Source organism: Paenibacillus sp. FSL H3-0333 (assembly GCF_038002805.1).
In the GTDB taxonomy this organism is placed as follows: Bacteria; Bacillota; Bacilli; order Paenibacillales; family Paenibacillaceae; genus Paenibacillus_AQ; species Paenibacillus_AQ silagei.
Map to the genome: position 1 here is coordinate 2,133,846 of NZ_JBBODG010000001.1, position 230,686 is coordinate 2,364,531.

193 protein-coding genes, 7 tRNA genes, 3 rRNA genes, 2 pseudogenes and 1 other annotated feature (1 of these 206 running past the window's edge) are annotated in these 230,686 nt (G+C 52.4%); of the genes and pseudogenes, 160 read left to right on the forward strand and 45 right to left on the reverse strand.

The genetic code is table 11. The annotated features are described in order from the left end of the window. The 38 genes from MHH78_RS09510 to MHH78_RS09695 all read left to right on the forward strand — a co-directional run. Window positions 1-560, forward strand: partial view of a glycosyltransferase family 4 protein gene (locus MHH78_RS09510; RefSeq protein ID WP_341167251.1) — the 3' end only. The gene continues 622 nt to the left of window position 1, outside the view; 560 of the gene's 1,182 nt are visible here — the last part of the coding sequence; its start codon lies beyond the left edge, outside the window; it ends in the stop codon at window positions 558-560. 175 nt (window positions 561-735) lie between these two features. Then, window positions 736-1,923 (forward strand): glycosyltransferase, encoded by a 1,188-nt coding sequence (locus MHH78_RS09515; RefSeq protein ID WP_341167252.1) that lies wholly within the window; start codon window positions 736-738, stop codon window positions 1,921-1,923. Between the two features lie 76 nt (window positions 1,924-1,999). Continuing rightward, complete coding sequence (locus MHH78_RS09520) at window positions 2,000-3,355, forward strand: SPOR domain-containing protein (protein ID WP_341167253.1); 1,356 nt, start codon at window positions 2,000-2,002, stop codon at window positions 3,353-3,355. Window positions 3,356-3,582: 227 nt separating this feature from the next. Continuing rightward, window positions 3,583-3,828 carry a DUF4321 domain-containing protein gene (locus MHH78_RS09525; RefSeq protein ID WP_076079449.1) on the forward strand — a complete coding sequence of 82 codons (246 nt, stop codon included), beginning with the start codon at window positions 3,583-3,585 and terminating at the stop codon, window positions 3,826-3,828. Window positions 3,829-3,865: 37 nt separating this feature from the next. Then, on the forward strand, window positions 3,866-4,468 hold the full coding sequence (locus MHH78_RS09530; RefSeq protein WP_341167254.1) for a Maf family protein: 603 nt from the start codon (window positions 3,866-3,868) through the stop codon (window positions 4,466-4,468). A gap of 26 nt (window positions 4,469-4,494) precedes the next feature. After that, on the forward strand, window positions 4,495-5,184 hold the full coding sequence (radC, locus tag MHH78_RS09535) for a RadC family protein (protein ID WP_036725914.1): 690 nt from the start codon (window positions 4,495-4,497) through the stop codon (window positions 5,182-5,184). A gap of 39 nt (window positions 5,185-5,223) precedes the next feature. Further along, window positions 5,224-6,258 (forward strand): rod shape-determining protein, encoded by a 1,035-nt coding sequence (locus tag MHH78_RS09540; RefSeq protein ID WP_036725912.1) that lies wholly within the window; start codon window positions 5,224-5,226, stop codon window positions 6,256-6,258. 67 nt (window positions 6,259-6,325) lie between these two features. Further along, complete coding sequence (mreC, locus tag MHH78_RS09545; RefSeq protein WP_341167255.1) at window positions 6,326-7,195, forward strand: rod shape-determining protein MreC; 870 nt, start codon at window positions 6,326-6,328, stop codon at window positions 7,193-7,195. Continuing rightward, window positions 7,195-7,725 carry a rod shape-determining protein MreD gene (mreD, locus tag MHH78_RS09550; RefSeq protein WP_341167256.1) on the forward strand — a complete coding sequence of 177 codons (531 nt, stop codon included), beginning with the start codon at window positions 7,195-7,197 and terminating at the stop codon, window positions 7,723-7,725. Before mreC ends, mreD begins: the two co-directional genes overlap by 1 nt. A gap of 81 nt (window positions 7,726-7,806) precedes the next feature. Beyond that, window positions 7,807-8,466 carry a septum site-determining protein MinC gene (gene minC / locus MHH78_RS09555; protein ID WP_036698972.1) on the forward strand — a complete coding sequence of 220 codons (660 nt, stop codon included), beginning with the start codon at window positions 7,807-7,809 and terminating at the stop codon, window positions 8,464-8,466. Between the two features lie 5 nt (window positions 8,467-8,471). After that, complete coding sequence (minD, locus tag MHH78_RS09560; protein ID WP_076079452.1) at window positions 8,472-9,266, forward strand: septum site-determining protein MinD; 795 nt, start codon at window positions 8,472-8,474, stop codon at window positions 9,264-9,266. A gap of 166 nt (window positions 9,267-9,432) precedes the next feature. Then, a complete protein-coding gene (locus MHH78_RS09565) occupies window positions 9,433-10,293 on the forward strand; it encodes a M23 family metallopeptidase (RefSeq protein ID WP_076079453.1) in 861 nt (286 codons plus the stop codon). Next, complete coding sequence (locus tag MHH78_RS09570) at window positions 10,286-11,128, forward strand: M50 family metallopeptidase (protein ID WP_341167257.1); 843 nt, start codon at window positions 10,286-10,288, stop codon at window positions 11,126-11,128. The genes MHH78_RS09565 and MHH78_RS09570 overlap by 8 nt, the downstream gene beginning before the upstream one ends. 34 nt (window positions 11,129-11,162) lie before the next feature. Beyond that, on the forward strand, window positions 11,163-12,404 hold the full coding sequence (locus MHH78_RS09575) for an Rne/Rng family ribonuclease (RefSeq protein ID WP_341167258.1): 1,242 nt from the start codon (window positions 11,163-11,165) through the stop codon (window positions 12,402-12,404). A gap of 101 nt (window positions 12,405-12,505) precedes the next feature. Then, window positions 12,506-12,591, forward strand: a sequence feature (ribosomal protein L21 leader region). A 14-nt stretch (window positions 12,592-12,605) separates the two neighbouring features. Continuing rightward, window positions 12,606-12,917, forward strand: coding sequence for a 50S ribosomal protein L21 (gene rplU, locus MHH78_RS09580; protein WP_036698983.1), 312 nt, complete (start codon window positions 12,606-12,608; stop codon window positions 12,915-12,917). 12 nt (window positions 12,918-12,929) lie between these two features. Then, window positions 12,930-13,265 carry a ribosomal-processing cysteine protease Prp gene (locus MHH78_RS09585; RefSeq protein WP_036725900.1) on the forward strand — a complete coding sequence of 112 codons (336 nt, stop codon included), beginning with the start codon at window positions 12,930-12,932 and terminating at the stop codon, window positions 13,263-13,265. Between the two features lie 17 nt (window positions 13,266-13,282). After that, window positions 13,283-13,594 carry a 50S ribosomal protein L27 gene (rpmA, locus tag MHH78_RS09590; protein ID WP_020429282.1) on the forward strand — a complete coding sequence of 104 codons (312 nt, stop codon included), beginning with the start codon at window positions 13,283-13,285 and terminating at the stop codon, window positions 13,592-13,594. A 227-nt stretch (window positions 13,595-13,821) separates the two neighbouring features. After that, window positions 13,822-14,562: a Spo0B domain-containing protein gene (locus MHH78_RS09595; RefSeq protein WP_341167259.1), complete on the forward strand. Its 741-nt coding sequence runs from the start codon at window positions 13,822-13,824 to the stop codon at window positions 14,560-14,562. A 15-nt stretch (window positions 14,563-14,577) separates the two neighbouring features. After that, window positions 14,578-15,885 (forward strand): GTPase ObgE, encoded by a 1,308-nt coding sequence (obgE, locus tag MHH78_RS09600; RefSeq protein WP_076079457.1) that lies wholly within the window; start codon window positions 14,578-14,580, stop codon window positions 15,883-15,885. Between the two features lie 216 nt (window positions 15,886-16,101). Further along, complete coding sequence (locus MHH78_RS09605) at window positions 16,102-17,280, forward strand: SPFH domain-containing protein (RefSeq protein ID WP_341167260.1); 1,179 nt, start codon at window positions 16,102-16,104, stop codon at window positions 17,278-17,280. Between the two features lie 5 nt (window positions 17,281-17,285). After that, on the forward strand, window positions 17,286-18,032 hold the full coding sequence (locus MHH78_RS09610) for a hypothetical protein (protein WP_341167261.1): 747 nt from the start codon (window positions 17,286-17,288) through the stop codon (window positions 18,030-18,032). Window positions 18,033-18,047: 15 nt separating this feature from the next. Beyond that, window positions 18,048-18,803, forward strand: a complete 756-nt coding sequence (locus tag MHH78_RS09615; RefSeq protein WP_341167262.1) for a hypothetical protein — start codon at window positions 18,048-18,050, stop codon at window positions 18,801-18,803. Window positions 18,804-18,950: 147 nt separating this feature from the next. After that, complete coding sequence (locus MHH78_RS09620; protein ID WP_036698990.1) at window positions 18,951-19,388, forward strand: ACT domain-containing protein; 438 nt, start codon at window positions 18,951-18,953, stop codon at window positions 19,386-19,388. Window positions 19,389-19,396: 8 nt separating this feature from the next. Continuing rightward, entirely contained in the window at window positions 19,397-20,683 is a 1,287-nt protein-coding gene (locus tag MHH78_RS09625; RefSeq protein ID WP_341167263.1) for a homoserine dehydrogenase, read from the forward strand. A 64-nt stretch (window positions 20,684-20,747) separates the two neighbouring features. Continuing rightward, entirely contained in the window at window positions 20,748-21,728 is a 981-nt protein-coding gene (gene thrB, locus MHH78_RS09630) for a homoserine kinase (protein ID WP_341167264.1), read from the forward strand. Then, window positions 21,725-22,612 carry a prephenate dehydratase gene (gene pheA / locus MHH78_RS09635; RefSeq protein ID WP_076079463.1) on the forward strand — a complete coding sequence of 296 codons (888 nt, stop codon included), beginning with the start codon at window positions 21,725-21,727 and terminating at the stop codon, window positions 22,610-22,612. Before thrB ends, pheA begins: the two co-directional genes overlap by 4 nt. Window positions 22,613-22,616: 4 nt before the next feature. After that, window positions 22,617-23,498, forward strand: a complete 882-nt coding sequence (ilvE, locus tag MHH78_RS09640) for a branched-chain-amino-acid transaminase (protein ID WP_209877020.1) — start codon at window positions 22,617-22,619, stop codon at window positions 23,496-23,498. A gap of 214 nt (window positions 23,499-23,712) precedes the next feature. Then, window positions 23,713-25,242: a LysM peptidoglycan-binding domain-containing protein gene (locus tag MHH78_RS09645; protein ID WP_076079465.1), complete on the forward strand. Its 1,530-nt coding sequence runs from the start codon at window positions 23,713-23,715 to the stop codon at window positions 25,240-25,242. 465 nt (window positions 25,243-25,707) lie between these two features. Then, window positions 25,708-27,268 (forward strand): 16S ribosomal RNA (locus tag MHH78_RS09650). Between the two features lie 247 nt (window positions 27,269-27,515). Then, window positions 27,516-30,444: ribosomal RNA gene (locus tag MHH78_RS09655) — 23S ribosomal RNA — on the forward strand. Between the two features lie 148 nt (window positions 30,445-30,592). Next, window positions 30,593-30,709 (forward strand): 5S ribosomal RNA (gene rrf, locus MHH78_RS09660). Together the 16S, 23S and 5S rRNA genes with 7 tRNA genes alongside form the textbook arrangement of a ribosomal RNA operon. Window positions 30,710-31,115: 406 nt before the next feature. Further along, window positions 31,116-31,190 (forward strand) — tRNA-Glu (locus MHH78_RS09665). Between the two features lie 73 nt (window positions 31,191-31,263). Then, a tRNA-Val gene (locus MHH78_RS09670) sits at window positions 31,264-31,339 on the forward strand. A 39-nt stretch (window positions 31,340-31,378) separates the two neighbouring features. Then, a tRNA-Met gene (locus tag MHH78_RS09675) sits at window positions 31,379-31,452 on the forward strand. A 9-nt stretch (window positions 31,453-31,461) separates the two neighbouring features. Beyond that, window positions 31,462-31,539 (forward strand) — tRNA-Asp (locus MHH78_RS09680). Between the two features lie 32 nt (window positions 31,540-31,571). Continuing rightward, window positions 31,572-31,646 (forward strand) — tRNA-Gly (locus MHH78_RS09685). A gap of 6 nt (window positions 31,647-31,652) precedes the next feature. Next, window positions 31,653-31,729 (forward strand) — tRNA-Arg (locus MHH78_RS09690). 66 nt (window positions 31,730-31,795) lie between these two features. Next, window positions 31,796-31,874, forward strand: a tRNA-Leu gene (locus MHH78_RS09695). Between the two features lie 70 nt (window positions 31,875-31,944). Here MHH78_RS09695 and MHH78_RS09700 read toward each other — a convergent pair. Beyond that, window positions 31,945-32,892 carry a hydroxyacid dehydrogenase gene (locus MHH78_RS09700; RefSeq protein WP_341167265.1) on the reverse strand — a complete coding sequence of 316 codons (948 nt, stop codon included), beginning with the start codon at window positions 32,890-32,892 and terminating at the stop codon, window positions 31,945-31,947. A 141-nt stretch (window positions 32,893-33,033) separates the two neighbouring features. On the opposite strand from MHH78_RS09700, the gene MHH78_RS09705 reads away from it, so the two are divergent. Beyond that, window positions 33,034-33,195, forward strand: a complete 162-nt coding sequence (locus tag MHH78_RS09705) for a helix-turn-helix domain-containing protein (RefSeq protein ID WP_341167266.1) — start codon at window positions 33,034-33,036, stop codon at window positions 33,193-33,195. Window positions 33,196-33,241: 46 nt separating this feature from the next. Next, window positions 33,242-33,622 (forward strand): hypothetical protein, encoded by a 381-nt coding sequence (locus tag MHH78_RS09710; RefSeq protein WP_341167267.1) that lies wholly within the window; start codon window positions 33,242-33,244, stop codon window positions 33,620-33,622. A 21-nt stretch (window positions 33,623-33,643) separates the two neighbouring features. Here MHH78_RS09710 and MHH78_RS09715 read toward each other — a convergent pair. Then, window positions 33,644-33,874 (reverse strand): annotated as a pseudogene (locus MHH78_RS09715) (VOC family protein); the annotation flags it as partial. 98 nt (window positions 33,875-33,972) lie between these two features. Next, window positions 33,973-35,958 (reverse strand): alpha-amylase family protein, encoded by a 1,986-nt coding sequence (locus MHH78_RS09720; RefSeq protein WP_341167269.1) that lies wholly within the window; start codon window positions 35,956-35,958, stop codon window positions 33,973-33,975. 129 nt (window positions 35,959-36,087) lie between these two features. Here MHH78_RS09720 and MHH78_RS09725 point away from each other — a divergent pair, with 129 nt between their 5' ends. Beyond that, window positions 36,088-36,993: an AraC family transcriptional regulator gene (locus tag MHH78_RS09725; RefSeq protein ID WP_341167270.1), complete on the forward strand. Its 906-nt coding sequence runs from the start codon at window positions 36,088-36,090 to the stop codon at window positions 36,991-36,993. 19 nt (window positions 36,994-37,012) lie between these two features. Here MHH78_RS09725 and MHH78_RS09730 read toward each other — a convergent pair whose 3' ends face one another. Next, complete coding sequence (locus MHH78_RS09730; protein ID WP_341167271.1) at window positions 37,013-37,879, reverse strand: AraC family transcriptional regulator; 867 nt, start codon at window positions 37,877-37,879, stop codon at window positions 37,013-37,015. Between the two features lie 133 nt (window positions 37,880-38,012). On the opposite strand from MHH78_RS09730, the gene MHH78_RS09735 reads away from it, so the two are divergent. The 6 genes from MHH78_RS09735 to MHH78_RS09760 all read left to right on the forward strand — a co-directional run bounded on the left by MHH78_RS09735 (window position 38,013) and on the right by MHH78_RS09760 (window position 48,688). Beyond that, window positions 38,013-38,765: a GDSL-type esterase/lipase family protein gene (locus MHH78_RS09735; RefSeq protein WP_341167272.1), complete on the forward strand. Its 753-nt coding sequence runs from the start codon at window positions 38,013-38,015 to the stop codon at window positions 38,763-38,765. A gap of 69 nt (window positions 38,766-38,834) precedes the next feature. Beyond that, the gene (locus tag MHH78_RS09740) at window positions 38,835-41,144 is read left to right on the forward strand and encodes a helix-turn-helix domain-containing protein (RefSeq protein WP_341167273.1); all 2,310 of its coding nucleotides are present in this window, start codon (window positions 38,835-38,837) and stop codon (window positions 41,142-41,144) included. Window positions 41,145-41,401: 257 nt separating this feature from the next. Continuing rightward, window positions 41,402-42,388 (forward strand): ABC transporter permease, encoded by a 987-nt coding sequence (locus MHH78_RS09745; RefSeq protein WP_340980052.1) that lies wholly within the window; start codon window positions 41,402-41,404, stop codon window positions 42,386-42,388. A gap of 15 nt (window positions 42,389-42,403) precedes the next feature. After that, on the forward strand, window positions 42,404-43,288 hold the full coding sequence (locus tag MHH78_RS09750) for a carbohydrate ABC transporter permease (protein ID WP_036732429.1): 885 nt from the start codon (window positions 42,404-42,406) through the stop codon (window positions 43,286-43,288). A gap of 38 nt (window positions 43,289-43,326) precedes the next feature. Beyond that, window positions 43,327-44,877 (forward strand): ABC transporter substrate-binding protein, encoded by a 1,551-nt coding sequence (locus tag MHH78_RS09755; RefSeq protein WP_341167274.1) that lies wholly within the window; start codon window positions 43,327-43,329, stop codon window positions 44,875-44,877. Between the two features lie 37 nt (window positions 44,878-44,914). Next, on the forward strand, window positions 44,915-48,688 hold the full coding sequence (locus MHH78_RS09760; RefSeq protein WP_341167275.1) for an Ig-like domain-containing protein: 3,774 nt from the start codon (window positions 44,915-44,917) through the stop codon (window positions 48,686-48,688). Between the two features lie 134 nt (window positions 48,689-48,822). Here the strand turns inward: MHH78_RS09760 and MHH78_RS09765 are convergent, their stop codons facing one another. From MHH78_RS09765 to MHH78_RS09790, 6 genes are all read right to left on the reverse strand, one after another. Beyond that, a complete protein-coding gene (locus MHH78_RS09765; RefSeq protein ID WP_076086014.1) occupies window positions 48,823-50,703 on the reverse strand; it encodes an FtsX-like permease family protein in 1,881 nt (626 codons plus the stop codon). Continuing rightward, window positions 50,675-51,442, reverse strand: coding sequence for an ABC transporter ATP-binding protein (locus MHH78_RS09770; RefSeq protein ID WP_036732423.1), 768 nt, complete (start codon window positions 51,440-51,442; stop codon window positions 50,675-50,677). Before MHH78_RS09770 ends, MHH78_RS09765 begins: the two co-directional genes overlap by 29 nt. Window positions 51,443-51,560: 118 nt before the next feature. Next, entirely contained in the window at window positions 51,561-52,559 is a 999-nt protein-coding gene (locus MHH78_RS09775) for a sensor histidine kinase (RefSeq protein WP_076086011.1), read from the reverse strand. Beyond that, window positions 52,556-53,260: a response regulator transcription factor gene (locus MHH78_RS09780; RefSeq protein WP_341167276.1), complete on the reverse strand. Its 705-nt coding sequence runs from the start codon at window positions 53,258-53,260 to the stop codon at window positions 52,556-52,558. The genes MHH78_RS09775 and MHH78_RS09780 overlap by 4 nt, the downstream gene beginning before the upstream one ends. A 229-nt stretch (window positions 53,261-53,489) precedes the next feature. Then, window positions 53,490-54,263: an alpha/beta hydrolase gene (locus MHH78_RS09785; RefSeq protein ID WP_341167277.1), complete on the reverse strand. Its 774-nt coding sequence runs from the start codon at window positions 54,261-54,263 to the stop codon at window positions 53,490-53,492. Window positions 54,264-54,282: 19 nt separating this feature from the next. Beyond that, on the reverse strand, window positions 54,283-55,236 hold the full coding sequence (locus MHH78_RS09790) for an MBL fold metallo-hydrolase (RefSeq protein WP_341167278.1): 954 nt from the start codon (window positions 55,234-55,236) through the stop codon (window positions 54,283-54,285). 449 nt (window positions 55,237-55,685) lie between these two features. On the opposite strand from MHH78_RS09790, the gene MHH78_RS09795 reads away from it, so the two are divergent. The 3 genes from MHH78_RS09795 (at window position 55,686) to MHH78_RS09805 (ending at window position 57,879) form a co-directional block, all read left to right on the forward strand. Next, window positions 55,686-55,883, forward strand: coding sequence for a hypothetical protein (locus tag MHH78_RS09795; RefSeq protein WP_341167279.1), 198 nt, complete (start codon window positions 55,686-55,688; stop codon window positions 55,881-55,883). A 150-nt stretch (window positions 55,884-56,033) separates the two neighbouring features. After that, window positions 56,034-57,326, forward strand: coding sequence for a group II intron reverse transcriptase/maturase (gene ltrA, locus MHH78_RS09800; protein ID WP_340825768.1), 1,293 nt, complete (start codon window positions 56,034-56,036; stop codon window positions 57,324-57,326). Between the two features lie 178 nt (window positions 57,327-57,504). Beyond that, a complete protein-coding gene (locus tag MHH78_RS09805; protein WP_341167280.1) occupies window positions 57,505-57,879 on the forward strand; it encodes a hypothetical protein in 375 nt (124 codons plus the stop codon). Here the strand turns inward: MHH78_RS09805 and MHH78_RS09810 are convergent. After that, window positions 57,798-58,946, reverse strand: a complete 1,149-nt coding sequence (locus MHH78_RS09810) for a glycoside hydrolase family 88 protein (RefSeq protein ID WP_341167281.1) — start codon at window positions 58,944-58,946, stop codon at window positions 57,798-57,800. The genes MHH78_RS09805 and MHH78_RS09810 overlap by 82 nt on opposite strands. Before the next feature lie 104 nt (window positions 58,947-59,050). After that, complete coding sequence (locus MHH78_RS09815) at window positions 59,051-59,512, reverse strand: hypothetical protein (protein ID WP_341167282.1); 462 nt, start codon at window positions 59,510-59,512, stop codon at window positions 59,051-59,053. 109 nt (window positions 59,513-59,621) lie between these two features. On the opposite strand from MHH78_RS09815, the gene MHH78_RS09820 reads away from it, so the two are divergent. The 3 genes from MHH78_RS09820 (at window position 59,622) to MHH78_RS09830 (ending at window position 62,215) form a co-directional block, all read left to right on the forward strand. Beyond that, window positions 59,622-60,557: a LytTR family transcriptional regulator DNA-binding domain-containing protein gene (locus MHH78_RS09820; RefSeq protein ID WP_341167283.1), complete on the forward strand. Its 936-nt coding sequence runs from the start codon at window positions 59,622-59,624 to the stop codon at window positions 60,555-60,557. A 105-nt stretch (window positions 60,558-60,662) separates the two neighbouring features. Next, the gene (locus MHH78_RS09825; RefSeq protein WP_076081688.1) at window positions 60,663-61,508 is read left to right on the forward strand and encodes an ABC transporter ATP-binding protein; all 846 of its coding nucleotides are present in this window, start codon (window positions 60,663-60,665) and stop codon (window positions 61,506-61,508) included. Beyond that, window positions 61,505-62,215, forward strand: coding sequence for an ABC transporter permease (locus tag MHH78_RS09830; protein WP_341167284.1), 711 nt, complete (start codon window positions 61,505-61,507; stop codon window positions 62,213-62,215). Before MHH78_RS09825 ends, MHH78_RS09830 begins: the two co-directional genes overlap by 4 nt. Before the next feature lie 118 nt (window positions 62,216-62,333). Here the strand turns inward: MHH78_RS09830 and fabV are convergent, their stop codons facing one another. Beyond that, on the reverse strand, window positions 62,334-63,524 hold the full coding sequence (fabV, locus tag MHH78_RS09835) for an enoyl-ACP reductase FabV (RefSeq protein WP_341167285.1): 1,191 nt from the start codon (window positions 63,522-63,524) through the stop codon (window positions 62,334-62,336). 194 nt (window positions 63,525-63,718) lie between these two features. Here fabV and MHH78_RS09840 point away from each other — a divergent pair, with 194 nt between their 5' ends. The 10 genes from MHH78_RS09840 to yajC all read left to right on the forward strand — a co-directional run bounded on the left by MHH78_RS09840 (window position 63,719) and on the right by yajC (window position 72,910). After that, window positions 63,719-64,768: a serpin family protein gene (locus tag MHH78_RS09840; RefSeq protein WP_341167286.1), complete on the forward strand. Its 1,050-nt coding sequence runs from the start codon at window positions 63,719-63,721 to the stop codon at window positions 64,766-64,768. Then, window positions 64,705-64,950, forward strand: a complete 246-nt coding sequence (locus MHH78_RS09845; RefSeq protein ID WP_341167287.1) for a serpin family protein — start codon at window positions 64,705-64,707, stop codon at window positions 64,948-64,950. The genes MHH78_RS09840 and MHH78_RS09845 overlap by 64 nt, the downstream gene beginning before the upstream one ends. Window positions 64,951-65,038: 88 nt before the next feature. Beyond that, window positions 65,039-65,785, forward strand: coding sequence for a BofC C-terminal domain-containing protein (locus MHH78_RS09850; protein WP_076081684.1), 747 nt, complete (start codon window positions 65,039-65,041; stop codon window positions 65,783-65,785). A gap of 205 nt (window positions 65,786-65,990) precedes the next feature. Further along, window positions 65,991-66,494, forward strand: a complete 504-nt coding sequence (gene ruvC, locus MHH78_RS09855; protein ID WP_039294456.1) for a crossover junction endodeoxyribonuclease RuvC — start codon at window positions 65,991-65,993, stop codon at window positions 66,492-66,494. Beyond that, window positions 66,491-67,114 (forward strand): Holliday junction branch migration protein RuvA, encoded by a 624-nt coding sequence (gene ruvA, locus MHH78_RS09860; RefSeq protein ID WP_209872343.1) that lies wholly within the window; start codon window positions 66,491-66,493, stop codon window positions 67,112-67,114. The genes ruvC and ruvA overlap by 4 nt, the downstream gene beginning before the upstream one ends. A gap of 26 nt (window positions 67,115-67,140) precedes the next feature. Beyond that, window positions 67,141-68,148, forward strand: coding sequence for a Holliday junction branch migration DNA helicase RuvB (ruvB, locus tag MHH78_RS09865; protein ID WP_036732369.1), 1,008 nt, complete (start codon window positions 67,141-67,143; stop codon window positions 68,146-68,148). A 95-nt stretch (window positions 68,149-68,243) separates the two neighbouring features. Next, window positions 68,244-70,346: a SpoIID/LytB domain-containing protein gene (locus MHH78_RS09870; RefSeq protein WP_076081682.1), complete on the forward strand. Its 2,103-nt coding sequence runs from the start codon at window positions 68,244-68,246 to the stop codon at window positions 70,344-70,346. 17 nt (window positions 70,347-70,363) lie between these two features. Continuing rightward, on the forward strand, window positions 70,364-71,392 hold the full coding sequence (gene queA, locus MHH78_RS09875; protein ID WP_076081681.1) for a tRNA preQ1(34) S-adenosylmethionine ribosyltransferase-isomerase QueA: 1,029 nt from the start codon (window positions 70,364-70,366) through the stop codon (window positions 71,390-71,392). A 21-nt stretch (window positions 71,393-71,413) separates the two neighbouring features. Then, on the forward strand, window positions 71,414-72,550 hold the full coding sequence (gene tgt, locus MHH78_RS09880) for a tRNA guanosine(34) transglycosylase Tgt (protein WP_036690552.1): 1,137 nt from the start codon (window positions 71,414-71,416) through the stop codon (window positions 72,548-72,550). Window positions 72,551-72,595: 45 nt separating this feature from the next. Further along, a complete protein-coding gene (gene yajC, locus MHH78_RS09885) occupies window positions 72,596-72,910 on the forward strand; it encodes a preprotein translocase subunit YajC (RefSeq protein WP_036732365.1) in 315 nt (104 codons plus the stop codon). 89 nt (window positions 72,911-72,999) lie between these two features. On the opposite strand, the gene MHH78_RS09890 is transcribed toward yajC, so the two are convergent. Next, entirely contained in the window at window positions 73,000-73,839 is an 840-nt protein-coding gene (locus MHH78_RS09890; protein ID WP_341167288.1) for a phosphatase PAP2 family protein, read from the reverse strand. 99 nt (window positions 73,840-73,938) lie between these two features. Next, entirely contained in the window at window positions 73,939-74,331 is a 393-nt protein-coding gene (locus MHH78_RS09895) for a TIGR04086 family membrane protein (protein WP_076081680.1), read from the reverse strand. 200 nt (window positions 74,332-74,531) lie between these two features. On the opposite strand from MHH78_RS09895, the gene MHH78_RS09900 reads away from it, so the two are divergent. Then, window positions 74,532-75,341, forward strand: coding sequence for a DUF421 domain-containing protein (locus MHH78_RS09900; protein WP_341167289.1), 810 nt, complete (start codon window positions 74,532-74,534; stop codon window positions 75,339-75,341). On the opposite strand, the gene spoVB is transcribed toward MHH78_RS09900, so the two are convergent. After that, complete coding sequence (spoVB, locus tag MHH78_RS09905) at window positions 75,338-76,939, reverse strand: stage V sporulation protein B (protein ID WP_076081678.1); 1,602 nt, start codon at window positions 76,937-76,939, stop codon at window positions 75,338-75,340. The genes MHH78_RS09900 and spoVB overlap by 4 nt on opposite strands. 214 nt (window positions 76,940-77,153) lie before the next feature. On the opposite strand from spoVB, the gene MHH78_RS09910 reads away from it, so the two are divergent. The 6 genes from MHH78_RS09910 to MHH78_RS09935 all read left to right on the forward strand — a co-directional run bounded on the left by MHH78_RS09910 (window position 77,154) and on the right by MHH78_RS09935 (window position 83,901). Beyond that, a complete protein-coding gene (locus tag MHH78_RS09910) occupies window positions 77,154-77,405 on the forward strand; it encodes a post-transcriptional regulator (RefSeq protein WP_036690543.1) in 252 nt (83 codons plus the stop codon). A gap of 233 nt (window positions 77,406-77,638) precedes the next feature. Further along, entirely contained in the window at window positions 77,639-78,892 is a 1,254-nt protein-coding gene (gene secD / locus MHH78_RS09915; RefSeq protein WP_076081677.1) for a protein translocase subunit SecD, read from the forward strand. Continuing rightward, a complete protein-coding gene (gene secF, locus MHH78_RS09920) occupies window positions 78,882-79,781 on the forward strand; it encodes a protein translocase subunit SecF (RefSeq protein WP_076081676.1) in 900 nt (299 codons plus the stop codon). The genes secD and secF overlap by 11 nt, the downstream gene beginning before the upstream one ends. A 121-nt stretch (window positions 79,782-79,902) precedes the next feature. Then, window positions 79,903-80,868, forward strand: coding sequence for a cation diffusion facilitator family transporter (locus MHH78_RS09925; RefSeq protein WP_209872317.1), 966 nt, complete (start codon window positions 79,903-79,905; stop codon window positions 80,866-80,868). Window positions 80,869-80,897: 29 nt separating this feature from the next. Next, complete coding sequence (gene recJ / locus MHH78_RS09930; protein WP_341167290.1) at window positions 80,898-83,300, forward strand: single-stranded-DNA-specific exonuclease RecJ; 2,403 nt, start codon at window positions 80,898-80,900, stop codon at window positions 83,298-83,300. Window positions 83,301-83,382: 82 nt separating this feature from the next. After that, window positions 83,383-83,901, forward strand: coding sequence for an adenine phosphoribosyltransferase (locus MHH78_RS09935; RefSeq protein WP_036732465.1), 519 nt, complete (start codon window positions 83,383-83,385; stop codon window positions 83,899-83,901). 112 nt (window positions 83,902-84,013) lie between these two features. On the opposite strand, the gene uraA is transcribed toward MHH78_RS09935, so the two are convergent. Continuing rightward, window positions 84,014-85,324 (reverse strand): uracil permease, encoded by a 1,311-nt coding sequence (gene uraA, locus MHH78_RS09940; protein WP_341167291.1) that lies wholly within the window; start codon window positions 85,322-85,324, stop codon window positions 84,014-84,016. Window positions 85,325-85,637: 313 nt separating this feature from the next. Here uraA and MHH78_RS09945 point away from each other — a divergent pair, with 313 nt between their 5' ends. The 10 genes from MHH78_RS09945 to MHH78_RS09990 all read left to right on the forward strand — a co-directional run bounded on the left by MHH78_RS09945 (window position 85,638) and on the right by MHH78_RS09990 (window position 98,701). Continuing rightward, on the forward strand, window positions 85,638-87,821 hold the full coding sequence (locus MHH78_RS09945) for a RelA/SpoT family protein (protein ID WP_036732347.1): 2,184 nt from the start codon (window positions 85,638-85,640) through the stop codon (window positions 87,819-87,821). Between the two features lie 28 nt (window positions 87,822-87,849). Further along, window positions 87,850-88,293 (forward strand): D-aminoacyl-tRNA deacylase, encoded by a 444-nt coding sequence (gene dtd, locus MHH78_RS09950; RefSeq protein ID WP_341167292.1) that lies wholly within the window; start codon window positions 87,850-87,852, stop codon window positions 88,291-88,293. A 182-nt stretch (window positions 88,294-88,475) separates the two neighbouring features. Then, window positions 88,476-88,631: a hypothetical protein gene (locus MHH78_RS09955; protein ID WP_209872300.1), complete on the forward strand. Its 156-nt coding sequence runs from the start codon at window positions 88,476-88,478 to the stop codon at window positions 88,629-88,631. Window positions 88,632-88,889: 258 nt separating this feature from the next. After that, window positions 88,890-89,396 carry a type 1 glutamine amidotransferase domain-containing protein gene (locus MHH78_RS09960; RefSeq protein ID WP_036732345.1) on the forward strand — a complete coding sequence of 169 codons (507 nt, stop codon included), beginning with the start codon at window positions 88,890-88,892 and terminating at the stop codon, window positions 89,394-89,396. A 59-nt stretch (window positions 89,397-89,455) separates the two neighbouring features. Continuing rightward, the gene (locus MHH78_RS09965; RefSeq protein ID WP_036732344.1) at window positions 89,456-89,917 is read left to right on the forward strand and encodes a hypothetical protein; all 462 of its coding nucleotides are present in this window, start codon (window positions 89,456-89,458) and stop codon (window positions 89,915-89,917) included. Between the two features lie 1,017 nt (window positions 89,918-90,934). Further along, window positions 90,935-92,194: a histidine--tRNA ligase gene (gene hisS / locus MHH78_RS09970; RefSeq protein WP_076081671.1), complete on the forward strand. Its 1,260-nt coding sequence runs from the start codon at window positions 90,935-90,937 to the stop codon at window positions 92,192-92,194. A gap of 50 nt (window positions 92,195-92,244) precedes the next feature. Continuing rightward, a complete protein-coding gene (gene aspS, locus MHH78_RS09975; protein WP_341167293.1) occupies window positions 92,245-94,023 on the forward strand; it encodes an aspartate--tRNA ligase in 1,779 nt (592 codons plus the stop codon). A 76-nt stretch (window positions 94,024-94,099) separates the two neighbouring features. After that, a complete protein-coding gene (locus MHH78_RS09980) occupies window positions 94,100-94,858 on the forward strand; it encodes a tRNA threonylcarbamoyladenosine dehydratase (protein ID WP_036732338.1) in 759 nt (252 codons plus the stop codon). 192 nt (window positions 94,859-95,050) lie between these two features. Further along, entirely contained in the window at window positions 95,051-96,352 is a 1,302-nt protein-coding gene (locus MHH78_RS09985; protein WP_341167294.1) for an NCS2 family permease, read from the forward strand. 138 nt (window positions 96,353-96,490) lie between these two features. Then, window positions 96,491-98,701 (forward strand): HelD family protein, encoded by a 2,211-nt coding sequence (locus MHH78_RS09990; protein WP_341167295.1) that lies wholly within the window; start codon window positions 96,491-96,493, stop codon window positions 98,699-98,701. A gap of 446 nt (window positions 98,702-99,147) precedes the next feature. Here MHH78_RS09990 and MHH78_RS09995 read toward each other — a convergent pair whose 3' ends face one another. Further along, window positions 99,148-101,163: a methyl-accepting chemotaxis protein gene (locus tag MHH78_RS09995; protein WP_076081666.1), complete on the reverse strand. Its 2,016-nt coding sequence runs from the start codon at window positions 101,161-101,163 to the stop codon at window positions 99,148-99,150. A gap of 610 nt (window positions 101,164-101,773) precedes the next feature. Here MHH78_RS09995 and MHH78_RS10000 point away from each other — a divergent pair. Next, on the forward strand, window positions 101,774-102,064 hold the full coding sequence (locus MHH78_RS10000) for a CD3324 family protein (protein WP_036690524.1): 291 nt from the start codon (window positions 101,774-101,776) through the stop codon (window positions 102,062-102,064). A gap of 167 nt (window positions 102,065-102,231) precedes the next feature. On the opposite strand, the gene MHH78_RS10005 is transcribed toward MHH78_RS10000, so the two are convergent. Further along, complete coding sequence (locus tag MHH78_RS10005) at window positions 102,232-102,702, reverse strand: GNAT family N-acetyltransferase (protein WP_076081665.1); 471 nt, start codon at window positions 102,700-102,702, stop codon at window positions 102,232-102,234. A 210-nt stretch (window positions 102,703-102,912) separates the two neighbouring features. Then, window positions 102,913-103,305: pseudogene (locus MHH78_RS10010) on the reverse strand (IS1595 family transposase); the annotation flags it as partial. Window positions 103,306-103,489: 184 nt separating this feature from the next. On the opposite strand from MHH78_RS10010, the gene MHH78_RS10015 reads away from it, so the two are divergent. The 3 genes from MHH78_RS10015 (at window position 103,490) to MHH78_RS10025 (ending at window position 111,490) form a co-directional block, all read left to right on the forward strand. Then, window positions 103,490-104,794, forward strand: a complete 1,305-nt coding sequence (locus MHH78_RS10015; protein WP_341167296.1) for a replication-associated recombination protein A — start codon at window positions 103,490-103,492, stop codon at window positions 104,792-104,794. 1,029 nt (window positions 104,795-105,823) lie between these two features. Continuing rightward, window positions 105,824-108,559: a glycoside hydrolase family 9 protein gene (locus MHH78_RS10020; protein WP_341167297.1), complete on the forward strand. Its 2,736-nt coding sequence runs from the start codon at window positions 105,824-105,826 to the stop codon at window positions 108,557-108,559. Between the two features lie 30 nt (window positions 108,560-108,589). Continuing rightward, window positions 108,590-111,490 carry a glycoside hydrolase family 48 protein gene (locus MHH78_RS10025; RefSeq protein WP_341170301.1) on the forward strand — a complete coding sequence of 967 codons (2,901 nt, stop codon included), beginning with the start codon at window positions 108,590-108,592 and terminating at the stop codon, window positions 111,488-111,490. A 185-nt stretch (window positions 111,491-111,675) separates the two neighbouring features. Here MHH78_RS10025 and mnmA read toward each other — a convergent pair whose 3' ends face one another. After that, window positions 111,676-112,830, reverse strand: a complete 1,155-nt coding sequence (mnmA, locus tag MHH78_RS10030; RefSeq protein ID WP_341167298.1) for a tRNA 2-thiouridine(34) synthase MnmA — start codon at window positions 112,828-112,830, stop codon at window positions 111,676-111,678. A 276-nt stretch (window positions 112,831-113,106) separates the two neighbouring features. Between mnmA and cymR the strand changes: the two genes are divergently transcribed. Then, complete coding sequence (cymR, locus tag MHH78_RS10035) at window positions 113,107-113,526, forward strand: cysteine metabolism transcriptional regulator CymR (RefSeq protein WP_036732323.1); 420 nt, start codon at window positions 113,107-113,109, stop codon at window positions 113,524-113,526. Between the two features lie 65 nt (window positions 113,527-113,591). Here cymR and MHH78_RS10040 read toward each other — a convergent pair whose 3' ends face one another. Beyond that, a complete protein-coding gene (locus MHH78_RS10040) occupies window positions 113,592-113,834 on the reverse strand; it encodes a helix-turn-helix domain-containing protein (RefSeq protein WP_340980017.1) in 243 nt (80 codons plus the stop codon). 470 nt (window positions 113,835-114,304) lie between these two features. Beyond that, on the reverse strand, window positions 114,305-114,553 hold the full coding sequence (locus tag MHH78_RS10045; protein WP_076082200.1) for a helix-turn-helix domain-containing protein: 249 nt from the start codon (window positions 114,551-114,553) through the stop codon (window positions 114,305-114,307). A gap of 115 nt (window positions 114,554-114,668) precedes the next feature. On the opposite strand from MHH78_RS10045, the gene MHH78_RS10050 reads away from it, so the two are divergent. Further along, window positions 114,669-114,845 (forward strand): hypothetical protein, encoded by a 177-nt coding sequence (locus MHH78_RS10050; protein ID WP_341167299.1) that lies wholly within the window; start codon window positions 114,669-114,671, stop codon window positions 114,843-114,845. A gap of 452 nt (window positions 114,846-115,297) precedes the next feature. After that, on the forward strand, window positions 115,298-115,549 hold the full coding sequence (locus MHH78_RS10055) for a helix-turn-helix domain-containing protein (RefSeq protein ID WP_076082198.1): 252 nt from the start codon (window positions 115,298-115,300) through the stop codon (window positions 115,547-115,549). A 37-nt stretch (window positions 115,550-115,586) separates the two neighbouring features. On the opposite strand, the gene MHH78_RS10060 is transcribed toward MHH78_RS10055, so the two are convergent. Continuing rightward, window positions 115,587-116,558 (reverse strand): hypothetical protein, encoded by a 972-nt coding sequence (locus MHH78_RS10060; protein ID WP_341167300.1) that lies wholly within the window; start codon window positions 116,556-116,558, stop codon window positions 115,587-115,589. A 336-nt stretch (window positions 116,559-116,894) separates the two neighbouring features. On the opposite strand from MHH78_RS10060, the gene MHH78_RS10065 reads away from it, so the two are divergent. The 7 genes from MHH78_RS10065 to MHH78_RS10095 all read left to right on the forward strand — a co-directional run bounded on the left by MHH78_RS10065 (window position 116,895) and on the right by MHH78_RS10095 (window position 124,293). Continuing rightward, window positions 116,895-117,572, forward strand: a complete 678-nt coding sequence (locus MHH78_RS10065) for a response regulator transcription factor (protein WP_076082183.1) — start codon at window positions 116,895-116,897, stop codon at window positions 117,570-117,572. Then, on the forward strand, window positions 117,569-119,386 hold the full coding sequence (locus MHH78_RS10070; RefSeq protein ID WP_341167301.1) for a sensor histidine kinase: 1,818 nt from the start codon (window positions 117,569-117,571) through the stop codon (window positions 119,384-119,386). Before MHH78_RS10065 ends, MHH78_RS10070 begins: the two co-directional genes overlap by 4 nt. Window positions 119,387-119,521: 135 nt before the next feature. Beyond that, entirely contained in the window at window positions 119,522-120,331 is an 810-nt protein-coding gene (locus MHH78_RS10075) for a polysaccharide deacetylase family protein (RefSeq protein ID WP_341167302.1), read from the forward strand. Between the two features lie 59 nt (window positions 120,332-120,390). After that, entirely contained in the window at window positions 120,391-121,077 is a 687-nt protein-coding gene (locus MHH78_RS10080; RefSeq protein WP_341167303.1) for a GDSL-type esterase/lipase family protein, read from the forward strand. 35 nt (window positions 121,078-121,112) lie between these two features. Continuing rightward, a complete protein-coding gene (locus tag MHH78_RS10085; RefSeq protein WP_341167304.1) occupies window positions 121,113-122,519 on the forward strand; it encodes an MBOAT family O-acyltransferase in 1,407 nt (468 codons plus the stop codon). A 114-nt stretch (window positions 122,520-122,633) separates the two neighbouring features. Continuing rightward, window positions 122,634-123,782 carry a DHHW family protein gene (locus MHH78_RS10090; protein WP_341167305.1) on the forward strand — a complete coding sequence of 383 codons (1,149 nt, stop codon included), beginning with the start codon at window positions 122,634-122,636 and terminating at the stop codon, window positions 123,780-123,782. A gap of 22 nt (window positions 123,783-123,804) precedes the next feature. Then, window positions 123,805-124,293 carry a DUF4358 domain-containing protein gene (locus MHH78_RS10095; RefSeq protein ID WP_341167306.1) on the forward strand — a complete coding sequence of 163 codons (489 nt, stop codon included), beginning with the start codon at window positions 123,805-123,807 and terminating at the stop codon, window positions 124,291-124,293. A 147-nt stretch (window positions 124,294-124,440) separates the two neighbouring features. On the opposite strand, the gene MHH78_RS10100 is transcribed toward MHH78_RS10095, so the two are convergent. After that, complete coding sequence (locus MHH78_RS10100) at window positions 124,441-125,442, reverse strand: VanZ family protein (protein WP_341167307.1); 1,002 nt, start codon at window positions 125,440-125,442, stop codon at window positions 124,441-124,443. Between the two features lie 391 nt (window positions 125,443-125,833). Beyond that, a complete protein-coding gene (locus MHH78_RS10105; RefSeq protein WP_341167308.1) occupies window positions 125,834-126,175 on the reverse strand; it encodes a DUF3221 domain-containing protein in 342 nt (113 codons plus the stop codon). A gap of 261 nt (window positions 126,176-126,436) precedes the next feature. On the opposite strand from MHH78_RS10105, the gene MHH78_RS10110 reads away from it, so the two are divergent. The 3 genes from MHH78_RS10110 to MHH78_RS10120 are packed head-to-tail and all read left to right on the forward strand — an operon-like array spanning window position 126,437 to window position 128,362. After that, on the forward strand, window positions 126,437-126,634 hold the full coding sequence (locus MHH78_RS10110; RefSeq protein ID WP_341167309.1) for a hypothetical protein: 198 nt from the start codon (window positions 126,437-126,439) through the stop codon (window positions 126,632-126,634). Then, on the forward strand, window positions 126,627-127,886 hold the full coding sequence (locus tag MHH78_RS10115; protein WP_341167310.1) for a DNA polymerase IV: 1,260 nt from the start codon (window positions 126,627-126,629) through the stop codon (window positions 127,884-127,886). The genes MHH78_RS10110 and MHH78_RS10115 overlap by 8 nt, the downstream gene beginning before the upstream one ends. Further along, entirely contained in the window at window positions 127,883-128,362 is a 480-nt protein-coding gene (locus tag MHH78_RS10120; protein ID WP_036732304.1) for a hypothetical protein, read from the forward strand. Before MHH78_RS10115 ends, MHH78_RS10120 begins: the two co-directional genes overlap by 4 nt. Window positions 128,363-128,368: 6 nt before the next feature. On the opposite strand, the gene MHH78_RS10125 is transcribed toward MHH78_RS10120, so the two are convergent. The 3 genes from MHH78_RS10125 to MHH78_RS10135 form a co-directional block, all read right to left on the reverse strand. Continuing rightward, entirely contained in the window at window positions 128,369-128,773 is a 405-nt protein-coding gene (locus MHH78_RS10125; RefSeq protein WP_341167311.1) for a GNAT family N-acetyltransferase, read from the reverse strand. Window positions 128,774-128,922: 149 nt separating this feature from the next. Continuing rightward, window positions 128,923-130,737, reverse strand: coding sequence for an alpha-glycosidase (locus MHH78_RS10130; protein ID WP_341167312.1), 1,815 nt, complete (start codon window positions 130,735-130,737; stop codon window positions 128,923-128,925). 110 nt (window positions 130,738-130,847) lie between these two features. Then, on the reverse strand, window positions 130,848-131,546 hold the full coding sequence (locus tag MHH78_RS10135) for an SOS response-associated peptidase (RefSeq protein WP_341167313.1): 699 nt from the start codon (window positions 131,544-131,546) through the stop codon (window positions 130,848-130,850). 102 nt (window positions 131,547-131,648) lie between these two features. Here MHH78_RS10135 and MHH78_RS10140 point away from each other — a divergent pair, with 102 nt between their 5' ends. From MHH78_RS10140 to MHH78_RS10165, 6 genes are all read left to right on the forward strand, one after another. Further along, complete coding sequence (locus MHH78_RS10140) at window positions 131,649-132,119, forward strand: DUF523 domain-containing protein (RefSeq protein WP_341167314.1); 471 nt, start codon at window positions 131,649-131,651, stop codon at window positions 132,117-132,119. 131 nt (window positions 132,120-132,250) lie between these two features. After that, a complete protein-coding gene (locus MHH78_RS10145) occupies window positions 132,251-133,402 on the forward strand; it encodes a cysteine desulfurase family protein (RefSeq protein ID WP_341167315.1) in 1,152 nt (383 codons plus the stop codon). An 89-nt stretch (window positions 133,403-133,491) separates the two neighbouring features. Continuing rightward, window positions 133,492-134,013 carry a PRC-barrel domain-containing protein gene (locus MHH78_RS10150; RefSeq protein ID WP_076082124.1) on the forward strand — a complete coding sequence of 174 codons (522 nt, stop codon included), beginning with the start codon at window positions 133,492-133,494 and terminating at the stop codon, window positions 134,011-134,013. A gap of 14 nt (window positions 134,014-134,027) precedes the next feature. Next, window positions 134,028-134,237 carry a hypothetical protein gene (locus MHH78_RS10155; protein WP_036690502.1) on the forward strand — a complete coding sequence of 70 codons (210 nt, stop codon included), beginning with the start codon at window positions 134,028-134,030 and terminating at the stop codon, window positions 134,235-134,237. Between the two features lie 256 nt (window positions 134,238-134,493). Then, window positions 134,494-139,041, forward strand: coding sequence for a carbohydrate binding domain-containing protein (locus MHH78_RS10160; protein WP_341167316.1), 4,548 nt, complete (start codon window positions 134,494-134,496; stop codon window positions 139,039-139,041). 208 nt (window positions 139,042-139,249) lie between these two features. Continuing rightward, complete coding sequence (locus MHH78_RS10165) at window positions 139,250-142,222, forward strand: GH36-type glycosyl hydrolase domain-containing protein (RefSeq protein ID WP_341167317.1); 2,973 nt, start codon at window positions 139,250-139,252, stop codon at window positions 142,220-142,222. A gap of 5 nt (window positions 142,223-142,227) precedes the next feature. Here MHH78_RS10165 and MHH78_RS10170 read toward each other — a convergent pair whose 3' ends face one another. After that, window positions 142,228-143,835 carry a response regulator gene (locus tag MHH78_RS10170; protein ID WP_341167318.1) on the reverse strand — a complete coding sequence of 536 codons (1,608 nt, stop codon included), beginning with the start codon at window positions 143,833-143,835 and terminating at the stop codon, window positions 142,228-142,230. Continuing rightward, window positions 143,813-145,561 (reverse strand): sensor histidine kinase, encoded by a 1,749-nt coding sequence (locus MHH78_RS10175; protein WP_341167319.1) that lies wholly within the window; start codon window positions 145,559-145,561, stop codon window positions 143,813-143,815. The genes MHH78_RS10170 and MHH78_RS10175 overlap by 23 nt, the downstream gene beginning before the upstream one ends. An 84-nt stretch (window positions 145,562-145,645) precedes the next feature. On the opposite strand from MHH78_RS10175, the gene MHH78_RS10180 reads away from it, so the two are divergent. Further along, window positions 145,646-147,226 (forward strand): extracellular solute-binding protein, encoded by a 1,581-nt coding sequence (locus MHH78_RS10180; protein WP_341167320.1) that lies wholly within the window; start codon window positions 145,646-145,648, stop codon window positions 147,224-147,226. Window positions 147,227-147,505: 279 nt separating this feature from the next. Here MHH78_RS10180 and bglS read toward each other — a convergent pair whose 3' ends face one another. Further along, window positions 147,506-148,195, reverse strand: a complete 690-nt coding sequence (gene bglS, locus MHH78_RS10185) for a beta-glucanase (protein WP_076082211.1) — start codon at window positions 148,193-148,195, stop codon at window positions 147,506-147,508. A 227-nt stretch (window positions 148,196-148,422) separates the two neighbouring features. Here bglS and MHH78_RS10190 point away from each other — a divergent pair, with 227 nt between their 5' ends. Together MHH78_RS10190 and leuS are read left to right on the forward strand one after the other, a co-directional pair. Continuing rightward, window positions 148,423-149,490 carry an AI-2E family transporter gene (locus MHH78_RS10190; RefSeq protein ID WP_076082115.1) on the forward strand — a complete coding sequence of 356 codons (1,068 nt, stop codon included), beginning with the start codon at window positions 148,423-148,425 and terminating at the stop codon, window positions 149,488-149,490. Window positions 149,491-150,260: 770 nt separating this feature from the next. Beyond that, entirely contained in the window at window positions 150,261-152,690 is a 2,430-nt protein-coding gene (gene leuS, locus MHH78_RS10195) for a leucine--tRNA ligase (protein WP_341167321.1), read from the forward strand. Window positions 152,691-152,821: 131 nt separating this feature from the next. Here the strand turns inward: leuS and comER are convergent, their stop codons facing one another. Next, window positions 152,822-153,673, reverse strand: coding sequence for a late competence protein ComER (gene comER, locus MHH78_RS10200; protein ID WP_341167322.1), 852 nt, complete (start codon window positions 153,671-153,673; stop codon window positions 152,822-152,824). 138 nt (window positions 153,674-153,811) lie between these two features. On the opposite strand from comER, the gene MHH78_RS10205 reads away from it, so the two are divergent. From MHH78_RS10205 to MHH78_RS10215, 3 genes are all read left to right on the forward strand, one after another. Beyond that, complete coding sequence (locus tag MHH78_RS10205) at window positions 153,812-154,684, forward strand: ComEA family DNA-binding protein (RefSeq protein WP_341167323.1); 873 nt, start codon at window positions 153,812-153,814, stop codon at window positions 154,682-154,684. A 631-nt stretch (window positions 154,685-155,315) separates the two neighbouring features. After that, on the forward strand, window positions 155,316-155,834 hold the full coding sequence (locus MHH78_RS10210) for a deoxycytidylate deaminase (RefSeq protein WP_076082103.1): 519 nt from the start codon (window positions 155,316-155,318) through the stop codon (window positions 155,832-155,834). A gap of 117 nt (window positions 155,835-155,951) precedes the next feature. Beyond that, window positions 155,952-158,630, forward strand: a complete 2,679-nt coding sequence (locus MHH78_RS10215) for a ComEC/Rec2 family competence protein (RefSeq protein WP_341167324.1) — start codon at window positions 155,952-155,954, stop codon at window positions 158,628-158,630. A gap of 84 nt (window positions 158,631-158,714) precedes the next feature. Here MHH78_RS10215 and MHH78_RS10220 read toward each other — a convergent pair whose 3' ends face one another. Continuing rightward, window positions 158,715-159,881, reverse strand: coding sequence for a nucleotide sugar dehydrogenase (locus MHH78_RS10220; protein WP_341167325.1), 1,167 nt, complete (start codon window positions 159,879-159,881; stop codon window positions 158,715-158,717). A gap of 261 nt (window positions 159,882-160,142) precedes the next feature. On the opposite strand from MHH78_RS10220, the gene MHH78_RS10225 reads away from it, so the two are divergent. The 12 genes from MHH78_RS10225 (at window position 160,143) to MHH78_RS10280 (ending at window position 172,151) form a co-directional block, all read left to right on the forward strand. After that, window positions 160,143-161,159, forward strand: a complete 1,017-nt coding sequence (locus MHH78_RS10225) for an ABC transporter ATP-binding protein (RefSeq protein ID WP_341167326.1) — start codon at window positions 160,143-160,145, stop codon at window positions 161,157-161,159. Continuing rightward, window positions 161,156-161,944 (forward strand): ABC transporter permease, encoded by a 789-nt coding sequence (locus tag MHH78_RS10230; RefSeq protein ID WP_341167327.1) that lies wholly within the window; start codon window positions 161,156-161,158, stop codon window positions 161,942-161,944. The genes MHH78_RS10225 and MHH78_RS10230 overlap by 4 nt, the downstream gene beginning before the upstream one ends. Further along, window positions 161,945-162,751 carry an ABC transporter permease gene (locus MHH78_RS10235; protein ID WP_341167328.1) on the forward strand — a complete coding sequence of 269 codons (807 nt, stop codon included), beginning with the start codon at window positions 161,945-161,947 and terminating at the stop codon, window positions 162,749-162,751. A gap of 128 nt (window positions 162,752-162,879) precedes the next feature. After that, window positions 162,880-163,785: a glycosyltransferase gene (locus MHH78_RS10240; protein WP_341167329.1), complete on the forward strand. Its 906-nt coding sequence runs from the start codon at window positions 162,880-162,882 to the stop codon at window positions 163,783-163,785. 4 nt (window positions 163,786-163,789) lie between these two features. Next, complete coding sequence (locus tag MHH78_RS10245; protein ID WP_341167330.1) at window positions 163,790-164,788, forward strand: radical SAM protein; 999 nt, start codon at window positions 163,790-163,792, stop codon at window positions 164,786-164,788. 36 nt (window positions 164,789-164,824) lie between these two features. Further along, window positions 164,825-165,925, forward strand: a complete 1,101-nt coding sequence (locus MHH78_RS10250; protein ID WP_341167331.1) for a glycosyltransferase family protein — start codon at window positions 164,825-164,827, stop codon at window positions 165,923-165,925. Between the two features lie 36 nt (window positions 165,926-165,961). Then, window positions 165,962-167,536: a B12-binding domain-containing radical SAM protein gene (locus MHH78_RS10255; protein WP_341167332.1), complete on the forward strand. Its 1,575-nt coding sequence runs from the start codon at window positions 165,962-165,964 to the stop codon at window positions 167,534-167,536. A gap of 22 nt (window positions 167,537-167,558) precedes the next feature. Then, window positions 167,559-168,506 (forward strand): glycosyltransferase family 2 protein, encoded by a 948-nt coding sequence (locus MHH78_RS10260; protein ID WP_341167333.1) that lies wholly within the window; start codon window positions 167,559-167,561, stop codon window positions 168,504-168,506. 251 nt (window positions 168,507-168,757) lie between these two features. Next, window positions 168,758-169,705, forward strand: coding sequence for a sensor histidine kinase (locus tag MHH78_RS10265; RefSeq protein WP_341167334.1), 948 nt, complete (start codon window positions 168,758-168,760; stop codon window positions 169,703-169,705). After that, entirely contained in the window at window positions 169,686-170,387 is a 702-nt protein-coding gene (locus MHH78_RS10270) for a response regulator transcription factor (protein ID WP_341167335.1), read from the forward strand. The genes MHH78_RS10265 and MHH78_RS10270 overlap by 20 nt, the downstream gene beginning before the upstream one ends. Window positions 170,388-170,467: 80 nt before the next feature. Then, the gene (locus MHH78_RS10275) at window positions 170,468-171,394 is read left to right on the forward strand and encodes an ABC transporter ATP-binding protein (protein ID WP_341167336.1); all 927 of its coding nucleotides are present in this window, start codon (window positions 170,468-170,470) and stop codon (window positions 171,392-171,394) included. Beyond that, window positions 171,387-172,151: an ABC transporter permease gene (locus MHH78_RS10280; RefSeq protein WP_341167337.1), complete on the forward strand. Its 765-nt coding sequence runs from the start codon at window positions 171,387-171,389 to the stop codon at window positions 172,149-172,151. Before MHH78_RS10275 ends, MHH78_RS10280 begins: the two co-directional genes overlap by 8 nt. Window positions 172,152-172,172: 21 nt before the next feature. Here MHH78_RS10280 and MHH78_RS10285 read toward each other — a convergent pair whose 3' ends face one another. From MHH78_RS10285 to nrdI, 4 genes are all read right to left on the reverse strand, one after another. Continuing rightward, the gene (locus tag MHH78_RS10285; RefSeq protein WP_341167338.1) at window positions 172,173-172,952 is read right to left on the reverse strand and encodes an alpha/beta fold hydrolase; all 780 of its coding nucleotides are present in this window, start codon (window positions 172,950-172,952) and stop codon (window positions 172,173-172,175) included. Between the two features lie 451 nt (window positions 172,953-173,403). Further along, window positions 173,404-174,363 carry a class 1b ribonucleoside-diphosphate reductase subunit beta gene (nrdF, locus tag MHH78_RS10290; RefSeq protein WP_340938813.1) on the reverse strand — a complete coding sequence of 320 codons (960 nt, stop codon included), beginning with the start codon at window positions 174,361-174,363 and terminating at the stop codon, window positions 173,404-173,406. Window positions 174,364-174,399: 36 nt separating this feature from the next. Beyond that, window positions 174,400-176,484 carry a class 1b ribonucleoside-diphosphate reductase subunit alpha gene (gene nrdE / locus MHH78_RS10295; RefSeq protein ID WP_341167339.1) on the reverse strand — a complete coding sequence of 695 codons (2,085 nt, stop codon included), beginning with the start codon at window positions 176,482-176,484 and terminating at the stop codon, window positions 174,400-174,402. Then, a complete protein-coding gene (gene nrdI / locus MHH78_RS10300; RefSeq protein WP_036732265.1) occupies window positions 176,471-176,830 on the reverse strand; it encodes a class Ib ribonucleoside-diphosphate reductase assembly flavoprotein NrdI in 360 nt (119 codons plus the stop codon). Before nrdI ends, nrdE begins: the two co-directional genes overlap by 14 nt. Window positions 176,831-177,433: 603 nt before the next feature. On the opposite strand from nrdI, the gene MHH78_RS10305 reads away from it, so the two are divergent. The 3 genes from MHH78_RS10305 (at window position 177,434) to MHH78_RS10315 (ending at window position 180,664) form a co-directional block, all read left to right on the forward strand. Beyond that, window positions 177,434-177,970, forward strand: a complete 537-nt coding sequence (locus tag MHH78_RS10305) for an RNA polymerase sigma factor (protein ID WP_341167340.1) — start codon at window positions 177,434-177,436, stop codon at window positions 177,968-177,970. Next, window positions 177,967-179,139, forward strand: coding sequence for a hypothetical protein (locus MHH78_RS10310; protein ID WP_341167341.1), 1,173 nt, complete (start codon window positions 177,967-177,969; stop codon window positions 179,137-179,139). Before MHH78_RS10305 ends, MHH78_RS10310 begins: the two co-directional genes overlap by 4 nt. 499 nt (window positions 179,140-179,638) lie before the next feature. Next, the gene (locus MHH78_RS10315; protein WP_341167342.1) at window positions 179,639-180,664 is read left to right on the forward strand and encodes a LacI family DNA-binding transcriptional regulator; all 1,026 of its coding nucleotides are present in this window, start codon (window positions 179,639-179,641) and stop codon (window positions 180,662-180,664) included. A gap of 376 nt (window positions 180,665-181,040) precedes the next feature. On the opposite strand, the gene MHH78_RS10320 is transcribed toward MHH78_RS10315, so the two are convergent. Continuing rightward, entirely contained in the window at window positions 181,041-181,994 is a 954-nt protein-coding gene (locus tag MHH78_RS10320) for a sugar kinase (protein WP_341167343.1), read from the reverse strand. 340 nt (window positions 181,995-182,334) lie between these two features. Between MHH78_RS10320 and MHH78_RS10325 the strand changes: the two genes are divergently transcribed. From MHH78_RS10325 to holA, 5 genes are all read left to right on the forward strand, one after another. Then, complete coding sequence (locus MHH78_RS10325) at window positions 182,335-182,976, forward strand: bifunctional 2-keto-4-hydroxyglutarate aldolase/2-keto-3-deoxy-6-phosphogluconate aldolase (protein ID WP_036732253.1); 642 nt, start codon at window positions 182,335-182,337, stop codon at window positions 182,974-182,976. Between the two features lie 169 nt (window positions 182,977-183,145). Next, the gene (locus MHH78_RS10330; RefSeq protein ID WP_036732251.1) at window positions 183,146-183,406 is read left to right on the forward strand and encodes a hypothetical protein; all 261 of its coding nucleotides are present in this window, start codon (window positions 183,146-183,148) and stop codon (window positions 183,404-183,406) included. Between the two features lie 193 nt (window positions 183,407-183,599). Beyond that, window positions 183,600-184,151 carry an RNA polymerase sigma factor gene (locus tag MHH78_RS10335; RefSeq protein WP_036690462.1) on the forward strand — a complete coding sequence of 184 codons (552 nt, stop codon included), beginning with the start codon at window positions 183,600-183,602 and terminating at the stop codon, window positions 184,149-184,151. Continuing rightward, entirely contained in the window at window positions 184,148-185,404 is a 1,257-nt protein-coding gene (locus MHH78_RS10340) for a zf-HC2 domain-containing protein (protein ID WP_341167344.1), read from the forward strand. The genes MHH78_RS10335 and MHH78_RS10340 overlap by 4 nt, the downstream gene beginning before the upstream one ends. 310 nt (window positions 185,405-185,714) lie before the next feature. After that, complete coding sequence (gene holA / locus MHH78_RS10345; protein WP_036732248.1) at window positions 185,715-186,734, forward strand: DNA polymerase III subunit delta; 1,020 nt, start codon at window positions 185,715-185,717, stop codon at window positions 186,732-186,734. Between the two features lie 182 nt (window positions 186,735-186,916). Here holA and rpsT read toward each other — a convergent pair whose 3' ends face one another. Beyond that, window positions 186,917-187,189 carry a 30S ribosomal protein S20 gene (rpsT, locus tag MHH78_RS10350; RefSeq protein ID WP_036732246.1) on the reverse strand — a complete coding sequence of 91 codons (273 nt, stop codon included), beginning with the start codon at window positions 187,187-187,189 and terminating at the stop codon, window positions 186,917-186,919. A 180-nt stretch (window positions 187,190-187,369) separates the two neighbouring features. Here rpsT and gpr point away from each other — a divergent pair, with 180 nt between their 5' ends. The 6 genes from gpr (at window position 187,370) to MHH78_RS10380 (ending at window position 194,526) form a co-directional block, all read left to right on the forward strand. Further along, window positions 187,370-188,380 carry a GPR endopeptidase gene (gpr, locus tag MHH78_RS10355; RefSeq protein ID WP_036732245.1) on the forward strand — a complete coding sequence of 337 codons (1,011 nt, stop codon included), beginning with the start codon at window positions 187,370-187,372 and terminating at the stop codon, window positions 188,378-188,380. Window positions 188,381-188,673: 293 nt separating this feature from the next. After that, window positions 188,674-190,047 carry a stage II sporulation protein P gene (locus MHH78_RS10360; RefSeq protein WP_341167345.1) on the forward strand — a complete coding sequence of 458 codons (1,374 nt, stop codon included), beginning with the start codon at window positions 188,674-188,676 and terminating at the stop codon, window positions 190,045-190,047. 30 nt (window positions 190,048-190,077) lie between these two features. Beyond that, entirely contained in the window at window positions 190,078-190,575 is a 498-nt protein-coding gene (locus tag MHH78_RS10365; protein ID WP_341167346.1) for a hypothetical protein, read from the forward strand. A gap of 226 nt (window positions 190,576-190,801) precedes the next feature. Beyond that, complete coding sequence (gene lepA, locus MHH78_RS10370; RefSeq protein ID WP_341167347.1) at window positions 190,802-192,613, forward strand: translation elongation factor 4; 1,812 nt, start codon at window positions 190,802-190,804, stop codon at window positions 192,611-192,613. 144 nt (window positions 192,614-192,757) lie between these two features. Further along, window positions 192,758-193,942 carry a radical SAM family heme chaperone HemW gene (gene hemW, locus MHH78_RS10375; RefSeq protein ID WP_341167348.1) on the forward strand — a complete coding sequence of 395 codons (1,185 nt, stop codon included), beginning with the start codon at window positions 192,758-192,760 and terminating at the stop codon, window positions 193,940-193,942. Window positions 193,943-194,016: 74 nt separating this feature from the next. After that, on the forward strand, window positions 194,017-194,526 hold the full coding sequence (locus MHH78_RS10380) for an N-acetyltransferase (protein ID WP_155991690.1): 510 nt from the start codon (window positions 194,017-194,019) through the stop codon (window positions 194,524-194,526). A 101-nt stretch (window positions 194,527-194,627) separates the two neighbouring features. Here MHH78_RS10380 and MHH78_RS10385 read toward each other — a convergent pair whose 3' ends face one another. After that, window positions 194,628-195,344: a hypothetical protein gene (locus MHH78_RS10385; RefSeq protein WP_341167349.1), complete on the reverse strand. Its 717-nt coding sequence runs from the start codon at window positions 195,342-195,344 to the stop codon at window positions 194,628-194,630. 211 nt (window positions 195,345-195,555) lie between these two features. Between MHH78_RS10385 and hrcA the strand changes: the two genes are divergently transcribed. The 4 genes from hrcA to dnaJ all read left to right on the forward strand — a co-directional run bounded on the left by hrcA (window position 195,556) and on the right by dnaJ (window position 200,392). Further along, entirely contained in the window at window positions 195,556-196,587 is a 1,032-nt protein-coding gene (gene hrcA / locus MHH78_RS10390) for a heat-inducible transcriptional repressor HrcA (RefSeq protein WP_036732236.1), read from the forward strand. A gap of 50 nt (window positions 196,588-196,637) precedes the next feature. Continuing rightward, window positions 196,638-197,225 carry a nucleotide exchange factor GrpE gene (gene grpE, locus MHH78_RS10395; RefSeq protein WP_076082592.1) on the forward strand — a complete coding sequence of 196 codons (588 nt, stop codon included), beginning with the start codon at window positions 196,638-196,640 and terminating at the stop codon, window positions 197,223-197,225. A gap of 73 nt (window positions 197,226-197,298) precedes the next feature. Beyond that, a complete protein-coding gene (gene dnaK, locus MHH78_RS10400; protein ID WP_076082589.1) occupies window positions 197,299-199,146 on the forward strand; it encodes a molecular chaperone DnaK in 1,848 nt (615 codons plus the stop codon). 118 nt (window positions 199,147-199,264) lie between these two features. Continuing rightward, entirely contained in the window at window positions 199,265-200,392 is a 1,128-nt protein-coding gene (gene dnaJ, locus MHH78_RS10405) for a molecular chaperone DnaJ (protein ID WP_341167350.1), read from the forward strand. Between the two features lie 420 nt (window positions 200,393-200,812). Here dnaJ and MHH78_RS10410 read toward each other — a convergent pair whose 3' ends face one another. After that, window positions 200,813-204,883, reverse strand: coding sequence for a S8 family serine peptidase (locus MHH78_RS10410; protein ID WP_341167351.1), 4,071 nt, complete (start codon window positions 204,881-204,883; stop codon window positions 200,813-200,815). Between the two features lie 574 nt (window positions 204,884-205,457). Between MHH78_RS10410 and MHH78_RS10415 the strand changes: the two genes are divergently transcribed. The 13 genes from MHH78_RS10415 to MHH78_RS10475 all read left to right on the forward strand — a co-directional run bounded on the left by MHH78_RS10415 (window position 205,458) and on the right by MHH78_RS10475 (window position 217,483). Continuing rightward, a complete protein-coding gene (locus MHH78_RS10415; protein ID WP_076082583.1) occupies window positions 205,458-205,817 on the forward strand; it encodes a hypothetical protein in 360 nt (119 codons plus the stop codon). A gap of 45 nt (window positions 205,818-205,862) precedes the next feature. Continuing rightward, window positions 205,863-206,042, forward strand: a complete 180-nt coding sequence (locus tag MHH78_RS10420; protein WP_036732220.1) for a YfhD family protein — start codon at window positions 205,863-205,865, stop codon at window positions 206,040-206,042. A gap of 122 nt (window positions 206,043-206,164) precedes the next feature. Beyond that, complete coding sequence (locus tag MHH78_RS10425) at window positions 206,165-206,524, forward strand: hypothetical protein (protein ID WP_036732217.1); 360 nt, start codon at window positions 206,165-206,167, stop codon at window positions 206,522-206,524. 110 nt (window positions 206,525-206,634) lie between these two features. Then, a complete protein-coding gene (locus MHH78_RS10430; protein ID WP_076082579.1) occupies window positions 206,635-207,546 on the forward strand; it encodes a methyl-accepting chemotaxis protein in 912 nt (303 codons plus the stop codon). Window positions 207,547-207,794: 248 nt separating this feature from the next. Continuing rightward, window positions 207,795-208,292 carry an RNA polymerase sigma factor gene (locus MHH78_RS10435; RefSeq protein ID WP_445668089.1) on the forward strand — a complete coding sequence of 166 codons (498 nt, stop codon included), beginning with the start codon at window positions 207,795-207,797 and terminating at the stop codon, window positions 208,290-208,292. After that, window positions 208,252-209,916, forward strand: coding sequence for a DUF4179 domain-containing protein (locus MHH78_RS10440; protein WP_341167353.1), 1,665 nt, complete (start codon window positions 208,252-208,254; stop codon window positions 209,914-209,916). Before MHH78_RS10435 ends, MHH78_RS10440 begins: the two co-directional genes overlap by 41 nt. A 111-nt stretch (window positions 209,917-210,027) precedes the next feature. Next, entirely contained in the window at window positions 210,028-210,609 is a 582-nt protein-coding gene (locus tag MHH78_RS10445; RefSeq protein WP_341167354.1) for a DNA-3-methyladenine glycosylase I, read from the forward strand. An 82-nt stretch (window positions 210,610-210,691) separates the two neighbouring features. After that, a complete protein-coding gene (gene prmA, locus MHH78_RS10450) occupies window positions 210,692-211,750 on the forward strand; it encodes a 50S ribosomal protein L11 methyltransferase (protein ID WP_341167355.1) in 1,059 nt (352 codons plus the stop codon). Between the two features lie 2 nt (window positions 211,751-211,752). After that, on the forward strand, window positions 211,753-212,436 hold the full coding sequence (locus MHH78_RS10455) for a site-2 protease family protein (protein ID WP_076082558.1): 684 nt from the start codon (window positions 211,753-211,755) through the stop codon (window positions 212,434-212,436). 163 nt (window positions 212,437-212,599) lie between these two features. After that, window positions 212,600-213,364 (forward strand): RsmE family RNA methyltransferase, encoded by a 765-nt coding sequence (locus MHH78_RS10460; RefSeq protein ID WP_076082556.1) that lies wholly within the window; start codon window positions 212,600-212,602, stop codon window positions 213,362-213,364. A gap of 3 nt (window positions 213,365-213,367) precedes the next feature. Continuing rightward, window positions 213,368-214,717, forward strand: a complete 1,350-nt coding sequence (gene mtaB, locus MHH78_RS10465; protein WP_341167356.1) for a tRNA (N(6)-L-threonylcarbamoyladenosine(37)-C(2))-methylthiotransferase MtaB — start codon at window positions 213,368-213,370, stop codon at window positions 214,715-214,717. A gap of 210 nt (window positions 214,718-214,927) precedes the next feature. After that, on the forward strand, window positions 214,928-217,174 hold the full coding sequence (locus MHH78_RS10470; protein WP_341167357.1) for an Ig-like domain-containing protein: 2,247 nt from the start codon (window positions 214,928-214,930) through the stop codon (window positions 217,172-217,174). Between the two features lie 138 nt (window positions 217,175-217,312). Beyond that, entirely contained in the window at window positions 217,313-217,483 is a 171-nt protein-coding gene (locus MHH78_RS10475; protein WP_340827524.1) for a hypothetical protein, read from the forward strand. A 121-nt stretch (window positions 217,484-217,604) separates the two neighbouring features. Here MHH78_RS10475 and MHH78_RS10480 read toward each other — a convergent pair whose 3' ends face one another. Both MHH78_RS10480 and MHH78_RS10485 read right to left on the reverse strand, forming a co-directional pair. After that, the gene (locus MHH78_RS10480; protein ID WP_036732199.1) at window positions 217,605-217,982 is read right to left on the reverse strand and encodes a SpoIIAA family protein; all 378 of its coding nucleotides are present in this window, start codon (window positions 217,980-217,982) and stop codon (window positions 217,605-217,607) included. A gap of 148 nt (window positions 217,983-218,130) precedes the next feature. Continuing rightward, complete coding sequence (locus MHH78_RS10485; RefSeq protein ID WP_341167358.1) at window positions 218,131-219,120, reverse strand: Na/Pi cotransporter family protein; 990 nt, start codon at window positions 219,118-219,120, stop codon at window positions 218,131-218,133. Window positions 219,121-219,220: 100 nt separating this feature from the next. Between MHH78_RS10485 and MHH78_RS10490 the strand changes: the two genes are divergently transcribed. After that, complete coding sequence (locus MHH78_RS10490; protein ID WP_341167359.1) at window positions 219,221-220,624, forward strand: class I SAM-dependent rRNA methyltransferase; 1,404 nt, start codon at window positions 219,221-219,223, stop codon at window positions 220,622-220,624. 572 nt (window positions 220,625-221,196) lie between these two features. Here the strand turns inward: MHH78_RS10490 and MHH78_RS10495 are convergent. After that, window positions 221,197-221,328, reverse strand: coding sequence for a hypothetical protein (locus MHH78_RS10495; protein WP_341167360.1), 132 nt, complete (start codon window positions 221,326-221,328; stop codon window positions 221,197-221,199). Window positions 221,329-221,402: 74 nt separating this feature from the next. Between MHH78_RS10495 and MHH78_RS10500 the strand changes: the two genes are divergently transcribed. The 7 genes from MHH78_RS10500 (at window position 221,403) to MHH78_RS10530 (ending at window position 230,650) form a co-directional block, all read left to right on the forward strand. Beyond that, window positions 221,403-222,293 carry a carbohydrate ABC transporter permease gene (locus tag MHH78_RS10500; protein ID WP_341167361.1) on the forward strand — a complete coding sequence of 297 codons (891 nt, stop codon included), beginning with the start codon at window positions 221,403-221,405 and terminating at the stop codon, window positions 222,291-222,293. Between the two features lie 21 nt (window positions 222,294-222,314). Then, window positions 222,315-223,196, forward strand: coding sequence for a carbohydrate ABC transporter permease (locus tag MHH78_RS10505; RefSeq protein ID WP_341167362.1), 882 nt, complete (start codon window positions 222,315-222,317; stop codon window positions 223,194-223,196). A gap of 64 nt (window positions 223,197-223,260) precedes the next feature. Beyond that, complete coding sequence (locus tag MHH78_RS10510) at window positions 223,261-225,015, forward strand: sensor histidine kinase (RefSeq protein WP_341167363.1); 1,755 nt, start codon at window positions 223,261-223,263, stop codon at window positions 225,013-225,015. Window positions 225,016-225,024: 9 nt separating this feature from the next. Next, window positions 225,025-226,632, forward strand: a complete 1,608-nt coding sequence (locus MHH78_RS10515) for a response regulator (protein WP_341167364.1) — start codon at window positions 225,025-225,027, stop codon at window positions 226,630-226,632. Between the two features lie 145 nt (window positions 226,633-226,777). Beyond that, window positions 226,778-228,196, forward strand: a complete 1,419-nt coding sequence (locus MHH78_RS10520) for an ABC transporter substrate-binding protein (RefSeq protein ID WP_341167365.1) — start codon at window positions 226,778-226,780, stop codon at window positions 228,194-228,196. A 136-nt stretch (window positions 228,197-228,332) separates the two neighbouring features. Next, window positions 228,333-228,668 carry a cupin domain-containing protein gene (locus MHH78_RS10525; protein WP_341167366.1) on the forward strand — a complete coding sequence of 112 codons (336 nt, stop codon included), beginning with the start codon at window positions 228,333-228,335 and terminating at the stop codon, window positions 228,666-228,668. Then, entirely contained in the window at window positions 228,665-230,650 is a 1,986-nt protein-coding gene (locus MHH78_RS10530) for an alginate lyase family protein (RefSeq protein ID WP_341167367.1), read from the forward strand. Before MHH78_RS10525 ends, MHH78_RS10530 begins: the two co-directional genes overlap by 4 nt. Window positions 230,651-230,686: the final 36 nt, after the last annotated feature.

Below are 230,686 nucleotides of genomic sequence, written 5' to 3' on the forward strand. Positions count from 1 at the left end.
TACGCATGGAGGATTACCGGACCAAGACGCAGCTGTCCCACGAGCAGTGGATTATTCTTCCGGGTAATATGAACTACTTCCCTAACATTAACGCAGCCCTCTACTTCTACCGTGAGGTATATCCTCTGGTTAAGGCGAGAGTACCGGACATTAAGTGGTATATTGTCGGACGGGATGTGCATCCGGAGGTAGCGGCACTGGCCTTGAAGGATTCCTCTATCGTCATCACCGGGTATGTGGACAGTGTGGCGGATTATATACGCAAGGCGCAGGTGGTCGTAGCTCCGCTCTTGGAAGGCAGCGGGACAAGGCTGAAAATTCTGGAGGCCTGGGCGCTGAGGACTCCTGTCGTATCCAGTTCCAAGGGGGCAGAAGGGCTGCTCTATGAGCATTTGCGGAATATTATGATTGCCGATGACCCGGTTTCCTTTGCCGATAGTGTGACACTGCTGCTTCAGGATCATGAAAGAGGAGTAGTGCTCGCGGACCGTGCATACGAGACTCTGCTGGCAAATTATGAGGCGAAAAGTGTCAAGGATAAGCTGCTTCGTCTGGTCTGAAGGGATATGGAAGGTGAAATAATTATTTTTCCCCATAAATCGACAACCTTCTCAGGGGGAATGCGTTACTATAGATCTACATCGAAAGTTTCACATTTCTGGGCTGGATGTCATCCGGCCTTTTTTGTTTCGTACATATTCATACACATTTACATAGAACCAAGGAGCTATAGCCATGAGAGAGAGAATGCTGTTCCTTTCTGCCCGTAGTCACACACCGGGAGACCGGGAAGGAGACATCAGAACAGAGAATTTCCTTAATATGCTGCTGGAGCGGTTTGATATTGATCTGCTGGAGTATTGCTACCACCGCCGCGAGACGCAGATTCTGCGCAGTCCTGCCCTGACCGTGCATCAGGTGAAGCGGCCTGCGTCCACCCGCAGAAGCCTGCTGTTTCCGCTGAACAGGCTCCGCAAGGATGCCTCGATGATCGGCAATGACAAGTCGCTGCGCGCGGTAATTACCGAGATGTGCAGCCAGCATGCCTACAGCCATGTGTTTGTCTCGTATGCCATGCTCGGCAATGGGCTGGATCTGGTCGCCTCGCTGCTTCCCGGGGCTGTTATCGTCACCGACGCCCGCCGTGCCGGTGGCATACGGGTGCAGAGCCGGGCGGCTGGCAAGCGGGGAATAAGTACAGGCTACCGCAAGCTGAATGATGCGCTGATCCGCCGCGAAGAGCGCCGGTTAATGAACAAGACCAGCCTGCTGCTGGCCGCTTCAGAAGAAGAGGCGCTGTCCTTTAAGGCGCTATCCTTTGCCGATGCAGGTAAGGTGCATGTTGTTCCGCCGTACATTAATTTGAGTGAACCCCCTTATGCGGCTCCGGGAGATACTGCCAAGGATAACTCCATCGTTCTGCACTGGGACATGCATTCCACTGACGGCAAGAATGCAGCGCTGCTGTTCATCAAGAAGGTATATCCGCTGATTCAGGCGGCGGTGCCGGATATCCGCTGCTGCATTATTAGCAGAGAGGTGCATGCAGAGGTCGCAGCTGCCGTCCGGAAGGACTCTTCTATTTCAATTATCAGTGAAGCTATACAGACAGCCGATTATATCCGCAGGGCCAGAGCTGTGGTTGCCTCATGCTGCGAAGACTGCGGCGCTCAGAGCAGCATTCTGGAGGCCTGGGCCCTCCGCACGCCGGTGGTCAGCAGCCTGAAGGGCTCGGAGGAGCTGATCTGCGAGCCGGGGCGGAATATCCTGCTGGCAGGAACAACGGCTGGCACTGCCGATCATCTGATCAGGCTGCTGACCACGCCGGAGCTTGGCTCCATTATTGCAGATCAGGCCTACCGGACACTGAGCAGGCATTATGCAGCAGACGGCGTGAAGGCGAAGCTGCTTAGTCTGGTGTAAATATATTAAAATAGCATATCTCTCTCGCATCTTTCATATCTTTCAGTATAGAACTGAAGATCGCGAGGTGAGGGTATTGAATAACGGAAGAATGACATTCCGCTTCGACGGGAACCAGGGCAGACAGCGGACAGAGACGGCAGAGCGCCGGGAAGTGAACGAAACCGGTGTGGTTCTGGAAAATAAGGACACTGACAAGGTGCAGCGCGGGGAAATTAAGACATCCTCCTATTCCAAGGCTGATGAATATATTGTGGATCTGGAGAAGGTGGAGTTGCCCCGGCCTGTAGAGGCAGCTTACTTGAAGCCCCCGGGCTCCGGCCGCCGGAAACTGAAAGCTCCTGAGGATAACTATGATTTGGGACTGTATTCTGTTGTCCGTCCTGCTTCTGCAAGGCATCTATGGGAAGAGAGTGAAGATTCGGAGGATCATTCCTTCTATGGAGGGGCAGATGAAGAAGGTCTGCATTCAGCAGATGAGTACTACCCGCTGTATGAAGATAACCGTGAATCCGCTACAGACAGTCATGATCCATCCGGAGCTCAAGGGAATAGCTACGGCGGCTCTTATCATACCCGCCGTCCCTCGTATTGGTGGAAGTTCGCACTGTCCGTCGCTGGAGCGCTGGGAACGGGAATTCTGCTCGGATACGCAGCCCTGTCGTTCATCACAGGAGGGACGGGGGAGACTGCTAAAGCTCCCGGCGATGCAGCGGTTAAGACGGGAATCACTCAGGGGCAAAAGGCGGCAAACAGCGGTAACGCAGCAGATATTACGGGCGTGCCTCCTGAGCAGACGGGAGAAGCGGTGAGCACGCAGATTCCGGTTCAGGTTGCGCCGCAGAGCTATTATCTGCTGCAATATGGCGTCTTCAGTACACCGGCAGGAGCGGAGCAGGCCCGGCAGGAGCTGCTGACCGCCGGCCTTGCCGCAGGTCTTGACCCGGCAGACGGCAACCGTGTGTACGCCGGATTGTCTCCTGACCGTGAGCAGGCCAAGCTGCTCAGCAATGGCCTTAAGGGGCAGGGCATCGAGCTGTACGTGAGAGAAGTGGCCCTGCCAGCGGTGAACCAGGTCCGCTATACCGGAATGGCGGCGGCGGTGGACAGCTACTTCAAGCTTAGCAGCCAGCTGTTAAGCGAGCTCAGCAGCTTGTCTGCTTCCCTGCTTGGCGGGGGGGACAGCGGGAACGCTGGCGGAGCGGTAAGCGATCTCCATATGCAGTGGACCCAGGCAGTCAAGGCACTGGAGCCGGGCCTCACACCGGAAGGGCAGAGAATCGCTGACGGGCTGGAGAAATCCATGAGCCAGGGGATAGCCGCCCTGAACGAATACAATAAGAATAAGGCGGAGGGGCTGCTCTGGGAGGTGCAGGAGGCCATGATGAGCTTCCTGACCGGCCAGAAAAGCCTGTTGTCCGCCATGAGCTGACAGCTGAGGCGTAATTCACCGCTGACTATAGGCTAAATAAATGATCCCCCGTACCAGGCTTTTGCCGGGCGGGGGATTGATGTATTTCCATAGGTAATCCTGCGGTGTGATAAGTTCCGCAGGCTGCTTACGTGGTAAACATTCCCTGGATGGATTTTGAGTTTGTATTGCACTCCGTTTCACCGTATAATAATTAGGGTGTCAAAAAATGGCGAGGGAAGACTTGAATGAAGAAGAAAAATGTAGGAACACTGCTGTTATTTCTTATTCTGGGCTGGCTGGCCGGAGCCTGGATTGCCAAGCTGCTGGAACCTGTACAAGCTCTGTCTTTTCTTACAGCTTCGACTGTTCTCAAGTGGTCGCCGCAAGCCGATTTAGACATCATAACCTATGACATCACAATCCATTTGAAACTGTGCCTGCTCAGTCTTGCCGGGATGATTACAGCCGTATGGCTGTACCGCAGGCTGTAGCCCTAGCTGGCAGCATCAGGAAGGGACGTTAATTACAGTGGAGCATGACAATTCGCGGCATATTATTCTGGCCTCAGGTTCGCCGCGGCGGCGTGAGCTGTTAGCCTCGCTTGGCCTGCCCTTTGAGGTGCTGTCCAGCGATGCTGATGAGAGTACGCCGCCTGAATGGAGCCCTGAAGCTATTGTACGGAATCTGGCGCTGCGTAAGGCAGAAGCTGTGATTCCTGTTGCAGGAGACCGGGATGCCGTTATTATCGGCAGCGATACGATCGTTGTGCTTGACGACATGGTGCTCGGCAAGCCGGCGGACGAGCAGGACAGCGCCAGAATGCTGGGCATGCTGCAAGGCCGGACGCATCAGGTATACACCGGGGTGGCCTGCATCGGTTCCGCAGAGGGACGTACCCTGGTAGATCATAGGGTAACCTCTGTAACTATGAGAGCAATGAGCGAAGAGGAAATCTCCGCTTACATAGCGACCGGGGAGCCTGCCGACAAAGCCGGCTCTTACGCGATACAAGGACTGGGCGCCACCCTGGTGGAAGAAATTGAAGGCTGCTATTTTAACGTGGTCGGTCTGCCGCTGTCACTGCTGAGCGGTATGTTGTCCGGGTTTGGCATTTCGGTGCTGAACCGGTAAGGGTAGCCGAAGAAAGAAGGTTAGGGATGGAGTCGCAATCATTTATGCTGCGTGACCTCCCCCATGAAGAACGACCACGAGAGCGCATGATGCATTATGGGGCGGAATCATTAAGTCAAGCGGAGCTACTGGCTATCCTGCTGCGCACAGGTGCGCACCGTGAATCAGCCCTTCTTATCGCCCAGCGGCTCTTGAGCCATGCAGGCGGTCTCCGCGGACTGGCGGATCTGAGCATTGAAGAATTGACAACAATTAACGGCATCGGCCCTGCCAAGGCCGTGCAACTCAAAGCAGGCATAGAGCTGGGAAGACGTATGGCGAATTCCCGGCTTACTGAACCGGTCATTATCCGCAGTCCCCAGGACGCGGCGGAGATTCTGACTGAGCAGCTGCGTTATTTGCAGAAGGAGCATTTTATCTGTCTGTTCCTGAATACGAAGAATCATGTTATTGCGCAGGAAACATTGTCCATGGGTAGCCTTAATGCCTCCATTGTGCATCCCCGCGAGGTGTTCCGGGCAGCCATGAAATGCAGCAGCGCAGCAATTATATGCGCACATAATCATCCGAGCGGTGATCCTACACCAAGCCCTGAAGACATCTCACTGACTTCCAGGCTGATGCAGGCAGGCGAGATTGTCGGCATTGATGTACTGGATCATCTGGTGATCGGAGACAGCAGCTACGTAAGTTTGAAAGAGAAAGGCTACATGTAATACAATTGTCTAGATTCACATGGAAAAGGAGCATACAAGATGTTAGGTGGTTTTACGAAAGACTTAGGAATTGACTTGGGGACAGCGAATACGCTTGTCTACGTGCGCGGTAAAGGAATCGTTGTCAGAGAGCCGTCCGTGGTTGCTATTAATACTGATACTAAGACGATAGAAGCAGTAGGGGAATCCGCCAAAAAAATGATCGGACGCACACCGGGCAACATCCGTGCCATCCGTCCAATGAAGGACGGGGTCATCGCTGATTTCGATACTACAGCAACTATGATCAAATATTTCATCCGCCAGGCCCAGAAGCAGCGCTCGATGTTCCAGCGCCATCCGAATGTCATGGTGTGTGTGCCCTCCGGAATTACAGCCGTTGAACAGCGTGCGGTAGAGGATGCTACGAAGCAGGCCGGAGCGCGGGAAGCTTACATTATCGAGGAGCCTTTTGCTGCTGCCATCGGTGCAGATCTTCCTGTATGGGAGCCAACCGGAAGTATGGTTGTAGATATCGGCGGTGGAACTACCGAGGTGGCGGTAATCTCACTCGGCGGTATTGTTACCAGCCGTTCTGTACGTGTGGCAGGGGATGATGCAGATGAGTCTATCATCCAATACATCAAGCGCCAGTATAACCTTATGATCGGTGAACGTACCTCCGAGCAGCTCAAGATGGATGTGGGCTCTGCCCTGCCGCTTGAGAAGGCTGAGACGATGGAGATTCGCGGACGCGATCTGGTAACCGGTCTGCCGAAGACGCTGACCATTACCTCCGATGAAATCTGCGAAGCTCTGTCCGATACTGTGAATGCAATTGTTGAAGCCGTGAAGGTTACGCTGGAGAAATGTCCGCCGGAGCTGGCTGCCGATATTATGGACCGCGGCATTGTGCTTACAGGCGGCGGCGCACTTCTGCGCAACCTGGACAAGCTGCTGGCGCGTGAGACCGGAATGCCGGTGATTGTGGCCGAGAATCCGCTGGACTGTGTTGCAATCGGCACAGGCAAGGCGCTGGAGAATATCCACTTGTTCAAGAGCCGCAGCAGTTCGGGCCTCCGCTCCAAACGCTAGGATCATGCGGACTGTGAACGTCAACCCCTGAGGTTGGAGAAATACGGTTATTAGAGGGTGCTCGAGATTGTTCAAGCTGTTTAACAATAAACGACTGTTTATATTGCTGATTACGCTGGTTACGTTTATCGTTCTGATGGGCTTCAGCCTGGGGCAGAGGAAGACCCTGTCCTGGCCGGAGAACTTCCTCAGAGATACGACCGGATTCGTGCAGAAATTGTTCTACAAGCCCGCTGGATACGTAGCGGGCTTCTTCCAAGATATCGGGACTCTGAATGAGCTGGCCGAAGAGAACAAGCAGCTTAAGATTCTGGCTGCGCAGTACGCCCGGGATAAGGCGCAGTTAAATTTTATTAAAGCTGAGAATGAGCGCTACCAAAAGAATCTTAAATTCACGGAAGCCCAAAAAAACATGTATAAATATGAATATCTGATTGCCAATGTTGTCAGTGTAACGACAGAGCCAAGCAATAATACACTTGTCATTGATCTTGGAGAGAAGGATGGCATCCGGCTGAATATGTCTGTTACTTCTATTGAGGGCCTTGTAGGGGTCATCAGTAATGTAAGTAAATTCACCTCTACTGTGAAGCTGATGACAATGATGGATAGCAAGGACCCCAACTCACAGCCTCCTATATCGGCAACCGCTGTGAACAAGGAAGGCAAGACCTTTGGGATGGTTGAGAGCTACGACCAGCAGACCGGAATGCTGCTGATGAACAAAATCCCCGTAGGCGATCCGATTGCTGAGGGTGATATGATTATTTCCTCAGGCGGAGGGGGGATGTATCCCCGTGGCATGACTATCGGCAAAGTGGAAGAAGTCAAGGTAGGACAGTACGGGTTCACCTCTACAGCGATTATCAAGCCGGCGGCAGGATTCCAGGACTGGAAGGAACTCTTCGTTGTCTATACGGAGGAGCGTGTAGAATAGTGAGGATGCGCAGACCTGTCCTGGTACTTTTGTTATTCTTTTTATTTGTTCTGGAAGGCACAGTGCTTCCCTGGCTGATTCCTGACGGCTGGCAGATGCGGATTATTCCTAATCTCGTCTTCATCGTCATTCTGTTCGTAACGGTATACCATCATCGGCATACGGCACTTATTCTGGGCTTGTCGTTCGGAATGCTGCATGATGTGGTCTTCTACGGCCGCATACTGGGTGCTCATTCCTTCGCTATGGGCTTATCTGCGTACCTGATCGGGCTGATATTCCAGATTCCCCGTGCTCCGCTGCCGCTCATGATGACAGTGGTGCTACTGGGCAGTCTGCTGGAAGACAGTATTCTTTTTGCTATCTATAATGTGTTTAATCTAAGCCAGGAGCCATATAATTGGGCACTCTTGCATCATATGCTGCCTACCATGCTCATTCATTTTGCTGCAGGCCTGCTTCTCTACGTTCCGCTCCGGCGCCAGCTGGAGCTGCTGAAGAAAGAGACTATCGATGAGGAGGCTGCGTAAGCTGCAGCAGCATTTTCTTATCACCCAAAGAAGGAGTTTGCCCGGCCCGGCACGAATGAATGAGGATAGGGGGACAGGCATATGACAGTTAAATCCAAGCACGTAAGGATTAAGGGCATCAAGGATGGCCTGGTATTCCTGCTAGACGACAAGTGTCCCTTTGAAGATCTCTTAAGCGAGCTTCGCTACAAGCTGGAGCACAGCCATCAAAATATTCTGACCGGACCGATTGTGCATGTGGATATTAAGCTGGGCAACCGTGCTGTTACTGAAGAGGATAAAGAGGCGGTACTGGAGATCCTCAAGAGTCAGGGGAATCTGTTGATCCGTTCGGTTGAAGCTATTGAAGATCCTGAAGAGAAGGATACGGAAGCCTTGTTCATGATGAGCGGAATGCTCCGCTCGGGCCAGGTACTGCATCATGAGGGCAATCTGCTGTTCCTCGGGGATGTGAATCCGGGAGGGACCATTACCTGTTCAGGGGATATCTATATTCTTGGAGCACTCAAAGGGATGGCACACGCCGGAATCAACGGTAACCAGGAGGCCATTATTGCCGCTTCGCTGCTCGCGCCTACCCAGCTCCGGATTGCTGAGATTATCAGCAGGCCTCCGGATGAATGGGGAACCCGGGAGAGCAGCATGGAATTTGCCTACTTATCAGGCGGTGCTATGCAAATCGACAAAATTCATAATATAGTGAAGTTACGTCAGGATTTAAATGTGTTTAAAGGGGTGTAGCCTCCATGGGAGAAGCGATTGTCGTAACCTCGGGCAAAGGCGGAGTTGGCAAGACAACCACAACAGCCAACATTGGTACCGCACTCGCCTTGCAGGGCAAAAAAGTATGTCTGGTGGATACCGACATTGGACTGCGGAATCTGGATGTTGTTATGGGGCTGGAGAACCGGATCATCTATGATCTGGTCGATGTGGCGGAAGGCCGCTGCCGGCTGAATCAGGCGCTGGTCAAGGACAAGCGCTTTGATGAGCTGTACATGCTGCCCGCAGCCCAGACCAAGGACAAGACAGCCGTTACACCGGAGCAGGTTAAGGATATCATTCTTGAACTTAAGAAGGAGTACGAATATGTTCTGATCGATTGTCCGGCTGGAATTGAGCACGGCTTCCGCAATGCGATTGCCGGTGCTGACAAAGCAATTGTAGTTACCACTCCGGAGCATGCTGCGGTGCGGGATGCGGACCGGATTATCGGTCTCCTGGAGCAGTCATCGGTAGAATCTCCGAAGCTTGTGGTCAACCGGATTCGCCAGGGCTTGATCAAGTCCGGGGATATGCTTGATATCGAGGATATTCTGCAGGTGCTTAATATTGATCTGATCGGGATTGTACCCGATGATGAACAGGTCATCCGGGCGGCGAACAACGGGGAGCCTACCGTGATGAACCCGGACTCGTTAGCAGCGATAGCCTACCGTAATATTGCCCGGCGTATTCTTGGCGATGCGGTGCCGCTGATGCAGCTTGACCAGAAGACGGGCGCCTTCAAGAAGCTCAAGAAATTTTTTGGAATGGGCTGAATCCCGGCCACGCACTTATACACGGCTATCTTCTGTTAAGAGCCCGCTGCTGAGAAATCACCGGCGGGCTTATTTTTGTTGTGCAGTAACTTGGACAGGGCTTGTTCTAAAGCGGCTTCCGGCACTCATAAAATGGAAGTAAAACAAGCCCGCCGGAGGGATCATTATGGAATACCCGAGAGAGTCCAAGAACCGCCGCAAGAAGCGTATACAGAATCTGCTGGAGGAGAAGCCTGCAGCTGGAGCAGCATCAGAGCGGTTCCGTTTGTCTGACAATCCTCCCTCATTCAGAGAATGGGGGGCGGGTGACAGGAATGAATTTGCCTCTTCCCCTGAGCCGGACCCTGAGACAATGTGGAAGCAGCAGCGTAACCACTGGGTTGATGAAGACGGGAGGGGACCGGGAGGGGGATTCCGTGCAGGTCTGCTGCGGCGGACAGTGGCCAGTCTGCTGGTTTTTGGCGCTGTATGGGGCATTTTTGCCGTTCAGAAGCCATGGGCAGTGAAGGCGCAGTATTTTATTACAGACATCCTCAGCAATGATATGGATTTTGCAGCAGCACAGGTGTGGTACGAGGAACATTTCAATGGAGCCCCGTCCTTTATTCCGATTTTCGGAGATGAACAGGTACCGGCGGAGAAGGTGACAGCCGCCCATGAGCTTAGCGCTCCGCTTGCAGGAAGTATTGTGCGTCCTTTTGCCACTTCGCTTAATGGCATTGAAATTATACCGGCAGACGATTCAAGTGCCAGTGTCACGGTGAAAAGTGTAGATACGGGCCGTGTGCTGGCCGTTTCAAAAGAAGCCCGGGGAGGCATCCGTATTACGGTCCGCCATACCGGGGAGATCACGGCAGAATACGGTCATTTGAGCGGGACACGGCTCGCGGTGGATGACTGGGTACAGAGCGGAGACGAAATAGGCTGGATTCAGGGGACGGAGGATGCCCGGGTCCCGTTGCTGTTTTTTGCAGTTATGAAAGACAAGACTTATATTGATCCGGCCGAAGTGGTATCGTTTGATTAGGGTCTGCGGCATTGAATTGTCACTGCATCCGCTCTTCGTGCTGATTCTCATGGTATCCGTGCTTACCGGACAGTTCCTGGAGCTGCTTACCTTGTTTCTGATCGTGTTCATTCATGAGCTTGGACATGTATGTGCGGCGCTGCTGGTCGGAATTAACGTCAGATCGGTACAACTGCTGCCATTCGGCGGCGTTGCGGTTATAGAGGATCATGGGCGGCTTACGGCTGTCCGTGAGATCGGGATTGCCCTGGCCGGTCCGCTGCAGAACGGAATTATGATTCTGATGGCGCTGGCGCTTAAGCAGGTGGAGTATGGAAATATCGCCTATCTGGATTATTTTATCGGAGCCAACGCCATGATCGCTCTGTTCAATCTGCTGCCGGTGCTTCCGCTGGACGGTGGCAAAATCCTTCAGGCAGCCCTGAGTCTGCTGCTTCCGTATTATTACACGCTGCTGTGGACCGGCAGAGTCAGTATTGCGGCCAGCCTGCTTGTGATAGGGTACGCCCTGCTTCCGCTTGGGAACGGGGACGGCCTCCGCCTTAACCTGCTGATGATCGGAGCGTTTCTGCTCTATTCTAATTGGACGGACCAGCGTAATTTGCCGTACCGGTTTGTTGGTTTTTTGATGAACCGTGAGCGGATTTATGAGCGGTATCTAGTGGCGGAGAACATTGCCCGCCCAATAGTTGCCTCGCTCGCGAAACCTTTGGATGAGATATTGCGTCTATTTAAACGTAACCATTATCATTATATCTATGTGATGAACAACGACAGGGATATCGTAGCTGTTGTGCCGGAGCAGCGTCTGATTGCTTCGTATTTCGGAAAGTAACAAGCGAGTAACGATTCAAACCAGAGGTGAAGCCATGAAACAAATGATCGTTCACTGTACACAGCATATTACCCGCATGGCACTTCTGGAGAACGGGAGGCTGGTGGAATATGCGGCTGAACGCGATCAGCAGCAAGGTCTGGTCGGGAGTTATTATAAAGGCCGGGTAATGAATGTGCTGCCTGGTATGCAGGCGGCCTTTGTAGATATCGGACAGAAAAAGAATGCGTTCCTATACGTAGATGATGTATTGCATCCCCATCTGGACAAGCAGCCGGCTGTCAAGCCTTCGATTGAGATGCTGCTGCAGCCCGGTCAGGAGATTGTCGTCCAGGTAAGAAAAGAACCGCGGGGCGGCAAGGGCGCGCGGGTAACCACGCATTATACACTGCCCGGACGCTGGATGGTGTACATGCCCTTTGCCGAATATGTCGGGGTCTCCAAGAAAATAAGCCGGGAATCGGAGCGCAGCCGGCTCAAAGGTATCGGCGAGCGGCTGCGCCAGGGTGAGGAAGGACTCATTATGCGCACCGTCTCCGAGGACGAGCCGCTGGATGCCGTGGAGGGAGATCTGGCTTTTCTGCGGGCGCAGTGGGAAATGATTACCCGGCGTTCCAAGGAAGTGGAGGCACCCGCTCTGCTGCACTGCGATCTGAGTATCGTCCAGCGGTTCATCCGGGATGCCTTCAATCCGCAGCGTGATGAGCTGCTGATTGATTCGGCCAAGGCGGTGAAGGAGGCGGAAGCCTTCCTGTCGGACATGGCTCCTGAAGGGTACAAGCCTGTGGGCTTCTACAGGGGGCAGGAGTCCATTTTCTCTGCTTACGGGGTGACAGATCAACTGCACAAGAGCTTCAGCCGTAAAATCATCCTCGAAGGCGGGGCTACGCTCATCTGGGATGAGACAGAGGCCTTGACTGTGATTGACGTCAACACAGCGCAGTACACTGGCGGGACGAACCTTGAGGATACGGTAACGCGGACCAACCTGCTGGCTGCGGAGGAGATCGGGCGGCTTGTCCGGCTCCGGGATACGGGCGGTATTATTATTGTTGATTTCATTGATATGGAGCGGGAAGAGCACCGCAGGCAGGTGACGGACAAGCTGGAGAGCATTATCAGCCGGGACCGGACCAAGACGCATATTCTCGGCTGGACCCATCTCGGTCTGCTGGAGATGACCCGTAAGAAGGCCAGACATGATTCCGCCGGATTTGCCCCGGTGATCTGCCAGTGCTGCGGCGGCACAGGCAAGGTTGGGACATGGCTGGAGTAGGGATAAGATGATCAGGTTGTATATGTTTTGTAAGGAGATATTGACTAGGGCCCATATGTATGATAATATCTTCAAGTATGTGTTTGGTTGTTCCATTCCTGCACATGCTGTAACCGCTCCGATCGGGTAGATGAAGCGTAATTCCTCCGGGGATTGCCACCTTGACTAGGCGAGTCTGAGACATGAGGAGGTGCAAGTACAATGTATGCAATTATCGAAACTGGCGGTAAACAATACAAAGTCCAAGAGGGCGATGTTTTGTTCATTGAGAAGCTGGAAGCTGAAGACGGCGCAAGCGTAACGTTTGACCGTGTCTTGGCTGTTTCTAACGAAGGTGGTTTGACTGCAGGAACTCCGCTGGTAAGCGGCGCGTCTGTAACAGCCAAAGTCGAGAAGCATGGTAAGGGTCATAAGGTTGTAGTTTACAAATACAAACCTAAGAAGAACTACCACAAGAAACAAGGCCATCGTCAACCGTACACCAAAGTAACTATCGAGAAGATTCAAGCGTAAGAAGGTGCGTTAATGATTAACGTGCGGATTACACGGGCTTCTGCTCAAGGTGTCATTGTCGGTTTTGCCGTCAAGGGGCATGCGGAATACGCAAGGAATGGCAAGGATATCGTCTGCGCGGGTGTTTCGACGGTTACCGTTGGAACTGTGAATGCGATTGAAAGCCTGACCGGAGTTGTTCTGGATACTTCGATGAAGGATGGATTCTTAAGCGGAACCCTGGTTCCCGTGAATGATCCCGAAGTCTCCGCCAAGGTACAGCTCTTGCTGGAATCCATGGTGCTGATGCTCAAGGATATTGCTAAATCCTACAGGAAATATATTCAGATACAGGAAGTCATCATTTGAAGAAGGAGGTTGACAACATGTTGAAATTGGATCTTCAATTATTCGCATCGAAAAAAGGTGTTGGTTCCACAAAGAACGGACGTGATTCCCATTCTAAGCGTCTTGGCGTGAAACGGGCTGACGGTCAAGCAGTAACCGGCGGCAACATCTTGGTTCGTCAACGCGGAACCAAAATCCACCCGGGCACGAACGTGGGCATCGGTAAAGATGATACACTGTTCGCACTTGTGGACGGCGTAGTGAAGTTCGAACGTTGGGGACGCGACCGCAAAAAAGTGAGCGTGTATCCGGTGGATGTCGCTCCGGTAGCAGCGGCACTGGAAGCGTAAGCTTACGGAACCTATGAAGATGAGAAGCCTCCGGCATCAGTGCCGGGGGCTTTTTTTGAAATTGTTTCGGGGTCCCGCAAAGCATCGAAGCTTAAGCCTCACTTTGTGGTGGGATTCTGGTGATTGCGGAGAAAGCCTGTGTTATACTGGGAAATGGTGAATATGAAGCAAGATAAGCAGTGCTTACATTGGAATCAATTTTGCGAACCAAGGGACGGGGAGAAAGAATGAAATCCTGGAAAAGTAAGGTCTGGGCAGTCATGTTATCCGCAGTGTTTCCTTTAGGTCTCGTGTATTGGCAAACCTCCCTTTTCACATGCCTGCTGCTCGGAGTCTGGGTAGCGGCAGTGCTTGCATTCAGCTTTGTTTACAACCGGCGTCAATATGAAGAGGAACTGCGTATACAGGAGAATACTCTGCAGCAGGCGGCAAACCGGACACTGAATCATCATCGTCATGACTGGATGAATGATCTGCAGGTGCTTTACGGATATATCCAGCTGGGCAAGCCTGATAAATCCGTACAATGTGTGGAAAGAATAAAGGAGCGTATTGCGCTGGACAGCCGTATTGCCAAATTGGGAGTACCTTCCCTGGTGTTCTATCTGCAATCCTTCCGTACGTTCAGAAGCAGTCTGGAGCTGGACATACAGGTAGAGGAAGGGCTTCAGCTGGAGGACAAGCTAAGTCCAGAGGTAGGAGCTGAGCTGACTTCGGTAATTATGCAGACGGTTAGAGCGTACCAGTACAGCGGAATAACACAGCATGGAGACACGCGGAAGCTTGAGCTCAGCTTTTCACAGGAGGGAAGAGACATTCTGATCTCTTTCAAAGGTGAGGGAGAGCAAGACAATCCCGAACTGCTTCAGGGGCAAATTTATAATATAGTACAAGGAAAAATCATGAAGGCGGAGCAGGTTCAGCCTGCCAAGGGTTATTTGGAACTGCGGTTACCGCTGGAGATGTAAGGAAGGTGAACATTTATGTTCGTAGATAAGGCTAAGATTTATGTAAAAGGCGGAGACGGCGGAGATGGTCTCGTAGCGTTTCGCCGGGAGAAGTATGTACCGGATGGAGGTCCTGCCGGCGGCGATGGCGGCCGTGGTGGAGATGTGATCTTCCGCGTGGATGAAGGCTTACGGACCTTGATGGATTTCCGTTATCAGCGGCACTTCAAGGCGGATAAGGGAATTAAGGGGCGCAACAAGAGCCAGCACGGGGCCAACGCTGAGCATATGATCGTGCGGATTCCGCCTGGAACCGTGTTAATTGATGATGATACCCAGGAGATCCTTGCCGATTTAACCCGTCATGGACAACAGGTTGTAGTGGCCCGCGGCGGCCGGGGCGGCCGGGGGAATACCCGGTTTGCGACGGCGAACAATACGGCGCCGGAGCTGGCTGAGAATGGGGAAGAGGGCCAGGAGCGTTACATCGTAATGGAGCTTAAGGTCATGGCGGACGTAGGCCTTGTAGGCTTCCCTAGTGTGGGCAAATCTACACTGCTGTCGGTCGTGTCCGCTGCCCAGCCGAAGATCGGAGCGTACCACTTTACCACTATTACCCCCAACCTGGGTGTAGTTGATGTCGGAGACGGCCGCAGCTTTGTGATGGCGGATCTGCCTGGACTGATTGAAGGCGCGAGTGAAGGGGTGGGGCTTGGACATGAGTTCCTGCGCCACGTTGAACGGACGCGTATCATCATTCATGTCGTGGATATGTCCGGCTCGGAAGGCCGCGATCCTTTTGAAGACTGGGTACTGATTAACGATGAGCTGAAGCAGTACAATGCGGCGCTGATTGACCGTCCGCAGATCGTGGCGGCGAACAAGATGGATATGCCTGATTCCGAGGAGAACCTGGCTTCCTTCCGTGAGCGTGTCGCGGAGCTTCGCCCGGATCTTGAGATTATGCCGATCTCTTCACTGACCCGTCAGGGCGTTCAGGAGCTGCTCTACCGTGCTACAGATATTCTTGACAGTATTCCTGTGGCTCCGGTGGTGGAAGAAGTAGCCGGTAAAGAGCGCAAGGTGTATAAGCTGGAAGCGGAAGAGGATAACTCATTCACGATTACCCGTGACAACGAGGCCTTTGTAGTCAATAGTCCGCGGATTGAGCGGATGATTAAGAGAATGCAGCTAAGCACACATGATGCGATTCTTAGGCTGGCCCGTACTTTGCGTCACATGGGTGTGGATGCCGAGCTGCGCAGACGCGGCGCTGTGGAAGGTACGATCGTGCGCATTGCTGATTTTGAATTCGAATTTGTCGAGAACAGCAGCTACTATTAATAGAGAAGCAAGGTTACCGGCTGTATCTTCCGAGAGGGGGATGCGGCCTTTTTTTATTGCTTAACAGGTGGCAAAACTATTTCTGCTAATAAAGTTTTCTTTATATATCCGGATTAATTTACTACAATCATTATAGCAAGAGACGCATGAAGTTGAATCCAAAGGGTGTAATCTGCGTATATCATACATACCTGTCAGGAAAGAGGGAATGGACAGATGGCCATTATTGAAGTAGTCAAATATGACGGGCCTCCGGGGGTCTTCGCCTGGAAGTATCCGAATCAGGAGCTGGGTACCTGGACACAGCTGATTGTGAATGAATCCCAGGAAGCGATTCTGTTCAAGGGTGGAGAGGCGCTGGATTCCTTCACAGCCGGACGCCACACCTTAAGCACAGCGAATATTCCGATTCTGTCGAATGTGGTGAATCTGCCGTTCGGCGGCAAGTCTCCGTTCACCGCAGAGATATGGTTTGTGAACAAGCTGAACTCCATGAATGTGAAGTGGGGCACCAGTGCACCGCTGCAGCTGCAAGACCCTAAGTACAAGATCATGGTAGCGGTCCGGGCCTTCGGTCAGTTTGGCGTGCGGATCGAAGATCCCCGCAAATTCCTGCTGAAGCTGGTAGGGACGCTGCCGGTCTTCGATCAGGATACGATGATCAATTATTTCCGCGGGCTGCTGATGTCCAATATTAATGAACTTATTTCTTCTTATCTGGTGCACAAAAAAATCAGCATCCTGGAGATCAACGCCTACGTGGTTGAAATCTCCAAGCATATTCAGGGGCGCTTGTCCTCCTCGTTCCTGGACAGCGGTATTGAACTTAATAATTTCTATATTGATTCGATCAATATTCCCGATGATGATCCGGCAACCCAGCGTCTCAAGGAAGCCTTGGCCAAAAAAGCGGAGATGGACATTATCGGCTTCACCTACCAGCAGGAACGAAGCTTCGATGCTATGGAGGAGGCAGCAGGCAATCCTGGCAATATAGGGGCGGGCATGATGAATGCGGGGCTGGGGCTCGGCATGGGCTTTGGGCTGGCCGGGCCTGCGGCTGAGATAGCTACCCGGATGACCCGTAGCATGTCTCTGGACGGCAGTACGGGCAGCCAGCCGGCACCTCCTGCTGCTTCTAAATCCTGCTCGGACTGCGGAACCCTTAATCCGGCAGATGCACGCTTCTGTACCGGCTGCGGCCGCAGTCTGCAATCCCCGCCGGCGGCGGAGAATGAGGTATGCCATAGCTGCGGCAAGGCGGTCATCCCTGGTGCCAGATTCTGTCCGCATTGCGGAGAAGGCCTGATCCTGAAGTGCGCAGGCTGCGGGCATGAGCTGAAGCCCGGACAGAAATTCTGTCCAGAGTGCGGCACCAGAGCGGCTAACGGGTGAACGGAATGCAGAGGCAGAGGTCATATACGGGTCTAGTTACTGGCATTTATGTTGCTGTTCTGGCAGTTACTGCGGGTACCTTCTTCACGCTTGGATTCTCGGAATCGCTGCTGCGCTTCGTAGTGACTCTGCTCGCTGTTGGTATAGCAGAGACTGTGGTTTATGTATATTGCATGCTCTGGCTGCGCCGTGCTCCTGAAGCGAGCAGGACTTCACCGGTATTCATCAGCGGAGCCGTGATTATGGCCCTCTATGTTGCTGCGGTACTTGCTTCGGCTATTCTGCTGGACTGGATTCTGGAGCTGAGTCCGCTCTGGTATGCAGGAGAGCAGCTGCTGATCCTGATTGTAGCTTCCATCGTCCTTGTGGCTACAGGGGGATATGGGTGGAATGCCGCCTCCGGGGAGCGCAGGGCTGCGGAAGCTTCGCGGAGCCTGCGTACCCACATGCAGGAGCTGCAGGAGATCAGAGGGATTGCCGGCACCTGGAAGCATTCTGAGGCAAGCAGGCTGGTAGAACTGATTGATTCTCTGGAGGAGAAATTCCGCTACAGTGACCCGGTGTCGAGACCGGGATTGTATGCCACGGAAGACATCATTAGGCAGCAGATCTCTCTGCTGCATGACCATGTGGCGCTGCTGCTTGTCTTGAAGGAGCTGCCGGCCCGCTGGGACACGGAGACAGAGGAGTTAACGGAGAGTATTGCCAGCACGCTCCAGCGGCGTAACCTGGAGCTGGCGGCGCTTAAATAGGAGGAATAGACAGCAATGGGGATAGGGAATGAGCTGGGGGGACTGTTGCCGGGCCGGGAAGGACAGCCCTCTGATAGTCTGCCTAAGTATGAGCGGACTACTTTTGATATTGTAACTATCGGTGCCGGATATTTGTTTATGCCGTTGGGACTTGCGTTTGCGCTGGTACGCATGCTGAGCACCCATTATAAAAATTACCGCAAGCCCGTCAATTTTAGTCTGTTGTTCCATGTATTTGTGGGCGGCTTCGTGCAGTTGATGGGAATTGTCGTCAATTCCATCTTCAGTGAAGTCGCCGTTGATACTGGTACGTTAATTGGAATGTTAATTATGTTCTCATTGATAACGCTTCTGCCTGCGGCCGTATTTGCCAGAAGCGCAGCCAAAGCCAGATTCCGCTTCTCGCAGCTCGCCAATCAGTATGTACATCTGATCACGGTGGAGAGAGTCCGCTATACCGGGAATCTGGCGGACCGTACCGGGCAAAGTGAAGGGGATGTGAATAGAGACCTTCTCTATCTGCAGAAGTACGGGGTGCTGGACTCCGGGCTTCTCTTCCATGAGGGAGCGGATACAGCGCCGCAGGCCCAGGCGGGGCAGGCAGGTGCTTCGCCCTTCAAGCCGCCTGCAGGGCAGCCGTCCTATCAGCAGCCGAGGCCGCAGCAGCTTCCCAAATCTGTCCGTTGTCCGGGCTGCGGGGCACAGAATACGGTAGCTCCCAACCAATCTACCAGCTGTGATTACTGCGGGACGACCATTGCTTACAGCTGACCGGGTTCTGCAGGTGAAGGCTGTTCCTCCTAGCTAATAGGGGGACAGTCTTTTCCCCATGTTTACAGAAAGTTATTGCAATAAAAGCCTTCAATCCCGTATAATGTCCACTATGTACATACAAAAGTCTTTGGGGTGAGGACGTTCGTGAAAGAACGCTATTATTTGGTCCGGGAGGACATTTTGCCCGATGCGGTGCTGAAGACCATGCAGGTCAAGCAGCTGCTGGAAGCAGGAGATGCCAAAACCGTACACGAGGGCGTGGAACAGGTCGGGCTTAGCCGCAGTGCTTTTTATAAATACAAAGATGGGATACACTTAATTCATCAGCTGGAGCGCGAGCGCATTGTGACGATCTCGATTGATCTGGAGCACGAGTCGGGCATGCTGTCCAAGGTGCTCGGTTCGGTGGCCGTTCACGGGGCGAATGTGCTGACGATCCATCAGAGTATCCCGCTGCAAGGACGGGCGAACGTGGTGATCTCTGTCGAGATCTCCCATCTGAATGAAGAGCTGGGCGACTTGCTGGACAGTCTCAAGGCAATTCCCGGTGTGAAGCGTGCGTTAATTATTGGTCAGGGGTGAGAATACGAATGAAGCCGGTTAAAGTAGGTCTGCTGGGTCTGGGTACTGTGGGTACGGGCGTTGTCCGTATTGTGGAAGGAAATCAGGAGGATTTGAGCAGCCAGGTCGGCTCGCCGATCCTGATTGAACGGATTGCCGTGAAGAATACGGAGAAGCCGCGTGATATCGAAGTGGACCCGTCCAAGATTACCGATGATCCATGGGCCGTTATCCGCGACCCGGAGATTGATGTCATTGTTGAGGTCATGGGCGGGATCGCAGGGACGAAGGAGTACATTCTGGAGGCACTGGAGCGCGGCAAGCATATCGTAACAGCCAATAAGGACCTGATGGCTCTGCACGGCTCGGAGATTCTGGCCAAGGCACAGGAGAAGCAGTGCGATGTGTTCTATGAAGCAAGTGTGGCGGGAGGCATTCCGATTATCCGCACGCTGATCGAAGGCTTTTCCTCGGATAAGATTATGAAGATTATGGGGATTGTGAACGGGACAACCAACTACATCCTTAGCAAAATGAGCCAGGAAGGCGCATCTTACCTCGACGCACTGCATGAAGCGCAGGAGCTGGGATATGCCGAGTCTGATCCGACGTCCGATGTGGAGGGACTGGATGCAGCCCGCAAGATGGCCATTCTGGGCACGCTGGGCTTCCGGACCAATGTAGAGCTGAGCGATGTCAGTGTAAGCGGGATTTCCGGCGTCAGCAAGGAGGATATGGCTTTTGCCAAACGGCTGGGGTACGAGATGAAGCTACTCGGAATTGCCGAACGCCAGGATGAAGCATTCAGCATTAGCGTCCAGCCTACGATGATCCGTACGAACCACCCGATTGCCTCCGTGAACGGCGTCTTTAATGCGGTATATGTATATGGTGAGGCTGTAGGGGAGACGATGTTCTACGGTGCGGGGGCAGGGGCGATGCCTACGGCAACCTCGATTGTGGCGGATCTGGTGGCAGTCATCAAGAACCTGAAGCTGGGGGTCAACGGGCTTAAGCAGATTGTGCCGTACAAGCAGAAGAAGCTGAAGAGTGACGAGGATATATATTACAAAAACTTCCTGCTGCTCCATGTCGATGACAAGGCGGGTGTACTGGCGAAGATTACCCAGGTGTTTGCCGAATATGATGTCAGTCTGGATTCCGTTGTGCAGCAGGCCAATCCTAATAATCCTGATGCCGAAATTATCATTGTCACACATAACGCCAGCAGAGCGAGTATGAACAAAGTGCTGCGCCATCTGGAGCAACTGAATGTCATTCACCGCATCAAAAGCCATTACCGTGTAGAAGGCTAACTATCGCAGGTGTCCATGGAACACAGGGCTTGCGCGCAAATATAATGAAGGAGATTTACCCGCCATGAGTATTTACGGAAGGTCTAGAGTGAAGGTCCCTGCGAGCACGGCCAACCTCGGTCCGGGCTTCGATACGCTGGGCATGGCTCTGTCGCTGTATGCCTGGATTGAAATGGAGGAAGCCGCTGAAACGGTGTTTCATCTGTATGGAGATGAGATGGCCGGTCTTCCCCGGGACAAAAGCAATCTGCTCTACAAGGTTGCGCAAATGGTATTTGCAGAGGCCGGGGTCCAGGTTCCGGAGTTGTCCATCTCCATGTATTCGGAAATCCCGCTCACCCGCGGGCTGGGCAGCAGTGCTTCGGCCATTATTGGCGCGCTGGCTGCGGCGAATGCTATGATAGGTTCACCGCTGGGTCAGGCGAAGTTGTTCGATATGGCTACAGCGATCGAAAAGCATCCCGATAATGTCGGAGCCTCGCTCTTCGGGGGAATTATTACGGCCGTGTGGGACGGTGAACATGCCGATTACATCCGGATTGAGCCGCCGCAGGAGCTGGAATTTCTGGTGGTCATTCCTGAATTCGAGCTGGAGACCGTCAAGGCCCGAGAGGCACTGCCTGCGGAGGTAACAGTGAGCGATGCGGTTCATAACATCAGCCATACCTCGCTGCTCACTGCAGCGTTAGCCGCAGGACGGCTGGACCTGATTGGCACAGCGATGCAGGACCGGCTGCATCAGCCCTACCGTGCACCGCTGGTGCCGGGGATGGAGAAGCTGCTGGCTGAAGCTCCGGGCCACGGCGCGCTGGGGATTGCGCTTAGCGGTGCAGGCCCGACCCTGTTATGTATGGTGGACCGCAGCGAGCAGCGGAAGCAGGAGCTGGAGCTGTTTTTGACAGAGACCATGCAGGAGAACGGAATCTCTGCCCATACCGTATGGCTGTCCCCATGCACCACAGGTGTCACGGCAGAGCTGCTTGAAAGAAACGGGATGCAAAACGAATCATTTTTGGATATGATAAAAGGAGAATTACAGTCATGAAATCAATAGCGTTATTGCCTCAGGGCTCCGTCTCGCATGAAGCGCTGCTGCATTTATTTGGCGGTAACCCTGCTCATCTGGAGCATCATAAGCTCATCTCCGATGTCTTTCTGTCCACGGCTGGCGGAGTCACCGATTACAGCGTCATTCCGATTGAGAACACGATAGAAGGCTCGGTCAGCCTGCATATCGACTGGCTCATTAATGAAGTGAATCTGCCGATGCAGGCGGAGTGGATTTTCCCGTCGATACAGAATCTGATCAGCTGTCCGCAGGAATTCACGAAGGAGAACGGGGACAAGGATTATACCAGGATTGTCAAGATCCTGTCCCATCCGGTGGCTATGGCGCAATGCACGCAGTTCATCCGTAAGGCTATGCCCTGGGCTGAGCTGGAGTCTGTGGGAAGCACCTCTGAAGCGGTTGAGATTGTGAAGGGCAATCCCGGCAAAGGCTGGGCTGCCATCGGTACCGCGCTTGGAGCCGCTACGCACGGGCTGGAGGTTGTGGAACGCCAGATTACAGACCATAATAACAATTACACACGGTTCGTGCTGGTTGGTCCGCAGAAGCTGGAGCTTCCGCAGAAGAGCAGTGGAGACAAGACGAGTATTCTTGTTACGCTGCCCGAGGATTTCCCTGGTGCACTGCATCAGGTGCTGGCTGCTTTTGCCTGGCGTAAGCTGAACTTGTCCCGAATTGAATCACGGCCGACGAAGAAGAAGCTGGGTACTTATTATTTCTATATTGATGTGCTGGAACCGATAGAATCGGTACTGCTCCCGGGTGCGATTGAAGAGATCAAAGCCTTGGGCTGTCAGGTACGGATTCTGGGGTCCTATCCCACATACACCTATGAGGAAGAGAAAGCGGAGGTGCAGTAAGTTCATGGCTGAGCAATGGATCTATCTGGATGGACAACATGTAACGAAGGACAAGGCAATGGTGTCCGTATTCGATCACGGTTTTTTATATGGAGACGGAATTTTTGAAGGTATCCGTATTTATAACGGCAACATCTTCAAGTGCAAGGAGCATCTGGACAGGCTGTATGATTCGGCGAAGTCGATTATGCTGGACATTCCGTTGGCCTATGATGAGATGCTGGAGGCTATGGCCGAGACAATTCGCCTGAACGAAATGCGGGACGGGTACATCCGGCTGATCGTATCACGCGGTCCCGGCAACCTGGGTCTTGATCCGCGCCGCTGCCCCAAAGCGAGTGTAATTATCATTGTTGAGCAGCTCGCGATCTACCCGGAACAGGCTTATCTGAACGGACTTCGTGCCGTTTCGGTGTCCCAGCGCCGCAATATCCCGGATGCGCTGAATCCGAAGATCAAATCGCTGAACTATCTCAACAATATTCTGGTGAAGATTCAGTCGAATCTGGCGGAAGCCGATGAAGCAATCATGATGAACGCTCAAGGGTATGTAACCGAAGGCTCCGGCGATAATATCTTCATTATCAAAAGAGGGGTAGTCTATACACCGCCTTGTTACCTGGGTGCCCTGGAGGGAATCACCCGTCTGGCGATCATTGAGCTGTGTGAGAAGCTGGGACTGCCGCTGAAGGAAGAGCCGTTCACCATGCATGATGTCTATATTGCCGATGAAGTCTTCTTCACCGGAACAGCGGCTGAAGTTATTGCTGCCCGTGAGATCGACGGCAGAGTCATTGGTTCCGGCCAGGCCGGGCCGATTACCCTGCAATTGCTGGAAGAATTCCGCAATGTGGTTGATAAAGACGGATATAAGGTTTGGGAATAGTACAGTAATTTCGCGTGAGCGAATAGAGAAAAATCCTTTCATGCCAAGCATGGAAGGATTTTTTTTGCATATAGGGATGTCATTCGCCCATGGGCTGCATAAGATGTAGTAACGAAGGAGGCGGCTGTACCGCAACTACCGAATCTGGAGGGCTATCATCCCTGAACCGGGGTGCAGTGCCGATCAATAGATACTTTTAGGAGGTAAATGCTGCGTGAAAATACACATTGTTAAGCAAGGTGATTCGCTGTTCGCGTTATCACAGAAGTATGGAGTGCCGCTGCAAAAAATAATCGAGGCCAATCCGCAAATCACCAATCCAGATGTGCTTGCTGTAGGAGACAAGGTTAAGATCCCGGCTGCGCCCGTAGCTCTGCCTGTTCCGGACAACAACGATATCTACTATAAGCATACAGTCAAGCAAGGCGATACCTTATGGAAGCTCTCCAAGGCTTGGGGAGTTACACTCAAGGATATGATTGATGCCAACCCGCAGCTTAAGAACCCTAATGCACTGATGACGGGTGAAGTCGTGAATATCCCTAAGAAAGTCAGCACCTCTCCAATCCAGGCCCAATCCATCGATCCGGTAAAAGCTAATACGACCCCAATTCAGGCTCAGTCCACCGCTCCGGCAGTGGTCGATAAAACGGCGATTGGCGGTAAAACCTACACTGGTGTCATCGAAAAGCCGGCTCCCGCACCAGCGCCAGTTCCTGCACCTGCTGCAGAAGCAGTCCCTATTCCGTTGGCGGTTCCTGCACCTAACCCTGCACCTAACAAAGCGCCGGAAGTCAAGCCGGTTCAGGAAGCCGTCTATGAGAAACAAAGCTTGTATGTGCAAATCTCTGTTCCCGCGCAGGAAGAGAAAACCAAAGAAGTGCATCATAAGTCAGAGGTTCAGCCTGCCGCCTGGGATGAGGGTAAAACCTCGCCCTGGGGAAAGAGCGATGGCTATCCCGGCCTTAGCGAGAATCCGTATTTTATGAATTATGCACCCGTGTATCCCGTATATGAGCCAATGGCCAATATGAATATGAACAATATGAATAACGCTCCAAGTTATGTTCAGCCTGCAGCGTTTATGCCGGAATGCCCGCCGTTCTATGCTCAGCCGGTTAATCCTTGTCCGCCTGGACAATACCCCGGAGCATGGTATCCTAATGCAGAACCGGATTATAACAATGTGAATATGTCAGCAGTCAGCCCTGTCAGTGACAATGCTGCGTTTGCTCCGCAGTACCAGAGTGAGCAGGTGAATCTTCCGTGGCCTTCCTGCGGATGCGGCGCAATGTCGATTCAGCCCTATCCTTATGAGCAGCCGATGTATAACGGGTATCCGGTGTACGGCATGCCGCAGATGGGGATGGTTTCTCCTTATGCTGGAGGAATGAATGCCATGCCTAACGCGGTGTCACCGATGTATGAACAGCCTATGGTATCGAATATTCCGCCATATCCGGCTTATCCGGGCATGGAGAATTTCGCCCACAACCGCGTACCCGAGATTCAGATTCCTGAGCCTGTAGTGGAGGAAGCGGAGGAGGTGCCGGATAAGGGGCGCACTGAGGCCACAACAGCAAAGGATACAAAACCAGGGAAATCCAAACCTTCAGCGGCAAAAGCGAAAACCTCCAGCCAGAACTCTGCCGCCAAGGATAAGGCCCACTCCAAGCCGCGTTCAAGCTCAAGCGGACGTTCAAGTACAGATAAGAAGAATCAGACTCCTTGGATTCCCAATTAAGAGGATAGTCCCTAAGAGGAGAGTTGCACATGCAGGTCCTGCTAGATATGAGGGCCGGCATGTGCTTTTTGGGCATGGTTATACAGGTACAGAGGCTTGTATAGGATATCTATGAAAGTCTATAGTACTATCTCGAAAATAGTAGAAATTAAGGGTTGTTAGCAGGGATATATAATGTTATATTATATATCCAATCGCAAGGCGGGTGCCTTGCACAAGGTTGGACATGTTGCTCTGATGAATACACACTTTGCTTCATCGAAAATAAGTGTTGCATTCAGAAGAAGAACATGTTATATTATAAAAGTTGCTGATGACGAGATGATCGATGTCAACAACGAGTTTGATCTTTGAAAACTGAACAACGAGTGAGTATCGGAGATCGCTTCGGCGAGATCCAAAATTAGAGAATGTAACCATTCTCGTCAGATGTTTCAAAATGAGCAATCGCTCTTTCTAAATACCAATTTGGAGAGTTTGATCCTGGCTCAGGACGAACGCTGGCGGCATGCCTAATACATGCAAGTCGAGCGGAGTCTGAAAGGAAGCTTGCTTCCTTTCAGACTTAGCGGCGGACGGGTGAGTAACACGTAGGCAACCTGCCCTCAAGCCTGGGATAACTACCGGAAACGGTAGCTAATACCGGATAATTTCTTTTTTCTCCTGAGAGAAGAATGAAAGGCGGAGCAATCTGCTGCTTGGGGATGGGCCTGCGGCGCATTAGCTAGTTGGTGGGGTAACGGCCCACCAAGGCGACGATGCGTAGCCGACCTGAGAGGGTGAACGGCCACACTGGGACTGAGACACGGCCCAGACTCCTACGGGAGGCAGCAGTAGGGAATCTTCCGCAATGGGCGCAAGCCTGACGGAGCAATGCCGCGTGAGTGATGAAGGTTTTCGGATCGTAAAGCTCTGTTGCCAGGGAAGAACGTCCGGTAGAGTAACTGCTACCGGAGTGACGGTACCTGAGAAGAAAGCCCCGGCTAACTACGTGCCAGCAGCCGCGGTAATACGTAGGGGGCAAGCGTTGTCCGGAATTATTGGGCGTAAAGCGCGCGCAGGCGGTTATTTAAGTCTGGTGTTTAAACCTTGGGCTCAACCTGAGGTCGCACTGGAAACTGGGTGACTTGAGTACAGAAGAGGAAAGTGGAATTCCACGTGTAGCGGTGAAATGCGTAGATATGTGGAGGAACACCAGTGGCGAAGGCGACTTTCTGGGCTGTAACTGACGCTGAGGCGCGAAAGCGTGGGGAGCAAACAGGATTAGATACCCTGGTAGTCCACGCCGTAAACGATGAGTGCTAGGTGTTAGGGGTTTCGATACCCTTGGTGCCGAAGTTAACACAGTAAGCACTCCGCCTGGGGAGTACGGTCGCAAGACTGAAACTCAAAGGAATTGACGGGGACCCGCACAAGCAGTGGAGTATGTGGTTTAATTCGAAGCAACGCGAAGAACCTTACCAGGTCTTGACATCCAACTAACGAAGCAGAGATGCATCAGGTGCCCTTCGGGGAAAGTTGAGACAGGTGGTGCATGGTTGTCGTCAGCTCGTGTCGTGAGATGTTGGGTTAAGTCCCGCAACGAGCGCAACCCTTGACTTTAGTTGCCAGCAGGTTGAGCTGGGCACTCTAGAGTGACTGCCGGTGACAAACCGGAGGAAGGTGGGGATGACGTCAAATCATCATGCCCCTTATGACCTGGGCTACACACGTACTACAATGGCCGGTACAACGGGAAGCGAAGCCGCGAGGTGGAGCCAATCCCAGCAAAGCCGGTCTCAGTTCGGATTGCAGGCTGCAACTCGCCTGCATGAAGTCGGAATTGCTAGTAATCGCGGATCAGCATGCCGCGGTGAATACGTTCCCGGGTCTTGTACACACCGCCCGTCACACCACGAGAGTTTACAACACCCGAAGTCGGTGGGGTAACCCGCAAGGGAGCCAGCCGCCGAAGGTGGGGTAGATGATTGGGGTGAAGTCGTAACAAGGTAGCCGTATCGGAAGGTGCGGCTGGATCACCTCCTTTCTATGGAGAATCGTCTTCTGCAATGAAGACATTCAAATCGGAAGTATTACTTCCACAACTCAGGTTTAGGCCTGTTACTCACTCGTTGGTCAGTTTTGAGAGTTTAAGCTCTCAACTTTAACTTGATCCTTGAAAACTGGATACCGAAACGAATTTGCGTTTTAGAACATTCCTTTAAGCTGAACTTGTGTAAACAAGTTTTGAATTAATGGCGATGCTAAGTGGTTTTCCTAACGGAAAACGCATTGGTTAAGCTACTAAGAGCACACGGAGGATGCCTAGGCGCCAGGAGCCGACGAAGGACGTGGCGAACAACGAAACTGCCTCGGGGAGCTGTAAGCAAGCTTTGATCCGGGGGTGTCCGAATGGGGAAACCCAGCTGTGGTAATTCGCAGTTACTCGTATCTGAATACATAGGATACGCAGAGGCAGACCAGGGGAACTGAAACATCTAAGTACCCTGAGGAAGAGAAAACAATAGTGATTCCGTCAGTAGCGGCGAGCGAACGCGGAACAGCCTAAACCAAGGGGCTTGCCTCTTGGGGTTGTGGGACGTCTCACATGGAGTTACAAAGGAATATGGTAGGCGAAGAGGTCTGGAAAGGCCCGCGATAGAGGTAAAAGCCCTGTAGCCCAAACTGTGTTCTCTCCGAGACGGATCCCGAGTAGTGCGGGGCACGTGAAACCCCGTATGAATCCAGCAGGACCATCTGCTAAGGCTAAATACTACCTGGCGACCGATAGTGAAACAGTACCGTGAGGGAAAGGTGAAAAGCACCCCGGAAGGGGAGTGAAATAGAACCTGAAACCGTGTGCTTACAAAAAGTCAGAGCCCTTTCTATGGGTGATGGCGTGCCTTTTGTAGAATGAACCGGCGAGTTACGTTTAACATGCAAGGTTAAGGTGAGAAGCCGGAGCCGCAGCGAAAGCGAGTCTGAATAGGGCGACTGAGTATGTGGACGTAGACCCGAAACCGTGTGATCTACCCCTGTCCAGGGTGAAGGTGCGGTAACACGCACTGGAGGCCCGAACCCACGCATGTTGAAAAATGCGGGGATGAGGTGGGGGTAGCGGAGAAATTCCAATCGAACTCGGAGATAGCTGGTTCTCCCCGAAATAGCTTTAGGGCTAGCCTCGGTGAATGGAGTGGTGGAGGTAGAGCACTGATTGGGTGCGGGGCCCGCAAGGGTTACCAAGCTCAGTCAAACTCCGAATGCCATTTACTTCTTGCCGGGAGTCAGACAGTGAGTGCTAAGATCCATTGTCAAAAGGGAAACAGCCCAGACCATCAGCTAAGGTCCCCAAGTGTGTGTTAAGTGGGAAAGGATGTGGAGTTGCACAGACAACCAGGATGTTGGCTTAGAAGCAGCCACCATTGAAAGAGTGCGTAATAGCTCACTGGTCGAGTGACTCTGCGCCGAAAATGTAACGGGGCTAAACACACCACCGAAGCTATGGCTAGATGCTTTGCATCTGGGGTAGGGGAGCGTTGTATATACGTTGAAGGTGTACCGTAAGGAGCGCTGGAGAGTATACAAGTGAGAATGCCGGTATGAGTAACGAAAAGATCAGTGAGAATCTGATCCGCCGAAAGCCCAAGGTTTCCTGAGGAAGGCTCGTCCGCTCAGGGTAAGTCGGGACCTAAGGCGAGGCCGACAGGCGTAGTCGAAGGACAACAGTTTGAAATTACTGTACCACCGTAATCCGCTATGAGCGATGGGGTGACGCAGGAGGGTAGTGACGCGGACTGATGGATGTCCGTCTAAGCAGTGAGGCTGGTGTGTAGGCAAATCCGCACATCGTTAAGGCTGGGCTGTGATGGGGAGCGAAAATTATAGTAGCGAAGGTCATGATCTCACACTGCCAAGAAAAGCCTCTAGTCAGGAGAAGGTGCCCGTACCGCAAACCGACACAGGTAGGCGAGAAGAGAATTCTAAGGCGCGCGGAAGAACTCTCGTTAAGGAACTCGGCAAAATGACCCCGTAACTTCGGGAGAAGGGGTGCCTCGGTAGGGTGAATAGCCCGAGGGGGCCGCAGTGAAAAGGCCCAAGCGACTGTTTAGCAAAAACACAGGTCTGTGCGAAGCCGTAAGGCGAAGTATACGGGCTGACGCCTGCCCGGTGCTGGAAGGTTAAGGGGAGCGGTTAGGGGTTAAACCCGAAGCTGTGAACCGAAGCCCCAGTAAACGGCGGCCGTAACTATAACGGTCCTAAGGTAGCGAAATTCCTTGTCAGGTAAATTCTGACCCGCACGAATGGCGTAACGACTTGGGCGCTGTCTCAACGAGAGATCCGGTGAAATTTTAATACCTGTGAAGATGCAGGTTACCCGCGACAAGACGGAAAGACCCCATGGAGCTTTACTGCAGCTTGATATTGAATTTGGGTACGATCTGTACAGGATAGGTGGGAGCCGGTGAGGCAGGAGCGCAAGCTTCTGCGGAGGCGCCGTTGGGATACCACCCTGATCGTATCTAGGTTCTAACCTAGTGCCCTCATCGGGTACGGGGACCGTGTCAGGCGGGCAGTTTGACTGGGGCGGTCGCCTCCTAAAGAGTAACGGAGGCGTTCAAAGGTTCCCTCAGAATGGTTGGAAATCATTCGCAGAGTGCAAAGGCATAAGGGAGCTTGACTGCGAGACCTACAAGTCGAGCAGGGACGAAAGTCGGACTTAGTGATCCGGTGGTACCGCATGGAAGGGCCATCGCTCAACGGATAAAAGCTACCCTGGGGATAACAGGCTTATCTCCCCCAAGAGTCCACATCGACGGGGAGGTTTGGCACCTCGATGTCGGCTCATCGCATCCTGGGGCTGAAGTAGGTCCCAAGGGTTGGGCTGTTCGCCCATTAAAGCGGTACGCGAGCTGGGTTCAGAACGTCGTGAGACAGTTCGGTCCCTATCTGTCGTGGGCGCAGGAAATTTGAGAGGAGCTGTCCTTAGTACGAGAGGACCGGGATGGACGTACCGCTGGTGCATCAGTTGTTCCGCCAGGAGCATGGCTGAGTAGCTACGTACGGACGGGATAAGCGCTGAAAGCATCTAAGCGTGAAGCCCCCCTCAAGATGAGATTTCCCAACATGTAAGACCCCTTGAAGACGACGAGGTAGATAGGTTGGAGGTGGAAGTGCAGCAATGCATGGAGCTGACCAATACTAATCGGTCGAGGGCTTATCCAAAAAGACTAACACGCAGATTCGTTTCGGATTCAGTTTTCAGGAATCAAATTGTAATTTATGGAGCTCAAGTAGCTCTGTAAAGAAGATTTGTTTTCAGCATTTGGCGATGCTGAGACCTGAATAATAGCATTTGATATTCAAATGCCCGTTTGGTGGCGATAGCGGAGGGGTTCCACACGTACCCATCCCGAACACGACCGTTAAGCCCTCCAGCGCCGATGGTACTTGGACCGAAGGGTCCTGGGAGAGTAGGACGTTGCCAAGCACTTAAGACCACTGTTGATTATCAATGGTGGTTTTTTGTTGCGTGACTTTATCTATTCGATGCTGGTATACCTGGATTCAGGCTATGGCGGAAGCATTACCTATGACACTAGTGGAAGAAGAGTATTTCATAGAGATTGTGGGCAGGCTGAGACGCGAGGGACGAGATGTCCGTCATTTAACCTTGTCTGCTTCCTCTGAGACTCTATACAGTTGACTGGAGAGCCGTGGTGAAGGCAGGAACTCCTGGGCCGCTTTACAGATGCAGAGGTGCCTTAGAGGATTTGGGAGTAAGCACTTCGCATATGCTGTAGATACTGACCATATACAATATTAATATTTCTATTGTATTATACTATTTTATTTGATATAATATCTTTTGTTGTCGAAAGATTGTTTGCTTATCTGGCTCGTTGGTCAAGGGGTTAAGACACCTCCCTTTCACGGAGGTAACATGGGTTCGAATCCCATACGAGTCACCACTTTCATCTTTAATAAATTAATGGTTGTATATCTTATGAAAATGTGTTATGATCATTAAGTTGCTTCTTCGATGGAGGCTTAGCTCAGCTGGGAGAGCATCTGCCTTACAAGCAGAGGGTCGGGGGTTCGAACCCCTCAGCCTCCACCATGCAGACTTTGCAAGCTAGAAGAGAATATTTTTTACTGACGCGGGGTGGAGCAGCCCGGTAGCTCGTCGGGCTCATAACCCGAAGGCCGCAGGTTCAAATCCTGCCCCCGCAATATTATCTTGGAACCGTGGTGTAGTTGGCCTAACATGCCTGCCTGTCACGCAGGAGATCGCGGGTTCGAATCCCGTCGGTTCCGCCATTTTCATTAAAGCAGTTGAATACATACCGTGTGCGGACGTGGCTCAGCGGTAGAGCATCGCCTTGCCAAGGCGAGGGTCGCGGGTTCGATTCCCGTCGTCCGCTCCATATTTTGCGCCCTTAGCTCAGCTGGATAGAGCGTTTGACTACGAATCAAAAGGCCGGGAGTTCGAATCTCTCAGGGCGCGCCATTACTATTTTATTGAATGTTTTTCATCTTAAATTTAATTATCCATGATGGATATATATGATATTAAGCCGGCGTGGCGGAATGGCAGACGCGCTCGACTCAAAATCGAGTGGGAAACCGTGGAGGTTCGAGTCCTCTCGCCGGTACTACCAAAAGGTTTATGACATTGTATTTTGGACAATGTCATAAACCTTTTTTGTTTTTATTGCACTGAAACTATAATAACTGATTTAGCCTGCTTTCAGGCTCTTCCCCGTTTTGTACACGTTTTATATTCTTTATGAAGAAATCATATCTTTTTTGGTGGAATTTCCGGCCGTCAGGCATTCCTGCGGTATGGGGAGTAAGGATCACATTATCCAGAGTGCGGAGCTCACTGTCTATAGGAAGCGGTTCGGATTCATACACATCCAGGCAGGCTCCGGAAATATCTCCGTTTTTTAATGCGTCCAGCAAGTCTCTTTCGTTGACAATCCCCCCGCGGGCGGTATTGATAAAAATAGCAGTATTCTTCATTTTCTTGAAGACTTCTTGGTTCATCAGGTGCTTGGTTTGCTCAGTCAAGGGTGCGTGAACACTGACGATGTCGGATGTGCTTAGGAGTGTATCGAAATCGGTCATTTTCACTATGCCGTCCGATGGCACTTCGGTACTTCTCGCATAAGCCAACACATTCATATCAAAAGCGCTGCAAAACGCAGCTACCTTTTTTCCGATAGCGCCCAGCCCGATAATCCCCATGGTTTTGCCCTCTAATTCACTTCCTGTGTACTCCAAATGATGTTCATCCATCCTGTTTTTCATGAAATGATCAAGAAACGGAATGTTTTTATAATAAGCCAGCATTAGTGCCATTACGTGCTCGGCCACGGCCTGAGCATTCACTCCTGCCGCATTGGCCACCCAAATGCCGAGCTGTGTACAGGCGGGGATATCGACATTATCATAACCTGCACCTGTCTGTACCAATTTTAATTTTTTGGCGCTAGCCAGCAGGCTAGGGTCCACTTGGATATGTTCAGGAATGAGGACCTGGCAATCTTCAATATGATGCTGCATATCTTGTCCGGGCGGGACAATGATAACGTTCCAGTCTTGCGGAAAATACCCGGTAATCTTTGATTGTGCAGTTTCGTTAAAATGACCAACGATGAGAACCTTCATAGCTAAACCACCTTTTCATAACCTGGACTATTTGACCCCTTGTCTGTGTTAATGATAATTTTAGACATAAAGAATAATGTTGTAAAACGCAAATATTTTGTGAACTATATTAATATTTTCTATATATTGAGGAGGTATTCTATGTATTTTCCTGGGATAGAAGCGTTTTTAGCTATCGTACGGACTGGGAGTATAAGTAAAGCGGCCGATCTGCTGCATCTGTCACAAGCAACGGTAAGTTACCGCTTAAAGACATTAGAGCAAGGGATGGGCGGCCTGTTGGTGGAGCGAAGAAAAGCCTAGCGTTACTGTTCAACCGTTTTTCACTGAAGAAATGGTGCTGTTGCGCTTGGCTGTACCAGGGCGGCAGGCTGGAGATACGGTGAAAATGGAAGAATTGGCGGCAGAGCATGAAGTCCTCGTCAATTGGAATCGGGAGTTTCAATTCAGACATGACCAGTGGTGGGACCCGCTGTGTCCGTCCCGTGTACATCTGGACTCAGCGGGACTCATCACTACTTTTTTGACGAATGCCAGACAATGGACGATTGTGCCCGCTTCGATTGGCGTCCATATGAGGGGGATGGGAGAATTTGTTCTTCAGAAGCTGGCGGTGTCAGTGCCCCCCAGAGTAGGCTATAAGGTAACTCATAAGTTTCCAAACCAGGCGTTACACGAGCCCCTTCAGATTCTTGATAACTATCTGCGAGATACATTTGGAGTCCAATGACCTGGCCGCAGTGCTGTGCAATCATTGTATCCGCTTGGAAATCGGGTGGTCTGCGTTCATCAGCAGCAGGTCCCACAGGTTGCCGTACAAATCCTTGAATACCGCAACGATTCCATAAGCTTCTTCTTTGGGTTCTCTAACGAATTCAATCCCCCTGGAGACCATTTCATGATAATCTCGCCAGAAGTTATCGGTGTTCAGAAATAGGAGTACTCGTCCGCCTGCCTGATTGCCGATAAAGAACTCCTGTTCGACTAGAGCAATGTGCACAATGGACTGAAGCATCCCGGTCATCCTCTCATTCTAGGCAATGGTATAGCTCTTATTATTCTACTATGAATGGACCTAATCTACACCAGCTCAATTACCGCCATCTGATGATTCTCCAGGTAAGGAATCGTGTAGGTGATCCCGCCCCCGCTGCTGACGGTGAACGGCAGCTCTGTCATCGACGGGGCCAGATAGACCCGGTGGACGGGGTCAGAGGAGGGGAGGCGCAGGCTGACGGAAATGTCCCGCAGCGGCACAATATCCTCGATGACTTCGATCCGGCCTTTGAGCGCGGGAGCGGCGTAGAGCAGATGGTGCACATAGCGCTGTTCTGCCTGCTGGTACTGCAGGGTCGTTATGCCCCGGGCCGGCAAAGTAGTGCGAAGGGAAGGAAGCGGAAGCAGCCGCGACAGTGCATGCAGCACCATTTCCTTCAGGATAAGATGGCCGGCATCCGCATACTCGCTGAATACATCCCAGGCAATATAGATCCCGCTGCTGCTCTCCACCATCCCCGGCCCATTGTCTTCCTGTGCACCCGGCGTATGCTGGTGCGAGCAGAAGGTGAAGACATCGCGGTTGAAATAAGGATTCTCCAGATGACCGAGCGATTGTCCTTCCAAGAGTTCCACCAGCTGACCCTCGCCGTACATTACATAGGATGCAGGCAGCAGGGCGCCGGGCGTGAAATGGGGCTTGAAGTAAGACGGCCGGTAAGGGTTGGCCCCCAGCCAGCTGATCCCCAGGTTCAGTGCAAAAGCATCGCCTGCCGGATTCAGGCCGGAGCGTCCGGTGGCCAGCACCTTGCCGCCTCCGGCGGTAAAGGACCCGATCGCGTCGGCCAGCTCCGGCCATACGGGCACCTCATCGGGCAGCACCAGCACTTTGTAGGCGGTGAAGTCGCTGAACGTATCTACGATGTCATACAGGTAATGGCCTTCTGTCAGTATGCGTACCGCACCGGCATCGGCCAGATTGCGTTCCCCCCTGCGTGCCTGTCCGCCGGGGCAGGCTTCACGTGCAGCCTCCAGGGACAGGACGGCAATATCTGCAACGGACGTAACCCCGCTGCACCACTCCTCTTTCGCCTCCACCTCGCTGTAGGCGGCGCCAATCAGGGCATAGGTCGCTTCATCCATCCAGCCGGAAGGGTGAAGCTGGTCGCCGATGGAGCATTGGGCGCCATGGGCGAGGCTGAGCGCGGCTTCGAACCGCAGCGCGTTCGGATGCTTATACCCGCCGAATTCGCCCCAGGAGGTATGGAATTTGCCGGTCATGCCGAGGAATTCCATGCCGAGCGTCTGGGCGTACCGTGCCGACAGCGGGAAATGGTCATACCCCCAGCCTCCGGTAGGAAGCGACTCCAGCTCCAGATGGCTGTTGACCTGTACCAGATCGCGGCGTCCCCGCTGCTGATGGCCGTTGTTGTGATAGACCGGCAGGCCGGGCTTCACGGCATCAATCGTCTCCCGCACACGGCGGGCATAATTCAGGTAGGTCTGCTCGCCGAGGGCGATGACGGCTGCTTCGTCGCGGGGCTCCCGGCCGGCTGCCCGCAGGGCGGCGACGCAGTATTGGCAGCGGCACTTGCGGACGCCGACAATGTCGAGGAAGATACCGTCTGCCTCGTACCGGGAGACGGCCTCATGAATCTGGGCCAGCAGGATGTCCAGGTAAGGCGTGTTCAGGCAGAACTCATGGTAGCCCGGGGTCATGAAGTCTTTTACCCAGCGTGTACGGTCCTCGGCATCGCGGATCAGCCACTCCGGATGACGGCGGGCCAGCTTCTCATCAAGACCGGCTGACAGATAAACCGGAGTATTGACCCCGATTTCATGAGCGGCTTCAATCATCTCGCCCAGCAGGTCAAAGGAGAGGCCGGGATGAATCTCATTGGCGTCGCTGGGATGATAGGCCCAGCCGTGATGGCATTTGGAGAATACGGTGACCGAGTCTACGTGACCTGAGCGCAGCATGGACTGGAACTGGGATTTGGAGAAGGCCTGCCCGATGCCGGGAATGGCTTCAGAAGTATGGAAATCAAGATGAACCTGACGGAAACGCATGGATACACAACCCCTTAGAGAATTGGATGAAAAGCGGATTCCCAGTCAATGTACCTCTTTTCCGCCGTGGCAGCCAGTGATAATATAGACTTTGAATAGCACAAAATCGACCTGAGACAAGGGGGGGCTATGATGCTGTGCCTGGAATTTGCGATTCCCCCGCTGCCGCAGCTGGTTACGGTGGGACATGCGGTCTGGTCTCCGGGGGACCGGCATTTCGCCCGTACGTTCGGTGTGTACGATCTGCTGCTGGTCAAGCGGGGAACGCTCTATATGGCAGAGGAAGGCAAGGAATACGCAGTGGGTGCGGGACAACTGCTGGTGCTGGAGGCGGGAAGGTCGCATGACGGGTACCGGTCCTGTGCGGAGGATACGGAAATTTACTGGGTGCACTTCATCCATGAGCATAAGCCGGGATATATCCGGCGCGGGGAGATCCCCTGGTCTTCACTGCTGGCTAAGGGAACGGTGGAGGATGAGGAGCCGTCTGTGCAGCAGCGCCTGTACCTGCCCAAATTCGCCCCGGTTGATATAGAGGCATTGGAGCCGGTACTGCAGGAGATGAACGAGATTCACAGCCGGCTGAGTGCAGAGAACGCACTCCGGCTCCAGCTGCTGCTGGCCAGTCTGCTGGCGGCGCTGCAGGCGGAATGCCAGCGGACGGGCCAGCCGGAGCCGGCGGCCCGGCTGGCCCGGGCTGCCGCTGCCTATCTGGATGTCCACTGGAGACAGCCGTTTCATCTGGCCGGGCTTGCGGAGGAGCTGCATTTCCAGGCGGATTATATTACGAGGTGCATGAAGCAGCATATCGGCACGACGCCGCTGCAGTATGTGCTGCAGCGGCGCCTGGAGGAAGCGAGGAAGCTGCTTGGCGGTACGGTGCTGGACATTGCTGAAATTGCCGAACGGGTCGGTATTCAGGACCCGAACTATATGACACGCCTGTTCAGCATGAGGTACGGTGTCACCCCCGGGGCCTACCGGCGGCGGCTGCGTATGCGGGATGAGGCCACCGCCGATACGGAGGAAATCTGAGCGATGGCCGGGGATAAGGTCAGGAATTCTGGATTCGCTCGCGGTACTGGGTGGGGGTGCAGTTGAATACTTTGCGGAACTGGCGTGAGTAGTAATTCTGGTCATGGAAGCCGCTGTCCATCGCCACCTGGGAGACGCTTAGGCCGGGGCTGCGCAGCAGCGTGCAGGAATAATCCAGCCGCTTGCGGATCACATAATCCATCGGCGTGGTCTGGTAGTTGCGGGTGAACACTCTCAGGAACTGGCGGGTGGACATATAGGCCATATCCGCCATGGACTGCAGGGTGACCGGCTGCAGGAAATGCTCCTCGATATAGGTGACCGTCTCACCGATCCGCAGCGCCTTGTTATCCTCATGACCGCTGCTATTCTGATAATAACGTGAGAGCATGCCTACCAAGGCGGTGAAAAAGGTGCGGATCATCAGCCGGTATCCTTCAGGCTGACGGTCATGCTCTTCCAGAATGTCATCCAGCAGCCGCGTCGCCTCCCGGAGCTGCCCGGCTTCCAGGGAGAGCATGCCCTTGAAGTACATCTCCTTCCGGTAGAACGGCTCGATATAGAATAATGCCTGGAACCCCGGCAGCAGTCTGAGCTCGGACTGCTGGAGCAGCTGTTCAGGCTGGAACATCACATTGACGTATTCGATGCCTTCGACATTCTTGTAGCCATGGGAAACGTTGCTGTGGATCAGAAAAACCTGGCCGGCGGTAACCGGATACTCTCTCCCTTCAATGATATGCACGGCGTTTCCCGACAGGATGACGACCAGCTCGGAGAAGTCATGGCTGTGGACGTAGTAATCATGGGTCAGCGGGCACTTCTGGATTCTGAAGGTGAAGCCGGGCTCAAGTCCAATGTCCCGCGCTAGTATTTTGGTTGTCATGGCAATATTATGCTAAAGAAGGTCGGGATCGTCAAGGCGGAGAACGGCGGGCGGCGCTACCATTAGATTGCGGGCATATTTGCCTGGCTGGGGACAGCCGGGGGGACCTGCGTAATGGTCAGGAGGGAAAAGAATGCTTCATTTACTAAATCACAGCGTACTGAATCATAAAGAAAAACCAAGTACCGGAAATCTCCGGATACTGTTCCTCGGGGACAGTATTACGGCAGACGGCCGGTATATCGGCCTGGTCCGGGAATGCTTAAGCAGGCACCGGCCGGAGCTGGCGGTGGAACTGCTTGCGTGCGGGGTTCCCAGCGAGACCGTCTCGGGACTCAGCGAAGCCGCGCATCCATTTCCGCGGCCCTGTGTCCATGACCGGCTGGCAGGCGAGCTGGCGGCGGCCAGTCCCGATGTGGCCGTTGCCTGTTACGGGATGAATGACGGGATCTATCATCCCTTCTCGGAAGCGCGCTTTGCAGCCTATCAGTCCGGGATGAAGCGTCTGAGCGCTCTTATCCGTGAAGCGGGAGCCGCTGCCGTGCTGCTGACACCGCCGCCGTTTGATGCCGCCTCGATGGACGGTCCGCTGCAGCCCGCAGAGGCGGCTGATTTCAGCTATCTCGCACCTTACCGGGATTATGACCGTGTATTGGAGCGTTATGCGGACTGGCTGATCTCCGGCGGCTGTCCTGCGGACGGTGTCATCGACATACGTACACCGCTGCTGGAGCATATCCGGCATGAGCGGCTGCTTCATGCCTCTTACTGCTACGGGGACGGTATCCACCCGGATCTGTCCGGTCACAAGATCATGGCGCAGGTGCTGCTGCGGGAGTTGTTCCGCCAGGATCCGGACGAACTCCGGGAGCAGCCCAGTTCCTGAACCCCTGATTGACAAGCAAAATAGCGCGGGATTATAGTAGTGTCACCCTAAGAGCCGGGAGAGAGGACCATGAATATACTTCAGACAATCCGTTCGCGCAAATATTTACAGCGGATTCTGCTCAGCTTCATGCTTGTTGTCGCCACACTGGCGGCCGCTTCGCTGTTTGTGAACTCGGGCGCCCGCAGCAAGGTGCTCAGCCTGCAGAACGAGGCAGACCGCAAGCTGCTGACCCAGATTAATTACAATATAGAGAACATGAACGGCATCGTTAAGGATTTGGCCGTATCTCTATACAATGATGAGGAGCTGCTGGCTCTGAAATCAGGTGCGGATTACAGGCAGAGCATTCTCAAGATCGAGCGCCTGAATCATACCGTGGCGGCTTCCCCTTATCTGCACGCTGCCGTGTTCTATAACGGCGCCCAGCACCGGTTCTTCTCGTCGCTGAATCATGAGATTGATAACCGCGTTCTGTACGATTCCCTGAAGGGTTACATGGGTTCCCGGGCGGATCTGCCCAAGCTGCAGCTGATTCCCCTGGACCTTGACGGAAAAGGCGGGGGCATAGACGTCTTTGCCTTCTTCCTGTATGACGGGGAGTCGCTGGGTTCAATCAATGACAACGTGCTGATATTGACGGTGAAGCCGGGGTGGATGCTTGATAATATGAAAGCGCTTAATCAGGTGGCCGAGCGGCAGAATGATGTCCTGTTCGTAACGGACAGCGAGGGTGAGGTGCTTATTTCTACGGACGGCCTGCTTCCTGCCGGGCTGAATATCAGGGGGGAGCTGCTGCCGCGGATCAGCGCCTCGGGTAAGCCGCTGGATTCCTTCAATTATACACATGAAGACAGGAAGTATAAGGTCACTTATCTGAGCAAAGCGCTGAACAACTGGCAGATTGTCAGCATGCAGGATTACGATGTTGTGCTGGGCAGCATCCGGCAGATGAAATGGACGGAAATTGCGGTTACGCTGTCTGTTGTTCTGCTGGCCGTGCTGTTGTCCGTGTTCTTTGCGGTGCGGCTGTATAAGCCGGTCGGCCAGCTGCTGACGCTGGTGCCGCAGGAGGCGCACGGCACTCCGCAGGCGAAGGATGAGCTGTCGCTGATTGCGGCCAATGTGACCGAGATGATCAGCAAGCTGAAGGGGCTTGAGCTGGAGCGGGCCTCGCAGTCGAATATTGCCAAGCTCTATCAGCTGCGCAGCCTGATCGGGTCCAGCCACAGCATGGATGAGTCTGCCTTCAGGCAGCTCAGGGAGCAACATGGCATTGACATCGCTTATCCGTCTCCGCTCCGTCTGGCGCTGGTGCAGATCGACAATCTGCAGGGGCTGGCCGCCGAACCGGGGCTGCCGATGGAGTCCCTGCTGTATTTCGCCATTGCCAACATCGGCCAGGAGCAGCTGCGGATGGAAGGCACTTGTGAAGCGGCCGATATGAAGAGCGGCCATCTGGTCTTTATTGCCGGGAGTGACGACAGGGAACTGGCGAAGCTGGAGGAACGGTTCAGGGAGCTACAGCAGATGATCGGCAACTATTATCATATTACTTTTACAGTCACGCTGAGCGAAGTGTTCACGGATTACCGCGACATCACCCGGCATTACAATCTGGCCATCCGCCACTCCGGCTACCGGATGATCTACGGCAAGGGGGCGGTGCTTGAGCCGGGGATGCTCCGGGAGAATGAGGCAAATGAATCCCTTCGTATCCCGCAGGAGCTGGAACGGCAGCTGACGGAGGGACTGAAGGGCGGGGATCTGGCAGAGACGGAGCAGACGATCCGCAAATGGAGAGAGCTGCTGGGCAGCTTCAGCTACGAGAATATGTTCTCTGCGGTGCTTCATCTTGCGGTTACGCTAAGCAGCACGCTTGGCGAGATGAACAGCCGCAACGTCAACCCGGTCTCAGTCAACCTGCAGGCCGTCAACCGCCGTATTCTGGAAAAGGAAACGCTGGATGAGATCGAGGCTGTGCTCCTGGAGGTGGTGCGTGAGGTCGCTGAGCAGCGGCGGAGCGGGCGCGAGGACAAGAACAGGCTGCTGGCGGAGACCGTGAAGGAAATTATTGATAAGCATTACGCCGATCCTGACCTTAATGTGCAGCGCATCGCCGACATGCTCAAGATGAGCTCCGTCTATCTGGGCCAGGTATTTAAGGCGCAGGAAGGAACGACGGTGGTTGATCAGATCAACGCAGCCCGCCTGGCCTGCGCCAGAGAGTATCTGGAGCAGAAGGACCTGACCGTTACAGAGATTATGGAGAAGGTCGGGTTCGGGAATGAAAGCTATTTCTACCGCCTGTTCAAACGCCGCTACGGCACCACGCCGAAGGAATACCGCCTGAAATCGGCCATTGACCGCAGCACATAAACAAAGCCAATAAACAGGTTTTTCAGCCTTAAGCCAGGCCCGCTAATGGACATTGTTCCTATAGCGGGCTTTTTTCTGCGCGATGCATGCCACGGCCCGGACGGAGCAGGAATCTGGCAACAATACAGCCCGGATCTACAGCAATCTTGCAATTGTACAGTAACGCAGTGGCCTGGTTCTGCGCTATGTTAGTCGTGCAAAGCCTGGGACACAGGCACACAGCTGCAGCTAAGGAAGGAAAGGAAGGGGCTTTGGTTATGTTGAATAAGGTTCCGCTGGCGGAACAACAAGCAAGCTCAGGGGCGCCGCCGGCTACGCGCAAGAAATCCTGGATTGGCAGGGAGCTGGCCCATTTCAAAAGCAACCGGGAGCTGTTCCTGCTCTCACTGCCGGGACTGCTGTACAAATTGATTTTTGCCTATATTCCAATGATCGGCCTGATTATCGCCTTCAAGAACTACAGGTACGATCTCGGGATCTTCGGCAGCAAATGGGTGGGGCTGGACAATTTCCGTTACTTATTCACTACGGATACGGCGTGGCGGATCACCCGTAATACGGTTCTATATAATACCGCGTACATTCTGGTGGGGACCTCGGCAGCGCTGCTGCTGGCGATTCTGATGAACGAAATCAAGGCGAAATGGAGCAAGTTCTACCAGACGGCCCTGTTTCTGCCGCATTTCCTGTCCTGGGTGCTTGTAGGTTATGTGGCGTACGCCTTCCTGAACCATTCGGACGGATTTATCAACCGCACCCTCGAATCCTTCGGGCTGAACCCGGTGAGCTGGTACCAGGATGCCGGGCCGTGGCCGGTGATACTTATTCTGGTCCAGCTATGGAAGGTGGTGGGGTTCAACACGCTGATTTATTTTGCCGGCATTATCGGCATTAACAGCGAATATTACGAGGCGGCGCGGATCGACGGGGCGACCAAGCGGCAGATGGCCTTCAAAATCACGATTCCCCTGATGGCCCCGATCATCATCATTATGCTGATCCTGTCTATCGGCAATATGTTCCGCGGCGACTTCGGCCTGCATTATTTCATCCCGAACAACTCGGGCTTTCTCTACGGCTCTACCGACATCATTGATACCTATGTGTACCGCGCGCTGCGTGAAGTCGGCAATGTAAGCATGTCTGCGGCTACAGGCTTCTACCAGTCGGTGGTCGGTCTGGTGCTGGTGCTGACGGCCAACGGAATTGTGCGCAAGATCGATCCCGATAATTCCCTGTGGTAAGGAGGTGCCCTGAGCATGGGCAAAACATTCGAATTTTCCAAGCTGTTCATTAATCTGCTGTTTACGGTGCTGTCGCTGGTGGTCATTCTGCCGTTTGTGCTGGTCATCGCAGTCTCGCTGACGGATGAAAAGTCGCTGACTGCAAACGGGTACCAGTTCATCCCCGAGTCCTTCAGTCTGGATGCCTACCGCTATCTGCTGGACGCGCCTGACATCCTGCTCCGGGCCTATGGCGTGACCTTCACGATAACCATCATCGGCGCGCTGACCGGGCTGTTGCTGACCGCGATGACGGCATACGTGATTTCAAGGCAGGATTACCGGTATAACCGGGCGACGACCTTTTATGTATTTTTCACCATGCTGTTCAGCGGGGGGCTCGTTCCTTCCTACATTCTGATTACGCAATATCTGCATCTGAAGGACAGCCTGCTGGCGCTGATTCTGCCCATCCTGCTGTCGCCGTTCAACATTATGGTCATGAAGGGCTTCATGTCCAAGATCCCGCTGGAGATCATCGAATCGGCCAAAATCGACGGCGCACGGGAATTCCGTATTTTCTTCCGGATCATCCTGCCGCTCTCAACGCCTGCGCTGGCTACTCTGGGCCTGCTGATTTCCTTCACCTACTGGAACGAATGGTTTAACGCGATGCTCTACATTGATGATCCGAACAAGGTGCCGCTGCAGCTTCTGCTGGTGCGGACGCTCAACAGCATCGAGTTTCTCACGACGAACTCTGAATTTACCGGGCAGCTTGGCATTGATCTGAGCAGCTTCCCCAACAGCTCCGCGCGGATGGCGATTGCCGTACTGGCCGGCGGACCGATGCTGGTGATTTTCCCGTTTTTTCAGCGGTTTTTCGTCAAAGGGCTTACGGTTGGCTCCCTAAAGGGTTAACATACAATTACATGTACTAAGTACAGGAGGTCACTCACATGAAAAAAGGGCTGGTTGGCGTATTGGCATCTGTAATGCTGGCTGCATCCGTGCTGTCAGGCTGCGGAGGGAACAATAACGGCGGCAACGGTAATGCCGCTAAGGGCACGGAAGGAAGCGGAGCGGAGGCAACGCAAAGTGCGGCTGCGGAAGGCGGGAAGGATGGCGGGCTGAAGCCGGTGGAACTAACCTGGTACTATCCGCTGTCCCAGCTTCAGGCAGATCAGGATAAGGTGCAGGAGGAAGTCAACAAGATTACGAAGGCGAAGATCAATGCCACCGTCAAGCTGATGCCTGTAGCGATCGGGGATTATGTGCAGAAGATGAACACGGTGCTTGCGGCAGGCGAGAAGTTCGACATTCTCTGGACCGGCTACATGCTGAAGCCGGAAGAGCTGGTGCGCAAGGGCGCGATTCAGCCGATGGATAAGCTGCTGGAGGAATACGCGCCGGAGCTGAAGGCGGAGGTGCCGCAGGTGATGTGGGACGGCCTCTCGGTGGACGGGGAGATTTACGGTATCCCGAACCAGCAGATCAACGGCTCCCGTTACGGATTTATCATCCAGAAGCGTTTTGCCGACAAGTATAATCTTGATACCGCTTCCATCAAAAAAATAGAAGACATCGAGCCGTTCCTGGCCCAGATTAAGCAGAACGAGCCGGATATCATTCCGTTTGGCATATTCGGCACTTCCTTCATCAATCCGCAGTCGCATGACGACAAGTACTGGGTAGTTCCGGGTCTGGATGACCATTTCTATATCAAAACCGATGATCCTACGTATACGCTCCAGCGCTATCCGGAAGAAGAGCTGGACAATTTCCGGCTGGCCAGCAAATGGTATAAGGAAGGCTATATTTACAAGGATGCCGCTACCGAAAAAGCGAATGATTACCTCGCCAAAGGCCAAATTGCCGTCGATTTCAACGTGACGCTGAAGCCGGGCGTGGAAGCGGAGGTCAAGGCCAAAAACGGCGGTAACGATGTCATTACGGTTCCGCTCAGCGACTGGTTCTCCAACGGCTATTCAGCGACCACCAATCAGTCGATCAGCCGTACTGCCCCTAATCCGGAGCGTGCCATGATGCTGCTAAATCTGGTCAATACCGACAAGGAGCTGTACAATCTGCTCTGCAACGGCATTGCCGGAGAACACTATGACAAGTTGGACGGGGAGTACATCAAGGGCAAAGCGGAATCCCGTTATCTGCCGAATATGGACTGGGTGTTCGGCAGCGTATTCAACTCTTATCTGAAGGAAGGACAGCCGGAGAATGTCTGGGAGGAGACCAAGAAGATCAATTCCAGTTCCGAGGTCAATCCTGTAGGCGCCTTCAAATTCAATTCCGAGCCGGTGAATACGGAGATTGCCAACCTGAACGCCCTGTGGGGAGAATACAAACGCGGACTCGTGACCGGAACGCTTGATTTTGAAGAAACCTGGCCTGCGCTGTACGGCAAGCTGAAGGAAGCGGGCGAAGAGAAATACGTGGCTGAAGTCACCAAACAATTTGAACAATTCCTTAAGGATAAAGGTCTGAAGAAGTAAGCCCCTACATCCCACGTTGAAAGGAAGAGGAGCCTTGGTGAAAAAACGTTTGCTTGCGGCACTTGCGGCCAGTCTGCTGTTCACGCTCAATCCCTCTACTCCGTTTGCGTCCCCTGTACATGCGGAGGAGGTGTTGTCCGGGACCGCATTTTATGTGGCTAATAATGGAAGCGATTCCAATGCCGGGACGCTGAATGCCCCGTTTCTGACGCTTGAGAAAGCACGCGATACGATCCGGACGCTCAAAGCGGAGGAGGGACTGCCGGAAGGCGGCGTCACGGTGTATCTGCGTGAAGGCAGGTATGAACGGACGTCCAGCTTCGAGCTGCGGGAGCAGGATTCGGGCGAAGCCGGTAAACCGGTCACGTACACGGCCTATCCGGGGGAGTCGGTTACGCTGTCAGGCTCCCGCCAGCTGGCCAAATCGGCATTCGTTCCGGTCACGGATCCGGCCATTCTCGGCCGGATCATCAGCCCGGAGGCGAGAACGAAGGTGCTGGCCGCAGATCTGGGAGCACTGGGCATCACCGATTACGGCCAGCTCAGCCGCCACGGCTATTATCTGGCCAATGATCTCAGCGAGGTGCCGCCGATGGAGCTGTATGTGGCCGGGCAGGGCATGACCCTGGCCCGCTGGCCCAATGAGAGCACCGTCCAGATGGATGAAATCCTGGATCCCGGTCCGACCCGGAAGGACCCGAACGGGGAAGTGCATACGCGCGGGGGCACCTTCACCTATACGTATGACCGGCCCCAGTACTGGACGCAGGCAGACGATATCTGGCTGGACGGGATTTTCGGCTACAGCTGGGAGTGGTCGTACAATAAGATTGCTTCCATCGATACGGCCGCTAAGAGCATCACCCTCCGCTACGGGGAGATGAGCGGCATCTTCAAGAACTGGTATCCTGACTTCCACTTCGCGCAGAATCTGCTGGAGGAAATCGATATGCCCGGCGAATATTATATCGACCGCCCGGCCGGCAAGCTGTATTTCCTGCCGAACGCCGAGTTCGCTGCCGCGAATCCCGATATTGAAGTCACAATGCTGAAGAGTCCGATGATTAACGCACTGAATGCTTCGTACATCGACTTCTCCGAGCTTATTCTGGAGAACGGCCGTGATTCGGCAGCCGTATTCATGGGCGGCAGTCATATGCGTATCCTGAACAGCGAGATCCGTAACTTCACCAACAGCGGGGTGCTGGTCAATACGCAGAGCCGGTTCTACTACAACAATTTTGAAGGGGCGCCGGGTACGGACCATGCCATTATCAGCAGCCATATCCATCATATCGGCGGCACTGCCGTCACGCTGGCGGGAGGGAACAAGACAACGCTTGCGCCCGGGAACAATGTGGTGGAGAACTCGCATATCCACGATTTTGCCTACTACCACAAAGCCTATAATCCCGGGGTGCTGCTATCCGGCGTCGGCAACCGCATGTCGAACAATGAGCTGCATGATGCGCCCCATCCCGGCGTGCTGATCTTCGGCAATGACCATACCGTGGAGTATAACGAGATCTATGACGTATGCACCACCTTCTCGGATCTCGGCGCGATCTATATGAATGCGGGGGAGCAGCCCCATGAGCGGGGGACGGTCATCCGGCGCAATTATTTCCATAACATCGGCGAGAGTAAAGCCGGAGTAGAAGGGGTATACCCTGACAACTTCACGATGGGACTGACCATTGACGAGAATATTTTCTACAAGATGGGCAATTCGGCGATTAAAAATAACGGCGGATCCCATATCCTGACCCGCAACAATATCTTCATCGACAGCAAGATTCCTTATGATTATGCGGATATGTTCCTGGGCGACGAGCCGGATGATCAGGTGCCGCTCAACTACATGCCGAAGTGGCAGGCGCTGTTCGCGGCGAACAATAATTTCACCGGCACCCCTTATATGACCAAGTATCCCGAGCTGGCGGATTTCTTCACGGAGAACCGGTATTATCCCGACACCAATACGTTCCAGGGGAATGTCGTCTACAACCCGTCGGTTCCGCGCAGCGTAACGACCAATGTGTACGGGGCCTACGACAAGTTCGGACTGGTCCAGTATGCGAATAACTGGGTGACTGCCGCAGATCCCGGCTTCACCGACCTGGCGGGAGGCGATCTGTCGCTGCGGCCGGATGCGGATGTCTTTGGTGCCATTCCCGGCTTCCCTGACATTCCGTTTAACGATATCGGCGTTGACGGCAAGGCGGGCACGACAACCAGTCCGGACAGCTATCCCGTGCAGGGAGTTGCCGTCTATGACAATGAAATAACCGTGGACCGCTGGAAAACGGTGAAGCTGCGCACGGCGGTGCTTCCGTGGAATGCGGATCATCCCGCCCTGACCTTCACTTCGGCTGATCCCGCCATCGCGGCAGTGGACGGCGCAGGTAATGTTACCGGCCAGTCGGTCGGCAGCACGGTCATTACGGTAGCCTCGGCAGAGAATCCGCTGCTGACCGCCACGGTCACGGTTCATGTGGAGGCAGGCGACGGCGTGATGGATTTCACGGATTTCGAATCCGGTGCGAACGGCTGGCAGCAGGATGCCAACCGCAGCATTGAGAAGATTGGCACGAACCGCTGGTACAAGGTGCTGAACGGGGCCTCATCGCTCAGTGCCAAGACCTTCTCCGACTATGAGCTGAGCTTCAGGCTGAAGACGCCGGAGGTGATGGGGAATAATGCGACCCTGTATATCTTCGACCGTCAGGCCGGGAGCGGCTCCAGCCGGGTCGGCTACAAGACGCGGGCGGACGGCAGCTCTGCGTGGCTGCTGTACAATTCGGCCTGGACGGTGCTGAAGGAAGTCAAGCTGCCGGGGCATGACCTGCAGCCGGATACGGAATACAGTGTCAAAATGCTTGTGAAGGGCGGCGATATCAGCGTCTATCTGGACGGAGCCTTCCGCTTGAAGGGCAATGATCCGGGACACAATGCAGAGGGCAAAGTCGGCTTCTACGTCAGCAATGTCAGCCAGATGCACTTCGATGACATTCAGTTCAAGGCTCTGACGACTACGCTGGCCGGGATTATTCCGGCGGAGAGCGCAGTGCGTCTGGCCGCAGGGGAGCAGCGGCCGTTGCAGGTGGCCTTCGATCCTGCAGATACGCCGGACACAGGCGTGACTTGGCAGTCGGCCAACCCGGCGGTCGCTACGGTGGACAATACGGGCGTTGTGCATGCCGTATACGAGGGGCAGACGGTCATCTCGGCGGTGTCTACGGTAAATCCGCTCATCAAGGCGGATATTACCGTCACCGTCTCTAATATTATGCATGAGACGGACTTCGAGAACGGGGGCAACGGCTGGCCGGTGGACCCTAACCGCAGCATCGCCGCTGATCCGGACGGCAACCGCCGATATAAGCTGCTGAACGGCGCGTCAGGCCTGCTGGACCGCAGCTTCACGGATTATCAGCTGGAGTTCAAGCTGAAGACGCCGTCCGTGATGCCGGATAACGGCATCCTGTACATCTTCGACCGCCAGGACAGCTCCGGCTCCACCCGGATCGGCTACCGGAACCGGGCAGACGGATCTTCCTCCTGGATCCTGTATGATACAGCGTGGCAGAAGCTTACCGAGAGTGTACTGCCGGGGCATGACCTGCTGCCGGATACGGAATATGATGTGAAGGTAACGGTGAGAGGCGGAGATATCGCCGTATCTGTGAATGGTTCGCCAAGGCTCTCCGGCAGCGATCCGAACCACCGCCCGTCCGGCAAGGTCGGCTTCTATACCAGCGGCTTCGCTTATATGCTGTTCGACGATATCACCTTCTCGGTTCTGCCGTAACGGAGGGCGGGCGCTGCTTGCGCAGAATCCGAACGGGTGCAGTTAGAATAGACCACGGATCCAGCTGGAATAGACCATGGATACAGCAAGAAGCCGCTCCCTTACGGGGCGGCTTCTTTGGCTTGCGCGGCCGTCTATCCGGCCAACGCCGACCGGATCTGCCTCGTGTAGAACAGGCGGACAATGAAGAAGTAGATTACCTGAATGACGAAGAACAGGCCCAGCACAAGCAGGGACTCCCTGAATATGGAGTACTGGAACATATGCGACAACGCTGTAAGGGCAACGGCTCCATGGATAAGGGCGACCACGATCGGCGCGAAGAAGAGCAGGCTGAGCTGGCGGTTCAATATCCGGCGAAGCTCTTTGTCACTCAGCCCCAGCTTGGAGATGGCCCTGAACTTCTGCTTGTCCTCATCCAGATCGCTGTACAGCCGGAAATAGAGAAAGCTGCCGGCAGAGACAAAAAATACGATCCCGACAAAAAAACCGATGAACATCACGGGGCCAAAGCCGTCATTCGTCTTGGAGGTTAAATACTCGAGTGCATAGAAAGTATACTGCTCATCATAGGGAAGCTCATTCGTCAGCTTTGCGCCTGCCTTCTCTGCACCCGGCTGTCCAATCGCTCCGTGCCATGCATAATACCGGCTCACTTTGAGCGGCTGTCCAAGCTTGCCGATCCATTCATCGGGGACGACGTAATAACCGCTGACTCCCCGTATGGCCCAAGATACGATAGCCTGGTCCGCCTCAATGGCGATTCCTGACTGCAGCTCGACTGGCTGGTTGAGCATTTCTTCTCCCTCGCGGGACAGGCCGAAATCTACAACGGCTGCTTTCCCTGCGGTAAGCCGGATGGGATTTAGCCCCAGCATCTCGGCTACATGGTTATATTCGGATTGCTTCACCAGAACCATTGTCCGGCCCTCCATAGCCTTATAGTAGTTAAGCTCCAGACCTGTTTTCTCGGCGGCAATCCCGGCTCTGCCAAGGCTCTCGTCAATCAGCTGTATATGGGCCTGTGCCTTGCTGTCTCCATCCAAGGACTGATAGGTGAACAGATAGGGATTCTTCTGCGTCAGCGCTCCGTTGATCATCGACTGGAAGCCGTATAAAGCTCCTATCGCGCTGAAGGACACAGTAGAGATGATCGCGACCAGGAAAAAGGAACGCGCGTTGTCCTTCATCCGGTAGGCCAGATCAGAGAGCAGCAGCATATTGGTTCTGCGCCAGAATAGCTGCTCACGCGCCTTCAGCTTACGGATCAGGTACACACTGAGCTGTGTGAACAGCAGATAGGTTCCGATTGACACCATAATGACCACCGGCGCGAGCAGCAGCACCACACTCAGACCGCTCGCCCGAAGAGACAGGAAGTAGCTGATTCCCAGCAGTGTTACCACCAGCAACGACAGCAGAAGCGAGGCCTTCGGCTCCGGCTTGGGCTGACGGTTTGAATGGATGAGCGTAATCAGCTTGCCGCTGCGCAGCACCGTAGAGATGAACAGGGAGATCAGGACGAACAGCAGCAGGAAGGAGATCAGCGTCAGTACTATCGCCTTGAAGGGGAAATAGAATTGCAGCGGCTCGTTCAGCGCAAGCACATTCTCCCCGGCAAGCAGAATCCCCTTGGCAAAAATAACGCCGAGTCCGATGCCGCTGAACGTGGCGCCTGACCCGACGATCATATTCTCCAGAAAGATCATCCGCCGGAGCTGCCGGACCGTCATGCCATGCATCATCATCAGCCCGAATTCCCGTTTCCGCGATTGCAGAAATGCACTCATGGAATAGAGCACGAAGAAGAAGGAGAACACATAGATCACCCATTTGGAGACCGAGAGCGCAAGAGCCGCACTGGATTGAATATTGTCCCCGCTCAGCACCGGATGGTAGGCAAAGATGGAAAAGGTAAAGAAGACCATCACGGTAAACATGCTGCTGAGAAAATAGGCGGTGTATAGCCTCATGTTCCGGGTGACATTACGGAATGCGAACTGGCGGAATGTCATGGCTATATCCCCCTAACAGCGAAAGTGTGTCGATGATTTTCTGGAAAAAGCTCTGGCGGTTATCCCCGCAGTGAATCTCCGTATAGAATCTGCCATCCTTAATGAAGACGACCCGGTGACAATAGCTGGCGGCTACAGCATCATGGGTAACAAGCATCATCGTCGCGGACTGCTCACGGTTGAGCGTTTCCAGCAGATCCATCACATCCCTGGCGGCTTTGGAATCGAGATTGCCGGTAGGTTCATCCGCCAGCAGCAGCTTCGGCGAATGAATCATGGCTCTGGCAATTGCTGTCCGCTGGGCCTGTCCGCCGGAGATCTCATAGGTGCGTTTTTTCATAATGGCGCTGATCCCCAGCTTACCGGCAATCTCCCGGGCCTTATGCTTCATTTCACTGACCCGGGTTCCATCCAGTGTCAGCGGAAGCACGATATTCTCCTCCACAGTCAGGGTGTTCAGCAGGTTGAAATCCTGAAACACAAACCCCAGCTCCCGGCGGCGGAAGACCGCCAGCTCATTTTTGTCCAGCTTGCCCGTGTCCTTGTTATCAATCCTAATGCTTCCGGTAGTCGGAACGTCCACTGTGGCAATCAGATTCAGCAGAGTGGTTTTTCCGCTGCCCGAGGGTCCCATTATCCCCACGAATTCTCCGGCTGCAATGGTTAAATCAATGTCGGTCAAGGCCCGGTAGGCCACGTTTCCTTCATAGATTTTACTGACCTTTTTTACCTCCAGCATATGGCTATACTCCCCTTCTATGTGTGCAACACACTTGTTCTGTAACCAATATACCGGAGACGGCAGCAGCTCAGCCATCGATTTAGATTTCACTTTTATTACATGCCTGTAAGCTAAGCTAAGGATTCGCCGTCAAAATAATCCGCACCACCGTTCCCTCGCAGGCCGCCGATTCCAGCTCAAGCCGGTGTCCGAGACGGTCTGCGGACTCCTTCGTCAGATACAGCCCCATTCCTGTAGACTCCCGCAGTCCGCGCCCGTTGTCGCCGGTAAAGAAAGGGTCGAATACCCGTTTGAGATCAGACGCCTGAATCCCGATTCCCCGGTCCTTGACCTCAATGACCGCATCCGTTCCTCTGAGATAGCAGGCTACAGTGATTGTCCGGCCGTTCTCCGTGTTAGCCGCCGCTGAATATTTGATGGCATTGTTCATAATCTGCGACAGCATGAAGAACAGCCATTTCTCATCCGTCTGGGCGGTAATGTCCGGAGCAGAGGCGTGGACCTCGGGGTAGATATGGCTGCGGATGAACAGGCGTCTGTGATCATGGACAACCTCGTTCACCAGCTTCGGCAGGACGACAGGCTTGATGTGGAAATCCTTCTCAAAAGCCCGCAGCCTGGCCATATACAGCACGGTATGCAGTCCGCTGCGCATACGCTCCAGCTCCTCGCGGATGCTGGCAAACTCGGGCTCGTCCATATTCTGCACGGTCAGCTCGATGACCGACAAAGGCGTCTTCATCTGATGGACCCATTGGTCTATGAAAGTCAGATGCTGCTCCTGCTGCTGCTTCACCGCCGTCAGCTGCTGCTGATAGTATCCGTACTGGGTGTGCAGCAGCTGCTCCAGCGCTGTGGATACAGGGTGGTTCTCCAGCTTCTGAAAGGATTCGTCCAGTGTCTCTAGAGGTCTGCTGAGGCGAAGATAATAACGGCGCCTGCTGATATATTGGTAGATTAAGTAGCAGCTGAGGAAGAAGAAGCCTATGAAGACCGCATAGAGCGCGGTCGGCAGATCGCGGTAGCCGTCCAGCCAGTAAATGGACAGCATAGCGCCGAATTGCACGATCTGCACAGCCAATAACAACGCATGCTCACGGAGAAACAGCCTCATGACTCCACCTCTGACCAGCTGTTGTTCAGCCGGTATCCCGAACCCCTGACGGTAAGCACGGCATCCTCCATCCCCAGCTCCTGGAATTTCTTTCGCACCCGTGCAATATTCACATTCAGCGTATTCTCATCCACAAAAGCCTGCGGGTCCCATAGCTTCTCCAGCAGCGCTTCCCGGCTGGCAACCCTCGGGTAACGCTCCATCAGACTCTCGATGAGATCCGATTCCTTGCGGGTAAGGGGCACGACCGCCTGCCCGTACTGCAGTTCAAGCCTTTCAGGATACAGCATCAGCCCTTCCTTCTCGAGCACCAGCTCCTCGCGTTTAGCCGCATATTCCCCGTAGGCCCGCCGGAGATGGCTGTGGATCTTAGCGAGCACAATTCCGGAATGGAACGGCTTGGTGATATAATCATCCCCTCCGTTCTCAAGCGCCATGATCTGGTCCATCTCACCATCGCGCGCCGAGATGAACAGCACAGGACAAGTTGAGATCTTTCGGATCTGCCGGCACCAGTAATACCCGTCATAGCTGGGCAGATTCACATCCAGCAGAACCAGCTCCGGTCTCATCTCCTCGAATTCCTGCAACACCAGGCGAAAGTCCCTGACCCTTACGACCTCATACCCGTATTTTTCAATAGCCGAGTGCAGCAGATCTGCAATCTTCGGATCATCTTCCACAATCATGATTCTGGACATCTTCACGGCTCTCCTTGTCTTGTTCAGTTAAGTACATATATAACACGGGTGGAGGTCTAAGGGAAAGCTGGAGCGGGCTGATGAGTTGGAAAAAGGGGTAACCTATTCTTCGGTTAAGCAGAATTTCTGTACGGAGAGAAGGGGAGGAGGGGAGAGAACTATACTGTACTTTGTTTTACAAGGAAACAGTTGGATAATTGGCACTTGCTGATGAGCGTACGGACTAGTCTTACAAATTGACTTGAAAGAACTTGATCATTTGTTTGGTGGTCTCGATATACGGCTTATTGTCATGTAAACCGTAATTGAAGAAGCCATGCTCCATTCCCTCATAAGTATAAAAATCAATTTGAGTCCCACACTGGTTCATAGCCTCAATAAATTGCAGGTTTTGTGGATAAAGCGGGTCAGCGGTCCCGCAGAACCAAATCGTTGGAGGCAACCCCTGCTTCACATGATGAATGGGGGAGATAGCCTGTGATTCCTCCTCTATACCCGGAAACAAACGGTTCATAATCTCTACCCCATCCATTCCAGCGGCAAAAACAGCAAGGAGATTTGGGATACAACTGATCTCCGTTTCATCATCTATTTCATTCAACTCATTAAACAGAATTGAAGAAACACAGGTGTAACCCCCTGACGAGGCCCCACACATGACGATTTTAGCAGGATCAATTCCGAATTCCGCACTGTTTTTGCGAATATTCCTTATAGCTGACTTTGCATCCATGATTGCCTGTGCAGGTATGAAATCAGTATCATTAGCGTTACGATAATCCACACAGATAGAGGTAAACCCGCTTGAAGAAAAGAAATTGGCATGATGTTGAAATTGTGCAGCTGTACGATTATTTCTTACAAAACCTCCACCGAAAAAGAACAAGATAACTGGACATTGTGATATTTGATGGCTTGGCTCAAGCACATATAATTTCAAGGCACGATGTTTGGTTGTTTTGTAGGTGTGTTCTCTCACGGGGTAGTCAAAGACAGCTTCCATTCGATCACCCTCTCCTTCTTCAATCCCCTGATGCAGTAATCAGGTCATACAGCTTATTCAAATTTGTCTTGAAATAGGTTGTGAAGTACCAAGCCCGGTATTCTTCAGGTATTACGATCTCTTCAATACTCTGCTGATTCTGAACGGCTTCGGTCACGATGGCGATCATTCTGCTTATGTATCCCTTCACCTCATGAAGCTGTTGCAGGGAGCATACTTCACCATGCCCCGGTATAATCGTCTCCACATCCAACCGCTCAATCTGCAGCCACTCCTGAGGGGTGGCATTAGCCAGCACCGGATGGTGGTTCGAGAGCACCAGATCCCCGATGATGATCACTTTATCTTCAGGAAGGTACACAACAGCATCGCTCTGCGTATGCCCTCCGCCATATGTAATGAGCTGGGCGCTGCGGTTGCTGCCGTGAATGGTCATTTGCCGGTCAAAAGTTATCGTCGGCACCGTATGCACCAGCTGCGGAAGCATATTCACAAATTCACGGTCCGTTGCATTCTCCCAGGCCATTTCCTGCTGAAGCTTAGTATCTGTCTCCTGCTCGCATTGCAATTCAGCTTCTCCGATCGCCTCTAGCATCTTCTCTCTGTTGTTCTGGTACTGGGCTACCCGGTCTCTGGCGAATGAATTCATCGTCTCATGAGTGCCCGATGTTGCAATCAGCTGAGCGTCAGGCACAAACACCTGATTGCCAGTGGTATGATCGCTGTGCCAGTGTGTATTGATTACATAGGATACAGGGTTCCCTGTGAGATGCTCAGCAGCAGCCTTCAATTCCTGAGCCGCCTCCAGCGTAGCGAATGTATCCACCACCAGAGTGAGTCCCCCCAGATCAATAATGGCCGCGTTTGCGAGTGAGCCTGTGCCTGAAACCGCAACCGCTGCAACGGTGCTATCTGCAATATATTGCAGCCGGAAATGCCTGGAGCCTTGAAATGATGCAATCCTGTTCAGCATAGTAATCTCTCCCTTCCAACATGGGAATATACTATACGCTACAAGAGTCCGCTAGACAATATTTTTCTGGATTTTCATTTGATTTCCGTTTAGTTGGCGATATTCGCAGAGCTTGCGAACGGTTCAATTTGAAGAGAAATCCTGGAGAAAGTACAACATTACTGCTCCTTAAAAGCGGCCGGTGAGAGAGGCATTAGCATCGTTCACCCGCAGGGTGATTTTGTTCTTGATTGCGTGCCCAGAGGCACGCATTATCTAGTTGGTGAAAGTCCAACCAAAGGAGGGACCAAGCCACCTTTGTAGCTAGGATGCTTGCGCATGGCGAAATCTGTGTGTAAAAGCGCATCGACAAAATTACCGGTCAGAGACCGGGCGAGCAACAATCCAGGCCGCAACATGAAGTGAATCTTGCCGCGCCGTCAAAAAGGCCTTGCGAAGGGGAAGAGAGGATGCCGAGTCTCGAATCAATAGACGAAGGCCAAGGAAACTGTAAAGAACTTGGAACAGCAGTGAAGAATCCTCCGGCGTATAGGGAACGGCATGGATTGAAAGATAATGCAGTGAACTGGGGAGACCCTCCCCCACACGGAAGAAAAAAAAAAGAAAAAAAAGAAAAAATTTTTTTTTTTTTTTTTAGGAACCCGTAAAGAGACGCTCTATAAGTCCAGAAGACGAAATGAACCGTCTGTGGGAAGGGAGTCCGAGGGGCTTATAGTACCGAAGAACCTAAGGACAACATAACCTTAGGGAGGGAAGGAGCCCTGCTTTGTTTACGCTTTTGGAGGAGGTACGAGTGAGTGAATGCCAAACGGCTAACGACACCCAAGGAAAAAGTTCAAGAACTCCAAGAAAAGCTAGGTCATGCGGCCAAGGAGAACAACAAGCGTAAATTCCACGCCTTGTACGACAAAGTCTACCGGTGGGATGTGCTATGCGAAGCCTGGAAACGGGTGAAAGCGAATAAGGGAGCTGCGGGAGTAGATGCCGTAACGCTCGCAGATATTGAAGAACAAGGAGAAACAAGATTCCTCAAGGAATGCGAGCGAGAACTGAAAGAAGGCAGCTACCATCCGCAGCCCGTACGTCGGCACTATATCCCAAAGAAAGACGGGAAGCCAAGACCGCTAGGCATCCCTACCGTGCGTGACCGAGTCCTACAGATGGCAACGAAACTGGTGATTGAACCCATCTTTGAAGCCGATTTTAAAGAAGTCTCCTTCGGATTTCGTCCGAAACGAAGTGCGAAAGGAGCGTTGGAGCGAATCCGTAAAGCCTGCAACCGCAAAGGAAATTGGATAGTCGACATCGATATCCAAGGCTACTTCGACAATATCAATCAGGAGAAGCTCATGAAGTTAATACAAATGCGTATCAATGACAGGCGGATCTTGAAGCTGATACGGAAGTGGCTACATGCGGGAGTGATGGAAGAAGGAAACGTACGGCGCTCCGATTTAGGGACACCCCAAGGTGGCGTGATTTCGCCACTGCTGGCGAATATCTATTTGAACTACTTTGACCGATTATGGGAGAAACACGGAAGTGGGCTGGGAGAACTGACGAGGTATGCAGACGACTTCGTTGTGGTCTGTAAAACCAAAAAGGATGCGGAACATGCGTATGAACTCATCCGCAACATTATGGAACGTCTGGAACTCACGCTACATCCGACCAAAACCCGCATTGTAGGTCTGTGGACAGGAGACGAAGGCTTCGACTTCTTAGGAATGCACCACCGAAAAACGAAAGCAGAAACCTCTCAAGGGAAGGTGTACTATACCACACAGCAGTGGCTAACGAAGAAGGCAGAGGAACGTATCCGGGGCGTGGTCAAAGACCGATTAGCACCACCCGGCATGCGCTGGAAATCGTTTGAGGAACACGTGGAATGGCTCAATCCCAAGATACAGGGATGGAGAAATTATTATTACACGAAGTATAGCCAAAAGAGGTTAGCGAAGCTGGATTGGTATATTCTGCAGCGATTCACCCGGTGGTATGCAAAGAAGAGAAATCGGAGGAGATGGATGAGTTCATTCCCGGAGGTCAAGTATATGGCCAATAAGTGCGGACTAAAAACGCTATTGTAATCTGCATGCCCATGAATGACAAACATCGGAAAGCCGTATGAGGGAAAACCTCACGTACGGTTTGATGAGGAGGGGCTGGGTTACTCCAGCCCTTTACTCTAGAGGAAATTGTGATTTGCGTCCGATATGGATAAGTTGTGCATAAAGTTGGGGGTAAGTGTCTTGGAGCATCGGCAGGATGACTATATTCTGGATCAGTAATAGGAATGACTTCGCTGATTTCACCGAACAGCCGGATATGGTCGAAAAACCGACCACATTCGGTGCGGCAGAGGCGTGTGGGCTGGATAAGGTCGAAAAACCGACTACATTCGGTGCGGCAGAGGCGTGTGGGCCGGATGTGGTCGAAAAACCGACTACATTGGGTGCGGCAGAGGCGTGTGGGCCGGATATGGTCGAAAAACCGATCACAATGGGGATGCCGCAGGGTGATTTTGTTCTTAATTCGTCCCTTAAATTCTGGTTAGTATATCACTTCACTCTGTCCCCCCGCTCATACCAATACCCAGGAACCCCCCGCGCAAGACGCAGCAGCGCCTCCAGGAAGAAGTAATCGCCCCAGATCATGAAGTCATCCGGGGAGGCGTTGCCTCTGACGGAGTAGGAGCCGTGCCGCAGGAATCCCTCTTCTAATGGGTGGCCTGCGGTGAAGTAGTGATTGATCAGCGAGGCCATGGATTTGTTCACGGCGTGCCTGAAATAGTCCCGGTCCGGATCATTCTCCGGCAGATGCTCCAGCAGCTCCAAGAGTCCGCATGCTGTGATAGCGGAAGCGGAGCTGTCGCGCGGGGTGCCTTCCTCCTGCGGGACATCGAAATCCCAATAGGCCACATGGTCGGCGGGGAGATACTCCACGAAGTAGCGGGCCATTCTTTTGGAGGTTTCAAGATAATGCGGATCCTGGAAGCTGCGGTAGGCGAGAGCGAAGCCGTAGACGCCCCAGGCCTGTCCCCGCGTCCAGGTGGAGCCGTCCTGATACCCCTGCGCCGTTCCCCCGCGAAGGGCATCCCCCGTCTGCTGGTCGAAGTAAAAGGTATGGTAAGAAGAGTCGTCGCCCCTCACCAGGAAGCGGCGGCTTGTCTCGGCGTGGAGACGGGCAGCCCTGGCATAGACCGGGTCGCCGGTCTGTTCGCTGGCCCAGCAGAGGAGTGGAAGATTCATCAGGCAGTCGATGATGATCCGTCCGCCGTTGTCTTCATCGCCCTCGGGTCCCCAAGCCTGAAACAGCTGTGGACCGGGACGCCAGCGCTTCATCAGCTGGTCCGCTGCCTGCAAGGCGAGCAGACGCGAGGCTTCATCCTTGTCTGCAATCCAGCGGGCCTTGGCCGAGAGCGAGTACAGGAAGCCGATATCGTGGTGATCCAGCGCCTGCCAGTCCAGCATGCGCTGGCGGAAGGAATCTGTCGCCTGGATAGCGGCGGTATGAATCTCCGGGTCCCGGCTGTACTCATAGCTTAGCCATAGAATGCCAGGCCAGAAGCCCTCCGTCCAGTTGGTGTGGTCGGTCAGATGATATTTGCTGTCCCCCATACTTACAATCGGATAACCCTCTCCAAATCGCTTCACATTAAGCCGCGTAGTAGTAAGCGTCTGCTCAATCGCCTGCTCCCAGTTCATCATACCCGCCATAACCTCCATCATATCGCTATAGTGTGCTTAACCATATTATAAGCCGATCAAGCTGTAGATTTGTTGCACAGAACTATAGTTATATTGCGGATCTGCTATGAGCGGACGTGCCCGTAGACGCTCCAGCTGTTGACTAAATGACCGGTGGCGAACAGACAGGCCGGAACAACGAATAACCAGGACTGGAGCCATACGCCAAGCAGCAGGAAGTAGAGGGCCGGGAAGACGGCCATCGGAACGGGGATACCCAGCCAGGGCTTGAACAGCACCGCAAAAGCTCTCCCGCTCCGGTAATAGCGCACCCAGCAGCCATAGTACACCAGCATGCAGAGTGCCATCAGTATGGCGGATACTCCCAGGGGCTCAGCAGCAATCATTCGGCCGAAAAGAATGGGCATCATGAAGCAGGTGATCTGACCTGCCCGCTCCAGGAGCGTGAAGACCAGCGGGACGGAGTCCAGGGAGCCGGGAACACTCCGGGGCGGGAAGAATATGAATATTAGATTCGGCAGTAATACGAGTAAAGAGATGATAAAACCTTGAGCATGCAGTCCCATCGCAGAAATCCGCCTTCCTGAGCATTGATAGTGGCCGTACCTGACAAATACATAGCATAACTCTATAATTGCATTATATATCCTAGAGAGTCTGGAGCGGGAGGAAGATATGCAATTTCAACCTATATATGAAGACGGAGAATTAATTATGCCGAAGCTTGAGCTTGATCTGTCTGCGAGCCCTTCGGTTGGTATTATCACAGATTTGAGGCGCAAGCAGTTATTAATGGAGCAATTGTCCCGGGAATCCGGCAATTATTTGTCGTGGGCCGGGCAGAACGAATATATGCGATTGACGGTAGAGGAGCTAATCTCGTTTCTGATCCGAATGTCGGGACGGGAGGAGCGGGCGGCTGTGTTAACTGATTATTTTGCGCTGAAGGAGGAACGTAAGGTCAGATTGATGAAGCTCAGCCCTTCGAAAAGGGTGTATGTGACCCTGCTGCGGGCCTTTTTTGCCCATCAGTCCACGCTCGTATTGGAGGAGCCGTATTTCTATCTGGAGGAGCAGGACCGCCGCCAGCTGAAGCGGATACTGGATGACCTGTCGCAGCAGAAAAGGATACTCATTCTGACCTCGAATCTGGAGGATGCACTGATCTCCTGTGATGTCATCTACCGGCTGAGCGGGTCCGGGCTTCATCAGCTGGATATCCGTGATTCGGAAGAGGAGAAGCAGGGGGCAGTGAAGCAGGATGAGGCCAACATCACCTTGCAGAAGGTCTCGACCAAACGGGAGGATAAGGTGATTTTATTTGATCCGCCCGAGATTGATTTTATTGAAAGTGTAGAAGGCTCTATCCTGGTACATGTCGGCGGGGAGCATTATGACTGTGCCCTGACCTTGACCCAGCTTGAAGCGCGGCTGCTGAATTTCGGCTTCTTCCGGTGCCACCGGTCCTACATCGTCAATCTGCAAAAGGTACGTGAGATCATTACCTGGACGAAGAACAGCTACAGTCTGCGGCTGAACACCGGCAAGGAGGCTGTGGTTCCGTTATCCCGCTCCAAATTGCAGGAACTTAAGGCGCTGCTTAAGCTGTAAAAGGTACCGTTCAGGCCGGAATGGGTACCATTCACCCGGTTTTGGTGGCTGAAAGGCTGAATTCTGGATAACGTTAAGTCATCAACAACATAAGGATGTGGTGAGATGGCGGTTATTCAGGTAGAACAGGTCCGCAAGACCTTCGGGGCGAGAGATGCGCTGACAGAGGTGTCCTTCAGTATTCCAAAAGGGGAGATTTTCGGGTTCCTCGGTCCGAGTGGTGCAGGCAAAACCACCTTGATTAAGATTCTGACTGCACAGCTGAAGCCGACAGGCGGAGTGGCCAAAGTATTCGATCAGCCGGCGGAGGCGATGCAGCAGTCGGCCCAGAAGATGCGTTTTGGCATTCTGACCGATAACAGCGGCCTGTATGAGCGGTTGTCCATCGAGGAGAATCTGGAGCTGTACCGGAAGCTGTACGATCTTCCCCGCTCTGCGGTGGAGCAGGTGCTGCAGTTCGTTAATTTAAGCAGTGAGCGCAAGAAGAAAACAAATACGCTGTCCAAAGGGATGCGTCAGCGGGTGATGCTGGCCTGCGCCATTATCCATGAGCCGGAGCTGTTGTTCCTGGATGAGCCGACCTCGGCACTGGACCCTGTGAATTCAGCGCATATCTATAAAGGTTTACGTTATCTGAATGAGAAGGGCACGACCATCTTCATCACGACGCATGATATGGCGGAGGCGGAGCTGCTCTGTAACCGTGTGGCGATTCTCTATCAGGGACGCATCCAGACCATCGGCTCACCAAGGGAGCTGAAGCGGCAGCACCGCGAGAACCTGATCCGGGTGGAGCTTACCAGCGGAGAGGCTTATGAGCTTCCGGTGGATGGGGTCACGGCGGACCGGATCGCGGATTGGATGAAGCGCGGACTCATTGAACGGGTAGAGACGAAGGAACCTAGCCTGGGTGATATTTTTATCAAAATGACGGGAAGTGAGCTGCTATGAACATCTCCTATAAGCGGGCCAGCGCGATCTTTGTGAAGGATTATAAGGAATTCTCGCGCAATTATGCGCTGTCCATTATGCTGCTGTTTCCGATTCTGTTTGCGGTGCTGTTCAAAAGCGCAGGTGCATCCTTGCCGGGAGCTGCCGGATTTCTGTTCAACAGCTCGTTTGTTCTACTGACCTGCTTCGCCCAAGCTTGCCTGATTGCGGAAGAGAAGGAGCGTAACACGCTGCGGACACTCATGATGACTCCGGCTACAACAATGGATGTGCTGATGGGCAAAAGCAGTCTGGTCTTTGTCATGTCGACGGTGGTTCTCACGATCTCTACACTATTGTTTGGCTATGAGCCTGCAAATATAGGGGTATTCGTAGCCGCGATCGTTCTTTCCATTGTTCTCTACACGGCAGCCGGGACGATCTGCGGTCTCTATTCCAAAACCTTACTGGATGCGTCCTTATCGATCATCCCGGTAGCCTTCATCTTCATGGGCGCACCTTGGGGTGCCGTACTGGCGAAGAATTATCCGGTGTTCGGGGTGCTGGATTACATGCCAAGCAGCCAGCTGGTGCACTTGCTGAACCTGAGCCCAGCCGGTTATCCGGCGGGAGAGGTGTGGCCGCCTCTTCTAATTATTGCAGCGTGGACAGCCGTGCTGGCCCTTGTGTCTGTGGTGCTGTACCAGAAGCGGCTCCGGGACGAATAGGCCGGCGTGGCTGTGACCCTTCGTGGCGCAGGCCGCCCATAGGCTGGATAGAACGCAAAGGAAGCCGCTCCCGGGAGGGAACGGCTTCCTTGCGCTGCGTACAGCAAACGTCAAGCTTTTATACCATATTAGGAATCTCTACGGCAGGGTCTGTCTCAGCTTCATAGTCTACGCCTTCGGTACGGAAGCCGAACAGATGGAAGAAGTCGTCCTGATAGCCTGCCAGATCCGCCAGCTCAGGCACATTATCCGTCTCCAGCTCATTCCAGCGTCTCATGACCTCGATCTGCACATCCTCGCGCATCTCCCAGTCGTCAATACGGATCAGGTGGCTGCCGTCCGCAGCCGCTTCACCGCCGTTATACAAATGATCTGCGAACAGACGGTACATCTGCTGGATGCAGTTCTCGTGCAGCTCCTTCTCCTTCATGACTCTGTACAGGGCGGAGATATACAGCGGCACCACCGGGATCGCCGAGCTGGACTGGGTAACCAGTGCCTTATTCACGGATACGAAGGCCCGGCCGCCGGTGGCGGAGAGCTGCTCGTTCAAGGCAATGGCGGTCTGCTCCAAATGATTCTTCGCCTGGCCGATGGTTCCATCCTTGTAGATAGGATGTGTAATCTTGGGTCCGATATAAGAGTACGCTACGGTAGTTGCTCCGACTGCAAGCACACCGGCCTCCTGCAGCTGGCTGATCCACATACCCCAGTCTTCCCCGCCCATCACGGCGATGGTCTGGCGGACTTCATCCTCTGTAGCCGGTTCAATGGTAACGGTAGAGACCTCTCCGGTGTGGAAGTTCATCGTCTTGTTCGAGTAGGCCTGGCCTACCGGCTTAATCACCGAGGAGAATACCTCTCCGGTTACCGGATGGGTGCGGCGCGGGGAGGCCACGCTGTACACGACCAGATCAACGGTGCCGAATTCGGCCTTGATCAGCTCGATTGTTTTGGTCTTGATTTCATTCGAGAAGGCATCGCCGACGATGCTGAAGGATTTCAGCCCCTGCTTGGCCGCTTCCCGTTCAAAGGCAGCAGAATTGTACCAGCCTGCGGAAGCGGTGCGGGTGCCTTCAGCAGCCTTGTCAAAGAAGACGCCGATGGTGTTCGCGCCTGCGCCAAAGGCAGCGGCAATCCGCGAAGCTAGTCCATAGCCTGTGGAAGCGCCGATGACCAGCACGTTCACCGGGCCGGTAAGCTTCTTTTGGGACCGTACATAATCGATCTGTTCCTGTATTTGTCCGGCACATCCCTCCGGGTGAGCTGTTGTGCAGATAAAGCCGCGTGTTTTTGGCTGAATAATCATCAAGGATATCCCCTTTGTTTTAGTTTTTAACTTTTTTCGTTAATATAGAGTATAGCAAATGATGGCATAGAAAGATAAGCCTTCAATATAATGAATAGCAATTTTGTATGCCTGCCGCTAAGAATTTGCAACTTTTCCCAATCTGCAGCGTCATTTGGTAGAGAGGCTACGGAGAAATTTAGGGAGGGCTTAGCATGGGCAAAAGATTATTCGCACTTATATTAACCGTGCTGCTCTTGGGCGGCTGCAGTGAAGGAGGTTCGGGCATGAATTACGCGGAGAGACAGGCTGCGGCAGCAGGGCTCGATTCGGGTCTGGCTGACAGCAGCAACGGGCTGGGCGTGAAGCTGTTCAGCCAGTTATGGAAGCAAGGGAGCGGGAACCTGACGATCTCCCCGTACAGTGCCGCTGCCGCTCTGGCCCTGGCCTATAACGGCAGTGCCGGAGAGACGGCTGAGGAGCTCGGAAAACTGCTGGGCTATGCGCCGGACGAACGGCAGCAGCTGAATACCGGCCATCAGTCATTAATGAAGCTCTTAAATGATGGGGGACCGGGCGTGGAGCTGAAGATCGCGAATTCGGTCTGGGGTATGAAGGGTCTGACGCTGCGCAGGGACTATCTCAAGACCGGTGAGGATTTCTATGACGCGCAGATTAAGACCACGGACCTGTCGGCAGAGAAGTCTGTGAAGGAGATTAACGGATGGGTGGCGGACCATACGGGGGACAAGATTCAGGAGATGCTCACGGAGCCGCCAGGACCGCAGGCTGTTGCCGTCCTTGTCAATGCGCTGTATTTCCAAGGTGCCTGGACGGATGTGTTCGAGGAACAGGCTACGAAGCAGGCGGACTTTTATCCTCCGGACGGACCGGCAGTGCAGGTGATGATGATGAAGCGGAGCGGTATGTTCGAGTATGCAGCTCATGACGGTTGGCAGGCGGTGAAGCTTCCCTACGGAGAGGGAGAGCTGGAGATGGTAGTGGTCCTTCCGGGTGAGCAATCTTCTCTCGCGGAGCTTGTGGGTCAACTGGAGCAGGGGACGCTGCTGCTGGATAAGGGTTTCTCCAGTTCCCGGGGGACGCTGCTGCTGCCAAGGTTCACGGCCAGCTATGGCACAGAGCTCTCCAAGGTCCTGCAGACAATGGGTGTGATGCTTGCCTTTGATCCGAGCCATGGTGATTGTCGGATCTGGACAGCCCGATCTATTTTGAACAGGTCATCCACAAAACCTATATCGATGTGAATGAACGGGGAACGGAGGCGGCGGCTTCCACTGTAATTGCTATGCGTGCCGGATCGGCGCCCCCTGTAGACCCGCCCTTTGAAATGAACGTCAATCGGCCCTTCCTGTTCATGATCCGGGACACGCAGAGCGGAGTCGTGCTGTTCCTTGGGGCCATTGAGAATCCCCAGCGTACGGATTGAATCCATGCTGGGATGAATTTCAAGCATTTACGCATAAATGATCCCTTCACAGGTCACAATAGGAAAAAACCAGAATGAAGGGATTAACGTGAATGCTTTTCGCCTGAAAAAACAACTGTGGCGGCGGTGGAGACGCTGGAAAAAAGCTCCCTGGGTTGGTGCGGCATGCCTCGTGCTGACGTTGCTCGCCTGGCGCGGCATGCAGGTTCCGGAAGAGATCAGTACGCTGCTTAAATCTTCGTCATTCCTGAGCGGAAGTGCAGTGCAGAATCTGGAACCCGGAAGCAGCTTACCGGCTGTAGCCGCCGTATATAACCATACAGACGATGATGCTGAAGAGGATGCCGCCGTGATGAACAGTCAAGAGCTGCTGAAGGCTGTGGACAAGGAAGCTATCAGCAGAACGGTACATCTTAAGACCCTCTATGTAGCTGGTGAAGAGGTGCAGACCCTGCCCGGCAAGCAGACTCCGGCTCAGCTTAGCGAGCTGATTGTCCGGCATGCGGGCTGGAGCGGCTGGCTCAGCCGGGAAGGGGACCTATGGCTGGAGCAGCGGGTCAATGATCTGTCGCCGCTGACCAAAAAAGAAGCCTACTTCGGGGTGGACGAGCAGGGCAATCTGACCTTGTTCCAAGGCCCGCCCGAGGCGGAGCGGGTCATGAAGACCTTTTTCCAGATGGACATGGGCTCCATCAAATCCTCTCTGCCCAAGGGCATCTGGGAGCAGCTTCATCAGGGCATCCGGGTGCAGGATCTGGAGGAGTACAACAGCGTGCTCTCCACCTTCAGCGACTATGCTCGTGATTCCTCTGAACAGGTGATGCATGCGGAGTGAGGGAGAGACTATAGAGTTAGCAGCATGAGGACTCGCGGGCGCGCAGGTGGCCTGCGGGTCTTTGTTGTGTTATGCATGTTTCATTTCCCCGGGGACAAACTTTTTGTCTCCCGGGGATTTTTTTTTGCTATAATGGGTGGAAGGAATACATATGTTCGCTTTAGGGCCGGAGTATCCGCCCGGGCATAGAGGAGAGAGAAGGACTTTGCGCATTTTGGGGATTGATCCGGGGCTGGCGATTGTCGGTTTTGGCTTTGTCGATAAGGTCGGCAACAAATTAACACCGGTCCAATACGGCTGCATCCAGACAGAGGCACATACCCCGGAAGAAGAGCGTCTGCTGCATGTCTATGAAGGCATGGTGCAGCTGATTGATAAATATAAGCCGGACGCAGTAGCGGTAGAGAAGCTGTTCTTTAGCCGCAATGTGACTACAGCCTTACCGGTGGCGCAGGCACGCGGGGTGCTGATTCTGGCAGCCGTGCAGCGCGGGCTTCCGGTGGCAGAATACACCCCGATGATGGTGAAGCAGGCTGTAGTCGGTTACGGCAAGGCGGAGAAGAAGCAGGTGCAGGAGATGGTTAAGCTGCTGCTGAAGCTGTCGGCTGTGCCGAAGCCCGATGATGTGGCGGATGCGCTGGCGGTGGCGGTATGCCATGCCCATTCCGTGAGTCTTAATTCCAAATTAAATGAGGTATTGCGAAAATGATAGATTTTCTTAGAGGACCGGTTGCACATTTGGAGCCGGAATACGTTGTGCTGGATGTGCAGGGCGTGGGGTACCGGGTATTCTGCCCGAATCCGTACGCTTTTGCCAAGACTGAGGGTCCGGTGACTGTGTTCATTCATTATCAGACCCGCGAGGATGCTACGCTTCTGTTCGGATTCCCTTCACGCGAGGAGCAGCGCCTGTTCCGCAAGCTGATTGAGGTATCGGGCATCGGCCCGCGCGTTGCGCTGGGCATTCTGACCGGCGGAACGCCGGATCAGCTGATCGCGGCCATCTATCAGGAGAATATCACCTTCCTGACGAAGCTGCCGGGGATCGGCAAGAAGACGGCGCAGCGGATGATTCTGGATCTGAAGGACAAGCTGGACGGCTTCGGCGGGGCAGCCCTGCAGACGGGATTGTTCGCAGTAGCGGCTGAAGCGCAGAGCAAGGCGGAGGCGCTGCCGTGGGAAGAAGCCAGGGATGCGCTGAAGGCGCTCGGTTATACCGATGCCGAGCTGGACAGGGTGCATCTGAAGATGAAGCAGGAAGGCACGGATACCGGACCGGTGGATGTGCTGATGAAGAAGGCGCTGGGGCTGCTGTATACCGCCAAATAGGTCCCCGAAGAACGGAGTGAGGAAGAATGGATGACCGGATTATATCGGCTAATCTGATGATGGACGAGCAGGCGGTGGAATTAAGTCTGCGTCCCCGTTATCTGGGTGAATATATCGGCCAGAACCAGGTGAAAGAGAACCTGAAAATATATATAGAAGCGGCCAAGATGCGCAGTGAAGCACTGGATCATGTCCTGCTGTACGGGCCTCCGGGTCTCGGCAAGACGACGCTGGCCAATATTATTGCCAACGAGCTGGGTGTCAATCTGCGGACCACCTCCGGTCCGGCGATTGAACGGCCCGGCGATCTGGCAGCACTGCTGACGAACCTTCAGGAAGGCGATGTATTGTTCATTGACGAGATTCACCGTCTGCACCGGACGGTGGAGGAGGTCATGTATCCGGCAATGGAGGATTTCGCGCTGGATATCATGATCGGCAAGGGGCCAAGCGCACGGTCAGTCCGGCTGGACCTGCCGCCCTTCACGCTCATTGGGGCGACGACACGTGCGGGACTGCTGTCTGCTCCGCTGCGTGACCGCTTCGGAGTGGTCAGCCGGCTGGAGTATTACACCATCGATGAACTGAGCTTCATCGTGGCGCGCAACGCTGAACTGCTGGGCATCGAGATTCTGGGCGATGCAGCGGAAGAGATTGCCCTGCGGGCCCGGGGGACACCGCGGATTGCCAACCGTCTTCTGAAGCGGGTACGCGATTATGCCCAGGTCCGGGGCGACGGAATCATCACCCCGGAGATTGCTGCTGAATCGCTGAAGATGCTCCAGGTGGACCCCCGGGGACTGGACAGTATCGACCATAAGATGCTGCAATCCATGATCAGCTCCTTCCGGGGCGGGCCTGTCGGACTGGATACCATCGCCGCTACGATAGGCGAAGAAAGCCAGACCATTGAGGATGTATACGAGCCCTATCTGCTGCAGATCGGTTTCCTGCAGCGCACGCCTCGCGGGCGCATTGTTACGCCTGCAGCGTATCATCATCTTGGCCTTCCGCTTCCCCCGCAGCAGAACTGATTACTGAGAATCCTGCCCATAGTACAACATCTTACGTATTGTTTGGGCTACACACCGAAGCGGATGTATCATTAATACTTTTTAGGAGGCCTACAATGAAACTTGCGAAGTGGACAACAACAGGAATCGGGCTGCTGGGCCGGGGGGCGCTGGCTGCATTGCTTGCAGCAGGCAGTCTGCTCATTCCGGCAGATCACGCCCGCGCCGATTCCGGCGGGTCGATCCGGGTTGCACTGTATGCCGATATTGGCAGCAAATATAAATCTACCGTACCGCTGGTAACCCTGCAGTCCGAGCAGAGCTTCAGCCTGCTTCCGGCAGCCGGCGGCAGCCCGTTATTGTCGGTTCCGGCCCAGAACAAGGTCCGTGTCAGTCTGGACGGGTACCGGGTGAAGGTGCTGGAGACGCCAAGCTGGCAGACCGCTGCGGATGCGGCGAAGAAGCTCCAGTCTTCTTCCAATAAGCCGCAGATTTTTATGGCTGCGAGAGGCGGAGCCAAGGTATATCAGCTATACACTGGAGGCTATGCCAGTGAGAGTGCAGCCAATAACGGGCTGAACGCAGTCCTCAAGGCCGGTCTGGCAATTCCTGAGGGGCAGACCCCTGCGGTGGCCGGAACCAAGCATCTGTCTGCGGGCTCCTACGCTACACTCGAGGAAGCCCAGGCGGTAGTGGGCAGCCTGACCACTGCCGGCTTAGATGCCTGGCCGGTATTCATATCCGGTGAGGGCGGCAGTGCGCGTACCGAGGTATGGGTAGGCGAGGCGTCAAGTGACAGCGAGCTTGCGGCGGTCTCTGCTTCGGCAGCTGCGCTGCTTCCTCAGCTTGCTCTAACGCCTGTGGCTCCGGGTGCACCCGGAGTAATGATCCGTATGGACGCAGGGCTCGATTTCAACAGCGAAGTCCAGGCTTTTCACTATCTGTTATCCGGAAGTGACGCAAAGTTCATCCTATCCGGCAATGAGAAGGGAATTATGCTAACCGAGCGATCCAAACGGATCTATCGCGGCGATATGGAGCTTGGAAATCTGAATGGTTCATTGTCTGTCATTAACGTGGTTCCGCTGGAGCAATATCTGTATGCGGTAGTGGGGGGAGAGGTATCCTCCGGCTGGCCGGAGGAAGCGCTGAAGGCCCAGGCTGTAGCCGCGCGCAGCTACGCGCTGTCCCAAGGGAACCGCTTCGATGTTGCCAATGTGGTGGATACAACGCTCAGTCAGGTCTATAACGGAATCGGTGCAGAAGCACCCACAATCATCAAGGCGGTCGATGCCACTGCAGGTGAAGTGCTGCAGAGCGGCGGCAAGGTCGTAGAGGCGGTATTCTCCTCGAACAGCGGCGGCGTTACGGCTGACCCGTCGGAAGTATGGAACAGCGGCGGCAACTATGCCAGTGTGGCCAGCGCAGAGGATGTGGCTGCGGTGGGCTCTGCTAAGAAGTGGTACTATGTACTGCTGGACAGCGGCGTCTCCGGCTATGCCCGGGAAGATAACATCAAATTAACAGGCAGCAAGACAGCCGCAGGGCTCCCCATTGCCACAGCCACTGCCAAGGATGTGAATATCCGGCCGCTGCCTGTCGTTGACAGCAGTGCTGCTCCGGCAGGCAAGCTGAATCCCGGACAGAACGCCGTAGTGCTGAATCAGGTCTATGAATCCGGCAGCTACAGCTGGATCAAAGGTCCGTATTCTTCAGCCGAACTGCTGAAGAGCCTGGCCGGCAAGACCAGCGGCACTCTGCCCTCTTCTATAACCACTCTGGAGGTTACCCGGCGCGGGCCATCAGGAAGAGCAGTGGAGGTCAAAGCGAACGGCCAGATCCTGCAGGTGAAGTACCCGGATCTGTTCCGTTCCTCCTTCGGGGGATTGCCTAGCACCTTGTTTGATATTGTACCTGCCGGAAGTTATACTGTATTAGGCGCTGACGGCTCTACAGCTGCTATCGGCAGCACCAGCTCGGCCGGAGTGCTGTCTGCCTCGGGCCAAGTGACGTCCAGCGGCAGCGGTACGGTCGTGATGGGCGCGGATCAGACCGCAAGAGTCGTGACCGGCAGTCCGGGCTTCTATTTCATCGGCTGGGGTTACGGGCACGGACTCGGCATGTCTCAATGGGGCGTGAAGGGAATGGCAGACAAAGGGTATGATTATAAGCAAATATTGCAACACTATTTTAATAACGTTACTATAATTAAGAATTAAGGAATGAAGATCCTATTATGAATGTTGAACTTTATGATTTCAATCTGCCGGAGGAGCTGATTGCCCAGACTCCGCTTGCCGACCGCAGTTCATCCAGACTGCTGCTGGTAGACAAGGAGAACGGGCAACTGGACCACGGTCATTTCACGGATATACTGGGGCAGTTCCGCCCGGGCGATACGCTTGTACTTAATGATACACGGGTTATTCCCGCCAGACTGTTCGGAGTCAAGGAAGATACCGGAGCCAAGGCGGAGGTCCTGCTGCTTAAGAATCTCGAAGGGGACCGCTGGGAGGCGCTGGTGAAGCCCGGCAAGAAGCTGAAGACCGGCGCGGTCATTGTCTTCAGTGAAGAGCTTCGTGCCGTGATTGAAGATGAAGCAGATATGGGCGGGCGGACACTCCGCTTTATCTATCAGGGGATTTTCCAGGAGATTCTGGACAGGCTCGGCTCCATGCCGCTTCCTCCTTATATCAAGGAAGCTCTGGATGACCGTGAGCGGTATCAGACCGTGTATGCCCGGCATGAAGGCTCGGCGGCAGCGCCGACAGCCGGACTGCATTTCACCACCGAGCTGCTGGAGCAGATTGCAGCCATCGGTGTGAATATCGTCTATGTCACACTTCATGTTGGTCTCGGGACCTTCCGTCCCATGTCTGTCGAGACTGTGGAAGAGCATGTCATGCATGCCGAATATTTCGAGCTGTCCCAGGCAGCGGCGGATGTGCTTAATGAAGCCAGAGCAAGGGGCGGAAGAATAATAGCTGTAGGCACAACCTCATGCCGGACCCTGGAGACCGTAGGCAGACAATGCCAGGGCAGGCCGATTGAGGCTTGCAGCGGCTGGACGGATATTTTTATCTATCCGGGTTATGAATTTACTGTCGTTAATGCACTGATCACCAATTTCCATCTGCCAAAGTCAACCTTGGTCATGCTGGTAAGCGCTTTGGCTGGCCGGGAGCTGATTCTCGCCGCATATGAAGAAGCGATTAAGCAGCAGTACCGGTTCTTCAGCTTTGGCGATGCAATGTTCATTTATTAAGCAAGAGGAAGGGTTAAACCAATGGCAGCAATCACTTACGAACACATTAAGACCTGTAAGCAATCCGGGGCACGGCTCGGAAGAGTCCACACCCCGCACGGAATTATTGAGACACCGACCTTCATGCCGGTGGGCACCCAGGCTACTGTCAAGACGATGAGTCCTGAAGAGCTTAAGCAGATGGAAGCACAGATTATTCTGAGTAATACGTACCATCTGTTCCTTCGTCCGGGTCATGAGATCATCGGCGAAGCGGGCGGCCTGCATAAGTTCATGAACTGGGACCGCCCGATCTTGACCGACAGCGGCGGCTTCCAGGTATTCTCCCTGAGCGACATGCGTAAGATCACCGAAGAAGGGGTTCATTTCCGCTCCCATCTGAACGGAGACAAGAAGTTTCTGTCTCCCGAAGTCGCTATGGAGATCCAGAATGCGCTCGGTTCCGATATTATGATGGCCTTCGATGAATGCCCGCCTTATCCGGCTGAATATGAGTATGTGAAGAAATCGCTCGAACGTACCACCCGCTGGGCCGAACGCTGCCTCAAAAGCCATGCCCGTCCGAATGACCAGGGACTGTTCGCTATCGTACAGGGAGGCATGCATGAGGATCTCCGCCGCCAGAGCGCGGCTGATTTGACTTCCATGGATTTCCCGGGGTATGCTATTGGGGGACTCAGCGTCGGAGAGTCCAAGCAGCTTATGTATGAAGTGCTGGATTACACGGTTCCGCTGCTGCCGCAAGGGAAACCGCGCTATTTGATGGGCGTAGGTTCACCGGATGCGCTGCTGGAAGGGTCAATCCGCGGAATAGACATGTTCGACTGCGTTCTGCCTACCCGTATTGCCCGTAATGGAACAACAATGACCAGTCAGGGGAGACTCGTCGTGCGTAACGCCCAGTATGCCCGTGATTTCGGGCCGCTGGACCCGGAGTGTACCTGTTACACCTGCCGGAACTATTCCCGTGCTTATCTGCGTCATCTGATTAAGGCCGATGAAACCTTCGGCTTGCGGCTGACAACGTACCATAACTTACACTTCCTGCTGGAATTGATGCGTAAAGTGCGTGAAGCCATCATGGAAGATCGGCTGCTTGATTTTCGCGATGAGTTTTTTGCACAATACGGATTATATGATAATCTAAAAGGCTTCTAGAGAGTACGGAGTGTTCATGTTTATTCTTGAAAGGGGGGAAATGATATGTCACAGTTTTATATGGCAGCAGGTACAGGCGGCGGAGGCAGCATACTGGGTCTGGTAGGTCCGTTTGTACTGATGTTTGTTGTGTTCTACTTCCTGCTGATTCGTCCGCAGCAGAAGAAGACCAAGGCACGCAACGGAATGCTCAAAGCGCTGAAGAAGGGCGATAAGGTAGTTACCATCGGCGGTCTGCACGGAACGATCATGGAGATTTCGGATGACATCGTTATTCTGCGGGTTAATGATGTAACCCGATTGACGTTTGACCGGGGCTCGATCAGTCACGCAGTTGTGGAAGTAGAAGACAAGATGTAATAGTCTCTCTGCTAAATTACATAAAAATCGGCGTTTCTCTTACGAGAGAACGCCGATTTTTTTATACGTCATATACGGAATTGAGGGCCTTAACGTGTATTGGTGACCCGGCCCCGCACTCTCAAGCCCTGTTCCCCGCTGCGCAGGGTAAGCTTGGCAAGCGGTACGGCGATAGCCGTGGACAGTACAGCCAGCAGGGTGCCGCCAATCATGTCGGTCAGCCAGTGAATGCCGAGATAGAAGATTCCAAACACGATAATAACGGCTGAGAATGTACTGATCACCATCCAGCGGCGGTTGCCTGAGCGGTAAGCGAGCAGAGCCATGGATACGGAGATAGCGGTATGTAGGCTCGGGAAGCAGTTATTGAGGCCGGATAGCGGCCGATATTCCTGTTCAAACTTCGGGAAAACATCCAGCATGATGAACCGAACCCCGGCAGGCGCATAGGACCACACCTCATTGACCGGAAAGTACAGATAGAACGGAATAGCGATAGCATAGGTTAAAATAATGGTGTAGCAGGTCGCATAGAGAATCACACGGTTTTTGTCCAGCAGATAGATCCCCAGTGAGGCTGCCAGCACGGCCTGCAGCATGAAGATATAGAAGAAGACAATCACCGGTGTCAGCCAGGGAGCGTAGAACAGCTCTTGAACCATCCGGACGAAATGCCCCTCCAGGCCGAAGATAAAACCTGTGTAATCTGCGGTCAGCCGCATCTTTTCTTCGATCTGCAGCTCATATTTATTCAGGGCAAGAATGCTGAACATGCCTATAATAATGAGTGTGAATTTATAGGATCTCAGCAGCTCTCTCCCGATTTCAACTAAGGCCATCAGCGGATTGCGCCGTGCGCCGATCCAGATTAAGATCACAACAATGGCAACGGTATATACAACTACAAGATTCATGGACTGATACAGCAAAGCATTCGAAGCCTCCTTGATAATCGCTCATATGAAGTCAGACATAGGTAGTGTACCATATTTTCAAGGGAAGGTTTCAATTTTCGAAAATTATATTAATTAGGTTTTCTGTAAATTAACTCCAAACATTCCTCCTAGTGCGCTAATGCCTGCAGCCGCCAGAACCCACAGGAAGTCCATTCCCCCCGGTGAACTGTCAAGCGCCAAAAATCCGATCAGCAGTACAGCCAGTCCGTATAACATGCCTGTGAGTGCTCCTTGGTACCAGCCTCTGCGGACGGCCCTGCTGCCTGCGGTCAAGCCTCCGAATGCGGCAGCGACGCCGTGCACAATGTAGGTGTACATGGTGAGATCCTGTTCCTGCAGTCCGCTGCCCCAGAGCAGGAGGGAGAGGATGAACGCACCCAGCATCATCCACAGGAACGAGCGGATTAAACCCGATAATACCGGACTAGATATTTTCCATGAGAATAGACGCCTGATCAGAGACATGGTAAAACCCCCTAAAAGTTTGTTAACCGGATACTAATTATTGTATGGGGAGGCTTGCCCCAATAGTACAAGAATAGGCGGTATGACTTTTACCAGTAATTAATCAGCAGCTTTCCGAATGTTCCCTTTACGGTCAGGTCAGAATAGGGGTACATTAATCCGCCAGTATGGGGGAGTAGCGGAAGGGGAGCGAAGAGAATATGTTCCAGCATATTACGACCCATATCTTTCTGACCGTGCTGATGTATATCTTCATTTTCCTGAGCATGCGCATCATGGGCAAACGTGAAATCGGCAAGCTGTCTGTATTTGACCTGACCATTTCCATCATGATTGCCGAGATCGGTGTCTTTGTGATTGAGGATATCGAGCGGCCTATTTATGATGGTGTTGTTCCTATGGCGACCCTGGTGCTGATTCAAGTTCTGGTCGCACAGCTCAGCTTGAAGAGCCGGAAACTGCGCTTAATGGTGGATGGCAGGCCCAGCATTCTGATCTCGGACGGGAAGATTCACCGGGGCGAAATGCGCAGGCAGCGGTATAATATTGATGATCTGCTGCTGCAGCTCCGCGGGCAGAATATTGTCAGTCCGGCAGATGTGGAGTTCGCTATCCTGGAGACAAGCGGGCAGTTAACGGTGATTGAGAAGAATGCCAACGTCACCTCATCCAATCAGTCGGGCAACAGCAGCTCCGGCGCAGAGCGGAAGGAGAAGAACGGCGATAGCCAGAAGGACTCCGGCGATGCTGAATCATCCGGCGGTGACTCTGCTTCGGTGAAGCTGCCGAAGCATAAGATCCGTTATGAAGGACTGCCGATTCCGCTGATTATGGACGGGAAGGTGCAGGACGGCAATCTTGAGATGATCGGCAAGAACCGGTTCTGGCTTAGAACCCAGATCCGGCAGAAGGGTGTCTCTGATTTCCGGGATGTTTTCCTGTGCTCCGTGGATCATAAGGGAGAACTCTATATTGCCCCGATCAGCCCGGATAAGGGGAAGCCAACCTAACTGCGCCAGCGTCTGAAAAAGGGCACCCGTTCCAGGTCACGCCTGGAGATCAGCCCCGATAACAGGCAGATGCTCAGATAGATGGCCATGCCGCAGGCAGCAGCAGCTAAGAATTGTATCCACTGCGACTGTGAGATTGGAACAGAAGTATAGACATACGACATCCCGGCGGCCATGATGACCGTAGCGGCCAGGATTTTGAGCGGGTCCGACCAGCGCAAGGACATGGCGGTGAGCTTGACTACACTGTAGCCGTGCAGAAGCGTGACAAGTAAGCTGTTGACCATAATGGCGATGATGGCGCCCAGAATGCCGTACTCGGGCCGGGAGGCCAGCAGGAGAATCAGCAGAATTTTGACAACGGCTCCTATCAGCGTATTGATCAGTGCCTTGCCTGGGCGGTCCATGGCCTGAAGGGCAGCCTGCAGCGGGGCCTGGACATAGAGAAACACAGCGAACGGGGCCATCATCCTAAGCATAGGGGCCGTATCCGCCGCATTGCCGTACATTAGCGTACAGAGCGGTACGGCAAGAATATACATAACAGCAGCAAACGGGGCACCGGTCACCATGGCTAGCCGCAGGGCCTGGTGCATTCTTTTATGAATCGTGGGCAAATCGTTGCGGGCGGCGGCCTCGGATAAGGAAGGGACAAGGGAGACGGCCAGCGAGGAGCTGAGCACACCCGGCAGCAGCAGCAGCGGAATCACCATTCCCTGCAAGGAACCATATTGTGCGGTTGCAGCGGCGGCTGCGATTCCGGCGAGCGCGAGGCTGCGCACGGTAATAATCGATTCCAGAAGGTAAGAGAATGAGCCGATCAGTCGTCCGGCAGTTACCGGTATTGAAATGCCGATGAGACGCTTGAAGACAGGTGTAGTCGTCTGCGCGGGTTCGCGTCCGGCACTGCCCTGCGTATCCTGAACCATAGGTTCCACGTTTGGCGGGAGTTCAGACCTGTCTTTTTTGTCGTTAAAATAATATTGCCCCAGCAGGGCCAGCATTCCGGCGATCTCCCCCACAGTCACGCCAAGCATAGCACCCGCAGCCGCAAAGGCGATGCCCTTCGGCAGCAGCATCCAGGAGAACCACAGCATGAAGAAGATCCGGATGACCGATTCCAGCACGGAGGAGAAGGCCGAGGGAATCATGTTCTGCCTGCCTTGAAAGTATCCCCGGTAGATGGATGAAACGGCGACGATGGCGATCATGGGGGTCATGCTGACGAAGGTATAATAGACACGCTGGTCTGTCAGAAGAACGCTGGATACCCAGGAGGCGCTGAACAGGGCGACGAAGGTGAACACAATGCCCAGCGACAGGCTGAGAGCGAGGCCGGTTTGCAGGATTTTACGCGACTGCTCCGGGCGGTTCTCTCCTTCGGCTTCGGCAACCAGCTTGGCAATCGCCAGCGGGATTCCCCCCGTAATTACCGTAATGAGCACAATGAAAAACGGGTATCCGAGCTGATACAGACCCACCCCCTCAGCGCCGATGATCCGGGGCAGGGCAATCCGGGGAATGAAGCCAAGCATCCGGTTAATGATACCGGCGAGCAGCAGGATGATCGTTCCTTGTATAAAGGTCTGTTTCCTCACAGGGCACTCCTTCTTCCTACATATGAGATGAAACTGCAGGTGAATTACCGCCATAACCAAGCCAGGCTTGTATAAGGATATGCCGGTACAGGTGCGCTGCATGACAAGCATTCTGTAGACAAGTTTTTTGGTCTTAAGCAGGAAAGTGTGAGCGCAGGGTCGAATACGTACCACTGAGCATACGTAAATGAGGAATCTTTGGAGGTGCCTGCACGTGGAATCGGAACAATGGAGATATGACGAGCTTAGTGAAGATATCGAAGCCATGTGCATCAGCAAAGCGGAGGAATTCCGGCTCCTCGGCTATGAATATGTGACCGGTAAGGATATTTGGGATTGCATCAGCCGCAATTATGCCAAGGAGGGAAGACCTCCCCTGCACAGGCTGGTCAATGACATTTATTCACTCAAGTCAGGCAGTTATATGACTTATCTGACCTTGGCGGCCTACCGGGGATTGAATTAACGGGGGGATTTGTCAAAAGGAACGATTTTCTTTTGCAAACGGGTACAGGAAGCAGTAAAGTAAGTAAAGAGTGTTCAGACTTGTCCTATCAAACGGAGGTATCTTCGCTTTGCAGCAGAACCTGCCGTTTCTTTGTGTGAATCAAGACACCGTCATTCCTTCTGAATTGACGGTCATTTCGCACGTAGCTATAATAGGAATATTGAAGTAATGAAAGGGGAACTAGCTAGAGCATGAAGAGAATGTTGAGCTTTATCATTACCGTGGTCGTTCTAACGGGCGTCATGGTATTTACTACTCCCGGGCTGCTGGACAGAGTCCGTCTGGGTCTTGACCTCAAGGGCGGATTCGAAATTCTGTACCACGCCGAGCCAATGGATACGGGAGGAACTCTGACCCGCGCTTCGCTGCAGAAGACTGCAGAGAGCCTCGAGAAGCGGGCGAATGCACTCGGAACCAGCGAGCCTGAGGTGACCACCGAAGGTACGGACCGCATCCGTCTGAAGATCGCAGGTGTAACCGACGAAGCAGAGGTCCGCAAGAAAATGAAAGAACCCGCAGTTCTGACCTTCCGCAGTGCCAATGAAGGGGATGCTCCCGGGGTGTACAGCAAGATTGAGCTGGTAGGCAGTGACTTTGTTGAAGGTGCGGCAGAGGTTCAACGCGATCAACTGAACCGGCCCGAAATCAGCATCTCCATCAAAGACAAGAAGAAATTCGCAGAGATTACCGAGCGCCTGCTGGGTAAGGAACTCGCCATCTATCTGGATGAGAACCTGTTATCTTCGCCTCCAACGGTACGAGCTGTCCTGACCGATGGTAAGGCTTCGATCTCCGGGGGATATACACTGGATGAAGCCCGCGAGATTGCCGATACAATCAACCTCGGTGCTTTGCCGCTGAAGCTGACAGAGAAATATTCCCAGAGCGTAGGGGCTACACTGGGTAAGCAATCCTTGGATGAGACCGTCAGAGCCGGGATTGTCGGTTCTGTGATTATTTTGATCTTCATGCTGCTTATGTACCGTCTTCCGGGCGTACTGGCCAGCTTTGCGCTGATCCTGCACACCTGGCTGCTGATTCTGGTATTTGTCCTGGCAGACTTTACACTGACCCTTCCCGGGATCGCCGCGTTCATCCTCGGTATAGGGATGGCCGTCGATGCCAATATCATTACCAATGAACGGATCAGGGAAGAAATGCGCAGCGGGAAGGGCATTATGTCTTCCGTCAAAGCAGGGAACAAGACCTCCTTCCGTACAGTTATGGATGCGAATGTAACCACTATTATCGTAGCGGCTGTCATGTTCGCCTTCGGTACGGGTGCGGTTAAAGGCTTCGCACTGATTCTGATCGTGGAAATTGTACTTAGTATTGTAACAAACCTTTATTTTGCCCACTGGCTGCTGACTGTGCTGGTTAAAGCCGGCGCACTCAAAAAGCCGAAGCAATTTGGGGTAAAGGAGAGTGACATCAGTGCGCTTTAAGAAAGAGCTTGATTTCGTACATTTAAGTAAATTCTTCTATATCTTCTCGATTGCCCTTACTGTGGCGGGGCTCGTCTTTCTGGCAACCTTCGGCCTGAACTACAGCGTTGACTTCAAGGCCGGGTCCAATGTGGACGTAGCGCTCTCCAAGAGTGTCACGCTGGCTGAGCTGCAGCCGGCTCTGAAGGATGCGGGCATCGAGCATGAACCAACCGTTACCATCGGCGACAAGCGGGTCAACATCCGCTATGATCAAGAGCTGAGTGATGCACAAAGTGAGACCCTCAAGAAGTCAATCAACAAGATTGATGACAAGGCGTCTTTTGAAATCAATACCGTAGATACTGAGATGGCTAAGGAACTGGCCCGCAATGCGATCTATTCCGTGCTGTTATCCAGTATCGGGATTATCATCTATGTAAGTATCCGTTTTGAATGGCGTTTTGCGCTGGCTTCCATTGTGGCGCTGCTTCATGACGCATTCATGGTAGTGGCGGTCTTCTCGATCTTCCGTCTGGAGGTAGACATCACCTTCATTGTCGCGGTGCTGACCATTATCGGTTACTCGATTAACGATACCATCGTTATCTTTGACCGGATCCGCGAGAATCTGCGCTTCGGCAAGCAGAAGTCGTATGAGGATCTGAAGCACCTGGTTAACAAAAGTGTAATGCAGACACTCATGCGTTCTCTTTATACAGCCTTCACTGTATTTATTGCCGCATTCTTCCTGCTGATTATGGGCGGGGAGTCGATCCGTATGTTCTCGCTTGCTATGGTTATCGGTCTGCTCTTCGGAGCCTATTCATCGATCTTCATCGCAAGTCCGCTCTGGCTGCTCCTGAAAAAGAACCAGAAGCCTGCTGCGAAGACCCCGGCCAAAGCCTAACACCCGGTTATTCTGTAAGCCGCGTCTGTAGCGACGCGGCTTTTCGGAATCTTCGGGTCAGGGCGTCTTGCTTGATTTCATCATCATGAGTTTACCTGCTAGTGGTAAGGAGGGCCTCGTTATGAATGACAAACCATTACCCCGGAAACAAACTGTTGCCTGGACCGGAATCCTTAGTGATGTTCTACTCGCTCTAGCCAAGGGTAGTATCGGTTATCTGTCAGGCAGCAAGGCATTGTTGGGGGATGCAATCTATTCCGGAGCAGATGCCGCTGCCAGACTGGCGGGGGTGATTCCGTGGAACCTGAAGCAGAGCCACAAGGCAGAAGGCTCAGCGGAACGCGGCCGGGCTGCGCAAGGAAGCAAGGAGCCGATGGCGGCTATTCTGTTCTCTGTGCTGATTATTATGGGCGGGTTGCAGGTTGCTTTCTCGGCTATCCGTGATTTGACAAGGGGACATCTGTCGGCACCGGAGGAGTCAGCGCTTGTTGCTGTCCTGCTGTGCATTGTGTTCAAAGAGGCTGTATTTCAATACCAGTACCGTTATTTCAAAAAAAAGGGTGACGGCAGTCATGCTGCTTATGCCGATAGCCACCGGTTCAGCCTGTACACCTCTATAACTGTATTTATCGGAATTGCCCTGGCCATAACTGGAGGATACTTGAACTGGCATCCTCTGCTCTACATGGACCCCATAGCAGCTCTGCTGACCGGATGTCTGATTCTCCGCAAAGGCTATTCGTTAATTGCTTCCTCTGTATACAGCAAGAAGATTCAGGAGCTTCCTTCTGAGGAAGCAGCCAGCTTCATTGAGACGGTTCAGCGGGTGCATGGAGTCATCCGGGTGGAGCAGCTCCGGGCGCTGGAGGAAGGCAGTTATGTGAATCTGCATGTGAAGATTAGTGTGAATCCGCGGATCAGCGTGATGGAGGCCCAGGATATTTCAGAATGTGCCCGCAAGCTGCTGCAGCACCGGTTCGTTCATGTAGGCGAGGTTCATATGGATGTTGTGCCGTATGATCCGGGTTATCCTTATAAAAGCAATCACGAGCTTGTGGACAACGATATTCCCACGCTGCTTCAGTAGTCTGCAAGGTGAGAGAAAGGTGAACTGTATTGCTTCATTCAAAAACAAGCTGGCAATCTCCGGCAGCCGATTCCGAGCGTATTTCGGAACTGGCCCGGAGCCTTTCTATTTCTCCGCTCCTTTCTTCACTGCTGGTGCAAAGAGGGATGGATACCGCCGACAAGGCACGGGTATTCATGGATTCAGGAGCGGAAGATAGACATGATCCATTCTTGCTCAAAGGAATGGCTGAAGCGGTGCCGCGGATACAGAAGGCACTGCAAGAGGAAGAGCATATTCTGGTGTATGGTGATTATGATGCGGACGGGGTTTCCAGCACTGCGCTGATGATCTACCTTCTGCGTCATCTTGGGGCCTCTTTTGATATTTATATTCCCCATCGCTCCAATGAAGGCTATGGACTGCATAATCATGCGCTGGACTGGGCGGTCCAGCAGGGTGTATCTCTCGTCATTACGGTTGATACTGGTATCAGTGCCTATCATCAGATTGCCTATGCCTCGGAGCTGGGCATTGATGTTATTGTCACGGATCATCATGAGCCGCCGGAGCTGCTGCCCGAGGCGTATGCCCTGATTAACCCGAAGCTGCCGGACTGCCCGTATCCCTTCAAGGGTCTGGCTGGAGTGGGGGTGGCTTACAAGCTGGCTGAGGCGCTCCTTGGCAGTGAAGTGCCAGAGGAATGGTGTGAGATTGCCGCTATAGGTACCGTTGCTGATCTGATGCCGCTGCTGGGCGAGAACCGCAGTCTGGTGCGCAGAGGCCTCAGCAGCATGCGGAATTCGTCGTTTCCGGGCATCCGTGCGCTGCTCTCGGTGGGCGGTATTGCGATGAACACCGTCAGTGCGGTGAATATCGCCTTCGGGATGGCGCCGCGTATTAATGCCAGCGGAAGACTGGATCATGCTGGCCGGGCGGTTACACTGCTGACCACGGAAGATGCGGCAGAAGCTGAGCAATTTGCCGGAGAGCTGGATCTGCTGAACAAGGAACGCCAACTGGTTGTCGAGCGAATTGTCACCGAAGCCACAGCCAAGCTGGAGGAGAGAATCAGCCGGAGCGGACTGCCGGATATTATAGTGCTGGCGGACCAGGGCTGGAATGTCGGCGTAGTCGGCATTGTGGCCTCCAAGCTGCTCGAGCGGTATTACCGTCCGGTTATTATTCTGGACATTCATCCGGAGACCGGGATGTGCAAGGGCTCTGCCCGTTCCATCCCGGGCCTGGATATCTATGCAGCCTTATCCTCATGCGCCGAATTGATGGACCACTTCGGAGGACATCCGGCCGCTGCCGGGATGAGTCTGCCGCAGGGCAAGCTGGAAGCCTTCGATGCGGCGCTGAATAGCTATGCTGCGTCTGTTCTGACACCGGATGACTTCGTAGCTGTTACGGCTGCGGACGGGGAGGTATCCATTGCCGATCTGACCCTCCAGGCTGCGCTTGAGCTGGAGCGGCTTGCGCCGTTCGGCATGGCCAATCCGCTGCCGAGATTCATTCTGCGCGGAGCAGTTGTGAAGGAGACACGGAAGATGGGTCAGGAGGGCAAGCACCTGAAGCTTGTGCTCCAGCAGGACAAGCTGACGATTGAAGCTGTAGCCTTCGGCAAGGGGCCGCTGGCTGATCTGCTTCCGGATGGTACAGTCGTGGATGTTCTGGCAGAACTGTCCGTCAATGAATGGAACGGCTCGCGCAAGCCTCAGCTGATGCTGCAGGATCTTGCGGTGCCGAAGGCGCAGCTGTTCGATCTGCGCGGCGCGGCCGATGCCGTCAAGCAGGCGGCGCATATTCAGGAGCTGCTCCGCACCTATAGCGGCAGCAGTCCCGGCCGGAGTGCAGCGGTCTTCCAGAACAGCCGGACAACGCCGCTGCGTGATCTGAAGGACATGTCCCTCTGGGTATACGATGAGTCTGCCGGGATCTCGGCTGTACATCAGCCGGAGGGCACGCGTGACGGAGAGGGACTGTCACTGCTCTGTGTGCTTGATATGCCGGAGTCTCCGGAGCAGCTGGAAGCACTGTTCACTGCTTTTCCGGGGGCGGAGAACATTGCCCTGCTGCATTCGATCCGTGACGGGCGTGACCGGCTGCAGGTTCCTACCCGTGATCATTTCAAATCGTTATATCAATGGATTGCCGCAATCGCTGCAACTCCAACTCCTGAGCAAGAAGTGCTGCTGCGGCTCAGCCGCCAGTCGGCGCTTGGTGTGCGTATGGTGAGCAGAATGCTGGATGTGTTCGATGAGCTTGACTTCATTGAGCGCAGCGGCGGCAAGATCACCTTTGTCCCGCAGCCTGCTGCCAAGAGTCTGAGCACATCAGAGCATTTCGTAAGACTGGGCAAGACGGCGGAGATGGAGCAGTATTTCATGGAAGGCAGCCGCAGTGAATTGCAGGAATTCATGCTGTCACGGCGTTTAGGGGCCTCATAACAGCTACACATGCTGTCACGGTCATTTGGTTTGAGTAACTTCAGCGGGGGTGATCCCCGCTTACTTTTAGGAGATGATGATGTTGGATTTCAAAAACAATATTCGCGTAATTCCGGATTTCCCCCAGGCTGGAATCAGCTTCAAAGATATTACTACACTGCTGAAGGACGGCGCTGCGTACCGTGCAGCCATCGATGAGCTTAAAGCTCTCGTGGCCCACCTGGAGATCGATGTCATTGCCGGACCGGAGGCGCGTGGCTTTGTAGTGGGCGCACCGCTGGCTTACGCGCTGGGTGTAGGCTTCGTGCCGATCCGCAAAAGCGGCAAGCTTCCTTATGAGACAATCGAAGTGGGCTATGATCTGGAATACGGCAAGGATACCCTCGCTGTGCATACCGATGCGATCAAGCCCGGCCAGAAGGTGCTGATTGCGGATGATCTGCTGGCTACCGGAGGGACGATTGCTACGTCAGTAAACCTGGTGGAACAGCTTGGCGGACAAGTGGTCGGCGCTGCATTCCTGATCGAGCTGACGGCTCTGGCCGGACGGGACAAGCTGTCGGATATTGAAGTGGTTACCTTGTTGACTTACGAGGATTAATCGTCGTGCCCGGCAACTTTTCCCGGGAAATATAAAGCGGACTGCTGTCGAATGAAGACAGCAGTCCGCTTTTTGTTGATGCGCTAGGTGGATAATAACAGATGTGAGTTATTTAATGTGCCGATTTGTCAGATTCCTGTTCATTGGACAGGCCCAGAATCTCGATCAGCTTGAAGAGCAGGGCGAGCACCATACCGACGATAGTCGCCAGTGCCATGCCTTTCAGCTCTACACCGCCAAGCTTCAGCGAAATGCCGCTGATGCCGACCACCAGGACGAGCGTAGCCAGAATCATGTTGGTGGCTTTGGAGAAATCGACTTTCTGTTCAACGAAGATACGCAGACCCGACGCCGCAATAACACCGAACAGCAGCAGGGATACACCGCCCATAACCGGCAGCGGAATGTTGGCAATGACCGAGGAGAACGTTCCGGAGAACGACAGCACGATGGCGATTACAGCAGCCCCCGCGATAACATATACCGAGTACACCTTGGTCAGAGCCATAACGCCGATATTCTCACCATAGGTTGTATTAGGCGTAGAACCCAGGAACCCGGAGAGTACTGTTGAAATCCCGTTACCCATCAGTGAGCGGTCCAGTCCCGGGTCCTTGGTCAGATCCTTGCCCACGATATTGCTGGTGACCAGCAAATGGCCGATATGCTCCACAATGACCACAAGTGATACAGGAATAATAGTCAGAATGACCTGCCAGTTGAAGGATGGGGTAATGATCGTGGGATGCGAGAGGAAGCTTGCTTGAGAGATGGCACCAGTATTCACCTCACCCAAGATATAAGCGAGTACATAACCGGTAACAATACCGATGAGGATATGAATGATTTTGGGGAAGCCGCGGAACAGCACGGAGCCGAGCACGGTAACACCCAGCGTGACGAGCGACAGGGTAATGGCTTTGCCGTCAGGCGTCCAGTCGGCGGTGGCCACACCCTCAGGAGCAATCAGTCCGGCCATGCGTGCGGCTACAGGTACAAGCTCCAGTCCAATCGTGGCCACAATCGCTCCCATAACTGCCGGAGGGAATACAATATCAATCCAGCCGGTACCGGCATAACGTACAATTAAAGCCACAAGAATGAATATAACACCAGTTACGATAAAAGCGCCCAATGCAAGCGAATATCCGCGCTCATGGTCGCCGGCATGCTCTTTCAGCACAAGCAGCACCGGAGAGATGAAGGCGAAGCTTGAACCCAAATAGGCGGGGATTTTGCCGCGGCAGATCAGAATGTAGAGCAAGGTGCCGATACCGTTCATCAGCAGGATCATGCCGGGATCTACCCCGAACAGGTTGGGAACAAGCACGGTGCTGCCGAACATGGCGAACAGATGCTGAAGACTCAGGAGGAAGCCCGGGCCCCAAGGGAGTCTTTCGTTAACTTGAATTTCGCGTTGCAATGGAGTTCACTTCTCTTTCTGATCTAATTTGATTTGACAATTCTTATTTATATAAAAAACCGCCTTTACTAGATTAAATAGAACAGCGGGTTTTTACAACAACATTTTTATCCGTGCCACAAAATTGTCTTTTCTTGACCCTTTCCCTGACAGGAATACCACGCTATGGCAAGTGTTGACGGAATCCCTCGTAAGCGTCATAATTATAGACAACTTTAACCTGAGCGCAATGCAGCCGGGAACGTATGGAACCTGCAAATTCTGCATGCTTGCAGGTTCATTTTATTATAGAAGGGAAACGGATACGACGAGAATGGGCATAGAGCAACTAACCGAAAAGGCTGGCGCCTATATAAAAGAAAAAGATCTTCTCCGCATCCGTGAAGCTTATGAATTCGCCGATCAGGCTCATCACGGGCAGGTACGGAAGTCGGGGGAGCCATACATTCTGCATCCGCTGGCGGTCGCAGATATTGTCGTCAATATGCAGATGGATGTCATATCCATTATTGCTGCGCTGCTGCATGATGTTGTGGAAGATACGACGGTGTCCCTGGAGCAGATCCGCACGAAATTTGGCGATACCTGCGCCATGCTGGTAGACGGCCTGACCAAGCTGGAACGCATCCGCTTCCGCTCCAAGGAAGAGCAGCAGAACGAGAACTACCGCAAGATGTTCATCGCTATGGCCCAGGATATCCGGGTGATCGTGATTAAGCTGGCGGACCGTCTGCATAATATGCGTACGCTCAAATACCAGTCTGAAGAGAGTCAGCGCCGGATTTCTTATGAGACGCTGGAGATCTTTTGTCCCATTGCGGACCGGCTGGGGATCTCTGCGATCAAGTGGGAGATGGAGGATATTGCACTCCGTTATCTGAACCCGCAGCAGTACTACCGGATTGCGAATCTTGTACACAAGAAGCGGGCAGAACGCGAGCAGTTCATTGACAGTGTCATCGGCCGCATCCGCGCCAAGCTCGATGAAATGGGCATCGAAGGCGATCTCTCGGGACGCCCGAAGCATATCTACAGTGTCTATAACAAGATGAACACGAAGAACAAGCAGTTCAACGAGATCTATGATCTGCTGGCTATCCGCATTATCGTCGACAATATTAAGGATTGTTATGCCACTTTGGGCATTATTCATACGCTTTGGAAGCCGATGCCTGGCCGTTTCAAGGACTATATTGCTATGCCCAAGGCGAACATGTATCAGTCTTTGCATACAACCGTAGTAGGTCCGGGAGGAGAGCCGACGGAGGTTCAGATCCGCACCTGGGAGATGCACCGCACGGCCGAATTCGGGATCGCCGCCCACTGGGCGTATAAGGAAGGCAGCAGCAACAACAACGTCAATCCCGAGAACCGGATGCCGTTCTTCCGCGAGATTCTGGAGCTTCAGCACGAAGCCAAGGATGCCGAAGAATTTGTAGAATCGCTGAAGATGGACTTTTTCTCTGATCTGGTCTTCGTATTCACGCCTAAGGGTGAGGTAGTGGAGCTGCCTGCCGGCTCGGTGCCGCTGGATTTCGCGTTCCGCATTCATACCGAGGTCGGGAACCGGACAATCGGCTCCAAGGTGAACGGGCGTATTGTTCCGCTTGACCATAAGCTGAAGACCGGGGATATCGTGGAGATTCTGACTTCGAAGAATTCTTACGGTCCAAGCCGCGATTGGCTGAAGATTGCCCAGTCCTCACATGCGCGGAGCAAGATCAAGCAGTGGTTCAAGAAGGAGAAGCGCGAGGAGAACGTGGAGAAGGGCCGGGAGGCCATCGAACGCGAGCTGAAGCGCCTGAACGTGGAGGTCTCTGACTGGCTGACGGAGGACAAATTGTCCGAGGCTGCGAAGAAGTTCGCCTTCAATGATGTGGAGGATATGCTGTCAGCGGTCGGCTTCGGCGGGATTACCGCAGCGCAGATCGCCTCCAAGCTGACTGAGAAGCTGCGTAAGGACCAGGAGGAGGCCGCAGGCCATCTGGAGCTTACCTCCGAGATGAAGGCGATCAAATCCAGCGGAGAGAAGCGCAACCAGCCGACCAACGGGGTCCGTGTCAAGGGGATCGACAATCTGCTGGTACGCTTCGCACGATGTTGTAATCCTGTGCCGGGCGACGATATCATCGGATATGTGACCCGTGGACGGGGCGTATCGGTACACCGTGAGGATTGTCCGAACATTCCGAATGAGATGGACGGGGAGGAAGCAGCCCGTGTAATCGAAGTGGAGTGGGAAGGCAGCATGGAGGCTAATTACAGCGTCGATATTGAGATTACCGGCCATGACCGCAACGGGCTGCTGAATGAAGTGCTGCAGGCGGTATCGGAGAGCAAGACCAATATTTCAGCGGTCACCGGGCGCTCCGACAAGAATAAGATGGCGATGATCCATATGACAATTCTGATCCGCAATACCGATCACCTGCAGTCTGTGGTCGACAAAGTGAAGCGGGTCAAGGATGTATATACCGTTAACCGCATCATGCAATAAGGTACTAAGGCAAGGAGCTGAAGGATAGATGAGAGTCGTTGTGCAGCGCTGCAAGAACTCCAGTGTGACGGTGGACGGAGCAGTGACCGGAGCGATTGGAGAGGGCCTGCTGCTGCTGGTCGGCGTAACCCATGAGGATACAGAGAAGGATGCCAAGTATTTGGCTGACAAGGTTGCCGGACTGCGGATTTTTGAGGATGCGGCCGGTAAAATGAACCATAGTGTGACGGAGGCCGGCGGGGCCATTCTGTCCGTCTCCCAGTTCACGCTGTACGGGGACTGCCGCAAGGGCAGACGCCCTAACTTCATGGCGGCAGCGGCTCCGGCTGAGGCAGAGCGGCTCTACGACTACTTCAACCAGATGCTGCGTGCCGGAGGGCTACAGGTTGAGACCGGCGTGTTCGGAGCGATGATGGATGTCGCCCTGACCAACTGGGGACCGGTTACGCTGCTGCTGGACAGCAAGGGTTAGGATTAGAGCCGGGCAGACGCCGCTATAAAGGACGCAAAGCCGTTTCCACTTGATAAGATACATCACGGGACTCCACAAGGTGGGGTCTTTTTTGCTTCTAGTTAACCAAGCGGGATAGCAGCAGCCCTGGCTGGATAGACTATGAATGATGCACCATTATTCAAGTGCGGGGAGCAAGCAGAATGAGACAAGCACCAAAAGCATGGATGTGGAACATGATTCAGGCCCACGTGGCCGGGTCGATGACCGAAGCCTCAGCGACAGCCAAGGAAGCCGGGGACCCGAAGGAACCGCAGGGACTCCAGCGTAGAGGCCGCGGTCTTTTGCCGCGTACCTAACTGGAGCGAAGGTATGCGGGGAGTGGATTTTTTTGAAAATATAAGAATGTATAGGTTTCACGCTATCCATTATCCTTCTATTTCTCGCTTAAACGGTACCGTCCTGTAAAAGGACGGCAAAGTCGTTTCCACTTGGCGCGTAGGCATTAGGGACGGTACAGAATTTACGGGAAATGCTTAGGCTTCGTTATAAAACGGGGGAATGAGGGTAATAGATTGACGAGACGACAGCAGCCCTAGAGAGGAGATATGGATCTCATGAGTAAAGTAGCTTTTCTACTCGCCAATGACTTTGAAGATTCTGAAATGAAGGTTCCTTACGAAGAAGTTCTGCAGGCAGGACATCAGGCAGAAATCATCGGTCTGAAGAAAAATGAGACCCTGCTCGGCAAAAAAGGAAGCGTATCCTATGCCGCCGATAAAGCGATCAGCGAGGTCACGGCTGCAGAGTATGATGCGATAGTCATTCCGGGCGGATCTTCGCCGGAGAATCTTCGTCTTGACCCGGATATTCTGCAATTCGTGAAGGATGCTGACCGTGCAGGCAAGCCGATTGCCGCGATCTGCCACGGCCCGCAGATTCTGATCAGCGCTGAATTGCTGCAAGGCCGCACACTTACCTCCTATCCGCCGCTGAAGGATGATCTGATCAATGCCGGTGCGGAGTTCAAGGATGAAGAGGTCGTCGTAGACGGCAATTACATTACTTCACGCACACCCAAGGATGAGCCCGCTTTTGTGCGTGAGCTGCTTAAGGTGTTGTAATACAAGAAATACATGCATAACCCGTTTGGCATAATACAACTTTATGGGAGGGATTTACAATGACTAGAAGAATCCAAGCCTATTTCAGTACAGAAGATGCAGCGGAAGGTGCTAAGACTTCTTTGATTCCTTACGGTGTAGAGGGGATTGAGGTATCGGCGTTAACGGACCCTTTGGATAATGGAGTAAATAACCGGCGCAACATTCTGATCCCGCTGGGTTCCACCAATACCGCTTCAACAGGTGCCGGAGGCGTATACGCTGCCGGAGGTGCAACAGGTATGGGGTCCGGGGCGGCCATTGTTCCGGCAGTTGCGGCAGAGGATGATCTGAAACGTACGGATGAAGTACGCGCCGATGAAGTACGCACGGAGGGCGAAGTGCATAGAGGGGAAGAGCTGACAAGCAGTGACCTGGAGCACTTGCATTATGTGATGGATCTCAAGGTAGCCGAGAATCATTACAACGAGGTTGTAGAGGTTCTGCGCGGCAAGCAGGCCTATGTGGAGATTTTTGATTAAAAGGGACCGCGGTTCCCGCCGGTATACATTTCAGCTCCAGCCCTCCGTTATGGAGAGGCTGGAGCTGTTTTATATGCAGAATAAAAGGCGAGGACAGCGTCATAGATATAGACAGGAGCTGGGGGATGGTGTAACCTATGGATTAGCATGACAGCGGGAATTTGGACGGCTTGGTGAAACGCTTTCTTTTCTGTAATGCAACTGTAACACTACATTCATGATTCCTTAATATAGCGTGTTTATAATAGAAGCATGACCCCCTTTTTTATAATATATGATGATGGACCTGCAGCAATCGGCTGCAGGTCACTTTTTTATTTTTAGGGTTGGCGAAAGAGTGAGTGCCAGCAGAGTGAAGCGGACTGAGAAGCGCCTATTTGTCCAAAAACCGTTATTTTGAGGCAGACGCGGACTGACATTCCGTTATTAGGCTGATTTGAGCGATTAACGAGGCATATGTAGGTGCATAGCGGAATCTGAGTCCGCTTAAGCTGAGAATGAGGAGTTTTTGCCCCAATAGCGGTATTTCAGTCCACTTGGCTGAAGGAACGCTGGCTCGTGGCAGCTTATTTTATTCAATCCTTGACTTTAGCGCAGTGGTTCAGTAGAATCTAACAGTATAGGTAAGTTTATATTGTTTTGATGACGGGACCAAGTAATCCGTAACCCACAACCCCAGAGAGGAATCCCGCAGATCATGGCTGTCGTCCAGGTAAGGAGGACCGCACGCTGATCCGCAAGGCTGTAAGGATTCTGTTGATGAACGGACGAATGACCTCCCCGAGAACGCACGGCGAACGCAGGCAGCAGGATTGCCTACAGTCAGTAGCCGATTGCGCGTAGGCGGGCGTTAACCGCTTAGAGCGGAGCTTACGCAGAGCAAGTTGCTAAGCCCGGAATGTGGGTGGTACCACGGGTGAATTATTGGTTATGATAATCCCTCGTCCCTGTTTGTAATTGAACAGGGATGAGGGGTTTTTTGCTGTTTTAAGGGGTTATTTTCAGGAGGGATAGACTGTGGCTAAAGAAAGATTTGAAAAACCAACAGGTACACAGGATGTGCTGCCGGGTGCAGTAGAGAAATGGCAGGTTGTGGAGGCTAAGGCCAGAGAGCTGTGCCGCCGCTTCAATTACCGGGAGATCCGCACCCCGCTGTTCGAGCACACCGGGCTGTTCGAGCGCGGAGTCGGCGAAACAACGGATATTGTAGAAGGTGAGATGTATACCTTCAAGGATAAGGGCGACCGCGATCTGGCGCTGCGTCCCGAAGGGACAGCAGGCGTGGTACGCGCGTATGTCCAGAACAAGCTGTACGGGGAGCCGGATGTCAGCAAGCTGTATTATATCGGACCGATGTTCCGTTATGAGCGTCCGCAGGCCGGCAGATACCGCCAGTTCCATCAGTTCGGCATCGAAGCGTTCGGCGCGGTGGACCCGGCGATTGATGCTGAAGTCATCTCGCTGGGATACCAGTTCTACATTGATCTGGGGCTGAAGGATGTGCGGGTAGAGCTGAACTCGGTCGGCAATGCGCCGAGCCGTGCGGCTTACCGCGAGAAGCTGCTGGATTTCCTGAGACCGATGAGAGAGAGCCTGTGCAGCGACTGCCAGCGGCGGATGGAACGCAACCCGCTGCGCGTGCTGGACTGCAAGGTTGATCAGGACAAGTTCGGCGGTGCACCTTCTATTCTGGACAGCCTGGATGAAGAGTGTACAGAGCATTTTACGAAGGTGAAGGGGCATCTGGATGTGATGGGTGTGGAGTACAGCATCAACCCCCGCCTGGTGCGCGGCCTTGATTATTACACGCATACAGCGTTTGAGTATAAAGCGGCAGGCATTGGCTCTATCGACACGGTGGGCGGCGGCGGCCGGTACAACGGTCTGGTCGAGGAGATCGGCGGGCCGGATCAACCGGGCATCGGGTTCGGGATTGGCCTGGAGCGGATTCTGCTGATTCTGGAGAATCAGGGTGTGGCGCTGGAAGCGGCGAAGCCGCTGGATGTGTACTTCGTCGCATTAGGTGAAGCAGCAGATCTGGAGATCACGAAGCAGCTGTTCCGTCTGCGCAGTCTTGGATTCTCTGCGGAGCGCGATTACCTGGGACGCAAGATGAAGGCACAGATGAAGTCGGCGGACCGTATGTCAGCCCGTTATACGGCGATTCTTGGTGAAGACGAGCTGAATAGCGGCGTCATCGCACTGAAGTCGATGGAGACCGGCGAGCAGCGGACTGTGAAGCTGGACGAGCTGGCAGAGGCGCTGATTCAGAATTAGGCGAAAAGGCAAGCATATGTAATTTTAATCATGAAGGGGTAGGATAAAAGATGACCAGAAGCCATAACTGTGGACAATTAACGACAGCAAGTATCGGTGAGACAGTAACATTGAACGGTTGGGTGCAGACCCGCCGTGACCTTGGAGGGGTGCTGTTCATTGATCTGCGCGACCGGACAGGGATTGTACAAATTGTATTCAACCCTGACTATTCCGGAGAAGCGCTGCAGATTGCCGATAAGGTCCGCAGTGAATACGTGCTGTCCGTGACAGGTACGGTGGTTAAGCGCGATGAGGAGACCGTTAACCGCAACCTGCCGACCGGTGAGATCGAAGTACAGATTACAGACATCGAAGTGCTGAATGCGGCCAAGACGCCTCCATTCTTCATCGAAGACGGAGTGGAAGTAGACGAATCCCTGCGTATGAAATACCGTTACCTGGACCTGCGCCGTCCGGAGATGCACAAGACGCTGCTGCTTCGTTCCAAGTCGGCTAAGATCTTCCGCGATTTCCTCGACAATGAAGGCTTCATCGATGTAGAAACGCCGATCCTGACCAAAAGCTCACCGGAAGGCGCACGCGACTATCTCGTGCCAAGCCGTGTGCATGAAGGAGAATTCTTCGCGCTTCCGCAGTCGCCGCAGATCTATAAGCAGCTGCTGATGGTTGGCGGCATCGAGCGTTATTACCAGATGGCCCGCTGCTTCCGCGATGAAGACCTGCGCGCTGACCGCCAGCCGGAATTCACGCAGTTCGATATTGAGACCTCGTTCATGCCGCAGGATGAGCTGCTGGCGATGATGGAGAAGCTCATGCAGCGCCTGTTGAAGGAGACGGTGGGAGTAGAGGTGTCCGCACCGTTCCAGCGGTTGACCTATGCCGAAGCGATCGGCAAATACGGCTCCGACAAGCCGGACCTGCGGTTTGGCCTGGAGCTGGTAGAGATGAATGATATTGTTGCTGAGAGCGGTGTGAAGGTATTCGCTTCCGTGATTGAGAAGGGCGGAGAAGTGAAATGTCTGAACGCTAAGGGCTGCGGTACATGGACCCGTAAGGAAATTGACGATCTTGGACCATACGCTGCACGCTACGGCGCCAAGGGTCTGGCCTGGATTCAGGTCAAAGACGGCGAGTTCAAGGGACCGATTGTGAAGTTCTTCTCCGAGGAAGAAATCGCTGCCGTGAAGGAGCGCACAGGTGCCGAGGATGGCGACCTGCTGCTCTTCTCCGCTGACACCAAGAAGGTGGTAGCCGATGTGCTTGGCGCCTTGCGTCTGAAGATCGGCCGCCAGCTTGGTCTGATCGACGACAGTGTGTTCAAATTCGCCTGGGTAACGGAATTCCCGCTTCTCGGCTACGATGAGGACCAGAAGCGTTATGTGGCTGAGCATCACCCGTTCACACGTCCGATGGACGAAGACCTGCATCTCTTCGATACCGATCCTGGCGCCATCCGTGCACAGGCGTATGATCTGGTGCTGAACGGCTACGAGGTGGGCGGCGGTTCCCAGCGTATCTACAAGCGTGACGTTCAGGAGAAAATGTTCAATGCACTCGGCTTCTCGCAGGAGCTGGCCTATGAGAAATTCGGCTATCTGATGGATGCCTTTGAATACGGCACGCCTCCGCATGGCGGCATCGCGTTTGGCTTCGACCGTCTGATTATGCTGCTGGCGGGCCGCACGAACCTGCGTGAGACCATTGCCTTCCCTAAGACGGCAAGTGCAACGGACCTGCTGATGGATGCCCCGTCCCCGGTGGATGCGGGACAGCTGGAGCAGCTGCACATCAAGCTGGCACCGAAACCGGAAAAAGAAAAGAAATAAATCAACTATGGACTGACGGGGCGCACCAGGAGAGCATAGTGACGTCCCGGAAGCCTTGCCCAAGGAGGCTGACATCATGCTGAATCAGTTCTCGCGTACGGAGCTGGCGATCGGGCCGGAAGGCCTGGCGATCATGAAGAACAGCACAGTAGCTGTGCTGGGGATCGGCGGAGTTGGCGCTATGGCAGCGGAAGCGTTGGCCCGGACCGGAATCGGCCGCATTATCCTGATTGATAAGGATTCGGTCGATATTACCAACATCAACCGCCAGCTCCATGCGCTGACCACGACCATCGGCCAGAACAAAACCGATCTGATGGTGGACCGCATCAAGCTGATTAATCCGGACTGCGAAGCGATTGCGCTGAATATGTTCTATACCGAAGAGACGTATGAGGAGCTGTTCAAATACAAGCTGGACTATGTGATTGACGCTTCGGATACGATTATCTATAAGATTCACCTGATCAAGGAATGTCTGGCCCGGAAGATCCCGCTGATCTCCAGCATGGGAGCGGCCAACAAGATGGACCCGACCCGCTTCCAGGTCGCCGACATCTCCAAGACTACCATGGACCCGATTGCCCGGGTGATCCGCACCAGACTGCGTAAGGAAGGCATCAAGAAGGGTGTGAAGGTGGTCTTCTCCACCGAGAAGCCTGTGAAGCCGCGCGAAGATGTGACGGAGCAGATTGTGCCTGCGAATGCGCCGGACCGGCGCAAGGCGAAGCAGCCTCCGGCCAGTACTTCTTTTGTCCCCCCTGTAGTCGGCCTGATTATGGTCAGTGTAACGGTACGGGATTTGCTCGAAACGGGCGGCATAACATTTGAATGAATTCTATCAGGTAAAAGGGTGTGTAGCCGGCTTCCGGCTATATGCCCTTTTATTACGGTATGTTTTGGGGCCCCCGCAAAGTACCTGAGTAAACATCGAAGCAGACCCTCACTTTGTGGGGATATTTTTACGGTATGTTTTGTGGAGAGATATTTGACATCCTATGAGAAGAACTTAAGTGGAGGTTGTTACATGAAATCGAATATTTGGCGGAATAGCGTGGGAATGGAGCCGGGCGACAACTGGAAGCAGGAATGGGCGGCCGGCATCCTGTCGTATTTCGCTTCGGTATATATTGTAATGGTTAACGCGGCGATCCTGGCCGATGCAGGCATGCCGCTGCGGGCCGGGATGGTTGCCACGCTGCTGACAGCGGTCACAGGCTGCCTGCTCATGGCGTTTGGCGGCAAAACGCCGATTATCGTGGTCCCGGGTATGGGGATCAATGCCTTTTTCACCTATACGCTGGTGCATTCCATGAAGCTGGACTGGCGTGAGGCGCTGGCCGTGGTAGTGGTGACCGGGGTGCTGTTTGCCATTGTGGCCTTCACCTCGCTCTACCGCATTCTTAGCGACGCGATTCCCCATAATCTGCAGCATGCGATCACAGTTGGCATCGGGCTGTTCCTGACCTTCATCGGCCTGCAAAAAAGCGGGATTGTCATTGCTCACGCCACCACCTTCGTCGCCATCGGGCATTTCAGTGATCCTGCGGTCATTACCTCGGTGGTGACGCTGCTGCTGGCGCTGGTGCTGTTCATCCGCGGCACACGCGGCGGTCTGCTGATCAGTATGCTCGTGGGCACAGGGCTTGCCTATCTGCTGGGGGCCGCTCATGCGCCGAAGAATACCGAGCCGGGGCATGTGTTCAGCGGTTATGGCAGCGTGTTCGCCAGTATGGACTGGAGCGGATTCGTCAGCCTCGTCTTCTGGATTGCCGTCTTCCTGCTGCTGCTGATTGTGGTGTTTGAGAATATCGGCCTGATCTCTTCCCAGACACTGATGGCAGGACGCCCGGAACGCTTCAAAAGCTGTCTGCGGGCGCTCTCGCTCGCCAACATCGCGGCAGGTCTGTTCGGCAGCAGCCCGGTGGTCGCCGCTGCCGAATCCACCGCCGGGATTGCGGCAGGGGGACGCTCCGGCTTAACCTCACTCGTCACCGGCCTGTTGTTCGGCGCGACCTTCCTGTTCATCCCGCTGCTGGCTTATGTGCCGGACAGCGCGATTGCGCCGATTCTGATCGTGATCGGCGGGCTGATGGTGCAGAGTGTGCGCGAGATGGATCTCGGCGACATGACGGAGCTGTTTCCGGCGTTCCTGGTCATGGTGATGATTCCCTTCACCTACAGCATCGTGGACGGCATGGCGTTTGGCTTCATCACCTATCCGCTGGTGAAGCTGGCTACCGGCAAAGGCAAGGAGGTTCCTCCTGCCTTGTATGGTATTGCCGGACTGTTTATTGCGAACTTCGTGCTGCATGCGCTGATGGGCTAACGGCAAAGGGGGAAGGGGGAAGCACCCCTTCTCTCATCCGCTTGTCCTCCGCGTGGACAGCAGTTTGAAAAATATGGCTTTCCCCGCTCTGCTGTGTTATGATGGACAGCTCACACAACTTTTAGGAGGTAACTGAAATTGGAAGACAACTTTCAAAGTGCCTATCAAGAGGAAGAAGACAGGCTGAACCACGTGCTGACAGAGATTGATTCCACCCTTGAGCGATTGCGTTCAACACCGGTGTACACAGGACACGATTATACCGAGCAGGTGCTGGAGGACTCCAGGGAACAGAAGCGCAAAGATCTTGCCAAGCTTAGGCAGGAGCCTTATTTCGGACGGCTTGATTTTCAGGGCAATGACGAGGAAGACCGCAAGGCACTGTATATCGGCAAAATCGGCGTAGACCGCGAGCAGGTAAGCGACCGTCCGCTTGTCATTGACTGGCGGGCCCCGGTGGCAAGCCTGTTCTATTCTTTTACCGGAGGAACGGAAGCCGCCTCGTATGAAGCGCCGGAGGGGCTGATCGAAGGGCTGGTCTATCTCAAGCGCAACGTGGTGATCCGCAAGCAGATCCTGGAGCGGGTGGCGGATACCTATAACCGTGACAGCGACGCACCGGCGGTATCGGATGAATTCCTGGTCTACCGGCTGGGGGAGAACAAGGATAACCGGCTGCGGGACATCGTCTCCACGATTCAGGAGGAGCAGGACAAGATTATCCGGGCGGCCAAGAATACGGCGCTGATCATCCAGGGGGTCGCGGGAAGCGGCAAGACCACCGTTGCGCTGCACCGGCTGGCGTTCTTATTGTATCAATACAAGGAGCAGGTCTCGGCGGAGAAAATGATTATTTTCGCCCCGAACCGCATGTTCCTGGACTATATTTCGGATGTGCTGCCGGAGTTGGGCGTCGGCAATATTGCCCAGAGCACGTTCCCGGACTGGGCGGCAGAGGTGCTGGGTGTGGACTTGCCGGAGCAGGATGCTTCGGAGGTCATGAGCCGCTGGTTCGAGACGGCGGGAGCGATGCCGGTCATCACGGAGGAGACCCCCGGGCGCTTCAAAGGCTCAACGGTGCTGATGAGCGTCATTGAATCCAGCGTCAAGCTGCTGGAGACCAGTGCTGTGCCGGAGGGCGATTTCAGCCCTTGGGACGGGGCGGTGCTGAGCCGCCAGGTGATTCTGCGCTGGCACAATGAGGAATACGCACCGTATCCTCCGGCGAAGCGCAAGGAGCGCGTCATGGCGCGGCTTCACCGCTGGATCGAGATGGAGCTGAAGAAGAGCCCTTCAGCGGCGGCGCTGAAGGAGCGCAAGAAGAAGGGCGCGGCCCGAGAGAAGGCCTACAGCGCCAAGTGGCCGAAATACGAGCCGCTCGCCATCTATAAGCAGATCTTCCGGGCGGCGAAAGTGCCGGAGGACTGGCCGGCGGCAGCACCGGAGGAGATTCCGCCATCCGTGCTGAAGGAGACCGTCAAAGAGCTGAAGAAGGGGATTCTACGCGAGGAGGATCTTCCTCCGCTGCTCTATATCCATTATCTTCTAAACGGTAACGAAGGTACTGTGCGCTTTGACCATATCGTGATCGATGAAGCGCAGGATTTCTCCCCGTTCCAAATTGCCGTACTGGATCTGTATGTGAAGGGGCATTCCTTCACCATTCTGGGTGACCTGTCGCAAGGCATTCACGCCTACAAGGGAGTGCATGCCTGGAGAGAGATGCAGACGCTGTTCGCCGAAGAACACACTGCATACCATGCACTTACCCGAAGCTACCGCTCAACGATGGAAATTATTGAGTTCGCTAACGGCATTCTGTCCACGGGCGTCGGCAGCGAGCTGCTGGCTGTGCCGGTCTTCCGCAGCGGGAATCCTGTGCGGCTGATCTCCTATGAGGAGGATGTGCTGCCGGGAGCGGCGGCTGCTGCATCGGCGGACCAGCGGCTCAGCGCGGTCAAGAGCGCGCTGGCGCAGCTCTCCGGGCGCGAATACCGCACGGTGGCGGTATTGACCCGCAGCCTGCGGGAAGCCTCTCTACTGTACGCTGAGCTCGCAACGCAGTTCGAGGATCTTCATCTAATTGACGGCAGCATCACGGAATATCTCGGCGGCTTGTCGATCCTGCCCGTCTACTTGTCCAAGGGACTGGAGTTCGATGCCGTCATTCTGGCAGACGCAGACAGCGCCCATTATGGAGCGGCGGCCTGGGATGCGAAGCTGCTGTATGTGGGCTGCACACGTGCCCTGCATGAGCTGTGGCTGCTGCGGGGCGGCGAATTGCCGCCTTACGTTCAACTGAACGCAGAGGAGAGCGTCTCCGGCTGGCCGGAGCCAGAGGTACAATAGGCCGAGAGAGACAGCGTCAAGCGGTCCCGGAAACCGAACCAGCGGCAATCCGTCTACGATCCGGTACAACGGTTGAGCGGTTTGGCGAAACAGATCCGCCGAACCGCCGATGCGCCGCCAAAACCGCCGAACCACCGATGCGTCAATAAGCGCAAAGGCAAGTCGGGCTCTTTACGGACCGTAGCGCCCTTATTCTCAGGAAAACGCCACTTTTTGGGCTGTAACGGACCGTAGCGCCTTTATTGTCTCAGCAATCGATGCTTATGAACCGAATATCGGCTGATAAGGGCCATGGTGTCCGTAACTTTGCCAAATCATGACCTTTATCCGAAATAAGCGCTACTCAGTCCGTAACGGCCGGCGGAGTTGCCCTGATGGAAGACAAAAAGCAGCGATTCTCCTTTATTGGAGGATCGCTGCTTTGCATTGTGGGCGGTTCTGTATGATTAAGCCTTATTCTTCGCATCGAACTGGAAACGCTCCACCTGTCCCTGCATATCCGCAGCCATGCCGGAGAGTCCCGCCGCGGAGGAGGTGATCTCCTCCATCGAAGCAAGCTGCTCCTCGGTAGCTGCGGTTACGCTCTGGAAGGAGTCGAGCGCCGCCCGGGCGATGGTGGCCATCTCCTGGACGGAGGCGGCTACTTGGGAGCTGCTGGCCGACATTTGCTCCGTAATGGCCGACACCTCATGGATCTGCTCGCCGACCTGCCGGGTGGACTGCTCAATCTGCCGGAAGGCTTCGCCCGCCTCCAGAGTAAGCGCCATGCCCTGCTCCACATCCTCTGCCACCTTATGCTTCATCACATCATAAGCACTGGCGATCAGGCCCACCATCTCGGAGATGGTCTCCTGAATCTGCCCGGCACTGCTATTCGTAGCCTCCGAGAGCTTGCGCACTTCACCCGCCACTACGGCGAAGCCCCGGCCGTGTTCACCGGCCCGGGCCGCCTCGATGCCGGCATTCAGCGACAGGAGATTGGTCTGCTTGGCAATGGCGGAGATCGCCGTGCTGGTCTCAGCCACTCTGGTGCTTAAGCCGTTAAGCTCAGCGATCAGGGTGCCGGACTGCTGTACCGATTCGCGGATCGTTTTCATCTGCTCCCCCACCTCCTGCATTCTGGAGCTGCCGGTCGAGACATCCGTTTCCGTAAGTATAGCGGCGCTCACAATCGCCTCTGAAGCGGAAGCGATTTTCTGGATGCCGGTGGACATCTCCTCCATCGTTGTAGCGACTTCGGCGGAAGCATACGCCTGGGTCTCTACGCCCCGGGTGGATTCCTCCACCAGCTCCGTCACATACTCGACTGCCTTGCTGTTCTCGGCCGTGCTGGCTGTGAGCTGTTCACTGGCAGCGGCGAGCTGGCCGGAGGTCTCGGCAACCTCCTGCACCATGGTGCGCAGTGAAGAGACCATTTCATTATAATTGCCGGCAAGCTGACCGATCTCGTCCCTGCGGCTGGTCTGGACGAATTCATCCAGATACCCTTCGCTTACCCGCTTGGCCGAACGGTTCAGGCGTTCTACCGGCCCGGTTATCCGGCGGATAATCAGGAAGGTAATTACTGCAGCAAGCAGCAGCGCAACCACGAGAACGATAGCCGATTTGTACAGAATCGGGTAGACCGCCTTCGTATATTCACTCTCTGGAAGCACTCCGGCCAAGGTGAAGCCGGTCAGCTCATTGGTAATGTAGTATCCGTCCATTTGCGTATCGGCTGCAGCATCCTTGTAGGAGATTTTACCCGCCGGTCCTTGCTTAATTCCTGCTGTCATTGCGCCTGTGGCTTCCGATGCAATCTCCATGGCAGGGTGATAGATCACCTTGTTATTGCCGTCCAGGATGAAGACATATCCGCTATCGCCCAGACTGACATTCTTCGCCAGCTCCATAAGCTCCTTCATGCTGATGCTGATCGTAACAGCCCCCTTGCCGTCCGGAAAAGCCTTGGAGATCGGCAGAATGTAGCTGTTCGTTACTTTGGAGAAAATGGGATCGATCACCGATGTTGTCTCCGGGGTCTTAAGTGCATCTATGTACCAGTCGCGTATGCGGGGATCATAATTGTCCAGCTTGGAATCCGGCGCGAACATGTATTTCCCGTCCTCGTTGCCTATCGCCACGATATCTACCTCAGGATGCTCCAGCTTGAAGTTGTCGATCAGCTTGCGCAGCTGTGGAGAATGGTTCGTTAGCCCCGCGCTGCTCATCTCGTATGCCAGCTCATTCACTCCGGCGCTCTCCAGCAGAATCAGCTGCGACAGTGTTTTATCCAGGAGGTGGATGCTGGAGCGTGTGGTGTCTTCCATTTTGGAGCGCAGAGCCGATTCTGAGGTTTGTGTCGATATGGCCACCAGAGCCAGCGAGGGCAGTACAATGGCTGTAATGATAAGCAGCATCAGTTCAGTTCTGAGCTTCGTGATACGGAATAGGCGCTTTAGGGGGTTTTTCGGTGTTGGCATGGAAGTTCCTCCTGAATTTCTGAATGGATGGACGTTAAAATTTATTTCCATATCTCGAAGTAACTAGATATTTTAATATATATTTCGACAAGGATCGACTAAATAATTAGTTTTTCGTCAAAAAATGTACTCCAATATTTCTGCAATTCTCCCTCTTTCCAAAAGAGTTCGCGTGCCAGCCTTCAGGTGGAGAACGATTATAACTATTCTTGAACTTGTAACCCGGGGCGGCCTGTGGCTTAATAATAAGTGTCCGGCCGGGCAAGATTACTTCTGGAAGGAGGCTGAAGATATGTTTTCAGAATACGAGGTGGTTTCCGTCTAAGACGGAGACCTGTTAAACGGGAGGCCGCGAGGCCTCCTTATGTATAATGAGCGAACACGAGCGGATATGTAATTCCGGTTACTACAATATAAAGAATGACACTGACCAACCACTGACAGACCGCTGATCCATAATGAATGTAGACGATAACCGTAGGGTTTAATATAATGAATTTAGGTGATTTACCAAATTTGAGGAGAAGAAAGGAGGCAGGTGGAATGATTATTCAGAACAGTACAGTGATCGGACTGAACAGAATACACCTGTTGAAGGAGGAAATTGAACGTGAGTTACGTCAATGGAAAGGATGTGCTCCCCCCGGGGCTGCTCGAAGAGCTGCAGGGTTACATACAGGGTGAGCTGTTATACATCCCGAAGAAAGCGGAAGAACGGGTAAGATGGGGCGAGAACAGCGGCTCCCGGCAAGAGATTGCTGCCCGCAACGAAGAGATCTTCTGTAGTCACAGCAGCGGCTGCTCGGTGAACGAGCTGCAGAAGAGATATCACTTATCCGAAGAAAGCATCCGCAAGATCATTTCAAAAATGCGGCAAACGCGGCTGGCGATGAACCGCTAGTCTGGAACGGATATGAGTTCTAATTATAGAACAAAGAGCATGGCTCCCGCCGTTGGCGGCGGGGTCATGCTCTTTTTAAAAATAAGGCTATGTTAAATTATAATGTTGATTTTTCGATAAAAGGAAAGCCGCTCATGGAAGGGCGTATAAAAAATGCTAATTTGCCTCTATACAGAAAAGAATTGATATCTTCTTCCATTCTCAAATTCATCTACAAAATTGCCATCAGTAATTTCAGAAATAACCCTTAGCCAAAATTTTTGTGCTGGTATATTCTTCTCAAGTTGGTAGAGTTCCCAATTACCTTTAAAGAGGGTAAATAGTTGTTTGGCTGCCGCTGTACCCAATCCATTCATTCTGTACTTTCTCAATATAAAGAAATGTGACAGGATATGAATATCTTTACCAGTTTCTTTGTTTTTCACGAAGGCAAATCCAGCGATTTTATCACTAACCATTATTAAAAAAGGATGGCGACTTTGTGGCTCATTCCAATACAAATTAAAATCTGGCATCCCTTGGTAAAGACCATTAGATAGAGTATCGACCTCAGTGTATTCAGTAAAATCGTACATATAAAATTGAAGTAAGTTTTGCAGAGTTAACTGCTCTTCAATCGTAGCCTTTCGAATATTCATTAGTTCACTTCCTTTCTCAACTTTTTTAGAGTAGAACTACCTGTCAATATATTCAGAAAGAATACACTGAACATCGAAGTTTGGTGTTCGTGTCCGTTACTGTAAACAAGCAAGAATTGACCAACATGTGTTTCTTATTCGACATTGTATTCTCGTATTCCTTGCTGTCTAAATGTTGGAACCAAGCCAGATAATGCTGTAAATACTTTGTCGCGATACCATTACGCATACTTGGTCATTGCTGATGCCTCGATACTTAGATTTGCCGCCTCGCTTTCGGGGCGTACGTTCGGAGATGTCCTTTCTGCCTTTTTCGGAGTATAAGAAGTAGGTTTCGTCCATTTCAACGATTCCCTGAAATGTTTCGGTTGGAATTTGTTTTAGTGCAGCAAGTATCTTATGCCGCCAGTAAAACAAGGTTACGTGTGTTACCTCATCACACAGCAACTCGGCACATTTTCCTCAGCGAAAAACCCTCAATCATGCATTCGATAAATAAAACGTTTGACGGCAGGATTTACAGCGGTAACGTTGCCGTTTGACCTCTCCAGTACGTGTTTTAATTATGTATTTTCCGAAGCGTACGACTGAGTGATTTTTGCAAGCCAAAAATAATAGAATTTATATGTTTCACACGATAACTTATCCTTCTATTTCTCGCTGAAACGGTACCGTCTTTTAAAAGGACGGCAAAGCCGTTTCTACTTGCGTTCGGGACAGGTATGGTATGATAGGAGAAGTGTATGTATTCTATCGAAATCTTAGATGATAGCAAGGAAGTGTAGGGATGGATTTATTCTCGCAGGGTGAAGACAACGGGAGCGGACGGCTGCTTGCAGACCGGATGCGGCCCGGTAATCTGGATGAATATATTGGACAAGAACATATTGTAGGCAAGGGCAAGCTGCTGCGCAGAGCGATTGAAGCGGACCAGGTCTCTTCTATCCTGCTGTACGGGCCTCCGGGCTGCGGCAAAACCACTCTGGCCCATATCATATCGCATCACACCCAAGGTGAATTCGTGCGGCTGAATGCGGTGGAGGCTTCGGTGAAGGATGTGCGGGAGGTCATTGAACGCGCACAGAGCAATAAGGCGCTGTACGGCTCGAAGACGATTCTGTTCCTGGACGAGGTACACCGCTTCAACAGCTCCCGCCAGGATGCGCTGCTGCCGGCCGTGGAGAAGGGCACGATTACCTTCATCGGTGCGACAACGGAGAATCCGTTCCACTATGTGAACGGGGCGTTGATGAGCCGCTCGACCTTATTCCAACTGGAGTCTCTGACCAGCGGACATAGCCTGATCGCGATGAAGCGGGCGCTTGCTGACGAGCAGAAGGGCCTCGGCTTCATGGATCTGAAGGCTGACGAAGACGCGCTGCTCCATATCGCCGCCATGGCGAACGGTGATATCCGCCGCGCCTTGAATGCCTTAGAGCTGGCGGCGATGACTACGGCGCCGGAGCATGACGGCAGCGTGCATATTACGCTTGCGGTAGCGGAGGAGTCGATCCGCCGTCCGATTGTCAAAGCGGACGAGTCGACGCAGTACGATGTGCTGTCCGCTTTTCACAAAAGCATCCGCGGCTCCAGTGACGCTGCCCTGTTCTGGTTCCTCTACGCGGTGGAGAAGCTGGGAATGGACCCGATGACCTTCATCCGCCGATTGATCGCGGCCAGCAGTGAGGATATTGGCCTGGCCAACCCGCAGGCGATGGTCCAGGCGGTTAGCGCGCTGGATGCCTACCGCAATAACGGCTGGCCGGAGGCGAAGCTGAATATCGCGCAGGCAATTCTGTTCGCTGTAGAGAGCCCGAAATCAGACGGGGTAGTGACCGCTATCGCCAACGTCATGAACAGTCTGGAGGATCTGAAGTCGGCCGAGGTGCCGCTGCATTTGCGGGATACGCACTATAAAGGTGCGGCCCAGCTGGGCCATGAGGGCTACCAGTACCCGCATAATTTTCCTGGCCATTATGTGAAGCAGGACTATCTGCCGAAGGCAATCTCCCGCAAGGTCTTCTATCAGGCCACCGAGCAGGGCAACGAGGCGAAGATCCGCCATAACCAGCAGCTGCGGCGCGGGCAATAGGGCTTCGAAGAAAACTCGCTCTGTCTGCTCCAACCAACAAACAAACAAACTGTACATTTTACAAACAGAGAGCAGCCATTCTCCATAACTGGAGGAGGCTGCTCTTTTTGACGTTGTAGGCTTCTGGGTAAAGGGCGGGGTGTGCTCGTTTGGCAGTGTGTGCTGAATGTTCAGGCTTCGCTGGATGATTTACCTAGCCGAATGTCGGCTGGAAGGTGGAGGTCAAAAATGAAAGGGAAAAATCCCTCTGAATCGGCTGGAAGCGGGATGTATGAGCAAATGAAAGGGATAAATCCCTCTGATACGGTGGAAAGTGGGCTGCAGGTAGGAAATGAGAGGGATAAATCCCACTGAATCGGCTGAAAGTAGGCCGTATGAGCAAATGAAAGGGAAAAATCCCTCTGGTCCAGCCGAAGGTGGCAAACTGAGTTATGAGGAGCACTAATGCCCCTGAGAATTCAGCAAAAGCGGGCCAAACGAGCGAATGAGGAGCACTAGTGCCCCTGAATTCAGCAAACGTGGGCCAAACGAGCGAATGAGGAGCACTAATGCCCCTGAATTCAGCAAACGCGGGCCAAACGAGCGAATGAGGAGCACTAGTGCCCCTGAATTCAGCAAACGTGGGACAAACGAGCGAATGAGGAGCACTAATGCCCCTGAATTCAGCAAACGTGGGACAAACGGGCCAACGAGAAGCACAAGCGCACTCCTCAGGGCGATTCGGCTTTTGTATTTTACTCCTACATTCTCACCACCAATGGCTGACGCTGAACGATAAATATGATGGAAATGGAAATATTTTGACAAAAAACCGGTATTCTCAGAAAAATATAATGTAAATATATAGAATTAATTTACTGTATGTGGTATATGTGTAGGTAGGGTTATTTTACCTTAATTTGTAATATGGAGGTGGTAAATGGAACGTGCTCAAATACTATGTCTAATTATGGACACTGGGGAGGTATTTGTGCGTGCCTGAGTCCTGACGGACTGAACAAGCAAGAAAACGAAGGGAGATGAGTAAGGATGAGTCAAAGTAAACGGAAGACCGGCTGTATCGCTTCACTAAGCCTGATGTTAGCCTTCACCATTGGTTCAGGGACGGCTGTCCGCCCGTCTGTCACCGAAGCGGCAACCGCCGGATTTAATTATGCAGAGGCACTGCAGAAATCGATCTATTTCTACGAGGCACAGCGTTCGGGTGAGCTGCCGGCGGACAACCGCGTGGAATGGAGAGGCGACTCGGGGCTGCAGGATGGTGCCGATGTCGGCCATGACCTGACGGGTGGCTGGTATGACGCAGGGGATCATGTCAAATTCGGATTTCCGATGGCGTACACCGCGACTATGCTGGCATGGTCGGTCTATGAATACAAGGATGGTTATGTGCAGTCCGGGCAGCTGGATGAGATTCTGGACAATATCCGCTGGGCCACAGACTATTTTGTGAAAGCGCATACTGCACCGAATGAGTTGTGGGGCCAGGTGGGTAACGGCACGGCGGACCATAACTGGTGGGGACCGGCGGAGGTCATGCCTATGGCGCGCCCGGCTTACAAGATTGATGCTGCACATCCCGGCTCGGATCTGGCTGGTGAGACTGCCGCCGCCCTTGCCTCGGCTTCCATTATTTTCAGGGATTCAGATGCCGCTTATGCGGACAAGCTCCTGCTGCATGCCAAGCAATTATACAATTTTGCCGATACGTACCGGGGAGCTTACTCCGATACTATCACTGACGCCAAGCAGTATTACAATTCGTGGAGTAGTTACGCGGATGAGTTAAGCTGGGGCGGTATCTGGCTATACCTGGCGACCGGTGAGCAGACCTATCTCGATAAGGCGATTGCCGCCAGTGATCTGTGGGGCACCAACCAGGCTGGTGACTGGGGCTACCAATGGACCCAATCCTGGGATGACAAGCATTATGGTGCGCAGCTCCTGCTGTCCCGCATCACCGAGGACCCGAAGTTCATCCAGTCCACGGAACGCAATATGCAGTTCTGGACGACCGGGGTGAACGGCACCTCTGACCGGGTAGCGTATACTCCAGGCGGGCTGGCCCATCTGGATCAATGGGGGGCGCTGCGGTATGCAGCCAACCATGCTTTTCTTGCTTTTGTCTATGCAGACTGGGTTACTGATCCGGTGAAAAAAAATACCGCCCAGGCCTTCGCAGAGCGCCAGATTAATTATATGCTGGGCGATAATCCGCGTAATAGCAGCTATGTCATCGGCTTCGGCGCGAATGCACCTGAGCATCCTCACCACCGCACCTCACACGGCTCCTGGAGCGACAGCCAGACCACTCCGGCCAACCACCGGCATGTGCTCTACGGCGCACTCGTTGGCGGACCCTCCAAGACCGATGCTTACACCGATGCGATCAGCGATTATGTCTCAAATGAAGTTGCAACCGATTACAATTCAGCCTTTACCGGCTCTCTGGCCCGGATGATGATGCTCCGCGGGCAGGGACAGAGCCCGCTTGCGAACTTCCCGCCAGCCGAAACGCGTGAGGATGAGATGTTCACGGAGACTTCTGTGAATGCCAGCGGCAGCAATTTTGTGGAGATCCGCGCGGTTCTCAATAACCGTTCGGCATGGCCTGCCCGTTCCAGCAGCCAGCTGTCCTTCAACTACTATCTGGACATCAGTGAAGCTGTTGCCGCAGGATATGGCCCCGGCGATATCACCGTCAAGGCAGGCGGCTATAACCAGGGAGCCACCGTCTCGCAGCTGCTGCCTTACGATGCAGCGAACCATATCTACTATACCAAAGTAGATTTCTCCGGCACCCCGATCTATCCGGGCGGACAGTCTGCTTACCGCAAGGAAGTACAGTTCCGGATTGCCGGACCGCTGAATACTACCTTCTGGGACAACAGCAATGACTTCTCCTTCAAGGGAGTGGCCGCGAATGCTTCAGCGGCAACGAAGAACCCTTATATCCCGGTATACGATGCAGGTGTCAAAGTGTACGGAGAGCTGCCTTCCGGCGGCGGGACCCCAGGTGAACCGCAGGTTCCGGCCCGTCCGTCCGGCCTTCAGGCCGTACCCGGCAATGCCAGCGTAGCCTTGAGCTGGAATGCAGTCAGCGGTGCAACCAAGTATACAGTCAAGCGCTCCCTGGTGAGCGGCGGACCGTACACTACAGTGGGTACGGCAACCGCAGCAGTCTATAATGACAGCGGGCTGACCAATGGTGTGGACTATTATTATGTGGTGACTGCAACGAACAGTGTAGGCGAGAGTACAGCGTCTGCCCAGGTGACTGCCAAGCCGCGCGAGATTACTGTGCCTGCCGGCGCTCTGCATGTGCAGTACCGCACCAATGACACGAGCCCCTGGGATTCCCAGATCCGCAGCCAGTTCCGGATTGTCAATACGGGAACCGAGGCCATTCCGCTCAGCGGTCTGAAGCTGCGCTATTATTACACCGTGGACGGGGACAAGCCGCAGGAATTCCACTGTGATTATGCCCAGGTCGGCAGCGGCAACGTGAGCGGAACCTTCGGGAAGCTTAGTACACCTGTTACCCTGGCCGACTCTTATCTGGAGATTTCTTTTGCGGCAGGAGCAGGCAGCCTGGCTCCGGGGGCAGACAGCGGGGAGATTCAAGTACGCTTCAACAAGTCCGATTGGACAGCCTACAATGAGAGCAACGACTATTCCTATGGGGGTACTCAAGCGACCTTCGCGGATTGGAACAAAGTCACGCTGTACCGTGCAGGAACGCTTGTCTGGGGCCTCGAACCCTAAACCATACCAGAGAGGAAGTATGCCGAAATGATGAAGCTAAGTTCATTCAAGAAACCGCTTTCTATCGCGCTGAGTGCTGTGCTCACCTTGTCTCTCACCAGCGGGATCATCAATTTCCATCCGGGAACCGCCAAGGCGGCATCGGTGGAGAAGACCAGATTCCTGCAATTGTATGACCAGTTGAAAAACCCGGCCAGCGGCTATTTCTCGGCTGAAGGCATCCCGTATCACTCAGTGGAGACCCTGCTCAGCGAGGCGCCCAACTATGGGCATATGACAACCTCCGAGGCCTATAGCTACTGGATGTGGCTTGAGGTGCTGTACGGCCATAACACCGGAGACTGGAGCAAGCTCGAAGCGGCCTGGGACAACATGGAGAAATACATTATTCCGATCAATGAAGGCGACGGGGTGCAGGAGCAGCCGACCATGAGCAGCTACAACCCGAACAGCCCGGCGACCTACGCCTCCGAGCTGTCTCAACCGGATCAGTATCCAAGCGCACTGAACGGCAAGTATACCCCGGGTAAGGACCCGCTGGATGCAGAGCTGAAGGCCACCTATGGCAATAACCAGACCTATCTGATGCACTGGCTGGTGGATGTGGACAACTGGTATGGCTTCGGCAATCTGCTGAACCCTACGCACACCGCCAGCTATGTGAACACCTTCCAGCGCGGAGTGCAGGAATCGGTCTGGGAGGCCGTAGGCCACCCTTCACAGGATAACAAGACGTTCGGCAAAGCCAATGAAGGCTTCATGACCCTGTTCACCAAGGAAAATAGCGCACCTTCCGCACAATGGCGGTATACGAATGCTACGGATGCGGATGCGCGGGCTGTGCAGGCCATGTACTGGGCCAAGGACCTTGGCTATACGAATACGGTCTATCTGAACAAAGCCAAGAAAATGGGTGACTTCCTGCGTTATGGCATGTACGATAAGTATTTCCAGAAGGTCGGCAGTGCCGCTGACGGTACGCCTGAAGCGGGAACGGGCAAGGATTCCAGCCAGTATCTGCTGGCCTGGTATACGGCCTGGGGCGGCGGCCTGGGAACCGGCGGAGACTGGGCCTGGAGAATCGGCGCCAGCCATGCGCACCAGGGGTATCAGAATGTGGTTGCAGCCTATGCGCTGTCGACCGCAGCCGGAGGGCTGATTCCGTCTTCGGCAACAGCCGGAACGGACTGGGGCAAATCGCTGACCCGCCAGCTGGAATTCTACAACTGGCTGCAATCCTCTGAAGGGGCTATTGCAGGCGGTGCGACCAATAGCTATAACGGCTCCTACAGCGCTTATCCGGCAGGAACAAGCACCTTCTACGGCATGGCCTACGACGAGGCTCCTGTCTATCATGACCCGCCATCCAACAACTGGTTCGGGATGCAGTCCTGGAGCATGGAACGGGTAGCAGAGCTGTATTATATCCTGGCTTCCAGCGGGGACACCACCTCGGCTAATTTCAAAATGGCCAAACGGGCCATTGAGAACTGGATTGACTGGTCTACAGATTATGCCTTTGCGGGCAGCCGTCCGGTAACGGATGCCGCCGGCTATTATCTGGATCAGCAAGGAAACCGGATTCTGGGCGGAGATGATCCGCAGGTTGCCACCGTATCCGCACCCGGCGAGTTCTGGATTCCGGGCAATGTGGAGTGGCACGGACAGCCGGATACCTGGAGCGGGTTCAGCTCTTTTAACGGAAATAGCGGCCTGAACGCAGTGACCAAAGATCCGGGACAGGATAGCGGCGTGCTGGGCAGTTACATTAAAGCGCTCACCTTCTTTGCCGCAGGGAATAAAGCGGAGCATGGCAACAATACTGCGCTCGGCGGAACCGCTTCACAATTGGCCAAATCCTTGCTGGATACGGCTTGGGGCTACAATGACGGAGTGGGCATTACGACACTTGAGAAGCGTGCGGATTATTTCCGGTTCTTCACCAAAGAGGTATACTTCCCAGCAGGCTGGAGCGGTACCTTCGGCCAAGGAAATACCATACCGGGCAACGCTACTGTACCTTCCGATCCGGCCAAGGGCGGTAATGGAGTGTATGCGAGCTACACCGATGTGTATCCAGATATCAAAAATGATCCCAAGTGGAGTTATCTGGAAGGTAAGTACAATAGCTCGTACAACAAAACAACCAAGACCTGGGACAACGGTGCACCTGAGTTCACCTACCACCGCTTCTGGTCACAAGTGGACATGGCTACAGCCTATGCCGAATATGACCGCTTGATCAATAACGGCAGCGGCCCAACGCCAACGCCGACGACTACACCGACGGCAACACCGTCGGCAACACCAACAGCCACACCGACAATTGCGCCAACAGCTACACCGACAACAGTGCCAACAGCCACACCGACAGTCGCACCGACAGCTACACCGACAACAGTGCCAACCGCTACGCCGACAACAGTGCCAACGGCTACACCGACAGTTGCACCAACCGCTACGCCTGCCGTAGGGAATCTGGTCGTTCAATACCGTACAACGGATACGAACGCCACAGACCCGCAGTTCCGTCCGCAGCTGCGGATTGTCAATAACGGGACCACAGCGGTAGACCTCAGCAAGGTTAAGGTACGGTATTACTACACGATTGACGGCGAGCGGGCACAGCAGTTCAATGTCGATTATGCGGCTCTCGGCGGCAGCAATGTGCTGGGCAGCTTCGTGAAGCTTGAGCCTGCAGTTACAGGAGCGGACCACTATGTGGAGATTTCCTTTAGTGCGGGCGCGGGCAGTCTTGCTCCGGGTGCGAATACCGGCGAGATTCAACTGCGCATTAACAAGACCGACTGGAGCAATTACAATGAGGCGGACGATTACTCCTATGATGCAACCAAAACGTCTTTCACAGACTGGAACCGGGTGCCGCTGTATCTGAACGGTGTGCTGGTCTGGGGCGTTCAGCCGCAATAAGGCTGCCGTCCGGTAAGCCAGTCCCGGCGTGACTCTGTATTCTGATTAATCAAAGACAAAGAACCTTCAACTCCACGCACTGTGGTGTTGAAGGTTCTTTTTTAAGCGAAATAAGAAACATGTATGCGAAAAACCGAACACAATGGGCTAGGCACCAACACTGTTCACATACTAGGGTGTTTTCTTTATAAGGGTAGCCCCTTGGCTGGGGTGCAATCAGACCTGCGCCAGAGCGGCGCGACTTTGTCGGCCGTCTCGATGGTTCCGCCGCCAAGACAGGTCTCGCCCAGATAGAAGACCACGGCTTGTCCTGGCGTAATCGCCTTCTGCTGAACATCAAAGGCCACATGGACGGTTCCATCAGCCTGCTTCGTCAGCGTAACGCCCTGATCCGGCTGGCGGTAGCGGAACTTGGCGGTGCACTTCAGCGGCGTATCGCCAAGAGTGTCCGGATCGATCCAGTTCACCCCTGAAGCTATAAGACTGGTTGAATACAGGCTGATGTGCTTCTCACCTTGCACCACATACAGGGTATTGCTGGCCAGATCCTTCTCGGCCACGAACCAGGGTTCGCCTGTACCGGAGCCCCCGATACCAAGCCCCTGGCGCTGGCCCAGCGTGTAGTACATGAGGCCGTCATGGCGGCCCTTCACTTCGCCCGTAGCGATATCGACCATATTGCCTGACTGTGCAGGCAGGTATTGGCTGAGGAATTCACGGAAATTGCGTTCTCCGATGAAGCAGACGCCGGTGCTGTCTTTTTTCTTCGCGGTATAGAGTCCGGCTTCCTCGGCAATTCTCCGCACCTCCGGCTTCGGCAGATGTCCGATCGGGAACATGGCCTTCGAGAGCTGGTACTGGTTCAGCGCATTGAGGAAATACGTCTGGTCCTTGTTGTTGTCCACGCCGCGCAGCAGCTTGAACAGGCCGTCTTCTTCCACGACCCGCGCGTAATGCCCCGTAGCGACATAATCTGCGCCAAGCTGCAGTGCTTTGTTCAGGAATTCGCCGAACTTGATCTCGCGGTTGCACATCACATCCGGATTCGGGGTCCGGCCAGCCTTATATTCTTCAAGGAAATAGGAAAAGACTTTATCAAAGTATTCCTTCTCGAAATTAACGGTATAGTAAGGAATATCGATCTGCTCGCAGACGCGGCGCACATCCTCGGCATCGGTCTCGGCCGTACATACGCCGAACTCGTCGGTATCATCCCAATTCTTCATGAAGATGCCGATGACGTCATATCCCTGCTGCTTCAGCAGCAGCGCTGTAACAGAGGAATCCACTCCGCCCGACATCCCGACGACGACCCGGATATCCTGATTAGCTTTTGTCATCGTGATCACCATTTTCTGTACACAAAATACCGGCGTTCTCACTGAACACCCGGCTCATTGTGTATTATACCATACCTGTCTACCCCAAACGAGGACACTGCTGCTATGAAATATAGCGAAAAACGGTCCGAAATTGACAATTTGTCCACCAGTGGAGAACAAAATCGTGAATTATTGCCGTTTGCTGTTTCAAATGTGTCCATAGATATGATAACATAAGCTGAGAGCAGACATCGGAATACATTGATATGCAACTAAACCGAAAGAGGTGCCCCTTTGAAAATCTCAACCAAAGGACGTTACGGATTAACCATTATGATGGAGCTTGCCCTGAAATTCGGCGAGGGGCCTACATCACTTAAGAGCATCGCCGAGAAAAACGGACTCTCCGAGCATTACCTGGAGCAGCTCATCGCCCCGCTGCGCAATGCAGGCCTGGTGAAGAGCATCCGCGGAGCTTACGGCGGTTATATTCTGTCCCGCGAGACCAACACCATTACCGCCGGAGATATCATCCGCGTCCTGGAAGGCCCGATCTCCCCGGTAGACTTCACCGAAGAAGACGACCCGGCCAAGCGCGACCTCTGGCTGCGCATCCGCGACAGCATCGCCGATGTGCTGGACTCCACCACCTTGTCCGACCTGATTAACTTCAAGGAAGAGAGCCAGGCGGATAATTACATGTTCTACATCTAAAAACGGAAAGACCCCTCAAGCCATCCGGCTTTGAAGGGTCTTTTATCTATTACAACTGATTGAGCTTATTCACCGGGCTTATCCTTCTTCGTATGGTACGCCTTGGCCGCTTCCTTGCGCTCTAACAGATCAGAGCGGAAGAATAAGCGTTCGCGGCTTGTCTCCTTCACCGGCTTCAACTTCCCGTTCTTTACGAAGCCGTGAATATTTTGCCGGGAGGATTCCAGGATCTCCATCGCTTCCGAGACACCGCAGACTTCACGGGAGATCCATTCGGCCAGTTCTTCTTTGCTGTTGAAGGTGTACATTACCAGGCTACCTTTACTAAAGTAACTACGGTGAGCAGCAGAGCAATGACGCTGAAGGTGAAGGAAGTATAGACTATAGTTTCATACGTCTTTTTGGTCATGTTGACAGCTCCTTTAAGCCTTAGATTTATATGCTATATGTTAATTATTCCAATTCAATTAACGTTTGTAAAGTATATATTTGGATTTGTCCTGTCCATTGATCGGAGGGTAGGCTTGAACTGATTCTTTCGTGGTATAATCAAGAAGAGAAGAACGATCCTTGACGCTGGAACCTACTGGGAGTCTTGCTACTCCCGCTGGGTCTCTGAGTTAATCAATCAGAGCAGTGATCAGGTTGATGATTGAGGCAATCCGCTAATGGTGGCACCCAAAAGCACGATCTTTGCAACTCGTTTCATCCCGTCGTTCTTCATTCCTTGTCTTTCGCATATTTTATGTTTTATAGTTGTTTAAGCGAAAAAAACGACTTAATCATCGGTTTTTTCTGCTTTAGCTTTGCGATTGTAGGAACTGACAGATTCTTGTAATGCTAACACATCAGTGCGAAGGAATAGACGTTCCCGGCCCGCCGTTTTGATAGGCAGCAGGCGGCCCTTCTGAACAAAATGGTGAAGGTTCTGCCGTGAGCAGTTCATAATCTCCATGGCTTCTGAGGTGAAGAGAATATTCTCTGAGACCCACTCTTTCATTTCCTGCTGGTCTTTAAATGGCTTCATTACCCGTTCACCACTCCTTGTCTTGATTATCATCAACTTCTTATAAGAATATAGTGTTTTGTATAACGAATGTAAACCAAATATTGGGACGCAAGCTGAAGGAGGCTGGGCTGTAGTGCAACTATATGTTCCCCCCAAGCTGATGCCTTGGGTTACCTTTGGCAATGATACTGTCAATCTGAAGGCAGGTGCACCGGAAGAAGTAAAGCCGCTTTATGAGAAGCTGAAGGCAGATATAAAAAAGTCATATGATACAGCGTTTCCGAAGGATGGGACTTTCCCGAAACTATAAGTCTTTCCAAAACAAGGGCGTGCTTTTTTCATGCCGCCTTTTTGATATTGCAGACGAAGACCCCTCAAGCCATAATCCCGGGCGGCTCTTTTGCTGTGTTTTGTTACCCGTAAAATGCTTTGTAGTAAGGCTTTAACTCATTTTTCGAGCTTCCTGTAGATATAGGGAATGAGATGTTTTATATTTAATAGGGGACTGAAACCCGTTGATTTCAAAGGGATTGTTGAAAAGTGTTACCGATACTGGCCTGGATCTCAGGCAACCCTACACGCGGGTTGGAGGCAAATAATCAATGTTCGTTTTTTGAACTCAATCTCCTCCCATTGAAGACCGGCTACTTCGCTAATTAGACCTGTATAAGCTAGAACAACTAATACAATTGACATGTTGGTTGATAAAACAAAAAAGAACCAGACTATAAGTCTGAGTATGAAAAAAAAGTGATCAGTGAGATGGCGAAATTGGTAGTACAGATCACCAACAGACGTAAGTCTTTGGGTCTCACACAAGCTCAGGTTGCTGAACGAGCCGGAATAACTCAAGCTCAGGTGGCAAGGTTAGAGAATTCTTCTTCAGTTCCATCCATCGAAACAGTGATGAAAGTCGCAGTTGCCCTGGATATGACCGTTGGCCTGAATGCAGTCGATGAACAATCGGCAGCAATGATGGCATGGAATTCTGAACAGCCCTGCGGACCATACTAGTCGGCAGGGCTGAATTATCATATAGTTTACCTAAGCATTATTTAGTCAGGTTATCCACTTCATCAGTAAACGCGTTCAAGTATTGTTTGAAAATTCCTGTATCAAGTTTAGAATTTGTATCGTTTGCTTTCGGTGGAATATCCTGAATTTGTTTATACATCCGATCAATTTCACCTGAAAGTTTTATCCATATTTTCTTTATCGAATCATATTTTGTATCCAGGCCACTTATGTAGGCATCATATTCTGCCTTTTTATTCATTGCTTTCCCTAATTGTTCGATTGTAAAATCTATATCCAGACTTTCACCTGTACTACTTGTTCCACTACTAATATATGAGCTTATATCAACAAAGCCAACATTCCAAATGTCAGAAACCACAAAGTTTCTGATGTCGGTCAGCATACTTTTAGGAGATTGTTCTGAGGTAGAAGAAACATTGCCCGAGTCAGAAGCATCAGGCGCAGGCTCTTTGAAGAGCTTTCTGATCTCATTAAACGCTGCTTTTTCCTTGTCGGATGAGGAGTAGCCCCAGCCAATTTTATCATCTTTAATGAGAATGACTAGTTCACTTTTAGAGTTTGATGGTTTCTCACCTTGAATTAAAATAAGCTTATCTTTTCCGCCTGCGGAATCGGTGTAATCTTCCGACTCAATGACCGTTGCATTCTTAAGTTTGTTATCTTCTGGGGTTTCAGTTGATTCTGCCATCTGGAAAATTTCTTTAACATCTGGGTGAATTTTATCAGAAACAAATTTCTTTTTCGCTTCAATATCTGACCCATTTAAGAAAGTACTCACATATTCAAGTGCCAGGTTTTCCGAATCAGAAAGCTCTTTTTGCGGCTCGGGTGAGTTGGTTGGAGAAGTGGAAGGGATGGACGATGTTGCGGACTCTGTAGCGGTCGGAGATGCTCCTGTGTCCTCTGAATTATTATTTTTTGAGTTACTGCATCCTGAAAGAATTACTGTCGTTATGATGATGCAGAAAAAAAGTTGTTTTTTCAATTGCTTTCCCCCTAATTCTGATACATATATCAAAATCTACTTTATCAGAATTGGGGAATATTTACTATGGTATTATGTTCTCCCACCCAGGGAGCAGTGGCTCTTCCGGCAATTTTTTAATGGTCCCCGGCGACTGGATCACCAGCACCGGCTCAATAACTCCACCAGTGCAATTATTTTTCAAACCGCCTTCCTATCCCCCGAAATGACAGCATTCACTCAATCTCCAATCCATCTGCATATGATCTTTATCTGTATAGGGTAACCTATATGGTGTACTTTGGTAGTTGTATGAGTGTTGCGTTCCTGGTTCTACAACAAAGGTGAGGTTATGACATGTCAAAAACAATATTGATTGTGGAAGATGAGAATATTTTACGGGAAATCATGAAGGATTATCTGCTGGAAGAGGGGTATCGCGTGATTGAAGCCATTGACGGGAAGCAGGCGATCTCGTTATTTCAGGAGCATGAGGTTGACCTGATTTTACTGGATATCATGTTGCCTGAACTGGATGGATGGTCTGTGTGCAGGCGAATCCGCAAGACATCGAATGTGCCGATTATCATATTGACGGCCCGTTCGGATGAGGACGATACGTTGCTTGGGTTCGAGCTTGGCGCCGACGACTACGTGACCAAGCCTTACCGCCCTCTGATTCTGCTGGCACGGGTAAAGCGGCTGCTTGAGAGCAGGCATACCGGCGGACATGAGAGCGACACGTTGTCCGGCGGAGGCATTTCGATTCATTTTCCCTCCCGGACCGTTTCGATTGACGGCACCAGCTCTGATTTAACGCATACGGAATTCGAAATATTGGCCTATCTGTTGCAAAATAAAGGGATCATTATCAGCAGAGAGCAACTGATTACGAAAATTTGGGGATATGATTTCGCGGGCGATGATCGTACGGTTAACAGTCATATCCGCAATTTGCGTTCCAAGCTGGGGGAGCATGCCAGGCAGATTGTTACGGTTGTGCGTTCAGGATATAAATTTGAGGAAGAGCTATGAAGAGGGGGATTGTTCTAAAACTGTTCCTGTTGACAGCGGGGTTGTGCCTGTTCCTGATCGCCGTTATTTTTATCCTGCAAACCGTATTTTTCAAACAGTTTTATGTTCATCAAAAAATGAAGGATGTTAACGCGGCGGTTCAGGCTTATGAGCAGGACTACCTGAAGCATGCCTCGAACACGCAGGAGATGGCCAGGCTGGAGCAGGACTTTTTTCAAAAGCATAATACCTGGATCACGGCTTTGGACACCCGCGGAAATATAAAGTATGCCGGCGATTTTTTCATGGAAATTAAGCTGGACCGTTCGGAAGAATCTGCGCTTTCTGACACAACGATAACCGTACCTCTATACAGTTTCATCAACGTAGAGGACTTCAGCAGCAATCAAACGTTCCTCACTCCCTGGATTGAAGAAGGGGGAACGATCGCTATAGAAGGCTTGATCATGAACAACCAGCCTGTAATCCAGCGGATGGGAAGGAACAGTGCCAATCTGAGAGACGAGAGCCGGCTGGAGAATCATCAGATGGTGAGCAAAGAGTACGAGGTCCTCGAACAAACGAACGCGGCCCAATATCGCGAGCAATATTCCACATTTCTGGTCAAGGGAACCATTACAAAAGTTCGGGTGCCGGAAGGGGCGGGAGTCTCGCGTTACACCAATCACTTGTTTCTGGACCGTATCAAAGCTTTCCAGGCGGATCTATTGTACGGCGACTTTAAGGATGTCACGAACGCAAAGCAGATCGTAGATGTTGAAGAAAATCACGTGAACTACAAAATTTTCGTGGACCGCACCCAAGATCGTGACGGAAATCCGGCATACCTGTTCGCAATGACATCGCTGCAGCCTGTGAATGAAGCCGTAGGCATCATCAAAAACTACTACGGGTATATCATTATTGTGACCTTGCTGCTCGCACTGCTCGCATCGTTTTACTACTCCCGTCAGATTGCCCGGCCGTTGCTGCGCATCAACCGTACCACCCGGCAAATGGCAGACCTTGATTTTTCGGAGACCATTCCCGTCACAACCAAGGATGAAATCGGAGACTTGTCGGGCAGCATTAATGAGCTATCCGAGCGCCTGCATTCCCATATCCTTCAGCTTGAACAGGACATTGAGAAGGAAAAGCAGCTGGAGCATACGCGGAAAGAATTTATATCCGGCGTATCCCATGAGCTGAAGACTCCACTCAGCGTTATTCAGAGCTGCCTTGCCATTTTACATGACGGGGTTGCCAGCCATAAGCGGGAGCATTATTTTGCGGCAATGGAAGACGAGGTCGGCCGGATGAATCTGCTGATCACGGATATGCTGGAATTGGCAAAATATGAATCGGGTACGTATAAAATGGACACCGGTTCGTTCTATATCGATGCAGTCATCCAGCGGGTATGCGCTAAATTAACGCCGGACTTTGCGGCCAGGCAGCTGCTTCTCCGTACTTCGCTTATCCCTGCCGAAGTCGAGGGGAACGAACGCCGTATAGAGCAGGTCATCGTCAATTTCCTTACCAACGCGATTTTCTATACGCCGGAGCATGAATCTATCTTCGTAACTACTTCGGAAGAGAAGGACACCATTCGCATTTGCATCGAAAATAAAGGTGCCCATATCCCCGATGAGCAACTGGGGAAAATTTGGGACCGTTTCTACCGCGGTGACACCTCCCGTCACCGGTCAACCGGCGGAACGGGGCTTGGCCTTGCCATATCCAAGAAAATATTGGAGATGCACGGCGTGCCTTACGGCGTGAACAATACCTCCGATGGAGTGATGTTTTATTTTCAATTGAATAAAAAAGCGTAGAAATATGGAAAAAAGTGCAGACCTCGGTTCTGCGCTTTTTTTGTTCTTTTTTGATACAGCATTGATTTCCTCTGCACTTGTTCTGCATCTCTCCCTGTTAATCTTTCTATTAGAGAGAGAGGGGGTGGATTGAACATGACAGCAAAATCAAAGATCCGCAGACGGCGAGCCATGTTTCTTGCAGCCGTTGGCCTGCTTGGTTTGGGTCTGATGAGATGGCTGCCACTTGATAGGACTGTTATTGCTGAGGAGTATGGGGAACAGTCTGTGCACCAACTTGCTGCGAGGAATATCAGTGAGGCTAATGTGGTAAGCAAGGGGGCTAGACCGGCAGGGAAGATCGTCTATTTAACGTTTGACGACGGTCCCAGCGAGTTGACGGGGGAATTTCTTGACGTGTTACAGCAACATGGCGTCAAGGCCACTTTTTTCATGCAAGGCAGCCAATTGCAGCGAAAAAGTCTGCAAAGCGAGGTAAAGCGTGCTGTACGGGAGGGGCATTATGTCGGAGGACACAGTATGACTCACCAGAACAAGAAGCTGTACGAAGAAGGACAATTCGTATCTGAGATGAAAGCAAACTTAGCACTGATTCATGATATCACGGGTGAACAACCCCATTTAGTGCGTCCGCCGTACGGTTCGGTGCCTGGACTGAACGATAAGAAGCTTCGCGACCAAATCGCTAATGAGGGAATGAAAATTTGGGACTGGACGATTGAATCGAACGACTGGAGTCTGAAGGACCATCCGGAGCAAATCGTCGAAAACATCAAAAAAGCGACGAAGGTCGATCTGGAGGTGGTACTGATGCACGAAAAACCGCAAACGCTGCAGGTTCTTCCGGAAATCATTGCCTTTTATCAGGAAAAAGGGTACCAGTTTGGCGTTTATTCGGATGACGCACATTTTCACCTGAATTTCCAGAAGGATGACCGCTTATAGCCGGGTGAGAAGAGCGCAGCTATCCTTACCTAATTTTAAATTCAGAGAGGACAATATTCATGTTTAAAAAAATCATCTTAACGCTAGTTATAGGCAGCACCGCACTCACCTTGGCAGCCTGCGGGAGTGGGCAAAATCCGCAAAACGTGACGTCTCAGCCACAGGTCAATGAAACAGCACCCCCGGAGCAGCCAAACTCTATTTCCTATAAAACAATATTTAAGAACAGCGTATTTCTGGGAGATTCGATTACAGAGGCGCTGTCTTACCATGACATTTTGGAAAATTTCAATGTAGTGGCAGGTGCCGGAAAGACGGTTGAGCTGGCTCTTATCGGTGGAGATGTTGATAAGCTGGCAGAGCGGAATCCGCAACATGTATTTATTATGCTGGGATCCGACGATATTCTATTGCCGCCGCAAATTACCGATAACCCCAAGCAGTATTCACTGAAGTTCTACGACCAATTGATCGACAGCATCAAGGAGAAGCTTCCGCAGGCATCCATAACGATTTTACCGGTTACGCCGGTTACACCGGAAGCTGAACAAGTGGAACCACGTTACAAAAATATCGACGATTACAACCAGGGATTAAAAGAGCTGGCGGACAAGCAGCAGGTCGGATTTGCCGATTTATCCTCCATCTTTGTTGACGGCCAACATTTGTATAGTTCAGACGGCATTCATTTTAAACCGGGATTTTATACACGTATGCTCGATTTGCTGAAAGATCAGGTGAAATAACATGCAGCTGGATGAAGGTCTGGAGGTGACGGGAAATGGTCTTTAGCAGCCTTATATTTCTATTTCTCTTTCTGCCGGTCACCATGCTGATCTACTATCTCTCGCGTATGAGGATTAGAAATGCTATTCTGCTCGGCGCAAGTCTGATCTTCTATGCATGGGGGGAGCCCGTCTACATCTTCCTCATGATCTTCTCGACGGTATTCGACTATGTGAACGGGATCCTGATCGATAGATACAGGCATCGTAAAGGGATTGCACGGGGAGTTTTGATTCTGTCCATGATTGGCAGCCTGGGGATTCTTGGATTTTTTAAATACGCAGGTTTCGTGTTCGATAATATCAACTCGTTGTTCAACCTGCACTTGCAGGCAGCAGATCTTCCGCTTCCGGTGGGCATATCGTTCTACACGTTCCAGACGATGTCTTACATCATCGATGTTTACCGCAGGAAGATGCCTGTTCAGAAGAATCTGATCGCCTTCGGCGCCTACGTGACGATGTTTCCGCAGCTTGTAGCGGGACCGATCGTTAAATACGGAGACATTGCGGGGCAGCTCGTTAACCGCAAAGTGACGTTGGAGCGTTTTGGCGAAGGGGCGGAATTGTTTATCAGAGGGCTCGCCAAAAAAGTACTGCTTGCCAACAATATCGGTTTGCTGTGGACAAGCGTCAAAGCGGTGCCTGCGGTGGAGCTGTCGGTTCTCTCCGCATGGCTCGGCATTATCGCCTTTACGTTTCAAATCTATTTTGATTTTAGCGGATATTCGGATATGGCGCGCGGTTTGGGGAAAATGATCGGGTTCGAATTTATGGAGAACTTTAACTATCCTTATATCTCCAGGAGTATTACGGAATTCTGGCGGAGGTGGCATATTTCGCTCGGTGCCTGGTTCCGTGAGTATATCTACATTCCGCTTGGCGGGAACCGTGCGGGTAAGCTGAAACAGCTCCGAAACTTGGCGGTGGTATGGTTTATAACCGGATTGTGGCATGGAGCGAGCTGGAATTTTATCATTTGGGGCTTATATTTCGGTCTCTTTGTCACACTTGAAAAGCTGGTTCTCTTGAAACAGCTTCAGCGCTTGCCGGTCTTTATAAGCCATGCCTACACCCTGATTGTCGTGATCATCGGCTGGGTATTTTTCGAATTTGAACATTTGCCCGCAGCCATGACCTTCATCGGAACGATGTTTGGCGCCGGGGCCAGTGGATTCGCGGACAACCGGGCGCTCTACGATGTGTCGACGAATGCCCTGCTGCTGCTTATCTTGGCGGTTTGTGCCACGCCGTTTCCCGGCAGAGCACTGACCCGGTTCAGAACCAGGTTTGCCCGCTTCGGCACGCTTGCCGCTTCCGCCATCTACTTCATCTTTATCGTGGCCTCAACAGCCTATCTGGTCAATGCAACGTACAATCCATTCTTATACTTTCGTTTTTAAAAATAGAAGAATTTATCTGTTTCACACGATAACTTATCCTTCTATTTCTCGCTGAAACGTGTGCAGTCCCTGAAAGGACGGCAGAGCCGTTTCCACTTGTGGAGGTGATTATCTTTGAAGAAGTACGACCAGGTCTATTATCGCGCACTCGCCATTGTACTGCTGATGTTTACCGGGGCGGTATTGGTTGTCAACTGTCTGACCCCGAGGAAAGTATTTTCCGAATCAGAGAACCGGATGCTGCAGCAGCTCCCGACATTCTCGCTTCAAACCTTAGGATCAGGCAAGTTTACTTCAGAATTTGAAGCGTATCTATCGGACCAGTTTATGGAGAGAGACTTTTGGATTGGACTGAAATCCGATGCGGACCAGGGATTGGGGAAAAAAGAGAGCAACGGGGTCTACCTCGGCAAGGACGGGTACTTAATTCAAAAATTCACTCCTCCCGGACATGAGGATTTGGCAGACAAGCTGAAAGCCATTCAAGCCTTTGATCAGGCTACGCCTGGTCTGCGCAAATATATGATGCTCGTGCCGACGGCAGCTTCCATACTTGAGGATAAATTGCCGCCTTATGCTTCCGGTGGGGATGAGAGGGGCTATTGGGACAAGATCAAGGATTCTGATCTCGGGGACATTCAGTGTGTCCATGTTTCCCCCGCGCTGGAGGCGAACAAGGAGCAACCGGTCTATTATAGAACAGACCATCACTGGACGACCCAAGGCGCTTTCCTTGCCTATCGGGAGTTGGGCGCGCCCATGGGTTTTACACCCAGGAACGAAGATGATTTCAACATCCGTCAAGTCACTAGTCAGTTCTATGGATCTTTGTATTCGAAAAGCGGATTCAGGCACATACGGCCGGATGCTATTGAGCTGTATTATCCAAAGGTACCGGAGACCGTTTCCGTGGAGTACGCCCACGAACAGCAAAGTGCGGATTCGATGTACGCTATGGAAAACCTCACCAAGAAGGATAAATACACTGTTTTTTTCAACGGGAATCATGGCTTGCTTCGCATAACAACTGGCAGTGCGGAAGGGAGAAGACTGCTTATTGTTAAAGATTCGTATGCCAACAGCCTGATCCCTTTTTTAACCCCGCATTTTAGCGAAATTGATGTGATAGATCTCAGATATTATGAGGGGGATGTACTGAAACTTATGGAAGAACGGCAAATCCGTGACATGCTGATTTTGTATAATATGACGACATTTTTTGAAGATCCATCCATTAAAGCGTTAGCGGATTCTGTGAAATAATCCAAAAAGGAGGTCAGTAACCATGCTTACTGGACAGAAAATTAAATACGTGGTTGTCCTGTCTGCCGTCATGATTTTATGTGGCATCTTGATCGGATGCTCCAGTAAGAAAGAAGATGCCAAAGACGTTCCAGTCCATACCATTGAAGAGCGTATCAAGCAAGCGGCTTCTATGGAAGCTATGGACAAGGGGGATATGAGCAGGCTTAAGAAGCTCTATCAGCTTAATGCAGATGACGTTCAGGATTTTGTGCTGTATACAGCAGAATCGAACGTCGAAGCGAATGAACTGGCCGTGATCAGAGTGAAACAAGAGGATCAAGCGGACAGCGTTAAGGAAAAGATCATGGAAAGAATCGAGGCTCAAAAAGTCAAGCTGAAAGACTACCGCCCCGAGCAATTTTACCTCGTCGAAAAGCATATATTAAAGGTCAAGGGCTGTTATATTTTGTTCACGGTCTCCAAGGATGCGGAGCAAATCGAAAGCGCGTTTAACGAAGCGCTTAAATGATCCCTTACACTATATGAAAAAGACCCCCTCGGGCCATCCACGGCTTGGAAGGGTCACGCCTAAGCTTCCAAACCAGACGTTACACGAGCCCCTTCGTATTCCCGATAACTATCTGCAGGAACAATTTGGCTAGCGGGCCTATTTATTTTATCCCCCGCCGAGCAACCGGTGAAGCCGCGCTGCCAGCTTTTGTCCGGCATTGGCCTCCACGAGCGTAAGGTCCCACAACACCGCATGGGTTCGAGGGTCGGCAGCCTCGGTATTGATTGTGATGATCAGCTCTTGTCTGCCTTCAACTCTAACCTGAAAAGACAGCGGCTGATTCTCTCCCGGTGCGATATTCACATCCAGGGAATAAATCTCTTCTCCGTCGGCGCTGATTATGACGCTGCCGGTGCCGCTGCCCTTAGCAGGGATAGCATCGTCAGGGACGCCGAAATTCCCGGTTAACTCCTTATACTGTCCATCCAGGCGCAGTGAGAACTCGTGGAGTCCCGGATGATCAGGGCTGTACAGATTGATAGCTGGTTCGATCTGTTCTTGGGCCATAGTGAAGCTGTTGAGCCTTTGTTCCCACTGTATTTTACCACGTTCAACAGGGAGCTGATCCAGCGCCCTGATCTCCCCGCGGCCATGCTCCAGATAATAATTGATACCGCTCACGGCGGAGTAGACGAGTAGTGTCAAGACCGCGCCTGAGGACAGGAGCTTGAGCATACCTATTGGCGCCCACCGGTCGCGGCGGATCAGCCGCTGGGCGCCGTAGCCGACAGCTGCACCGAGCGTATTAACGACGATGTCGTTAATGTCGAACGCACCCAAATGGGTCACCATCTGAATCAGCTCTACCCCGGTGATGGCTGCTATGAAGACCAAGAGGAACGGCAGGAACCGGGAGCGGACCAGTAGCGGAATGAATAGCCCGAACGGTACGAAGGCCAGATAGTTACCCAGGCTGAAGACCCAAAGCTCCGAATAACCATAGCCCGGAAATATCAACGGAATCCCGTCAAAAGCCAAGCGATAACGTAAGCCCGTCTCCGGCAGAGCCGATGAGCGGTTGAAGCCGGCGAACAAGAAAAATAAGGTGAGACCCGTGTACAGACCTAAACCGATCCAGACGGCGGTCCTCTGTTTGCCTTGAAACATGATGGTTGACCTCTCTTTACCGGTAGTTTATGTCCCTTGCAGAGGACAAAGGAAGTATAAGCTATCTTCGTTAGCCCAAGCAAGGCGGACAGTTGCAGTCCAGCCCCTCAGTAATCGAGCTTCCTCTATCCACACACAATGCTCATACTCCGACGGGGTTCGGTCTTAATGGGACGGTCGGCTCGGCGTTACGGACTGAGACGCGCTTATTTCGAAGGAGAGTCACAACTTGGGCAAGTTGCGGATTCCGCTCCTAAACGTTCTTTAGAGAGACAATAAGGTCCACTCGGTCCGTTACTCCGCAAGAAGTTCCCGTTTCTTCAAATTAACGGCTCTCTGGTCCGTAAGGAACCGAAGTAGCTCGGGGCCCTTGCTTGGCTTGCAGGCTTCATTACTCCATTTTTGATTTTACAATTTTGTTGGCGGTAACTTGTGCCGGAAAAGAATCATCACTTGTTTGATAGAACACTTCAATCTCATCACCCTTTTTATAATTAGAAGGTGAAACTTTATTTACCCAAATGGCTTGAGAATACATATTAGTTTCTAGAACTTCCTTGTAATTCTTATTCAAGTCTTCTTCTTTCAACTGAGCGATTACCAAGATTCTTGTATTCTCTACATCTACTGTGTGTACCTTCCCTTTAAAAACATTATCCCCCTTGCTACAGGCGGCTAGGCCTAACAAAAAAACGAAAATGAGAATCCATTGGAGACTCGCTTTTAGAAGCATGGACATTCTCCTTTGAAGGGGTATGACATTATTCAATATTACCTCCTTTTGGGTTTCAGTTCCAGCTAGGGAATGCGGTGAAATTCCTGTTTGTTCCAGCTTTTCTTTATCTCTAAATGTCCCTTCCCGGTTCTAACTATCCCCGCCTCAGCATACCCTATCTTAAAGGGAACGCCTGTTCTATTTTACCATTGCTTAAAAATCTTAATCCTGGTTATAATACAAACAAATGTTCCTACTTGAGCCCGGAGGCGATTAATCATGAAGATGAGCATCGGCCAAACTATAGAAATGATATATCTGGACAAGGCGGGCAAGATTACGCAGCGGACCATTGAGGTACGGGGGATTCGGGACGGAAGGATTCGTGCCACCTGTCTGAGCACCGGCGAGCCCCGTGTATTCCTGACCGCCAGCATCCTGTCGTGGCATCCGGTACGGGGGCGGAGGTATGCCTAAGGACCGAATTATTCTGCTCTCGGACTGCCAGTCCTTCTACGCCAGCGTTGAGAAAGCCGCCCATCCCGAATATGCAGATAAGCCTGTTGCTGTGGGTGATCCGTCGCGGATGAACGGGATTGTCCTGGCCGCTTGCCCGCTTGCGAAATCCTATGGCGTAACTACCGCATCGCGCGTGGGCGAAGCCCTGACGAAATGCCGGGATCTCGTGGTCATCCGGCCGCGGATGGGGACCTATATTACGGTCTCCCTCCTCATTTCCGAGATCTACCAGGGGTATACCGATCTGGTGGAGGCCTTCAGCATTGATGAGCAGTTCCTGGATGTGACCGGCTCTCTGCGCGTGTTCGGAGGGGATTTGCCGGAGATGATTCACTCGATCCAGCAGCATGTTCTGTTATCTACCGGAGTGTGGACCCGGGTGGGCATCGGCCCGTCCAAAATCCTCGCCAAAATGGCCAATAACTTCGCCAAGAAGAAGGCGGGCGGAATTTTCCGGCTGGATTACGATAATCTGGAGACAGAGCTATGGCCGCGCCCGGTGCATGAAATGTTCATGGTGGCGGGCCGGATGACCAAGAATTTCTATCGTATGGGCATTACGACCATTGGAGATATTGCCCGGATGGAGCTGGGCGAGCTGAAGCGGAGAATGCGCAGCACCCTGGGCAAGCAGAGCGATATTCAAGCGGAATATTATTGGCAGACCGCACGCGGCATCGATCCCAGCCCGGTGGTCACCGGGATACGCCATGAGATGAAGTCTGTCGGCCATGGAAAAGCGCTGCGCTGGAATCTGTATACCCGGCTGCCGGAGATTGAGGTGGTGCTGCTGGAGCTGGTGATTGAGGTCTGCCGGCGGGCGCGGAAGTACCGGTACATGGGGGCGGTAGTGTCTGTTGCGGTAGTAGAGACAGACGGCAACACCTCGAATGCCTACAGCCGGCAGACGACACTGCCGGAGCCTTCGTCGTTAACCCATGAGGTGGCAGCGGCAGCCTACCGGCTATTCGTGGATCATTGGAGCGGCTTGCCGATTAGCCGGTTGACTATCTCCATATCCCAGCTGACGGATGACAGCGTGATGCAGCTGACCTTGTTCGACGACCGGATGCGGAGCAGTAACAGAGAACGGGCTATTGATCAGATCAAGAACCGGTACGGAAGCGGGGCGCTGATCCGCGCGTCTTCTTTGCTGGAGTCTGGGGTTGCTCTGGAACGGGCGCAGCAGATTGGGGGGCACTATAAATGAGCAAGCTAGACGGAAACGAGCGGTGGAAATCCAAAATGTTAATGACAGAGCATGTCCAGCAGTATGAGCAGAAGCAGGGGACAGAGGGCAGGAAAATGATTACGGTAGAGGAGCGGACGATGGTGCGTGACCTCATTCTGCTTCCTTACCTGGATACGATGGTCAGCAAAAGCCTGAAGGAGCTTGAGCTGTCCAACAGCATTCTCAAGCGGGCTTTCATGCTCGCCGGCCAGGCGATTCAGCAGCGTATTATGCAGGATACCTACCAGCTCCAGAAGGAGCTGAAGCAGCATAATATCCGGGTGCTGGCGGATGAGCAGGAGGAGTTCCTGGTGTATTACAAAATCTTTTGCCGGGGGTATCAGGAACGCTTCGGACTTACCCGGGATGTGATGCGCACCGAGATCAGCCTGCGGCTGACCAGGTACACGGCGGAGCTTGGAGCCGGTCTGAAAAACCAGCATTTGAGCAGTTAGTATCAGCTACAGCGCTTTGGTGAAGAAAATCTCTAGCGGCTCATTATCCGGCAGCAGGCAGCCTGAGTCCCGGTAGCCCAGTTTCCGGTAGAAATGCTGTGCCTCTTCATTGGCCATCGAGGAGGTCATAACCTGCTTATGGCCCATGGCCTGCATCGCTTGCTCCCAGTGCTGCACCGCCTGTCTGCCGAAGCCTGCGCCGCGATAAGGCTCATCAATCCACAGCAGATTCATGAAGGGGATCTGGTCCCAGAAATACCCGTACCGCAGCCAGCCAATGTCCAGGCTACCCTCGCTCAGAATGTAAATCTCCTGCTGGTTTATTTTAGATAGAAGAAGTGAGTTCAGGATATGGTGGTCACGGCTTGCGAGATAATCATAATCGGCTTCGGTTGCGGTTCTAATGTTCATGCGGCGATTCTCCTGTCATTGTATAGTGTGTGAAGAACGATTGTCCTTACAAAAGTATACCACCTCAGGTTGCCTGGCTCGGTGTAACAAACAGCTATAAACAAACAAGCCCCTTCCCGGGGCTTGCCGTTGTCTATATTATAGAATTCTCATGCTTCGCCGCCAGCTTGTCCGCTATACAGAATCCGGTATTCCAGCGGCTCCAGCGTCAGGCGGATCTGATCTCCGTTCATCTTGGCCGGCTCACCGCTAAAGGCATCCTGCCAAGCTCCGCCGCTCAGTGATTGCGTAAGCGTCAGCGGTTCAGTGGAGTTATTCATCCAGATCGTGAAGCGGGTGTGCTCATTCCAGCGTTCATACACTAGGGCCCGGCTGCCCGGATCACTCCGCAGGAAGCGGAACTGGCCGGTGCGCAGCACCTCGTGCTCTTTGCGCAGGGCAATGAGGCTCTGATAAAAGCGCAGCAGCTCCCGGTCCTGCCGGTCCTCTTCCCAGATCATGCATTTGCGGCAGTCCGGGTCATCCCCGCCGGTAATCCCGATCTCATCTCCATAGAAAATACACGGCGTACCGGTGAATGTGAAGAGGAAGGTGATGGCCAGCTGCAGCCGCCCCTTGTCTCCGCCCAGCCGGGTGAGCACTCTCGGGGTATCATGGCTCGCCAGGAGATTGAACAGCACCTCATTCGCCTGCCGGGGGTACCGCATAAGCAGCCCGTAGATCTGCGCGGCGAAGGTGTCCGCGTCGATGTCGTTGTCCGCGCCGAAGAACTTCAGCAGCCGGTCAGAGAAGGGATAGTTCATTACCGAATCGAACTGGTCGCCCTGCAGCCAGCTGAGGGAGTCGCTCCACACCTCGCCGATGATGAACGCTTCCGGGTTAATCTCCTTGACCGCCTTGCGGAAATCCCGCCAGAACACATGGTCCACCTCATTGGCTACATCAAGCCGCCAGCCGTCGATGTGTGCCTCCTTGAGCCAGAATTTGGTGATATCCAGCAGATAATCTCTGGCTTCCGGATGGGCAGTGTTGAGCTTGGGCATTCCGCTGAAGAAGCCGAAGGTATCATAGTTGGCCTTGCCGTCTAGCACCTGAACGGGATAATCATGGACATGGAACCAGCCTGCGTATTTGGAATCCGCTCCATGCTCCAGCACATCCTTGAACGGTGCGAACTCAGAGCTGGTATGATTGAAGACAGCATCGAGGACCACCTTAAGTCCTTTGGAATGAGCCAGGTCCACCAGCTGCTTAAGCTTATTGAGATCCCCGAAGTTTGCATCGACCGTTCCGTAGTCAACGGTGTCATATTTATGGTTACTGGGAGCCTGGAAGACCGGGGTCAGATACAGCGCCGTTACGCCAAGCTCGGCAATATAATCCAGATGGTCAATCATCCCCTGCAGGTCTCCGCCAAAATAGCTGTCGTGGGTGGGCGGTGCCCCCCATTCGAGTGTCCCTTCGGGGTCATTCGCCGGATCTCCGTTAGCGAACCGGTCCGGCATGATCTGATAGAAGACCGCAGATTTCGCCCATTCGGGAACCTGAAGCAGGTCGGCCTCATGAAGGTAAGGCATTTCGTAGTAGCCTCCGGCAGGCTCGGGCAGCCCGTCTGTAAAGAAGCCGGATTCTAGCATCCATACGGTTTCCTGGTCGGTTTCCAGCCGGAAGCCATAGGAGAAGCGTTTGAATTCGGGAAAGATCTCTGCTTCCCAGTAATCGAAGAAGCTGTCGGTAGCCACCTTGCGCATACCCAGCTCCTGATGATGCTGCTCCCAGTCGTATTTGTCGCCGATCAGGGCAAATACCCGGTCTACGTTGTTTTTTTTGCTGCGGATTCTTAAGTGGAAGGTGTCCTTGTTATAGGCATACGCCCATCTCCCCTGCGTTGAATGATAGAGACATTCCAGCTCGATGGAGGCGCCGGATGAGCTTAAGGACACTGCTTGTCTGCTGGGAGCCATATGAAATTCCTCCTGGGATACGTATTGTGGATGGATATTATGAGGGTTGAGCTTTAGTTAATACCCTGGGACCGGAGGTTTCAAACAGCAGATATTTCACCAGGCAGCAGTCAAAATAGGGTGCCCTGCACCGGCTCCGGCCCGGCTCTGCGGATCAGCTCCGGGTAGTCACTCCGAGCATTGCCCACGGCTGGGGAGACGGGATAAGCCATCATCTGCTCGGCATCGTAAGGCCGCAGCAGCTTCATCAGGTCGGGAATATTCCGGTTGCTGCGCTCCAGCCACTGCGCTTCCCCGTCTGCATCCAGAATGACCGGCATCCGGTCATGGATGTCTTTCATGAGAGTGTTCGGGGTGGTGGTGATGATCGTGCAGGTAGAGATTCTGCCGCCGTCCGGACTGGTCCAGATATCATACAGTGCAGCCATGGAGAACAGCTTACCGTCCCGCATCGTGATCCGCATCGGCTGCTTGCCGCCTTCCAGGGCCTTCCACTCATAGAAGCCGTCTGCGGGAATCACACAGCGGCGGGAGGCCACCAGCCCTTTGAACGAAGCCTTCTCCAGCAGGGTCTCACTGCGGGCATTGATTAGCTTGGCAGCGTTCTTGTCCTCCTTGGACCAGGAAGGGAGCAGCCCCCAGCGGAGTTCTCCGAGCTTATTCTGTGCTCCGTCATGAATGACCGCCGCAATATGCTGCATCGGAGCCGCGTTATATCTCGGTGCATATTGGATGAGCGGATGCTCCCGGATGAAATACTTGGCGATCAGTTCCTCCAGTGTTACCGTGATTGTATATCTTCCGCACATGTTGTCTATGCCTCCCTGGGCAGTTAATGGTTTACAGACCGAACAGCTTGTCTTAGCATTATATAAGATGAGACTTAGGATTGCGAAGGGGGACGGCCGCACATGATTATCGTAAGCTCCTGCCTGGCAGGAATGAAGGTCAGATATAATGGAACCGATTGTCTGGAGCAGGGCATCCGGCAGTTGCTGGACAGCCGGCAGGCGGTTGCAGTATGCCCCGAGCTGCTGGGCGGCTTCTCTACTCCGAGAGAACCGGCAGAGATTATAGGCGGCAGCGGCAGAGATGTGCTGGAGGGGCAGGCCCGGGTGGTTGACAGAACAGGGAATGATGTAACCGCAATGTATATAGAAGGCGCGTATGCCGCGCTGGAGCAGGCACGCAGCTTAGCTGCCACGCTTGTTGTCCTTAAAGAGAACAGCCCTTCCTGCGGTAGCTCCAGGATCTATAACGGAGAATTTGCGGGCGGGAAAATCCCCGGAGAAGGCGTGACCACAGCTCTCTTGCGGCTGCATGGTATTGAAGTGATCTCCGAGGAGCAGCTTGCCGCGCGGTTGCCGGAATTAGAGGGCTGATCGGGAGCGCCCACCATGGACAAATGTTACAATATTGTGTTTATTAACAGGTGGTAAAACAGGCAGTTCAGCAGTATAATCTAGTAGTCCTGTAAGAAAATCCTGAATTTCAAGAAGCGGAGAATTTCGTTATGAAACCCATCTATTTGGACCACGCCGCCTCAACACCGGTTCATCCGGAGGTGGCAGCGGTTATGTATCATATGCTGTTGAACGAGTACGGCAATGCGTCCAGTGTGCACCAGTTCGGACGGTCTGCCAAGAGAATTATAAATGGGGCGCGCGATAGAATCGCGGGCTTTTTGGGCTGTTCCCCTGAGGAGTGGGTGTTCACAAGCGGCGGCACGGAGAGCGATAATCTCGCCCTGTTCGGGGCGGCCTATGCTTCTGCTTCCAAGGGTAGACATATCATTACTACAGCGGTTGAGCATCATGCAGTGCTGCATACCTGCGCGGAACTGGAAGGGCAGGGCTTCGAGGTCACCTATCTTCCTGTCGATGCTACCGGCCGTGTCTCTTTGGAGGATGTAGAATCGGCTCTGCGCGAGGATACAGTACTGATTAGCATAATGTATGTGAATAATGAAGTGGGAACTGTACAGCCTATAGAAGAGATTGGCAGATTAGCGGCCGAACGGGGTGTGCTTGTGCATGTAGATGCTGTACAAGCTCTGGGAACGCTGCCCCTGGTGCTCCGCGACCTGCCGGTAGACTATATGAGCTTCTCGGCCCACAAGATCGGAGGTCCGCAGGGGATTGGAGGCTTGTACGTCCGGCGGGGGGCGCCGCTTATGCCAAGACAGCATGGCGGACTTCAGGAGCGCGGCCGGCGGGCGGGCACGGAGAGTCTGGCTCATACCGCCGGGTTCGCCAGAGCCGTTGAACTGGTTGTACAAGGGCTGCCGGGTCATCATGAGCAGGCTCTGGAGCTCCGCAGAACACTGCTGGAGGAGCTGGACAAGCAGGTCGGAGCAGAGAGATATGTCGTCAACGGAAATGAACAGCATACGGTGCCTGGAATTCTGAATATCAGCTTTCCCGGAGCCGGGACAGATGTGCTGCTGATGAATCTGGATATGGAACAGATTGCGGCGGCCAGCGGCTCGGCCTGTACATCAGGATCTCTGGAAATCTCGCATGTCCTCCGGGCGATGAAGCTTCCGGAAGAACTTTTGAACTCTGCGATTCGCTTTAGTACAGGTTTGGGTAATACTAATGAAGAAATGCAGGTTGTTGCCCAGAAAGTTGGAACCGTTTTGAGCCGGCTGCGTACAAGAGACTAGGCGTCCGTGCATTCTGGCAGCCGTTTAAGAGGCACTCCGGCTCATGGGAACCCGTATGCAATATTTAAGGTGAGGGGATTTGGGATACCATGAAGCTTCAAGATATGATTGGCCTCACTGTGTATGAAGTTGAAGAGGGTACGGAAGTCGGTGAAATAATCGATATCGGACTGGATTCAAACTGGAATATTACGGGTATTGAACTGGAAAGCAAATCTTTTTTCTCTAGTCATGTGAAAGTTGTGGCATGGGATAATATTGCCGCTTATGGCGAAGATGCTGTCATGATCCGCAATAAAGAGTCGATTATTAAGGTCGACGCTGACCATATATCCTATACTTTCCTCTTGGGAAAGAACAAATTGAAGGACAGGCAGGTGCTTACAGCATCGGGAACGGTGCTTGGGCGAATATCGGATGTTTATTTTGACCAAAAGTTGGGAAACACAATAGTAGCGCTGGAAATCAGTGACGGGCTTGTAACTGATTTGATCGAAGGCCGCAAATGGCTGCCTTGTTCTGAAGAGATGACTATCGGAGAGGATTCTGTACTGGTTCCTGCGATGAGTGAAGAACGGCTCCAAAATGCCATTAATATTGTTAACGGATAGGTGGAATGTATTATATGAAGTGTCCAAACTGCAACTCCAAGGATATCGGCAAGATCGGCTCCCACCAGTTCTATTGCTGGGGCTGTTTCATCGAACTAACGGTCAACGGCGAGAAAATGTCGGTGTATCAGGTTGAAGAGGATGGCACGCTCAGCTCGCTTGACGATCTGTTCTCGGGTGAAGAGGTTGCACAGGATTTCCCGCAAATCCACGCCTCCTCTTGAGCATTGCCTGATTCATAACCGGCTAACAGTTACATAGATTCGCCGTGCCCAAATACCGGGCGGCTTCAAAAGCCGCCCGGTATTTGGGCATTTTGCTGTCTCCAAGAACAATGGGGAAAACAACACTACGAAAGTTGCATCTTTGTTATGCGGGCTAAGGAATTGGTATGTCGTCTCCGGGACACGGACCCTATACTGAAATCGACTGGCACAGGGCCAGAATTCAACAAGGTTCTACACGAGGGGGAATGTTCAGATGTACCGCAAAGGAATATCCAAGCTTCTGATAGCCGGATTGCTGCTGTCAGGGATTCAGCTTCCGGGAACTACAGGAATAGCGCAGGCAGATAACGGGAAAGACGCAGACAGGCTGTCTGCAAGTACAGGACAGGCAGATGCAGCCCGGGGGGCAGGGTTCACCGATATGAAGCAGCACTGGGCGTCGGCTGCAGTGAACAGGTTGTCAGCCGCAGGAATTCTGCAAGGGGACGAGGCAGGACAATTCAGACCGGGACAAGCGGTCTCACGGGCAGAGATGGCCGCCATCATCAGCCGCGTGTTCCGTTATGCGGATTCGGGCAGCGCTGTATTCAGTGATGTAAGCGCTTCTTCCTGGTATGGCAAGGATGTAAGCCGCGTGAATGCCGCAGGCGTTATTCAAGGCTACGCGGACGGCCGGTTCCAGCCGGGAGCGGCTGTCACCCGCCAGGAAGCTGTAACCATGCTGAGCCGGGCGTTCACGCTGGAGGCGGGCTCCCCGGGTGCGCTGGCTGCGCAGTCTGATGCGGCAGCGGTCAGCAGCTATGCCCGGGAAGCCGTGAGTGCGATGCTGGACGCCGGTTACCTGCGCGGCGATGCAGACGGCAAGCTGAATCCGCAGGCGCAGATGACCCGGGCCGAGCTGGCCGAGCTGCTGAGCCGGATGGTCGGGTGGATCAGCTCCGGCGAGGGAAGCCAGAAGCTTGGAGCGGTGTCCGGCAATGTGATTGTCAACCGGGCGAATGTACAGCTCGAAGACGGAACCGTCAGCGGCAATCTCTACGTAACAGCCGGAGCAGGGGAAGCTGCCTTCTCAGACATCAAGGTGCAGGGAACGGCACATATCTCAGGAGGGGGCGACCATTCGGTGGTGTTCCGCCAATCTACCCTGGGACAGATCAAGCTGAATAAGCTTACCACCCTGGTAAGGATGGTACTGGAGGACGGCAGCACCGCAGCGCGCATCGAATTGCTTAAGCCGGCGAAGGTGGAGATCGGAGCGGGCTCACGCGCAGAGACTGTGCTCATCGGCGCAGGCGCTGCAGGTTCAGAGATCGTGAGCCGTGGGCAGATCGGCCGGCTTGAGAACAAGGCGGACCGTGTGCTGCTCAACGGCCAGGCGCTCAAGACCGGCGAGACGCTCCGGGACTTGTCCGGCACGGGAGCTACAGCGCAGGCAAGTGCCAAGGCTACTGCTGCCCCAGCCCAAGCGGGCGGCGGAAATGGCGGCGGTGACACACCAGTGCCAACCTCAACATCTTCACCAGCGACGCCGGTGCCGACAGCGGTGCCTGCTGCCACGCCAACCCCAACACCGGCCCCGACTCCGCCAACCCAGAACAATCCATGGGAGCTGGTCTGGAATGACGAATTCGACGGCCAGGCCATTGATGAGGGCAAATGGAATGTACAGGATACCGGCACGGTGTACAATAACGAGCTGGAATATTATCACCCGGACAACGCTTCCCTTACGACAGAGAGCGGGCAGAGCGTACTGGAGCTGGAAGCCCGGAAGCAGGCTTACGGCGGGAAAAATTATACTTCAGCCAAGCTGACCTCGAAGATGAAGGGCGACTGGACCTACGGCAAATTCACCGTGCGGGCCAAGCTGCCGGTTCAGCAGGGCATGTGGCCAGCCATCTGGATGATGCCAATCGATGACGAGACGCAGTATGGACCTTGGCCGGGAAGCGGCGAGATGGACATTATGGAATTGACGGGACCGGTTGCCGGCAAGGCAGAGGCGGATCTTTATCCAAGAACGGTCCATGGCTCGATTCACTACGACATTCCGCACGCGTCCCAGACCAAAACCTATGTACTGCCGGAGGGCCAGACCTTCGCGGATGATTATCACGACTTCACGCTGGAATGGCTTCCGGGCCTGATCCGGTATTATGTGGACGATGAAATGTATTTTGAGACGAGTGACTGGGGAACGATGGCCAAAGGCCAGCCGGATTACTATACGTACCCTGCTCCGTTTGACCGGCCGTTCTATATGATTCTGAATCTGGCCGTGGGCGGCGACTGGCCGGGCGATCCGAAGGCCGACTTCAAGTCGGATAAGATGTATGTGGACTATGTAAGGGTCTACAAGTACAAGAACCTGGATCAATGGCCGGATGTAACAGGCAAGCGGCCGATCGATCCGGGGCATTCGGCCCCGCAGCGTCCTGCCCTGGCAGACGGGAACCAGATCTACAACGGGGACTTCAAGGGTACTGTAGCAGCCCAGGGTCAGCCGGAATATTGGGAATTAATTGAGAATGAGGGCGGGAGCGGAACAGCCTCCGTCATTGATGATCAGGATAAGGGCAAGGCGGTGAAGGTTGCCGTCCATGAGGCTGGCAAACAAAATTATTCCATTCAGCTTGCGCAGAAGCCGCTGCTGCTGGAGCGGGGCAAAGCCTACAAGGTAACCTTCGATGCCAAAGCGGATGCAGCGCGGCCGCTGATGAGCAAGCTGACCGAATTCGGCGGCGGATGGACGGCTTACTCCGGGGAGCGGAATTTCCAGCTTACACCGGACTGGCAGCCGTACGAGTACAGCTTTACGATGGCGAAGGCTTCAGACAATAATGCCCGCTTTGAGTTCAACCTGGGTCTGAACAACATTTCTGCTTACTTCGCGAATGTAAGAGTGGTAGAGACAGAGGCGCCGCCGGTAGTGCGTACTCCGCTTGCTGACGGCAACCTGATCTATAACGGAGGCTTCGATCTGGGAGAAGCACGGCTCGGATATTGGAGCTTTGCCGTTAAGCAGGGCTCAGAAGCAGCGGCGAAGGCCAGTGTAACCAATACACTTGCCCTGCCGATGATGAAGCGGGAGTTCCGGGCAGACGTGCAAAAGGCCGGAGGATCGCCGGAGGATGTGATGCTGACCCAGGCAGGAATTCCTGTGTCTGCGGCAGCCGTCTACCAGCTTGCCTTCGATGCGAGATCGGCCGAGGCGCAGCCGCTTGGCATTAAGCTGGCAAGCAGCGGCGGACAGACGGTCTATCCTGACGGAACCACCTTCACTCTGACACCGGAGTGGAAGAGCTATACAGCAGAAATTGAGCTGTCCGGCGGGTCCGGCACGGAAGCTGCGTTATCCTTCCTTCTGGGCGCGGCTGCGGGACAGACCGAGCTTGACAATGTGCGTCTAGTGCGGATGACTGATCCGCCAGTGCTCACGAACTACCTGCATCTGCGCGGAGACCAGTTCTGGAGAGCCTCAGGAACCGGCCTGATTCCGAGCGGCGAAGGCGGCAAGGATATTACGGACATGGATAAGGGCGACTATGTGGAATACAAAGTGGTACTGTCTCAGGCAGGCAGCATTGTTCCGGTAACCCGTGTATCCAGTGTGCGCGCGGATTCGGAGCTAACGCTGTCAATGCTGGATGCCGGCAAGCAGAAGGTGGTGACGGAATCTGTCTACAGCATGGCAGTTGGCGATACCGGAGGCCTTCAGTCCTACCGGGCGATCATTGGAGCCCCGCTTACGCTGCCTGCGGGAAGCTATTACATCCGTCTTGGCGGCAGCGGCTACAATCTGGCCTGGCTGGATCTGTCCCGCGAGCTGGTGGTGAACGGCAGCTTCAAGGACGCTTCCACCGACAACTGGACGCTATACAAGAAGGACTGGGATGACAATGACCCGGGCAAGAGCACTGTAATGAAGGCTGTGTATGGAGAATTGCAGGTTAGCCTCGGAGGAACTGGAACGGAGGCTTGGCATGTACAGGTGAAGCAAGCGGGCATCCCGGTAGAGCAGGGCAAGAAATATCTGCTGCGCTTCGATGCGGATGCTTCGGTAGGCCGGGATATTAAAGCGCTGGTTCAGCATGACGGGACTGACGATGGCAACTGGACTCCTTATCTGGAACAGGAGCTGAGACTCAGCCAAGACGGCGGACACTATGAATATCTGTTCACTGCCCCGGCAACCGATCCTGCAGCGGTGCTCCAGTTCAGTCTGGGCAAGATCACCGAAGAGCTGGGAGCGCACACGGTCAACCTGAGCCATATCTCCTTGCTTCAGGTAAGCCCGGTGCTGGACGGTGAGGCTTACGGGGAGAATCTGATTCCGAACGGGGACTTCTCAGAGCCGCTTAAGGGCTGGAGCAGCTACTCCTCCGACAACGGGGAGTTAGCCATTGACAATGTGGATGGAGCGCTGCAGATCAAGGTGGGCTCCACCGGCACGAACACCTGGGACCGGCAGGTCTTTTATGAGGGAGTCGCTTACAACGAAGGCAATCATTATACACTTACCTTCAAGGCCAAGGCATCGGCTGAACGCAAAATGAATATCAGCATCGGCTGGCTGGATGTAGTGGACAATTACAACTGGCACGGGTATAAGAGCAAAATTGTGGATCTGGGCGGCGAATATCAGGAATATACCGTAGAATTCGATGTTGCCGGAGGCAGCACCTCCATCGGCCGCATTTCCTTCGAGCTGGGGGATATCAAGGATGGCGGCGCCGGGCATCTGACGGTGGATGTGGATGATATTGTGCTCACGAATAACGGGACAGCAGTTGCACCTTAAGCACCTTGAACATGCTTTGGATTTTGTTATTCAGGCTTACGATTTGGTATTTAGACTGGCCGCATACACTTCTATAATCATTACATGGAGAACGGGCAACCGTTCTTCATGCTTGTCCAGAACCTTCCCCAATTCTTCGGCCCAATAAGTATACATAACAGGGAATGAGTATCATCCAATAGCAAACAGGAAAAGAGGAGAACCATTCATGATGCTGAAATTCAATACCGCAAGAGCAGCGGCTGCTTCACCTGAGGATATCCTGAGACAGGCATTCGCAGACCGGATAGACGAGGGCAGCCAGCTAAGCGCCGTCTTCACGGATTCCAGGTGCATCGGGGCTGTTGGCGTAGCGGGCCTTCCGCTCCGGCTGCCTGTCATTCAGGAGCTGTTGAAGCTCCCGGAGGTGGCAGCGCTGCTGCCGAAGGAGGCTGGCGCATCCGCGCTGTTCACCGTGAATGATACAGCTACGGAACTATCCCTGCGTATCCGCCATGCCGGAAGACAGGAACAGGCAATAGCTATACCGGAGGCGGCTGCAGGCGCGGCACTGGCGCAGCTTCAGGTTGCACTGGGCTGGGCTGGTGCCCTTAACGCTGAAGGCGAGCATGTCATTGACCTGCGTTCCCCCGTTCCGGGTCCGCACTTCGCGGTCAATCTGCTGCTGGGCAACCGGCTGGAGTTCCCTCATCCGCTCCAGACCACACCGAAGAGCGTGGTAGACCGCCTTGGCGGCGGCAGCTTCCGTTCCCATGCGGCTACCCAGGTGCTGGCGACCCGCTGGGATATGCGCCAGGAGGAGAACGGCTTCCCGGCCAACCGTCAATTCTATCTGTTCGAGGACGGGAAGCAGATCTTCTATTCCGCGGATCCGGGCGGAGAAGGCATTGAATCGGCAGTCTGCCGCCATTCACAGAATGTAACCATCATCACGTACCGCCTGTCCGGCGGACTTGAGATTACGCGCACCATCTTCATTCTGCCGCATGCTGAGGGTCTGCCGCTGGCGACCGAGATGCAGCGCGTTACGATTACGAACCATGGAGAGAGCAGCCGCCAGCTTCGTCTGGTGTACACGGGCATGTTCGGTTCGGCAGCACCGGGCGCTCTGTTCGAGGATGTGCTGTATAGCAATGTTATTATGCAAGGCGGCGTATTGCAGGACGCTGATGGTGCCGTGGCTGCAATCAGCCCTGACTACTACCCGGAAGGCGGGCGTCATGATCTGCGCTTCCACACGATGATCATCCACGGGGAAGACGGACCGGTGCTGCCGCGCGAATATTGTGTCAGCTACAATGAGTTCGTCGGCACCGGCTCGCTTCACCGCCCATCCGGCGCGCTGAAGCTAAGCAGCATTCTGCACCGCAAGGGGCCGGGATTCTTCGCGGTAGCGGGGGAGATCCAGGTTGCTGCCGGAGCCACGGCAGCAGTTGACCAGCTGACGGGCCTTGTCTCCGACAAGAGCGGTGCATCCTGGAGCGATACGGTACTGGAGGAAGAGGTAGGTGCGCTGATCGCCCGCTTCACAAGCCGCAGCTCGGCGGAAGAAGCCTTGGCGCAATCCCTGAAGTTCGTGCGGAATTACTCCAGGTTCCTGCAGGTATCCTCGGGGGACGAGAATTTCGACCAGTTCGTGAACCGTAATCTGCCTTTTCAGGTGCTCTACCAGAGTTTTGTCTCCCGTTCCTTCTGTCAGACCCAGAAGGGCTACCGGGAGATCGGCTTCCGTGAAATTCAGGATATGTATGCCTCGATGTATTATTTCGTCGGGATGGGCCGGGGCGGACTCGTCAAGAGCCTGCTGAAAGAATGGACCAGCATGGTCTTCGAGCTGGGGTATGCGTATCACAATTTCTTCTGGGCCGGCAAAGAGCCGGGCAAATGGTCCGATGATGCGCTATGGCTGATCCAGGCTGTCTACCGTTATGTCATGCTGACCGGAGATTCGGAGTTCCTCGATGAGTCTTGTCCGGTAGCAGGCACGGACACAGAACGGCCGGTATTCGAGACCCTAAAGGCCATTATTGTCTATTCCGGACAGATCTCGATCGGACGCCACGGCCTGCCGCTGCTCGACTTCGCAGACTGGAACGATTGTCTGAAGCTCGATGACACCTACCTGAACGGCCCGGCCAAGGAAGCACTCTACCGGAAGCAGCTGGAGGCCGGCGGTGTCTTCGGGGATTCGCTGGAGAGTGATTATTCCGAGAGCGTCATGAATGCCTTCCTGCTGAAGGTGGCGGTCGATGAATTGTCCGCCCTGGCCGCCCGCAAAGGCGAGCAGGCGTATGCAGATGAGCTGACCGGCTTCGGAGCCAAGCTGCGTCAACGCATCCAGGAGCATGCTTGGAAGGGGGATTTCTTCGCCCGTGTGCTGTTCAACCGCTATGCGAACGGAGAATATACGTATCTCGGCGCTGCCGGGGACGGGATGTCCTCCGATCCGGCGAAAGACGGCTCGTACTTCCTGAATTCGTTCAGCTGGAGCATTCTGGCGGGTTGTGCGGATGAGGAGCAGATCGCGGTGATGCTGGACACCCTGAAGGCGCATCTGATGACGCCTTACGGCATGAAGCTGGTCTCGCCGGTAGCGCTGGGCCGGGTATCCACGCACACGGCATCGGATGAATACTTCCCGGGTGACCGTGAGAACGGCGGCGTATTCAAGCATGCCTGCATGATGGCTGCTGCGGCTATGTTCAAGGGGGCCAAGGAAGTATCCAGCCCGGATCTGGCAGCAGAGCTCTGCCGCCTGGGTTACTGGCTGCTGGACCGGATTATGCCGTTCAAGACGATGGATGATCCGTTTGCCGTCTGCGGGAATCCGCGGTTCTGCACCCAATACAACAACAGCGAGACTGGTGAGAACATCGGTCCGATGCTTAGCGGCACCTCGACCTGGCTCACCCTCTCGCTGATGGAAGCGCTGGGTATTGAATATACGGAGCAGGGCATAGCCCTGAGTCCGGTGCTGCGGGAAGAGCAGACGGAGCTTACCTACACCTTGAAGCTTGGCAGCTCCTCCTACCGGATTCAGGTCCGTAAGCCGGAGGGCTTCCACCGCATGCAGGATGGGGCAACCCGCCTGATGCTGGACGGCCGGGTACTGGAGGACGGCTTGGTACCGGCCGTAGATGACGGCTTCGCCCATGAGGTAGAGCTTACCTTCGCAGGCTGACGGAATTACAGGGCCCGGTCACGGTATTCATGCGGGGTCATCCCCGCATATTCCTTGAAGAGCTTAATGAAATAATGGGCATTGGAGTACCCGAGCTCCGAGGAAACTTCATAAATTTTGAGCGGCGTATGGATAAGCAGATACGCCGCTTTTTCCATCTTTACCTGACTGATATAGTCGCTGATCCGCTTGCCGGTCTCCAGCTTGTACATTTTGGAGAGATAGACCGGATGCATCTGGACATGGTCGGCGATGGCCTGTAGGGAGACGTAGTGCAGATTGTGGTTGATATATTCATGCACCTTGCGGATCAGCACGGTCCGGCTGTTCCGCCGTTCGGAATCCGTATACTCTCTCAGCAAAAGGATAACCTTCATGGCCCATTCCCGCAGCTTGTCCGGCGTCTGAAAGGGAGCCTGCTCCAGCAGCGGATTACCGACAATCTCGCTCAGCAGCTTGTTATTCTTGTGGGCGAAGTAATAGAAGGCCGTCTCCAAGTGCAGACGGGCTTCCTGGATATGCTCCAGTGACCGCTCGGGACTGTGGAGCAGCTCCGATACGATAGCATTCAGCTTGTCTTCAATACCGTGCCAGTTGTTCGCTTCGAACATGTGGAACAGCAGCGGAGGCTCATATAGGGGCTGGAGAATCTCCACGGGCTGGGTGCTGTTGTTATCCGTAGTATCAAGATAGATGCCGGTCTCGCTGCCGATATGCTGGCGGATGGCTGAGATGGCGGATTGATAGAGAGTGTAGACCTGATCCGGGAAGTCTCCCCAGCCGGTGGTCACCACGGACAGGCCGCCTCCCATCAGGGTACTGACATGATTCTGCAGCTGATAGGCAGCCTGGGCCACCTCATTTCCCGGATTGCCGCCGTGTTCAAGATCCTCCCTGGGCTGCAGCAGGAATACGAGATAGTCATGCACATCCTTGCAGGACCAGATCAGGAACCGGTCCTGGAACAGCTCCTGGGCGATATTAATGATTGCATATTCAAACAGCAGCATGCTATGCATATCCTGGCGCCGGAAGAATTCCTCGGGGCGGACGATGGCCAGACAGACCGGCTGTCCGGTCCTGAACGGCAGGTCGAACTGGTTCAGCCGCTCCTGAAGCTGCGGCCCGGGCAGCTTCCGTCCCTGCAGCAGCTCCCCGAGCAGGCGGTCCCGCAGGATGGGCAGATGCTCGCGGAAGGTCTGCATCGTCCGTTGGTGGGAGGACCAGGCCTCCCAGTCACTGCGCAGCTTCTCCTGCAGCTTCCCGATGACAGCGATCAGCTGGTCATTGGCTATCGGCTTGAGCAGATAGGCGCTGGCCTGCTCCTCAATAGCCTTGCGGGCATATTCAAACTCCGCATAGCCGGTCAGCATCACCACCCGGATATGCTTCCAGCGCTTGCGGATGGCGGCAATCAGCTCGGTGCCGGACAGCTCCGGCATATTGATATCTGTGACTACAATATCGATGGGATAACGCTGGAGCAGCTCCAGTGCCTCATACCCGGAATAAGCTTTGTGGACCTGTCCGAAGCCCATCTCTGCCCAGGGAATTGAAATGGACAGATCATCGACCACATAGGGTTCATCGTCAACCAATAGAATTTGGTGCATCAGGTTCCTCTTTCTTCTCCATACGGAGCGTTGTTATTAGACCGCCTTCCGGTGAAGGGGCAATGATCAGGCCGGAAGCCTCGCCGTAATGTAATTGGAGACGCTGCTGGACATTCCATAGCCCGCAGCCTCCATCCTCACGCGTAGCTTCGTTGATACGCGCCTGAAGCGCGGCAATGGCTTCCTCTGTCATACCGGCGCCGTTGTCCTCAACGCTAATGAGAACGGCTTCCCGGGTATGGCGGCCGGTGATCCGGATGGAGCCCGGGCCGATTTTTCGCTCAATGCCATGAATGATACTATTCTCTACCAGAGGCTGAATCAGCAGCCGCGGAATGTGCAGGTCGAGCAGCCCGCTCTCCATATCCATCTCGTAGCTGATACGCTGCTTCCGCAGGTTCTGGATCTTCAGGTAATTCTCCAGCAGCTTCAGCTCATCCTGAAGGGTGGTGAGGGAATGATCGACCCTGGTGATATAGCGGTAATATTCGCCTAAGCTAAGTGCCATCGCCTCGACGGACTCGGTATCTCCTATGGCGGCCTTGCTCTTGATGAAGAACAGGCAGTTGTACAGGAAATGCGGATTGATCTGTGATTGGAGCTGCTTCAGATGGGCATCCTTGGCCCGGAGCTGCTCCAGATAGACCTGCTCGATCAGCGACTGAATTTTCTCGGCCATGTCATTAAATTCTTCATTAAGCAGCGTGAACTCCGGGTTGGTCCGGGTATGGATACGGGTAGACCAGCGCCCTTCCTTCATCCGGTTGAGCGAACGCAGCAGAAGGCTCACCGGACGCTGCACCTGGCGGTAGAGCTGCAAGGAGAAAAGCAGGCTCATCACCAGCAGGATAGCCGATCCTGTCAGGAAGGAAGAGCGGCTGCTGCGGATCGGCTCAAGAATCTCCTTCAGCGGTGAATAATGCACAACCTGCCAGTCGATGGCCGAGGAGGGCACCGAGCTGACCAGGAAGCTGCCCTGCTTAAGATCGAAGATGCCGGAGGTACTCTTCCCGGCCGTGATATTCAGTGCCGCGGTGACTTGCTCCGCCATCTGCCGGTCCGAACTCCGCGAGAGGATGACGCCGAATGACGGATGGTAAAGGAAGGTGTCCCCCGTGTTCTGCGACTGGTAGGCATCGAACATCCGTTCAATATTGGAGACCGGTAAATACATGGACATCAGCAGCTGGGCCTCGCGCGGCCGGCTTGTTGCCTGGGCAGGGTCCGATAAGAGCAGCCGGAAGCCTGCCTCCGCGCCGGCCCTGTCCGCCGAGATATACTCCCAGCCCGCCGGGAGCGGCTTGTGCAGGACAGAGACATCGAAGGACAGCGAAGAGTCCGAGCCCAAGGTTTCTCCGCTGAAGGGCTTGTACAAGACAATCCGGTTCTCCCACGTACTGGAGCTGGTCTGGAGGGACAGCTTCTCCAGCACCGTCATAATCGTCTGGGCGGGATCAATAAGATGGCCCAGCTGCGTAATCTGCTCATAATCGCGGATGGTGGGATCTCTCTGCAGGGCATACATGCTGCCCGCCAGCTGGTTGATGTTGTTATCCATCTGCTGGGTCAGAAATTCCAGATGGTTCAGGTCGGTGGTTTTGATCTGACTTGTAATGACTCCGACATCCTTACGGTAGGATGATCCGTAGAATAAGAGTGTGGCGGCAATCAGCGAGAGCAGGATTGCCACCATTTTAATGAACAGGTTGGGACGCCATGCCACCATAAAGATCATCCTTTGCAAGACATTTGCTGTAATATGGAGAAGTGTATCATAAGATTATGAACTCTACGAAAAGCAGGTGGTTACATGAAAGTCCGTTCACCGCTGTTTCTGCTGCTCCTGATGTTGTCGGGCTGCTCCTGGGGCAGCACCGAATATAGTCAGCCGCCCGCTTCACCGCAGAGTACAGCCCCTTACTTCGATGTTAAGGAAGGCAAATATGATCCTCCGGTAGACCTGTATACCGTAGGCTCCGTGAACCCCAATCTGAACTTTATCAAAGGGGAGAGCCTGGAGCATAACGTACATACGGCCTGGGCCGAGAAGCGGCTTGGCATCCGCATCCGTTATCTCTGGACGATCTCCGGGACCTCAGAGACTTACGCCAACAAGCTGAGGCTGGAGCTGGCCAAAGGCAATATGCCCGACATCGTAACGACCAGAGATGCCGCTATTATCCAGGAGCTGATTGATTCAGGGCAATTCATGGAAGTCGGTGACCTGTTCGAGCAGCATGCGTCCGAGGTGTGGAAGAAGGCTGTTGCCGAGGATGCTTCCGCATGGAACCCCTTCATGCGCGGCGCACACAGGTATGCCATTCCCATTATGGATTATGAATATAACTCTGATCCTCTGCTCTGGATCCGCCAGGATTGGCTGGACAAGCTGCATCTGAAAGCCCCGAAGACGCTGGATGAGCTGGAGCAGGTCATGGATGCCTTCGTCAACCAGGACCCGGACGGCAACGGGATCAAGGATACCTACGGCCTGTCGGTCGGATTCCGCAACGGTCCCAGCACCTGGATGGGAGACAGCAGCTGGGTGTTCGGCGCCTACGGTACGGTTCCTGAGCAGTGGAACCGCCGGAGTGACGGCACCCTGGAATACGGCTCCATCCAGCCCGGGGCCAGGAAGGCTGTGGCGCTCATGAAGCAATGGGTACAGCGCGGTTATCTAAGCGCTGACAGTGCCTGGCTGGATGAGGAGGGGGCGGCGAACCAGTTCATCTCCGGCAAGGCGGGCATCATTGCCGGTCCCTACTGGATGCGCGGCTGGCCCTTGTCCTCCTTGACCAAGAGTGACGCAGAGGCGCGTGTCCGGGCAATTGCCATCCCTTCGGGGCCAGGTGGGCTCACCATGAGAAGAGGGACCCTGCCTGTCAATGGTGCCATTCTGATTAATAAGCAGATGAAGCACCCTGAAATCTTTTTTACGTATCAGAATTATTTGTTCGATTCATACGCTACCTCGACCGGCGAGTTCGCCCATGGCCTTGCGGAGGGCTATGACTGGTCCAGGGCGGGCGGCCAGCCGAGCGCCCAATCTTCGGCGCTGCCGCTGGGCGGCATCCGGGTAGCCTCGTACACGCTAACCTTCGACGGGGCCCGGATTCCCTCCGGGGTCATCCGGGAGATTCCGAAGGACATTGCCCCTGTGCTGCTGGGCCAGAAGGAAGCTTCCCGTAAGGAGCAGTTCACGGGACCTCCGACAGCGACGATGAAGCGTGACGGCGAGCTGCTGAAGAAGCTGGAGCAGAAAAGCTTCATCAAAATCATCTTCGCGGACAGCCCGCTTGAAGAATTCGACGAATTCGTGCACAAGTGGAACACCTACGGCGGACTTACCGAAACCTTGGAAGTCAATGCCTGGGACCGCAGCAGCCGCTAAATACCGCAGGGACAAGAAACCGCCTCTATAATAAGGCGGTTTCTTGTCGTAGATACGCTTGAGTGCTTCTGCCTATTTGCCTGGCGGCGGCCCGACCCGAATCTGTTCCTCCTGTGCTGTATTCTTGCTATATATCGTACAGAAGGACGGCAGCAGCCGCCATACCAATGTGGCGATTGGAATAACAAATATTGAAGATGAGCCGCCATGACCGCATAGACAAAAGGACCCCGGCGGATGCCGCTTGCGCATCGCCGGGGTCCATCTCCTGCCTGCAAGTTAGTTGCCTGTGAATTTCAGCCAATCGTAATAGGCGTACAGCGGGTTTGCCCCGTTATAGGAACCGAGCCAGGAATCCACACCGATTCCGTTCCAGAGGTTCATCATGATTTTACCGGGCCGGGAGGGGATGTTGCTGGTGGCCGTATGCTTCAAGACCCCGTCTACATACCATTTAATATAACCCGGCTGCCAGTCGAAGGCGTACGTATGATAGCTCTGGGAAGCATCGAAGCCGAGATTGACAATCTTCTCGTGACCGCCAACGCCGTTCGTGTAATAGTTGAATTGGACCTTGGTGGTATCCTTGCCGAGGAACTCAATATCAATCTCATCCCAAGGCGTGCCGTCTGAAGGCCCTGTGTAGGTGAAGAAGGAGGAGACAATCCCGCTGTTCTTGGCCGGCTTCATACTGACCTCGTATTTGCCGTAGCCGTACTTGTACACAGAGCGGTACTCCGCGCCGTCAAATTTATTATTGCTGGGACTGGTCAGGGCCAGACGAAGCTGTCCGCCACTGGTGAAAGAGATGTTATTCGCACGCCAGGTACAGTTGAACATGGAGCCATTCGAGTATCCGTCTGCTTTTTGCCAGGTTGCGGGATTGAAGTAAGTCAGGGGCTCATCAAAAACGGTGGCCGCCGAAACGGACGGAGCTCCTGTCAGCAGACCGGCAAGCAACAGGGTCATCCCTGCACCGAATAGCTTGTGTAGCGTTCTCCTCATATACAATACCCTCCTTATAATGTAAGCGCTTTACAATATGATTGTAGCGGACCTTGAACCCGGCCACTATACCAACCTGCGAACTAAAATAACAAAAAACCAATTTTTTGCAGAGCAGAGTATTTCATTCCCCTCCCACACATACTAATATGCATGATAGTTAAGGGCTGTACACGTTCAGGAGGGAGATTATGGAGGAGTGGTTCCGCAGTAAATGGCTCCGCTGGATGATCGGCGTGCTGCTCTCACTGATTATTCTATATTTCGTCTGGCTGCTCCGTCCGATGCTGAATGGGGTATTCCTGTTTCTAAAAGCGATCCTGGCCCCGTTCCTGGCCGCCATGATTATCTCATATGTACTGAATCCGGTGGTCACTATGCTCTCCCGGAGAAAAATGCCGCGCAGCGTAGCCGTCCTGCTGATCTATGCGGTGTTCCTGACCTCGCTTGCGGTGATTCTGATCAATCTGATCCCGATGTTCATTGAACAGCTGGAGGAGCTGAATGAGCATCTGCCGGAGATGACGCTGCACGCGCAGGGGCTGATGAAGGGCATGAATTCCAGACTGATTCCGCCCGGGGTGGAGACGGGGATGAATAACTGGTTCTATCAGCTGGAGAACCGCCTGGCCGAAGGCATCTCCCACTTCCTTAATAATATCGCTTCGACGATTGGCGTGCTGTTCAACGCATTCATTGTGCCTTTTCTCGTGTTCTATATTCTGAAGGACTTCGAGGTATTCGAACGGATGGTGGTATCCTGTCTGCCCCGTTCGCGCCGCAAGTCGATTGTGATGCTGTTAAAAGACATTGATGAAGCACTCGGCAACTATATCCGCGGACAGTTTCTCGTCTGCATCATCATCGGCGTGCTCGCTTATATCGGCTACGCGATTATCGGCATGCCTTATGCGCTGTTGTTCGCCTGTGTTGTCGCGGTATTCAACATTATTCCTTATATGGGTCCGTTTCTGGGGGCGGCCCCGGCCATTATAATGGCCTCAACCTTGTCGTGGCGCCTTGTCCTGCTGGTGGCGGTGGTGAACACCCTGTGCCAAATGCTGGAGAGCAACGTGATCTCTCCGCAGGTTGTAGGGCGGAAGCTGCATCTGCATCCGCTGCTGATCATCTTCGCGCTGCTGGTCGGCGGGGAGATTGCCGGAATGATCGGGCTGATTCTGGCCGTTCCTTTCTTCGCTGCCGCCAAGGTGGTCATTCAGCATATCATCGGCTATTATATCCGCAGAAGGCCGGCATAGAAGCAGCCGTAATGCATCCCGTCACATGCAGGAACAGGGGAACCTGCGGCTACTTCGGGTGAAAGGATTGACGGTACATGTATCTTTTGGTTATAATGTGGTGAATATTACGATAAGAAGAGTTATTCATAGCAGTGCGATGAAGAGGAGTATTAATTCGTGAGACCGTTATTGCAGAGAGCCGGCACCTCAGGTGCGAGCCGGTTAACGGACCGCAGTGAACTCACCTCCGAGTAATGGCGCGAGCCGCAGGTTCCTTAGAGGGACCGGTGAGTGAACCGCCGTCGCCTCACCCCCGATACAGGGTGTCAAAGTGAGTGCCGGACAAAGAATGTCCGCCGCTAACTAGGGTGGTACCACGGGAATTCATACCTCTCGTCCCTAGCGATTATACGCTAGGGATGGGAGGTTTTTTTGTGGTTAACCTGACGGAGCAGCGTGTCCTGAGCAGCGTAGGAGCGAATATGTTGACTCGCTCCGGCTCCCGGCCCGGCGAATCATGGGCGGCTCTTGGGCTTTGCTGTTGCACTGGGCAAGTGAATTGGTTATTACGGATTTTATGTAAATATAAAGGAACGGAAAGAAATTTTGGAGCTGTAGCAACGTTAGTGGCCGCCTTTATACTCGGATTTCTACCTTGAAGCTTATAATTCAGAAATCCGAGTATAACAGCGGGCGGAAGCCCAAAACTTTCTGCAGTGACCCTTATTTACAGTATTTTTTTACAATAGAGTTACCTAATACAGCAACACTCCAAGGAGGAGCACAAGATGAGCGACAATATTGGATACCGCGCCCAGACCATCGAGCCGAAATGGCAGAAATTCTGGGACGAGAACAAGACCTTCAAGACAATTGAAGAATCAGGCAAGCCGAAATTCTACGCCCTGGATATGTTCCCGTATCCTTCCGGCGCAGGGCTGCACGTAGGCCATCCGGAAGGCTATACCGCCACCGACATCGTGTCCCGCTTCAAACGGATGCGCGGCTACAACGTGCTGCACCCGATGGGCTGGGATGCCTTCGGACTTCCGGCAGAGCAGTATGCCATGGATACCGGCCAGCATCCGCGTGACATTACCTTCAAGAACATTGACAATTTCCGCCGCCAGATCAAGTCGCTGGGCTTCTCCTACGACTGGGACCGTGAGATCAGTACGACAGATCCGGGGTACTACAAGTGGACGCAGTGGATTTTCATCCAGCTGTACAATCGTGGATTGGCTTATGTGGCCGAAGTATCGGTGAACTGGTGCGAGGCGCTGGGAACGGTTCTTGCGAATGAAGAAGTCATCGACGGCAAAAGCGAGCGCGGCGGCCATCCCGTCGTCCGTAGACCGATGCGCCAGTGGATTCTGAAGATTACCGAATACGCCGACCGCCTGCTGGAGGATCTGGAGGAGCTGGACTGGGAAGAGAGCATCAAGGATATGCAGCGCAACTGGATCGGAAAATCGACCGGCGCTGAGGTGACCTTTGCGATTGAGGGGCATGAGGCTGTGCTTGAAGTGTTCACTACCCGTCCCGACACGCTGTTCGGAGCAAGCTATTGCGTACTCGCACCGGAGCATAAGCTGGTGGATGCCATCACCACGGATGAGCAGAAGGCAGCCGTTGCTGAATACCGCGACAAGGCTTCCCGCAAGAGCGATCTGGAACGCACGGATCTGGCTAAGGAGAAAAGCGGTGTATTCACCGGCGCTTATGCGATTAATCCGGTGAACGGCGCGCAGGTGCCGATCTGGATTGCTGACTATGTGCTGGCGGGCTACGGAACCGGAGCCATTATGGCCGTTCCGGGCCATGATGCCCGTGACTGGGAGTTCGCCAAGCAGTTCGGCCTGAACATCATCGAAGTGGTGCAGGGCGGCAATATCGAAGAAGAAGCCTACTCCGGTGACGGTCCGCATGTCAATTCGGGATTCCTCGACGGCCTGTCCAATACTGAAGCGATGGCTCAGATGATCGCCTGGCTGGAAGAGAAGGGCAGCGGTAAGGGCAAAGTAACCTACCGCCTGCGCGACTGGCTGTTCAGCCGCCAGCGTTACTGGGGCGAGCCGATTCCGATTCTGCACCTGGAAGACGGCACGATGAAGACTGTGCCTGTGGATCAGCTACCGCTGGTTCTGCCGGATGTGGATGCCATCAAGCCTTCGGGCACTGGTGAATCCCCGCTGGCGAATGTGACCGAGTGGGTGGAGACAATTGATCCCGAGACTGGCATGAAAGCCCGCCGCGAGACTAACACCATGCCGCAATGGGCCGGCAGCTGCTGGTACTACCTGCGTTATATTGATCCGCACAATGATCAGGAGCTGTGTTCACCGGAGAAGCAGAAGGAATGGCTGCCGGTTGACCTGTACATCGGCGGAGCCGAGCATGCAGTGCTTCACCTGCTGTATGCCCGCTTCTGGCATAAGGTACTCTATGATATCGGCGTAGTCGATACCAAGGAGCCGTTCCACAAGCTGGTCAACCAGGGAATGATCCTGGGGAACAACAATGAGAAGATGAGTAAATCACGCGGCAATGTCATTAACCCGGATGAGATCGTGGAAGCCTACGGGGCAGATACCCTGCGCGTCTATGAGATGTTCATGGGGCCGCTGGAGGCCACCAAGCCTTGGAACGAGAAGGGTGTCGAAGGCATTCACCGCTTCCTCTCCCGCGTATGGCGCCTGTTCGTGAATGAAGACGGCAGCCTCAGCGCGAAGATTACAGAGGGCGGCGGCACGGATGAATTCAAACGCACCTGGCACAAGACGCTGAAGAAGGTAACCGAAGACTTCGAGCATCTGCGTTTCAATACGGCAATCAGCCAGCTGATGATTTTCATCAATGACGCTTACAAGCAGGAGAGCCTGTCTAAGGAAGCAGCAGAACAGTTCGTACAGATGCTGTCCCCGCTGGCACCGCATATTGCCGAAGAGCTGTGGGAGCTGCTGGGCCATGAAGGAAGCATCAGCTATGTCGCCTGGCCATCCTATGATGAAGCTTGGACCGTAGATGCTGAGGTTGAGATCGTGGTGCAGGTCAACGGTAAAATCGTCCAGCGCGCGCTGATTCCGGCGGATATGGGCCAGCAGGAGATGCAGGACCACGCCCTGGCCCTGCCGAATGTGAAGGCGGCCGTCGAAGGCAAAACCGTACGCAAAATCATTGCCGTTCCCGGCAAGCTGGTAAATATCGTAGTGGGTTAAGCGAAGAACGCAATTCTGCCCGCAGCAACGGAGGTTTCCGTGCTGCGGGCTTTCTTGGTTTCGGGCGGCCTGTGAAGCGTGACGACTGCCAGCATGGGAGGGGACAGGGCCAAGGCAGGGGGCAGGATGGCTTAACGGTCTAAGCGGCTCTGGGCGATGCTGCCGAGGCCGAACAGCTCGTCGAGCTTTTCCACATCCTCATCGTATTTGTCGTGTGTGGTGGTGATCAGGCGTTCGAATACCCCTTCCAGACTGGTCTGCAAGTGATTCAGGGCTTGCGCGGTAATACCCCCGCGGACGGCTACCCGTTCCTGCAGCTCCTGCGGGGTGAACGAGCCTTCGGTCAGCAGCTTGCCTGTACCCAGCAGCATCTCCCCTGCGAGCCGGGTGACCAGGGCTTCGTCGATGCCGGTTGCTTCAACAGCCGCTTCAATCCACCGCTCCAGGAAATAGCTCAGAAAGGCCGGACCGCAGCTGGAGAAATCTGAGGCAATCCGCGTATGACCCTCAGGAATTTCCTCAGGAACTCCAATGCAGGAAAATAGCTGGAGCAGCAGCAGCCTGTCTTTTTTATTTAATCGGCTACCGAAGATGCACAGCGAACTTCCGCCTCTGACGGAATGGGTGATGCTGGGAATGATTTTGGCGACCTTGGAGGGCAGGGCCGATTCCAGATGGTAGAGCTGCACAGGGCTTGTAATCGATACAACGATCTGGTCGCTGCGCAGATAAGGGGCGATCTCATCGGTTACCCGCTTGAACTGCAAAGGCTTGACACACAGGAACACCAGGTCGCTCTCCGAGGCGGCTTCGATGTTGCCGGAGCATATCGTAATTCCGGGATGAAGCTTCTTCAGCTCCATCAGCCTGCCCGGGCTGCGGTTGCTGGCCATCACGTCACATGGATCAAGGGCTCCCGACCGAAGGAAGGTGTCGATCAGCAGACTTCCCATGCTGCCTGTTCCGATAAATCCCACTTTCATCCTGTGGTACCTCCTTTCTTATGCTGCTGGCTTACAGTGATACTCTTCGTTAAATGTATGCACACCAGACTTGGACCAATGACAGGTTTTAATCGGATTTTTGAATAAAATTCCAGTTCGATGAGGGAGGACAAACTGATGGATAAAAGAATGATCATCTGCGCCATCACCGCCGCGCTGCTGGGCGGCAGCCTGGTATGGGCCGCAGACCTTAGAACACAGGACGCCGGCATCGCCGGATGGTCAACACTGAACGCCGGAATGGCGCAGGCGCTGGGAGTGGCGGCTGACGGGGAGGCTGGCAGAGCGGCCGCCGGGGGTGATGGCGGGAGTGTGGCTGGTGCAGCGGGGAGTAGAGCGGAAGGTGGCGAGGTATCGGGTGGCGGTACGACGAGTAATGGAGTGGCTAGCGGGAGTGCGGTGGGGGACGGGGCAGTTGTCTGGAGTGTTGCAGGTGCGGCGGGTAGTGGAGAGGCAGGTGGAGAGGCAGCTGGTGGCGGTACGGCGGGGAGTGGAGTAACTGGCAACGCAGCCACGAGTGTTGCAACAGTGGACACAGGAGCTGGCGGGAGTGTGATTGGTAATGGAGTTGCTGGCGCGAATGTTGTAGGCGAGGCGGGTAGCGGAGTTGTTGGCGGTGCGGCCACCGGTGATGGAACAGCTGGCGTTGGAGCGGCGAGTGCCGGGATATCGGGTGCGGGTGCGGCGGACTCAGGAGGACCCGGAGGAGCGGCGGGAAGCGGCGGTGCAAGTGGAACGGCGGCTGCAACAGCTGGAACTGGTGGAGCCGCTGGCACTGCAGCCCCGGCAGCGGCTGACGGCCGGATCAATGTGAATACAGCCGATGCCAAAGCCCTCATGGACCTGCCGGGCATCGGAGAGAAGAAAGCACAGGCGATTATCGACTACCGCACCAGTAAGGGAGCCTTCCGCAGCGTGAAGGAATTGGGCAAGGTGAAGGGCATCGGCCCCAAGCTGCTGGAGAAGCTGAAGCCGCTGGTGGCATTTTAAGGCCGCCGTCCTGAATGTCTCCGTCTCCGAACAACCCGTCTGTCGGGGAAGCAGTTGGATTTCCTCCACTTAATAAATCTTAAATGCTACCTTGACGAACAGTAAGTGGATTTAGGGCATCTAATTTAGCCTGAATGCGCTGAATCAGCAATTTGCAATAAATTAAGTGTCATTTTTCCAACTACTAGCTTACATTCGGCGCTTTTACCAGTAACAGTTGTAGTTTTTCCACTTAGCGGGCTCTATACTCTGAGCATGGACAGAGGCACAGTAAGCTGCAATTGCACTCAGTACATTAGATTAGCCCACAATCCGCCTGATAACTGAAGCTGCTGCACTTCGTACATTAGAATTTTACAAAAGCAGGTCTTTTGAGGACAAATAAGAAAATCAATTGTACAGAGTGCAGCAGAACGTTACTTAGGCGCTGAGAATGCAATTTCTACTGTATGAAGTGCAATCACACCCCACTTTACGGATGAGCAAATGAGGTGTAGAAGTGGCGGGACGGGAGATCTGAGCGAGGGATAGGCGAAATGTAGGTTGTTGCGGGCTATCAATATCCTAGTGAAAACGCAGACAGGTATGCTACAATAATGAACAACTATTGAAGAGAAAGTGGAGATTACTGATGACTGTGGCTTACCGCAAGAACTGGGATACATACTTCATGGATATTGCCTGCATGGTCTCCACCCGTTCGCGCTGTCCCCGCCGCCATGTCGGCGCGGTGCTGGTGCAGGGGAAGAAGCTGCTGGGTACGGCCTATAACGGTGCGCCGATGGGCGTTCCTGACTGCTCGGAAGCAGGCTGTATGGTCTCTGAGCAATACGAGCGTGAGATGATAGACGGTGTAGAGACAATGGTCAAAAAGCAGCGCTGTATCCGTACAATCCATGCCGAGCAGAATCTGCTGCTGTTCACAGACCGGAGCGACCGGGAAGGCAGTACGGTCTACGTTACGGATGAGCCGTGCTGGACCTGTGCCAATATGCTGGCTAACAGCGGAATCGTGGAGATTGTCTACCTGCGTCCTTACAAGAAAGACATGGAGAAGGTACAGGCGATGCTCTCCTCCAAAGGAATCGTGTTCCGTCAATTGGAGAACTACGAGCCGCCTAAGGAAACGATGATTTCGGTATCTGAATAATGGCGTACACCCGATAGAATATGGACTGGCTTCAGGGGAAGAACCTCTGTACACGCATGTGTATGCGTATGCAGAGGTTTTTTGGCGTCTAGAGCTAATTAGGAAGGAGAGATAATCATGAACAGAAGGCCGTTACTAAGCTTCACGGTTTGCTGGGTGGCGGGAAGTGCCGCAGGTTGTTTGTTCTCTGGCCGCAGTCTGCTAATCTGTCTCGCAGGGCTGCTGTTACTGCCTGTAATCTGGGCGGTGAGCGGCGGGATACGCTGGAGGACGGCTGCGGTATTGGTGATGGTACTAATTGTGGCGGCACTTTACTGGGAATACAGTGAGATACGCAATGTGAGTCTGCTGCCCAAGGCATTAGGGCACCCGTCAGGCGAATTGAATGAGGCATACGTAACAGCCACAGGGGTTATTGTCTCTCCGGTGGAGCGGGACGGGGACCGGGTTGACTTTGTCGCGAAGCTGTCCAGTGTCAGACTACACCAGCAAGGGGAACAGTCTGCCGCAGCGGGAGCGGCGGAGAGGGAGGCTGAAGGTGAACGTGTAACTGTACAAATCAAGCTCCAGGAGGAGAGTGAGATCGCTGAGGCTGCCTTGTGGCAGCGGGGAGACCGGGTGGTCATTGAGGGGGAATTGATCGAGCCGCAGATAGCGCGCAACTTTGGCGGATTCGACTACCGTGCCTATCTGCTCACCCAAAAGATACACTGGCTGCTAAAAGGAACGGGAACAGCCAGTGTAAAGGTTAACCCCCAAGTCTCGTGGGAGCCGTCCACTATTCTGCGCTGGAATGATAAGGCAAGATCCGTGCTCGGTGCAGAAATGAGCCGCTTATTTCAGGAGCCTCATGCGGGTTATATGAAAGGCCTTGTCATCGGTATCCAAAAGGAGCTGGACCCGGAGACCTTCAGACAGTTCTCGCAGCTCGGGCTTACCCATATCCTGGCCATCTCGGGGATGCATGTGGCGGTGTACGTCGGAGTGATCCTTGTTCTCTTGCGCCGCTGCCGCTTAACCAGAGAAACCGCACTGACGGTGACCCTGCTGCTGGTGCCGGTCTATGTGCTGCTGTCCGGGGCGGGACCGTCCGTGATCCGCGCCGGGATCATGAGCATGATTGCCCTGCTGGCGGCAAGGCTGGGCCTGCTCAAGGATGGACTAAATATTCTGGCTGCATCCGCTTTGATGATGCTGGTCTGGAATCCTTATCTGCTGCTTAGTGTCAGCTTTCAGCTGTCTTTTCTGGTAACGGCGGGACTCATGGTGTACACACCGCTCGCTGCGCCGCTGTTCAAGCAGTTACCGGGTTGGCTGGGCAGCAGTCTCTCCGTAACGATTATTGCTCAACTGGTCTCGTTTCCGCTGACGATTTATTATTTCAACCAATTCTCATTGTTGTCCGTTGCTGCTAATCTGCTGCTGGTTCCCTTTATCACCTTCCTGGTGCTGCCCTTAGGAACACTGGCGCTGCTCCTCGGAAGGGTCTGGAATGCAGTTGCACTCCTGACTGCGCAGCTTGCGGAGATACTAAATAATATCACTTTTGCGGCAGTAGAGTGGGTGAACGGATTCACCTCCGGGAAGCTGATCTGGGCTTCGCCATCCTTTCTGTGGATTTGTCTCTACTACGGGCTACTGTACGGTATGTTACTTGCGTTGAAGCGGAGGACTGAAGCTAGACTTGTTCCCCAGTTCATGGATGATGAGACCCGTCCGCTGGCGGAACTGGAGAGGCCGGAACCGCCGGGTAACCATATCAACACCAACAACCAGCCAGATTTTCCATCCACTGCGAACAGCAGAAGAGCGGCGCTGGCCTTTCAAGCCTATCCGCAACCGGGTTCAGCACGCTGGAGCAATCCCGCAGCGATAATGTGCGCTATAGGCCTGACCATTCTGCTCTACAAAGGCTATAACGCCGAGGTTATACGCGACGGCTCCGGTTCCATCAGCTTCCTGGATATAGGCCAGGGGGACAGCAGCCTGATTACCACGCCGGGCGGAGCCCACATCCTGGTGGACGGCGGCGGGACCGTGAGCTTCGGCAACCGGGAGGAATGGCGCATCCGCCGCAGCCCGTTCGAGGTCGGGGCGAAGACGCTGCTGCCGCTCCTGAAGCAGCGGGGTATCCACCGGCTGGACGCGGTTATTCTGACGCATGGCGATCAGGATCATGCCGGAGGACTCCAGGCAGTGCTGGAAGGGATGCCGGTATCAGCGCTGCTGTTCAACGGAACATTAGCCGACACGGAGCCGTATACCAAGCTGATGACGACTGCACTGGACGCGGGTGTCCGGCTGTACCCGGTGCAGCAGGGTATGACGCTGGCCCCGGACGAGGCCGCGCGGCTGAACTTCCTCTGGCCGGAGCCGCCAGCGGATGGGCAGACCCTGCCGGAGGAAGTGGAAGACCAGAACCACGAATCGGTGGTGTTCCGGCTGGAGATGAACGGCCGGAGCTTTCTTTTCACGGGAGATATGGATGAGGCGGCAGAGGAAGCCATCCTACATTCCGCAAGTCAATCCGGGATTGAGCAAGGCAGACCCATCGACGTCCTCAAGGTCGCCCACCACGGAAGTAAAACTGCGTCCAGCGCAGAATGGCTAGCCTTCTGGAAGCCCGGCGCCGCTGTGATTTCAGCCGGTGTGAATAATCTCTACGGGCATCCGCACGGTGTTGTGCTGGAGCGCCTGAACGGTACGGGAACCCGCGTCTACCGGACGGATCAGCAGGGGGAGATTGAGATGAGAATTAGGCACGGTGGGATTGAAGTGCGAAATAAATTAAAGTGAAATAGGCGATACGATTTTTCTATGTAAATGATCGCCTTTGAAGAGATGGTAATACATATAAAAATAATGGAATTTATATATTTATCAGTCTCTATTAAAAATATCGCGAGTGTAGACTTTTTCTACAACATCCCAAATCTCTTCAGTTAGGCGATTAGTAATTATAATATCGCATGCATTTTTAAATTCTTTCAAATCTTTAATTACTTTAGAGTTGAAATACATATCAACGTGAAGCATTGGCTCGTATATAACTACCTTGATACCTTTAGCCATTATACGAGTCATAATGCTCTGAATAGCAGATTCCCGAAAGTTGTCGGAATCTTTTTTCATAGTTAAGCGATGTATACCTACAATATTTGGATTCCTTTTTAATATCATATTTGTAATATGATCTTTTCTTGTTTTGTTAGCTTCTACAATGGCACTTATCATATTATTGGGGATATCCGCATAATTGGTTAGTAGTTGTTTCGTGTCCTTTGGTAAACAATATCCACCGTAACCAAAAGAGGGGTTATTATAGCCATCGCCGATGCGGGGATCTAGGCTAACTCCTTCAATAATTTGTTGTGTGCTCAATCCTCTTATCTCAGCAAAAGAATCTAACTCATTAAAAAATGCTACTCTCATAGCAAGATAAGTATTAGCAAATAATTTAATAGCTTCTGCTTCAGTTGCATTCGTAAACAATACATCAATATTCTTTTTCTTTGCACCATCAGTAAGTAATTTGGCAAAGATTCTGGCCCTTTTCGTTTGTTCGCCTATAACAATTCGTGAAGGATATAAGTTATCATAAAGGGCCTTTCCTTCACGTAGAAACTCTGGAGAGAATATGATGTTATTTGTTTTGAACATTTTTTTAATTCTTTCAGTGTACCCTACGGGAACAGTTGATTTTATAACCATAATGGCTTCAGAGTTAATCAATAATACACTTTTAATTACATCCTCGATAGTTTCGGTATTAAAATAATTTTTCTTCGGATCATAGCTGGTCGGAGTTGAGATAATCACATATTCAGCATCTTTAAATGCCTTTTGTTTATCCGTTGTGGCAGTTAGTTTTAATTTCTTAAATAACAGGTAATCTTCAATCTCCTGATCTTTAATCGGAGATTTCTTTTTGTTAATCATATCAACTCTTTCTTGAATTATATCCAGTGCGATAATCTCATTGTTTTGCGATAGTAGAATAGCATTGGACAAGCCGACATAGCCTAATCCAGCCACTGTAATCCTCATTTAACTATACCTCCCAATTTCAATTATTGTAGTTGTACCGTTTATTCTATATTTACACCAATTATATGGCAATATGTTCTATGATTTGTTTAATTTAAATTTAAATGGTACGAAAAGAATTGGATATACTCGGTAGATTAATGGATATTGTAACAAATTTCACAATAGTTTTTACATAAAAATGATATATTTATATCAGTGTAATTTTATCCCAATTAGGTGCTGGCTTATCAAATATGTTTAATAGGAGCTTGAGTAGGGATGGAACCGATTATTGAATTAAAAGGTGTGAGTAAAGAGTTTAAAACTTTAAAGAAAAAAAAGGGGAAATTGGGTTTTATCAAAGACCTTTTTTCAACTGATTATTTAATAAAAAAAGCTGTAAACCAAATTGATTTAAGTATATACAAAGGTGAGATTGTAGGTTTTATTGGCCCTAATGGTGCCGGTAAATCGACAACGATTAAGATGTTGACAGGTGTTTTGGTGCCCACTGAGGGAACTATACTTGTTAATGGGTTCACCCCACATAAACAAAGAGTAAAATATGTTAAAGAAATTGGCGTGGTTATGGGGCAAAGAAGTCAATTATGGTGGGATCTATCGGTATTAGACTCTTTTAAAGTAATGAAAGAAATGTATGAGCTAAGTGATGCAGATTACTTTGTTAATATGAGCATATTTGAGGAAGAACTCAAGATATCTGAGCTTTTTTATAAATCCGTACGACATTTGTCATTAGGCCAAAAAATGTTGTGTGAGATAGTTGCAGTACTACTTTATAATCCTAAATTAATTTTTTTGGATGAGCCAACAATAGGGTTGGATATTTCTGTGAAAATAAAAATAAGGAATATTATTAAAAGAATGAATCGTGAAAATGATGTCACAGTTATTCTTACGACCCATGATATTAGTGATATTGAAGCACTCTGTCATCGAATTGTGATCATAGATCAAGGAGTTATTATCTTTAATGATTCTATGCACAAAATGAAACAATTGGTTGGGACTGAGAGGAAAACTATTGAAATAACGACAAAAGATGTGATTGGCGATGACCTATTAACTAATATAAGGCAAGGCTTTATTAAAGAGAATGTATTATTCAATTTGGTCACAAATAAAAAAATGGAAATTATATATGATAGAAATGAAGTAGATATTGATATGCTGTTAATGAAGATTATGAGAAATACAAAGGTGATTGATATAGATACTTCTGATGTAAGAATAGAAAATATTATCAAGCAAGTGTACGAAGGTAAATTATTATGAGGAAATATACAACTCTTATAGAGGCTGGCATAAAAAGTTCTTTTGCTTATCGATTTAAGATTATTACCAGTTTGCTGTTTAATGTAATTTATTTGTATATTTTATTTTTTATTTGGAAAGGGATTTATTCATCTCATGAAAATATAGCAGGATTAACCTTTGAGGAAACCTATTCGTATATTGCTGTTTCTACAGTTTTAACCTATCTGTTTAATTCGCGAACGGATTGGAGAATGTCAATGAGAGTACTAAATGGCCAGATAATTGGTTATTACTCAAAACCATTACCTATCCAGTTGCAATTCTTCTTTGAAGCAATAGGTGGTGTGATTGTTCAGTTCTTTATTGTACTTATACCAGTAATAGTATTTGTATCGATTATAGGTACTGGATTTCCTGATTATCAGAATATTATCTTTTTTATTCTTTCCCTGCCACTAGCTTTTATTATTAATTTCTGTTTTGAATACAGCATTGGAACAATTTCGTTTTACACGGAGTCACTGTGGGGAGTTATTATTTTGAAAAACACTGTAATTGCATTTTTTTCGGGAGGGTTATTGCCAGTAAGGTTTTTCCCGGAAAATATTCAAGTACTTATTAAATGGTTACCGTTCAGAGGGATTATTGATATTCCCATAAATATATTAAATGGACGATCGTTAAATTATGCAACATTGTTGTGGTACATTGCTATGCAAACATTTTGGGTCGTAATGCTAGTATGGGTGTCACATTCATTCTATAAGAAATCAGAAAAGGTGATGATCGTAAATGGTGGTTGAATGCTAAACAGGTTTAAGTATTACATCAAAATTTATTTTTTATTAATTTCTAAATTTATAAAAGCACGTATGGCATATAGAGCGGATTTTATTATTAGCCTACTTGGTATTTTTATCGAAAATACTTTAGGGTTACTGTTTTATTCAGTAGTTTTTATGCGCATATCATACATTGGAGATTGGAGTTATGACGACCTATTGTTTATCTATGGTTTTCTTGTAACAGCTTCTTCATTTTTTTATATTTTTTTTGGTAATATGTTTAATCTAAAATCTTACGTAGTAACAGGAGAATTCACAAAATTTTATTATAGACCAATTAATATGTTTTTTTCATTTGTTGCTGAGTCGATAGACATAAAACCAATCTTTCAATTTCTTATTGGTATTTACCTTTTACTGATTTCATCAAATGCATTAGATATCGCTTGGGATTTGCAGGCTGTATTATTGTTGAGTTTTTTAATAATTAGCTCAGGAATAATAATAATTTCTATCATGACTATTTGTGCTTCTTTGGGTTTCTGGGTAAGAGATCCCTCAATCATTATGGATTTTATGCTGAAAATTAAAGATTACTCAAAATACCCTTTGACTATTTACGGTAAATTCATGCGCATTTTCTTAACTTTTATTATTCCGCTAGGATTCATGTCATTCTACCCATCTTTATTATTTCTACGGAGTACAGTTTTACAATATATATGGGTAATTCCTCTTCAATTGATTGTAACCGTTATCTTTTTTCTTTTAGCTGTAATGATTTTTCATAAGGGAACTAAGTTTTACGATGGTGTTGGTAGTTAGATGGAGTTTACCAAAATTAAGAATGAAAAGGAGGGATTCACATGTAACTAATATAGCGTTAAACATAACTTAATTAAGAGAGTTGTATTTTCGAATATACATTATGTGCTGATCGAGGAGGTTTTTTTTTGAATAATAAAATTACAATTATAGTACCAGTTTTTAATGGAGAAAAATATATTAAAACTTGTCTACAATGCTTGATTGATCAGTCGTACAATAATTTGGAAATAATAATCGTTGATGATGGTTCTACTGATAATACCAGAATGTATATAGAATCTTACATGGAAAAAGATGCAAGAATACTTCTGATCACACAAAAAAACCAAGGTGTTAGCAATGCCAGAAATAAGGGTCTTAGTTCCTGCACAGGAGAATTTGTCTGTTTTGTGGATTGCGACGACACCATCGATAGAAACTATTGCAAAACTATGCTTTCATATATGAGCGATACTATCGATGTAGTAGTTTGTGGGGTGGGAATTTCTTATAACGGTGATTTTACTGAGGATTCTCCATTTTATAGCACTGTATCAGGCGAAACTGCTTGTTTAAATATTCTTGAACAACGAAATGTATCTGGATTTATTTGGAATAAATTGTTTAAAACATCTGTATTTCGCTTGAAAGAAATATATTTTCCAGAAGGACTAATATATGAAGATTTACTGGTTTGTTATGAATACTTTCAATCCGTACATTCTGTGCAATATATTGATGAAGCGCTATATCATTATAAAAGAAGGTCAGGCTCATTATGTACAAATTATGATAATCCGAAAAGAATGAGTGATTTAATTGAAATCATTAAAATAATGGAAAAGAAAACTTTGAAAAATCAAATGAATTTAAAAGCATTTCTATTTTTCCTTCATAATTCACTTCTAAGACTAAATAATTATTTCATACGTTCTAATTATATTGGGAATGATATTTTATTTAAGGAGTGTGCGAAATTTATAATTGATCGCATTCAAGTATTGAATGGTGAGCTTGAAATTATAAAAGATCTAGTTAACGAGGAGAGATAATGAAATGGCTAATAACCTTAATATTGTTGTGAAGCTTACAACAAATTGCCCGGCAAACTGTAAATGCTGTACAAACCGCCAGAGAGAATTTGTAAGTAAAAATGAAAAAAACAGAATATTTGACATAATAACGTTCGAGAAAATTTGTGTAAAAGTTAAAGCTATTGGCGGAACATATATTTGTCTAAGTGGGGGAGAACCTACAATAGTTGCCAATATTGATGAGTATATGGAGATTGCACAAAAGCATGGTTTAGCTACAAGGATGAATACAACTGGCTGGGGTATAACAGAAGAAAAATTGAGAAGATGGCTTTCTTTAGGTTTAGAGCAAGTCGTATTATCTGTTTATAGTTTGGATAAAGACAGAATTAAGAGCATCAGAGGCAACGGAGTACTATTAAAAAAATTATTAAACGCAGCCGAGCTAATCAAAAAAATGAAATTGGAAAATCACCCCTTCTTATTTATAGTGCAAACTGTGGTGATGAGTGAAAATTATAGAGAACTGCCCGATATATTAGAATTTGCTATTGAAAACAAGGCGGATACCGTTTGGCCGTCTTACATGGAGGATGCAGTGAATCTTCCAGAAATTAGAATGGAGAAAAATGATATAAAGATACTCAAAAACGAAATAATTCCCCAAATGAAAAAGTTAATTGAAAGATACCCCTTCAGCGAAGATCATAAAGCTTGCATGAAAAAAAGCCTGAGTAATTATTATGCGGATGAATTTGATGATTTTATATATCATCGTGAAGATTTTGATTGTCATTGGTTAGGGAAGCATTTTACGTTTTATCCAAACGGTACAGTTTATCCTTGTCCGGGTCATGAATATTTTAGCAGTGAATGTCAATATACAATTGATTATAGTTCAATTGATGATTTTTTGACGTTAGAAAACTTAGCTAACAATGCAACCAGTAAAACAGAGCATTGTAAGTACTGCCCACAAGGTATTTTTGAAGAGGTGAAAATTGAACAATATAGTTCATAAGAGAGTGTCACTATAGTTATGTGGAGGAGGAATATAATGAAAAAAATACTTTTGGGGATTTGTGGCATAGGCTATGGGCATGTTAATCGCCAGAAATTAATTATCAATCACCTGGTTGAATATGATATTGATCTGGTATTAGCAGTTACTAAAAAGAACTATGAATTATTCGATGGCTTATATCCGAGTATAAAAAAAGTTATTGTTAATAGGCCTTGGATAGTATGTGATAATAGGGGGATTGATTTTACAGCTACTAAGATAAAATATTCGGAATTTGGTTTTGATCAATTTGATGGTTTTTTGGATTTTTCAATAGAAGTTGAAAAGGCGTTTAATGGAGAGCATCCTGATTTCGTTTTGAGCGATTATGAACCTTACTCTGCACAATTTGCTTATGCAACAAATAAACCTTTAATTTGCTTGGATCAACAAGCGAAATTTTTAAATTTACCCACAAAAAAAGTGAATAATTTCACTATCGAAGATGCTACGGGTCTATTGCATTATTTTTTTCCGAAAGCAAATAAAAGGTATGCCTCTTCATTTTTTACGATCAGAAGCAGCGGTAAATACAACATAGAAGCCATTCCTCCAGTACTAAAGGACATAAAAAGAGGCCTTGTCGACAATTCTAAAGTAGTTGTTTATTTCTCTCCTTATACATCCAACTCTGATAAATATATAAAAATATTAGAATTAATAAAACATTATAAAAATTATGAATTTCATATTTATTCTGAACTTGATTTTCTAAATTATCACAAATATAACAACTTCCATTTTAAAAAAATAGGTGAGGAATTTGATAGTGACTTAACGGATTGTAAATTTATTATATCTTCATCAGGGCACCAGCTAATTAGTGAGGCAATTAATTTAGAAATTCCTCTTTATATCTTCCCTTTAGATACATTTGATCAAAATTATTGTTGCTATATCGTTGAGAAGCAGAAGTTCGGTAAAAGAATTAAGACAAATGATCAAAAAGAATTTGATCTGTTCATAGAATCATTAGAAAAATATATAACTAATATGCAAAATTATAAAAGAACTAATTGGAAAAGCAAATGGAATGAAGTGCTGTTTGAAAAGCTTGAGAAAGAATTGAATATTATGAAGAAAAAGATCACATAATGATCCTTTATGTTGCCTATATTGGAGGTTATTTCATTGCACAAACCATTAGTTATTTTCGTGACTACAGCAACATCAAGTAATAAGACTGCCGAAGAAAACTTAGGATTAGGCTATTTAGCAGCTACATGCCGAGAGAATAATATTGAGGTTAGAATTATTGATGGTTGGCTAGAAGAATTAACATCTGAAGAAATAATTAATCGTATACTATCCGAGCGGCAACCTTTGTTGGTTGGTTTTTCATGTAATCTACTCACAGGAGATGCTGCAATAAATATTGTTAATCAATTAAAAACTAAAAACTACTCTGTGCCATTTATTGCCGGTGGATTTGCACCAACGCTTAATCCAAAGAAATTTCTGGATTCTGGATTTGACTTTGTGTCTTTGGCAGAAGGAGAGGAGACGATCAAAGATTATTGTGACCATCTTCTCAATGGAAAACCTGCCCTTACTGAAATAAGCGGGCTATGTTACTATGATGAATTGCACAACTTATGCTTCAAAAAGCCGAACTGTAGAATGGCACTTGATGAAATCCCTTTTCCTTCTAGAGATACGATGAATTATGTTATCAAGCATAAGATTCCGGTCAGTATTTCTACAACAAGAGGTTGTAAGGCAAGTTGTTTATTTTGCAGCATTGCCGCTTATTGGAGAACAGCTGATGGGCCTAGATGGAGAGGGAGAAGTGCGTATAATATAGTCGACGAAATAGAGCAACTATATCATAAAGGGGCTCGTTATTTTAAGTTTGTTGATGATTCTTTTATCGAACCACCAAGAGATGCAGAATGGTGTAATAATTTTGCTGATGAAATCCATAAAAGAGGTCTAGATATTGGATTTAGAATAACGATGAGAGCAGACAGAGTTAGTGAAGATATAATAACAGCTTTATGTCGTGCGGGTTGTGACTCTATAGTATGTGGGGTGGAGAATTTTAGTAATAAAGCCTTGAGACGTATGGGCAAGAAAGCAGATTCTAAAGAGAATACTGACGCGCTAGACCTTTTAAAAAAGCACAATATCTATGTTCTACATGGTTTTATCTTATTTGATTATGCCACGACTCTCGACGAGTTGCGGGAAAACTATGAAGTGCTTAATGAATACTCTTGGGCGATATGTAAGGGGATATTTTCAGAGATGTATGCTGCTACGGGTACACGTTACACTGAAATTTTAAGAAGAAAAGGATTAATTTATGGTGATGAACGTTTTGAAAACTACACCTATCAAATAGAGGACGATAAAGCCAATATGGTATATAAGGCTTTAAAAGATTGGCATGTGAGTCATAATAAAATTTACGATATGATGGTAGAACCTATTAATAAACCTAGAGTTTTAAGCAAAAGTGGTTCAGCATCCTTTTATATCCTTTACTTAGACATCAGAAGACGCGATCTGGAATTTATGGGAGAAGTGTTAGATATAGTAGAGGGCAATTTAGGCCAAAGCTATCTAGATGAGTTTGTTAAAAAAACGATTAGAAATAGTATGGAATGGTTCGAAGATTATGCAAATAAAGTTGAATGTTTATACGATTCAGAGGAAATTGTGTATATGGCTGAAGAAGATCCATTTACCTTGATTGAGCAGTAAAGCGAGCAGAAGGGAGAATAAAATGAGGGATGTTACTGTAATTATTCCCACTTATAATAAAGCTGAGTATTTGGATTTAACCTTAGCTGGTTTCTGCATTCAAATTTATAAAGAATTTAACATCGTGATTGTTGATGATGGTAGCTCAGATAAAACAAGGGATGTAGTGGATAATTATTCTGATAAGTTATCAATCAATTATATTTATCAAGAAAATGCGGGAAGATGTGCAGCTAAAAATGTTGCTCTAAATAATTTGAATACTGAGTATGTAATTTTTTCTGATGATGATCGAATCCCGGACAAAAATTTTGTGAATAAGCATATTGAGTATTTAAAAGAAAATCCGAACACAGTTACAATTGGCAGTAAATATGATGTTCTTTCATTCTGGGATGACAGGACTAGGCTATACAAATCACAAATCAACTATCTTTATCGTAAAAATAGTGATAATTTTGGATGTTTACTGAATATTAATAAGCTAATTTCACCAGAAATGCTCATTTCATCTTTTGATACTACAATTGAGGTTTTCGGTCTGGGCGAAAGAACTGACAACTGTAGTGATGTGCGAAATAAGTATACGGATAATCTTATAGATTTTCATTTTGGATGGGCAATAGCAACAACTGGTAATATGGCTCTTAAGCTCCCTAAAGAAAAAGTGCTTTTTGATGAGCGCTTAAAAGGATGGGGAGGCGAGGATAATGAATATGCATATCAGCTCTCTAAACTAGACTACAAGTTTGGATTTGTACCTAAAGCAGTTAATTATCACCAATTACACCAGCGTGGTAATAATGAAATGGATCAATTAAAAAGTAATATTGGATATTTAATTTCCAAATATCCTACTTTAGAAATGAAACTCTTTAATGAAGTTTTTAGTATGCCCCGAGGATTTGTGAGCTTTGTGGATATTAATGAGAAATATAGGAGCGTCAAGAATAAAGAACCTGTTGTTTGAAATTAAGTATTGAAAGTTAAGGAGTCAGCGGCACCCAGCCTAATCGGCGCCGCTTTTTGTGTGTAGCGAGGATAATAAAGGTAAATGCAGTACTGTATGATAATAATTTACTTTTGGTAATTGATTTTGCATTTAAGCTTTTATGCCACAATAATTAGGAATAAGAATTTTCACCATTTTCTATCCAAGAGAAGGACCCATCATATACCACCCCGGACTAATACTCTTTCAATCGTATATAATAACCTCATATGAAAGGGGTTGATCTTATCCTTATTGTTCTGGCAGGACTCCTGCTGCTGCTGATTGCCCAGACTGTGTACCTGCTGAACTACCGGAGACAGGTCGGTCAGATCAGCAGCCAGCTGTCTTTTATTATGGAGCATGAGTCCCGTAAGCTGGTAGCGACCCAGTTGAAGCCGAGGGAGATCGGCAGGCTGGTGCGGGAGTGCAATAACCTGTTAAGCCGCCAGCAAGCGATGGGAGAACAGTTCAGTCGCAAGAATCAGGAGATGAATCTGGCGATTACCAGTCTGTCGCATGATATCCGCACGCCGCTCACTTCACTGGATGGTTACCTTCAGCTGGCGCTGCGGACAGAGGCAGAGCAGGAGAAGGGGCGGTACGTAGCGCTTGCCCAGTCGAGAATACAGCAGATTATTAAGCTGGTAGAGGAACTGTTCCTCTATACCAAGCTGCAGAATCCCGAATATGAATTGGAGCTGCAGGCGGTTGATGTGGCGGAGGTGTTGAAGCGGAACCTGTTTACGTTCATTGATGATTTTACCCGGTCCGGGAATGAGCCTGAGCTTCGGCTGCCGGGGCGTTCTCCCCGGGTGATGGGGGATATCCATGCGCTGGAACGAATCTTTACCAATATCATCGGCAACTATTTCATCCACGGCGAAGGCCCGTTGACCGTAGAGGTTGAAGACAGGCAGGAGATGCTGTGTATACGCTTCACTAATCGGCTTAAGCCAGGCAGCAGGGTGGATACGGAGAAGATCTTTACCCGCTTTTACAGAGAAGATCCGTCGCGTACCCGGCATTCCTCAGGTCTTGGACTCTCGATTGTGAAGGCGCTGATGGAGAAAATGAACGGGGATGCAGAGGCCAATTCCGCCAGCGGCATCTTCAGCATTGATATCGAATTCGCAAAAGCGGGAAAGGAGCACTCCCATGGGCATCCCTCTCAATAGTAACAGCAAAAGAATTCTCATCGTTGAGGATGACGAGCATATTAACGCAATTCTGCATGACGGGCTTACCGCCGCAGGCTTTCAGTGTACCCGGGCCTATTCAGGCAGTGAAGGGATGCTGAATCTGGCAGAGCAGGAGTATCACCTCATTGTCCTGGACCTGATGCTGCCCGGATTGTCCGGCGAAGGGTTCATGCACCGTTTGCGTGAGGAGTTGAAGTCCCGGATTCCGGTAATTGTCCTCTCGGCAAAGGATCAGCTGGATCATAAGCTGGATCTGTTCACGCTGGGCGCTGATGATTATGTGACCAAGCCCTTTGAGCTGGAGGAGCTGATCGCCCGCATCCATGTCCATATCCAGCGGACAGCTGCCGGTGAGCCGGTGAAGGAGTTCAGGCATAAAAATCTGGTACTGGACTGCACGGCCTACAGTGTAAGGATTCATGGCAGCGTGCTTGCTCTGACCCGCCAGGAATACCGGATTGTCGAGCTGCTGGTCAGGAATCCCTCACGCGTGTTCACGAAGCAGGATCTCTATGAGCTGGCCTGGGAGGAGATCTATCTGGGCGAGGACAAGACGATAACGGTACATGTCAGCAATATTCGCAATAAAATCAAAACGCACGACAGCGAAGCCTATATCGATACGGTCTGGGGCATCGGCTTCCGGCTGAGTCCATGATGAACTTTGAACTTTCTTAACCTTTTGTTGGCGAACTATTAGTCTTCATCCTGTTAACTTAGGGTAAGGAGGTGGCAGACATGACAGATTGCATTATTGAACTATGCGGACTGACCAAGATGTACCAATTGAAAGCGGCAGTACGGAATGCCAATCTCAAAATCTACAGAGGAGAGATTGTCGGCATCATCGGTAAGAACGGGGCGGGCAAATCGACCCTGCTCAAAATGATCAGCGGACACGTGTATCCAACCTCGGGTGAGCTGCATTTTTTCAACCGTGCGGCGGCGGGAGACCAGTCTTTTTTCGAGCGGATGGGGGTGCTGATTGAACAGCCCGGGTTATACCCGAACCTCTCGGCCTATGAGAACCTGAAGCTGCTCGCCATCGCATATGGTCTAAGTGACAGGGTTACCACGATAGAGAAATTGCTGAGGCTCGTAGGACTGGATCTTAAGAATACCGCCAAAGTCAAAAGCTATTCCATGGGTATGAAGCAGCGGCTGGGAATCGCGGTGGCCTTGCTTGGAAGTCCCGATGTGCTGATTCTGGATGAGCCGATTAACGGGCTTGATCCGCAGGGGATTGTAGAGATCAGGGAGCTCATCCTGGAGCTGAACGCAGCGGGTCTGACGATTCTGATCTCCAGCCACATTCTGGAGGAGCTCTCCAAAATCGCCACCAAGTATGCCATTATCCATCAGGGGGAATTCGCCGAGGTCATCTCCAAGGAAGAATTACAGCAGCGCTGTGAGGAACGGATCGAGATTAGCGTGGAGGAAGCCCGGGAGGCTCTCCCGGTGCTGGAGCGCGAGCTGAAGATTACACAATATAAAGTGGTGGACAGCCGTACGGTATATGTATACGACGAGCATATCCGCATCCGGCAGATCGTCCAGGAACTGGCGCAGTATGGGATAATGGTAGATTCCATCTCAAGACATAAGCAGAGCCTGGAGCAGTATTTCCTGGAACGCACGGAGAGTGCAGGTGAACGCCATGATTAATCTGTTGCGGATGGACTTCTACCGCTTCACGCGGAACAAGATTATGTACCTGCTCCTGCTCTTGTTTTGTGCTTTTCAGATCTTCGGCATTTATATGATGAAGCAATACGCGCAGCCTGTGGAGGAAGGCGGTGTTCAAATCGGAAATTTAACGGAGATAGACTTCATCCAGTACACGATCTCACAGCCGCCTTCCTGGATGCTGATTTATATCGCAGTGTTCACGATCTATTTCTATATGAGCGAATGGAATTCCGGCTTCCACAAGAATTATATCTCCATGAGACAGGCAAGAATCCACTCCGTCTTCTCCAAAATGGCGATTCTCGCCCTATTCGTGGCCATGCTGTTCCTGACGCTGTTAATTGCGGATGGGATCGGGAGAAGGATGTTCTTTGACCAGACAAATATGGGAGATCTAGGCATGCTCATTACCCTGCTGGCCAGCCAATTCCTGCTGCACTGGGCGTTCTCACTGGTTGTTCTCTGCATTTCTATGATGACCAAGAACCTGCTCATCAGCTTGAGCGCCGGCTTCGTTCTGGCCCTGAATGTGATCGGGATGGTACTGGGGGCGCTGGAGAATCAGTTCACAGGCACTCATCTGACGCAATATCTGCTGATCAACACGCTCGTACGGATCAAGGATCTAGGCAGCACGGCTGACCTGATTCATACATTCGGAGTAGCGGTTGCGGCGATTCTAATACTAAGCTATCTTGCTGTCCGCTACAAAATCAGGGAGGATCTGAACTAGCGTCATTTCGCCCTGAGGGAATCAGATTCTTCTGCATTCCTCGGGCAGCTCCCCGCCCTGAATCCATTCCTCGACCAGCTTATTGAACAGCTCTGGCTTCGCCAGAGAGAGGCCATGTCCCATCAGGGGAATCACCACGCCCATGCAGCGGGGATTCACAGCTACAAGGTCCCGGGCGGATTGCTTCATGACAGATTTCTCACGTTCACCTACAGTAACCAGTATTTTGCCTGTGGCCTCACTGAACCCGGCTGGAATGCGGAACGACATATTCTCTTCCAGCACCCGGATCAGCGTCTTCAGCTCCATCTGCCGGCTCTCTTCAACATACCGTTCCAGGTACTCCTCGCCCAGATAGAGCGTCTTAGCCTGTAGCTTCGCGAACCATCTGTACTTAATCAGCGGAAAAGACACTCTGACCGCCGGCCCGATCAGCTTGCTGGCGGAGGGAATGGGCCGCACTAACGCGCTGTTGATGATGGCATAATCGATCAGCTCCGGTCTTAACCCCAGCATCTGAACCAACACCTGTGCGCCCAGCGAGAAGCCGGTGACAACGATCTTTCGTCCCTGAGCCCGCTCCTCAATGAGCAACAGAAGCTCCTCCGCACTGCTGCGGATCGTGAACGCCGTATCCTCCCGGCTGAACCCGTGCCCCGGCAGGTCCGGGACCAGACAATGATACCCGGCGAACGCCGCCACCTGCTTCTCCCACATCCACCCGCTCACGCCCCCGCCATGCAGGAAGACCATCAGACAAGCCCCATCCGGGTCTCCGTACTCCTGAATATGTATCGCCATCCCGTTACACCTCTTTCTTGTAAAATAGCCACTCCTACTCCTACGTCCCAGTAACAATATGGTCTCATAAGTAGAACCGGCTTTGTCTTCCTTTTCGGGACGGTACCGTTTCAATGAAAAGTGAAGCTTGGGTTTCAATGTTTACTCAGGATCTTTGCGGGGAATGAAAAGGTGTATCACAAAAAAAGCCCCGGCAGCTTGTCCAAGCTGCCGGGTGCTCATTCTACATACCATCCAATAGATTGAACTTGTAATATACAAATTAAGGGATGAATGGCGGAAGGGAATTTTGGAACTGTAGGAGCGGTAGCGTCCGCCTTTGTATACGGATTTCTACCGCGAACAGCGGTTAAATCAAGGAAATCTGTATACAACAGCGGCCGGAAGTCCAAACATTCTCTGGAGTCATGACTATCCCAAGATAAAGATACTGCAAGTTCAATCTACCCACTCAAAAATTAAAATCCTCATCCCGCAAAGGCTCCACATTCATAGCCCGCACATACCCATTCCCCTTCTTCGAGAAGAAGTCATGCTGCTTCGTGTGGGTGCTGATCCCGTTCTGGACGATCGGGTTAATCTCTTCCTCATCGAACAGCGGATCATGGCCGAGGTTCATCATCGCCTTGTTGGCATTGTAGCGCAGGAAGGTCTTCACTTCCTCCACCAGACCGATCGGTGCGTAGATCTGCTCGGTGTATTGCTCCTCGTTCGCGTGGAGCAGACGCAGCAGGCCAACCAGGGTCTCGTAGACATCGCTCTGGTCTTCTTCGGATAGCTCCTCAAAAATCTCCTGGGCCAGCACGCCGACATAGACGCCGTGGATGCTCTCATCACGCAGGATCAGGTCGATGATCTCGCCGCTGCAGGTCATTTTGCCTTGTCCGGCCAGATAGAGCGGGTAGAAGAAGCCGCTATAGAATAGGTAGCTCTCCAGTAGTACCGATGCGGACATCGCCAGATAGAGGTCTTTCTTCGTTTCAATCTTTTGATAATACTCCGAGATCGTCTCCGCCTTGAACTGCAGGAACGTATTGTCCTCCACCCAGCGGAAAATCCCGTCAATCTGCTCAGTGGAAGCCAGTGTGGTGAAAATGCTGCTGTACGACTTCGCATGAATCTGCTCCATCATCCCCATGAAGCCAAGGACCGCCTTGCGCTGCAAGCCGTCCACATGCTCCATAATCTGCGGCATCCCTACGCCGCCCTGAATCGTATCGAGCAGGGTCAGTCCGCCCAGCACCTTCATATAAGAGTCCTTCTCGATCTCGCTTAGCGTGAGCCAGGACATTTTGTCATCGGATAGTGGTATTTCATCATCGGTCCAGAACTGCATAATATTCTGATTCCAGAACATCAGCGAGAAATCGTCGTCGGGACGGTTCCAGTTCACGGCTTGGATTGCGCTCATAATCGTATCTTCTCCCTTTCTGTACCTGTGCCCCGCTTAGATGGAGCAGGCCAGGCATTCCTCGACAGACAATTTATTGGTCCGGGTGTAGTACAGGGATTTCAGCCCTTTGTGCGCCGCATACAGGTAAGAACGGGCCAGCTCACGGGTTGTGACATCACTGTTCACATGCAGAACGGTTGATATGCCCTGGTCGATATGAGGCTGAATCTCCGCAATCAGATCAATCACCTTGAACTGGTCCATCTGGTAGGCGGATTTATAATAGAACACATTGTCCGGACGCAGGTAAGGCATCGGATAGTAGGTGGTCGAGTTGGCATACGTGCGGGTCTCGATCTGCTCTACAATCGGCATGACGCTGGAGGTCGCATTCTGGATGTACGAGATGCTTGCGGTCGGCGCAATCGCCAGACGGTAGGCATGGTACAGGCCGTGCTTCATCACCTTGTCACGCAGCTCTTTCCAATCCTCTGTAGTAGGAATGTAGATCCCCTCGAACAGCTCCTGCGCTTTTGCCGTAACCGGACGGTAGTCTGTAGTCAGATAACGGTCGAAATACACGCCGCTGGCGTAGTCGGACTGCTCGAAGCCATAGAAGGTCTCACCTGTCTCGGCGGCAATCTCCATACTTTTCTCAATCGAATGATAGTTCATGGTCATGAAGAAGGTGCGTGCGAAATCACGGGCCTGCTCACTCTCATAAGCCACCTTGTTCTTGGCAAAATAGCCGTGCAGGTTCATCACGCCCAGGCCCACGGAGTGCATTTCCTTGTTCGCCTTAGCCACGCCTGGAGCGTTGGAGACAGTTGTCATATCGCTGACAGCCGTCAGTGCCAGCATGCCCTCATGTACGGATTCACGAATCTTGCCGTGCTCCATCACGTTCACAATGTTGAGGGAAGCCAGGTTGCAGCTGATATCGCGGCGGATCTCGTCCTGCTGACCGTAGTCGTTAATCTCTGAAGTCTCCTGCAATTGGAAAATCTCGGTGCACAGGTTGGACATCTTGATCTGGCCCACATTACGCAGAGCATGGGCGTTATTGGCATTACTCTTGTTCATAATATACGGATAGCCCGATTCAAGCTGGATCATGGCGATCTTGGTCAGCATGTCGCGTGCGCTCATGGCGATTCTTTTCTTCACGCGCGGATCGGCAAGCAGGGTATCATACATGACGTCCAAATCCATGTCATCCAGATGCGTACCGTACGCCTGGTAGACCGTGTAAGGAGCGAACACATGCAGCGGCTGATTATCCTGTGCCAGCTTGTAGAAGCGGTTAGGCACGATCAGGCCGATAGACAACGTCTTCAGGCGTGTCCGTTCGTCGGCGTTAATCTTCTTGCTGTCCAGGAACTCCAGTACATCCCAGCCAAAAATATTATAATAAGCCGCCCCCGAACCCTTACGCTGACCCATCTGGTCCGCATAGGAGAAGCCGTCTTCCATGAGCTTCAGGACAGGCATGATGCCTTTGGCCGCATCCTCGACACCTTTAATCGTCTCGCCGCGCGAGCGCAGCTTGGACAGATTGACCGCAACGCCGCCCCCGATTTTCGACAGCTGCATGCAGGTGTTCAGCACATAGTTGATCGAATTGAGCGAGTCGTCCATTTCCAGCAGGAAGCAGGAGACCATCTCGCCGCGGCGGCTTTTACCGGCATTGAGGAAGGTTGGTGTCGCCGGCTGCAGGCGCTGTTCCATCATCGAGCGGGCCAGTGTACGGGCAGTCTCCACGTTACCCCGTCCCAGATGCAGAGCCACTACCGCTACGCGGTCCGGATAATGCTCCAGGTACTGCTTACGGTCATTGCTTTTGACGGCATAGTCGGTATAGAACTTGGAAGCCGCCATATAGGAAGGGAAGCGGAAATTATATTCATGGGCGATCCGGTAGACATCCTCCATCTCAGCAGCGGAGTAGCGGTCGTACAGGTCCTCGTAGTAGTCATTGGCAATCATATAATCAATCTTGGCTTTCGTATCCGTGAAGGTCAGGCTACGCCGCTCCACATCCTGCATGAACTCGGCTACTGCCTCCTGGTCCTTATCCAATTGGAAAAAGCCGCTTTCGTCTCTCTTCATCAACATGTTGTTCAATTCAATATGCCGCAACCCGGTCCACCTCCTGTTTTATGCGCTGTACATCCCCGAAGGTTCCCGACAATTCAAACTTGCCGACCACCGGTACGTTGTAACGCTGTGCAATTAAGTCTGCGCTGTGCGCGTATAGCTCACCCCAGTTTTTGTTGCCGCTCGCGGCGATGCCTTTGAGCCTGGAGTGGTTTCGTTCAAGGAATGTTGACACCTTCTCTGGAATCTGTCCAAATCCGGTAGTGTATGTAACAAGCACGTAAGGCTCGTCGATCGTCATATGCTCTTCGATTTGAACCGCCGGAAGCTTCAGTTTATTAATGAATCTTCTGACGTTGCCGGTCTTGGAATCGTAAGCAATCAACATGGCTCCTAACCTCCTATAACATGTTGCCCATTCTACTTGACAAGTGAAGAATAGCAGTTTTACTAGATTTATGGGCTTAGCTCTTATATACACTATATTTAGTAATGCTTAATCATTTTATATACCATATATTGAAAAGTCAAGCGGTGAACAAGCCCTCACAGCCGCCCAAAACGCCTCTCTAAATGGCCAATCCCACGCCCCGCCTGCATTCTATTCTCTTATAATTAATTAGTATTTTTTTAAAGCATTTTGCTGTGCTGCGGAATGGTGCAGACAGGGGCTCCAGGGAAGGGGAAACGGCTGTGATTTTTGAAAGCGTTTAGCCTTCGGGGGATATGAATTTCATTGCACTTCGTACATTAGATGCTCCTTAAATTCAGGAGGAAATCAGCTCTGTTGTATTTTGTACACTTGATTTCAGCTAACAGGGGCTAATTGAGCAGATTCTTCAAATTCTAATGCAGGAAATGCAATAGAATGGAGATTAACGGCAAATATCGGCAATTCTATTGCAGAAAGTGCAATATGCATAGTCAGTTTTACAATAACAGGGAACCATATCCGCCGGCAGGAGTCTTATTAGGTGAGAGGGGAGAGAACATGCAGAGTAAAGAACTAACCTATAGCATGACCTGTGCCTCATCGGTATCGCTTCGCGAGATGATGGAGACCTACGGCCAGGACGTATGGAATTATGCTTATGTCTTAACCCGCAACCGGGAGCAGGCGAACGATATCAGCCAGGAGGTATTTCTTAAGGCATACAAGAGCATCGGCAAGTACCGGGGACAGGCTACTCTAAAAACCTGGCTGCTGACCATCACACGCAATACCGCATTCAGCTTAAGGCGTAACAGCTTCTGGCGGAGGTTCACTCCGCTGGGCAGCCATCAGGATCATGGAGGCACCCTGTCCGCAGAACAAGAGGCCATCGGCAATCAATACGCCAACCGGATCTGGGAGATTATTATGGCCCTGCCGGACAAGTACCGGGAGGTGCTGGTGCTGGATATCCAGCAGGATCTTCCGGTTGCTGAGATGTCCGCGCTGCTCGGGATCGCGCAGGGGACGGTCAAATCCCGGCTCGGACGGGCCAGAGAGAAAGTGAGAGCAGCGATGAAGGAGGAAGACCTGTGAAGACGAGACAAGAGAAGGAACAAGTGAAGGTGATGAGCGGGGAGAAGGACTGGTATAAGCAAGCCGGGCGGAACCCGCTTGCAGAGCCTGGATTCACACCACAGCTCATGGCGCGGATTGAAGAGGCTGCCCGTGAATCCTCCAGCGGCAAAAGTGGAGGCAGCCGCCGCTTCAGCCGCATGGCCGCCTTCGGCGGACTGGCAGCCGTCCTGCTGCTCGTCACGCTGATCTGGCCGTTTGGCCCAGGGGCCGGGCTCGATCCTGCAGGGAGGCTGGCAGCGGTCTTTAAGCCTGGCTCGGAAGCGGCTGTAGTGATGCCGTCGGCGTCTCCTTCGGCGCCTCCGCAAGGCCTGGGTCTATACATGATCTCGGCAGAGTTTGAACTAGGCGGGCTTAAGTATTATATGCCCCTTCCGCTAGACCGTAATAAGAGTGCTGCAATGGCTGTTGAGACTTCCGCCGGAATCGTCTGGTCGCCTCCGCCGCCAATGGTTGACTATCTCAAGTCTAAATACACACACAATACAGAGCCATATACTCTTTATTTGACTCCTAAAGGGCATGCAGAGCTATCTGCGGATTCAGCACAGCGGTTGTATGTTTTTCCTTTGTATGCAGGAGGTGCACAGTCCTATTTGTCGCTGGGAAGTTTATTCGGAGCGGGAGATTATCTTTTGTTTTCCAGCAGCAGCTATAAAATTGGAGAGAATCAGAAAAGGTCAGGGGCCAAGCTGTATGTGATGGATGTCAGACAGGCAGGAGAGGGTAAGATTCCTGTTCCCCGAGAATTACTAACCTTAGATGAATCGTATAAAGTCTATAAGTCTTTTATGGCCCTTAATTCCGAAAAGGCAGAGCTGCTGGTTGTTTATTACACGGAAGATGGAAGAGGCGGTTATACACAGCATAATAAGCTGTATGATATTGCAACAGGCAATGCACAGGTACTTTCGGGTGAGATCACCACAGAAAATGTAGAAGTAGTCTCCAAAATCCATTATGGAGAGCTTACTGTTGATTCTAAAGATCCTGCAACCATAGTCCACTACGAAGTTAATGGAGAGCAACGGAGTACAGAAGTTGATATGAAGTCGGGCGATCAATGGTTCTACGACTGGTGGTATGAGGAATACGGTGTGAAAATTGATGCCTCCTCAATAAAAAAATGATCATCTTAGAGTACAGGTGCAGGATGTGTGCTGGAATAGTTTGCTAATCATGAGATGTTCCATTCGGTCGATGGAGGAATTCCTGTGAAGGCAGGGAGTCCTCCAATTTGCCTGTTATCTATGTCCCTTGCGGACTGTGAAGCCTTTATATTCTCGATTTGGCACATTTGACCACGCTTACGGATTGCATGGCCCTTATTGTAGTTCAAACGCGTCTTTACCGGCTGAGTAACAGTGAATAAGAGCACTGGAGTCCGCAGGGCTATTATAATGCTGCTTTTCGGGAAAATAAGCGCATCTCTGTCCGTTACCATTGTGCGGCCCAGTCATTTAGTGTATTTGTCTCACGCCTTAGACGCCGTATCCACTTATTTCGTATTTTCAATCTATTCATATAGATAATTTACTAAAAAAAAGCTATACTTTTTGATAATATCTCTAAGTAAACGTGATTTGTGTTTACTTCTGGAGTTCGATATCGAAGAGTGGAGCGGGATCAATGAAGAAGCTGACTATTGAGGATGTGGCTAAGAAAGCGGGCGTATCGAAAAGCACAGTCTCGCAATTTTTAAATAAACGGTTCAAGTATATGAGTGAGGCGACCAAAAACCGCATTGCCGAGGTTATCGATGAGCTGAATTACCAGCCCAACGGGCTTGCCCGCAGTCTCAAGCAGAACCGCACGCATATGGTTGGCATTATTGTAGCCAATATTGATTATTCGCTGTCCATCCAGTGTATCCGGGCGATCGAGAATGAGCTGCAGCGCCATGGGATTCAGGTGATCATCTGCAACTCGGACGAGAATGCCGATAAGGAGAATACTTATGTGGAGACGTTGGTCGCCCGTCAGGTGGATGGCCTGATTATTTTTCCGGCGGGAGATCAGCCTGCGCCTTACACTAGATTAATTGAAGCGGAATATCCGCTGGTCTTCATGGACCGGCTAGTTGACGGGATCACGACCCAGAGCCTGCTGCTGGATAACGAAATGGCGGTGAAGACCGCTATCCGGGAGCTGACCGGCCACGGCCATGAAGCGATTGCTATTCTATCCCTGCCGCTTGGCATACATGCGATTACCCCGCGCAAGGAGCGAATGAGCGGGTACAAAAAAGCGATGGAGGAAGCGGGTCTGCCGCTGCTGGGTTCGTATATGCGAAGTGTGTCACGCGAAGACATCGCATCTGCACTGGACGAGCTGCTACAGCTTCCCGAGCCTCCAACAGCGCTGCTTGCCGCCAATGATCTGGTGCTGGGCGAAATTCTTAAATATGCGAACCGCAATGCCATTGCGATCCCCGGCCAGTTGTCGGTCATCGGCATTGACGATGCCGAATTCGCCCGGATCTATAATCCTGATATTACAACGATCCGCCAGCCGGCTTACGAGATGGGGATGCAGGCGGCCAAGATCATGCTCTCATTGATCAACGATGCGGACAGCGCGATGCCCATCACCTACAGGTTCCCGCCTTCCTTGCAGCAGGGGGAGTCGGTGCAGCCGCCGGCTAAGCCGGAATAGAGCAGGTCGGGGCGGCGAAAGGTCCATCGTGGTGACAACATATAGGAAATCTGCTCAGGAATCCACGGCTTTACGGACCCAGGGAACGTTATTGTGCGGAAAAGAAGGGTTTTGTAAGTTTTACGGACTCAGGAGCCGTTAAATTGCTATTTAGGGCGCTGGATGGCACGAAAAGTGCGGCTTAACGTCATCTGCGTCCGTTAGGCTTGCTATAGTTTAGCAATTCCCCAAATAACGGCTCTCCAGTCCGTAAGTCAATAACATATGCAAAAGGGTGTCCCAGCCGTCTGCCGGCTCAGGGACACCCTTTTTGCTGTGCTAATGTGTGTTCATGCTGAAGCCTGGCGCTGCCGGCAGCAGAGCACCTGCTCATTGGCTATACGCCTGCGCTCATGAACTCCTCCAGCCGGACGCGGGTGGGAAGGCCGTCCATATCGCCAGGCGACATCACGGCGAGTGCGCCGATCGCATTGCCGCGCTTCACGGCTTCTGCTACGCTGAGCTTCTCCAGCATGGCGCTGATCACCCCAACCGCGAAGCCGTCTCCGGCGCCGACTGTATCGACAACCTGCTCGACCTTGAAGCCGTCCACATAACCCTCTTCCCCCGTGGAGGTCTTGTAGTAAGCGCCCTCAGGACCGAGCTTAATCACTACAAGAGATACGCCGCGCCCCAGATAGTACCCGGCAATCTCCTCCGGAGTCTCAAGACCGGTGAGAATCTTACCTTCTCCGTGTCCGGGCAGGAACCAGTCGCAGCGGGTAGCCAGATCGTTGATCGTATTAACCATAGTTTCGGTGTCCGGCCACAGGGTCGGGCGCAGATTCGGGTCCAGTGATACGGTCTTGCCGCGCTGCTTCATGAACTCCATGGCATGCAGCGAGAACTCGTGACACGAAGCCGAGAGTGCGGAAGAGATGCTGGTCACATGCAGATGGCCTGCGGAAGCGAAGTAATCTTCATCGAAGTCGGCGAGACTCAGCTTGGAGGCGGCGGAATTTTTGCGGAAATATTCCACCTTGGGATCTCCAGTGAGTACCTTGGATTTGATCAGCATGCCCGTGGAGAATTCCTTGGTCGTTGTGATGCTCGCGGTATCGATCTTCTCCTTGTTCAGCGCCGAGGTGATGAACTGGCCAAAGTTGTCTTCGCCAAGCTTGGTCACATAACCGGTCAGATGCTCCAGGCGTGATAATCCGGTGGCTACATTACTCTCCGCACCTGCCAGCGCCTTGGAGAAGGAAGTGACCTCATGCAAGGGGCCGGCTTCATTGGCGTAGAACATGGCCATCGGCTCCCCGAAGGTGACTGCATCCAGCTGTTTATTCATGAATAGTTCCTCCTAAAATGAACACGTTATTATGGTTTGGAATAGAATATAAGTTGAAATTATCACATAAAACGGTTTTGTACAATATAGCAATGCTCATTCTGCGGGCTTATTTTCTATAGGAAACAGGGGAAGACATTCGTTTGTCCTTGGTACATAAGCGTTTTTGAATATTTTCGAAGGATTGATAACGCTTCCTGAATAAATATATATTGACTGTTAGCGGCAATGTTATTACTATTTTCTTAGAAGGATAAAGCCTGATGTTAGTAAAATAGATAAATTAGTTTATCTAAATTATTATTCTTATGAATATATAACCAGAGAGGAAGTAACAATCATGAAGAAAATTAAAGTATTACAGAATATCACCTCTGTTGGCGTAGTAGCCGTTATCCGCGCGGATAATGCCGATGATGCTTATGCTATGTCGGTGGCTTGTATCGAGGGCGGACTGAACAATATCGAAGTGACCTTCACGACTCCGGGAGCCGAAGTAGCGATCAAGCGCTTGGTGGAAGAATACGGGGGCCGCGCCGTGATTGGTGCCGGTACTGTACTTGATCCGCTGACGGCAAGAATTGCTATTCTGGCAGGCTCGGAATTTGTGGTCAGCCCTTCTTTTGAAGAGGATACGGCCAAGATGTGTAATCTGTACGGCATTCCTTACATGCCGGGCTGCATGACGCTGAATGAGATGAAGGAAGCTCTGAAGCTCGGTGTGGATGTGCTGAAGCTGTTCCCTGGCAGTGCGTTTGGACCGGACTATGTCAAGGCGGTTAAGGGGCCAATGCCGCATGTCAACATTATGCCTACCGGCGGCGTGGATCTGAACAATATGGAGAAATGGATCAAGAACGGCTGCATCGCTGTCGGCATCGGCGGCAACCTGACCGCACCGGCCAAGGAAGGCCGCTATGACCAGATCACAGAGCTGGCTGCTCAGTATGTAGCGAAGTTCAAGGAGATTCAAGGCAAGTAAAATACATGTACAACAGAAATGTCTTGCCTCTATGGGGCAGGGCATTTTTTTGTTGACCGTTAGCTAAGCCTAAATGATGGAATTGCTGCCGCTTCGGGCAATACTTATAATAGAGGCAGAGTGCAGAGGCGCCTGCGGACATTGAGAAGTATACCTGAAAGGTGATGCCATGACTGGCGACGATCTTCGCAGCAAGCTGTACCCGACACTGGTAGTGGAAGAAGCCGATTATGTGGAGATTCGAACTGCAGTCCACGGCTGCAGGGTGAGCGCGGGAGCCATCTATAAACTGTATCGTAACTATAATCATCCGCAACTTTTTGAGCAGGGAGAAGTATATGTGCTTGATGATGACTCCAGGGAGAATTACGCGGTGCTCCTGGTGTGCGCAACTACATTATATACATTAGAGGAGCCGTCCCGGTCGTAGCGTAAGTCAGGTACGGGACGGTCTGCTTCTCATGTCATTTCTGTAACTAACTTCTATAAAAAGAGTATTTGAATGATAGCAGCATCCCTTGTATGCTTAGTAGGGATTGTGGACTATAAAATAATCATTACAGGCTTGCAACAAATTCGCAGTCTTGCGCGTCAGTAAGATTGCATAGAGAGGGGGAACCTTCGTGGTGGAGCAGGGACTCATCAGAGCCGCTCAAGCGGGCGATCGCGACGCTCTAATCACCCTATTGCGAGAAATTGAAGGGCATGTATATAAGACGGCCTTCTACATTCTGCATAATGAACAGGATGCACTGGATGCCTCCCAGGAAGCGTTGATCCGGGTGTACACCAAGATCGGCTCCTATGAGGAGAAGGCGCAGTTCAAAACATGGGTTCAGCGAATAGTAACCAACATATGTATAGACAAATTCCGGAGAACGAAGCCTACCGTTTCTATCGATGAACACGAAATGGTGTTCCAGGATAAAAAACATAACGTAGAGCGCGAAGTGATGTCGGGTTATCTGGCGGAGGATATCCGTGAGGCCATAGACCAGCTTCCGGAGCATCACCGGACGGTAATCGTGCTCCGCTATTTACAGGATTTTTCTTACAACGAGATTGCAGACTGTCTGGATCTGCCTCTGAACACGGTCAAATCGTACCTGTTCCGGGCGCGGCAGCAGCTGCAGAATAGACTTCAGGAGTATCAGAAAGGTGGTGTGTCAGGATGAAGTGCGCGGAGGTGATGGAATGGATGCACCGCTATTTAGATCATGATCTCAGTCAGGAAGAAATGCTTGAAATGTTCCGTCATATCGACGATTGTCCTTCCTGCGCGGAAGTCTTGGACCGGCTGACGCTGCTCTCCCAGCAGCTGGAGCAGCTTCCCGACGTGAAGCCCCCCTTCAGTCTGGTTGACTCTATCCTGCCTCAGCTTGAACAGCTGGACCGCGGTGTCCCGGAAGAGCCTGCCGTAATGGAGCCGGAAGATCCGAAGGTTATTCCCTTCTCCCGTTCAAATAACCGGGGCAAGAAGTCCAAGGGCCCTTCACTGGCTGCGCGGACAGGCATTGGTGCTGCGGCGGCAGCGGTGATTCTGCTAATCGCCGTATTCAATATGCCGAAGAGTCTGCCGGGCGCAGACTTGGATATGTCATCCAAGCTAATGAGCGGCGGAGCGGCGAACTCCAGCGTGAGCACAGAGAACAGTGCGGACGCCCCGCAGGCGGACGGACAGAATAACAGCGGCAGCAGCAGTGATCTTAATAAGATGGACCAGGCCACGCCTAGTGAAACTGCAGACGTTAATTTGAAATCTGCACCGCCTGCTCCAAGTGAGGGTGCTGATCAACCAGCCGCAGCCGGCGGCGGTATGGTTTCAGACAAGGAGCCTGCGGTAAGCGAAGCTCCGATCAGCAATCGCGCCGCTACTGCGCCTCCGGCGGATCGCCCCAAGAGCACCAAGAAAGCGGATAGCCGGTCAGCGGAACCCCAAAGCACGAAGTCGAGTGCGCCAACACAAGAGAATATAGCGGACGATAAAGCGGCTGAGGGGGATGCACGGATAGCGCCGACTCCAGCCGCTAACGAGGCAGGAGCCATGCTGATGGTCGCAGATTCCTCGTGGACTTCACCGGACGGGCAGCATACGGCTGAGCTGACTGGCCAGCATGTTGTAATCTACAGCCTAACCGCAGAAGGAGAAGAACAACAACGGACAGTATTAACCTCGCTTCCTTTGGAGGGGAACTGGGTCTCCGGTGTGTGGTCGGAAGACGGCACCCAGTTCACTTATGTGCTACAGCTTGAGGACGGTACGCAGACGACGAAGGTATACACGGTTCCGGCAGAGAGTGCGACACCTGCCCCATCTGCTTCTCCGGCTCCTATTAACTCTCAAGCGCCTACCGCTTCTCCGGCGGCGTCTGCTTCACCGGTCACCAGCCCGGCTATTACCCCGGACGCGGCAACGTCCGATAAATAACCGGAACGTTCTTCCGGCCTGCGGAATATGCTAAGGCAAGAGGACATGAATTACAGGCTTTGCGAGTATCATCGGTATGACCGGCGGCCGGGAGAGTTTCTAGAGCTGCTCCCTCCGTCGTTTATATAGATGCGCCGCTGAAACGGAGTAACTTTGGCCCTGGCTGCCGAGGTTGCTCCGTTTTGGCTTGCGCCCCGGTCAGGACAAAGTGATAATGATACCTATGTTTTCAGCCGATTTTTTGTTAAAATGTACGAATGTATGTGTCTGATACGGACCAGGCAAGTAAAATGAAAAAGGAAGTGGCGGGATGGATGCCAAAACGGCGGCCAAAGACATCAAGCAAGGAAAGGTCTCTCCGCTGTACCTGCTGTACGGCAGTGAGAAGTTCCGGATGAATGAATTCGCGGCCATGCTGGAGGAACACCTGATCCCCAAAGAAGACCGCGATTTCGCGGTGATCCCGTTCGATCTCTCCGAAACTCCGGTTCAGGCGGTTATTGAAGAGGCGGAGACGGTTCCGTTCATGGTAGAACGCAAGCTCCTGCTGGTGCGGGATGCGGCTCTGTTCACGGCAGGCAAGGAGAAGGCGAAGCTGGAACATAACGTGGAGATGCTGAGCGAATATATGCAGCACCCTGCCGAGTTCAGTGTGATTGTATTTATGGTGAACGGCGACAAGCTGGATGAACGTAAAAAAATCGTCAAAAGCATCAAGACCGCCGGCACCGTGCTGGCCTTCAATCCCCTGGGTGCGGAGGAGCTGCTGCGCTGGGTGGAGAAGGGCTTCCGCGAACGCGGCTGCTCCCTTGCGCCGGGGACAGCGGAGGTTCTGATTGCAAGCAGTGGAACCGGACTCCAGGGTCTGTCTGCAGAGATGGACAAGCTGTGTCTGTTCGCCGGTACTGGCGGGCGGGTGGATGCGGCAGCGGTGGAGAGTCTGGTCCACCGGGGGACGGAGCAGAACATCTTCACACTGGTGGAGGATATCGCGAATCTGCGCCTGGACAAGGCGCTGAATACGCTCTATGAGCTGCTCAAGCAGCGGGAGGAGCCGATCAAGATCGCTTCGCTGATTGCCCGGCAGTTCAGAATCATCCTGCAGGTCAAGGATCTGTCAGCCCTTAGCTATTCGCAGGGACAGATTGCCTCCCAGCTCGGACTGCATCCGTATGCAGTGAAGCTTGCCGGAGAGCAGGCTCATAAGTTCGGAAGCCAGCGGCTGCGGCAGATCCTGAGTATTCTGGCGGATCTGGACTATCAGATGAAGACGGGAGCTGTTGATAAGGTGCTGGGGCTGGAGATGTTCATGCTGCGCCTTGGAGCCTGAACAGAGCGGCTTCTCATGGAACGAATCAAAGAGCCTGTCCACCCGCGTGTATCATGGGATGGACAGGCTCTTTGATGGTACAGCGGAATTCAATGAAGGAAGTTAACGAGCATAAAAAAACCTAACCGTATGCAGCATAGCGGTCAGGTTCTTCAGTGCTCGTTATGATTGTCGCCCTTGGCTTAGGCTTGAGCCTTGAGAGCGTTCAATTTCTTAGCCAAGCGGGATTTTTTGCGGGCAGCCGCATTTTTATGAACCAGGCCTTTAGTTACAGCCTTGTCCAGCTTTTTGGAAGCCGCTTGGAAAGCAGCCTGAGCTACTTCAACTTCCGTACCAGTCACTGCTACATCAGCAGTTTTCACAGCTGTACGAAGAGCGGACTTCTGGGAAGCGTTCAGTGCACGACGTTTCTCGATCGTCTTGACGCGTTTTATCGCGGATTTGATATTTGGCATTGCATTCACCTCCTGAAAGACATTCGAAATCAACAAATGATTCACAACTTAAAATAGTTTAGCATGAAGGGTAGCAAAAAGCAAGATAAAAAGCTTTGTAATTCCCTTAGAGCGGTTTGTATAAACGGAGGCTTTCTCTCGCACACTATCAGCAATATGCAAAAGGAGGCTGAACTAAGAATGGAACTGGATCTTCAGCTGTATTCGGTACGTACGGACTTGGCGGTGGAAGCGAAGGAAATGGCAGAGCGGCACGCCAATACGCCGATCCCGGGTGTCAATGAGGAAGTGGAAGAAGCGGACGGCATCAAGGTCACGAGACTTGCTGTAGCAGACCTTGCCGGTTCTCAGGCGATTGGACGGGCTATCGGCAATTACGTGACCCTGGAGGTGCCTGGGCTGCGCGGAGGGGACACCGGGCTGCAGCAGAAGGTCTCCACAGTGTTTGCCCGGGAATTCGAGCACTTTCTGGATGAAATCGGCATTGACCGCGATTCCAAGGTCCTTATCGTAGGCTTGGGCAACTGGAATGTGACGCCCGACTCGCTCGGCCCGCTGGTCGTTGAGAATGCGCTGATTACCCGCCAGTTCTATGAGCTGGTGCCCGACCAGATTTCGCCCGGGTACCGGAATGTCAGTGCTATTGCTCCCGGAGTGCTCGGCCTGACGGGGATTGAATCCAGCGAAGTGGTGCAGGGGATTGTGGACCGCACCAGCCCGGATGTCATTATAGCTATTGATGCGCTGGCCTCCCGTTCACTGGAGAGAATCAATACCACCATCCAGATTGCGGACATCGGCATTCATCCCGGCTCAGGGATCGGGAACAAGCGCAGAGGGCTGACCAAGGAGGTGCTGGGCGTGCCCTGCATCGCCATCGGCGTCCCAACGGTCTGCTATGCTTCCACCATCGTCAACAATGTGCTGGAGATGATGCGGACCCATTTCGGGCAGATGGCGGACGGCGGTGCTCACACCAAGGAAATTATGGGTCTCCTTGACGATATATCTGAGCAGGAGCGTCTCGCCCTGGTGAAGGAAGTGCTTGAGCCGCTGGGGCATGACCTGATTGTGACCCCCAAAGAGATCGATGAATTCATTGAAGAGATCGCCAACATTGTGGCAAGCGGACTGAATGCTGCACTCCATGAAGCGGTAGATCCGGGCAATGTCGGAGCTTACACTCACTGATCTGTCACTTATCACCTCGCCCGCACCATCTGCTATAACGCAGAACTGGTCGCGGGCTTTTTGTATAAATATAAGAACTTATATGTTTCACACGATAACTTATCCTTCCATTTCCCGCTGAAACGGTACCGTCCTTTAAAAGGACGGCGAAGCCGTTTCTACTTGGTGTTGCCCCCTCACTTCTCTATCGATGCTCCCTGCTATCTCTCATTCTGTGGTTCTAGCACAACCCTTCCGCTCATAGATTTGGAGTATGAGAGATTACAGAGGGCTTAGAGGAGGACATAACAATCATGAACAGAAAATGGTTTCAGCTATGGAATATAGGGCGGCTGCGCGGACGGCTGATGGATATTCTGTCGCTGGGAAGGACGATGCTGCTGCTGGCCGGAGGTTCGCTTGTGTTGTTCATGCTGCTTGGAGCTGGCGGATTGGCCGGGCAGAAGCTGAATTCTTCGCCCATTCCTTCCATGAAAGGTCTGGCGGCTTCGCTCTCCAGTGGATTCTTCATGGAGCTGCTGGGCATGGAGGTCCCCCATCTGCCGAAGGGCGAGGAGCCTTCAGCCTTCTCCGGGGACAAGGTGACCTCCTTCGTATTCCGGCTGCTTACCAGTGTTGATCCTGGTGATCCCAAGAGTCTGGTCTCACGTGAGATGCCCGGACTTGCTGCCGATGATCCCTTCCTGCTGCGGCAAGGCTCAGGGGGAAGTACAGGGGCGCCGGCCGATTATCATCCGGGGGGCGATGAACTGGCCACCGGGGAAGATCCCGGAGCAGGGGGCGATCCTGGAGCCTTGCCAGATTCAGGGAACGGTACTGAGGCTGGTAATGGCCATGACAGTCCGGGGGAAGGCGTGGTAGAGCCCGAGGCTTCGCCTGTCCCTGACCCGTCCGGTACAGAACCTGACGAGGGCTATTCCGGAAGCGGAGATGCCGAGAACGGCACAGGAGATACTTCGGTCAAGCGGATTCTCGTTTATCATTCCCATCCCCGGGAGGCCTATAATCCGCTGCTTGGCGCACAGAGCGACAACCCCAGCTCAGCAGTCCCTTCCAAGAATGTCATGCTGGTAGGCTCCTATATTGCCAAGAGGCTGGAAGAGCGGGGGATCGGAACTGTCCATGCCCAGGAGGACTATGCTACAGAGGTACCGGGCTACAATTGGAACTTCTCTTATAAATATTCACGTATGACTGTGAAATCGGCCATGGCCTCCAATCAGAACATGAGTGAGCTGATTGATATCCACCGCGATTCGCAGCGGCACGGCAAAACAACAGCTTTGATTAACGGGAAAAATTATGCCCAGGTCTATTTTATTTTGGGGCATGCGAATAAAAACTGGAAACAAAACGAGGCCTTCGCCAATAAGATCCATCAGCTGCTTGAGAAAAATTATCCTGGAATTTCACGCGGGATATGGGGGAAATCGTCCGGAAACGGGAATAATGGGGAGTATAACCAGACGTTGTCCCCGAACAGTGTGCTGATTGAGGTAGGCGGAATTGACAACAGCGCCGATGAACTGAAGCGGACGGCGGATATTCTGGCGGATGCCATCGCTGATGTGTACTGGAGCAGCCGGGATGCCGAGAAGGCAGCTGCGCCAGATCAGGGCAGTACGCAATCTGGAGGCACCGGGGCAGAGACATCAACAGGTTCCTGAACGGATTATAGCTGAAAAGGAGCGGAGAATATGACACGGTTCGGTAAAAAGCTGGTAATGGTCGGAGTATGGGCGGGCGTGGGGCTGTTGATCGGACTGCAGTTCGGCGGCGGCGGTTCGGGAGTCTCCGGTATACTGCCGGACTGGAGTAAGCCAGCCGGGAGCAGCGCGCCTGGACAGAACGTTACGGCCGGAACTGCGTACGTTCCGGCTGCCAGTACAGCCCCGGGCGGCCAGGCTTATGTATATGTGCCTGTGACTATTGATCCCGTAACGGGCGCTTACACCATGCTGCCCATGAAGCAGCCGGTTGCAGGTACACAGGCGCAGACGGCTGGCGGCACGGGCAGCCTCCCGCAACAGGAGGTGAAGGACTACTCTGCGCTCAGTCCCGAGCAGATTCTGATTCCAGAGGAGCAGAAGCCGACTGTGGATGTGCTGGCGGATAAGACCGCCGGGCTGCTCCAGCAGGCTTCGCAGAAGGGCATCCGCTGGGTGGTCTCCCTCTTCGACTCCTCGGAGGAGTGAGCAGGAACTGCCCGGAACCTCTCGGGCTGCAATGAGGTTGAGGACACAAACGGCTGCGGATGATGGAAGCCCGCACCCGTTTTTGTGTTTTTTTTGCAGGATTCAACTCGCGAATGTAGAGGGTCCGGGCGTTTTCTTTCTCTTCCGGCGGCTGGCGGGATTGATGGGCGGAGCCCGTACTGTTATAATAAGTGGATTAACATTAGGCTGTCTGTGGGGGTAAGGAATGACTGACGTTCAGAAACGACAACAACAAATTCGCAATTTCTCGATTATTGCACATATAGACCATGGCAAATCGACATTGGCTGACCGCATTCTGGAGTATACGGGTGCGCTGACTACGCGTGAAATGCAGGAGCAGGTTCTGGATCAGATGGACCTGGAGCGCGAGCGCGGCATCACCATCAAGCTGCAGGCCGTACGTCTGACGTACCGTGCCGATGACGGACAGGATTATTATCTGAATCTGATTGACACACCGGGGCATGTCGATTTCACCTATGAGGTATCACGCAGTCTGGCTGCCTGTGAAGGCGCTCTTCTGGTAGTGGATGCAGCCCAGGGGATTGAGGCCCAGACGCTGGCCAACGTGTATCTGGCGCTTGACAACAATCTGGAGATTCTTCCGGTACTCAACAAGATCGATCTTCCGAATGCAGATCCTGAACGGGTGAAGCAGGAGATTGAGGATGTCATCGGGCTGGATGCCAGCGAAGCCGTTCTGGCTTCCGCTAAGGCAGGCATCGGCATCAAGGAGATTCTGGAGCAGGTCGTGAAGCAGGTTCCGGCGCCGACTGGAAACTCGGAAGAACCGCTCAAGGCGCTGATCTTCGACTCCCATTATGACCCGTACAAGGGCGTTATCGTCTATGTCCGTGTAATGGACGGCAGTATCCGTGCCGGTTCCAAGATTAAAATGATGGCCACCGACAAAACCTTTGAGGTGATCGAGGTCGGAGCCTTCATGCCGCGTATGACCATTGTGCCGGAGCTGAACATCGGTGATGTCGGCTTCATTGTGGCCGGGATCAAGCATGTAGGCGACACCCGTGTCGGGGATACGGTGACGGATGCCAAGAATCCGACCCCTGAACCGCTGCCGGGCTACCGCCGGATTAATCCGATGGTCTATTGCGGTCTCTATCCGATTGAGACTTCCGATTATAATGATCTCCGTGAAGCGCTGGAGAAGCTGCAGCTGAACGACGCTTCCCTGAGCTTCGAGCCGGAGAGCTCCAGCGCCCTCGGCTTTGGCTTCCGTTGCGGCTTCCTGGGGCTGCTGCATATGGAGATTATTCAGGAGCGGATCGAACGCGAGTTCAATCTGCCGCTGATTACTACTGCGCCGAGCGTTATTTACCGTATTAAGCTGACGAACGGGGAGACCATCCAGATCGACAATCCGTCGCATTATCCGGAGATCGGGACGATTGACTTCATCGAAGAGCCGTATGTCAAAGCAGCTATTATCGTGCCTAACGACTTCGTGGGAACCGTTATGGAGCTGTGCCAGAACAAACGCGGTGAATTCGTCAACATGGAGTATCTGGACAGCAACCGTGTAACCATTACGTACGAAATTCCGTTGTCCGAGATCGTCTACGACTTCTTCGACCAGTTGAAATCCGGCACGAAGGGTTATGCCTCCTATGATTACGAGATCTCCGGTTACCGCCAGTCCAATCTCGTCAAGATGGACATCCTGCTGAACAATGAGCAGGTCGATGCACTGTCCTTCATCGTTCACCGCGACCGCGCTTATAACCGCGGCCGGGTCATCTGTGAGAAGCTGCGCGGCATTATCCCCCGCCAGATGTTCGAGGTGCCGATTCAGGCTTCCGTCGGCACGAAGGTGGTTGCGCGTGAGACCGTTAAGGCCATGCGCAAGAACGTACTCGCCAAATGCTACGGCGGCGATATTTCGCGTAAGCGGAAGCTGCTGGAGAAGCAGAAGGAAGGGAAGAAGCGCATGAAGCAGGTCGGCAGCGTCGAGGTGCCGCAGGAAGCGTTCATGGCCGTGCTTCAGATTGAGTAGCAGCATATAAGCTCCCCCGGAGCTTTCGGTTTATCGCAGAAACGGGTGCCGCCCTAAGCAGGGCGGTGCAGCCGTTTCTTCTTGCTTTTTAGCAGCAGGTAGTGTGGCAGGCCTGTATATTAATAGAACAAAAGGAGACAGCTAATGAATACAGCTACGAGCACTGCACACCATGGCCGTCCCCCTGAGGCCGTATATATTCACATCCCGTTCTGCACCAATAAATGCTTCTATTGTGATTTCAATTCTTACGTGCTGAAGGACCAGCCGGTGATGGACTATCTCCATGCGCTTGACCGCGAGATGGAGCTGACCGTGCAGCACACGCCTCCAGGTGTGATCAAGACGATTTTTGTCGGAGGGGGTACGCCTACTGTCCTCAAGCCTGATGAGATGGCTTATTTCCTGGAATCGGTCCGCAGGCATTTCCCGCAGTGGGACGAGAATATTGAGTTCTCTATGGAAGCTAACCCCGGAACTACCGATATTGATAAGCTCAGAGTCATGAAGGAAGGCGGCGTCAATCGGGTCAGCTTCGGGGTGCAGGCGTTCCAGAATGAGCTGCTGAGCGGAATCGGCCGGATTCATGATGTGAATGACGTATACCGCAGTCTGGAGAATGCCCGTGCGGTTGGGCTTAATAACCTGTCGCTGGATCTGATGTTCGGCCTGCCGAACCAGACGGTGGATATGCTCAGAGAGAGTATCGACAAGGCGCTGGCGCTGGATCTTCCCCATTATTCCATCTACAGTCTGAAGGTGGAGGAGAATACGCTGTTCCACACCCTGTTCAACAAGAACAAGCTTCCGCTGCCGAATGAAGAGGATGAGCTGGCGATGTATCTGCTGCTGATGTCTACTATGGAGGCCGCAGGTTATACACAGTATGAGATCAGTAATTTTGCTAAGCCGGGGCTGGAGAGCCGCCACAATATCACGTACTGGCGCAACGAGGATTATTACGGTCTGGGCGCAGGGGCGCATGGATATGTGGGCCGGCAGCGGCACATGAATATCAAGGGCGTGAACCCGTATAACGAGGCTTCGCGCAGCGGGCTGCCGCGTCTGGACAGCTTTGAGGTCTCCGAGCAGGAGGCGATGGAGGATTTCATGATGGTTGGCCTGCGGATGCGCGAAGGGATTTCGGATGCGGCGTTCCGCTCACAATTCGGAAAACCGCTGGAGGCTGTTTTTGCAGGGCCGCTGCATAAAATGCTGAAGGCCGGGCTGCTTGAGCAGGCCGGGGACACTTATCGTCTGAGCAAGCAGGGAATCCTGTTCGGCAACGATGTTTTCGGGGAATTTGTCGGTGCTTTGACAGAGGTTTAATTTTGAAATACCTCTTGAATTGTAATTCACCTTGTTGTATATTTATTCATATTAACAACAAGGGGTGAGTCAAGGTGCTTGTCAAAACGGATCATTTCCAAGAGGCATCTCCAGCAGGAGAGCAGCAAGTGATATGCAGAAATGCTACGGTGGAGGATGTAGAGCCGCTGTATCTGATGATAGAGGAGTATGCCAGGCAGGGGATTATGCTGCCCCGTTCAAGGCAAGCACTGACCCGCCAGATCGACCAGTTCGTGATCGCCGAGATCGGCGGCAAGTTTGTCGGCTGCGGTTCCTTGTTCCGGCTCGGAAGTGATCTTGTGGAGGTCCGTTCGATTGGCTTGAATGATGCTGGCAAGGGCAAAGGTGTAGGAACGATGATCCTGGAGAAGCTGGTTGAAGAAGCGAGACGCCAGCAGATTCCGAAGATTATGGCACTGACCTATGCCGTGGACTTCTTCCTTAAGAACGGCTTCGATGTGGTGCAGAAGGAGATTTTCCCCGAGAAGGTCTGGACCGATTGTGTGAACTGCAAGAAGCAGCATGCCTGCGACGAGATCGCCGTGCTGAAGAGACTGGACTAATCCGGCGGGCTCTAGCCCCCGGTAAACTATATAATAAGAAACCACTGTTCACCCGGACGCTGATGCTTCAGGGTGAACAGTGGTTTTTTGCAGATACAGGTTTATTGTGCGTAGATAAGCTTGCGCTGTTGCTCTACCAGTTCGGCAAGCTCCGGTGTAGCATATGCGGAAGGGTTAAAGGAAGGGGACAGTGTATTATAAGTAATTCCGATGCTGGACCCGTCCGTCATCTCAATCTCCAGCCAGTATATGTCTCCCACCCAACCCTTGGTCTGCTTGTAGAGCTGCTCGAACGGGATGTATTCCAGCTTGGGGAATTCGCGGATGAACACGGCGTTGGCCTCCGGGGTAAAGTCCATGAGGTCAGAACCGTCATTGCCGCTCACAAAACGGACAGTTTGTATTCTTCCCTCGATATCCAGCAGATCGTTAAGGGTGTTGGCGTCAGGGTTGTTGCGTGCTTCATACAGCCGGTCTCCCGCCCAGAGTCTCGCGGATGTCTTATAGCCTTCTACCTCGTAGAGCAGTGTGCCTGTCTTAAGATTTGTCGCATCTCCATTCTGCAGCTCAGCGCGTGGACACTTCTGCTCGGATTTGCTGTAGGTAATTTTGCCGATCTCCTTGCCTTTGCCGAGTGGGGCGGGGTCAGGACCGGTATCATCGTAGTACATGACGCCGTCCCATTGCAGGATGGATGCATAATCCGCATCCACACCGATGCACTTGACCGGTAAGATTTTACCTGTACAGCCCGTAAGTGCTAATGCAGTTAAGAGGCCTGCGATTATAGCCCATAATGCTGTTTTCTTGAAACGCATTTTTATCACTCCCTGAGTATTGGACGGCATTGTCCGGGAAATGGTTGCGGTGAAATATACAAAATCTTGCTTTGACTAAAATAGGCGCAATCAAGTTGCTGAACTCACTTGACAATGCCGAGGTCAGTTTGGTATTTTTGTATTAGTGGTTAGCACTCATCTCACTAGAGTGCTAACGAATCGGAGCCACAGCCGGATAGGAGGGAATAACATGTTAACTGAACGCCAGAGAATGATACTGAATGCCATTGTCGATGACTATATTTCTTCCGCTGAGCCGGTGGGCTCGCGCAGTATCTCGAAACGCGGGGATGTAGGCTACAGTCCAGCCACGATCCGCAACGAAATGGCCGATCTGGAGGATCTGGGTTATCTGGAGCAACCTCATACGTCGGCAGGGAGAATCCCGTCCCATAAGGGCTACCGCTATTATGTGGATCATCTGGTACCGTGGAATTCCGCCGAAACGGCCGAACTGGGCACGATCCGCGCTTTTTTCGCCGAGAAGCTGAATGCTACAGAGCAGGTTATCCAACATGCGGCAATGATCCTGTCCAATATGACGAATTATACTTCCATCCTGCTGGGACCGGAGGTTTTTCATACTTCATTGCGCCATTTCCAGCTGCTCCCGCTCGATGACAAGACCGCTGTGGCGATTATCGTTACCAGCACCGGGCAGGTAGAGAACCGAACTGTGAGTCTTCCTCCGGAGATATCTGTCTCCGAGATGGAGAAGGTCGTGAATCTGCTGAACAGCAAGCTGGTCAATGTACCGCTCTACAAGCTGAAGAGTCAGCTCTATTCCGAGCTGGGCGAAGAAATGCAGCGCCACATCTCCCATTATGAAGAATTAATGCAGGTGCTGGATAAGGCGCTGGAAAGCGACCATGATCAGCGGATTTACTTAAGCGGAGCCACGAATATGCTGACCCAGCCGGAGTTCAAGGACGTCGACAAGGTGAAGACGATTCTCGATCTGCTGGAGGAGACGCCTACGCTGCTCAAGATGCTCACCCCGGCCAGCAGCGAAGCAGGAATGCAGGTGCGCATTGGTACAGAGAATAAGCATGAGGCTTTTGCCAACTGCAGTCTGATTACCGCCACCTATTCGCTGGACGGCAAGCCGCTGGGGAGTATTGGTATCCTGGGTCCGACCCGTATGGAGTACGCACGTGTAATGGGTATTCTGGGGATTTTGTCCCGGGATTTGACAGCGATGCTGGCACACTGGTATAAGTGAACAGAGTATACTAGTCCATTCGTGAATAATATTAAGGAGGTGAAGACAACTTGAAAGAGGAAGAGGTTCAGGAAATGAATGAGAAGAATGATCCCTCGGTGAATGATAATCACGCGGCTGAAGAGGCTGATACCACAGCAGACAGCGGCTCATTCACGGCTGAAGAGGCCAGCGAGGCGGCTTCAGGCAATGAGGAATACAGAAAGCTGCAGGAGCTTGCAGATGAACATCAGGCGCGCACCTTGCGTGTGCAGGCTGATTTCGATAACTTCCGCCGCCGGACCCAGAAAGAAAAGGAAGAGCTGGCGCAGTACGCAACGTCTAAGCTTGTAACTGAGCTGCTTCCGGTAATGGATAACTTTGAACGCGCACTGGCGACTCCTGCAGCAGGTGCAGACGCTGAAGCGTTCATCAAAGGCGTGAATATGATTTTCCGGCAGCTGGAGGGAGTCCTTAAGACTGAAGGGCTTACAGCCATGGAAGTGGTAGGACAGCCTTTTAACCCTGAATATCATCAGGCGATCATGCAGGTGGAGAGCGAGGAGTACGAGGAAGGCATCGTGACGGAAGAGGTCCAGAAGGGCTATCTCCTGAAGGATAAGGTTCTTCGTCCGGCCATGGTCAAAGTCAGCATGTAGATCTGTTCTATATAAGATAATTTAAATGGATGAAGCCCCGGGCTTCACATTATTTCTGAGGAGGCACATTACTGTGAGTAAAGTTATCGGTATTGACTTAGGAACCACGAACTCTTGCGTTGCCGTTATGGAAGGCGGCGAAGCCGTCGTTATCCCGAATCCGGAAGGCGCGCGTACAACCCCATCGGTTGTAGGCTTCAAGAAGGACGGCGAGCGCATCGTCGGTGAAACGGCAAAACGCCAGGCCATTACGAACCCGGACCGTACCATCGCTTCCATCAAGCGCCACATGGGTACAGGCCACAAAGAAAGCATTGACGGCAAAGACTATTCTGCACAGGAAATCTCGGCTATGATTCTCCAGAAGCTGAAATCCGATGCTGAAGCCTATCTGGGCCAGCCTGTAACTCAGGCGGTTATTACAGTTCCTGCTTATTTCAATGACAGCCAGCGTCAGGCTACTAAGGATGCAGGCAAAATCGCCGGCCTTGAAGTGCTGCGTATCGTCAACGAGCCAACAGCAGCAGCTCTTGCTTACGGTCTGGAGAAATCGGAAGATCACACCATCCTGGTCTATGACCTTGGCGGCGGTACCTTCGACGTATCCATCCTTGAGCTGGGCGACGGCTTCTTTGAAGTAAAGGCTACCAGCGGTGACAACCGTCTGGGCGGAGATGATTTTGACCAACTGGTTATGGATTATCTCGTAGCTGAATTCAAGAAAGAGCAAGGCATTGACCTGAGCAAGGACAAAGCGGCTGTTCAACGTCTGAAGGATGCTGCGGAAAAAGCAAAGAAAGAGCTGTCCGGCGTACTTACGACTACAGTATCGCTTCCGTTCATCACGGTAGTTGACGGAGTGCCTCAGCACTTGGAGATCAACCTGACCCGTGCCAAGTTCGACGAGCTGACTGCAAGCCTGGTTGAGCGCACGCTGGGACCTACACGTCAAGCGTTGAAGGATGCCGGAATGACCCCAGCGGATCTGAACAGAATCGTACTGGTCGGCGGCTCCACCCGTATTCCTGCCGTACAGGATGCGATCAAGAAGCTTACCGGCAAAGACCCTCACAAGGGCGTTAACCCGGATGAAGTAGTAGCCCTGGGTGCTGCTGTTCAAGCGGGCGTACTGACTGGCGATGTAAAAGACGTAGTTCTGCTTGACGTAACTCCGCTGTCCCTCGGCATCGAAACTGCAGGCGGCGTGTTCACGAAGATGATCGAGCGCAACACTACGATCCCTACAAGCAAATCGCAGGTGTTCTCGACCTTCGCAGACAGCCAGCCTAGCGTGGAAATCCACGTATTGCAGGGTGAACGCGAGATGGCGAACGGCAACAAGACACTGGGACGCTTCATGCTGAACGAGATTCCACCGGCACCGCGCGGCGTACCGCAGATCGAGGTTACCTTCGACATCGATGCCAACGGTATTGTTAATGTCTCTGCTACAGACAAGGGCACCAACAAGAGCCAGAAGATCACCATCACTTCTTCCAGCGGCCTGAGCGACGCGGAAGTGGAACAGATGATGAAGGATGCCGAGCTGCACGCTGAGGAAGACCGCAAGCGTAAAGAACTGGTTGAAGCCAAGAACGGTGCTGACCAGCTCGTATACTCCACAGATAAAGTAATTAAGGATCTGGGTGACAAGGTCGATGCTTCCGAGATCGACAAAGCGAATGAAGCCAAGGACAAGGTGAAGGCTGCACTTGAAACCGACAACCTGGAAGAAATCACTGCCGCTACAGAGGCGCTGAATGAGATTGTACAACAGTTGTCCGTTAAGCTGTATGAGCAGGCTGCACAGGAGCAGCAGGGCGCTGAAGCGGGCCAGGATGCTTCTGAAGGCAATGCCAAGAAGGATAACGTGGTAGATGCGGATTACGAAGTGGTTGACGATGAGAAGAATCAAGGGTAACCTTAGACGATAAGTTCTATGGTGGTGAGAGGGAAGGTCAAGACCGGGGCATCCCGGGTTTTGGCTTTCCTTTTACCTTGTAAATGGGGAGAATTAACGATGTACGGAGGTGAAAGCAGTGGCAGATAAACGTGATTATTATGAGGTTCTGGGCCTCGGAAGAGATGCTTCAGAAGACGAAGTGAAGAAGGCCTACCGCAAGCTGGCGCGCCAGTACCATCCTGATGTGAATAAGGCCAGTGATGCTGAGGCTAAGTTCAAAGAGGTTAAGGAAGCCTATGACGTTCTGAGCGACGGGCAACAGCGCGCGCGGTATGACCAATATGGGCATATTGACCCTAATCAGGGAATGGGCGGCGGCTTTGGCGGCGGTGGCGGAGATTTCGGCGGTCTTGGTGATATCTTCGATATGTTCTTCGGCGGCGGCGGTGGACGGCGTGATCCGAATGCCCCACAGCGCGGCGGCGACTTGCAGTATACGATGACCATTGAGTTCAAGGAAGCGGTGTTCGGCAAAGAGACCGATATTACCATTCCACGCACGGAGACCTGCGATACCTGCTTCGGCTCCGGAGCCAAGCCGGGTACGAAGCCGGAGACCTGTTCCGTCTGCCACGGCAGCGGGCAGCAGGAATTCGTGCAGAATACACCGCTTGGACAGATGCGTAACCGCCGTCCCTGCTCCCATTGCAGCGGCACAGGCAAAATCATCAAAGAGAAATGCACCACCTGTGCTGGCCAGGGCAAGGTGAAGAGACAGCGCAAGATCCATGTGCGTATCCCTGCCGGTGTCGATGACGGCGCACAGCTGCGCATGACCGGTGAAGGCGAAGGCGGCACACGCGGCGGCCCGGCCGGAGATCTGTACATTGTGATCCGTGTGAAGAATCATGATTTCTTCGAGCGCGAGAACAACGATATTATGTGTGAGGTTCCCTTGACGTTCGCTCAGGCGGCACTGGGTGACGAGATTGAGATCCCAACGCTGACCGAGAAGGTGAAGCTCAAGATCCCGGCAGGCACCCAGACCGGTACCTTCTTCCGCCTCAAAGGCAAAGGAGTTCCGCATCTGCGCGGCAACGGCGTCGGCGACCAGCATGTCCGTGTCATCGTAGTCACACCTAGCAAGCTCAGCGATGAGCAGAAGGACCTGCTCCGCCAGTTCGCCTCCTTCAACGGAGAGAACACGCATGAGCAGGAACAGTCGTTCTTTGATCGCGTGAAGAAGGCGTTCCGGGGAGACTGAACTTTTAGGTAATATGAAATAAGGATGGAAGAGCTTGTAAAACAGCGCCCCATCTCCATTAAGTGGAGGCGGGGCGCTGTTTTTTGCTGGCTTTATTGTCTTTGTGGTTCTGTTGTATTTGCTACAACAGAATGCTTTTGAAATTCACCAAAAAGAGAATCTGTTGCATAACGTACACTAGAAATTCTTTAAATGGGCATTTTTAAACAGATATCTAAGAATCAAATGTATGAAATACAACAGAATCTCCTTTGGGACGAATTAAAGGGGATTCTAATGTAGTAAATGCAATCAGAGGTAGTATGCACATTATGTGCAACAGCGTCTGCTCAAGTGCTCAAACGGGTCTCAACCAAACAAAAAAGGCTGTCCTGAGTAGTCATGTAACAACTACTGGGACAGTCTTTTAAGCTTATTCTACTACTCGATCAATCCGATCTTGCTCAGCAATTCATAGAGTGCAGCGGCTGCTGTCTCACGGGTTGCCGGAGCTGTTGGATTGAAGGCAATGCCCGTTTCGCTGGCGAAGATGCCGGCTTTGGTCAGGGCTTGCAGACTGTCCTTGGCGTAAGGAGCTACCTTAGCGCTATCGGAGTAGGTTGTGAACGAAGGATTGGCTACAGCCTTCAGTTCAGTGCCTGTCAGCTTCAGCGCTCTGTCCAGAATGACGGCGAGTTCCTGACGGGTTACTTTTTGCGTAGGTGCAAACTTGCCGTTGCCTATGCCCAGAATCAGACCAGACTTGGAGGCTGCGGCGACATCCTTGGCGTACCAGTCCGTTGATTTCACATCGGAGAAGGTTACGCCAGCATCGGTACGCAGACCCAGTGCACGGGTTAAGAGTGCTGTGAACTCAGCGCGGGTCAGATTGCTCTGCGGCGCAAAAGTTGTTGCCGAGGTTCCCTGGATAATCAGTTTGTCGGCCAACGTCTGGATGGCAACCGCTGATTTGGAATTCGCGATGTCTGTGAAGGCTGCTGCCGGTTTGCTGACTGCTGCATACACGGAGAAGCCTGGACGGCTTACGGTCACAAGGGTTGTTCCATCGGCTTGCGGTGTGAAGACAGAAGCAACCGGGGTCACCAGTCCGTCTTTCTCAAACAGTACGCCTGCGGTCTTGGATTCAATCTTGCCAGGTACAGTAAAGGTGCGCTTGATGAACACGTTGGTTGGAACGTTCAAGTAAGTGCTGCCTGTAGCTGTAGTCCATGAAGCTTCATAGGATACCGGGGTTCCGATAACCTGGGCACCCGGAGTACCTGCAATCAGCTTGCTGGCTGCGTCTGGCTCTTGCTTAATTACTAGCTTCAAGCTCTGGCCTGCAGGGGAAGCGGCTAATAAGGATACGGGCAAGGCTACAGCAGATCCGCCAACATTCACGATAAGGGTGCTGCCTGCTTGAATGGCGGACAGTAATTTCACCTGATCAGCAGTCAGGCTCAGTTCAGCAGACTTATCTGAGATGCTGATCAGAGAGATAACAACGGCTGTCTTGACATTAGCGGCTTTGTCCAAAGCGGCCTTCAGATCGCTGTCGCTCACGGTTACTGTCGTTACACCATCCTTCGATGCGGTTAGAGGTGTTACCGTTACTTGCTGAACGCCTTCTTCAACAAGGGACTTCACAGGTTCTGGAACCACCACAGGTGTTGGCGTAACTACTGTACCGCCACCTCCACCACCGCCGCCGCCATTGTTTCCACTGTCAGAGACAGTGATAAAGCGGAATGAGGTGTAGGTACTGTAGTATTCATCATTGTTATAGTCAATCTTGATCGGTTTGGTGTTATCTTTGGCTTTAATGCCGAGAACCTCAAGCTTGTAGACTCCATCGGTCAGACCCGCCACCGCAGGGTTGCCGTAAGCATCCAAGATTGGATCACCATTGTGGTCATATGGATGATAGGTAGATGATACAACCGTGCTATAGTTCCCAGGCTCGAAGAACTTATCCGGCGCACCGGTCGTGGATACCTGGAAGGAGCCCTTCTTGGTATCATCAAGACCAATCAGATTTACTTCATAATAGTTAATATCTTTTGCTTTCAGCTTGTAGTTCAGCACTGCACTTGAATTGGTATAGACGATTGGCTGGCTCAGTGCAGCTTCCTGAATGCCTGTGCCCCAGCTAGGCTGTTCTGTAGTCTTGTCTACATTGATTGCAAACGGCAAGTGAAGTGTTGGCTGTCCGTCTGCCTTCAGTACGATATTACCTTGCAGCGATTGTGGCGCAGTATCCGCAGCGACGGTAACCTTCAGGTTGAACGTGGAGGCACCTTTTGCGGCGGCAGTTACCGATGATTTGTCGAGCGTCGCAGATACATGCTTGGGATCACCATAGTTCCATTCCACGGAAGCAGAATAGGTAAGCACAGTATCGCTCATATTCTTTAATTGCAGCACTTGGCTAGCTTCAGAACCGGGAAGCAGGGTGCCAAAGCTTGTAGACGGATTGTAGTTGATTACATTCTGCGGGACAAAGTTCTTGTCCAGAATAGAGATCGGCTCTATCGATTGCAGCAGGGCCGGAGTGATGATGGCATTTTCTACATTGGCGCGTCCAGGACCTTGAAGATAGAAATCTTCAGGCGCACCCTGGTAGAACACAGGATCTGCTGTGTTGGCCAGAGCGGCACGAATGTCTAATGGTGTATAAGTTGGATGTGCCTGCTTGATCAGCAGTGCCAAGCCTGCTACATGCGGTGTTGCCATACTTGTACCACTAATACGATTGTATGCTTTGGAATAATCAGTTCCTGGATGACCTTTGCCATAAGCAGGCCACGTAGACAGCACTCCGTCACCAGGAGCTACGATGTCCGGCTTAATGCTTAATTTACCGTCGAAGTTCGGTCCTAGTGAGGAGAAGCTGGTCACTTCATCGCCGGCGGTCATATCCATCGGATATTCGGAGCTGAAAGTAAAGTAAGCAGGTTTGTTGCCGTTAGCAACAATGGCTCTGGCTAAAGCGCGGCCTTGGGAGCCCTTCAGGTCCAGCGTAGGGATGTTATCATATCCATCGCCAAGGTTGGAACCGATAAAGTCAGAACGGTCAGTATAGCTCTCATCCAGAATAGCTACTTTCTTACCGTCTACTGTCTGGAAATTACCATTGAAGATCACAATAGCTTTGGCACCGTGAGCTTTGGCATTAGCAATCTTGTCTACAAAGGCTAGATCGCCACGGGATACCAGAACAACAGTTTTCTCACCGAAATTTCCTTCCGGGTAATCTTCATTTGCGCCTAAATTAGCGTAGAACACTTTAACCGGCTCTGTTCCAATAATATCGGCAAAGTCTGTTTGACCCAATTCATAGGCCATGACATGGAACGGATTATAGGTGTCATAAGTCACTGAAGTGACTGAACCCGTAATCTCTGCCTTGAACTCACCGGAGAACGCTTTGATAGGGCTATTAACGGCACCTACCGAAATTCCGAGTTGGGAGGCAGCAGGAGAACCCATGGAGAAGTAACCTGCTTCCCCATTATTCCCATTTGCAATGACAGCAGTTACTCCAGAGAGAACCGCATTATTAATCGCGATGGAATCTGGGGAGTTCACATCCTTCTCGGAATCGGAGCCGAGCGACAGGTTGATGACATCCATGCCGTCCTTGACCGCACGTTCAATTCCGTCAATGACTTGAGCGGAAGATCCTGAGGAAGTGTTCGGCTTATCAATATTACGGCCCAATACTTTGTAGACATACAGGTCAGCCCCGGGAGCTACGCCCTTCTGCGCAATATCGCCGGTTGCTGCATACTGACCGATGATGGTACCGGCTACATGCGTACCGTGGTAAGTTCCCGCATAGCCTACGCCATACTCGGTATCTTCTTCAGGAGTCAGCGGAACTTCTTCATAAGGATCATTATCCTGATAGAAGGAGTCATAGCCGCCCTTATAAGCCGGGGCAATATCCGGGTGCGTGTAGTCGACACCGGTATCGATTACACCGACCTTCAGTCCAGCTCCGGTGAGGCCTTGGTCAGCCGCCCAATCGGCATGAATCTGCTTCAGGGGAGCATTGTCGTTTCTGTAAGTCACTTCGGTCACTGTCTGATCAGGCAGAGCATACCAGGTGCTGTTCGGATAAATGGAAGACACGCCGGAGATCTTCGCCAGCTCAGGGATTTTGTCAGCCGGAACGGTGACTTCAAAGCCGTTCAGAATCGTGTCGTACTTGTAATTGACGGTCAGGTCAATCTTCTTGGCTTCAGCCTTATCCAGTACTTCTTCCTGCTGGTTGTTCACCGCAGCTTCTGTCGCTGAATTGGCGAGCGCTGTAATTCCTTGTCTGGCAGCATACTTGCCTACGGCGGCAGGCTGACCGCTTAGTTGAACGATAACCCGGACAAGATTTGAGGATTTGGTGTTAATCTGTGGAGAAATATAAGGCTGATTCGCTGGAATCAAGGCTGGAAGATGATTGCCTGATACGGGTGTCTTCAAGTTGCTGGCGGCGAATGCCGCGCCTGGAATCATACTTGCAGCCACACCTAATGATAAAGTTAGTAATGATAGCTTACGAGGTAATTTTGTCCACTCCAAATGTAATCCCCTCCACAATATGATATTGGTTCTGGCTTACATCTCTCCTGCTACAGACAGTAGCCGGATTCTCCTTTTCTATTAATCCGGTTTATTTCCGTCAAGATTACTAGGAAAAATATTAAGAAGATTTTACCACTGGTTATTTGTAAAATCTACACAAAATTTATAGAGTTTTGAGAATGTTTTCATTTTATGCGGAATGTTATATGACACAAATAGACTTATAAAACTACTATGAAGAAATTAAAAGACAAAAAAATACAAAATAACAGAGAAAAAAACAATTTTCGTCATGAATACTGACATGAATGTTGGTTGGAAAAACAGGGCTGAAATTTAGAAGTGTGGCTTCTGGATAATGAAATCTACGGACAACAGCGGGTGAAAGTCCAAAATTTCGCTGGAGTCACAGCCAACCCTAAATGTATAAATTCCCGTTCAAAAATCCAAAATAGCCAAGTAAGCTTGTACGTTATGGACACCAGGCAGAAAGCGGGGAATTCCCATGTCTGAAAAAAGTATACTGGCCTACTTCAAAACCCCGGAGGAAGCGGAAGGGGTCTCCCGTAAGCTGCAGGCACTGCGTGCTGAGGAGATTTCCATTGACCGGTTCAGCAGGTTTGGGGGAAGCGGGCAGGAGCCGGGAGTGAATCCGGTGACCGGCAATTTGGCGAGCATGGATTCGATGACGGCCGTCAGTGACCATACGGGCATATTAGCTGCGGCGCATACGAGCGGGAGCGGAATGAGCCATGGCGGGGATGGCGGGCCTACAGGCAGAAATATTCTGCTGACGGTTATTGTAGATGCAGCTATTCATGGTCAGGCGATGTCACTGATTGAGGAAGCCGGCGGAATGATTTGAAGCTAAGACAACCAGATTAAGTACATTGGAGGCTGATGGCAAGCTATGGACAGAGAGAACTCGAAGATCTTTTCCAAAACCGAAAAAATGAAAATGCTCTATGAGGCGAAGGCCGAGGATGTTGAATTCTCAGCAGCTGAAGCAGATCAGGATGATATAGAGGCCATGGACCGTTCCCGTGAGGCTGATAAGCGGCAGCTGGGAGAGATTATGAAGAAAGAATAATTCGGTGAAGTCAAGAAGAGATGAGCAGACGAATTGCTGCTACGGATACCCTGCGTAAGTGGGGTATTTTTGTGTTTTGGCGTGTATAATGGAGTGATATGCGAGGCCGGGAGGATACATAAGTGAATACAGTGATAATGTGGGTAGGGCTGGCGCTGCTGGTAGCGCTGTTGACCTTCATGAACCAGAAGCAGGTCTATTCCTCGAAAGTGAAACGAGCTTACCGGGAGCTAAGAATGCTTGCTGAAAAGGTTCGAGCAGAACAGTCGGAGACGTCAGATCTGGGAGGCTGGGAAGCTTCCATCTCCGAAATGGAAAAGCACCCCAATGAATTCAACAAGCTGGATAAGGAGATCGGCCTGCGCCAGGCCTTCGTCCAGTATCTGGAGCGGCATTATCCGCAGGATACGAGACTTCCAGAGCTGCAGGAAGCGGCTGCCTACCGGAAGGACAGCGTGTGGGGAATTAAGATAGGGAATTAAAAAATCTTATCATTTTAAAAGCCGAAACAGCCGTTAATAAGAGTAAAGTGAAATAAGCGAGAGTCGTCCGCATATCAGTTAAAAATTGAGATGTATAGGGAGCAGTCAACATGGAAAATCTAGCAGACCAAGCAGTTACAGACGAACTGGTTGTCAAAGCCTTGGAAAAAAACCTTGCCATGATCCGTTTTGATCTGGATCGGCGTGTCGCCTATGTCAATGAGATCTTTGCCCAGTCAGTGAAATACAAAGCGGAGGACATGTACGGCATGCAGCACAGCCAGCTGTGCTTCCCCTCATTCGTGAACAGTCCCGATTATGAGTTGTTCTGGCAGAATTTAATGGCTGGCCGGAGCTTCCAGGACAAAATTGAACGGATGGACGCAGAGGGGAATTCGGTCTGGCTGGAAGCTACATATATGCCGGTGTTTGATGAGACAAATACCCATGTTATCGGCGTATCCAAGGTGGCCACTAACATTACGGAGAGACAAAACAACATGAGCCATGTCGTGGAGCTAATGCAGGGCATGGCGGATAGCCTTAATCAGCGTGCGGACAAAGGAATTGAGCGGAGTCAGGAGCTGCTGCTGAGTATTGACAGGATTGCCGAGGTGTCGACCGAGAATACCGAAACACTGCTAAGTCTGCAAAAGCAGGCTGCGGCGATCCGCGGCGTAGTGCAGACCATCCGTGATATTGCTTCCCAGACTCATCTGCTTGCCCTGAATGCAGCGATTGAGGCTGCACATGCCGGAGAATTCGGCCGGGGATTCGATGTGGTGGCCAAGGAGGTAAGAAAGCTGTCTGCGATGGTGCAGGATCAGATTACCGAAGTCCGGGACAGTGTCCAGGCCATTACGGAAGAGGTCGGCAGAATATCCACGGGACTGAACCAGGTGCAGGATAATGTACAGCTCAGCCAGCAGCAGATTCAAGTAGCGCTGGATGAATTCACGCTGATCGCTACCTCTGCACAGGAACTGGACAACCAGGCGCGAGAGGTCATGAATATTATCTAAGCTGTGCTTGCTCTGAAGTTGAGCAGTTATTCCCGGACAATCTATTGTAAGCAGTATGCAGCCTGTACTTTTCAGGTGGACATGCTGCTTTTTTAGTACATATAGCTGGATATGCTGCTGAAAATGAACCTTTTGAAGCCCGGGGTTGTTATAAAGGTAATTCAAACAAGAAAGGAGGGCATGCTCAAGTGGGCAACAGGGAATTATTCCAAACCTACAGCAAGGAGGTATATCGTACCTGCTACTATATGGTACACGATGCTGCCGATGCTGAGGATCTGTGTCAGGAGGTATTCATCACTCTCTTCCGCAGCGAGTGGCAGGGCATTGAATATCTGAAGGCCTGGATTATGAAAATCACCGTCAACACCTGCCTGAACCACCTGAAGCGCAGGAACAGCCTGCAGCAGAAGCTGGCAGACCACCTTCATATGTTCAGGGAGAATCCGCAGCCGCCGGTTGACAAGCTGGTGGAGCAGAAGGAGACGAAGCTGGAGTGGGCGGGATACATGTCCCGGCTCCCGGCGAAGATCAGGGCGGTGCTGACGCTGCGGTATATGCATGATTTCAGTCTGGAGGAAATCCGCAAGATGCTGGATATCCCGCTGGGAACTGTGAAGTCCAGACAGCATAAGGGGCTGCGCATGATGAGGAATATTCTGGAAGAAAAAGGTATTGAGCCGATCACGAAGGAGGACGAAGAATATGGACAGAACCGAAGTGCAGTTAAAGCGTCGCTTAAATGAGGATCAGGAGATGATCTATCCGGATTTCGAGCAGATGTGGGGCCGGATTGAGCAGGCCGGATATGTTTCTTCCAAGGGAAGCAGCCATGCCGGAGCAGGGAGCCGCGTCCGCCACCGCAACTGGCGCAAGGTCACTGTAGCAGCCTCATTCAGTGTAGTGCTAATGGCCGTTCCTGTGTATGCCGCCGTGCAATATGATTGGGGCAGCCTGCTGAACCACCGGAGCGGAGTGGAGGCGGCGCTGTCACAGAACCTGGGCCAGCCGCTGGGCCAGACGATCACCAAGGATGGAGTCACCCTGACGCTACATACGGCGCTCACCGATGAGAACCGGACGGTGATTCTGTATAGCCTGGATGTCGGGGGAGATAAGGGCAACGGATACTGGAACGTGAACGGAATGTCTCTTAAGGATGCCAAAGGAAACGGCAATGACATGGAATCCAACTACCAGCAGTGGGACGAGAAAACCAAGCGGTACAACGGCTATTTCGAGACAGACTGGAGTCCGGACCAGGATACGGTCAAAGTAAGTCTGACTGCAAAAGGGATTCAGTCCTACTCCCAGCAGGAGGTAGACTTGAAGCTGGATACAGACTCACCGGAGTGGCAAAGCTTCCCGGTCAACCAGGATGGACTGGAGTCCTTCGGTGTACAGCCCTTTAAGGAAGGGAATGAGCGCCTGATGCTGTCCACGGATACTATTTTTTCCGATCCTGAAGCTAGAAAGCTGGCATCCCCGCAAATTATTGCTTACCGGGGCGGACAGCAAGTCAAGAACTCTCAGGCAGGCGTAATGGGCAAGCCGGGAGATAACGGAGAATATACTTCCCTTGAGTACTACAAGCCTGCTGATGTGCCGAAGGATGAGACCACGTATAAACTCAGTTACACCAAGCTTGAACGCAATATTGATGGTCCATGGACCTTCGATTTCGAGCTGAGCAAGAAGCAAATGGCTGGTGCGACGATGAAGACAGCCCTGGATCTGCCGCTGGAGGCTGGAGACTCGTTGAATACGATTGAGCAGATGGTGGTAACGCCGACCCAGATCCGAGTGGCTGTGCGGAGTAATACAGAGCCGTTCCCTGATTTGCCGTATATTAATTATACTCTCGAGGTGAATGGTCAGAAGCTGGATGGCGGATTATGGTATACGGGCTCTAAGGACCGTAAGCTGATAACGCTGCGCTTCGAGCGGCCGGCAAATCTTGAGATTACCAAAGACACACCAATGACGCTTGTGGGGAAATATAAAGTAACCGTGCATGATGATGACAAGGCGCCGCTTGAATTAAAGAACATCTCCAGCGAGAAGCAGACGCTGATCCGGCAAACCGGCGGTTACCCGGTACAGTGGACCTATTATATGCAGGGGGCAGACCTCTATGTGGAGACAAAGAGTGATGATCCGAATTTTGGCGGTGTGAATCAGACCTACATCGGTAAGGGCAAAGACCGGCTCATCAGCAGCATTTTAACCACGAATTTCAGAGGAGAAGGAAAGAACCATAGTATTAATAAGTACAAGGATTTCAAAGGCACAGATGCTTCAATATACATGTTCTATTACACTACAAATGAGCCGGACAAAGAGACGCGGGTACAGCTGCAAGGACAATAGTAACATTATTTTAACGGGAAGAACCTTGTGTTCTTCTCTTTTTTTCGTATACAGTTAGAAGATATGGCTATGAATAGCTGCCAGAATTATAAGACAAAGGAGAGATTAACTATGGAAATTAAGCGCTGCGACTGGGTAAACTCGGACCCGGTATATATAGCTTATCATGATGAAGAATGGGGTAAGCCGCTGGTTGATGACCTGAAGCTGTTCGAGCTGCTGATGCTGGAGGGTATGCAGGCCGGACTGAGCTGGTATACGGTGCTGAAGAAACGGGAGGGCTTCCGCGAGGCTTTTGACGGCTTTGATCCGGAGAAGATCGTGCTGTATGGGGAGGACAAGGTCGAAGAGCTGATGCAAAATGTGGGGATTGTGCGCAACCGTCTGAAGATTAAGGGAGTGATTACCAATGCACAGGTGTACCAGCAGATCTGCCGGGAGGAAGAGGGTGGCTTTGCCGGTTATCTGTGGAGCTTTGTCGGCGGGACGCCGGTGGTGAATCACTGGAAGAACAGAGCCGAGGTTCCCGCGACGACCCTACAGTCCGATCTGATGAGCAAGGCGCTCAAGCGCAAAGGCATGAAGTTCGTCGGCTCGACGATCTGCTATGCATTTATGCAGGCTGCCGGGATGGTAGATGACCATGCGCTGGATTGTTTTTGCCGCAGCACCTCGTCTGCCGTAGAGAGTTGAACGCAGTTTGGCGCTGAACGGGTAAGAAATGCTATACTAACCTAGAAACTATGCTGCAAAACTTTTAGGAGGATTCATTACCATGCTATGGCAAGAATTGACGGTACATACAACCGAGGAAGCACAGGAGATGATATCCAATCTGCTGGTTGAGGCCGGAGCGGGCGGAGTCTCTATTGAAGAATCCGGGACGCTGAATAAAAACCGGGATACACGTTACGGTGAATTATACGATGAACCACTTAATGACATCCCCGAAGGGGAAGCGGTCATTAAAGGATATTATGCGGAATCGGTGGACATGGACGCGGTTGTGTCCGAGGTGACGCCAAGGGTGGAAGAGCTGAGAGAGTTCGGCATCGACCCCGGGCTGGCACAGATCTCCTGGAAGACAGTGGATGAGGAGGATTGGGCCCATGCCTGGAAGCAGTACTTCAAGCCGCTGCGCGTCTCGGAGCGGCTGACCATTAAGCCGACATGGGAAGAATATACCCCGGCCTCTGCGGATGAAAAAATTATTGAGATCGACCCCGGCATGGCCTTCGGAACCGGGACGCATCCGACAACGGCGCTGTGCCTTCGCGCTCTTGAGAAGCATATTGTCAGCGGTGACGAGGTCATCGATGTAGGTACGGGCTCCGGTATCCTTGCTGTCGGAGCGATGCTGCTCGGTGCCGCCTCTGTCCTGGCGCTGGATCTGGACCCGGTCGCCGTGGAGAGTGCCCGCGAGAATGTGGCACTAAACCGGCTGGAGTCAGCGATCACCGTGAAGGAGAGCGATCTGCTCTCGCTGCTGGGCGGTGAGGGGGCGGCGGATACCGCAGCCGGAGAGATGTGGCCTTCAGCCCGGCCAAGCAATACGGCTGACCAAGAGGCCGTTCCTGGTGTTGCCCCGGCGGCAGACGGGCTGGGAGTGACTCTGCCGGTCCGGGTGGTCGTGGCGAATATTCTGGCCGAGATTATTGTACTGTTCACGGACGATGTCTACCGTGCACTTCAGCCAGAGGGGATCTATATTACCTCGGGGATTTATAAGGATAAGGAAGGGCTGGTCGCGGAAGCGCTGAAGTCCTCCGGTTTCGAGATTTTAGAAGTAACCCGCGAAGAAGATTGGGTGGCGTTCACAGCCGGAAAGAGGTAGACATGGGTTCCCTGGATCAATTTTTAGTATATCCTTTGCAGCAGCTTCCGTTTTTTCTGATTACGATTGTTATTGCGTTTACGGTGCATGAATTCGCCCACGCCTATTTTGCCAATAAATTCGGGGACCCTACAGCACGCCTGCTGGGCCGTATGACCTTGAATCCGGCGGTGCACTTTGACCTCTTCGGCATCATTCTGCTGCTGATTGCGGGCTTCGGATGGGCGCGTCCGGTTCCCGTGAACCGGGATAACTTCCGCCGTCCCCGCCTGATGGGTGTCATCGTATCGGCCGCCGGGCCAATCAGCAATCTGCTGCTCGGTATTCTGGGTGCGCTGATCTATGCGATTCTTGTGGGAACGGGCACGATGGATTCGATTAAGAACGAGCAGGTGCTCCGGGCGCTGATCTGGTTCTTCGGGATGTTCATTCACTTCAACTTCTTCCTCTTCGTATTTAACCTGATTCCGCTGCCGCCGCTGGACGGTTACCGGATCGTAGAGGATATCGCACCGCGTCCGATCCGTGGAAGACTTCAGCAGTATGAGCAGTATACGGTTTTCCTTTTCCTGTTGATCATCTTCATTCCGGGTCTGCGCGCCTATACGATAGAACCGCTTAGCTACTGGGCGACACGTACGGGTAATGATTTCTTCCAGCTGTTCCTAAGGATGTTCGGGGTCTGAGAACGTCAGTAAGGACGGGGGCTGTTCAGTGCATGGCAAACGTTGTAGAATATAATATGATTATTAAGTAGATGAATGATACGTGTGAAGCGGCGGCCGGGACCTGATTTGGCGGGGACTACGCCGCTTTTACGCTGAATAACGGACAGAATGAGGTTGAGAGATGCAGCGTTATTTCGTAACTCCGGCACAGTTCGGACAAGACAAGGTTAGCATTGACGGTGAAGACGCCCGCCATATCGCCAAGGTCATGCGCGGCAAGGCCGGGGACAAGCTGATCGTCAGCGACGGCGTGGCCCGCGAGGCGTTGGCCGAGATTGCTGACATAGAGATTGGCCTCGTCACCGTGAACATACTGGAGCCTTTGGCTATGACTCATGAAGCGCGCATTCAGATTACTGTCGCCCAGAGCCTGCCCAAAGGGGACAAGCTGGAGACAGTCATTCAGAAATGCACGGAGATCGGGGCTGTAGCCTTCACGCCGTTCCTCTCAGAGCGGACGATTGTGCAGTACGATGAGCGCAAGGAGAGTAAGCGGCTAGAGCGTTGGCGCAAAATCTGTAAGGAGGCTGCCGAACAGGCGCACCGGAATATTGTTCCGCAGGTGCATTCGCCGCTCAGCTGGAAGCAGCTGCTCCAGAGCTTCAACGGCTATGATGCCGTCTATTTCTGCTATGAGAAGGAAGAGGGACTCCAGCTCCGCAGCGCAGCCGCGCCATGGCTGGCATCGCTTCCACAGGAGGCTGCGGCTAAAGTAATGATTGTTGTAGGGCCGGAGGGCGGCTTCAGTACGGAGGAATGCCGACTGGCTGAGGAGGCCGGAGCCGTCTCTGTCGGGCTGGGGCCGCGTATTTTGCGCTGTGAAACCGCAGGCATGGTTGCCGCCGCCTGCATTTTATATGAATCCGGAGAAATGGGAGGAGCTTAAACCATGCCATCTGTAGCTTTTTATACACTGGGCTGCAAAGTCAATTTCTATGATACCGAGGCCATCTGGCAGCTCTTTAAGAATGATGGATACGAGCAGGTAGATTTCGAGGGTTCCGCCGATGTCTATCTGATTAACACCTGTACAGTGACCAATACGGGCGACAAAAAAAGCCGGCAGATGATCCGCCGGGCGGTCCGCCGCAATCCTGACGCCATCGTAGCGGTTACCGGCTGCTACGCGCAGACCTCACCTGGAGAGATTCTCGATATTCCCGGAGTCGATCTGGTGATCGGCAACCAGGACCGTGAACAGATTATGACGCATGTGAAGAATATTCAGGAGTCGCGCCAGCCGGTGAATGCGGTCCGCAACATTATGAAGACACGTGAGTTCGAGGAGATGGATGTGCCCGGGTTCGCTGACCGGACGCGGGCATTCATGAAGATTCAGGACGGCTGCAACAACTTCTGCACCTTCTGCATCATTCCCTGGTCGCGCGGTCTGTCGCGCAGCCGTGATCCGAAATCGATTGTCGCCCAGGCGCATCAGCTGGTGGAGGCCGGATACAAGGAATTCGTGCTGACCGGCATCCATACCGGAGGGTACGGGGATGATCTGGACAACTACCGCCTCGCTGACCTGCTCTGGGAGCTGGATAAAGTGGATGGGCTGGAACGTGTTCGCATCAGCTCCATTGAAGCGAGCCAGATTGATGAGAAGCTGCTGGAGGTGCTGAACCGCAGCACCAAGATGTGCCGCCATCTGCATATTCCGCTCCAGGCGGGCCATAACGATGTGCTGAAGGCGATGCGCCGGAAGTATACTACGGAAGAGTACTACGCCAAAATGCAGCTGATCCGAGAGGCTATGCCGGATGTAGGGATCACAACTGATGTGATCGTCGGCTTCCCGGGCGAGACGGATGAGATGTTCCGGGCAGGCTATGATTTCATGAAGGCGGTCAACTATTCGGAGATGCATGTCTTCCCGTATTCCAAACGGACCGGAACCCCGGCTGCACGGATGCTCAATCAGGTCGATGAGGAGATCAAGAATGCGCGTGTGCAGGAGCTGATCGATCTCTCTGAAGAGTTGCAGCTGGCCTATGCCAAGCGCTTCGTGGGACAGACTTTGTCCGTCATTCCGGAGCGGGCGGCCAAGGGCTCGGCGGGACGCAGCGTACAGCACGGCTTCAGCGACAACTATCTACAGGTGCTGTTTGGCGGCGACGATTCGCTGCAGGGCGAGCTGTGCCAGGTGAAGGTAACCGAAGCAGGTGTGAATGAATGCCGCGGCGAGCTTGTCAGTGTTAGCCGGACGGCAGCTGGACTGCGCGAAAGCGTCCGCTAGAACAGACGTATACGGATGTCTTCCGGGCCACTGCTGGCAGGGAGACATCCTTTTTTCATAAGTACGGATTCTATAGTTATAAAGACCTGAATTTGCCCGGGAATCGTGAAATACTGAAAATGGGGTAAAGACTTGGGCCGGATTTGTCGATATAGTGGAAGAGAGTGGCAAAAAGTCCACCGATAATCAGACCGTCTAAGGAGAGAACAGATGACCGTGTACAGGAAAATGACAAAAACGCTCCTCATTATGATATTGCTCGTTGTGGCCGCTTTTCCGGTAAACGTCTTTGCCGCTGCTGGAGACACTATCTCTATTGAATTCGACAGCTCAGCCAAGGTAGAGCTTACCGTGGGCCAGTCACCGAAGCAGATTAAGCTATATGCCAATGTAGAGGGCTCCGCTTCCAAACGGGATGTGACGGCAGCCGCAACATGGACCTCTTCCAAGAAAGAAGTAGTTACAGTATTAAATGGCCAGCTTACACCGGTGAATTCCGGAACGGCGGTAATTACAGCAACTCTCAATAATGCGATAGCCTCTGTAGAGGTGTCGGTCACCCATGCCTTTAAGGAACTGAAATTGACCCGCAGCACAGAGGGCAGCTATAAATTAGGCGACAAAGAGGAATTGCTGTCTGTTACGGCCACCGCCATCGGCGGAACGTCGGCCACTGCGGAGAAGGATGTCACGAAGGATGCGGAATGGAGCAGCTCGAATACGGGCGTGTTGACCATTGCTGCAGGCAAGATTACGCTGGTCGGTGAAGGTAAAGCTACCATTACCGCCAAGTATAAAGGGTTAACCGAAACGATCAAAGCGGTGGTAGAGCTTCCTTATGCCGCTATCGTGCTGAAAGACAAGAATGACACCATCGTCAAGGAAATGGAAATGCTGGTCGGGGACCATCCAGCCAAGCTGACCGCCAAGACCAAAGCCACTTCGGCAAGTCCGGAGATTACCCTGGGCAATGAGGTAGAATGGAGCAGCTCCAGCGAGAGCGTAGCTACTGTTAAAGACGGTGAGATTACCATCCTGGGCGTGGGGAAAACGGTCATCACCGCAAGCTACCTGGGTGTCACCCAGTCGGTGGATGTCTATGTGCGTGCGCCTTATGAAGCGCTGCTGCTGACGCCTTCCGGCGACCAGTCGCTTTTCCTGGGGGAGAGTCTGAATGTAACTGCAGCAATGCGTAATGCCGTCAATTCAACCTCGAACGAAACAGCGTCCGCCGTCTGGACCTCAGATAACCTGATGAATGCTACAGTAACTGCCAATACGGCGGATGCAAGCAACGCTTATGCCACTGTTACGGGTAAAGCGGTAGGAACTTCAATCATTAAGGCCAGCTATCTGGGCATCAGCAAAAGCTTCAAGATCACCGTCTATCCAACCCTGACGGAGCTGGGTCTGGAGAAGACGGAGCAGGAAATCTACACGGCGGATGCAGTAAGCCTGCCGAAGGTGACCGGAACCAAGTATGACGGCACCAAGCTGGATATCAGCGATGAGATGGAGTGGACCTCTGCGAATGAAGAGATTGTGTCCATCAAAGACGGGAAGTTTGTCGGCGGGAAGGCAGGTACGGCTATCCTGACCGGGAAGCTCAAGACTGGCGAAGTGACCTCCGCTTCGGCTGCAACGATCCGCTCCAAGAGCGTTCAGTTTAATGTAACGGTTCAGAATAAAGTGCTTGTCCTGATCGGACCCGATGCTGCTCTGGGAGTAGTGATTGGTGAAGAGCTGCCACTGCCCGCTGTCCAGGCTGTGCTGGAGAATGGCGACGAGCTGGATGTGTCGGGAAGCATCAAATGGGAGCTGAGCGGCAGCAATGCGGTTCTTAAGCAGACAACTGCCGCCAAGACCATCAAGGGACTGGTCAAAGGTACGGCAACCCTGAAGGGAACCTACTCCAACAAGACCATCAGTGTTCCGGTAACGATTGAACAGAAGGTCGTGAAGCTGGTGGTGGACCCGGCAACGCTGGAAATGAACATCAAGGCGTCCAAGTCCATTAAGGCCACCGGATACTTTTCAAACGGCAAATCTGCCAACTTCTCGGGGATAATGAACTGGGAATCTTCGAACCCGGCTGTGGCTACTATTAAGGGAACTTCCGTCAAAGCATTGGCTGAGGGTACAACTACTCTGACCGGTTCTTACCAGGGCATTCAGGCGACGGTAAAGATAACGGTTGTTCCCAAGCTGATGAAGCTTACGGTCAGTGAGAACCGGCTAAGTCTTGCACCAGGCGTAGGCAAAAACGTAGTGGTAACCGCGCTGTATGATACCGGCCGCACTGCGATTGTCACAGGAAGCGTGGCCTGGACCAGCTCCAAGCCTGCTGTCGCCAAGGTGAATGCTGCCGGGCAGATTACAGCAGTGAGTAAGGGGAGCGCATCTATTAAAGGAAAACTGGGGACTAAAACAGTCTCGGTATATGTTAGTGTGAAATAGTGTAATGCTGCTGTAGGTTTGAGCGGCAACAAGAAGACCTGTACATACGTCCATGTGGATGGTGTGCAGGTTTTTTTTGTTTATGGTGAGGAATCGGAATGCTCAAGATTAATAAGGAGGGAGGAGGGAGAAGTCATTATGGAATTGATGCCAGCCTGGAAGCGTTGGGGATATGAAGAGGGCAAAGCTGAAGGAAAAGAAGAAGGTCAGGCGGAGCTCATCCATAAATTGCTGCTTAATGGATTTTCTCCGGAAGCGGTATCCGAGGCCGTTGAATTGCCACTGGATAAGATTAAGAAGCTGATGTAAATATAGACCCGGAGCCAATATCGGTGGCCCTGGGTCTTTTTTTAGGATCTTTTCTGTAATTCTATAAAATTGTTACTATGACAGAGCGCTGACTCACAATGAACTGGGAATTTGTAAGGCTTTATATTGAATACTCATTCAACCAAATCAATGCTTGTTCATAATTATCAAAAAAATTCACGGATTTTTTGGTGTTGGATTGTTGTAAATAATTCATGATCTCCCCTTCTTCAAGGAGAAACGCAATTGCCTTGCTGTGATTCAATAGGGTTTCATTGAAGAACTTATCTTTCCATGCTTTTTGAACAGAAAAATGATCTGGCGTGTATCCTTTTCGGTCCACCAGCAATTTGTATTTCCGATTCTCGGAAATGAATTGCTGGCAAGCATGCTCGAATCCATGGAACCATTCATTCACATCATCTGTGTTAATCTTGCCAATTAGATGGGTAACAATTAAATCTCCTGAAACTGTTGTGCTGATATTTTGTTTACTCAACCTTGAAATCATCTCCCTTAGTTACAATTATGCGTATAAATCCCTATAAAATCAATAAGGATAAATTCCTTATGCAATAAAGCTTTGGATTAGTACTGCAGGGCGGATTGAAGTATAATGAGGACTGCGGTTACGATTCTTGAAAGACTCAGGACTGCAGCCGCTGCTCCAGCTTGGACCAGAAGGGCAGATAGCATAACGGCAATATTCCAAGCGAACAGACGACGTTAAAAATAGTCTGCGCATGGGCGAGCTGGGCGGCAGGTCCGCCGCCAATCCAGGCGGACAGGGATTGCAGCGGCCCTATGAAGGGCAGGAACAACAGGGCGCCGCCGATATTCAGCGTCACATGCGACCAGGCGACGAATACGCCGGAAGGCGTACTGCCGATGGCGGCAATGACGGCAGTGACGCAGGTGCCGATATTCGCGCCGAGGACGATGGCGATGCCAAGTGCAGGCGGCATCACGCCGCTGGCAGCGAGGCCCATCGCCATGCCGATGACTGCGGCGCTGCTGTGTACCATCGCCGTCAGCACGGCCCCGGCGGCCAGCCCCCAGAGTGCGCTGGTTGCGGCATGCCCGAGGAACCAGCGGAACAGGGCGCTGCCTTCCAGGGCGGGGCCGATGGACTGCATGACCGCGATGCCCCACAGGACAAGCGCGAAGCCGGTGACCGCGAGGCAGATGAACTGCAGCGGTCCCGAGATCCGGCGGCAGGCCTCAAGCAGCCGCCAGGACTGCGGGGCCAGCTCACCGGTCATCACGGCGGCGGCCCACAGACAGAGCGCCGCGATCAGCAGCGGCGCGGCCAGCGTGCTGATCTGCAGGCTGATCAGCTCCGTTGTCAGGCAGGTGCCGATGTTGCTGCCGAGAATAATGCCAAGCGTGCGGGCATAGGTCAGCAGCCCGGCATTGACCATGCCGATGGTCAGCACCGTTACAGCGGTGCTGCTCTGTAGCAGCGCCGACAGCAGGGCGCTTACTATCAAGCCTTTGGCTGGTGTGGAGGTCGCCTTGTGCAGGCTGCGCTTCAGCAGCGGACCGGCCAGCCGCGACAACGAGGCTTCCATCACCTTCATGCCGGCGAGGAATATGACAAGACCGTAGAGGACAGGGAATAACAGTTCACGGATCATAAGGACAGGCTCCTTTTTGAACGGGGGTTGTACCAATATATGAACGCCAGGCATAGGACATGTATATTAATCTGGCAACAAGAATAGGGAGTTGAAGGTATTGGCATCAGTAATTCTGGAACGAAACCGTAAAAAAAGACTGGAGCAGGGCCATCCATGGGTCTTCGCCAGTGAAGTAGCATCTGTAGACGGCGATCCGCAGGCAGGCGGACTGGTGGATGTTCTGACCCATCAGGGGCGGTATCTGGCTACGGGGTATTACAATCCGGCTTCGCAGATCCGGGTAAGAATTCTGTCGCAGCATAAGCTGGCGGCGATGGACACGGCGTTTTTTGCACAGCGGTTCTCGGATTGTCTGCGGCACAGGGAACGCTTCCTGCCGGGGGCGGACGCTTACCGTCTGGTCTACGGGGAAGCGGATTTTCTGCCGGGGCTGATCATTGACCGCTTCGGTGAAGTCCTTGTAGTGCAGCTGCTGACACTGGCTATGGATCAGCACCGCTCTGAGATTGTGGAGGCGCTGGTGCAGGTGATGTCGCCGCGCGGCATCTACGAGCGCAGCGATGTCAGTGTGCGGGAGCTGGAGGGACTGGAACAGACCACGGGTGTGCTCTACGGCGAATGCCCGCGCCACATTACCGTAAGTGAGAACGGGCTGAAGGTCATTGTTGATATTGAAGAGGGGCAGAAGACTGGCTACTTCTTCGATCAGCGGGAGAATAGAGCATCGATTGCTCCGCTGATGAAGGGCTGGGGCGGGCGCAGCGGAATTACACTGCAGAATGTAGCAGCAGAGGATGGTTCACTCCAGATGCTGCCGGTCAACAAAAGCGGCAAGCCTGTCACCTTCCCGTACTGGGATGGTGCAACTGTGCTGGAATGCTTTGCGCATACAGGAAGCTTCACATTGCATGCCTGCAAGTATGGTGCCAAGAAGGTAACCTGCCTGGATGTGTCTGCGCATGCCATCGAGAGCGCAAAGGCCAATGTGGAGATCAACGGGTTCAGCGACCGGGTGGAATTCGTGGTAGATGATGCATTTGCCTTCCTGCGCAATCAGGTCAAAGGGCAGGAGGAACGGACCGAGCGGGCTACAGGCGGCGCAGCGGCGGAAGAGAGAAATGGGAGCAAACCGGCTGCCAAGGCGGACACCGCGAAGCCGATGACCGCCGGGGGCGGACGCACGTGGGATGTCGTGATTCTGGACCCGCCTGCTTTTGCCAAGACCAAAAGTGCAGTGGCAGGGGCTGTACGCGGCTACAAGGACATCAATCTGCAGGGCATGAAGCTGGTGAATGACGGCGGATATCTGGTCACGGCCAGCTGTTCATACCACATGCAGCCGCAGTTGTTCCTCGATACGATCATGGAGGCGGCTAAGGATGCCGGCAAGGTGCTGAGGCTGATCGAATGGCGGGCCGCAGGCAAGGATCATCCGCAGATTCTCGGCGTGGACGAGGGGCATTATCTGAAGTTCGCCATCTTTGAGGTGCGCAGCAAATAGAAGTTTCAGACCCGGCGGGCCAGCCGGTTTTGCGGGAAGAGTCTCTTTTATAGAGGCTCTTTTTTATAGGGTTTAGACTCAAAATCAGCAGTTGTCCTATCTTCATCAACCATACGTGGACACCCCGTGGTGAGGCTGGGCAGGGGAATAAGAAAGTAGTCTATTGGCCCACGCCGCAAAAGTCGACCGGCCGAATGTGTGCGAGAAACCGAATAGCGAAAAACCGAACACAATGGGTCCAGAGAGGAGGGCTACGGGACGAGTATGCAAGTGGGGAAGGGAGGGGTGGCAAATGTTCTGTGTGAGGAGGGAACGGTCGTTAGCACTAATACAAATAAATGTATTTGGTACAGTTAAAAGATGGCTCAAAACCAGAATAGCTGTGATAGCTGTATTCTGTACAATTAAAAATGGCTTAGAGTGTCTGAAGCGGTGAAAACCGGATTTTTAGTTGTAGAGAATACAGTTAAATCTGTTAACACGCCAATTTGGCTGCTTTTAGTTGTACCCAATACACCTAAAGCTACCTAAAACACAAAACTCGCCGGAGTCCCGCCAACGGCGTACCCGTCTCACGCCGCCCGCCGGAGTACCGCCCCCGCGCGCCGCCCGTCTCTCGCCCTCTCCAGTCCCGCCCCATTCACCATTGCCTTGCCCTCCGGCTCTCCCCGCCGCCCCAGCTCAGTAACATCCTCCCCTTTCAATAGTTGATTTCCCTATCCCGGCAGCGTAGGCGCACCCTCTATAATCAAGGTACAGATTCTAAGGGGGGCCGTTTATGAAACAGAAAAAAATACATGCCTACGTTTTCGTATTTCCCAGCTTGTTCCTGACCCTGGTGTTCGGAATTTATCCTCTGCTGTGGGCCTTGCGGTATATGTTCTATGACTATCAGGGGTTCGGGACGCCTGTATTTATCGGCCTCGATAACTTCGGGCGGGTGCTGCGCGACCATCAGTTCTGGTCCGCTGTCGGCAATACCGGGATCTATGCGCTCGGCAAGCTCGTGGTGACGATTCCGATGTCGCTGCTGCTGGCGATTATCCTGAACCGCAAAATGAAGGGGCGTTCCTTCCTGCGGGCGATTTATTATCTGCCTACGATCTTCAGCGCCTCGGTGATGGCGATTGTCTTCTTCATTATTTTCAACTCCTATAACGGGATCTTGAATCAGCTGCTGATCCGCTTCCAGATCATCAGCGAACCGATTGGCTGGCTCAGCGCCGACCATGCGATGATGACCACGATCATTATTGCTATCTGGGGTGCGGTCGGTAACTATATGCTGTTGTTCCTCGCGGGACTCCAAGGCATTCCGAATGATCTGTACGAAGCGGCCTCGCTGGACGGGGCGAATGAATTCCAGAAGCTGAAGAATGTGACCATCCCGCTGCTGGGACCGGTGATGCAGATGATTATCATGCTGGCGATCACCATCTCGCTGAAGGGCTATGAGAGTATTATGGTGCTGACCGAAGGCGGGCCGTACGGCAAAACAGAAGTCATGTACCTGTACCTGTTCAAGCTCCTATTCCCGGTCTCGGCGGAAGCGCAGTCCATCCAGCAGCTCGGTTATGGCAGCGCAGTCGGCTTCACCACTGCAGTCATTGTGGGCGGCGTGACGCTGGTCTACTTCCGGATCTCCAAGAAATTAAACGATGTGTACTAGAACCGACAGGAGGAGAGCAGAATGAATAACACCCGTACTTATACCCATACCCGTCCCGTCATGTCCCCGCTGCTGACCCGCTTGCTCGGCAAGGCTGTGCTCTGGATCTTTCTGATTGCGGCCGCCCTGCTGGCCTTGTTCCCGATCATCATGGTCGTGCTGGGCTCGTTCAAGACGAACCAGGAGCTGACCGGCAGTGCAACCATCTGGCCGTCAAGCTGGCATTTCTCGAACTACCTGGAAGCGTGGAAGAACGCCAACTTCTCCCGCTATACGCTGAACAGTATATTTGTAAGCGTGGTCACCACTGCCGGCACTTTGCTGGTGGGTTCGATGTCCGCCTATGCCGTAAACCGGGTGTCTTTTATCGGCAAAAAAGCATACTCCCTGCTCATGGCCTCCACGCTGTTCATCTCTATCGGGGCTGTGGTGCTGCGTCCGCAATTTGACCTGATGGTCATGCTCGGCCTGAACAAGACGCTCTGGGGTGTCATTATTATCCTGATCAGCGCCCATGCCACCTGTTATTTCATCTTGATCGGCTTCTTCCAGAGCATTCCGCGCGACCTGGACGAAGCGGCGATGATCGATGGCTGCAACTTCTACTCTGTCTACCTGCGTATCATCTTGCCACTGCTGCGGCCTGCGCTGGCGGTTGCCGGACTCGGGGCGTTCCAGGGGTCCTGGAATGAATATATTCTGCCGCTGGTCTTCACGATGAGCAATCCCCAGCTCCAGACGCTTCCGGTCGGGCTGGCGAATCTGCGCTACGGAATCGGAGCGGCGTCAGAGGTACAGCTGATGATGGCCGGCGCTTGCCTGTCCATTTTGCCGCTGCTGGTGGTCTATGTGTTCGCCAATAAATCCTTCATGCAGGTCACACTCGGCGCCGTCAAAGGGTAGTCCCGGAAAGAGTAGTGTTCCGCCCGCACTGTTGTTACAATGGGTGGCAAGGAGTGGTTCACGGATGAAACTCGGTTTCTACAAGCAGTCTTTGAAGAAAAGAATTCAGGTGCTGTACATCTTCCTCGCCATTCTCTGTATCAGTGTAACCGGAGTCGGCTCGTATCTCTTCGCGGCGCGCAGCATCCAGGGCAGTGCACTTGAGCTGAAGCAAGGCATTCTGAACAAATCCGTTCAGGTGATGGACGAGCATCTCCGGCATATCGTGGTTTCTTCCTTTTCCCTGATGCTGGGCGAAAGCTTTGGTCAAGTGATGAAGGATGTCAGCAACAATAATTCCGCTCATTATTATCAGAATCTGTCGTTGCTGCAGACCTCCTTTGACCAGCTTAAGCTGGTGGAGCCGCTGATTGATACGACCTATCTCAGTACGCCGATTGGCGATTTTTACTCCACTAAGGATTTCCCCGAACGGAAGACTAACTTCAAGGAGAAGTACGGGAGCTATCTGGAGCGGCCGGGCTGGAATACCCTGTGGCTGGGGGCGCATCAGAGCGAGCTGTTTCAGTCGAAGAGCCGGGTGCTCTCTTTGCTGCTGAAGCCAACGGTAATTGACAATCATAATTTCCCGGACGTCTATATGGTTGTGAACATGAAGGAGGAGGCGATGAGGTCCATCCTGGAGCAGGATCTGATGAATAATCAGGTTCAGCTCTTTTTGCTGCAAAAGGATGGATCGATGGTCATCCGGCCGGAGACGCAGACCTACGCGTTCAATACGGAGCAGAATTTCGTCAGCCGGTTCAACCAAGGGACGGCTGGCGATTTCAACTATATCAATGCCTCCAGCGAGGAGTTGCTCGTCAATTACAGCACGCTGTCAATGAATGAGGACTGGGTCATGGTCAGCATTCAGTCCAAAGCGGACCTGCTGCAGCCGCTGAAGCAGATCCGCTGGCTGATCTTCTGGATTATGCTGATCTGTACCGTGGTCGCGTTGGCCTTGTCTAACCTGCTCGCCTCTGCACTGCTGGGGCCGCTCAACAAGCTGCAGCGTTTGATGGTAGAGGTAGAGTATAACGACCTGGATGTACGGTTTCAGAGCCGGTATGAGGATGAGGTGAGCGCCGTGGGCCATAAGTTCAACCGGATGCTGGACCAGATTCAGGTTCTGATTCAGGAGGTGCGGACCTCGGAGCAGGAGAAGCGCAAGTCGGAGGTCAAGGCGTTACAGGCACAGGTGGACCCTCATTTCTTATACAACACGCTGAATACGATCTTCTGGAAAAGCGAGAATGGCGAGAAAAGCGATGTCAGCGAGATGATCGTCGCCTTGTCGCTCCTCTTCCGCCTGGGGCTGAACAACGGGAACGATATTACGACCCTCCAGCAGGAGGTCCAGCATGTCCGGCAGTATTTGCAGCTCCAGCAGAAGTGCTATGAGAATCTGTTCACTTATACGATTGAGGTGGAGGATGATGCCTGCCTGTCCGTGCGGATGTTGAAGATTCTGCTTCAGCCACTGGTGGAAAATTCAATTCTGCATGGCTTCCGCGACAAAGCGGAGCTAGGCAGAATTGAGATCCGCATCTACCGCGCTGCCGGATTCCTGATTCTGAGGGTCACGGACAACGGCTGCGGCATGGATGCCGCTCAGCTTGCGAATGCGGTGAACGGCACCGAAGCGGAGCGCAGGGGATATGCCTTGCCCAACCTGCGCAGCAGGCTCAGCCTGCATTACGGTGAATCTGCATCGATTGCCTTCAGCAGCATTCCCGATATCGCTACAACTGTAACCGTCACGATACCGATCCTCTAGGAGGCTGCCATGAACCCATTGACCTTGTGCGTAATGGATGATATTCAGACTGTCGTCAAAGGAATTGCTTCAACGATCCCGTGGGCGGATCATGGAATCGAGGTGGCGGGTACCGCCGGCAACGGTGAGCAGGGCTGGGAGCTGCTGCTGGAGAAGGACCCCGACATCGTAATCAGCGATATCCGTATGCCGAAGCTCAGCGGTCTTGAGCTCATGAAACGGGCTGCCGAAGCGAAGCTGCGGGCCGAATTCATATTCATCAGCGGGTATTCGGATTTCAGCTATGCGCAGGAGGCGATCAAGCTGGGCGCCTCCAACTATTTGCTGAAGCCGTTCACCCAGCCGGAGATTGTGGACGCTGTGCTGAAGGTGAAGCAGACTATTGAAGAAGATCGGGCGAGAGCAGAGCAGATACATCAAATGGAGCAGAAGATGATGGCCAGCCATGCGCAGCTGCGCCAGGATTATCTCACCGCTCTGCTGCGCCAGGAGACCAATATCAGCCTGAGTGACAGCCGCTGGCAGGAGCTCGGCATCGACCTGGATGCCGGCAATCTGCTGGTGATGGCTATTGAGCTGGACTGTTATACCGAATACGGGTACACCTTGCATCTGGATGACAGTGAGATCATTCCTTTTGCGATCAAGAACATCCTGGACGAGACGCTGAAAATGCACACGCGCGGCGTTGTACTGCGCGAGAGCAGACAGCGGCTGGCCGCGATCTTTAATCCGCCGGAGGCCATGGATACGGCAGCGCTGCTGGAGCTGTGCCGTGAGAATGTGGAGAAATACAGCAAGAATACCGTTTCGATCGGCCTTGGCACAGCGGCACGGGGACCGCGTGAGATCAGGGCCTCCTTCGTGCATGCGGCCAAAGCGCTGGGCTACCGCTTTTACAGTGAGGGGAATTGTATCTTCCGCTTCACAGAGCTGGACCCGGAGAACCGCGCAGCCCCGGACTATCCTGAGGAGAAGGTGAAGGAGCTGCTGTACGCGCTCAAATCCGGCAATGAAGAAGGCTGTCATGAGATCATCGGCGAGATCTTCCGGCGGTGGACCCTCTCCGGCAGATATCCTGATCCGCTATCGATGGTCCGTCTGTTGTCCGGGCTGACCTTCGCTATGTACCGGGCGTTCTGTGATGAAATCACGGAAGAGGAGCGCATACAGCTGGAGGCTGACTTGACGGCGCTTGAGGAGAACCGTTCTTTAACCTTTGGCGGGTGGAAAAGCTATATCAATCACTTCGCCAGCATGGGCTGCGAATTCGTCGATAGCAAGCAGTTCCGTGATGTAACGCAGTCCATTAACCGGGCCAGAGAATATATCCGGCTGCATCTGGAGGAGAATCTGACCCTGAACAGCTGCGCGCAGGCCGTCCATCTCAGCCCGAGCTATTTCGCAGGCGCCTTCAAGAAGGAGACAGGCATGACGCTGATTCAGTATATTACCAAGCTGCGGATGGAGCGGGCGAAGGAGCTGCTGATTGCCGGGGCGCAGGTGCAGGAGATTTCCCTGATGCTCGGCTATGAGGACCGCCCGTATTTCAGCGGCCTGTTCAAAAAATACTGCGGACTTACGCCCACAGCGTTCCGGCAGAAATACCTGAAATAAGGAGGAGCCGAAGGAACAGGGACAAGCATTTTTCCCCCCTTACAAAGTTAGAATGTCCCTCACCCCACTGAAAGCGGAACCATTATGATTACGTTAACAGATAGCCGATTGCAGGCTGTCAGGACAAGCACAAGGGGGCATAACGATGGATAAAAAATGGGTTGTTGCAACAATGAGTACAGTGCTGGCACTCAGTCTGGCCGGCTGCGCTGCCGACAGCAATAAGGAGCCCGCGGCAAGTAACAGCAAACCGGCGGACACCAAGGGAGATAACGGGGCAGCAAGCGGCGGCAAAACCAAAATCCTCTACTGGACACCCGACCGTCACGACGCCGATTTCATGAAATCCAAGATTGAGGAGTTCAACAAGACGAACAAGGATAACATCGAAGTGGAAATGACCGTGATGGGGGACAATTATCCGCAGGCGGTAGATATCGCTTTTGCCAGTAAGCAGGCTCCTGATGTGCTTCAGATTAATGACTTCCAGACCTATTACAAAAAAGGCTACATGGCCCCGATCAATGATTATATGAGCAGTGAGATGAAGGAGACCTTCAAGGACAGCCTGCTGGAGAACAAGAATACCGTGGACGGCAAGACCTATACCCTGCCCAACACCGGACAGATCTGGAGACTGATCTATAATAAAGATATCTTCAAGCAAGCGGGCATTGAGAATCCGCCAAAAACTCTGGACGAGATGGTTGCTGCCGCCAAAAAGATTACCGAAACCGGCAAAAAGGACGGCATATATGGCTTTGCCAGTCCGTTCAAGAGCTCAAGCGGCTTCTGGCGTGCATCCAATACCGTAGCTGGCGCGAGCAACAATACCGGCATTGACGGCTACAATTACAAGACCGGACAATTCGACTTCAGCATGTACAAGGATATTGCGCTGGCGCTGCGTCAGATGAACGAAGACGGCAGCATGCTGCCGGGCGTAGAGAGCCTGGATATCGATCCGCTGCGTGCGCAGTTCGCCCAAGGCAAAATCGGCATGTACATTAACCACTCCGCAGAGCCCGGCGTCTACAAAGACCAGTTCCCGACCACCGCTAATTGGGCTGCCGTTGCTGTACCGACTACGGACGGAACGATTAAGGGTGCATCGCAGATCATCGGCGGCTCCTACATCGGCATCAGCGCAGACAGCACGCATAAGGAAGCAGCGTGGAAGTTCATGGAGTATGTGTACAGCGACAGCCTGCAGAGCGAGTATTATGAAAAAGGCTACGGCATCTCCCTGATCCCTACAGTGATCAGCTCCGGCAAAAAACCAAGCATTCCCGGCATTGAAGGCTTCCTGCCGAAGCGTTATGACGCGATTTATCCGGCGAACCCGCTGACCATTACAGAAGGGTCACTGGAAGGCAGTAAATGGAGCGATGCGTTCTCGGCATTCGTTTTCACCGGCGGCGATGTGGACAGCATTATCAAAGACCTGGATACCCGGTATAATGCTTCATTAGAGAAAGCAAGAGCCTCCGGTGCAACGGATATTGTGGCCGATCCAAGCTTTGACGCATCGAAGCTGCAGGGTAAATTATCCACCGAAGAATAAGAGGTAAGGTTCAGGTGGCGGCCGATGCATGATAGATTCGGCCGCTTTGTTTTGGGGCCCCCCGCAAAGTACCTGAGTAAACATCGGAGCAAGGCCCCACTTTGTGGGGATTTTTAAAGAGAGGAGCAGATCCAAAATGATTATAGAGAATAGCCAAGCCGCAAAGACGGTTCTGAATGAGAGCAGTTCACGCACCCTGCTGGCAAGGGGCGGATCACTGATGATGGTCGAGGTTTCCTTCGCCAAAGGCGGCATCGGGGAGGTTCATTCCCATGATGCGCATGAGCAGATCAGCTATATTGTGAAGGGCAGCTTTGAGGTCAAGGTCGGGGAGGAGACGCGTATTTTGAAGGCGGGCGACAGCTTCTATGCCGGCTATAATATTCCGCATGGTGTGAAAGCACTGGAGGATTCCGTGATTCTGGATGTGTTCAATCCGTTCCGTGAGGACTTCCTGGAGAAGCAGGAATGAAGGATTATTATCTGAGTGCACCTGAGCTGCGCAGTGCTGCCGCTTATTATGCCCGTCATTTCCCCATCGAGGCGCAGAACTCGGTCCAGATTGCCGAGCATGCCGTGAACAATGAATTCATTATTCCTTATACCGGTGATCTGAGCCGCTGGATTCCGCTGGGCAAGCCGGTAGCAGACTGGCTGCATAATCCTACGAACGACCCCGAATTCACCTGGGGCATCAACCGCCACTGGCATATGCTGGATCTGGGCAAGGCCTATCTGATGAATGGCAAGCCGGAATACGTTACGGCCTTTATGCAGCATTTCCGCAGCTGGCGCGAGCAGAACCCGGTTCCTGTGATTCCGTCGTATGAGGAAGCGGTCTTTTTCCAGAAGCTGGGTCCATGGCGTCTGCTGGAGACCGGCCTGCGGGTGCAGTCCTGGATCTCTGCGTACAAATATATGGAGGACAGCCCGCTGCTGGATGGACACTTCCGCAGTGAGCTGCTGGAGGGGCTTGCGGAGCATGCTGAATTTCTGACCCGTTACCTGGGCCGCACGGAGATCAATCATGCGATTATGCATATGCAAGGCCTCTATATGATTGCTGTCTTCCATCACGGGCATCCGCGCGCACCGTATTGGCGGCAGCTGGCCGGGGAGCGCCTGGAGCTGTGCCTTTTGCATCAGGTCGGGCCGGAAGGGATTCAGATTGAGCTGACCACCCATTATCATGATGCGGCCATTGAGATGTTCGGGACGCCTTATCTGCTGGGCGCGTTATCCGGCCACCCGTTCTCTGCCTGGTACGGCGGGCAGCTCCGCAAGATGGCCGCGTTCACCGAAGCGCTGGTCCGCCCGGATCACCAGTCCACCGGGATCGGCGATTCCGACTGGATTAGCAGCGGCCGCAAGCGGCTGACGCTGCTGGGTGCTATTCTGAAGGATGATGCATTGGTTGGACGCGGCACGGGCAATGCAGAATGCCTCTGGCTGCTGGGAGCCGAGGCGTATGAGCGGTGTGTGCAGCTGCAGGCGGAGTCTGCGCCTTCGGTGAGCAGCGTGGCTTTTGTGCAGACCGGGTATTATGTGATGCGGGATCCGCAGCAGTATCTGTTCTTCGATGCCGCAGAGATGGGCGGAGCGCACGGTCATGCCGATGCGCTGAATCTGGAGTGGATGTGGAACGGGCAATTGCTCTTCACCGATACCGGGAGGTACACCTATGAGGAAGGGGAATGGCGCCGTTATTTCAAAAGCACCCGGGCACACAACACTATTACCATAGACGGGTTGGATCAGACGCCGTATATCTCTACCCAGCAATGGGGCGAGCCTGTGGCTAAGGCCAGCACGTTCCGCTGGGAGAGCAACAGCCGTTACCACTTCATTGATGCCGCGCATGACGGATACATCCGTCTTCCCGGTCCGGTAATGCACCGGCGCTGGGTGCTGCTGGGCGTGGAGGTGCCGCTGCTGCTGATTGCCGACTGGCTGGAGGCGGATGGCGAACATGAGCTGGAGCAGCGGTTCCATCTGCACCCGGAGGCGGTGCTGGAGCTGTCTTCCGAAGCCGGAGCGGCTGGAGAAGCCGTGACCAGAGCCGGAGAACCCGAAGTCGCAGCCGGAGCCGCACAACCTACAGCAACCGTGGTCTATCCCGGCTCTACAGTGAAGCTGAATATGAGCTGGATGACCAGCGGCCTGAAGGATGAACAGTTCACGGTGAGTAAGGAGCAGGGCTGGGTATCGGAGGTCTACGGCTCCAAATCGGAGATTCCGGTAGTAGAGGGCCGGGCGGCTTGGGCTGGCAAGGCTGGAATTCTGACGCTGTGCCTGCCTGGCGATACGGCGGACGGCAGCAGTCCGCTGCACGTGAGCACCTGCGTGGTGGATGCGGAGCGGCGGCGGGTCGAGCTGTCCTATGTATACGGAGATGCGAGCGGCACAATTGTAATCGGCCCGGACACCCTGGGCTGGACGGAGCGGAAGGAATAAGCATTTTGTGCTGGAAGTTATTAAAGATAAGGATAT

Excerpts from the sequence above, each read along its gene's own strand:
- hrcA (WP_036732236.1), top strand. The coding sequence starts at position 195,556 with ATGTTAACTGAACGCCAGAGAATGATACTGAATGCCATTGTCGATGAC.
- holA (WP_036732248.1), top strand. The coding sequence starts at position 185,715 with ATGGATGCCAAAACGGCGGCCAAAGACATCAAGCAAGGAAAGGTCTCT.
- MHH78_RS10385 (WP_341167349.1), bottom strand. The coding sequence starts at position 195,344 with ATGCGTTTCAAGAAAACAGCATTATGGGCTATAATCGCAGGCCTCTTA.
- MHH78_RS10190 (WP_076082115.1), top strand. The coding sequence starts at position 148,423 with ATGGAGGAGTGGTTCCGCAGTAAATGGCTCCGCTGGATGATCGGCGTG.
- MHH78_RS09785 (WP_341167277.1), bottom strand. The coding sequence starts at position 54,263 with ATGGAAGCTGTCTTTGACTACCCCGTGAGAGAACACACCTACAAAACA.
- MHH78_RS09980 (WP_036732338.1), top strand. The coding sequence starts at position 94,100 with ATGCTGAATCAGTTCTCGCGTACGGAGCTGGCGATCGGGCCGGAAGGC.
- MHH78_RS10505 (WP_341167362.1), top strand. The coding sequence starts at position 222,315 with ATGAATAACACCCGTACTTATACCCATACCCGTCCCGTCATGTCCCCG.
- pheA (WP_076079463.1), top strand. The coding sequence starts at position 21,725 with ATGAAATCAATAGCGTTATTGCCTCAGGGCTCCGTCTCGCATGAAGCG.
- MHH78_RS09895 (WP_076081680.1), bottom strand. The coding sequence starts at position 74,331 with ATGTCTCTGATCAGGCGTCTATTCTCATGGAAAATATCTAGTCCGGTA.
- MHH78_RS10055 (WP_076082198.1), top strand. The coding sequence starts at position 115,298 with ATGGCGAAATTGGTAGTACAGATCACCAACAGACGTAAGTCTTTGGGT.
- MHH78_RS10435 (WP_445668089.1), top strand. The coding sequence starts at position 207,795 with ATGGTACACGATGCTGCCGATGCTGAGGATCTGTGTCAGGAGGTATTC.
- rplU (WP_036698983.1), top strand. The coding sequence starts at position 12,606 with ATGTATGCAATTATCGAAACTGGCGGTAAACAATACAAAGTCCAAGAG.
- MHH78_RS09945 (WP_036732347.1), top strand. The coding sequence starts at position 85,638 with ATGGGCATAGAGCAACTAACCGAAAAGGCTGGCGCCTATATAAAAGAA.
- MHH78_RS10110 (WP_341167309.1), top strand. The coding sequence starts at position 126,437 with ATGAAGATGAGCATCGGCCAAACTATAGAAATGATATATCTGGACAAG.
- MHH78_RS09575 (WP_341167258.1), top strand. The coding sequence starts at position 11,163 with ATGAAACAAATGATCGTTCACTGTACACAGCATATTACCCGCATGGCA.
- MHH78_RS10485 (WP_341167358.1), bottom strand. The coding sequence starts at position 219,120 with ATGATCCGTGAACTGTTATTCCCTGTCCTCTACGGTCTTGTCATATTC.
- MHH78_RS09810 (WP_341167281.1), bottom strand. The coding sequence starts at position 58,946 with ATGATGAACTGGGAGCAGGCGATTGAGCAGACGCTTACTACTACGCGG.
- yajC (WP_036732365.1), top strand. The coding sequence starts at position 72,596 with ATGTCACAGTTTTATATGGCAGCAGGTACAGGCGGCGGAGGCAGCATA.
- MHH78_RS09515 (WP_341167252.1), top strand. The coding sequence starts at position 736 with ATGAGAGAGAGAATGCTGTTCCTTTCTGCCCGTAGTCACACACCGGGA.
- MHH78_RS10250 (WP_341167331.1), top strand. The coding sequence starts at position 164,825 with ATGAAAAAAATACTTTTGGGGATTTGTGGCATAGGCTATGGGCATGTT.
- MHH78_RS09595 (WP_341167259.1), top strand. The coding sequence starts at position 13,822 with ATGAAATCCTGGAAAAGTAAGGTCTGGGCAGTCATGTTATCCGCAGTG.
- MHH78_RS09700 (WP_341167265.1), bottom strand. The coding sequence starts at position 32,892 with ATGAAGGTTCTCATCGTTGGTCATTTTAACGAAACTGCACAATCAAAG.
- MHH78_RS10235 (WP_341167328.1), top strand. The coding sequence starts at position 161,945 with ATGCTAAACAGGTTTAAGTATTACATCAAAATTTATTTTTTATTAATT.
- MHH78_RS09795 (WP_341167279.1), top strand. The coding sequence starts at position 55,686 with ATGCCGAGTCTCGAATCAATAGACGAAGGCCAAGGAAACTGTAAAGAA.
- MHH78_RS10325 (WP_036732253.1), top strand. The coding sequence starts at position 182,335 with ATGAAGAAAATTAAAGTATTACAGAATATCACCTCTGTTGGCGTAGTA.
- MHH78_RS10080 (WP_341167303.1), top strand. The coding sequence starts at position 120,391 with ATGTTTAAAAAAATCATCTTAACGCTAGTTATAGGCAGCACCGCACTC.
- prmA (WP_341167355.1), top strand. The coding sequence starts at position 210,692 with ATGCTATGGCAAGAATTGACGGTACATACAACCGAGGAAGCACAGGAG.
- MHH78_RS10210 (WP_076082103.1), top strand. The coding sequence starts at position 155,316 with ATGACTGTGGCTTACCGCAAGAACTGGGATACATACTTCATGGATATT.
- MHH78_RS10070 (WP_341167301.1), top strand. The coding sequence starts at position 117,569 with ATGAAGAGGGGGATTGTTCTAAAACTGTTCCTGTTGACAGCGGGGTTG.
- MHH78_RS10440 (WP_341167353.1), top strand. The coding sequence starts at position 208,252 with ATGGACAGAACCGAAGTGCAGTTAAAGCGTCGCTTAAATGAGGATCAG.
- MHH78_RS10095 (WP_341167306.1), top strand. The coding sequence starts at position 123,805 with ATGCTTACTGGACAGAAAATTAAATACGTGGTTGTCCTGTCTGCCGTC.
- bglS (WP_076082211.1), bottom strand. The coding sequence starts at position 148,195 with ATGACCCTGTTGCTTGCCGGTCTGCTGACAGGAGCTCCGTCCGTTTCG.
- MHH78_RS10260 (WP_341167333.1), top strand. The coding sequence starts at position 167,559 with ATGAGGGATGTTACTGTAATTATTCCCACTTATAATAAAGCTGAGTAT.
- MHH78_RS09790 (WP_341167278.1), bottom strand. The coding sequence starts at position 55,236 with ATGCTGAACAGGATTGCATCATTTCAAGGCTCCAGGCATTTCCGGCTG.
- MHH78_RS09705 (WP_341167266.1), top strand. The coding sequence starts at position 33,034 with ATGTATTTTCCTGGGATAGAAGCGTTTTTAGCTATCGTACGGACTGGG.
- MHH78_RS10320 (WP_341167343.1), bottom strand. The coding sequence starts at position 181,994 with ATGAATAAACAGCTGGATGCAGTCACCTTCGGGGAGCCGATGGCCATG.
- MHH78_RS09830 (WP_341167284.1), top strand. The coding sequence starts at position 61,505 with ATGAACATCTCCTATAAGCGGGCCAGCGCGATCTTTGTGAAGGATTAT.
- ruvB (WP_036732369.1), top strand. The coding sequence starts at position 67,141 with ATGGATGACCGGATTATATCGGCTAATCTGATGATGGACGAGCAGGCG.
- MHH78_RS09775 (WP_076086011.1), bottom strand. The coding sequence starts at position 52,559 with ATGAGGCTGTTTCTCCGTGAGCATGCGTTGTTATTGGCTGTGCAGATC.
- MHH78_RS09840 (WP_341167286.1), top strand. The coding sequence starts at position 63,719 with ATGGGCAAAAGATTATTCGCACTTATATTAACCGTGCTGCTCTTGGGC.
- secD (WP_076081677.1), top strand. The coding sequence starts at position 77,639 with ATGAAGAGAATGTTGAGCTTTATCATTACCGTGGTCGTTCTAACGGGC.
- hemW (WP_341167348.1), top strand. The coding sequence starts at position 192,758 with ATGAATACAGCTACGAGCACTGCACACCATGGCCGTCCCCCTGAGGCC.
- MHH78_RS09740 (WP_341167273.1), top strand. The coding sequence starts at position 38,835 with ATGAATATACTTCAGACAATCCGTTCGCGCAAATATTTACAGCGGATT.
- MHH78_RS10140 (WP_341167314.1), top strand. The coding sequence starts at position 131,649 with ATGATTATCGTAAGCTCCTGCCTGGCAGGAATGAAGGTCAGATATAAT.
- MHH78_RS09745 (WP_340980052.1), top strand. The coding sequence starts at position 41,402 with ATGTTGAATAAGGTTCCGCTGGCGGAACAACAAGCAAGCTCAGGGGCG.
- MHH78_RS10020 (WP_341167297.1), top strand. The coding sequence starts at position 105,824 with ATGAGTCAAAGTAAACGGAAGACCGGCTGTATCGCTTCACTAAGCCTG.
- MHH78_RS10360 (WP_341167345.1), top strand. The coding sequence starts at position 188,674 with ATGAACAGAAAATGGTTTCAGCTATGGAATATAGGGCGGCTGCGCGGA.
- aspS (WP_341167293.1), top strand. The coding sequence starts at position 92,245 with ATGACCAGAAGCCATAACTGTGGACAATTAACGACAGCAAGTATCGGT.
- MHH78_RS10475 (WP_340827524.1), top strand. The coding sequence starts at position 217,313 with ATGGAATTGATGCCAGCCTGGAAGCGTTGGGGATATGAAGAGGGCAAA.
- MHH78_RS09960 (WP_036732345.1), top strand. The coding sequence starts at position 88,890 with ATGAGTAAAGTAGCTTTTCTACTCGCCAATGACTTTGAAGATTCTGAA.
- MHH78_RS10330 (WP_036732251.1), top strand. The coding sequence starts at position 183,146 with ATGACTGGCGACGATCTTCGCAGCAAGCTGTACCCGACACTGGTAGTG.
- MHH78_RS10520 (WP_341167365.1), top strand. The coding sequence starts at position 226,778 with ATGGATAAAAAATGGGTTGTTGCAACAATGAGTACAGTGCTGGCACTC.
- MHH78_RS09780 (WP_341167276.1), bottom strand. The coding sequence starts at position 53,260 with ATGTCCAGAATCATGATTGTGGAAGATGATCCGAAGATTGCAGATCTG.
- MHH78_RS09615 (WP_341167262.1), top strand. The coding sequence starts at position 18,048 with ATGGGGATAGGGAATGAGCTGGGGGGACTGTTGCCGGGCCGGGAAGGA.
- MHH78_RS10415 (WP_076082583.1), top strand. The coding sequence starts at position 205,458 with ATGTCTGAAAAAAGTATACTGGCCTACTTCAAAACCCCGGAGGAAGCG.
- MHH78_RS09540 (WP_036725912.1), top strand. The coding sequence starts at position 5,224 with ATGTTAGGTGGTTTTACGAAAGACTTAGGAATTGACTTGGGGACAGCG.
- MHH78_RS10340 (WP_341167344.1), top strand. The coding sequence starts at position 184,148 with ATGAAGTGCGCGGAGGTGATGGAATGGATGCACCGCTATTTAGATCAT.
- MHH78_RS10005 (WP_076081665.1), bottom strand. The coding sequence starts at position 102,702 with ATGAATATTCGAAAGGCTACGATTGAAGAGCAGTTAACTCTGCAAAAC.
- MHH78_RS09770 (WP_036732423.1), bottom strand. The coding sequence starts at position 51,442 with ATGCTGGAGGTAAAAAAGGTCAGTAAAATCTATGAAGGAAACGTGGCC.
- MHH78_RS10525 (WP_341167366.1), top strand. The coding sequence starts at position 228,333 with ATGATTATAGAGAATAGCCAAGCCGCAAAGACGGTTCTGAATGAGAGC.
- MHH78_RS10025 (WP_341170301.1), top strand. The coding sequence starts at position 108,590 with ATGAAGCTAAGTTCATTCAAGAAACCGCTTTCTATCGCGCTGAGTGCT.
- MHH78_RS10455 (WP_076082558.1), top strand. The coding sequence starts at position 211,753 with ATGGGTTCCCTGGATCAATTTTTAGTATATCCTTTGCAGCAGCTTCCG.
- MHH78_RS09870 (WP_076081682.1), top strand. The coding sequence starts at position 68,244 with ATGAAACTTGCGAAGTGGACAACAACAGGAATCGGGCTGCTGGGCCGG.
- MHH78_RS10365 (WP_341167346.1), top strand. The coding sequence starts at position 190,078 with ATGACACGGTTCGGTAAAAAGCTGGTAATGGTCGGAGTATGGGCGGGC.
- MHH78_RS09525 (WP_076079449.1), top strand. The coding sequence starts at position 3,583 with ATGAAGAAGAAAAATGTAGGAACACTGCTGTTATTTCTTATTCTGGGC.
- MHH78_RS10135 (WP_341167313.1), bottom strand. The coding sequence starts at position 131,546 with ATGTGCGGAAGATATACAATCACGGTAACACTGGAGGAACTGATCGCC.
- MHH78_RS09925 (WP_209872317.1), top strand. The coding sequence starts at position 79,903 with ATGAATGACAAACCATTACCCCGGAAACAAACTGTTGCCTGGACCGGA.
- MHH78_RS10015 (WP_341167296.1), top strand. The coding sequence starts at position 103,490 with ATGGATTTATTCTCGCAGGGTGAAGACAACGGGAGCGGACGGCTGCTT.
- MHH78_RS09985 (WP_341167294.1), top strand. The coding sequence starts at position 95,051 with ATGAAATCGAATATTTGGCGGAATAGCGTGGGAATGGAGCCGGGCGAC.
- ruvA (WP_209872343.1), top strand. The coding sequence starts at position 66,491 with ATGATAGATTTTCTTAGAGGACCGGTTGCACATTTGGAGCCGGAATAC.
- MHH78_RS09565 (WP_076079453.1), top strand. The coding sequence starts at position 9,433 with ATGGAATACCCGAGAGAGTCCAAGAACCGCCGCAAGAAGCGTATACAG.
- MHH78_RS10065 (WP_076082183.1), top strand. The coding sequence starts at position 116,895 with ATGTCAAAAACAATATTGATTGTGGAAGATGAGAATATTTTACGGGAA.
- MHH78_RS09900 (WP_341167289.1), top strand. The coding sequence starts at position 74,532 with ATGTTCCAGCATATTACGACCCATATCTTTCTGACCGTGCTGATGTAT.
- MHH78_RS10115 (WP_341167310.1), top strand. The coding sequence starts at position 126,627 with ATGCCTAAGGACCGAATTATTCTGCTCTCGGACTGCCAGTCCTTCTAC.
- MHH78_RS10270 (WP_341167335.1), top strand. The coding sequence starts at position 169,686 with ATGGGCATCCCTCTCAATAGTAACAGCAAAAGAATTCTCATCGTTGAG.
- MHH78_RS09585 (WP_036725900.1), top strand. The coding sequence starts at position 12,930 with ATGATTAACGTGCGGATTACACGGGCTTCTGCTCAAGGTGTCATTGTC.
- MHH78_RS09730 (WP_341167271.1), bottom strand. The coding sequence starts at position 37,879 with ATGACAACCAAAATACTAGCGCGGGACATTGGACTTGAGCCCGGCTTC.
- leuS (WP_341167321.1), top strand. The coding sequence starts at position 150,261 with ATGAGCGACAATATTGGATACCGCGCCCAGACCATCGAGCCGAAATGG.
- mnmA (WP_341167298.1), bottom strand. The coding sequence starts at position 112,830 with ATGACAAAAGCTAATCAGGATATCCGGGTCGTCGTCGGGATGTCGGGC.
- MHH78_RS09765 (WP_076086014.1), bottom strand. The coding sequence starts at position 50,703 with ATGACATTCCGCCAGTTCGCATTCCGTAATGTCACCCGGAACATGAGG.
- MHH78_RS09965 (WP_036732344.1), top strand. The coding sequence starts at position 89,456 with ATGACTAGAAGAATCCAAGCCTATTTCAGTACAGAAGATGCAGCGGAA.
- MHH78_RS10085 (WP_341167304.1), top strand. The coding sequence starts at position 121,113 with ATGGTCTTTAGCAGCCTTATATTTCTATTTCTCTTTCTGCCGGTCACC.
- MHH78_RS10305 (WP_341167340.1), top strand. The coding sequence starts at position 177,434 with ATGCAGAGTAAAGAACTAACCTATAGCATGACCTGTGCCTCATCGGTA.
- gpr (WP_036732245.1), top strand. The coding sequence starts at position 187,370 with ATGGAACTGGATCTTCAGCTGTATTCGGTACGTACGGACTTGGCGGTG.
- MHH78_RS10315 (WP_341167342.1), top strand. The coding sequence starts at position 179,639 with ATGAAGAAGCTGACTATTGAGGATGTGGCTAAGAAAGCGGGCGTATCG.
- MHH78_RS10510 (WP_341167363.1), top strand. The coding sequence starts at position 223,261 with ATGAAACTCGGTTTCTACAAGCAGTCTTTGAAGAAAAGAATTCAGGTG.
- fabV (WP_341167285.1), bottom strand. The coding sequence starts at position 63,524 with ATGATTATTCAGCCAAAAACACGCGGCTTTATCTGCACAACAGCTCAC.
- MHH78_RS10180 (WP_341167320.1), top strand. The coding sequence starts at position 145,646 with ATGAAAGTCCGTTCACCGCTGTTTCTGCTGCTCCTGATGTTGTCGGGC.
- MHH78_RS10175 (WP_341167319.1), bottom strand. The coding sequence starts at position 145,561 with ATGGTGGCATGGCGTCCCAACCTGTTCATTAAAATGGTGGCAATCCTG.
- MHH78_RS09735 (WP_341167272.1), top strand. The coding sequence starts at position 38,013 with ATGCTTCATTTACTAAATCACAGCGTACTGAATCATAAAGAAAAACCA.
- rpsT (WP_036732246.1), bottom strand. The coding sequence starts at position 187,189 with ATGCCAAATATCAAATCCGCGATAAAACGCGTCAAGACGATCGAGAAA.
- MHH78_RS09995 (WP_076081666.1), bottom strand. The coding sequence starts at position 101,163 with ATGCCAACACCGAAAAACCCCCTAAAGCGCCTATTCCGTATCACGAAG.
- MHH78_RS10265 (WP_341167334.1), top strand. The coding sequence starts at position 168,758 with ATGAAAGGGGTTGATCTTATCCTTATTGTTCTGGCAGGACTCCTGCTG.
- MHH78_RS10280 (WP_341167337.1), top strand. The coding sequence starts at position 171,387 with ATGATTAATCTGTTGCGGATGGACTTCTACCGCTTCACGCGGAACAAG.
- MHH78_RS09805 (WP_341167280.1), top strand. The coding sequence starts at position 57,505 with ATGACTATATTCTGGATCAGTAATAGGAATGACTTCGCTGATTTCACC.
- comER (WP_341167322.1), bottom strand. The coding sequence starts at position 153,673 with ATGAAAGTGGGATTTATCGGAACAGGCAGCATGGGAAGTCTGCTGATC.
- MHH78_RS10120 (WP_036732304.1), top strand. The coding sequence starts at position 127,883 with ATGAGCAAGCTAGACGGAAACGAGCGGTGGAAATCCAAAATGTTAATG.
- MHH78_RS10230 (WP_341167327.1), top strand. The coding sequence starts at position 161,156 with ATGAGGAAATATACAACTCTTATAGAGGCTGGCATAAAAAGTTCTTTT.
- MHH78_RS10245 (WP_341167330.1), top strand. The coding sequence starts at position 163,790 with ATGGCTAATAACCTTAATATTGTTGTGAAGCTTACAACAAATTGCCCG.
- MHH78_RS10275 (WP_341167336.1), top strand. The coding sequence starts at position 170,468 with ATGACAGATTGCATTATTGAACTATGCGGACTGACCAAGATGTACCAA.
- MHH78_RS10470 (WP_341167357.1), top strand. The coding sequence starts at position 214,928 with ATGACCGTGTACAGGAAAATGACAAAAACGCTCCTCATTATGATATTG.
- MHH78_RS10145 (WP_341167315.1), top strand. The coding sequence starts at position 132,251 with ATGAAACCCATCTATTTGGACCACGCCGCCTCAACACCGGTTCATCCG.
- MHH78_RS10205 (WP_341167323.1), top strand. The coding sequence starts at position 153,812 with ATGGATAAAAGAATGATCATCTGCGCCATCACCGCCGCGCTGCTGGGC.
- MHH78_RS09820 (WP_341167283.1), top strand. The coding sequence starts at position 59,622 with ATGCAATTTCAACCTATATATGAAGACGGAGAATTAATTATGCCGAAG.
- MHH78_RS09750 (WP_036732429.1), top strand. The coding sequence starts at position 42,404 with ATGGGCAAAACATTCGAATTTTCCAAGCTGTTCATTAATCTGCTGTTT.
- MHH78_RS10420 (WP_036732220.1), top strand. The coding sequence starts at position 205,863 with ATGGACAGAGAGAACTCGAAGATCTTTTCCAAAACCGAAAAAATGAAA.
- MHH78_RS10285 (WP_341167338.1), bottom strand. The coding sequence starts at position 172,952 with ATGGCGATACATATTCAGGAGTACGGAGACCCGGATGGGGCTTGTCTG.
- mtaB (WP_341167356.1), top strand. The coding sequence starts at position 213,368 with ATGCCATCTGTAGCTTTTTATACACTGGGCTGCAAAGTCAATTTCTAT.
- MHH78_RS10045 (WP_076082200.1), bottom strand. The coding sequence starts at position 114,553 with ATGAAGCCATTTAAAGACCAGCAGGAAATGAAAGAGTGGGTCTCAGAG.
- MHH78_RS10430 (WP_076082579.1), top strand. The coding sequence starts at position 206,635 with ATGGAAAATCTAGCAGACCAAGCAGTTACAGACGAACTGGTTGTCAAA.
- MHH78_RS10170 (WP_341167318.1), bottom strand. The coding sequence starts at position 143,835 with ATGCACCAAATTCTATTGGTTGACGATGAACCCTATGTGGTCGATGAT.
- MHH78_RS09955 (WP_209872300.1), top strand. The coding sequence starts at position 88,476 with ATGAGACAAGCACCAAAAGCATGGATGTGGAACATGATTCAGGCCCAC.
- MHH78_RS10125 (WP_341167311.1), bottom strand. The coding sequence starts at position 128,773 with ATGAACATTAGAACCGCAACCGAAGCCGATTATGATTATCTCGCAAGC.
- ilvE (WP_209877020.1), top strand. The coding sequence starts at position 22,617 with ATGGCTGAGCAATGGATCTATCTGGATGGACAACATGTAACGAAGGAC.
- MHH78_RS10530 (WP_341167367.1), top strand. The coding sequence starts at position 228,665 with ATGAAGGATTATTATCTGAGTGCACCTGAGCTGCGCAGTGCTGCCGCT.
- nrdI (WP_036732265.1), bottom strand. The coding sequence starts at position 176,830 with ATGTTGATTGCTTACGATTCCAAGACCGGCAACGTCAGAAGATTCATT.
- rpmA (WP_020429282.1), top strand. The coding sequence starts at position 13,283 with ATGTTGAAATTGGATCTTCAATTATTCGCATCGAAAAAAGGTGTTGGT.
- MHH78_RS10410 (WP_341167351.1), bottom strand. The coding sequence starts at position 204,883 with ATGATTCCAGGCGCGGCATTCGCCGCCAGCAACTTGAAGACACCCGTA.
- MHH78_RS10215 (WP_341167324.1), top strand. The coding sequence starts at position 155,952 with ATGAACAGAAGGCCGTTACTAAGCTTCACGGTTTGCTGGGTGGCGGGA.
- MHH78_RS10460 (WP_076082556.1), top strand. The coding sequence starts at position 212,600 with ATGCAGCGTTATTTCGTAACTCCGGCACAGTTCGGACAAGACAAGGTT.
- MHH78_RS10225 (WP_341167326.1), top strand. The coding sequence starts at position 160,143 with ATGGAACCGATTATTGAATTAAAAGGTGTGAGTAAAGAGTTTAAAACT.
- obgE (WP_076079457.1), top strand. The coding sequence starts at position 14,578 with ATGTTCGTAGATAAGGCTAAGATTTATGTAAAAGGCGGAGACGGCGGA.
- thrB (WP_341167264.1), top strand. The coding sequence starts at position 20,748 with ATGAGTATTTACGGAAGGTCTAGAGTGAAGGTCCCTGCGAGCACGGCC.
- minC (WP_036698972.1), top strand. The coding sequence starts at position 7,807 with ATGACAGTTAAATCCAAGCACGTAAGGATTAAGGGCATCAAGGATGGC.
- MHH78_RS10160 (WP_341167316.1), top strand. The coding sequence starts at position 134,494 with ATGTACCGCAAAGGAATATCCAAGCTTCTGATAGCCGGATTGCTGCTG.
- MHH78_RS10100 (WP_341167307.1), bottom strand. The coding sequence starts at position 125,442 with ATGTTTCAAGGCAAACAGAGGACCGCCGTCTGGATCGGTTTAGGTCTG.
- MHH78_RS09815 (WP_341167282.1), bottom strand. The coding sequence starts at position 59,512 with ATGGGACTGCATGCTCAAGGTTTTATCATCTCTTTACTCGTATTACTG.
- MHH78_RS10165 (WP_341167317.1), top strand. The coding sequence starts at position 139,250 with ATGATGCTGAAATTCAATACCGCAAGAGCAGCGGCTGCTTCACCTGAG.
- dtd (WP_341167292.1), top strand. The coding sequence starts at position 87,850 with ATGAGAGTCGTTGTGCAGCGCTGCAAGAACTCCAGTGTGACGGTGGAC.
- MHH78_RS10500 (WP_341167361.1), top strand. The coding sequence starts at position 221,403 with ATGAAACAGAAAAAAATACATGCCTACGTTTTCGTATTTCCCAGCTTG.
- MHH78_RS10105 (WP_341167308.1), bottom strand. The coding sequence starts at position 126,175 with ATGCTTCTAAAAGCGAGTCTCCAATGGATTCTCATTTTCGTTTTTTTG.
- MHH78_RS10150 (WP_076082124.1), top strand. The coding sequence starts at position 133,492 with ATGAAGCTTCAAGATATGATTGGCCTCACTGTGTATGAAGTTGAAGAG.
- tgt (WP_036690552.1), top strand. The coding sequence starts at position 71,414 with ATGGCAGCAATCACTTACGAACACATTAAGACCTGTAAGCAATCCGGG.
- MHH78_RS10220 (WP_341167325.1), bottom strand. The coding sequence starts at position 159,881 with ATGAGGATTACAGTGGCTGGATTAGGCTATGTCGGCTTGTCCAATGCT.
- MHH78_RS10515 (WP_341167364.1), top strand. The coding sequence starts at position 225,025 with ATGAACCCATTGACCTTGTGCGTAATGGATGATATTCAGACTGTCGTC.
- MHH78_RS09725 (WP_341167270.1), top strand. The coding sequence starts at position 36,088 with ATGATGCTGTGCCTGGAATTTGCGATTCCCCCGCTGCCGCAGCTGGTT.
- MHH78_RS10130 (WP_341167312.1), bottom strand. The coding sequence starts at position 130,737 with ATGGCTCCCAGCAGACAAGCAGTGTCCTTAAGCTCATCCGGCGCCTCC.
- MHH78_RS09625 (WP_341167263.1), top strand. The coding sequence starts at position 19,397 with ATGAAGCCGGTTAAAGTAGGTCTGCTGGGTCTGGGTACTGTGGGTACG.
- lepA (WP_341167347.1), top strand. The coding sequence starts at position 190,802 with ATGACTGACGTTCAGAAACGACAACAACAAATTCGCAATTTCTCGATT.
- MHH78_RS10075 (WP_341167302.1), top strand. The coding sequence starts at position 119,522 with ATGACAGCAAAATCAAAGATCCGCAGACGGCGAGCCATGTTTCTTGCA.
- MHH78_RS10445 (WP_341167354.1), top strand. The coding sequence starts at position 210,028 with ATGGAAATTAAGCGCTGCGACTGGGTAAACTCGGACCCGGTATATATA.
- minD (WP_076079452.1), top strand. The coding sequence starts at position 8,472 with ATGGGAGAAGCGATTGTCGTAACCTCGGGCAAAGGCGGAGTTGGCAAG.
- MHH78_RS09605 (WP_341167260.1), top strand. The coding sequence starts at position 16,102 with ATGGCCATTATTGAAGTAGTCAAATATGACGGGCCTCCGGGGGTCTTC.
- nrdF (WP_340938813.1), bottom strand. The coding sequence starts at position 174,363 with ATGAGCGCAATCCAAGCCGTGAACTGGAACCGTCCCGACGACGATTTC.
- queA (WP_076081681.1), top strand. The coding sequence starts at position 70,364 with ATGAATGTTGAACTTTATGATTTCAATCTGCCGGAGGAGCTGATTGCC.
- MHH78_RS09825 (WP_076081688.1), top strand. The coding sequence starts at position 60,663 with ATGGCGGTTATTCAGGTAGAACAGGTCCGCAAGACCTTCGGGGCGAGA.
- MHH78_RS09720 (WP_341167269.1), bottom strand. The coding sequence starts at position 35,958 with ATGCGTTTCCGTCAGGTTCATCTTGATTTCCATACTTCTGAAGCCATT.
- radC (WP_036725914.1), top strand. The coding sequence starts at position 4,495 with ATGGAGTCGCAATCATTTATGCTGCGTGACCTCCCCCATGAAGAACGA.
- MHH78_RS09610 (WP_341167261.1), top strand. The coding sequence starts at position 17,286 with ATGCAGAGGCAGAGGTCATATACGGGTCTAGTTACTGGCATTTATGTT.
- MHH78_RS09755 (WP_341167274.1), top strand. The coding sequence starts at position 43,327 with ATGAAAAAAGGGCTGGTTGGCGTATTGGCATCTGTAATGCTGGCTGCA.
- MHH78_RS10155 (WP_036690502.1), top strand. The coding sequence starts at position 134,028 with ATGAAGTGTCCAAACTGCAACTCCAAGGATATCGGCAAGATCGGCTCC.
- MHH78_RS10040 (WP_340980017.1), bottom strand. The coding sequence starts at position 113,834 with ATGTACACCTTCAACAGCAAAGAAGAACTGGCCGAATGGATCTCCCGT.